This window comes from Lysinibacillus sp. GJ-1, from assembly GCF_021166035.1.
Taxonomy (GTDB): Bacteria; Bacillota; Bacilli; order Bacillales_A; family Planococcaceae; genus Lysinibacillus; species Lysinibacillus sphaericus.
This window is the reverse complement of sequence record NZ_CP088912.1, coordinates 1,903,157-2,133,842: the sequence shown is the minus strand read 5'-3', so window position 1 is coordinate 2,133,842 and position 230,686 is coordinate 1,903,157. Positions and strand designations below refer to the sequence as shown.

The window sequence follows — 230,686 nt, the reverse complement described above, 5'->3', positions numbered from 1 at the left end:
TAAAAAAATATGCACATTTAGTTTGCAACAATAATAAAATTAGTTGTTTACTATAAAAATACAGGCATTGAACCCCCGAAGCACCAAATAATAAAGGAAAATCAATCCATTCAGTTCGATACAGTATCCTTTGTGACCAGAGACTTTAACGCCATACTAAGCTCTTGAATTTGATCGGTTGTACTAGTCATCATTTCAAGCATTTGATGTTCGTCCTCAACCGAAAGTAAAATGTCACTAGTAGAAGCAGCATTTTCCTCCGTCATCTCATTCAACTTTTCAATTTGTTCTTGAATTTTTTCAAATTGCAAAATGGCACTACTTAATTCATTCATACCACTTGTTAAATCCGTATTGGTTATAGCAAAGGTATCTTTTAAAACGTTAAAGAAATGGCTGACATCCTGCAACAGCAATTCACCATATTGTAGTGCTTGTTCTCCATCATTCGAACGTTGTTGAGCTTCCGTTGATTTTTCGAATATTGTTTTAGTTACATTTGTAATGCTAACCGTAATGGCCGCACTTTCTTCTGCCAATTTCCGTACCTCATCAGCAACAACAGCAAATCCCTTTCCTTGTTCGCCTGCTCTAGCAGCTTCAATCGTGGCATTTAATGCAAGTAAGTTCGTCTGTTCTGCTATATGTTGGATACCTTTCAACAAGTTATCCACTGTGTGCAAACTTTGTTGCAATGCTTGGACGGTCTCGGCAGTTGAACCGATTGCATTGTTCATAACACTCATTTGAGCCATCGCCTCTTGCATTTTGCCCCACCCTGCTAATACTTCCTGTTGGAGATTACTAGATTTCGCTACCGTATCCTGTGATATGGAAAAGGTTTTATTAACAAATTGTACGGATTCCTTCATTGTTCCGTGAATCATTTGTAAACTTGAGGCTTCCTGTTGAATACTAGCCGCGATATCTTCTGTTGCTTGTAATATTTGCTTACTTGACCCCGAAATACTGTGCATAGTTTGTTGAAAACGTGTAATATGCTCATCTAGTCTATAGCTACTTTGTTCAATTTGATTGAAGGTCATCTGTAGTTGAGCGAGCGAAGCTTTTACTTCATTTTGCTGCGCCGCTGCATGTGTAATTAGCTCATTTCCCCATTTTGCCAGTAGAAAGAAAACAATCATAACGCCATTGGTAATGGCTAATAATGTAATGAATACAATAATATCGTTGAAAGGTCCCAAGAGTGATTCCGATTTCACTATATATAAAATCACGAAGCTTACGTTTAGTATGATCCCAAAAAAGATAATCAGTTCCTTTTTAAAGTACAACGCAATAATGGCAATTGTACAAAGCAAAATATAATGCTTGTTCAATGAAAAACTATCTAGTAAAAACAATGTGAAAACGATACTGGATGGGATCATGCCAAATATAAATCCTTTAATATATGTTTGGATAGGTAAAAAATAATTACATAAAGCGAAAGCAATTACCGCCAGACCAATAAATAAGAACATAATTCCTTTTGTAAGTATCATTGGGCCACAAATAAGAATAGCTAAAATTGAAATGATGGCTAAATTAACACGATGAACTTTCCGTGTATCATAGCGAATATTGACCTCCATTATATTTCTCCCCCTAAAAAATGAATGGACATTCAGTTTGTTTTTCTATTATTATATAGTATAAACATTACTTTTTGTAGACAAAAAAGGTATTTTAGAGAAAATTTAGCTTTTTTAATCAGAAGGGAGATTTTTTAATGGAGAGCGTACAAAAAATAGCACCAAACTTTTTTTGCATTGATACGCACGATTTGAATCGGAAGGAACGCACAAGCGCTTATTTACTTATCGATGAGAAAATTGCGTTGATTGAAACATCTGCAAGTCCTTCCGTGCCCTATATAATAGAAGGTTTAAATGAATTGCAAATTACACTAGATGATATTGACTATGTCATCGTTACACATATTCATTTAGATCATGCAGGCGGGGCTGGTCTTTTTCTTCAAAGTTGCCCGAAAGCAAAATTAGTCGTACATCCCCGTGGTGCTGGGCATATGGTTGACCCAACCCGCCTAATTGCAAGTGCAAAGGCTGTATATGGTGAAGAATTCCAACGCCTCTTTGACCCAATCGTACCGGTTGCGCCTGAACGGATTATGGAAGCTAGGCATGGCGATATTTTATCATTGGGCAATCATCAACTAACTTTTTACCATACAGAAGGTCATGCCAAGCATCACGTATCCATGCATTACTCTGCGACGAATGGAATGTTTGTAGGTGATACAACAGGTGTCTGTTATCCAGAGTTGGCCTATGAAGCAATTGATTTAATTATCCCTTCAACTTCCCCGAATCAGTATGATCCGGATACGATGGAGCAATCGATTCAATTATACGAAAAACTTAACGTTCAGGAATTGTATTTCGGTCATTACGGTGCTTATCAAAATCCAACAGAAGCCTATCGTCAAGTTCGTTACTGGACGCCGTTGTTTCTAGTTGAAGGAGAAAAGGCACTAGCTTCACCGGGTACTTTAGCACAGCAAGCTAAATTATTAGATACGAGATTACAAGCACTATTACATCAATATCTACAGCGAAATGGTATTGCAGAAAGCCATCCCGTCTATCAAACACTTCCTTTTGATACAGCAGTATCAGCAATGGGCATTCTTGATTATTTGCAAAAAAGCAAACCATCTACTAGCAAATAGATAAAGAATCTGCTCATTTCTCACGATAACTTTGAGAAATGTTGCAGATTCTTTTATTGGTTATTTAAATGCTGAAGCACTGCCTGAAAATCCTGTTCTTCCCCTATCGCTTGAAAATGGATCAATGGATTACCCACTCGTTTGATTCGCTCTATAACAGCAGGTATCGTAAATTGTTCCGGTGATAGTTTGTCGTTTACTTCATTCCAATGTAGAGGTGTTGCAACTAAGCCCATTTCGTTACCTCTGGTGGAAAACGGCGATATAATGGTTTTCCCTTCCGCATGTTGCACATAATCTAAATACAATCTATCTTTGCGATTTTTCTTTAAACGTTCAATCGTATATAATTCGGGTTTTTGCTCACATAAAAAACGACAGACAAACTCTGTAAAAAGGCGAACTTGTTCATAAGAAAATGTATTGAATGGTAATGGAATATAAACTTGCAAACCTTTGCCACCAGAAGTTTTAACAAAAGACTGTAGTTTAAAATAATCAAATATTTCTTTTAAGTGTAGTGCACCGCTTATGGCAAGTGAAAATGCGTCGACCGAAGGAGGATCTAGGTCAAAAACAATCTCTGTAGGCTTTTCAGTGTCAATCGTTTGAAAAGGGATGTGAAATTCTAATGCAAGTTGGTTCCCTAACCACAACAGTGTTTCAAGATTATTGCATAGGATACTATGATGTTCGCTCATTCTTTCTGTTTCGACAAATGCAGGTAGATGTTCCGGACTGCTTTTTTGATAGAAACTCTCCCCTGGTACCCCATGAGGAAAACGAATTAACGTAATAGGTCGATTTCGTAAAAATGGCAGTATAAAAGGTGATACAAGCTGTAAATAGTACAAATAGTCCTCTTTTGTAATCGCGATAGCACACCGGCTTGTTGGGATGCGTGACTGGCACACTATCCGGTATTGGCATAAGCTGGCGTTGCATAAGTTGCCAATTACAGTACTGGTGTTCCATTTCTAATCGAAATGCATGAAAACGAGGTTCTCTTAACTTACTACCATCAAAGTCGATACATGCGATATCAATACAGATGGATGGTTCTAATTGCCATGTTTCGTTGTTTTGTTGCCCGTTTGCTTGAAAAAATGTAATAAGGGTATTTAACTCTTCCTTTTTCATCCCATGCCTAAAAACAACCACTTCCGTTAGCACACCCTGTCGATGCACACAACCGTGAAAATATCCATTTCCTTTATCAAATTTGTTCACAATCACTGTGACAATTTTCCAATTCTTAATTTTTAGCCAATGTGTTGACCGTACAGCCTCCTGCCATTTACTCGTCTTTTTCTTGGCAATAATACCTTCACCATTATAAATTTTGATGAAATGCCACAAAGTTTGGCTATCTTCAAAAACATCAATTGCTTGTAAACGATGGTTTTCTTCATATTTAATAGCAGTCGGTAGCTTTAACGATGTAAAAAGAGTGTTTAGTTGCTGTTTTCGCGTTTTTAAATAGCGATTCATTTGACTTTCCCCTTGATAGGAAAGTAAATCAAAAACAATATAATGACAAGGAAAGGATGTGGCATGTGCAGCAATCACTTCTTTTTTTTGCATTCTTCCCCGTTGTTGCACGATTGCAAATTCACTTTTATAGTTGTTAATTAAATACACTATTTCTCCGTCAAATACTAACGGTAAAAATTCTTTGATGTGATTATAAAGACTTCTGCAATAATCAATAATTTCCGGAAACAAATGATTTAACACATTGCCATTTCTACTTTTCAAAATAGGCTCTTCATCAGTCCACTGTAATAGACAGCGGAATCCGTCATATTTCCCTTCGTAAAGCCAATCATCTCCTTTTGGCGGCTCATTTACTTCTACTAGTAACATTGGTTTAATCTTGTACACCTACTTTCTTATTTTGTACTGTTGACACTATTTTTATTTAGCATACATAAAACACATCAAATTATTACATAGTAAGAAAAACGAGGTGACAACATGCATACAGTTTGGAAAGGTAGCATTTCATTTGGTCTTGTCAACATACCAGTTAAACTACATGCTGCTACAGAAAATAAAGACATTAAATTACGACAACTTCATAAAGAATGCCATACACCTATTAGCTATAAGAAAGTATGTGAGGGTTGTAATCAAGAAGTAACAGAAGAGAATATTGTAAAGGCATATGAGTATGCAAAAAATAAGTTTGTCGTTCTAGATGAAGAAGAGCTAGAGAACTTGCGTAAAGAAAACGAAGATAAGGCTGTTGAAATTATCGATTTTGTTAAATTAGGCGAAATTGACCCTATCTATTTTGAACGAACTTATTTCTTATCGCCTGATACTACAGGCAGTAAGGCATATGCCCTATTGCGACAAACATTAGAAGAGTCAGGTAAAATTGGCGTTGCTAAAATTATTATTCGTTCGAAGGAACAGCTTGCGATTGTTCGTGTTTATCAAAATGCCCTCGTAATGGAAACAATCCATTTTCCTGACGAAGTTCGTAGTGTGCAAGATGTTCCAAACATCCCAAGCGAGCCAACCATTGTTCAAAAAGAATTAGACGCTGCACTGATGCTAGTTGACCAGTTAACAACGGTATTTAATCCAGAAAAATATACAGATGACTATCGCAATGCTTTAATGGAACTTATCGAAGAAAAGAAAACGACAAATTCAGTATCTGCCAGTGATAAGCGTCCACTACCTGACAACGTTACTGATTTGATGTCAGCACTCCAAGCTTCTTTAGATAAAACAAAAAAACCTACAACAAGAAAAAGAGCAACCAAAACGAAGAAAAATGCGTAATGCGGCGCTCACCAACCATAGAACAAAAGGCATCGAGAACTTATATACTCGATGCCTTTTTCTTGTGATATAGCTAACCCCCCACAAAAGGAAACGTACGTTTGTTCATCATGTTATAATTAGTATAAAAATTGATGGATGGTGTCTAATGATCAAAGTAAATATTGAGGAACGTATGAATCACTATCGTGTTCAAGGGTTAAGCCTTTTAGTAATTGAAAAGGGGCAAATTAGTCAAATAGAACATTATGGATATCTTATGGCAGGAACTAGGCAAAAAGTAAATGACCAATCTATTTTCAATGCCTGTTCTATAAGCAAATTTTTCACGAGCATGGTAGTAATGGTATTAGTAGAACAAGGCTATTTAGATTTAGATGAGGATGTCAATAACAAACTGAAATCGTGGAAGGTACCGGAAAATCAATATACGAAGCTAAAAAAAGTAACATTACGAAACTTACTTTGTCATCAATCTGGCATTATAGATCCAGTGAATAGTTTTTCAACTTTAAACGCTGCTCATGCGAAACCGTCAATGGTAAATTTGTTAAATGGCACAACACCTTACTGTCAAAGCCCTATAGAAGTAAGTGGTGAACCTTGGCATGCATTTCATTATTCGGATGCTGGTTTTTGTATTATACAGTTATTAATAGAAGATGTAATGGCACAATCATTTGACTCGATTATAGAAGAGCATATATTTAAACCGTTAACTATGACACATAGCACATTTTCTACAACATTTGCATCATCAAAAGCACAATCTTTCGCTAGTGGTCACCACAAAAATGGAAAATCGGTGACAGATAACTACCCAATTTATCCTTACCCTGCGGCTTGTGGTTTATGGACATCCCCCGCTGATCTAGCTAAATTATTACTAGAGTTAATAAATGCTTTAAAGGGCTCTAGTAAAATCGGTATCTCTGCAAACCTAGTCGAAGAGCTAATTCAACCACAAGGTGCTAAAGAATGGGCTGGTTTAGGTGTATTCCTTGAGGGCTCAGGACAAGAAGTAGAAATCTCCTCCCTTGGCTGGGGTATTGGGTTTCAATGTATGCTTGTATTATTTCCTTATATAGAAAAAGGAATGATTGTTATGACAAATACTGATTTAGGCGTTCATCAAATGCAAGGAATCATAGGTGAACTATACAAATCACTTATCTCCTGTTCATAAAACGACGTTTTCCCCTACCAAATCCAAACAAAACTAAGCAACCAGTCGTTGGTATAATACCGACAACTGGTTGGACAATGCTTTTTTGACCGCCTTTTAGATATATCTCTTTATTGCTAAAACATAAAATCAACTTTCTTGTTTTACTTTATAATGCATTTGCACCATCTGTCCATAACATGTTGTCTTTATTAATTCTAGATTGATTTGCGGATTATCCTTTTTAAATAAGGCTATGCCAGAACCTAATATATGCGGGGTAATGGTAATAATGTATTCGTCAATTAGATTTTCTTTCATAAAAGCATCAAGAATCTCTGCTCCACCAACCATCCAAATATGTGCTCCTGATTGTTTCTTTAACTGTTGGGTAAACGATACAACATTTTCATTCACAAATTCCACATCGTCATTTTTGTTCTTTGCTGATTTCGAGAAAACATAACATTTTTTATCAGAATATGGAAAAGCATCAGAGTGTTCCATCACATAATCATAGGTGCGTTTCCCCATTATGATGGTATCAATTGTTTGATACATATCCATGTACCCATTATCCCCTTCCCCTTCTGATTCTAATAACCATTGTAAGTCATCATCCTCTTTCGCAATAAATCCATCTACACTAGTCGCAACAAATAAAACAATTTTTCTATTCATTAGGTGGTCTCCTTTTCTCATGAGCGTTTTGCTTTTGATTAAATCATTAGCACAAACTATACTAAACAGTATACATGACAAGTAATGGCATGATTAAAAGAAAAGGTGAGAATATGTCTAAAGCAAAACGTTTATTAGATATTCTACTATTTGTAAATGCGAAAAGAAAATTTACAGCGCAAGAACTAGCCGATGAATTTAAAATATCCGTCCGAACTGTGCATCGTGATTTATTGGATTTAAGCGATATGGGTTTACCCATATATGCAGAACAAGGGAGGAATGGAGGATATACCGTTATTACAACACGTCTACTTCCACCTATGTTATTTACAGAAGAAGAAGTTGTATCCATTTTCTTTGCATTTCAAGCGCTCAATTATTATCGTGATTTACCTTTTGATGCTGAAATCCGCTCCGTCACGCATAAATTATATCGTTCACTTCCAAAAGATGCCCAAGCAAAAGTAGATAAACTTCGCTCTTATATTGCCTTTTGGAATCCTAAGAGAACAATCGATACCCCTTTATTAAAAAATGTTTTAGATGCGTCGATTGAAGGAAGTCAGCTTCACATTCAATACCACTCAAAAAAAGCGATAACAACAAAGCATATTCGTCCTATCGGTGTATATGCTCATAATGGACTATGGTATATGCCTGCATACGACTTTCATAAAGATAAAGTTTTATTATTTCGTGTGGATCGTATCCATGCCATTATTTCAAGCATAAAAGACGACAGCAATTTTACAAACTTAGAAGAATGGTTTGATTCATATGAAGTAAAAACCCCTATTAGATTGCTTGTTGAACTGTCTAAAGAAGGCGTACGCCAATGTCTAAGTGAGCCAAATTTCCAAGGTTTCGTGACCATCAACGAACATGGTACGGGTACTATCGATGCGGTGATTGATGAAGGTGAGCTTCACTTTATCGCTCCTCTATTTTATAGACTAGGATTACATGCAAAAATTATTGAGCCAGAAGAATTAATCCAACATATGCGGAAACAGGCTAAAGAAATTTTAACGATGTATCAAGAAGGAAATTTATAAATGGCTCGTTCCAATTAGAATCTGCGTGGAAAATTTTTTGTTGGTCTGAAAATAAATATTTTATAGGTTATTAAAAATAAGGAAAAGTAAGCAGTAAAATAGAGTTTGCGCCTTGCCCATATGTATACGATGTAACGTTGTTAAATCCTTAGCCTTGTTAATAGTAACTATATTGCCTCTCTCATTATGTATAAAGATGTTTCTTGGATAACAAGACCTTCTATGTTAACATTTACAAAAACCCCAATTAAGGAGTGAAATTATGGCGACCATTGAAGACTTTATGGCACTGGATATTCGAATCGGTACAGTTATGGAAGCGGAAGAATTACCAAAGGCACGAGTTCCCGCTATTAAAATGAGCATTGATTTTGGTGAAACATTGGGCATTAAGCAATCTTCTGCACAAATTACAAAACGATATACACCAGATGAAATCATCGGCAAACAAGTAGTAGCAGTTGTCAATTTCCCGCCACGGCAAGTAGCAGGTTTCAAATCAGAGGTTCTCGTAATCGGTGGTGTGCCGATAGAGGGAGATGTCATTCTATTAACACCCGATCAATCAGTACCCAATGGCACAAAAATTAGTTAAAGCACCCTATTCCCATTTTCACTGTCACTTTGCCATCCGTATAAAACATTTTATTTGATTGCACTGACAAATGGCTAAAGCTTGATAACTTCCTCTGCATATTCATAATAGTGTAAAGCTTAAAAAACCTTTACAAAAACTCTCCTGTTTTGGGGTCACTTTCTTTAGGGAAGTGACTCTTTTCTATTTTTAGAATATTAAAAATCGCCCACAATAACGTACGCTTTTTTTGTTCATTTCAATTATTGATGAAGTTGTGATAGACTTGAAGTTTAGTGCCTAGAGACATCTACAATTATTTGACCAATATCAAGTGATCAATAATAGAAAAGGATGATAACCCATTGATTAATGAACAACATACCAATAAATATATATACACATATGTCCATCATGTAGATGAATACGATTTATGTAGAATGGAGATGCGCTCTTTTTTCGGTGTAGATTCCTCATCAAACTATATGATAAGCAATCTAGAAGTTGACCCTAGTCGTAGTCCTTTTATACAAGATCGACTTGCAGTGCTGTTTGAAGACCATAGCGTAGAAAATATAAAAAAATTAGTGAAGAATTTAATAGTTGGTGAAAAAACTTATAAGGTAGTTTGTTTAAATAATTTTGTTATAGGTCAAACAAAGAAAATTTCTCAGCCAGAGCGCCGACGAATAGAACGCGAGCTAGGGTTGTGTATCGAGGGAGACCCTGATCTAAATTATCCTGAAATTATTTTTGGTCTTATTTTAATAGATGGAAAATGGTATTTCGGTAAACATCTGAAAAGTGAGTCCATTTGGCGTAAACATTTACATAAACCAAATAGTTATTCAACAGCACTTAGTACAAGAGTTGCTCGCGCTGTTGCCAATATCGCCATTCCTCAGCCACAAAATATTCGTGCTATTGACCCTTGCTGTGGTATAGGAACGGTAATAGTAGAAGCTCTTTCTATGGGTATTGATATTGAAGGAAGAGATATCAATCATTTTGTTTGTAGCGGTTCTCGCGAAAATATAGCCTATTTTGGTTTACAAGGAAAGATTACTTTAGGTCCCATTTCAGAAGTAACAGAACACTATGATGTAGCTATTATTGATTTACCATATAATTTGTTTACGCATTCATCACGTGAAGATCAATATAATATACTTAAACATGCTCGTCGAATTGCGGATAAAGTAGTTGTCGTTACTATTGAAACAATTGATGATTTAATACATGATGCTGGTTTCATGATTGCTGATCGCTGCATTGCGAAAAAGCAGTCTTTCTTACGTCAGATTTTATTATGTCAATAAGCCTTCTCTATCACCATAAATGATTAATAACCCATTGGTGCTGATAGGAATTTCTTTCATCGGCCTAAATGGGATTTCAAAATAAACATCCCATATAGCCTATCAAAATTAAAAAGCACCTATTAGTCCTCACTAATAGGTGCTTGCTTGTTTACAATTTATTAAAAATAAGTATTATTTCTCGCCGCTTAATTCTACTAAAATTTTAGCTTGTGATTTATCGTTTGTTAAAGCTTCAAAGCCTTTTTCAACGATATCATCTAATTGAATACGGACAGTAATAATTCCTTGAGGTTTTAATTGACCACTGCCCATTAAATCAACTGTTTGTTGGAATGATGTTGGTGTGTAAGCAATACTTGAAGTAATTTTCACACCTGTATTTGTTAAATGAATTGGATTCCATTCAATTGGACGAGCAAAGATTGATACAATAACCATAGTACCACGAGCTCTTGTTGCATCGATTGCTTGTTTAAATGTTGGCGCAACACCTGCAACTTCAAATGATACATCCACACCGTCTGGAACGATTGCGCGAATTGCTTCTACACCATCTACTTCACCAGAGTTAATCACGTGCGTTGCACCAAGTTCTTTTGCTTTTTCAAGACGTGTTTCAGATAAATCCAATACGATAATTTTACTTGCACCAGCTGCTTTAGCTGCAATAGCCGTTAATAAGCCGATTGGGACAGCACCAAAAATCGCCACAGTATCACCGAAACGTAAATTACCCTCTTTTACAGCTTGTACTGCTACAGCTGTCGGTTCAACAAGTGCACCGTCTTCAAGTGTCATTGTTTCAGGTAGTAAATAAACATTGCTTTCAGGAGCATTTGCATAAGTAGTGAAGCCACCATCGCCATGTAAACCGATGAAGCTAAAACCATCATAAGCGTCCATATCTTCAGGTTTGTTACCGTGCGTTAATGTAGGGTTAATTGCAACGCGATCGCCCACTTTAAACTTAGTAACGTTTGCACCAACTTTTTCAATAGTTCCTGCAAATTCATGCCCCATAATCAGTGGAGCGATTTCACCAGTTAATTCATCTTTTTCTTTTGTTGGAATAAAGACAGGTCCTTCTTGATATTCATGTAAATCACTACCACAAATACCAGCCCAAGCTACACGAACTGTAACTTCATTATCTTTAAGAGCTTTTAATTCTCTGTCCTCAATACGAATGTCTTTTTCTCCGTACCAAACTGCTGCTTTCATAATGTCGAAACCTCCGATGGAATTTATGTCTTTTTGTCACAACTTCATTCTATCACTAAAATAAAATGATACAAATATAATGACTCAAAAAAATTATAGTAATCCTATTAATTTAGTATACAACTAAACCAAAACAATATATTGATGTTCTAAAACAAATAACACTATATATTGTATATTATAAATTTTGATATTTTCTCTATAGTAAAATACATATTTTATTAGTATATTAATAAACGTTTTAAATATTGAAATATTTGCTGTTTAATTAGGGTGCATTTTGCAGTGAAAAGAAGATTAACAATATGAATTGTTGTTAATCAAATCTTTTGGTTATGATAATCGAGGATTTAAGAAATGTCGTTTCCATCATTGTCGGGAGCGTTGGAAAGAATGAACACTCTCTTTCCAAATCTCGAATGAGAACGACATGAAATGGAATAGTTTACAACGGAATAAGAATGCAAAAAATGTTTTCCAAATTGTCTACCAACAAAAATAGCAATCCAATTAGCTATAGCAGAAAAAAAATATTTTCGATACTACAAAAAATCTCCTAAATATGAAGTAATTATAAACGAACCGAAATCTCTTCTTTTTTCATAAGACTTCCCTTTCTTTAGTATCATTGCCTTGTAGTATATAAGAATAATTTTTCTACATTACATCTCCATATGGGGCATTGTTATTCTCACAGCTAATTCTACAATTGGCTGTGAAAAGGTACTTGGAATCATCGGACTTGGTAAATCGCTATTATAATTTGCACGTCCAAAAGATGCTTCTCCTACTTGAATCCAATCTAAATCATCTGTGCCTTGTATAGCACCTATAAAATGATAATCTGCACTATATGTATCAAAACAGTCTTTATTAGGAATAGCTCTGCAGACCTCTGCCTCTTTTGTAGGATCAACTCCAAGTTGTTTAAAGAAATCCAAAACTTGTGGACTTGCATATAGAATTTGCTTAGCGAAAAGTTGGCAATCCTCACAACCACAATGAGCTTTTTCGGATACTTTCCTATCTTTACAGTGAAATAATTTCTAACAATATATTAACATTCCACAAACCTTTTTAATTCTAATGACTTTGTGTATTTTACTATCGAAAAAGAGCCCCCGATTGTTCATATATCTAACAATCGGGGGCATTTTTTAATACCTTGTACTATATAATAGGCAATTTTTAGCTCATTACATTTACTTGATTTAATTGCTTAATATCTTGTTTACGATCCCACTCAAATGTAATTAAATCTTGACTATTTAAATTTTCAGCCATTAATGAAACGGCTGAAATTCGACTATTGTCATACAGTTTAAAGTAATAGTTTTTACTTTGTGCACACATAGCTGAGGTATAGATGGTATAATCCGTTTTCCCCTCATTTGTCAAAACAACACCTTTTGGGATATTTACAGAAGATAGAATATGGAACAAGTTTGTTACGCCTTCTGTTTCATTTTTGGCTTTTTCAGTATATTTTTTCCAGTATGCTACCCGAAGAAAACGTGCTGACGGCGTAAAATCACCTGGTAATCCTAAGCCCCCTGCCCCTTGCCCAAACGGTGTCAAATCCAAGTCTCCCATCATAATATCTTGTGGCGGATTTGGTGTGACACCAATGTAAGCTCTTAAATTTGTCTGATGCCATTCATAGCCAGGGCTATTCGTCATGACGCCAATCGTTTTTCGATGAATGGTAATGCCTGTTTTATCCGGTTCAATAACAATCGATTCACCAGAAGCATCTGTAAATGTATAGTGAAGTGGGGGTGCAAAGCCAAGTATTATATTGGCCTCATTCAATAATGTATAAGAAGTTAATTTTTCAATAACATCATCGACAGTTACACAATTTCCTAAAACTTGAGAAATTACATACACGGGATTGATGCCTCTTGTGCCTTTTTTAGGTTCGTCAGCATAAGTCGCAAATGTAGCATAGTAAAGCATTGCGCCCATTAATCCCTTTTCGTTTACCCCATCATAGAGAACTGGTGATGTAATGTCAGTGCTTCCCATTCCAACAAAAGCATATGAATTGTTAATGACTACATTTTCTTTTTCTAACAATCGAATGCCGTAATTACGTGGGACAATAATCACTTTACTATCTGGTTCCATTGTAAAATCCATTGTGCGAGCGAATAAACTTTTATCATCTGTTGTACGAATTGATAAGCTACTGCAACCTAACATAAAAAACACTCCCTTGAAAAAGTATTTTAAAAAAATGTAACGGAATTATTTTTAAATCAACTAACGTATCTTCATAATAAAGAATTTACTTCACTTATCACGAGTACCATAATTAACTAAAAATAGATTTATTCCGCTTCCAAAATCATACTATCACTTCCGTTAATGGAAATTCAAGGATAAATTTACGCCGTTTTTTGGCGGTCATACCACCTTTTTTTAAGACTGAAATTTCCAATCCCATGCAATAACGCCACATCGCGCCACATACACCGTCATTTTTTGGCGTTACTATTATTTTCTAATACTATGAAAGTAGTATTTTTAAAAAATCCACTGTCTAACAATTGACTTTCTAATAAAATTCATATTTTTATAGGCATGTATTTTTTCACTAAACTGTCAAATTTGATATACGTTTACACATATAAAAGACCCTCTTTGCTTAGCAACTGGTGCAAATATAACTATCTTTTATGATTAGGAGGTAGGTTAAAGGATATGCTATTGAATAGGTAACTTATTATGAACTACTAGTAAATTACAAAATCACCATTTAAGGTTACATTTCATAGAATGGCATTTAATTCCTACAATTATTACTGGCAACACTTACCAATATTGATACAATCTTAACAATGATAGCAATTATAGATTTAAGATAAAACATTACATATCTTCAATGTAATTTTTATAAATTAAAATAATAGGAGGATTTATTAGTGGGATTATTTGATATCTTTAAAGGGGACAAGGTTCATAACAAACAAGGTATGAATCCCCATTTTGCATTTGTAACTTCTTTACTCTATATGATGGGGGCAGATGGTGAATATGATAATGAGGAAATAGGCCAGTTGTTATCAGTTATTGGAGGTAAGAAAAAAGGCAGTACAGTTTATGTAGGTGGTAACAATAATGATTTAATGGACCAAGTTATTAAATACGTAAATAGAAATTCCGTAGACCAATTTTTACTTGAAGCGGCTCCAGCATTAACTGATGCTCAAAAGATGTGCATTTTAGTTAATATTATCGATTCATCTTTATCTGATGGTGAAGCTGAAATCCAAGAACAAAAACTATTTGCTAAATTCTTAAAAGCTTTCGGGATTTCTGAAGAAAGATTCAAACCTTTCTTTGAAGTTATTGTTTTAAAAAATGATCGTTCAGTATTCTTAAATCCAAACCATGCTAAAAATCAAACTGGATATAAAGTAAATCTTTCAAAATAAAATCCCAGTCACTCATTTTAAATGAGTGACGTTTTTGTGTTTATAATAAAATCAAAGTTAAATTCATCTCGTTCTTTTGCTTGTGTAGATTAGGCTGCTGTATATGACAAGATTATCTTCCCTTATACAAAAGCATTTGTTGCAATAATTCTAGAACAACGTTTACACAAGTATAATTGGGCAAAAATAAATAACCAGATAATGAGCATCTGATTATTTAATCGACCCACCCGAAAATTTCATCAAATGAGTTTAATAGTATTAGATTTTTAAATTCCTGCTACTATTTAAGTGAAGTAAGAAATAAAATTTAATTGCTATACTTTGATTTAAGAACGTTATTTGAAATATCTTTAAAAACCCGAGACAATATCAAAAGGCGTAGCGTATCCGTTTACTAACACTTGAACTGTGTCATATTTTGCATCACCATGAGTAATTTTAAATACGTACTGTTTTAACTCACTATTTTCTTGACTTACACTATCTAACTTTATGTCTAATATGTTCTCTCTCACTTCAAGTTGAGCTATTACTGTTTCTAAAGATTGAAAAATAATATAGGCGTCTCCCTTTTCACTATCATGAATGTATTGCAGTGTGGAATTGGGATTAATTCTTTCCGTTACTTTTGTTGGAACACTTTGAATTTCAATAATACTTAATTCTTTTGAATAACAAGCTGCTACTATGATTGCCGTAACTAACATTAAAGAAATTTGTCTCCTCAATTAAACACCTCATTTCTATTAGGTAACCTTGTTTTCACAAATATTATATAACTCAACATGCCGAAAGCGGATGGAGGACATTTTGCTCTTAACGCTGTATATCCAAATGAACCACAATAAGTATTTATTTTTTATTTTTTCGTTCTAATAGGATAGGTGCTATATTTAGTAAAATTGAAACAATGGTTAGTAACCATAACGTTTTTTCCATAGTCGGTACAACATCCAATAAAGCCGCCCAATCTTCAACTTTTACCCAATTAGATACAAGACTATGTTCTGCACAGAGTGTCAATGCTGTAAATGATAACCCCATTGCCATCGCAAGTTTATAATCTTTACCTGTTATATACCTATATAGATTGAAAAAAGTTGCTATTATAGTAATAATACCCAATATTATCCACATAATGATACCTCCCTTTTTCAATATAGACATAAATTGTAATTAAATGGTTCCCACTTCCTCGTTCGGACGCAGTATTGGCGTAAATTACGACACCATGGAAGGAAGATTTTAAACAACAATTTGAAAAAGAGCACCACAAAGGTACTCTTTAAAGATTCGTTATTGCAGTTCAGTTGTTTCACACTTGCAAAAAGAAGCAGCAGATTAAACGATTCTCCGCACATGTACTACTTCACACTTATGTAAGTATTTTAATTGCCGAAGGTATTCCCGTTACCAAGATAACCAAAATGATTGGAGATACTCAAGAAATGGTTATGAAGGCTTATACTCAGTCGTTGGCTTATGAAGAACTAAAACATGAATGACATTTGGTTAATTCCTATTTTTTACCTTTATTTGGGGTACAAACGATATTTGTACCCCTCCACTCTTGCTATATAAGCTTTTATTAGTCTATCTAAATATATTATGTTCATATAAAAAATCATAGGAAAGATCGACAAATAAATATTCGTGTTCATTAATGGCAATCGAAAATGTTCGCGTAATTTCTCCTGTCTCGATATCTCGATACAGTTCTGAAATTTCCCCATTTTGATCATTTCGCATTTTAATAATCGTTTGTAGGAAATACGGTCGCCAACTCCAATTTTTATTAATTGCATTTGGCTGTAATTCCCATATCCCTTCTACACGCATCACGTTAGGCGTTAATTGGAAACCATCCTCATTACAGATATATAATCGGAAAGAGTAATGATCTAAAAGCTCTGCTAAATGTTCTAATTGTGAAATATTATCGCTAGAAGGCTTTACTCGATGAACAATCGCTTCTAACTCTTCTCTTAATTTCTTCAACTCGAAATATTGTGCCTGAAGCATCTTCTTTTCAGATGTTATAAATTGCTGACATTCCTCTTTAAAACGTTCCTTTAATATATCTTTCTCCACAAATGTCTTTGCAGCATTTGCTAAATAAGAACCTTGATAGAATCGTCCCCCGTTTTTCCAAGCAAATTGCAATTGGTAAACAGTTCCTATTCCTTCAAACAATAAGTTAGCCCCGATTTTATAAGCTAAGCTTCCAATGGCTGAAATCATATCAGATTGTGCAGACCATGAGTCATAATTCAAATCACGTATATTAACCTTTAAAATTTGAGGTGATAATAATGCGATATGTTCTAAATGACTTTCAGCACCTACTTCTTGCACAGCAATTTTCATACCGAATGTTGTAAAATAGCGAAGAGCGTGGTGCAATTTATTAATATCGCCTAAAAATCGATGCTCGGAAACAACTAAGACAATACGATGTAAATCTTCTTCCCCTATATATTGTTGAATAATATTAAAATGACTTTCACCGAAATCTTGCATTAACAAGTTCGGATTACTTGGAATATAAATATCAATATCGGGTGCTACTGTGTCTATCTGCGTTAATGCAGCGTGTAAAATTTTATGCTCCATATCAATCCGATATTCTTCTGGAATATCTTCATTATTCACAAAATCTTTTAAATTGATTTGTTGACCTTCTATTTGTAACTGTCCGGAAATTTCGTAGGCAATCACCGTATGCGCATCAGCGCTAAATATAGGTTGAAAATACCCATGTATTTGATCTAAATTAGTTAACACTTCAATTGCGTCCATTGTCGAAACCTCCATACTTGAATAATCTATCATTATTCAAAAATAACATTACAACTACAGTTCATTTAATGAAAAAGCTCTCTGACTGTATAATAGTTTGTTTATAGGAATTTCGCAACTTCACATGCCATATTTTTGTTATTCGTTTGTTCGTTTAGACCGTCACTAATTCTTTTTCCTGTTGTTTTTGTGCGATTGTCTCCGGTCTGCGTACCCAACTCAGTCCAAGTGTTCCTTCCCCTGCATGCACACCGACACAAGCACTCAATGGCAGAACGTGAAAAATAATAAACGGATACGCTTTTTCTAGGGCTAATTTCCAATTCATCGCACCTTCTTCATTATTACAGTGAATAACAGCTACTTCTGGAATTTGATGTGAGTCTAAATCATTTATTAGAAGGTTTTCTACATATGCTTTTGCTTTTGCTAGTGCACGTACTTTTTCCTTCATGACAACTTTACCATTATCAAAAGAAATAACGACTTTTATATTTAATAGTTGACTCAAAAACGCCTGTGTCCCTGACACACGGCCACTTTTATGCAATTGTGATAAGCTCGCTGGGATAAAGGACAGCTCGCTATGATCTGCAAGTTCATTGATTTTTTCAACGATTTGTTGTGGTGGGACGCCTTCGCGTTCTAATTGCTGCCCGAGTTCTATCATTTTCATCATTGGGAATGAACCGATTTTAGAATCAACTGGATATACTTCAAATTGTGCTTGTTGTGCTGCTGTGAAAGCGCTTAAATAAGTGCCCGACAAATGTTGCGAAGTATGAATAGCAATAGCACAGTCATAGCCTTGCTGTTTTAACGATTTATATAACGCTACCACTTCACCAATGGCAGGTTGCGATGTCTTTGGATGTGTTTTAGTAGTACGAAGTTTGTCATAAAATTCATCATGTGTCATATCAACAGTTTCTCGTAATACGCCCTCTTCAAAAACAATATTGAGTGGTAACACGTGAATTTGATTGTCCTGTATGAATTTTTCATCTAACAATGCTGCTGTATCTGTAACCCATGCTATTTTCTTGTTCATTAAATGCTGTGCTCCCTGTCTATTGTAAAGTATTAATCCTTATAACTTATGCAACTATACATAGACAGAACCGTGATGAATAGTGACATTTATCATAATTGCACATTTTTTTACAGCGTTCGACATTTTTTCGACAAAATTCACAATAAAAAACCGTGTCCTAAAAGTAAAAAATGTACACACTTCTAGGATACGGTTATTATTCGTTATTCATTCATGAAGAAATACCAGACTACTGCCGCAATCATTAACGATACAAGGACTGCAATTGTTACACGCAATGGCGAAATCGGTGCGTCTCCTCCAACACGACCTGTTTGACCATTCACCATAAATCGATAAATTTTCTCTTTATATCTAAAAGAAGAAAGCCATATTGGTAACATTAAATACTTATATGTAATGTCATCATGTGTTGTAGAAAATCGCAAATTGGAGACAACATCTGCAAATTTTTCTAAACGAATCTTTGCCGTAATTTCCGCTTCTAAATGATCGTGAATTTCTCTCTTTGCTTGGTTCCAGCCATCCTGTAAACCAATGCTATAGCGTTCTGAGAGAAATCCTGCTACATAATCCGGTTTATAGGATTTATTATTTAATAAGTTAAATGGCTCTATTTTTCGCATCATCTGACGATCATAGCGAGTTGTTGCACTAATTAAATAATCATCTATAAATTCCTGATAGAAACCACTGGTAGTATACCAATCTGTAACTGTACGCTGATTGCCATCCTTATCAGTGACCGTTCGATGCTTACCATAGCTTGCCGAATAGCGTGAGCTTGTTTTTGTATCAAACGTCCAATAAGGTAGATAAACACCTTTAAAAGCATCCGGCTTTGCACTAATTTTAGCAGCCTTTGGCGTAAACCATTTACTTTTAATCCACTTTTGAAAATTTTCGCCTGCTTGTTTATCTGTTACTTCAAATGTACATACGCCATTTGGTGCAAGTGTATTGGAAGCACTCGCTTCCATTACTTGATTTGAGCCACAATATGGACAGCTATCTGCTACTTGTAATGCATCATAAATCGTTTCAGCAGCACAAGCTTTACAAACAACCGTTTTTTTCTCTACGCCCCAGTTAAAGTTTCCTCGCTCTTCGGCCTTTGCAAAATCCATTTCTTGGGCCACTTTTTCTTGTTCCTTTTCCGGTTTGGCAATCTCGGTTTCAAAGCCACAATATGGACAAGTTAGCTTGCCTGTTGCGGGGTTAAACTCAATTGATGCACTGCATGATGGACATTCAGCATCGAATTCTAGCTTTGCCTCTTTGACGTTTTCCATTTCTTGCGTCGTCATCATCAGTCATCTCCTTACTTTAGATCATTATCATCGAAAACATCGCCACATTCAGGGCAAAATTTCGGAGGATTTGCAGGAGTTTCTGGCTGCCAACCGCATTTATCACAAGCATATTGCAATGCGCCAGACGGTTTTTTTGCCCCACATTCACTACAGAATTTACCTTTATTGATTGTGCCACATGAACATGGCCAGCCTTCTTCTACTGGCTTTGCTGCACCACAGTTTGAGCAAAACTTACCCGTATTCTCTTGTCCACATGAACATGTCCAAGCATTGGATGGGCTCGATTGTTGTGGCGTTGTTGTTTGTCTCTGTTTATTTTGCTCGCTCATTTGGAATAGTTGGCTTGCATTGACGCCACCCGCTTGTGTTGCCATATTCATCCCCATGAACCCAGCCATTGCACCGCCGTCATTGTGTGAAGCTGCAATCATCGCCTCTGCTTGTGCCCCAGTTAAATGCGCAGCCGCCATCCCAGGATCACGCATCACTGCATTGCGCTGTAGTTGTTTTATCATCGCTTCATCTTCTTCAGAAGCTTTTAATGAACTAATGCCAAATGATACGACTGCTAAACCACGTGTTGCCAACCATTTTTCAGATAACACTTTGTTAAGAGCATCTGCCAGCGCCACTGTATGCGCAGGGATTTCACTATAGCGCACGCCACTTGCCGAAATTTGAGCAAATGCTGGTTGTAATGCCGTCATAAGCTCTGTTTTCAATTGACTATCAATGGCATCCCGCGTATATTCACGCTCTACATTTCCACAGACATTTGTATAAAATAATAATGGGTCTACTATTTTATAAGAATATTCACCATGACAACGAATGGTAATATCAATATCTAAGCCAATATTGCGGTCAATGACACGGAAAGGAATTGGCGCAGGTGTTCCGTACTTATTGCCAACGATTTCTTTTTTATTGAAATAATACACACGTTGATCTTTAGCAGGCTCTCCACCAAATGTGAAACGCTTTCCAATTTGCTTAAACGTTTCCGTAATGTTTGCTGACAAATCATCCCCATACATAATAGATGGCTCTGTAGATGTGTCATAAACATATTCACCGGATTCGGAAGAAAACTCCACTACCTTGCCTTGCTCAACAATCATCATACATTGCCCTTCATTAATGGCAATGATTGAACCATTACTAATCAGATTGTCATTTCCTTTATTTGAGCCACGTTTCGAAGTGCGTTTAATACCTTTAGCAACAAGGACATCTGCTGATAAGGACTCACAGTAGAAATACTCACGCCATTGATCTTCTAATACACCTGCTAATGCCCCAATACCTGCTTTTAATAAACCCATTCTATTTCCCACCTTTAAATAAATACTTAATGTTATTTTATCATTAAAAATATTGCCCTTCCTATTGTACTACGCAAGAAAGGACAATTTGTTTCAAAATTTTCACTTGTGCATTAGGATGCTTATTACTTCCCTACTGAAAAACCGTCAAATAATTTTCCACCCTATGGTGCAAGGCGAAGCCAAGCGAATTAATAATTTTCGCTAAAGGTCTTGCATAACTAATTTTTAGAGGGGTTCGGAATATTCTTTATAATCATCATGTTACGATTAACTTTGCTCAACTACACATTTATTGCACATATAGTTTTAATTAATAGCAATAGAAAATGACCAAATTCAATATTAATAGAGAACTTGGTCATTTTTTAATGTTAAGTAAGTTAATCATAGTTATATTTATTTGTTAAATATAACTTCCCCTGTATCTGCTAATTTAATAATTACAGGTCTCTTATCACCTATTCCTATTTCGATATATTTGTTATTCGTCACCTCTTTCACCAATGCAACATGATATTCCTCATAGCCTTCGTCATGAAGTTCTAATCCGTTGTCTGTGTCATAAAATGTATCAATTTCGCATAAACTGGTCTGATTATTATCCCAAGTTATTTCTATTTTAGGCTTTGAAGTACTATACTCAAGTAATTTTAAAACTACATTATCAATATTCATTTTATCTAGCTCCTCATTAGGCTGTCTTTTGATTTTTATCAAAAACGACAATATCTAAATCCGAGGTCTCTATCGCCTCTCCCCGAATGACACTTCCAGCCAATAAAGCCCCATCGCAATGAGGCAAATGTTTTGTAATAAACTGAAGTGCTGCTTCGACTGCGTGATCCCTTTTTAAATAATCAAAATTGCCACCTATTCCTGAAAATTACTGAATTATATAGAATATACTTTCTACACTTGCAGAAAATCTCCTGTTAAAGCGAATCAAATTTTTACAAAGGAATTTGTAATTAATAACAGATTGCTAAAATCATGTATAATAATATATAGCACGATGAAAAATGGTGCTAATACCGTTGTATGGTTAATTTTCTAAACAGAAAGGAGCTATAACATGGACCAACAAGAGATTTTAACGATTATGAACTTAACGAAGAGCTATGGCAGCAAAGAAATTTTAAAAGGAATTGACTTACATGTGTCAAGAGGCGAAATTATTGGCTACATCGGTCCGAATGGCGCTGGCAAAAGTACAACTGTCAAAATTATATTGGGGATTGAAGGGGAATATGGTGGTGAAATTAAGCTATTTGGGGAGGATATTAAACAAAATAGCATTGATTATAAACGGAAAATTGGCTATGTGCCTGAAATAGCCGATGTTTATGATAATTTAACTGGCTATGAGTATTTGACTTTCATCGGCCTGCTTTACGGATTGCATTTAGATGTAGCGACCGCCAAATCTAAATCATTAATGGAATTGTTCGGTGTTGGAGAAGCCTATCATGCAAGAATATCTTCTTATTCAAAAGGCATGAGGCAAAAGCTATTAATTATCGCCAGCCTTATACATAATCCAGATTTACTGTTCTTGGATGAACCTATAAACGGCTTGGATGCGAATAGTGTCATGATTTTCAAAGAGATTTTAACGCAATTAGCAGCCCAAGGTAAAACGATATTTTATTCCTCCCATATCATGGATGTGGTCGAAAAAATCAGTAGTCGCATTATATTACTGAATGATGGAAAAATCGCTGCTGATGGAACATTTGCTCAACTACAAGCAGCTAATACGGCCGGAACGTTAGAGGGGATTTTCAACCAACTAACAGGTTTTCATAATCATAAAGAAATTGGTGAACAATTCGTAGCGGTTGTCCAGGAGGTGTAGTAATGAAAGATTTCAAAGTCCTGCAACTACTTGATAAAATGCAATTTATTTTTCGGAAAATGGGCATTGATTATTCGATTATGAGACAAATCCTCCATATTAAACTAACGATGGATGAACGAAAAGTACCAACCATCTTTAACCAAAATAAAAAAGATCAAAAAAATAGCTACTTCAAATCTTTATGGATTTACGCCCTTTATGGTCTTATACTCATTCCTTTTATGGGGTTTGGTGATAACTATCATTTTCAAATGAGCATTGCATACGGCATAGTTATCTTTATCGTGATGACTACTTTGATTTCCGATTTTTCTTCTGTACTACTTGATGTTCGTGACAAAAGCATCCTGTCAACGAAGCCGATTAATGCTAAAACGATAAATGCCGCTAAAATATTGCATATTCTTATTTATTTAACTTATTTAACAATTGCCTTAACGGCGATTCCCCTTTTAGTCAGCTTGTTTACACAAGGAATATTATTCTTTCTATTAACCGTATTCGCACTTATCTTCATCAATATTTTCATTGTCGTGCTTACAACTATTTTGTATATTGTGATTTTAAGATTTTTTGATGGAGAAATGCTAAAGGACATCATTAATTATGTGCAAATTGGCTTATCCTTAGTGTTAATGATTGGTTATCAAGTGCTTATTCGCTCCTTTGAGTTTGTCAACCTTGAAATGGTCGTAACGTTCAAATGGTGGAGTATTTTCATCATCCCTATGTGGTTTGCCGCTCCTTATGAGCTTATCTTAAATGGTAATAACTCTTACTTCACGTTAGTAGGCACTATCTTCTCCGTCTTTATACCACTTATTTCAATAGGGCTCTATATAACGTTAATTCCAACCTTTGAGCGGAATTTACAAAAGTTATTAAGTACGAGCAAATCAAAGAAGGAAAGGAAAAGTCGTTTAAAAGATTATTTCTTATCTTTTATATGCCGAACAAGTGAGGAAAAGGCATTTTATCGTTTTGCCTCTCTTATGATGAAACAAGAACGGGATTTTAAATTAAAAGTGTATCCATCATTAGGGTTTTCTTTCGTGATACCATTTATTTTTATGTTTAATATGATGCGGTCAGATCATGTTGACTACTCGACCAGTATAAGCTATTTAAATATTTATTTTAGTATGCTGATTATTCCATCTGCTGTGATGATGTTAGGTCATTCCGCAAAATATAAAGCGGCTTGGATCTACAAAGTCTTTCCAATTAAAGACTATACAGACTTACAAAAGGGTAGTTTAAAAGCCTTTTTAATAAAGCTATATATTCCGCTGTATCTCGTTCTTAGCATCGTATTTTGCTTTATTTATGGCCCGAGAATCATTCCAGATTTATTGATTGTTTTAGTAGCAAGCTGTTTGTACACAATCATTTGCTACATGGGCTTTGAAAACAAAGTTCCTTTCACGAAGCCCTTTGACGAAATCGGTGATGGGCAGAGTTGGAAGGCCTTAATATTATTTATTCCATTAGGTATACTTGCATTTATACACTATCTACTGGCAACAAGCATTTCTTATGGTACTTTTATTTATTTCTTTGTACTGGTCATTGTCAATTTCATTTCTTGGAAATTCTTGTTTAAACGAGCTAAGTAATACTTCAAGGAAATAGACATTGCTTATCTAGCTAGTAAAAATCCACTTTGCTTTAATGGCTCAGTGGATTTTTTGCAATTCTTTTTACAAATTGTAGCTCATAACGATTAATTCCCCTTTTATTCCCATCACTCTTACACCTTTATCGGTATAACCGCACTTCTTATATAGTCCTCGTGCCGCCTCATTCCTTACATTAACAGCCAATACAATTTCATTGACGTCACAGTAATGCTGTTTGACAAAGTCAGGTAATAACATTAAAGCTTTTTTTGCATAGCCCTTCCCTTGATGTCGATAATCTGTAGAAAAAGCTCTTATTAAAATGGCATCATCATTTTCACAATATGGCTTTACACCTTCTTTTCGATGTAACACAAAGAATACTACAAGCATCCCATCCTCAATTGCTAAAATGGCATGTCGATTGACATCCTCTTTAACAAGCGCAATACTTTCTTGCGGTGTTCCTGTATATTCAAGTTGTTCAGCTGTTAATTGATACTGGTCAATGAACGCTTTAAAGCGATTATCGTATATGTATAGTTGCATAATTCCCTCCATCTCCATATAGAACATTTGTTCTAATCATAGCATATAACAAATTTTATGCAAGATAAAGAAACTGGGTGGATTTAAAATAGTTAAAAAAAGACAGCACCAGTTATTATTCTGGTCCTGCCTTTGGCTTACTTCAATTCAATTAATGTAAACATCAAGCTGCTGATATTATTTCGTTGCCACTGCAATTTCTTTATATTTAGCATCCCAAACAGGGTCAATTTTACTTAAAGAAACAGGTCGTAATGTTTCTTTATGTGCTAGAATATGTACGGACTGTGCTGTTGCTGCAATCGTGCCATCTTCATGTAAAATTTCATAACCATATGTTGTACGTAGACGATCGTGTTTCTCTACCCAAGTACGCACGGTTGCCACCTGTCCATAGTGCATAGCAGCCTTATAGGAAATAGATAAATCCATTACTGGCGACACATACCCTTCCTTCTCTAATGCAGCGTACTCAAATCCCGCATCACTCACTAACTGCGTACGTCCAATCTCCATCCAAATGATATAGTTGGCATGGTAGACAACGCCCATTTGGTCTGTCTCCGCATAGCGAATCTCAATTTGTTTTTCACTCACAAACATTTTCTTCACCTCGTCCTACATTATAGCGTAAAAATGCTGATTTGGCGGGGTTTAGGCTTTGGAGATTTCGATAGGTTGAAAATGAAGGTTATAAAATTTTTATATTGAATTCAAAAATAAATTTTTATGAATGAATACTTTAACGCCTATAAACACATATATACTCTTTAAATTGGGGTACTTTTTGGGGTACCGTGGGGTACCATTATTATAAAAGTTAAAATACACGCAACGAGCAGGTGCAATAATAAAAGTCACTCATTTTGTACTGCACCCCAAAAGTTAGGCCAAAAATCTAACTTTTGGGGTGCATTTATTTTGGCAAAATACGATTATGAGTTTAAGAAAAAAGTCGTTGAAGCCTACTTTCAAGTGCATGGAGGTTATAGACAAATAGCTCTTCAATTTAGTATTTCCTCAAGTAAAGGGGTGGTGAGAAGGTGGGTGAAACAAGTAACTGCATTAGGATTTGTCTCTCTTAGGAAACAGGAAAGACGTTCGGATTACACTATTCAATTTAAACTTGATGTCATAAACTATTATTTAAATAGTGGAGAATCTATCCGAGATGTCGCTCATAAATTCAATCTGCCAAATGACTCGATGGTTTCATTGTGGACTACGGCATTTAGAAAACATGGTATCGGTGGAATTTCTCCAAAAACGCAAGGACGTCCATCCATGTCAGACAAACCGAAGAAAACAAAGGAAGAAAAGAAATTATCGCGTGAACAAGAATTAGAACGAGAAAATGAATTATTACGTGCGGAGCTTGCGTTCATAACGTATCAGATGAGACAATACGCAAATCTACTGAAAAACAATAAAATATTTCAAAGCATGTCTCGAAAAGGAAACTGCTTAGACAATTCGCCAATGGAAAATTTCTTTGGCCTACTGAAACAAGAAATATATTATGGGACTATCTATACTAGTTTTGAAGAAATAAAACAAGCAATTGATAAGTATATCTACTATTACAATTACAAGCGAATAAAGAGTAAATTTGGATGTAGTCCAGTCACCTATCGTGTAAGATTGGCTGCATAGAAAGGACAAAAGTCGCTATGGAACTTCATAAACTACAAAAGTTGAAAATAATAGTAGATCGGCCAATGGGCTATAAGGATGATTTTGATAATGTCTATCCGATAAATTATGGTTACGTACCTGGAATCATTGGTGGCGATAGAGAGGAACAGGATGTCTATATCCTTTCAAATAAGGTAAAGAGTACAATAGATGAATTTACAGGTAAACTTATCGCAATTGTCCATAGAAATGATGATATTGAAGAAAAATGGGTCGTTACTTCAGAGGATAAAAATTACACAAAAGAGCAAATTAGAGAACAAATAAATTTCATGGAACAATGGTTTGATTCAAAAATTGAGCTTTTAAATTAAAATAACGAAGAGGAAGAACTCCTCTTCGAAATAAGTCTAACTTTTGGGGTTCACTACAAAATGAATGGCTTGATTAGATATTATTTTATAAAAATTTTTTAAATAGTTGAGTGCTATTGATATAAAGCTCCCGTCAGTTGAATCATTAATCCACTTTATTCTCAATTTCCAATCTTTTTTGTTCCAAAGCTACTTTATCTCTTTCTAACTTAATTTGTTCAAGTTTTATATCATTTTTCTTTTTTATTTCATAAACAACAGCTGCAATAAGTGAGACAAATATAATAGCAATCAATGAAAAATAATCCATTGGTTCTCCACCACCTCTTTCCTTAACTTACTCATCGTTCCTGGGAGTGCATCACCAATATTATACTAAGCCCTTGTCTCCCTTTCTTTGTTGCATCACTAATGTTCATTCCCTTTTCAGTCCATAATACTTTATATAAAAATGCGAGCTCAGCTTCCTCCAAGCCGTCGGGTAATTCACCATTTTCGCTTGCGATAGTACGTTGATATTGAAGTATATATTTTGAGGACTTTATTTATTCCACTCTTCCCTGACAAATGCCATAGCGCTTTCAATAGTTGTGACGTTCTTATTGAGCCAACTTTCCCCTATACCTCTCACCAACGAGTGAATAAACCCAATTTTGCTAACAATTTTTACATAATCCAGTAATACATTTATAACACCATCATTTAACCCCAACTCTTGTAAATCTTTAACCAGTTCTATATCGTCCTGAGAAACAGAGCCATTGAGATTTTTAAGATAATCAATTGGTGTCGAAGAAATAACCTTTTTTATATACCATTCTTCGTAACTCATTCCTGTTTCAACTTTAAATCTTTCTTCTCCTTTTGATTTCCATTCCTCAATTGTTATCCCGTGCACTTCTTTAAATCGTTCTTCAGCAGTCGAGCCGTATATTACTTTGTCACTTATTTTCTTAAATCGTTTAATATCATTACTCACTCCATTTCATCCCTTTTCAACTTAATTTTCACTTAAACTATATTTCAGTTAGCAGATAGATATTTATTGAAAGTTATTAAAAATTAAATTGAAGAAACCCAAACTTGTTCGGTAATATAAGGATTAAAAATAGCCCTGTAAACGAGAAGTTTATAAATCTTTTTCTATCTATACCAAGTCTTAATTCCCAGAGTCCCAGACACACTAAATATAAACCTAACAACATACTAATCATTGGTAATATCACTATGTAAATACTCATTTCGTTTTCTCTTTTAATGATTACGTTACATATATCTCTTTGAACTGACACAGTCCCTTTACTTTAATACGTCTAGCATGAATAGAAGTTCCAATTTTAAGTGATTTATCCATTAATATTTAACAGTTAACAGATGCCTTGATATTAGGGAAATTTTAAAACATGAAAAGGAATAATAAAAACTTAACCATTCTAGAGTTGCTACTTTTCATAGAACCGCTCTCTGCATAAAAAGCTGAATCAAAAATGTCACAAGAAAAGTCACAAACGTTGATTTAACAACATTCGTGACTTTTTGGTGTACGTCCAAACTTCTATTTGGGAACGTTATTTTGTATGGGATTGTATAAAATAACTCTAACGAACTTGATATACCTCATTTAGTTTATGCTCTTCTATTAAATCAATGTTTCTAGGATTTTGCGTATATTCCTGTAAATAAGGTCCGATGTTTGCGTACATTTCAATATTTTGTAACTCTAAAATAGGTAGCCATTTTACATCTATTTGATTTGAATCCGGGTTTTTTGGAAATTTTGGTGTACTAGGGCTTTTTATTTTGCATTCAAACATCATAACCAATGTATGTATTTTACCAAATTTATCTAAATTAAGGTGAGGTGTGTATTCATAAACAAAAGCTAGTGGACCTACTTCTACATCTATACACGCTTCTTCTTTGGCTTCTCTTTTTACTGTTTCTATAATTGATTCATTGGGTTCTGCACCTCCAGCAGGTAAATCATAAACGATACCTCTTATTGGGTCATTATACACCGTTAATAATATTGCATTATTTTCTATTATTATTGCACCAGCTCGAACTCTAATATGAGAAGACATTTAAAACCTCCTAAGTTGATATATTAAGGTTTCTAGAAGATGTTATTGAATTCCTTTCAATGTCACCAAAGTTTCCTTTGGGAACGTTTATAAGGTTTTTTTTGTATACTTTATAAATCCTTGTAACACTAAATATCCGTTATTGTAATTATAGGTTCTCTGATGAATCGTATTATTTAACAATACCTACACTGTCAAATGGATAAAATCTAACGTTGGCTTTCCCTAATACTTTATCCATTGGTACTAATCCCACACTAGAATATCTACTATCAATACTATTTCTCCTGTTATCACCTAAAACAAATAAGTAGCCTTCTGGTATCGTGGAATGATCTGTTAAAGACTGTAAAGTGAAATCTTTTGTTAGTGTACCAGTGTCTAGTAGTTGTTTTTTATACAAATCTAAATATGGTTCTTCCGAGGCTTCATTGTTTACATAAAGGGTGTCATCCTCATAAGCAATATGGTCTCCTGGTAATCCTATGACACGTTTAATATAAATCTCATCATTAGGGGTTTTGAATACGATAACGTCAAACCTTGCAATACTAGAAATTTTCTTACCAATTTTATTTACTAGAACGAAGTCTCCATCTTCATATGTTGGCATCATTGAAGCACCACCTACTCTAGTTGGGGAAACAATAAATGCCATCGTAGCGATAACAATAACACACGTTATTACTGTAGACTTAACCCAGTCTAATAATTCCTTTTTCTTAGATTTCTCCAAAATAATCAACTCCTTGAATTACCATTATATAAATTATAAACTATTTTTTCCATCTACTTGTAAATTAAAATATAAAACCTTCCCAAAGTGTCGTTATTTGTACCATATCTTAAAAAATTGATATTCCGCAATCTGCCCTTTAATGAAACCGAGCACTAATCCTTATTATAGAATCGCGCCCGATTGTAGAAGATTGTTCCAACATAATTGCCAAAGAAAAAAACACACCTTTGTTCAATAAGATTAAAAAGAGGTTTAGTTACCAATTCTATTTATAACAACTTCAGGAGTGCTTTGTAAGTTTTTTACTTCCATAAACTATATTTAAGTTATATACAAAAACCATACTTTGACATTGTCTAAAGCATGATTTTTATTTGAACTAATATAAAACTGCTAAGTTGATTTTTTAGCTCAGCTATTTATTGAATTCATTAACTGGAAGAAGTATTCAGGTTTATGAGTCTTATTTAGGTTATACCATGAATGTAATGTGTCGGGTGCAAATACATCTAATTTTTTCAGTACTTCCATCGTAAATTCTAGAGGTGCTACTCCTGATGCAGTAATCAAATTCTCACCAGATACCGCAGGTCTCATCTCATAAAATTTTTCCCCTTTATAATTAGGACAGACCATTTTAATATACTCTAGGTCATTGCTTGTGTGTTTTCTAGAATCTAAGTATCCCATATTCGCAAGAGCCTCAGTTGCACCACAAATTGCAGCAACAATAGTGCCAAACTTTAAAGCTTGGTCAATTCTCTCCAAGACAGGTTGATGAATTTCTTCCCTCCAAGTAGTCCCTCCTGGTAAAATTAAAAGATCTTTACTCTCAAGAATACATTCATCAAGTGAAATATCTGGTTTTATGCTCAGTCCTCCCATAGTAGTAATCATTTCTTTATTAGCTCCTACTGTAATTACTTTTAAAGGTGCTAAATCTTTTTTGAAATATCTTCCTGAGTTAAGTTCAGCAATTAAATATCCATATTCCCAGTCCGACATTGTATTAAATACATATAGAAAAACTTTTTTTGTTTGCATCCAATAACACTCCAATCACAATTGATATAGCTATTATAAAATAACTTCCCTGACAGTTAACGTCAGGGAAGTTATCATACTTGATGAAATTTTATTAATTCCGACAGAACTTCAATAATTCTTTTCTTAAGACTTGTTGGCTCGATAACTTTAATAGATTTATTGTACGGTAAAAGTAAATAAGGTACATATGTATGTATTATATCTTTATCAAGAAGAAAAACTGCTTGATTTGAAGTCCGTGTTTGTAAATAATGTCCTAAAAACCAATGTTGGCAAATATCAGCCAATACACTTTTATCCCCATTAATAACCAAAGAAATAATCCTATCTTTATCTTCTATAGTTGGAAGAAGATTTTTTATAAAAATGTCACGTGCTGAAAAATTTTCTGGCCGGTTAAAATTATTTTCGGTTAGCATTAGACTTTCAATTCGATCTACTCTAAAACTACGGATATCATTCCTCAGATGACAAAATCCAATCACATACCACTTATTATTCCAATAGATAATTCTGTACGGATCGACCAATCTATAATTTAATTGCTTTTCGCCACTTTTATGGTAAAGAATTTTTACTGAGTACCCGTCAGCTATGGCCTGCTCCAACTCCTTCAAAAAAGCTTCCATAGAGAGTGAACTTAATCGACTTATTACTTCAAGACTAGTTAAATGTTGGTTGATCTTTGTTTTCTGCTCTTGATTTGAATATTTGCTTAGCTTTGAAATAGCCCTATTTAGTGCTTCGCCGCCATAATATCCAGCTTCTTCTGCAAAAACAGCAGCATGATAAAGTGAAGTTTGCTCCTCAAAATCAAAAAAAAGAGGAGCCTCAATAAAATTGTTCAATAAAGTGTATCCACCGTTATGTCCTGGTTCTGAAATTATAGGTACGCCACTTGTTGAAAGTGTATCAATATAACGATACACAGTCCTTATATTCATCTCTAACTTTTCCGAAATTTGTTTTGCAGTAATTTTTTCACCTGAACGAAGCATCCATAGAATTGCTAACATATTGTCAATTTTAGGCATATAATTCCACCTCTATATAGTATTTATTATCTATCATATAAGTTTATTTTTCTTAATTAGTTATAAGTAAACTCTAGTTTATCATTTAAATTTAACTTATTTCCTTGAATTAGATTATTCTGTCTTTTTAGTTTAAGTATAATTCTTAACAATCTATTTCTGATTTTTAGTATAACCCATCATCTGCGTTATTAGTTTAAATAAAATTCCCCACTTGATACGCATAAATCCCAATAGGGCGCGATTATTGAGGAAGATTAATAACACATATTTTCTCTTTATTTTTACCCCTCTCTGCTAAATTTCTTTCTCCACTCGTAAAAACTTACATAAGGTAAAGTCACACTTGGTCGCTTAACTTCTTTGTAAGCTTTGTTAAACGCCTGCCTATACGTTAGTCCTAAATCATCCATGTAGTCTCTGCCTCGTCTATATTCAGGAAGTTTATCGTTTACTAAGTAAATCGAAAGAAACCGGCACTGAATATCCATGGATGCAACGCCCCATATTCTCAATCCTGTGTGCCATTTCAGTGTAGCTTTCACCTGCTTGTAAACTTTGCGCTATCTCGATATTCAAACTTCTTATAATGTCGTTCACTACATTCCTCCAACCAGATAAGTGAGATATTGTTGATTGATTTTAGCTTTTCTGGTTTATCCATACCTCGGAAGATGATTTTTGATCCGTTTGGAAACTTTACTGTCATTAGTGATGAGCTTATCTTCATACTTACCCCTAACCCCAAATCTTCGATGATTTCGCTAAATAAAGAAAACATACTTTCCCTGTGGGTATCGTAAACTTCACGAACGACTAAAGCTGTACGTTTTTCCTCAAGTAATTTAAAGATCATTTTTAATGCAGCATGATAGGATTTCGATGAGCCATAACCACCGACGAGGAGTTGAGTCTTACAACGCCAGTCGAATAGGAAAGTTTCGAAATGTGGATATACTTCTTTTTCAATTAATAGTGTCATTTTACTCAACTCCTTTAACATTACACGCATAAAAAACACGCGTATTTTTGCACTCCAAAATAGACACGCATTATTAATGCGTGTTATAATAGAATTAGAAAGGAGGTAAGGTAATGGGAAAGCAAGTAACCGTAAGAGAAGCGCTAAAAAGACTCAAAAAAGAAGGATTCATCAAATCTCCTACTCATAAGGGTCCTGGCAGTCATCAAAGATACATACATAAAGATGACCCAACAAGATTTGCAGACATTAGCTATCATAGTAGTGGTCAAGCGATTCCTAAAGGAACTTTAAGAAGTATCGAACGGACATCAGGGGTTAAGTTTTAACCCCTCCGCTTTGCTTATTACCTTACCTCGTATGGATAAACATATAATAATTAAATAAAACTAAATCAGAAATGAGGTTTTAAATTGAGTTACCCAAATCATTTTATCTTTCCTGTTGTTGTTGAAGTTGCTGAAGGTGGTTTAGGAATGTATTTCCCTGATTTCGAAGGAACTGCCATCCTGGCCGAAAATATTACTTCTGGTATTCGAGAAGCTAAAGAAATGTTGGCATTTCGTATTTTAGAATTAGAAGAAAAGGACTTACCTGTTCCTGCACCTTCGACTCCTGAAAGCATCGAGCTATTAGATTCTACTGATCGAACTGTATTTATTGACATCTATATGCCCCCATATCGTAACGAAGCAGCTAACAAAGCAGTAACTAAAAACTGTACGCTACCTCGTTGGTTAAGAGATGCAGCTGAAGATGCCGGTTTAAACTTCTCTCAGATACTTCAAGCATCCCTTAAAGAAGCTCTTGGTATTGAACAAAACGACAAAAAAGCAGCCAATTAAGGTTGCTTTTTTTTGCTGACAATATTAATTTCTATAGGTTTATTTTGTTGATCAGAACCAAGCTTTTCAATCTCCAATTTGGTTTTATCAATATTCACCTGCATCTGCTCTAGCTTCAATCGACTTTCATCATCCATATATACCATTTCTTCAAACTGACGAATATTTAATTATCATTTCATGAGCACAGTGTCGTTTTGTACGTGTCCTTACTAAATACGGTAGATCACAATAATTTAAACATTCCTGTTATACCATCGTATCAGAGTTGTCGCTTCTATATTTTTAATTTGTACATGTTGTAATCGCTCCGTTCTTCCCCCGACACAAGCCCTGAGTAAAAATGAAAGTCATTGAGATGCGATTAATAGGTGCACCAATTAAATAGAAGTTTATTTTAATATAAAAAAGCCATTTCCGATTCGGAAACGACTTAAAAATTAATCGCACGAAGAACCTCCAGAATCACTGTTACTTGAAGTGGTGTCTGAACAATCATTTCTATCTGTATCTTGTAACGAAAAGACTGAACCTGATGAAATAAAATCAGTTGTATTATTTCCTGAATAGTTAGAACGGCTTCGATTGGTAGAACTATAGTTAGTACTTCTTATCTTTTTTAAGGTAATTATAATCCCTACTATCAAGACTAAAATTACTATTGCAATAAAGAACTCCCCCACGCATTACACCTCCTTTGTACAACAGTTTAATTTTACCATTTAAAAACAAATTAATCATTAGCTTACTCTCAAAAGCAAGTACATGTAATTCAGCAGGGAGAGCTGTGGCTATATTTGCTATAATTTAATTAAAAATATTGGGAGGTATTACATTGGATTCTTCTGCTATATTTACTATTTCAATAGCAATTGCAGCTTTCTTCATTACTGGTATTAATGAAAAGAAAATTAAAAAATTAGAAAAACGAGTTGAAGAGCTTGAAAGAAACAAGGAATTTTAATTATATAATAGTATTCTAGAGCGATAGTAATCGCTCTATATTTTTTTACTTCCCCCATTTGTTGAAAACCTTTGTCCTCACTGAAACCACTATGAACTTATTTTAAGAAGTCATTGCCTCCAAACTTATCAAGATTATATTTCTCAATTTGAACAAATTGACAATATTTCTGACAACACATCCACTGTCTTGAATTATGGTGGACTGCACCACTACACAACCTTCAGACGAATAGAATCATCACTTTGAACGCCATCACTAACTATTGATAATTTTTTATATTTCCCTCTCATTAGGTATTTCTATCAGGTATTATGCATTGCTAGACAGTCTCACCTTTGTTTATATTTTCACTTATTAGTTTTTCTATTTAATTTTTATTAAAAAAGACTTGGTTAATATGACTAGAGAATGTAACAGAGCATTGCATACTATAAAAATGTAATCTGCAGATTATAACTTTTTGTTTGAAGGAGGTGAATATATATGCCTTTAACTACTGGTCCAATTGAAAATACAGGTAATCTACCAGCTAATGCCTCTAGTGTGCGTGTCAAAATTCTTAATCTAACTGGAGGTTCTCTATCTGGAGTAGTCCGCGTTTATCGACTTAATGGCACAAGACAATTACTATCTACAACTCCTTTTTTAGCCGCTGCAAATGCTTCTACTTTTGTAACACCAAGTGTAGCTGGTTCGTTCCAATATGAAGTTGAAATTGCTCCGAATCAAACTGGTGGATTATATAGCGTTTACGGGCGAACAGCATCAGGTGTTATCATTGATGCTCAAAGATTTGTGAACTCAGAATTAACACAAATTCTTTAATTTTATAAATCTAAGGGTTAAAAACGTATAAGCCCTATTTTTCACATGCTTATATTGTTGACCAAAAGGCATAAAGAAGTGCACTCTTTATGCCTTTCGTTATTTTTAGCTCTATTTGAACATTCCTAATGTCTTATTGGAAATATGGTTGTAAGGTCAGGAAATAAAAAAATTTCCCGGGTAAGCGCAAGAAACGACATGTTTTAGCTAAACTAGCAAAAGCATTGCTCACGGATTCTTAAAAACCCCTATCCCTGTTGATAAAGGCATGCAATTCCTAAGATTCTAATGTCGATTTAGCTCACTTCTAGCATCCCGTTCCATATTTCTAGTGAATCAAAAAAGAACTTACGGTTGTTTATTACCCTTTTATCCGTAGTGAGCTTTAACTATTAATTTAAAGCAAAATTGTTAGATTGATCCACTACTAATGCCATCGCTAAAGCGTAGAATGCTCGGCGTGCTCCAGCACAGTTTGGAGATTCTTTATCAGTCGTAGTAAGGTCTGTAGCAAAATCAACAGTTCCATTTGTATTGCAAGCATCGGCTAATATATCTAGGCGAGCTAAATCCCAAAGACCTGAACGACCATGGGAAGGAAACTTACTTTGACCATGTAATGATTGCCCAATATCAAGTTGCAGTTTTATGGCCTTTGATACTTTATTATCAATGCTTGTAGAACCTTGCCCCGTAACGCCAGGATAAACATTAAATAATCCAATCATTGCTTGATTGATGCCCTCACCTTTATTAGGCATTTGCCATGGATTCTTCATTAACGCTGATGAACCCAACATGGCATTCTCAGGAATGTACATTCCCCAATATTTAGCATGGCTAAACAAATGACTAATTAGGTTATTTTTAATAATTGCATAGTTATCAAAAATAGCCTCGTAAGTATTAATTAACTGCGTAACCATAACTGCCGAATCCGAATCGTTATTAGGAACAAGACTGTTCCATGATGAAGCTGTCGGATTTTCTATTAAGCTTGCATAGATTTGCAAGAATGTTATAGCAAATGCATTATATGCTGGAGAATCGAATCGCGCACGTAACATATTATTTGTCAGGTTCACTTCAGAAAACCCATGCACTGGAAGAACCCTTTTTGCAGATAATGAATTGTTATAGGGCTCTTGCTGGAAACAACCTTTAGAGGCATTAGCCACTGAAGTATTGATTCCCCATTGAGTATAACTAAGTACATCACGAATTGCGTTTTTCAAATTATGTGCAGGTTCTAAGGAAGCTCCAGTCTCATGAACCTTTACATCATATATATGTGCTGCCATCCAACACGCAATCGCATTCAGCGAAGAATTCAGAATAAATCTTTGGTTTTTCGTATTAAAATCTGCATGATGGTTCAAATAATTTTTACTACTAGTCCCTGGTTGAATACCAGCAAACACAACCTTTCCTCCATCATCAAGAACTGTTTGTTTATCTAAGTAAGTTTTCTGTGGATCTGTTAATGGCTCTGCCGTTGTTATCCAATAGCCAATTTGACCGGCATATGGCCCCGTAGCAAAACGGTACGATTTTTCTACATCATCATATGTCCAAGCAGATGGCGTACGATAGTACATAATAATATGGTATTCTTTAGAATTTAATACTTCATTAGCAAAATGGTTTCGGTATTGCACTAACAACGCATCTAAATTAGAAAAGGAAACATCGTTCTGTGTTTCATCTAACTTTTTTAGCATTGCTGCACCTAAATAAATTAAGCCTGCTAATTGATCAATTGGATTTGTTGGGAAATTTAATGCTTTATCGATTAGTTTTGGAATAATTATATTAACAATTTCCTTGTAAACTTCATCACGTTCTCCATTTTGAGCCTTTTGTTGGGCGAACTGAGCACAAAACATCATTAATTGCCCAACACCTTGTTGTATTGGAGAGGAATTGAATATTTCACTAGAACCATTTAATAAATAGTTTTGGATAAATTTTCGTACTCGTGGATATCGACCTTTATCCTTTTTATAAGGATGTTTTAAAGATGACGGCTCAGTAGTTAGTAGAAATGCCTCTGCGAAGGCATGAGCTTCTTGTAATGCTGTAAATTGTGTCAAATCAAATCACTCCTATTTTTTCTTCGTTAATAAATATACATTTTGCCAAGATTTATAATTGTAGCGTACTGGTCAGTTATCATTCTATTATGAAGCTAATACATAAATAGAAATATTTACCTTAATACCCCTTTATTATACATGTTAAACTTATAAATCCATAATATATAATATCATTAACCTAATCTCTCGAAGTTTTAAGCTTGACCAAGCAATACAAAAAACAGAATTAATCTATGTAGAATTAACTCTGTTTTTAAATCGAATATTTAATTTTAGCACTAGATTATAAAAGAGAAAGCGGTCGGTTTGCCCAAAATATTTCCAAACACTAGGGATGTTATTAATTTTTATTGCGTTCCAGTTGTTTTTCCATACCAGCACGATCAATTTGAATCCAATATTCTGCTATTTTTTCATTTTCAATGCGGTATACAGCACTTGCTATTTCAATGACTGGAAGACCTGTAGGCTGAAATCCATCAACTTCACCAATATGCTTGCCAACCTGTTTCCAGCGAACATAAACTTTAAAATCTTGGACCATCAACTCTTGAATTTCTAATGAGAAGTCACCATAAGCCTCTATCATTTCTTTTACATGATCAGCGTATTCTTTAGGCGTTCTTAGTACTGTTAATTCCTCTTCAGAGATTACTTGGTGGGCCAATACTTGCTCTGCCATTAATTCCACTGCGTAATCTGGATTACGCCCCGAACGTACTTCTTTAAAGCTTTGGTGTCATTTGAACCCTCCACTGAACTTTACTATATATTTTGGTGAAGATCATTAAATATTTCCATGATTAATCATAATGCGAACGCTTATAAATTGAAACGTTTATCTTGTCTTGTTTTGTACTCAAAATCATCACTTTGTCCATTGGCAAAAGTGTTTAATATAGGAGCTAAACCATTTTATGCCTAACTTTTGATTTAAACTCTCGAATTAAAAAATGGATAAGGAATAAGATGTAATAAGGATTTTCGGTTAGGGAGGTGAAAAGATGAGTAAAGACAAGGATAATTTTACTGATCTTTTAGCGGGTATGGAAAATGATGCTGCTAAGCTAGCAGTTATTGCGGGAATTATTACTACATTAGGAGATGTCTTAGCTACTATCGCAGCAATAATGGCATTGGAGGAAGCACAGAAATCAAACAACAATAATAATAATAATTCAAACAAAATTGATGAATTAGAAAAACAAGTTCAATATTTAACAAAGGAACTACATAAACTTAAACATTCAAGAAAAGTTTAGTGTCAGGCACACAAACAATTCTGAATTGTTTGTGTGCCTGACACCCTAAAGCGTTGTCCCACGAATCGTTGCGTAACTTAATTTATTTGCTAAAATAGCGCGCTCGGCAATGATTTTTGCTTCTTCTATTGCGTTATACCAACCACTTATAAAACGCCAGCCATTTTCATTTGAGCTACCTTTTACTGGTTCTGCATACGCTAAATAATATTGTTTTAATGCGTCGTTCATCGCAGCTAACATTGCCTCTTGACTATTATATTTCCCACTTTGAATACGGAATTTCTTTGGCTCTTTGTCAATCTCAATATATTCTATTTTTTTACTTACATCTATTATAACAACAGGCTTTAAAAAAAGGGCAATTTCGTCTAGACGACGATTCACAAGCCCTTGTAGCTTTTTTCCACCAGCATTACAGTATAATAGCATTTCTTTGCTTACTTGTTCCCATTGCTTATTATTTAAATATACTAATAGGGCACTATTTCTTAAAATATATCGTCCTAAATTATATTGGAAACTTGCCAGTGCATCGTACTGATTTTGGTTAAGTGGCACTTTAACATAGTATTCAATGGTAGTAGCATGCTCTTGTGCTTGCTTTCGTAATAGTTCCCACGCATCTTCTTTTGTAATGGTTTGCCCCTTTTCAACTGCTTTGCCACTTGGCCATTTTGTTGTTCCGTAGCCGATGGTCCAAACATTGTCAGGACCTATATAGGCATCGGAGCGAAACCCTTCCCACTTCGCTATGAGATTTAGTGCATTATTTGAAATTTCCATCTATCTATTATCACCCTTTCTTTTTCTGCTCCTTCTCTAGTCTATTCAATTCTTAATATCCGAACGTTTACATAGATACAGAACAAGGAAATATAATCGTCATTTATACAATTAAGTAACAATATGAAGCTTTTGGAATACCCACATTCAAAATAAAAGCCCTCCATAATAGGAAGGGCTTTTGAAAATGTTAAAACCGCATTTTTCGCTGTTTCAATATTAGTGTAAATTCAAAACTTTTTTTATATCCGACTCAATGCTTTTTGGCTTATCAGTTGGACCAAATCGAGCTACTACTTCTCCTTCTGGATTAACTAAGAACTTTGTGAAATTCCATTTAATATTACTTCCTAAGAAGCCTTTCGAATGCGTTTTTAAATAATTATAAAGAGGATGTGCTTCTTTACCATTTACCTTGATAATTTCATGCATAGGAAATGTAACGCCATACGTTAAACGGCAAGCTTCAGCGGCATCCAGCGCTGAAGACATTTCTTGCTTAAATTGATTAGATGGAAAACCTAGCACTTCTAACCCCATATCTCGATAAGAAGTATACAATTGTTCTAATTCTTCAAATTGTGGAGCTAAACCACATTTTGTTGCAGTGTTGACTATTAACAAAGCCTTACCTTTGTATTTTTCTAAACTATATTCTGAACCATCTTCTAATGTTACATTGATATCATAAATACTCATCTTTTACCTCCATGTTATTTAATTGGGTTAATAATTCATTTAAATTTTGCAACTGTGCCCTTAAATCACCGTCTATTACTGTCAAAGCATCACAATGTGCCATTTTCTCCACTAACTTTTCTGTAATCAACGTTTCAGTTGCTCTTGCCTTCTCAGTCAAAGAAATAATTACAGCACGTTTATCCTTAGACGATGTTTCTTTCGTCACCCATCCTTTATCAACAAGCTTATTTAATATTGGATTTAACGTGCCTATGCCCAAACTCAATTTTTCGCTAATTTTTTTCACCACTAGACTATCTTGTTCCCATAAAGCAAGTAGCACCAAATACTGTGGATATGTCAAACCAAATGGCTCCAGCACTTGCCGATATAACTTTGTAAATTGGTTAGCTGCCTTGTATACAGCAAAACATAGTTGATCTTCAAGTAAGAAAGCTTTAATTTTTTTCACCTCACAATATATCGCATACGATGTATTTTTATTTTATATCGTATGCGATGTATATGTCAATTTATTGAACTGTTTAAAATACTAATGAAACTTGCAATTACCATAGCCAATATCTAGCTCCCTGTGTAACAATAAATCTGTCCAGCCAAGTTTCAAAGTTCATAGGTAGCCTTTGAATGTCTCCTTCATGAACAAAGATAAGATAATTATCCTCCCCATTAGCAACTTTTGAGAATCAACGAACATATAATCACCATATCCTCTATAATTACCCATCATAAACCAATTTTTATCATAGGCACTTTGATAGTATATATTGGTCTCATATTCATGGATATAATTTAATATCTGGCTTAAATTAAATATTTCAAAGAAATCATAACCAAGACCATTATCATTAAATAATTTCGCTCCATTACTATGTTTTAAAAATAAGCACAATTCCTTCGGTAAAACATGCTGAGTTTCTAAAGTGAATTCCTGTAGTTCATGATTTGATATTGGACAATTCCAATCACAGGTTACATTTAAAATTTCTCCATTCTCCCTTTGTATGATAATGCTGTTCTCTTTATCTAACCTTTTATTTAATGCTGTTAAGATTAATTCAATCGACATATTATCTTCACCTAATTTCTAATAGTTTACCCACCAAGGAGATGTAGTACCTCGTAATTTTCGTTAAAACAGAAATAATGATAATATTTGCAATATAGTTACTTTATCGACAAAATACTATAAAAACCCAGTACCTTTTGTAGAGGGAACTGGGTTTTCTCTGTTGTTTTAATATGTTTAGCGTTTAATCTCAAATTCTTGTGGACCAGCATAGGGTGGAGCAATGTAATATTCATAGAAAAAGATGACTGGATTTCCTTGTTCATTAATATAGAAGTTTTTTGACGTATATTCGTCTATTCCACCATCTCCCTTTGAAGAATAATATTCTTGATAGTACGACCAAAGATTTTCATCGGTCTTCGCACGTTCCTTCACTTGACGCTCTATTTCTGGATCAACTATTTTTTCGTAATCTTTTCCTAGTAAATCTTCTAACGTTAGTTCCTTTCCTGTTGTTAAATCAATATTATAAAAATACTTTGTATCAAATGTTAATCCATTTGTAGTTTCTGTTTCATTAATGATAAATGACAAGATTTTTGCATTTGAGCTTTTTACTTCATAATCAAATTTGTATGTGCTAGGTGTATATTCATTAATATCCCTTACATCCTCGCTCTCTCCAAGGAAGTTTTTCTTAAATTCCGCTGAGTCCTGTTTTGCTTTCGCAGCAAGGCTCTCAATTTTTTCCTTAATCATCGTATTAATCTGATTTTCTAATGATGGATTCCCTATATCAGAGAATTGAGGAATTTTAATATGTGCATCAATCGAATCTGTCTTTTCTATATATTCATCAATCGTAATCACTTTTACTACTGCTCCTAATACAGGAACCTTTGACATTGCCAGAGCAAAAGTCGGACTTAGATTTACAAAGAACATGAATAGTAGACAGGCTGTTAAAGGAATCACGATAAACTTCATTTTAAAAAACGTTAAAAAATCTTTCTTCTTGGGCATCGTTTCATTTTCAGCCATTGTTAATACTTTTTTTCGTATCCTTTCCTTATTTAATAAGTTTTCTTCTATAACACGTTTTAATACCTTTCGTTCATGCTGCTTCATAATCGCCTCAACCGTCCTTCCCAAACTTTTTTCGTATTTCATGAGTGGTGCGGTAAATATAATTTTTTATCGTGGATTGATTTAAATGTAGTAATTTTGCAATTTCAGGAATTGAAAGTTCAGCATAATAAAATAAGTAAAATACCTTTTGCACTTTTTGAGGTTTGGTTTGCAAAAAGCTCCAAATGTCAGATAATAATTCTTTGTTTTCTATTGCCATCTCTATCTCATTTTCATATTGCTCTATGTCCGTATCTGCATGATTATATTCTTCATCTTCTTTATTTATATCAAACAACGGTATGATACGCTTTACTTTTTCTTTTAAAGAATAATGTTGGTAGATTTTAGATTTAGCGATTCGTATGACATAAGCCTCTGGGTTCTTTAGATAATCAATGCCCTTGTCCTTTAGTATTCGATACAGCGCTATATAAGTTTCTTGTATTATATCCGGGATAACACTCGTATGATTGCATTTGCTAATGACATACACTACACATTGATGATAGGTTTTGTCATAAATTTCATTAAATTTCTCTTCGATTCTTTGAGTATTCAAAGGCTCACCTCCCGTTAAACGTTACTAGGGAATGCAATATACGAATGTTGAATAACATTGTTATTATGTCATGGTTTTATGGACTACATTCGTTTCCTTTGCACAATCAATTGCCGAAATAGGGATCGACTTTTTCACTTTTTAGCGATAACAGTTCTGATACTGTTACAAATTCATATCCTTCTTTTTTTAATGCCATTAATATTTCTGGTAAGGCTTCAGCTGTTGCTGTATGAATATCATGCATTAACACTACTGATTTATTTGCGATTTGATTTAAAATTTCGTTTTTTATAGCTGCTGGGTTGCGACTTTTCCAATCTAACGAGTCGACAGACCACATAATTGTAGTATAATTTTCTGACGCGGTATAATTTAGAATATCTTGGTTGTATATCCCGTATGGAGGTCGAAATAAGGTTGGAGTTACACCTGTTGTTGCTTCAATAATTTTGTTTGTTTTATTGATTTCTTCTGTCATTTCATTGTGCGTCAATTTCTTTAAATTTGGATGACTAAAGGTGTGATTTGCTATTTCGTGACCTTCAGCAACGACTTGTGCCGCAATATTTGGATACATCTCAACTCTGCTTCCTAACATAAAGAATGTTGCCTTTGCTTCATGCTGCGCTAATGTTTGTAAAACGCGTGGTGTAACTTTGACACTCGGGCCATCATCAAATGTAAGTGCTATATATTTTCCGTCAGGATTCAATGCAACTGTTTCATTCTCTAATTCTTCTTCCTCTTCTTCTGTCCCTTCTTCCTCTATTACATCCTCACTATCATCATTTTCTTCAAATCTTGCCTTATCACTTGCAAGATTTTCAGCTTGCCCATGCTCTTCAACTTGTCCACCTAAAAAGTAGTATCCCGCACCTAGCATGATAGTAAAGAACAAAATGACCGCTACAAATCTTGTCCATCTAATTCTTTTCCTTGCTTTCATTCCAATACACCTTTCTTTGCTATTTTTTCTTTCTTAATATAGAAGAGAATTAGAGAGTTGAAAAAGTTTCAATGAAACTAAAAAAATTTTAATTATTTTGTAGGACAATAAAAAAGCATGAAAAGTCTTGATAAATATCACGTGTTCATCATGCGCAGTGGATGCGGTCTACAGTTCGGTATATGATAGTGTGGGTAGTACGCGGCATTAATGGCGGACAGGCGTATAGTGGAAGAAGGGAAGATTAGAAGTAATGTAGAATATAAAAATGAATACTTTGCCAATCGTTTTGCCCCGTCACATGGGGTACGGGTATTAAAAAGTTGGCTCAAGGAGATGAATGCCTTTTTCGTGTTGTTCCCTTGAACCGAAGCAAAAGGAGTGAAATATGCATGAAAGAACCATCTGAACAGCTTATTGACATGCTTGGCCATCCATATAGTCCTAAAAATGTTCAAGCTTTGCTGCAATCATTCAATGTCAAGCGAATGCCTTCCCCGAACAGCTATTTCAACGACGATATTATTTGGTCTGTAAAAGCATCGATACGCATTGATATTTATCGTGCCTCAAAAATAAATGATTTGACTGGACTCCACTATACAAATCAAGATGAATGGATTATTGGTGCTATACATTTTCTTGCTCCTGGATCAGATGACCGAATTAAAAAGCCGTTTTCTGGAAAGCTTCCTAAGGGAATCACGATGTGCTCAACACCAGATGAGTCAATAAAGGCATATGGTCGACCTGAAATGGATGAAAAATGTGCGTGGCCTGGGTTCTCTGGTCAAATTTTGGCTTGGCGCAAGCCGAACATAAATATCGCAATTGAATATGCGGATAGTGCAATCGATTGCGTAATGAGAAGCTACACTGCCTGTTTAATTGGCTGCATAGGCGCATGGCGAGACGATAACCCTGAGGTCTTTTCTCCCTGATGGTCAGTCGATTACACCGTGCTACGGGTGGTAGTTCGTTCGCTCTCAAATAAATGGCACTCTTTATCAAACTTTGAGCGCATGTTTTGAAAAAAGATTTCAAAACATGCGCTTTACATTTGTTCTTGTATCAAGGTTGATATGGTTATGAAGACCTTCATTAATCCTTATGTCACGATTGAATTTTATCTTGCAAAGAATTGTCGATAATATAAAAAAGACACCGAGGTGTCTTATGTATTGTCAAGTTACGTTTATGGACAATCTGAGAGTTAATTATAATAATGAAATGCAAAACCATCTTCTGGTTCGCCCACTTCATATCCCAATAATTTTGTAGCGCGTTTCTTAAATAATGTAATCCATTCATTCCATTCTTCTGATGGCAATTGAGCATAAAATTGTAGTCCACTTGATTCAATACTTACTTCTATCAATTTACCATCTGAACCATACCACTGTGGACAGCCGTTTACAAAGTGGTTCCAGTTAGGCATTTCTCTATATAAACGCTCCAACTTATCCCAAACTTCTTGTGGTGCAGAATAATGAATATTCAAATTCATATTGTATATTTCCATATATTCTCCTTTAAATTTAGATTTATAAGTTGATTTGCGACTCTTCAAATTATTGTTTTACTGTGGGTCAACTGTGATAAAAACACTTTTTAATCCGTTATCCGTATATAAAAACTCCATTTGTAAACACATATCTGCCAGTTTTGAATTTGAAGTTAAATCATAATCAACTGCAAATCCACTGTTGTCCTTGAATTCATAAAAGTTAATTTGTGCATATTCGTATTGGGGATGGAAATTACATGGAGCTCCATATTCATCAAATGAATCCAATCCATTTAAGTTTAATGTTTCTTGGACATAATGGAATAAATAACCAATATCATACACTTTAGATTCATCCACATAATTTAATATTTTTTCATATTCTTTACGATGCATTACTTTTAATATATTGGTAATAACAGTTATGGCATATTGTTTATTTTCACTTTTCATATTGAACCTCCCAATTCTATTTTTCTTTCCATTCAACTGTATAATATCATACATTTTTGAGAAAATTTATTTGAACTGGAGATACCCGTGTAATGCCATTTTCGGTTTGCCTTAGCGAGTGTTTTAGTTGTATACGACTCTAATCAAATTTTATAAAATCTTATACTTAGTTAAAAATATTAACTCCATTTTGACAAATCTCTTTGCAAAATGGAGTATTTTCGGTTTTGCTAATAAATAAAGGTTGAAAGAATTTTTGTCATCACTCTTTATTCAACGCGCCGTATATGATTAATCAACAGCTTCTCCACCTGTGATTTAAGAGCTTGATTTGCATAACGGAGTACTACATCATTCCCTGCAGTAGCAACTTGTACGTCACTAAAGTATTCATCTATCGGTTGCCAACCTACTACTCGTATACGTTTTTGTGCAAGTTCTCGTTTGAGATTAAAATATTCTTGTCTTAGCTCCTTTAGTAATGAATCCATCATTGGAAGAAATACTGTTTTCATTTTAAACTGCTCTAATTTACAATAATCAACCTGTAATGATTTAACTGCTAGCTCTAACAAAAGATACTTATGAAGTAACTGTCTTTCATCGGCTTTAATCATAGTAATCAGCATCCAGTTGGGCTGATTGAATATTTGGGATGGGGATACTCTCCGTTTTAAGTAGCGTTTCAAGTATGAGGTCATTCGTATTCATCGATTTAACTATACCAGTCCATTGTGTGATTGTATGGTCCTTCCACACTTCTACTGTAACGGTCAACTGTTGATTAAAAGCTTGATTAATTGTTTTTTGTAGTTCTTCCAGTTCCCATTCAGTCAATTCTCTTGGCTGTTCCATATACTCTTCTTTGTACTCTCTGAGAAGCTCTAAATGTTCTGGCAACATCATCGATGCCCATTTAATCGTCCCTCTATCTTTTATCATTCCAATCACTCCTATGCCAAATGACCACCAACTAAGCGATCTCGTTTTATAGCTGTACCAGCTTTTGTATAAGAAACGGCTCTTAATATTGAGGTAGCTCCAAACCTGTTACGTATGGCATCCATTGTAGGACCAATTATCTGACGTTGCGGCTTACGTTCATCAAATAAATCCAATTGAATACTATGCTCTTTCTCTAGGTTGGATATTCTGACTGATAATTGTCGTGCTGGCTCTCCAGCAAAATGTTCATCCAGTAATTCAATACAAGCTTTATACATCACAAGCGTTTCACTTGTCGGCACTGCAATGGTTTTCGAACGATGAAACCCTTTGGTCATGGCATTATGACTATAGGAAAGACCTAAGCTAATTGTACGGTCAACAAACCCTGCATCACGTGTGCGCTTCATTACGTCTTCACACATTTCTAGAAGCACTACCGCAATCTCTTTTCGTGTGTGATAATCCCTCATCAGCATTTGACCCTTACCAAAACTTAATGCTCCGTTTGTTATTAACGGCTCCCCTAATTTAGATAGATCTATTCCCCATGCATGGTAGTAGAGTTGATTGCCCATTACCCCAAAGCACTTTTCTAATTCTGCTAAATCTGCATTAGCCAAACCACCAACTGTTTGTATTCCCATAGCATTTAGATTTGCCTCCATTCGTTTTCCTATGCCCCACATTTCAGATAAAGGTCGAACAGGCTACAGTTTCTTTGGAATATCCTCATACGTCCATTTAGCAAAACCTGTTTTCTTTGCTTCAAGGTCTAAAGCTAATTTGGCGATTAACATATTGGGTCCCATACCTACTGCACTAGGTATACTAAATTGGTCAAGAATAGCCTTTTGTATTTCCTTGGCCGTCTCTTCGGGTGAACCCCAAAGCTTTTCCGTGCCAGTTAAATCAACAAAACTTTCATCCACACTATACACATGTATCGCATCAACAGGTACGTAATTAGCGATCAATTTTGTAATCGTCATCGACATTTGAATAAAGAAACTCATTTTAGGCTCAAATAATCTAATGTCAGGATGTTTTGGTATCTCATAACGTCTACTGCCAGTTTTGATTTTATATTTCTCTTTCATTAATGGTGATGCAGCAAGCACTACGCTACCTGGCTGGTCAAAATTCGCTACTACTGCAACTGGTGTTTTTAAAACATCTAATCCATGTAACATCGCCACGATACTAGCGTAAAAACACTTCATATCGATACACATAATAGGTCTATTGGGCATCGCCTCATAATTCACACGACATCACGCTCTTGTGTTATAACTGGAATAATTGCAAGAACATTGCTGATAATAAAAGTACGCTTTGCTTGTCGTGTGAAGCAATATGCAGAAAAGCAGTTATTTACAACTTTTATGATTTTCACTTGCCTTTTTGTAATTTCACCGCATTTGGATACATACATCATATGAACTGACTGATTGCGTTGCATTGCTTTTATTAACTGTTCTTTCATCCAACATCCTTCTCCCCTCGTCCGTAAAAAGAACGTTTGTTTGTATTTATATTTTACGCACGTACGTTCCTTTTTACAACTGGGAATTTAAAGAAATATTAAAAGTGTCAAGCACTATTTGGGTGCCTGACACTTTATGAAGTTGCCTTATTTACTTCTGACAAACAATAGTTTAAACCACTGATTAACTAAAAACGGCATAAACGATAAGCTATAAATAAAGCCTAATTGGGCGCCACTTAATGCGGCCACTTCGAAGATACCCGTAAATGATGGAACAAATAATACGGCATGTAAAGCAACAAAACCGATTAAAAATGCTAACCAAGTATATTTATTCGAAAATACACCAATGGCAAAAATCGATTGCTTCGATCTGGAATTAAAGCCATGAATTAATCTCGACAAACATAAAGTAGTAAACGCCATCGTACTAGCTGTTAAAGTATCTCCTGTTGACAATCCGATTTCAAAAGCAACAGCTGTAGCAATTGCAATTAATAAACCTTCCAGTATAACTTGCGTCGTAAAAGCTTTATTTAACAATGGTGTGCGAATATCTCTTGGCTTGTCCTTCATGGTGTTTTTATTATTTGGTTCCAGTCCAATGGCAATGGCCGGCAAACTATCGGTAAGTAGGTTAATAAATAATAGATGAACAGGTGCAAATGGAACGGGTAAACCTAATATAGTAGCATATAAAACGACAAAAATTGCCCCTGCATTTCCAGATAACAAAAATAAAATCGCATTTTTAATGTTCGTATAGATGCTTCGTCCATTCGAGATTGCTTTGACAATCGTTGAAAAATTATCATCTGTTAATATCATAGATGATGCATCTTTCGCTACTTCAGTACCGGTTATTCCCATTGCTACACCGATATCAGCTTGTTTTAAAGCGGGACCATCATTGACACCATCACCGGTCATCGCAACGACATTGCCCTTTTCCTGCCACGCTCTCACAATACGAATTTTTTGTTCCGGCGTTACGCGAGCATAAACTGAAACATCTTGAACTTTTTCTTGCAGTTCGCGATCCGTTAAACCTTCAATTTCAGCTCCTTCAATCGCTTCGGATGGGTCCTGTAAAATCCCGATTTGTTTGGCTATGGCAGTGGCTGTTATTTTATGGTCACCTGTAATCATTACAGGTTTAATACCTGCTTTAATACAGCTTTCAACGGCTGCCTTCGATTCCTTTCTAGGTGGGTCCATCATTGCTATTAATCCTACAAAAATTAAATCTCTTTCATCAAATACAGTAATTGGACGGCTTTCTCTTACTTCCTTATATGCAATGGCTAATACTCTTAAACCATTCATTGAAAAATCTCGATTCACTTCTTCGATTTTTTTTCGATGTTCTTGCGTCAGATTAACTAGACCTTGCGACGTATTCATTTTTGACATTTTGAATAACAGAACGTCTAGTGCTCCCTTAGTAATCATAATACTTTGCTGATTAATCCGATTAACCGTACTCATAAGCTTCCGATCTGAATCAAAAGGGAGCTCTGCCACCCTTGGACAATGGTCTCTAACAAGTAATTCATCAAAATCATACTGCTTTCCTAATTTCACAAGGGCAATTTCAGTAGGATCCCCGATTTCCTTATGATCTCTTTCCAACGCATCATTACATAATAACGCCTTTAAAATCAGATCTTTCTCAATTGCATTTTTCATATATAGTTGATCGTGTGGAATCACTTTCTGATTAACGTATACATGTTGGACAACCATTTTGTTTTCAGTTAAAGTCCCTGTTTTATCTGAACAAATAACCGAAACACTTCCCAAACTTTCAACAGCAAAAAGCTTTCGTATTATAGCATTTTCCTTTGCCATTTTTTGTGTCCCAAAAGCCAAGACAATTGTGACAATCGAACTTAATGCCTCTGGTATGGCGGCAACTGCCAACGAAACAGCAAACATAAACGATTCTACTAATTCACGGCCTCGAACCAAATCAATTGTGAAAATAACAACACAAATCATCGTGATGCCTAAAGCTAATTTTTCTCCAAATTGATCTAGACTTACTTGTAGAGGCGTTTTCTTTTCTTTTGCAGTATCGAGTAAATTAGCAATTTTCCCAATTTCCGTGTCCATTCCGATAGCTGTCACAATAACAACGCCTCGTCCATTCGTGACAAAGCTTCCAGTGAAGACCATATTTTTCTTATCCGCAATGGTTACATCTTCCTTAATCGAATCGGCACTTTTTGCGACAGCTAATGATTCACCTGTCAACGAACTTTCATTAATATGAAGATTATGGCTTTCTAGTAATCTTCCATCAGCATTTATATAATCTCCAGCCTCCAAATATAGAAGATCTCCCACAACGATATCTTCAGAAGGAATTTCTATTATCTGATTATTACGCATTACTTTCGCTATGGGCGAAGACAGTGCTTTCAAATTACCTAAAGATTTTTCTGCCTTTACATGTTGAACAGTGCCCAGAACTGCATTTAAAATAATAACAATCAAAATAACAATCGTACTTTCTACTTCACCTAATAGAAATGAAATAAAAGCCGCTACCATTAAAATAATCACTAATAAATCTTTAAACTGGCCGAAAAAAACGGCAAGTGTACTTACCTTTTTACTTTCCTCTAAAACATTATACCCGTAAACCTCTTGCCTCTTTTGAACGTCATAATCACTCAATCCCTGATTGGTCACATTCAGTTTATTCATGACTTCAACGGACGACTGCTGATGATACTGTGTCATTTGATTCTCCTTCCAGTGTAAATTATTAATAATAGTTGTGTTATTCAACATAGAGCGGACTATTGCAATAGAAGGAAAACAACTTTATCTTTATTGCACAGTCTTTTAGCTATCAAAATGTCGTTTCTATCACTTTACCTTTTGACTTGTATTTTTTCTATTACAAGCCGTGATTTCTGTTACATAATAGTAAAAATTATGTGCTCTTTTGCTCTCGACTCCATATTCCTAATAGTAGAACTATAACAATCTATTCCGTGCCCTAATCCAGTATGATAATAATTGATAGAGAGATTAAATTTTTTGTCCGATTGACAAAGCTAACTTTGCTCTCGCAAATAAAATAACAAGCCCCTCTCGACGTTCAGCATCAAGAGGGGCTATGGGTAAAAAACTTATCAAGGACTAGATTTCCATAATATGTAGAAAGCTAATTACTAGTGACAGACACCTGTTATTGGCTATTAAAAATGATGACATCACGTACCTCCATTGATTTCAAAAGATTTATAATACATAAATATCACAATTATTTAGTAATCTATGGTATACTGCTTTCAGTAGCACCATCAAAGGGCACAAACCAATTCGAAGCTGTAGCGTATTTTATACGATGCAGCTTTTTTATTTTAGATTTACTCAATTCCCACTTTACAATATAATGGTTTAACTAGAAAATATTGAATAAATACTTATTTAAATAACTTTACCAAATGAAAATTCCAAATCATTAAAACAACTTCGCCAAATGACAAGCAAAGGAGAAAATCCAATGAATGTAGAAAAAATCTTTGAAAGCTTCCCATTATTACATTCTAGCAACCTACAATTTAAACAAATAGAAGAAAGCCATTTAGACATGTTATTCGCTATCTACGATAATGAAAAAGTATTTCAGTATTGTGGCATTATCCCGAAACACAATATTCAAACTGTCCAAAAAATGATTAGTCATTTTGAACGTGACTTCACGAAAAGAAATAGAGTGAAATGGGGGATTTTTTATAAAGATCAACCAGATTCTTTAGTCGGTATAATCGAAGCGATGGATTTTAACCAAAAAGTAAATATGGTAACAATCGGCTACTATTTAGCAGAGGACTATTGGAATAAGGGCATTGCAACGGAATCTGTACAAACCATTTGTAAATTTTTATTTGATGAAGCGAACATTAATAGAATTCAAGCAGAGGTTATGCCGATGAACGATGCGTCAAAAAAAGTGCTTTTAAAAAGTGGCTTTATGAAAGAAGGTTTATTAAGAAAAGCTTCTTTCTGGTCTGGTAAAGGTATTGTCGATTTGGAAATTTACAGCATTTTGCAAGAGGAGTACAATAAATAAATTGAAAAGGCACGCTAAACAGAACTATTCTATTTAGCGTGCTTTTATTTGTTTATCTTCATACATGTTTGTAGCGTTAAACGGTTCCATAAACCGAATTTACAATCGTTTAATATCCGCTCATCATCACCTACTATTAGTAGTTTAACAAGTCAGGCTTTGTAATCAACAAGAGTATCACATAAGCTTACCGACATTTGCAAAAGCTATTATTTTCTATTGTATGAATGTAGACATCCTACTCCGTTTTCATTCCTTTTTTAATCGTCTTTTGATTTCTGATGCATGTAAATCAATATTTCTTTTATCTTTCAAAGTGTTTTTAAACTCCAAAGTTCCAAAGATTAGCATTGCTATACTTAGAGGCATATATAAGAGTAAAAACACCTCTTTGCTTACTTTATTAGTAACGAATAAAATTAGTACAAGGATAGATATCTCAGTAATAAAGCTTACATATTTATTATCTTTGTAAGACATACAATCACCCTTTCTACCTTTTTAAATAGCTGGTATTTTACAAATAGACTGAACAATATACAGTTTTAACCAAAAATAGCCACGCGCATATAAATGAACGTGGCTTTTCTTGTATAGTAGAACGTTATTTTAGTTAATAAATGTAGAAATCTTTCCACTATATGTAGCTAAATAACCCTTTCCCGCTGGCACAGCTCCTTGTAATCTTAGATTTCCTTTATATAAATATCCATCAATCCATTTTTCATAAGGATACAATGTTGGTATAGAGCTATTAAATGTATAGTATACTTGATGCGATGCATCTGCATAAAGATAAAAACCTCTTGGATTAATATCAGATTTAGTGATTGTCTCTGATATTATTTCGCCATCTTCATATTCTTTATTGATGTCAAAACCAAGAGGTAGTTCTGTTACTGGTTCTGCTATTGGTGTAAATTCCCCAACATCATTAAAGCTTGTTTCCTCTGCAGCTAAAGAGATTCCTGAAAATGCAAAAATTCCAAAAACTAATGTAAACGCGCACAACAAAATACTTAGTCTCTTCATTTCCTTCATCATCTCCTTTATATTATAAATCATTTTGATTATAACTAATAACATCATTATTTTCAATATTATTATAATTCAGACTACTATAAAAATTTACTATTGGTAAGTGTTATATTTCTTGAAATAAAAAATCCAGGCTGAATAATCTATATCACCACTTTTAAGTTAATTTCCAAAAAAATCCTCAACTATCATTGCTGAGCCATTTCCTTAGTGGCAGCTGTTATTATTTACGCCATACAGTTTAAAAAGTTCACCGGATTCATATTGTTCAAGAACTATGCCGGCATGAAAACCGGTCATATTATTCTGTTCGATTCCTGCAATCTTTTCAAGCATTTTTACAGCATCAGCTCTGCGATAGTCCACTATAATTGCATAGATACTGCAAACATATAGGACAAAAGAATTTTCATGTAAAAACAACTCATCTAACACGGCTGTTTCAAGTTCAGATGATTGCTTTAATTGATCCAAAATAGCTAGCAACGCCTTATTTGATTTATTTCCTCTTTTATAATCTCCAGTCATCTGTGTTTGTTCTGCTATTAAGGCATGTTTGATAAACTCTTCAACTAATATTTTCGTAGCTTTCATATATAAACACCTACTATATATTAGTTTAGCAAGGCTAACTTTGTATTAAATAAGCTTACCGACATTTACGAAAGCTGTTCTTTTCTATTGTATAAATACAGCCATACTACTTAGTTTTCATTCTATTTTTTAAATTTTCTTTTGATATCTGATGCATGTAAATCAATCTTTTCTTTATCTTTCAAAGCGTTTCTAAACGTTAAAAACCCCAATATTAGCATTGCTATACTTAGAGGAGCAAATAAGAGGAAAAACACCTCTTTGCTGACTTTATTAGTAAAGAATAAAATTAGTAAAAGGAGAGTTATTGCAGTAATAAAACTTACATATTTATTATATTTGTAAGACATATAATGCACCCTTTCCAACTTTTAATTATTTGATTTTTCAGTTATTTAATTCTAGTATATAAATTACGTAGTTTTACATATGAACATTTATGAGGTACTTCAGAAACAGATAAGAGTAAGAGAGAGGTGAATTTCGTGAAAAGTAAAACTATTTTCTTTATTTTTTTAACATTACTCTTCATTTTCTGTTTAGGACTGCTATCATTCTATAGTCTTAGCAATGAATAGCAACGTTTATCTATCATCATTTGTATCCAAGCAAACAGCCCAGTCTATAACCACTTTAATGCAATAAAAGTACTCTAAACAGATAGATGTAGCCTTGTTTAAAGTACTTTTATTGATTAGCTGTATGAATTTTTAAAAACTATCCACAAATCAAATCTACAATCTTAAGATTTCAATTCTCGCCATTTCCAATATGCTTCATATAGCATATCATGTAGAAATTCCTCATACTCTCGTTCCTCATCTAGACCTCTCTGTTCTAATTTTAGCCCTAACCACACCGTATTATCTTTTCTAAATTTAGGATCACCAACACCATCTACAATACAGAAAAAGTGAAAAAAAGTTGAAAGCATCCGATCGCGAACAATCTTTTCAATGCCACAAATACTATGAAAATCAAATTCATTTGCTTTTAACGCTTTGACTTCTTCAACACTTAATTTAAGCTCATCCTCTATGCCTATTATCGCGTTTTCTGGATTTCGTAGGCTATCACCCATTTTAGAGTATTCTTCAATTAAATCATGAACCTCCATTAGTAAACACATTTGACTATCCATCTATATCACCACTTTTAAGTTAATTTAGAAAAAAGACCCTCATATATTTATCGCTGAGCCATTTCCTTAGTGGTAGCTTATTTACTTACACCATACAGTTTAAAAAGTTCGCCGGATTCATATTGTTCAAGAACTATACTTGCATGAAAACTGGTCATATTCTGTTCCATTCCTGCAATCTTTTCAAGCATTTTTAAAGCTTCAGCTCTACGATAGTTCAATACAATTGCATAAATACTACAAACATATAAGACAAAAGGATTTTCATGTAAAAACAGCTCATCTAACACGTCTGTTGCAAGTTCAGATGATTGCTTTAGTTGCTCCAAAATAGCAAGCAGCGCCTTATTGGATTTGTTTCCTCTTTTATAATCTCCAGTCATCTGAGTTTCTTCTGCTATCAAGCAATGATTAATAAACTCTTCAACTAATATTTTCTCATCTTGCACATTATCACCTCAAGTTATTATCGTAATCTATCCATAATTTTTATACCATAATCGTATTGATAATCCCAACTCTTTCCTGCTAACCAATCCCTTACTCGTTTACCTTGCGTATGAGGTTGAATAGAATTATAGTATCCTGTAATTCTTTGATGATGTTGTATATCAATGGATACGATATTACGAGTATTGTGAATAGATGTTTTACTAAAGCCAGACTTTGCAATTTGTGATTGTTCAACAATATGATGCCATTGTCTATTTACACCAGCATTTCCCAAGAATTTCCTTAAAGAGTCAAAACTATTAAAGCCTCTATGAGATAAGTTTTTAATTGGTATTCCAAGAACATATCTTGCAGTTGTTCGAATTGCAACTCCTCCAACAACATACACAAAGACCGGTAATACAGAAGCATTTAATTCAGTTGTGTCAATATATCTGCCTTCCCCTTACCGTCCTTGTTCAAAAACATCAATCAAGTCTATCTCACTATTTTCAATAATATTGGCAATTGGAGTTCCATGACTCATTTCATCAATAGTCGGCGATGTCGGGTCGATAGCATTAAATTCATCAACAATAACACTTTCCAAAAATTCTTCATTAATACCACTATCTAAAATTGCCACCTTAATCCTTTCTTTTTGGACTTCCTGATTTTCTGATACAACATGATGAGTAAACACTAAGATAATGATTAAGGTAGCAAATATAAAAAAAGATACTTTTTCATATAAACCTCCTTTAATACATTTAATAGTTTTGTCTTTCTCGACAATTATATATTAATTGAATATTTTAAAAATTTTAATACATATTTACTCTTAAAATTCATTTTTTCGACATTTTTTCAGTTCGAATACGAGAATTTCTTAAATATTCGACATTAAATTTGATGGTTCTATTAAAAGGAAATTTAACAAGAGAGTTCAGACAGCCTAAGAAAAGCAACATCTTGATGAAGTTTTTACGCAAAATACTGATTTCGCTATTTCTGCCTAGTTCCTTCCCCAAAGCAGAACATGCATTCCCACCTCTTTTACTTCATTATCGTGAATATCTTGTTTTACATAATAAAATTGGTGCGAGAGGATAATTTAAAACTACAAATTATAGTGTCGGATAATCTGTAGTTGTTATCTATCAATTAAATTAGCTACCATCAAAAAAAGATTGTAGATAAACCTGAATCGCAGGATTATCTACAATCAAACTGTAGCTATACTTCTATTTAATACTTTTAGCAGCTTGTTGTATAAGCGCAGCTACCATTGTATCCATTTGTGCGAAACGATCGTCCTTCGTTTGTCCGTTGACATAACGATAATAAATTTGTTGGCAAATGACCGCTAATTTAAAATAAGCAAACGTTATATAATAGCCGATTGTTGAGACATCTCGACCACTTTTCTCCGCGTAGTGCGCGATAAATTCCTCTCTCGAATAAAATCCAGGATGAACCGTAATCGGTGGCTCCCCTAATGCATACAACAACATTTTTGGATCATCTGCATGCATCCAATAACTCATCGCAACACCGAGATCTGCTAACGGATCACCCACTGTTGTCATTTCCCAATCAAAAAGCCCAATCATTTCTGAGTAATCTTGTGAAAACATCGCATTGTTGAACTTATAGTCATAGTGAATAATTGTCGCTTCATTATTTGTCGGTATATTAGCCTTTAACCAAGCCGTTAACGCTGCTACCTCTGACAGCTCAGCTGTTTTTGCTTTCTCATAACGGTCAACCCAACTAACCACTTGGCGTTCCATAAACCCTTCAGGCTTGACCATATCCTTTAAAGCCGTTTCCTTATATGGAATGGCATGGAGCGCTACAAGTGATTCCACCATTTTTTCAGACAATTGACGTGCAAGTGCTATTGTCGATTCTGTCCCTGATGGGAAACGTGTGTCCAACACGACACCTTTTTTTCGTTCCATTAAGAAAAAGTCACTGCCGATAATGCTGACATCATCGACATATACATATGGTTTTGGTACAACAGCTAAAAACGGATGAAGCGCCGATAAAATGGTAAATTCACGCTTCATATCATGCGCTTTTTTTGCCACTTTCAAGAGGTGGTCTGCGAAGTACAATTTCAAAATCCGCTATTTTTAAACAGTAAGTTAAATTAGAATGACCCGCACTAAATTGAGAAATTTCTAGTTTCCCCTCTGGTAAGTCTGGGAAATGTCGCTTTAAAAAAGCATGTAATTGCTCTGTATCGATTCGTTCGCTTGCCCTTACTTGTATCGTATCCATAGGAACCCCCCTTAAATAATTGCACTCATTCCACCATCTACCACAATCACCTCACCTGTAACATAATCCGAAGCTGCAGCTGCTAAAAATAATGCAACGCCCTTCAAATCATTTTCAGCACCTAGACGCTTTAAAGGTGTAGCCCCCATCAAATAATCTTGTCCTCGTTCTATTAAAACATTTGACATTTTCGTTGGGAAAAATCCAGGGGCAATGGCATTAATGTTTATGCCTGATGGTCCCCATTTCACCGCTAAATCTTTGGTTAACGTAATAACTGCACCTTTACTAGCGTTATAACCAATTGTATCCATAAAATCAGGGAGTGTACCACCAAGCCCTGCAATAGAAGCAATATTAATAATTTTCCCCGCTTTTTGTGCAAGCATCACTTTACCAACAGCCTGCGTCATTAAAAATGTACCGTTGACGTTCACATCAAACACCTTTTGCCATGCCTCGTATGGCATATCGACAGCCGGCGCCCCCCATGAAGCACCACTATTGTTTACTAAAATATCAATCTTACCAAAGGTCTCTAATGTTTTTGACACAACATGGGCAATTTCCTCTGGTTTCGTCACATCACAGGCAAGCGCAAGTGTCTGGACACCTAATTGTGCGAGTTGTGTCGCCATTTCCTCACAAGCCTCCACTTTGCGTGAGCACAGCACAACATTGGCACCAGCCTCTGCAAAGCCTTGCGCAATTTGTGCACCAAGTCCACGACCACCACCTGTAACAATAGCGGTTTTCCCTTGCAAGCTAAATAGGTCAAGAACAGTCATTTTACCAGCTCCTTTTGCTTTGGGGCATGTTTTTTCAGTTCCAATTTCGCTACAGTATTACGATGCACCTCGTCTGGTCCATCTGCTAAACGCAATGTGCGTGAATTGGCCCACTGAGCAGCGAGCGTCGTATCAGGTCCAACGCCAGCAGCACCAAATGCTTGAATGGCACGGTCGATGACACGCAATGCCATATTCGGTGCGACTACTTTAATCATCGCAATTTCAGCCTTCGCCTCTTTATTCCCTACTGTATCCATCATGTATGCTGCTTTTAACGTAAGCAGCCTTGCCTGTTCAATATCAATACGTGATTCTGCTATTCGTTCACGCATCACGCCTTGGTCTGCTAGCGGTCGATGGAAGGCTTGACGCTCTAGTAAGCGGCTACACATTTCTTCTAAAGCGCGTTCAGCTGCTCCGATAAGACGCATGCAATGATGAATGCGGTATTATAAACGACCTTGAGCAATCGCAAAACCTTTCCCTTCACCCCATAAAATATTGTCCACAGGTACTCGTACATTTGTAAACGTAACCTCTCCATGACCTTCAGGTGCATGGTCATAGCCAAAGGCTGTTAACATGCGCTCTATTTTGACACCTGGTGTATCCATTGGAACTAGAATCATTGATTGTTGCTCATGGATCGAAGCCGTAGAATCCTTATGTTTTCCCATAAAAATCGCGACTTTACAGCGTGGATCGCCAGCCCCGGTTGTCCACCACTTATGACCGTTTAAAATATACTGATCACCATCTCGTTCAATGCTAGCCTCAATATTGGTCGCATCACTAGAGGCCACTGCAGGCTCCGTCATCGCAAAGCAAGAGCGGATTTCTCCACGCAATAGCGGCTCTAACCACTCTTTTTTTTGCTTATCCGACCCATAGCGTACAAGTACCTCCATGTTCCCCGTATCCGGCGCATTGCAGTTAAAGACTTCCGGCGCTATTAATGATCTGCCCATAATTTCACATAAAGGAGCATATTCTATATTCGATAAACCTGCGCCATACTCGCTATCAGGTAAAAATAAATTCCATAGCCCCGCTTCCTGTGCTTTACGCTTCAATTCTTCCATAATCGGAGGAATCGCTCCCCAACGATCCGCCATTGCTTCCACCTGTGCCGCATACAGTGCCTCATTTGGATAAATATACTGCTCCATAAATTTCGCCAGTTTTTCTTGCAGTTCTACTACTTTTTCACTATAAGAAAAATTCATATGAAAGCCTCCCTTTGATTGACAACACGAATGAAAAATGAATGATTATTCATTCTTATTCTTACATTAAATGTTACCGCTATACGGCATGTAAATCAATCATCTATTCCATAAAAATTTGAATAAAGGAGAAAATTCATATGCAAAAACAGCTAAAAAAAGCATCTCCATTATGTCTTCTTTTTACAGCCATAAAAAATAATAACTATATTAAAATATCGTCAACATTATCTTTTACTATCAAAATAATGTATAACACCATCAATGAATTGTCGGATTGCAAAGGGCAGATGTCGATTTTTTAAATACACTAAATAAACATTCCTTTGTAAATTAGGGCAATCAATTTCTTTTTGAACAATCGTCTTCGCGGTTGGCCCTTGTAAATAGTTTTCAGGCAGAATGGTAATACCTAGATTTTCGCGAACAAGGGATACAGCCGTTTCAAAACGTTCGATTTCAAATTGAACATTGATTGCTTGACCCGCTTGTTCAAATGCATTCAAAATATCCTGCCTTGTTTGAAATCCATCTGTACTAATAATGAAAGGCTCATTGCTTAAATCTGCAATGGTCAGTAAATCTTTCGTCGCTAACGGATGATGTAAAGGTAATACAGCGACAAGTCGTTCCTCATACAAACACTTCACTTCTAGCTCTTCATCGTCCATCAATTGATTGGTAATAATTACATGCGTTTTGTAGCCTTTCAGTGATTTCTTGACACGCTTGCTACCTAAAATATCGACTAAATGAAATTTCATCTGTGGATAGCGCTTTTTATATTCGACAATTGCTTTCGGTAACCAATGCTTAATCGACTCCATTACACCGATGGTCAAATCACTTGTACCATGTACAATGACCTCGTCCATTTCAATTTTTAGCACTTCCATATTTTTTAAAATAACTTTTGCTCGTTCATATAGAAGCTGACCTGCTTCGGTTAATTGCAAATTTCTTGTATTTCTTTCAAGTAAAGAAGAACCAACTTCTTGTTCTAATTTTTTAATAGCATTACTTAAAGAAGGCTGAGAAATATGCAATTTTTCAGCTGCTTTCGAGTAATTCATATGCTCAATAACAGCGATAAAATATTGTAATTGTTTTAAATCCAAAACAACCTACCCCCCATTTATAGTTTTAAACTATAGATTAATAATAATTATATATTAGTAAATATAATTATGTGAATATATAATAAATTAACACTACAACAATAATGTTAATGGAGTTGATAAAGAGATGTATACAATGACAGATCAAAAACAATGGAAAGGTCGCATCGATTCAACTACTAATCCAAGTAGTTTCCGATTACATCAAAAAGTAAAACGATTGGCTATTAACGATGTAAGCGCTTCACAACAAAAAAATGCTGGGATTGTTGGGTTTATATGTGATGAAGGGGTACGCCGCAATCAAGGGCGTGTTGGTGCAGCGAATGGACCCAATGCACTTCGTGGTGCACTGGCAAGCTTACCATGGACATTTGATGAGCAACAGGAAATTATCGATGTCGGTAACATTCTTTGCCTCAATCATGCACTAGAGGATGCACAACAAGAGCTCGGTGAAATTGTTCAAGGTCTACGCGCTAAAAACATGCAATGTATTATCCTTGGTGGCGGTCATGAAACATTATATGGGCATTACTTAGGTGTTCGTGCAGCATTACAAAAAGATGCCCGTATCGGCATTATTAACATCGATGCACATTTTGATTTACGACCATATGATGAACAAACTTCATCCGGTACAATGTTCCGTCAAATTTTAGAACAAGATCCACATACAGACTATTTTGTACTAGGTATTCAACGTTATGGAAATACACAAGAGCTGTTTGATAAGGCACATGAGCTGCAAGTGAATTATGTGTTAGAAGAACAAATGACAGCAGACAACAACGCGGACATTATGAACGATCTACAGCAATTTATGGATAATCATGATTATATTTTACTTACTTTATGTATGGACGTTGTCAACACAGCTTACGCACCTGGTGTTAGTGCACCCTCTCCTTTTGGTCTAGATCCCAAAACGGTTCGAGCTATAATTCAAAAAGTAGCATCCCATCCACATACCCATTCTTTTGATATATGTGAAGTGAATCCGTTACTAGATGAAAATGGTCAAACAGTCAAATTGGGTGCTTATTTTGTCTATGATGCACTCAACAACTTACTTAGGAGGAACGGTTCATGATCGAAATTAATCAAATTACAACAATATTTCTCGCAGTCGCGTTATTTGCATTCGGGAGCTTCCTTATTAATAAAATAAACTTTTTAAAGCGTTTCTGTATTCCAGCACCAGTTGTTGGTGGCTTACTTTTTGCAGCACTAGCCACAATATTAAAAACAACTGGCCTATAAGAAATATCTCTTGATACATCATTACAAAGCTTATTTATGATTACTTTTTTCACGACAATCGGTTTAGGTGCTAGCTTTAAACTGGTAAAACTAGGCGGTAAGCTATTAGTCATTTATTGGCTAGCATGTGGGTTCCTTGCGCTAATGCAAAACGTTATCGGTGTATCCCTTGCTTCACTAATGGGCATTCATCCATTAATCGGTATGATGGCAGGTGCAGTTTCTATGGAAGGTGGTCACGGTGCCGCGGCTGCTTTCGGTCAAACATTAGAAGATTTAGGAATTTCATCTGCTATGACAATCGGTGCGGCGGCTGCAACATGTGGCTTAGTGGCAGGAGGTCTAATTGGTGGACCGATTGTCAAATATTTAGTCGGAAAATACAATTTAACACCAGATGAACAAGAAGCAGAAGCTATTGAATATGAAAACAAACATGAACAAATAACATCGGATTCATTCTTTACACAAGTGGTAATCATCACATTTTGTATGGCTGTCGGAACGTATGTTGGAACTCTATTCTCCGAAGCTACAGGTTTCGTATTACCAGGTTACGTAGGTGCCATGTTTGTCGCTGTATTGGTCCGTAATATTTTAGATAAAGTGAAACCAAATGCCATTAACATGAAAAGTATTTCTTTAATCGGTGATGTCACATTAGGTGTTTTCCTATCTATGGCGTTAATGAGCATTAAACTATGGGAAATTGCCGATTTAGCTTTACCTCTATTTGTCATTGTTTTTGTACAAGTACTATTCATCGTTCTATTCTGTATTTTTGTATTATTTAAATTACTCGGTAAAAACTACGATGCAGCAGTTATGGTGGCAGGCTTTGCAGGACATGGCTTGGGTGCAACACCGAATGCAATGGCGAATATGTCAGCAGTTGTTCAACGCTTCGGCTCTTCTACAAAGGCATTCCTCGTTGTACCAATTGTAGGTGCATTTTTAATTGATGTCTTTGGTATTCCTATTATTATTACAACCATTAACTTATTTAAATAACATGAAAAAAGCCGTGCATAGTCTTTATAAGACCGTTGCACGGCTTCTTCCATTATAGAAAGAACTTCATAGAATGCATTATTGTAATATGTCACTTACCGTTACACATTCAAAACCTTGTTTCTGTAAATACAGAATAACATTTTCGAGCCCGTTGGCTGTCGTTTGATGAATATCATGCATTAAAATAATACTGCCATCTTTGACAGATGCTTTGACATACGTTAATATTTTATCGGCATTGCGATGCTTCCAATCGAGTGTATCAATCGACCATAAAATAGAAGGCATTGGGATAACAGAGCGCACTTGGTCATTTGTCGCTCCATATGGTGGGCGAAAAACAGTTGGATATTGACCAATAGCTGCGTAAATGGCGTTGCTTGTCCGATCCACTTCTTCTTTAACGCTTGTTTTCGCTAAATTAGTTAGCTTCGGATGATTCCATGTATGATTGCCAATTTCATGACCATCCTTATACACTTGCTCTACAATTTTGGCATTGCTAGAAGCATTTTTCCCAACCATAAAAAATGTTGCTTTTACATTGTATTTCTTTAAAATGGCTAATATTTGTGGCGTAACTTTCGCATTCGGTCCATCATCAAATGTTAAAGCCACCCGCTTTTTCGCTCCTTTTGCTACTGGTACTCCTTGGTTGTAAACTTTATTATTTACGGTTAAGTCCGTTAGCTCTGAAGCCTTTATGTACCCTTTTTGATTGTCAGCTTCCACATACGCCCAGCCTGCTACTATTGTATATTGCTGCACAATGGTTTTATGCGCTAGCGTGCCTAGCACTTCACCGCTTGGGCTCGCAGTTAAATGAATAATAGCCCCTTTAGGTGCATTTACCTGCTTTTTTGTCGCAGTTGGTTTTTTCAGCGCATTTGTCGCGACATAGCCAAATTCATGTCCATATTGCACATATGACCAACCACCAGGTGCTATGCCATACACTATTAACATACTATTTTCATATAGCTGTCCAACTTTTTGTGCACTTGGACTTGGATAGGACATTAAGTTTAGGCTGCCTTTTTTCGCCACTACAGCTTTTTCTGGCGTTAGCTCTGCTAATGTTGAGGCTTCCACATACCCCTCTAACTGTGCCATTCGGATATGTATCCATTCCTCATTGAAAGCTGAGGCTTGCACAAAATTGCCTTGTTTAATATAGCCATTCACCTTGCTTTCTGTGGAAGCCTCTTCATACACCGTCGCATCCTTTAGAACTTGTTGGATAGCAGGCATACTAGCTTGAGCGGAAACATGATTCCCAATAGCCATACTACATAAAAATGCCCATAATAACGCAAAAGGTAATAATTTTTTCAATATTCTACACCGCCTTTTTACAATCACTGATGTCGTCTCCCGTGTAAAATATATACAAAACATAGGATTGAAATCTGATAATGTTATTATACCAGAAAATAGTAAGAATCAACTAGATTTGCTAATTGAAAAGTTCTGTAAGAATGATTTTTGATAATCCACATCGGCGGCATACTGTTAAATTCCTTCTTATACTTTTGCAAAAACTTTATTATTTCACTGTATTTCCATGCATACGTTAATCGCTAGTTTGCTAACCTTCACAGCATCCCCAACATATGTGCCAATCAACAGCTTCCAAGTGGTTTACTCTACTTTTGGTGCATAAGCCGTTCAGCTTGCTATGCCATATCTTCCTATAGTGCTTGATATGCAGCCATTGCATCTTCAACATGTAAAGGTGGCGTCCAAACATGCCCTTCCGCATTTGTCGTAACAAAAATATACACTTCGCCATTTTTTTCAATTAAAGAAGCTAAGCAAAGCCCTGCTTCAGGTGTATAGCCAGTTTTGCCACCAAGAATGGCACCTTCGACCCCATCCATTTTTGAAAATAAAGTGCTAGCAATCGTTAACTCATTTGGCACTTGTGTTGTGTAGCTTTTTGTCGTCATAATCTTATAAAAAGTAGGATTTTCAATCGCATATTGAAAAAGCTTGCTAATATCACGAACACTCGATATATGTGCTGGATCATGAAGCCCACTAACATTTTCGTAATGAGTATCATTTAACCCTAGTTCAAGTGCTTTATCGTTCATCAGTTCCACAAACGCTTTCTCACTCCCTGCAATGGCCGTTGCTAGCGTGGCTGTTGCATCTGCACCTGATGCAAGTAAAGTACCGTATAGTAAATCCTCGATCGTTACAAAATCACCTGCCTGAAAGCCTGCCATCGAAGCATTTTGCGCAGTATATGTTGCAATTGTTTGTGGTGTAACCATCGTTTGCATTTGAAGATCTTTACTCGCCTCAATCGCTACAATGGCTGTCATAATTTTGGTTAATGATGCTGGATAGATAATAGCATCCGCATTTTTTTCATATAACACCTCTCCGCTATCGTTTACCAATAAAGCATTTTTACTATGTAACGAAGGTAGCTCAATATCCACTACTTGTTCTTTGGACTTATTCGTATAGAAAAAAAATGCGATGACACCAATACAACAAATTAATACAAACTTTTTCATAAAAAAACGCCTCCCACACATTATAATAGGAGGCAATTATGAATATTCCTGTAGGATATTTATGAAGAAATTCTTAAGGATTGCGGAATATTTCGCGTTACGTAATAAAAGCTACTATATATCAATAAAAATCATCGAACGCTAGAGAAATGTTTTGGATTTTCTTATCGGATAATTTAAAAAATACATCCTGTGATACATCTAACTTTAGTGCATGATCCTTGGCTAATCCAGCATAAATGCCCCGTAAAATCCGCCCAGTTAGACCATGGGATATGACAATCACGTTTTGTTCATCTTTTACACTATCGAGCCAATCAGTCAATCTAGCAACAACCGAGTCGTAACTTTCTCCATTCGGTGCATTGAAATACCAATTATAATGGTCTGTGTTTTCTAAAAGACTTGGCCAAGACTTTTCAATTTCTTTTATTGTAAGCCCAGCCCAATCTCCAACAGCCACTTCGGCTAGTCGATGATCCTTTACTACATCATTAAAATCATAGCCTATCGTTTCGCAAATAATTTCTGCGCTCTGCAATGCTCTTCCTAAAGAACTTGAAATAATTTTCCAATCTTGAGGATTGCCTAGTAAGCTTTTTAACATAACTGCGTTTTGTTGAACTTGTTCGATGCCAACATCGGTTAAGGGTGAATCCAACTCGCCTTGGTATCGTCCTTGCGTATTAAAAACCGTTTCTCCATGACGAAGTAAATAAATAATTTGCCTCAATCCCGTTCCTCCTCTATCTCTCTATTGCCAATTGCTAGTCAGATTGTACAAGCAAAGTTAAAAAAGTACAAATAAATACACTAAAGAAATGAAGAGACAGAGTGGGCTATACAACCATGTATCATTTCTTGCAAACTGTGAATGTTTTATTTTTTTAAAAAATCCTACATATTTAAAGTCGCCTATTGCTCGTATCAAGAATATAACTGCACAAACCGTACAACCAAGTGTAAAAAAGTTAAATTCTTGCACATTCCGTAAGTAAATCCCTTTTATTAAGAGTAGGAAAGCTGCTACCACAAGAAGGAATGCTACTAATAACGTTCCTATTTTACGAGGAACGAAAGCCGGTTCTTGGCCGCCTTTCTTTATAGGGAGTACTACCATCGCACCCCAACGACCACCAAATGCCCAATAGACGTGTATTATGCTTATCAAAAACAGAACACATACAACGAGTAGTAAACTGATCATTACCTATTCCCCTCCCACTTTGTATACTACATACCAAAACATACGATAACGTATGTTTTGGTCATTTATTTGTCCCTTAAGTTACTCAACTGCAAGGGACATGTTTCTTTTCTTGTTATATCTTTAGTAATAGTTCAAGCATTTTTCCTATCGTAAAATTAGGATTTTCTGTAAACCTTGTCATCCATCCTATATACGTTAAATAAGCAAGTCTTGCTCGTTCGACCGCTTCTAATTCATCACTTCCTTTTTTTTGATATAAATGAGCAATACAACGAATTCGCTGTTCCTCAATGTCGACTAACCGCTTTGCAACAACTTGGTTATATTTAGCCCAAGTATAAATGCCTATTTCAATTTTTTTATCACTACTAAAACTGATTGTAAAAAGCTCTTCTAATGACGAATCTTCCTGCTCCATACTATGAATAATGCGCTTTGTAGCAACCATTTCCCAATAATTGAACATAGCATCTAACAGTTCTTGATGGTCACGAAAATGGTGATAAAAACTACCTTTACTTATGTTCAGTATACGTGCGAGCGTTTCAATACGAACTTTATGTATGCCTGCGTCCGCTAATTGATGTAAACCAGCCTTTATCCAGTCTTCTCTTGTTAATTGCATCATTTCACCCTCCAACATACGCTATCGTATGTTTTCAACAGAATATAACATATTGTAAATTTTGTCAAACAACATTGATACAGAATTTAAATGAGGATGGGACATAACTAAAAAATTTAAGGAACAGAGGAAAAGTGTTCGTAAATTTCCCCTATTATAGGAACTTGACTATTTAAAAAAATAGAAGTGTTCACTAGTTGTTGGTAGCGAAGGCGGTGACTCCTACTCAGAACGCATACAATGTAAGACGCGGGTATTCCGCGCGTTAGCGAGGGTTGCGGCTTACTGTGCTGAGCGGAAAGCAACGCCGAAGCGGACAACAACGGCGCAGCAAAAAGTGTTAGATTGACTGCCATCAATCTAACACTTTTTCTCTTTTGTCCCAGCCTCATCGCATTCATATAAATAGCTAATCTTCTTTCTTACTACCCTTGTTGACATTGATGTTGTTATTAAAGGTGATTGTAATGTGTAAAAATGTTGGTAAAACACACCCAAGTAACAATAGTAACGGCACTATTTTTTTCATCAAACTCTCCCTACTATATAAAAATCATCTATTCACTATATGAATCGTTCATAGTGAATATGATGAATGCTTATAGGTCGTCAACTTCCTAGCTATTAAAACGTACTATCAAAAAGATTTTCCGCAATCGCTTGTTCAATATCTGAAGCCGTAAATTCCATCAGTTCATTTCTTGTAATAGTAGGCTGTTGGATTAAACGATTCGACTGGATTGTTACCAGCTTTTCAAAGACATTTCGGATATAACGTCCATTTGAAAAGTTCGGGATGGATTCAACAGGAATTTGAGTTAATTGTGCTTTCATATAGTGGGTAAAAGTATCACCATAACGATAATCGTTATTTTTACAGAGCATCGCAAAAATTTCATACAGCTCATCCGTAGTAAAATTATCAAACTGCACAAAATGATTAAAACGCGATTTAAAACCTGGATTGGCTTGTAAAAATGCCTCCATCAGCTCGGTATAACCAGCTACAATAATGACTAAATCATCCCGTAAATCCTCCATCGCCTTTAATAAGCTATCAATGGCCTCTTTACCAAATGCATCTTGTTTATCATGAATTAATGAATAAGCCTCGTCGATAAATAACACACCACCGGTCGCTTTTTTCACAACTTCCTGTACCTTTAAGGCCGTTTGACCAACATAACCTGCTACTAATCCCGCTCGATCGGTTTCAACAAAATGCCCACTAGACAATACACCAAGATGTTTGTATATTTGCCCAATAATGCGCGCAACAGTCGTTTTGCCTGTTCCAGGGTTACCGGAGAAGACTAGATGATACGTAATTGGAAAACTCGTTAAGCCATGATCGACACGTAAACTTTGAATTTTAATGAAGTTGATTAAATTATGTAATTCCTTCTTGGCATTCGGCAGCCCGACAAGGCCATCTAATTGCGCCTGTAGCTTGTTAATCTCTCTCTCTACTTCAGGCGTAATACGTAAACGTTCTCCGTGGATAAACTCCCCGCTATAGATAATTTTACCAGCCTCATTATAATAATCCCCGCGACCATGCTTTTCCCCATTTACAAGGTCGCCAATATAAGATGCCTGTCCATTGGCATAATAAAGAGTGCCTTTCCCTGTCATCGCATCCTCTTTAAATTGACCTTCCGCTTCTAGCACACCCTGTCTTGAATACACTTTTCCTTTACCATGCTTCATATCTTCAAAAAAATACCCTTCATAGTAAAGGGGTGTTAAAGCAGATTCAATTTCCACTGTGCTTGGTGTTTCGGGGGCATAGTACAGCTTCCCTGCCCCTTGCATATGGTTCCACATAAAATCGCCTTCATATTGTAAAAAACCACTTGGGTAATATTGTGTACCTTTCCCTTTTTTCATGCCATGTACAAATTCACCTTCATAATGTGGTCGATTTAAATGCGGATATTGCGCCCGTATTTTTTTAAAAGGTGCAATGACAGTCTCTTCAAAATACAAAATACCATAGCCATCCATTAAATCATTGCGAAAATGGCCCTCGTAATAAATCTTTCCATCTTTATATAAAATACCATTGCCTTGTTTTTTATTTTGAATAAATTCGCCTTGATAAATCATTTGTCCCTTTAAATACATGATGCCGTTACCTTGCTTCATATGGTTAACAAATTCACCTTCAAATAATCGTTCACCTTCTTGATCAAAAATCGTCCCCTTGCCATCGTATATATCATGACCAAAATCATTTTTCTTAACGCCACCACGGTACATTAATGTCCCATCTGGGTAAAAAAGCTCTTTTTCTTGATGATTATCGTTCATTTTATTGCCATCCTTTATCATTTCAGTATATGCTCAATTATAGCGTGGAACAGAATACCTATGTGCGAATTTTTAGAATTTAAGGAGAACAATATGAAAAAAAGATATAAAATACTTTTCACGATTCTATTACCCCTTATCATCCTTTATGTGGCGACAACTTTACTTACTCGAGATTCTACTTTTAATAAGGAAGTAATCGAACAACTCGATATTGAACAGATTAAGGAAATTGAAATTATCCGAGCATCTGATGAGAAAACAATTACAATAACAGATACAGCGAAAATCGATGAAATGATGCATTTGTTCGAAGATAAAGCGATTCGCAAAGTGCTTTTTGCCAAGTCTGACGTAAAAGAGGCATACTGGTTAACATTCAAGATTAATGATAATCGTGAAATCGGCATACGGATTGATGATTCAACCCACCTATTTGTATATTTATATGAAGAAAATTATATGAAAGACTATAAGCTATTAGATAAATTGGACACGACGTATATTGAAAAATTATTTTAATATGACATAAAAATTAGCAAGAAGACCTAGTAACAGGAACAGCATATGTAGTAAGACGCAAACTGCGCCATCCAAAATATTGCGTCTTACACTGTACCTTAATATTTCCTTATTGACGTGATTAAACTAACTGTTTAACCATCGTGAAATAGCTACTTCCAGGCGGATAATCTTTTATTTCCCCAACAACTAGATAACCTCTTGCTTCATCAAATGTTCGCGCTTGAAAATCATAGGTAGTTAACAATGCCTTTTTAGCGCCCATTTTGATTGCAGTGGCTTCTGCTTGTAAAAGCAATTTTCCACCCAAGCCCTGTTTTCGATACTCCTTGCTAAACCAAAACTTATTGATTTCTAACCAACCCCAATAAACCTTTCGTTGGAAACAATAATATTTAAAGGCTGCACTGCACCCTTCTTTCGTATTTCTTTATGATAAGATGAATGTTCATCATTAAACTCTCTTAACTTAGTATTTAGAAATGTAACAAATGCTTCATGATTTTCTAATAAAACTTCTACATTGTCATTCATCTTTTACACCCCAACTTAAAAAATAGTGGCAATTGCGGTAACACCTATCATTCTTTACGTTTCTTCATTGCCACGACCGTGACCATAATGACGCCCAATTTTACTATTAAAATAAGCACGTAGATACTAAAAGAAATCATCGCTGGCAACAGCACCAACCACCACGACCATGTTATAACCTCTGTTAGCTTGAGCACAATAAAAATAACCGTTAACACTTCTGCGATCCCCATGTTGTCACCACCATCGTTTGCATTCTATAGATAGGAGGTAATTTATGCAAGTAAATTCAAATCTAGCATCCATGGTACTATTCATTTGCACGCTCCTTTTATTTTTTATCATCAGTTCATCTGCCACATATTTAAATTTTTTTATAACTTACTTTCATTTTCACCCTTTAAGCGCTGTATTGCTTATGACAATCACTTGTTTTTTTCTAGCGCTGATTGGTTTGGAAGATGTCAAAAATATACAGTCATTACTTTTAAGCTTTATACTAATCACATTAACCCTGATTTTTGCAGGAATCATCTCTTTTACATTATTCATTGGGCATATGTTCAGCTAATAGCCCCCGTTGTTTTAAAAAGACTAGTTTTAGTCTCCCTTCTATTCATTTACAATATAAGCGAAATAGACAAAAAAGGAGCTTGCAAATGAAAATTACACAGCTAGATCATTTAGTTTTAACTGTAAAAAATATTGAAGAAACATGTACTTTTTATCAACAAATATTAGGAATGGAAATCGTGTCATTCGGAGAAGGAAGAAAGGCACTTCGCTTTGGCCAACAAAAAATAAACTTACATGAAGTAGGTAAAGAATTCGAACCTAAAGCCATTAGACCTACATCAGGCAGTGCTGATTTATGTTTCATTACGGAAGTACCTTTACCCGCTGTCATAAAACATTTACATCAATTTGCTATTCGAATAGAAGAAGGACCAATTAATAGAACAGGAGCTCTTAGTACATTACTTCAGTCTATATTCGTGATCCTGACAACAATTTAATCGAAATTGCTAATTATTAATTTGAGGATACAAACAACGAGGTATTTATGATACACAGAGTACACCGGAAGATAATGGCTATGCTGATATAGTTATAAGGCCTATCCTTTATTTCAAATATTGATTAAATCTTCAACTTACAATGACTTTAAACAGCACAGGAAAAATGAGCTTGGAAATGATTGTCCTAGCTCATTTTTTAACAAAGGACAAGTTGTTCTCTTTTTCTATAGTTACACTTTGTTTTACTATAAAAGCATAGTTATAGTCTTCGTCCTCATCCATTCACCACTGTAAGCTCCCAGGTAGTTGAATTCTCCATTGCGGATTATAACTCACAACCTCCTGTTAAATGGTCAACTGGCTTATTTAGCAAAATTCTAATATCGAAGGATGTCCCTCATCTTTTCAATCTTAGGGACTCTTGACACACCACACTCGAACATTAATAAAAATCACAGTACACAATCCAATCCCCTTTTTCTGGATTGTAGAAAAAATAAAAACTACCACTATCTATAATATTGAAGCGAGCCTTTTCATCAGAACTTATTTGAAATATAAATGGGTATTCTTCCCCGAAAGAAACGCCACTTTGAGTAAAAGAAGGATACCCGCCAATTTTATGCGTGGCATATATTTTTTCAACAATGTCATCGTAATATTCAATGTCCTCCTCAAATTCAAGCCGTAAAATTTCATTTTCAATTGCTGGGGCAATACTATCCGAATCTTCCCAAGCAGGTGCATCATTATTAATGAATACAGGGGTTAAAGGAAAAGGCTTTATTTTCTTAGATTGCTTATTTACCTTTTGTAATTCATCCAGTTCCGTATAACAATTGATCTTAAAAAATGAAACTAAATCATCTCTATCTAGATTATTGAATACATCGAAGTCCATATATAGGGTTAATAATTGATAACTTGTTAATTCCTTTGGTACATAAGGTAAATTATATAAAAACATTGTACAAATAGGGTCGAAATTAGATGGAATAGTTTCTCCTTCTTTTTCCCATACAACTTTGCCAATCCAACTTTCACCTAATTCCTCTGTTGGTCGGTATCCTCCTGTTTGAAAGATAGTAGCCTTTTTAAATAGTGCATGTTTAATTTGTGCAATATTCAATAATTTCTCCTCCTAGTATGTTTGTTATCTATTATATTAAATATCCTAAAAATTCAAAAAGCCTTTTTACTGTTGTCTAACTATCCCGCTTCTGTAGAGACATGAAAAAATTTAATCTAAATGTTAATAACCTAAATATTAACATTTATCAGTATTGCATTTCCATTTATTGTTTTACAGTGATAAAGAGGTACTTATTAAATACTAAGTATCAATAAATAAAGTAGTAAAGGAGGTTTCTTGGTCGGAAGCACTCAATTTATCATCGAGGTAACTCGCACAAAGTACGTATATACTAGGAGGAAGATAAATGACAACTCAACTAATTCGAGAAAAATTTTCGTTTGCAGATTTACCAGCAGTGAATTCAAGTTATGACAAAGTGAGAGAAGCATTCAAGGAAAAATTCAAAGTCAACCCTGATGGAATCGCCGTCAATAGTGAAACGTATTTTAAGGGGGTTAAGCCTGCAATCACTGAACAATATGGTCACCCATGTTTCAAAACACTTGGTGATTTTTCTTATACAAAAGGAGATGGGGCACCACCTAAGTCAATCATTGTTGGGAGCAATATTGCAGTAAATCATGGAGATGAAGCAGCTACGATGACTTTAGAAGTTCAAGGTAGCTGGCAAAGTCAACAAACATGGTCTTCTGAAAGTACAACTGGGTTAAATTTTTCCTCCAAATTTACGATTGAAGGAATTTTTGAATCAGGCATGGAGTTCTCTTTTAGTACGACTACAGGAGAATCAAAGAGTGAAACAGAATCTAAAACAGCCACAGCAAAAATTGAGGTGACAGTACCCCCAAGAAGTAAGAAAAAAATTGTAATTGTTGGTACATTGAAAAAAGAGACGATGCATTTCCGTGCACCTATTTTTGTCAACGGCATGTTTGGCGCAAATTTCCCAAAGAAAGTACAAGATCATTACTTTTGGTTCCTCAATGCAGCCAGTGTCCTAAAAAATACTTCCGGTGAAATAACTGGAACAATTCGAAACTCGGCTGTCTTTGATGTGCATACGGAGATTGGTCAAACAGAACCATTAACAGTTGAAGAATTAAACGAATTCATGGCATTAAACTAAATAGCTGGAAACTTTATCGGTGGGATCCTTCAACCCACCGATTTTCCATTAGTAGCCACTATCACCTTAGCTTCTTAGTTTACGATAATCGCCTTGTTATGCTATGATTTTTTTGTATTTTTAAGCATACGGAGGAGAGATTATGTCAAAAAACACCATGATATGGACCATTATTACTGCTGTTCTGACTGCTATGGTATACATAGATGGCTATTACTTGTGGGGTATCTTTTTTGTCACTATTCCTTTAGCGGTTGTATCAGCTATCATTTCGATGGTTGTTACATATAAAGAACAACGACCTGTCTATATGCTTGTAAATGTATTGTTCAATTTTATTGCGATTATTGGTTTTTTTGTTTTACACAAATAACTTGACGGTAATAGCTATTTTAGCGCGTACACCCACTCGTAGAATTTAACTACTGCAGTTGATTTCCGCTACGTGCGGACGCTTCTCATTCATCATAGCGTTAGCCGCAACCCTCTGCTTGTAAGCGGTTTGGTTGCGGCTAACGCTGTGTGTATTTTCCCTACTCTCCGCTAAAATCTCATGACCTTTTTCAGAAGAAGGTTAATCCTTTCCGTTCTTTGTCTACAAACATCATATACTCACCTACTCCAACCGTTCCAAATGAATCCTCATCAGCGCCATTAATTTGCCATATTCTATCAATTTCACCCTGTCTATTAAATGTTTGTAAAACAGTTAGCAAGAAGCTTAACAATTTCTCCAATGTATATCAAAAGCGCCTCTATACCAGCGTTTCTAATCGTTAAATTTTATCGTCCCTCCATCACTTTTTCATAAATGTTTACGGTGTCCGCACAAATTTTGACGGTCTCCGAAAGCAAAAATTTCGGAATCCCACCATTGTAATGTCGGAATTTGTAATGATAGGATTAAATTAACTCGAGGGTATATCTATTGCTGTTGCAGCAAACTTATGAAATATACAGATTCTAGCGATTAACAAAAATTTACATTGCTATTATTTTTCATCTTTCCATAAATTCGTGAAGGAAGGTTCGTGTGAGAGATTTAAAAAAGGGCACTATTTATGCAATTATTTCAGCTTTATGCTTTGGCATAATGCCTATTTTCGCAATAAAAGCATATAGCTTTGGTATGTCCGTTTATACATTACTCGTTTTAAGATTTTCAATAAGCTCTTTATTATTTTTTATATTTCTAATATGGAAAAAAACAACGTTTAAAATAGGCAAAAAGGATTTCAAGTTACTTTTTCTATTAGGTGGTGTGTTATTTACACTGCTTTCAGTCTTGCATTTTGAATCATTAAAATATCTAACATCATCGATGGCCGTCTTATTATTATTTTCATTTCCTATATTTGTATCAATTTTTTCTTTTTTTATCTACAAAGAAAAGTTAAAGATACAATCAATCATCGCTTTATTATTCACCTTTATTAGCATGATTTTTTTATTAGGGGTTTCTTTTCAAGGTATAAATATGAAAGGTGTAGCTTTAGCGTTACTAGCAGCTATTGTCTACGCACTTTATATGATCCTTGGAAAAAAAGTCACTGATAATAACTCCCCAGTCGTAACAAGTACGTATGTTACCTTATTTGCTGCACTAGGTGTAATTTTAATTGGCCTAATTAGAAATGAACTACATTGGAATTTTACTTCAAATGCATGGATTTACGTATTCTGCATTGTTGTTATTTCAACTATTATTGGCGAAATAACGTTATTTAAATCTCTACAGATTCTTAATTCAACAAATGTTTCTATGATAAGTATGGTCGAACCGATATTTACTTCTATTTTTGGCTTACTATTTTTGCAGGAAGTTATGCAACCGCTTCAATTATTAGGAGGCTTATTTATCTTAATCGGATTAACTTTTTTAATATATTTTCAAAACAAAATTTAGTTCAATTCAATTACTCATCGAAAGGAAGATTCTAACATGGTTTTAAATCTAAGTGAACAGAAACTATCCATTCCTGAAGGAACCGAAGATGTTTTAGGGCTTGATATGAGATATCGAGAACACATCATCAATATTATTAAAGAAGTATATGAAAACTATGGTTTTAATCCACATAAAACACCTATTTTAGAATACTTAGAGACATTTAACGGACACCACGGAGAAGGAGAAAAGTTATTTTTTCATATAAAAGATAAAAACGACAAGGATTTAATTGCTCGCTATGATTTAACCGTTCCACTGGCTAGAGTAGCAAGTATGTATCCAGATTTACCAAGACCTTATAAAAGGTATCAAATTGGTCCCTCTTTTAGAGATGACGAGCCTGGAAAAAGTCATTTTAGAGAATTTACCCAATGCGATGCTGATATAATTGGCGCAGACAGTTTATTAGCTGAAATCGACATTACAGTAATGGCACATGAATTACTAACTATATTAGGCATAAAAAACTTTGTTTTAAAAATAAACCACCGACTACTTATACAAGCTTTAGCACTGAAAGTCGGTTTGCAGAGCAAAGAAGAGCACCTCGGATTACAAAGAGCTTTAGACTATGCTGATAAAGTGTCTAAAGATGGATTACAAGGTGTTAAAAACAAACTATTAGAAAATAATATTCCTTTAAATATCGCAAATCAAACCCTAATGGAAATTGAGAGTTTTGCTAACCTTTTAACGCAATTTGATGATTTACAAAATCAAATCAATCAAATTGAAAAGTTCTTTGATAACTGCCCTTCCGCAGCAAAGGCGGCAGCCGATTTGAAATTTATCATGTCTTATTTGCCAAAAAATGTTCAATCCAATATAAAAATAGATTTAACATTAGCAAGAGGAGCAGATTATTATACAGGTTATATATTAGAGGGCGTTGCAATCGATACTGAAATCGGAGCAATTTTAGGCGGTGGGCGATACAATCAGTTAGTTTCAGCTGTTGGCAATGCAAATGAAGCAGGCGTTGGCTTAGCCTTTGGTTTAGAAAGACTGTTATCCGTTTTGAAAAGCTTAGATTATATTGATAAAAATATCGAGCTACCTTCCAAAATATTGTTAGCTAATACCAACGTAGAATTCCATCCAAAACTATTTGTGATTGCTCGGGAATTAAGAAAATACTATGATGTGGATATTTATTATAATCAATCTCCATTTGGTGACATCGTCCATTTCGCTCAACAAAATAAGCATCAAATGATTATAGAACTTATTGGAAAACGACCATTAATTCACGCTGTCATAGAGAATGAGACCATGCAGTCAAAAGTGACTGATATTTTAAATAATTTAGACTGTATCTAATGATAACTACAAGATGTTAGGAACACGATTGTTAAACAACTTTTCTTGAACGCCAATTACTAAACATCCCCCCATGGAAATATTGATACTAGGATTGTTACGTTAACTTTTGCAAGACGTAGCAATCCTATTTATATGTCGTAAATGTCAATTCATAACCAAAACTTCACAAGGCATACTAAAGCTAGCCATGATTATTAATTAGCCACTTTTGCCGTCATTCACTGCGTAATTCCACTCATTTGGTATAACATAATTCTTTAAAATTACAGCCCTTACAGCGCCATTCATCCGTCGTTTGCTGAAAGTCTTCAATATCCACTGGCTCGTTTGTCAGAATATCTGCTTGAAACTTAATTTAAGCTCTCATACAGGTTCTGAGTAAATCAAAACCTTTATGTAACAACGGTTTTCAATTATAGCATTATCATTATTAATCGCTAACTGTTACTGTAAATCGTTTTTGGTCGCTTTTTAGTCACTTATTTTATAACGAAAGACCATTCATTCTCTCGGAGTGTTCTGTTCTATTAGCGTTACTCACGCCCCTATAAATTCAGTGTTTTTGATATTTCTAACAAATTTAAATATATTAATATCGGAATTAAGAAAAATTAAAATGAGGTTTCAAAATGAACAAACTAGAACAAACAACCCAAGAATTACTGAAAGTTGGTTATACGCTTGAGGAAATAATTGAACAAACTATTATGCAGCATGGAACCGCTAACTAATTAGTTGTCTGTTTTTTATATACTTTCCACTCTTTATTTCCTACAATAGGAACAGAGAAGGAGGATAAACAAACTCATGAAATTAAACAATAATATCCATATGAATAAATTCCGCATAAGAAGATGGGTAAACTTGCACCGTGAGCAAGAAATCCTTATTACAAGTGAACATTATAATCGTTTGGGTGATATAGGATTGCTGAAAATTATAAAAATAGCTTCATATAAAGATAAAATCATTTCATACGACCCGCAATTATTTGAGGTTATGCAATCTAATGTTGACCCTACATCACTTTCAAAACTTACTAGAGACTACACACAATACACTAGAGAACGTTATTTAAATAATCAGAAAAAATCAACTCATTATATTTGAAAAAAAGATTGAGGCTGAGACATAACTAAAAAAATTTAAGGAACAGAGGAAAAGTGTTCATAAATTTTTGCTATATGGAGCAGAAAGCACCACCGAAGCAGACAACAACGACGCAGCAAAAAAGTGTTAGATTGACTGCCATCAATCTAACACTTTTTCTCTTTTGTCCCAGCCTCTAGTTATTTATTTTGATGACTTAATAATAAGTACTCAACTTGTGTTTTAAGGGCTTGATTAACGTTCTGTGTTGCACTAATTTATACTGCACCAGTGATTTCTTTATAAACTCAAAAACTATTTACCTCAGCTATTAAACTGTCTACAAATTCGTTAATTTGTTCCATTTTTACTTTTAGACATAGTGAAGGACCACTTTCTGATGCTCTATGACTATTCTTCTCCCCTGCATCTAATACAAAAATTAATCTATAATAAGGCTCCCACTCATCCCTTTCATGTTCGGGTACTTGAAGAAAACCATGTCCAGGATAATAATAATTACCAAATAGAGGAATGTGATAAATACACAAACCTGGATCGTGAGGCTCTAGCATACTTAGGTGCATAATATCAATTTGTTTTAAATCATCTAATAACCTTAAGAAATCTCTTTTTAAGCAAGCGATTTCTGTATGTACCTCTGGAAAAGCAGGTCCGGAGCGGAAATGAATGTAGAATTTTACACTCTCATCATTAACTAATTTTAAATTTATTTCAACTTCACAGCTAGGTTGACCACCATAATCTTTTAATAAAGCCATAAATAATTCCCCTTTACCCTTATTAACATTTGGTTATACTAGATAAAACACAACAATCTACAGTTACTATACCATGGCAGCCGAAATATAAACTTTAAGATTATCCAGGAGCAACTAGCTCACTCATATATAAAAATGATGCGTGCGACTATTTAAATTAATTGGTCTCTTGCGGTCACTCGCTCCATATTCCACTCATTTGGTATAACATAATTCTTTAAAATTACAGCCCTTACAGCGCCATTCATCCGTCGTTTGCTGAAAGTCTTCAATATCCACTGGCTCGTTTGTCAGAATATCTGCTTGAAACTTTTTCATTTCCAGTACACTACGTCGAAATGTATGTAAAATAGTGTCCATATCAAATGATGTAAATGTATATTGTTTTCGCTGCCCCGTTAGTAAATATTCATTGTATACCTCAATTTTCTCTAACGTTACCCCGTATTTTTGTTGGACGTAATAGGCATAGAGCGCTAACTGCTGACGATCATCATCGGATTTTCCTCCGGTCTTCCAATCGATAATAATCCATTTATCGGCCATATCCATCGTAATAATGAAAGTCCATCACCACAAAAACCTGTGTATCCTCAATTTTCATTGAGCGAAACTGTTCGGGTTCACCAATCCGTAATGAACCTGTTTGCGCAGTTATTTGCATAAACGTCTCACTTAGTAGAAAGTTTGTAAATACTGCTTCCAACCTACTTTTATAGTCTGTTATCAATTCAGCATTTAGTTGACCATCATAGTAAATTTCCTGCATCATGTAATACTTATTAGGCTGATGTCGCCACAAGTCTCCATGACGGGTTGAATCAATAAAGGCGGCATTTAGTTGACCACGAGCACGATTAACAAGCTCCGCAACTGACGGCACTGCCCCCGTTTGCAAATAATCAATAATGGTTTGTTCGATGAGCCGGTGAACAATTTGTCCAAATAAAATAGGCATCGCTTGCAACTTTTTTAAGCGATACACATGCTGATGAAAGGGCTCAACTTGATAGCTCAACCAGCCATTATGAGCAAAATAATATTCATATCCATATTTTCTGGCGCAGCTCGTTAACGTTTTATGGCGTGAAAGTGACCAAGAAAAAGCTGGAAATGGTGATATGTCAAACATGGAAACCCTCCTTATAACTGGTGGAAGAAATCATAACAAAGTTGCAAAATCAACACAATTGTGACAACGCGTAACAGAATTTTTACTTGATTCGCTTTTACCTTAGTAGCTAGGATAATGCCTATTTGTGCACCAATAATGGAACCTATCATTAAGACAATTGTTAGCGGTCATTCAATTTTTCCCGTTGCAATATACGTAATAGCTGCCCCAGCACACATGGCAAAAACGCCTACACGAGACAAACCTACTGCTTTTATATAGGAAAGTTTTTCATGGGCATAAGTATATAACGCTAACGTACTACTACCCGGACCAAATAACCCATCATAAAATCCTACCCCAAGCAAAATGGGACCTGTTTTTCGATTCATTTTAAAACTGTCCACTTCACCAAAATCAGCCCCACCGATAAAGGACATGATTAGTGCAAAGCCTAATAAAATAATAGCAATTAGTGTTAACGTCTGACCATTCAGAAAGGAAGCAAAAAGCCCACCTAATGTTCCCCCAATTAAAGATACAAGCAAAACGGAACGCATTTCCGCCCATGACAATTCCTTTCTTCTATAAATCGTATAAAAGCTAGAAAAAGCACTGACCATATTGGAAACTTTATTTGCCCCAATCGCTGAGTGAACCGGCACGCCCATCAGCATCATCGTTGGCAATGTGATTAAACCCCCACCGCCGACTAATGTACCAATTAGATTTCCTGCAATACCGATCACTAAAAATAAAACGTATTCCATCTAATCCTTCTTTCTACATCCAAATGATGTTAATCTTATGTTACAGTATAACAGAATCCTATTTTGAAAGATGAACATATTGAGGTGATCTTCATGCATGCACAACAAAAAACACCCATGCCGCGGCTTTGTAAACAACTAACGATTGTTGTAGCAACCATTTTTACTGCTAGCATTACTGCAACGTTAATTCAATATCGTAAGCTCCCCTCATCCATTCCTGTTTTACAAAGCTTTACGACTGACCATGCACAGTTTGGTCCTAAAATCGCCATTTTCTATTTACCCTTTGTAGCGTTAATGCTTTTTTTACTTTTACACTACTTAGAAATAAAGGCTGCTTATCCAGTAGTACGAAAACACAAGCCATTCCTTTCTCATCTGGAGCGACAAAATGGTATGATTACTTTTTGTCTTATTAAAAACAGTATTTTGCTATATTTTACATATTCACTTTTTAATGATTTAACAGTGGCAATGGGACATCATCGTATTTTACAACAATGGCATGCATATGCATTTCTTGCTTTGTTATTCGTTATCTTTATCGCCGGCATTATTCGCGGGCTATTACTTCAACATAAAGCAAAAAGCTAGCTGCACACAAGTATAGGTGCACTAGCTTTCTTTCTATATCCATACGCCACTATTTGCTAGCTGAATGCTGCGATTTTATCATGAAGTAAAAAGTCATTGAAATCTATTTTTCAATTAATCTGGAGGTGTTATCAATTAAAAACTGTTCAAAAAAGGATAGCATAGTAATGGCATCTGGCTTATTCTTTATCGTTTTTTTCATTAAGTTAATTAAGGATTTAAATGATTTAAGTGTACTTAATTTAGTAGCCTCTATTCTTTTGGCAACAATATTTACGGTAATATTTTTTATTCTTAAATATCCATTTAACAGCAAATAATCTCAATTTATACGATAATCAACCATAAAAAAGTCGATTGCATCCTAAAATTTTGGACCAAACGACTTTTACAATTTATATTACATCATTCATTTTCTTTTTATTGTGGGAGAAGATACTTTCAAAATATAAATTCATTAATATCAGCCCTAATGCAAAAGCAATAAGACCTCCACTAATAAATGCAAGTAACAGTTTATAAAATAATCCAAAGTCAGCTGTATATTGATAATAATTTAATATTAGAAAAATGCCTATTGTGCCAATAATCGAAGTAAAACTAGAAATACAATATGCCCATATAAATTGTTTTCTACTGTACAAAATATTCCCACATCCTTTCAATGTGCTTGTATATATTAGAATGAGAAAAATAAAGCAAAAATATGCATTTTATAAACATTTATTTGAAAATAACAAAGGTTTGTTTTTATTCTAGAAATAGAAAGAAGCAGTACTTAACGCTCCCCCAACAAATTTTCCGTTTTTTGTACTGGGTTTCACAAATTACGGAAAATAGATTATACTGGAACTAACTATTAACAATCTTATTCAAAAAGGGGAATCTCCTATGACAGAAAATAATCAGACAGAAGCACCAAAAAAGAAAATGAGTCTGCAAGAAGCAGTAAAACAACAACTAGAAAATAAAAAGAACAAAAATGCTGCGACTAAAGGGAAAATGAATGGCGATACTTCTACAAAAAAATGAAAAGTCAGCAAACTAAAAAAGCAAGTAATACGCGTAGAAAAATGGGCGTTTAGTGGACATAGCACGCTAGATCAACAATCATTGATAATTCCAGATCCACTATAAAAGAAAAAGCATTCAAGGAACGGCTATGTTCCCAGAATGCTTTTTCTCTTATTAAATCTCTTGGCGTAAAGATTGAACTTCTTCTAGTGATAAGTTTGTTAACTCGATTATCTCTTCATTACTGTTACCTTTTCTAATCATCTTTCTTGCAATGCCTTCTATACCTTGTTTCATTCCTTTTTTCATGCCTTTTTCTATGCCCTTTTCCATGCCTTCCTGTTCTGCATGATATTTTGCATCTTCGATATTAGCAGCTTCATCTAGCATATATTTGACCCTTGATTGATAAGCAAGAATGGTTTCGGGATCTTGACTAATTTCTTGCCATGCTTGAAACGCTTTACGTATGTTTTCATCTGTCATTGCGATGTCCTCCAATGCATTGTATATATCTTGACGAACTATCTTTTTACTGTCATCTACCATACCTAGCAACAGTAACCACCTGTCTAATTTATTAGAAGGATGTTGTTCCTTTGCCCATGCCTTCAAAAACTTATCCATTTCAATAAAATGAATTTCTAACACATTATCTTGTATACGTTGTAAAGAAATATCGTCATATAAATGATAGGTGCTATGATAATGGGCTGCATTTGGAAAAAAAGTAAAATCACAAATATTAATTGTAATGGTCGGGTTCAATGTATGGTATCCCTTTCCCTTTTGTAACTGTAGGTTGTACAATCTTGACCAATAAAATAAAGTACGTTTAAACATGTCTTTTTTATTGGCTAATTGGATTTCGATATTTATGAACTCTCCATATTGTGTTTTGACAACAATATCTAAACGGCATTGTTTATCCTCTATATATTCGCCACTGACTTCTTGAGTAATAAAAGTCACTTCATTTATAGGTACTCTGCCAGTACGTTGTAAAATAGCATTTAACAATGCGATTGTTAATTGCTTATTTCGTTCACTACCGAAAAGTTGCTTAAAAGCAAAATCGATCTTTAAATCCAATAATTTTAAAAGCGGAACTTGACTAAGTGTATTCAAATTATCATTCACCTCTGTATCGTTTGCTCTCAATGTTCTCGATTACTAGCTTGAACAGTTAAGACAAAGACGTTTTACTGAACTGAACGAATATTTGTATTAATCATAATTCGTAATAATATCGTCGAACAAATTATTATTCCCGCATACGGGTAAAATAACGGTACATGAATAAAACCCATTAAAGTCAAAGCAATGATGACGCCACAAAGCACTAAAATTAAGGAAAGAATGTTTTTCATTATTGATTGCCCCCTTTCTGTTTTGCTTGCATTGATTCTGTTACTGCTAGAGTAACTTGCCCATAACCGACATTTCAACCGACAATATTTTTGTCGGTTGTCGTTCTATAGCGGAAGTACATCCTCATCTCTATTGCTAAATTTTGTAACATTCATTTTTTCTAATTTTTTATTATTGAATTCAAATACCTCATCGCATATCAATTCAATATCTTTTGACATATGGCTCGTTAGAAGAATCGTCACACCTTTGTTCTTCAGTTCAAGTAATAATGTACGAATCTCTCGCACACTCGTTTTATCTAATCCGTTAAATGGCTCGTCAAGGATTAATAAATCAGGATCCTCCATAATAGCCTGAGCAATCCCTAATTTTTGTTTCATACCTAAAGAGTACTTTTTTACAGGTTGTCTACTTTCAGGATTTAGCCCTACCTTTTCAAGTGTAGACTTAATCGTTGCATCATTTATTTTATTTTGTATTGCAGCTAAATAGCGTAAATTATTAAAACCAGAATAGTCATCAAGAAAATGAGGCGTTTCTATCATGATGCCTGTATTTTTAGGAAAGTCTATTTCTTTTCCGAGCGTTTGTCCAAATACTTTTATTTCACCACTATCAGGGGAAAGAAAACCACTCAGTATTTTAAACAAAATTGATTTACCGCAACCATTATGACCGATAAAACCATACGCCTTACCCTTTTCCAATGAAAAAGATACAGCATGAAAAATGCACTGCTTTTTAAAAGTTTTTGAGATATTTTTTACTTCTACAATAAACTGTTGCATCATTTAACCCCTTTCCGAAAAAATTAACATATTTTTTTGGCTAGAAATGGAGAGATAGATCACGCTTCCTCCTATTACCAGTAACTGTGTTATCAGAAAGCGTATGTAAGTTACGTAATCTACTAGTATATTTGCAACAAATGTATGCTGTCCTATTATTATTGGGAAAACTAATTGTAAAAAATAGAGGATAACTACAAAAATAAACCCACTACTTAGTCGGTTAAATTTAATTGATACCGCAAGTTGCACACATGCAACACAAAAAGTACCGATAAATTGTCCAACAAATGCAGGAAGTATTAGCTTTAGAAACATGTTCTCTTGGGGGATTTCTATACCTGAGAACAGTGATTCAGTAATTGGCATTGAATGGTCATACAGCGTAAACGAACTAATCCATAATATGATTTGATACACAAATAACACCAACCATAGTACAAAAGCGAGGGATACAACATGCGAAATAATAAATAGGTATCGCTTTTCTATTCTTAGCATACTAAAAATAGCTTGCTTCCCCATCATATGCGCTATGTATACATCTACTATCATGGCAATTCCAAAGTAGGGAAGCAATAGAATGAGGATTTGTATAACATGTAGCTTCTCCATTTGTATCATCCCTATACATACTAAATAAACATCTATCGCCGAATAGTTAGTATACCCCTGGTTATATAAAGTATGGAAAATCAAGGTTGCTGTTATCCAGCCTAAGAAAAGGAATACTCGTTTAGAGATAAAACGAATATTGTATCGTATAATCGACAACAAATGGAAAAACAACGTTATAAATTCACCCCCTTAGATAGATGCAACGCAAGAAAAAGAAGTCCAATACTTAAAAGACTTAGCGGAGCCTGTGACCTGAACAGCTGGAACAAAATTGAATTATCTTGCGGGTTCAAATAATAGATACTTACAAAACTTAAATCTAAAATATTCAAAAAAGGGATGTGATGAAAATTTACAATAGCATTAAAAAGCAGGAGAAAAAACATGATGCTCACGCCTAACCTACTGGATTGCCTTTTCGTTATACTTTGCCAATACAAATAAAAACTCCCTAGAAAAATAATTGTCATAAAAAACTTTATCGCAAAAAAGCTACTTATAAGCATCGGTGACAATTCCAAAGGAAAAACGTATAAGGATCAAGTCCGAATGCGGTTTCGTTGCTCCATGCAAATGTTCCCCCAAGAATTAAAATAGCTTCTATAATAACAACGACAAAAACATAGATAGTTAGAAAGAAGCCATATAAAATCATTGTTTTAATTTGAACTTTTATTATCGTAGCTTTTGTAAGTAACCTCCCCGCACAATAACGTAGGTTTCCTTCATTTGCAAGATCATATAGAAAAATAAGAAACACAGGCATAATGAATAAAAAATAGAGATACCTATTGCCAAAGATAAAAAATAGACCATTCCAATTGTTACTATCAACTGACCAGTCATTCATCAGCAAGACTATGAGGGGAAGAATGAGTAAATAAATTAAAATACATAGAAACTTTCTACTTTTTAAAATTCTTTTACAAGTGATTTTAAAGAAATTAGATACCATTTTTTAACTCCCATTGTCTATTTAAATAAAATGCTACTGTTCCTAAGAAGATTAAAAATAGATGCATCATCACTACATCATTCCCTTGTAAGTCTATACTTGACATGACGTAATAAATTTTAGTTAATGCGAATTTTTCTAGTCCATTAAAATTGGAAATAAAAATATCAAATGTTAAGTAAAGGGCAAAAGAAATAGCATAAACGTAAACAATTTTTGAAAAGAAACTTGTTATCCCCATAGCAAAAATAGCTATCGAAAAACCTAAAGAAAAATGCAAGGCTAAAACAAACAGAATATAAAACAAAGGAGTCGTAGCAAATAAATCTCCTAATAATCCGTCTGGTTGAAATTCAAATGGATAGAGAATTTTATTTTCGAAAAATGCACTCGTCCCTAAGAAAAAAAGAGCATTTGGTATAAATAATGCCAAACCACCAGCAACGCCATTGGCAAATAATTTAGTAAAACGATATTTTATATGCCCCATACGGATAACAGAAAAATAATGAAAATGTCCTCTTTTCTCATCTACAAAAGAGGCAGCGTAAGGATAGATGGCGGCTAATACAAATACTATTTGTGTATAATGGAAACCATTCAGCCAAATATGAAATGTATTCCCCCCTACTTCAAGAAGATGTTTTAGGCTTTCAGGTGTTAAGTCATTTGCATCCCTATCAATAAAAAAGTGTGAACTTAATAGATAACTATAAGCAGAAAAACAGGATAAAATAAACATAATTATAATAACTAAAACCATTCTTTTATTGAAGACAGCACGCCTTAATTCCCTCCTCAGCATAATCATCACCACCTATTTAAAAATAGTAGGCAAAAAGGTTTTCCTCCATGAAAATATGGAGGGAAACCTTTTTTAGATTCTAATAGGAATCAGGATTCCATACCTGACATTGTACCGATTATACCAACTTCCATCATCTGTTTGTATGCCCATCCGATATTGATGATTTTGAGCCATTCCTAGATTATTCAATAAACTAGAAGTAGCACTACGAGTTGTCAAAGTTGAGCTTCTGGCATCACCATTGGAATTAACAACTCCAAATTTTGTCCGTACACTCGATTCAATAAAATCCACTCTTAAAAATGGATCTTCGTCTTTTGTATACTTGTACGCTGGAGAAGTATAGACTTTTCCATTGAAAAGACCTGTATTCATATCAAAACTAAATTTAGCATTATATGCACTTACTCCTGTTACCCCCAAAAACATCATTACAGATACTCCTAATACTGATAAAGCTCTCTTCTTATTCATGAAAACTCCTCCTTATTAGCTCAGCGAATATATTTTGATACTGCTGTTATCATATAGTTGTCATCTTGTTAATGAGTGGCTATAAAATTCGTCTTTTATTCTGTCCAGATATAAATTACTATCTTCCCCATCTTCTTGAGGGTAACGCGCCATTAAAACAGGCATTAGCTTATCCCATAATGTGTCCATCACATAAAAATCTCGATCAAAGCTATAATCTAATTTATAAAGAGATATCCCCAGTGCCTTTGCGTAGCGTTCCTTTTCTGGCAATACGATATCCGCAACATTTGTAGCAATATATTGATTGACTTCATCTTGGGAGATACTTACACCATAAATCGCTTTCGCAATTCGTATCGCATCTATATATCTTTCTGTTTCCTCTACAGCGGCTTTTTCCAAGTAAGCATTGTTATGTTTCAAATGACTCATTTCATTATGAACTTTTAATCTAAACTCTGCTTTTCTTTTATCCAACGATTCTTCTACTAAAGCTAAACCACTTTCTTTAGTAGTTTCTTGAAGTTTATGGGCTATATCAGGCATTTCGTCTAATACTTTAGCTACAGCATATTCATGCTCAATCCTCTCCCTACTTACAGCATTTTGTTCTTTACCAAATACAATTTTGCTACTAATGCCGATTGTTAACAGAAGTGCATAGACAGCAATCATAATTCTTTTCTTAGGGCATACAAATTTCTCCTTTCGATAAGCTGTTAAATTAATTTTATCTTGTCCATAACCGACATTTCAACCGACAATATTTTTGTCGGTACCGTCAAAATTTCTGTCGGTCACGATCAAATTTCCTTTTTTAACAATCTTCTAAATACCCCAAGTTCGAGCTTTTTCGCTTCTAGTAAATGCTAATGGCAAATGATGACGTCCAATTAAAAAAACTAAAAAAGTGCCGATTTCCCTCGACACTTTTTATCATCAATTATCTTTCATTTCATTAAGCAATTGTTTCTCTTTTGCAATCTCAACCGCTTCTAGCCGTGTAGACACACCTAATAGGCTAAAAAGCTGTGTTAAATGGCGTTCTACCGTACGTACAGAAACATTGCATATTGCTGCAATTTTCTTATTTTGGTAGCCGTTCATTAACATCTGCAGCAATTTTAGTTCTCGATGCGTTAACTTTAAATTAGCATATCGATCATTTATTTTCTCATTTACATAATCTAAAAAATCGGTTGGAATCACAATCTTTTCTTGAAAGCTTAAACGAATTGTTGAGATGATTTGATCAATCGGAGCGGTTTTTACAAGAATGCCCTCCACTTTTTTCTCCACTAATAGGGGATAATAGGAACAAACACCATCAGTCGTATATAAAATAATAATTGCTTGTTCCTGCTGTGCTTTAATTTCTGTCGTAAGTTCTAGATTGTTATTGGTGGCAATACAAGCATCAATTAAATATACATGGAATTCTTCCTCTTGCATTCTATCAAGAACATTATGAGGATTCTTCTCAATTTCAAAATTAAGATCTTCTATCTCCAGTGACAACGTTTTTAACCCTTTTAAAACAATTGGATGATCATCCACAACTAAAACTGAAATCAATCGTATCCCTTCCTTCGAAAAGTTTTCATTTAAAGTTGCGACACATTTACAGTATCAACCACATTTTTTATGTACTATTTCTATTATTATTTACTTACCAATCTTATTTAAATAGTATCTAGCATTAGCAAAAAAGATCGTTCCAAAAAAGAACAACATACAAATAATCCAACTAGCATGGCTGAATAACGACCACCTAACATAAATTCACTAATCAAATTTACAAAAATAATAAGCATCATCATTACATATAAAGCGATTAAATATTTCATTTTATCCACCTCTAACTAAATTCATCGTAAGTCTAGAGCAATTGAAATAAATACTACCCTCTACATAACTTCCCTACAAATTTTTTTAAACCTATAACATGTGAGCTTAGAAAACACGAAACGAATAAAAAAACAGTCAATTAAAGGGCTTTTACCTTCTCAATCGACTGTTTTCTTGTTTTCACACGCCACTTACAATGTTAAGACATGGGATAAATTACGTTTCCAGCCTATTGATTGAATTGAAATTGTGAATACAAAACATACCTATGTACTTGCCTCAACCTCTTTATAAGAATTAAACCTACTGTAACTTCTTGCGCATCCTTCTTGAGTATATAAAGCCTGCCCCAATAAAGAAAACGAGCATCATTCCTTTTATAATTGGAAACATAAATAGCTTACTTACAATAAAAATAACAAGGATATAATAGACGACCATGGCTATTAAAAATAATGTGAGTTTATTCAATCCATTACCTACTTTCTTTTAATGCCGCTTCTATTGCTGCGAGTGCTTTGTAAAATTTATTCCATGTAGATTTTTTAATGTCGCTAAGTCGACCTCTTTTAATTGTTGCAATTGTGTATAGCCAGCAGCATTTAATGCTCGAATAGCTGGCTTAGCGACGCCTTTGGGCCATTCCGTCATAGAAGTACCACCCTTTCTTTTTCCGATGAGTCAGCTGTATTTAAGTATGACTACCATAGCCATATCTTAATCAAGAGTTTAAACATTGACAGTCTTTCTTAAGACTTATTATGCAAGTGGTCCTAATGAAATGCAATGATGTACTTAGTTTAGTATTGCTTTATTTCCTGTTCTACTAACTGTAATAACATGAATTGTTCAAGCGCCATCAAAATATTTTTCCCCTTTCGTATCCATTTTCCACCTGCTTGTCCGAGGTGATTCAGACAGATCCCCTTTCTGACATAACAAATACCCAATAAAATGAAATCATTTTCTGTTTTGCATAAAGATATCGCGTTTGAAATTTCTTTTTGTGCTTTTGAATATTTTTTATCTTGTATTAATAGCAAAGTAATATTCATCGAAATATTAATTTTCAAACGTGAAACATGACGAAAGTTTTTATACAAAGCAATATGCCGTAAAGCAAATTGTTTGATTTGAAGAACGGTTGGTAAAGGGAATAAAAATAAAATGGCGTTTAACATATATAAATCCGCTACAAAAAGTTGGTTATATTTAGATAAGTCTTGCCAAACTGGTTCAACAATAGCCCTCGCTTGCTCCAAATCACCTGCTTTAGCTAGAATGATTAATCCATCTAAAATAGTAGAAATATGAATAATCTGTTGATCTTCCCTAGCTTCTTTTAAATAAAGTCTACATTTTTCCTTCAGTCTATAAAGTACTATTTCATTGTTATAGGGTAAACGAAAAAATTGGATGATTATATCATCCCGTTTACTATATTGATAGCCATTTTGAATATAAAAAAATTCCTCAAATGTAATACCTAGTTGATTTACTATCCCATGCATCGAGGCAAAGGTGATGTCCGTATTGTTATTCTCAAACTTTGAATACGCACCCTGTGTTAAAAAATGAGCTGCCACATGTTTTTGCGTATACCCTTTGCTAATCCTTATTTGTTTTGTAATCTCACCATAACCTTTCACGTTACCATTCACTCCTTACAAAATATTCTTTTATGAATATTTTTCTAAAATGATTGAAATGTATGCAATGATGTAGTTAACAAGGGGGTATTTAAATTGATCAATGAGGTCAAGATGGAAATAACAACTTCAACACTTTGGTTAATCGGTACTGGGAGAGGAAGCTAATTTGAAGAAAATCAAACTATTCTTAAAACCACTCTCCCCTGTTTCAAAATCGAGTAACGTACCAAATCTACCTTTATTGTACAATTAGCGTTTTTTTGTTGTCCATTAATAAAAGCCTTGCAAACCTCTTGAAAGAAAGGGGCTTGCAAAGCGTATTAATGGAAGTCAGAGCTTTCGCTAAATCAATTCTAATATTCGATTTTTTTCTTTTGTTCACGACCTAATACTTTTATTGAGACTAATGCAGTAACGACAGTTAGCAAGCCTAATATCCCCATAACAAGGTTTGGATTAATAGAATCTAATAACACACCCGTAAAAACTTGTCCGACTGGAATGGATATTAATAAGGCAGCACTTAAAAATCCCAAAAATCTTCCTTGCTTTTCAACGGGAATTTTTCTTCTATACATTATGCCAAAATAAGTATTCCCCATACCAAATGCTATTCCAGATAAAAAGTAAAAAATCGTTAGCACGAGTGGCGTATTAGCTAGACTCATCAATATATTAAAAAACCCCATGACCGCACAACATATAAAACCGTAAATAAATATGCTGGATTGTACTTTCCATTTCATTGACATAAAAGCCCCAATGATTACCCCAACAGGTGAGCCAACAAAAATAAGGCTCCACCATAATGAGCTTACTTCCATATTAATAACGATTACTCGTAGTGTTAACATAATTGCTGCACCTAAAATATTGATAATAGCCGCGCTAAAAAGAAGGTTTTTAATATCTTATCTTGGAAAAGAATAGACACGCCTTCCTTTAAGTCTACTAGAAAAGATTGTTTCGCTTTAGCTTTATGCTGTTCTGTAATATTTGAAGTTAACAATATAAGAAGAGAAAGAACGAAGCACAACCCATTAATAAGAAAGAAGTTTCCTGGACTAAACACGCTAAATAACAGACCACCTAACGTTGGCGCTAAAACGCTCTCTAGCTGATTCGATGTTTGTCTAATAGCTACAGCCTCCTGTAGCTCATCATCATTGACAATAATTGTGAGCGCAACATTGGCTGCTGGGGAATGTAACGTACTACCAAATGAATAAACAATAAAAATAAGGAGTATATATAAAAAATCAAAATAGCCCAAAATTGTAATAACGGCAAGTAAAATCAATAACAAACAGCGTATACTGTTTGCGACAAGCATTAAATTTTTTTTATATAATCTATCGACAAAAGTCCCCATAAACGGAGAAAGAATCACGATAGCAATTGTACTGCAAGCACTTAAAATGGAAACGAAGATGGATGATCTTGTTACTTCTAAAATCCATAGAGGTAAAATAAAGAGGATAATTTTATCTGCCAGACCTGATAGAAATTGTGCATAAAAAATTTGTGTGAATTGTTTATTAATAAAATAGACTTTCGGAATGAATTTCATACTTACTCACTCCTCGATTTTCTCTACCTCATTTATATTTCAAAAAACTTCTACTACATTATGCCTAACCTCCCTTCCCCCATCATCCTGTACTAAATCTATCATGTTAAGTTTCTTTATTTATACAAATATACAAAAATTTTAACCCATATAATCAAAATATTCCTAAAAGAATACTAGAAAATAATATTCCATCTCTTCTTTCCTCCCACTATAAAATCGTAGGAACTTATCTTTAAATATTCTTTTGCGAATACTTTGAAATATCTAATCAATCATCACTTATTATAAAAATATCAAAATGAGGATATTAGTTGAGTCATCAATATCCAAATCTATCTAGAAGTCAGTTCTTAAGATTATTTGGAGATAAGAAAGGGTGATTGAAATATTAAAAAACGCATTTTAGTTGTGCTTGTTATGTTGTTATTAGCGTTCCTTATAGGTTATTCCATTCAAAAGTTTGCTCGATATGAAGACAGTGCAATTTGGGGGTATCATGCGATTCATTCAACTTCTGGAAAGAGCGAAAAACCAACTAATAAAAAGATTAAAGTAGCGATATTGGATAGTGGTATTTCCCATCATGCTGCTTTAAAAAATAAGATCGTTGCGTCGTATAACGCTATCGAAACGGACCAAGAACCAATTGATGAGTTAAACCATGGGACAGCCATTGCCGGGATTATCGGTTCATCTCATAATAAAATGGGCTTTTCTGGAATCGCAAAGGATAATGTAGAGATTTATAATGTCAAAGTTTTAAATACCCAAGGTAAAAGTGACTTTCAAACAGTTATCAACGGTATCGAATGGAGTATCAAAAATGATGTAGATATTATCAATATCAGCTTTGGATTTGAAACAAATAATCTGGAATTTGAAAAGGTTATAAAGAAAGCTTTAGCCGAAGGAATTATTATTGTAGCAGCTTCTGGTAACACACTAGGATTAAGGGTTGATTACCCAGCGAAATACGAAGGTGTCATTTCAGTTTCTGCATTAAAACCTGATTTCACAAGCTATAGCTACTCTGGAAAAGGCAAAATCGATTACGCCGCACCAGGTAAAAATATCTTATCTACTGACAAAAATGGTGGCTACAGCATATTTAATGGAACATCTTTTGCGGCAGCTTTCGTTACTGGCTCTATTGCTTATTTACTTGGAAACACTAATGAAAAGATTAATAGTACTAATTTAAATAGCTTTCTAGCACCTTACGTGAAAGATTTAGGACTACCTGGATTTGATGAAGAATACGGACATGGTTTTATACAACTTAATTAGGAAAAGGAGTAATGAATGATGAAAAAATTCTTAATTAAATTAATTGTAATAACAATGCTAATTTCTCTTGTACCAAGTGTTGATCCACTCAAATCTTACGCAAATGATGAAGCGAACACGATCGAATATAATACGATTGAAGTCGAAAATGAAATACTACAAGAGCTCGGAATCGATGATACTGAACAATTTGATTTAAATGTCGAACAAGATAATGATTTGGTCACAGTATATACTGACATAAATACAACGGATGTTCATGTATCCACTGTAATATATTATGATACAATTACCGAATCCATTTTATTGCATGGTACAGTGGAAGAAGATGGAGAAAAAATCTCCCATGAATATGAAGTAATCGTTCATACAAATGAAGGACAGGAGTTCTCAGCAACTTTTGTCGATCAATCTGATGGCGAAATTTATGATATCGATACACTAGAAGCCCAATCTTCTGCTTTACCAGTAGTCATTATAGCCGCCGTAGCAAGATACGGTATTTCATATGCTATAAAAAAATACGGTAGAAAAGCTACAACGAATGCGATTCGCAGTAGAAATTTTGATAAAGTATTGTCTTCTGTATCAAGATTAGATGCTAATTCACGCAAGCACATCCTAGATCCAAAACATGATTGGCATAAAGTAACGAAGAATAATTGGGATGATGTAGCAAAGGTCATGTCCCACGTCATGCGTTACGGCAAAGAGGATCCTTATAAGAGCGCAAGAAAGAAAACGTTAATGATGAATGGTCATACTATAACAGTAACTTTTGTAAGAGAAAATGGTAAAATAAAAATAAGTAATGGGTGGGTGAATAAATGATGTTAAAAAATTTGGAAAAATTAATTTTGTCTGTCAATTTTAACGAAGCTGAAAAATTATATCAAAAAAGCGATTTCGAACAATTTCATAGTGAATTAATCTCCATTGCTTATGACAACCGCAATATGATTTACTATACTTTTTTGCATTATCTTATAATGAAGAAAGAAACCGCGGAGTTACATACTCTTGCCTTTTCATTATTTGTAAACTCTTTAACACCTATTGAAGGTGCCTATCATTGTGCTCTCTATCACGCACAAAGAGCTGTAGAACTGACAAATGAACAAGATGCAGGTGACTTAGAGAATTTATTATTCCTTAATATCGTTCCTGATAAATTAGTGAGTGATCAAGAAGCGATTGACATTTGCCATAAAATTTTAGCGTTAGACCCCTCTAATAAAATTGCGAAAAGTTCCCTTAAAGATTTACAACGTAAAACTAAGTAAAATATCGATTACATTTGTAAATAGATTTACAAGCATGAGGTTAAAACGAATCCTCGTTTTAACCTCATGCTATTTAAAAAGTTCAAGCACACTTCTTATAATGATGTTATATAAGTTTGAAACACCTATTGAAGGCGCCTATCATTGTGCCCTCTTTCACGCACAAAGAGCAGTTGAATTAACAAATGAACAAGATACATTTAGCTTAGAACATTTATTATTGCTTAATATTGTGCCCGATCAATTAGTGAGTGATGAAAAAGCGATTGACATTTGCCATAAAATTTTAGCGTTAGACCCTTCGAATAAAACTGCGAAAACTTCCCTTAAAGAATTGCAAAGTAAAATGAAGTAAAATTATTCATTACATTTGTGAAAAGACATACAAGCACTAGGTTAAAACGTTATAAGGATTCTTTTTAACCTAGTGATATTTAAAATGGTTAAGAGCCCTTCTTATCTATTTATGCGATTTAAAATGTTTAAATAGCTAAAAATTAGTAATATGTAGGTGTTGATTTCATGTTAAAAAATCTAGAGCATCAAATTCTATCATTCAACTTTAAAGAAGCTGAAGCGTTATATCACAAAAGCGATTTCGACCAATTTCAGAGTCAACTAATATCGATCGCTTACGATAACGGCAATATGATGAATTATACTTTTTTGCACTATTTATTGATGAAGGAAGAATCTGTTGAATTACACAATCTTGCATTATCTTTATTTATATGTTCTTTAACGCATATAGAAGGTGCCTATCACTGCGCCCTCTTTCACGCTGAAAGGCTAGTAGCTTTGACAAATGAACAAGATCCCGATACGTTAGAACACTTATTATCCTAAATAAGGTGCCCGATAAGTTAGTGAGTAATGAAAAAGCTCTAGAAACTTGCCATAAAATTTTGGCATTAGCCCCTGCGAATAAATACGCTAAAGAAACTTTGAAAAAATTAACAAAGAAAAATAAAACTTCTCTTAAAGTGCTACAACGTAAGCTCAAGAAAAAGTTTTAATGCATCTACTTTAAAAATGGAAAACTATAATACAAGCACGTTATTGACACATGTCATCACAATGTGTCAATAACGTGCTGCTTAATGTAAAAAACTTATTAACATAAAGTGATGCGCTAAAATTTTAATTTCTCCAATCACAATTGCCATTTAAACATGCTTCACCCTACTATAAAGCAATTTTCCCACCATGATAACAATAGTACGTGTCAGCTTGAAGGTTTTGAATTTTACGCAAAGAGTGTTTTGCGTTGTCCATGTTTAAACAAAAGTGTGGATTTGCAATAACTAATTGTTGATTTTCATTAGCAGCAGCATCCCCTGTAATAACACTATTTAACTTTGGAAAATATAATGAAATATGCCCTGATGTATGCCCAGGTGTTGCAACTACTCGACATTCGTTATGTAAAATCATGTCACCGTCATGGACCTTTTGATTGATTGCAATATGCTTTAAATCCTTTAGTTGTTTGATAAACCATTTGCCAAATTCCATTTCTTCAAGTGGCATATTTTCCAGTAATTCCTCCGCCTGAACTAATCTCTCAGACTTCATTTCGCCACTAATATATGATGATTCTATTTCACTAGCAATAATGTTTATCCAAGGATATTTTTCTTTGAAAAAGAGAGCCATTATAGCACTCTTTTAGTTTCTTTTAAAAATTTTTACTTGCTCATATTTATGAACATAATCTTCTGGTAAAGGAAGTCTTCCGTTTTCATCCATTTTATACTCTTTCCCTTGAATTAAAAAAACTGTATTTTCGTCGTGACCATATTTGCGCCAATCTTGTTCGCGCATTCCTTTACTTTCTAAATCAACATTGTGCAAAATGCCGCTCGGACTAATTCGATATCGTTTAGACCCATTATTTATGGTAAAGGGTTCCTCAGTCGTAATGCCAAAACTTTCAAAGCCCTGTAAAATCTCACTATTATCTCTTGCAGTGTGTAACCATGAAGAACTACCTGTATGAATAAAAGTTTGGATGTCCTGTAACAATTGCCGTTTTCGCTCTAAATGAACACGTTTGTGATCGGATATTTGATTATCATAATGTAATAACTTTACATATCTAGATGACCCATCATCAATAAACTGATAATTAATAATCCCATAATCAGTTGGAATACCATAAACTTGATTGTTTTTGATAGTCAAATTAAAATTTGAATCGACATGGAGAACCTTCGCTTGGTATTGATTGTGAAAATTACTTTCTCTTGATGGAGATTCTATTATATTTGAGTTTAATTTAGTCTGTTTTTTTTGAATATGTAACTCCATTTTTTTCAAAGCTGAAGCTACACTTCCTAAACTTTGAAACCCCTTTAAAACCTTATTCTTATCTCTTACACTATTTAGATAAGCAGGATTACCGGTATGAATATAATTTTGTATGCTCGCTAACATTTGGCTTTTTCCCTCTAAGGAGAAGCGTTTATAATTATTTGGATTACCTACAACTGGATGTTTCTCGATGGTCAAACGATTATCCCGCTTATGGTGATGTACTTCCCGTAATTGTGAGCCTAATTGATTTGAGTTTAAAGGAGCCTGTTGTTCTTTACGAGAAAACACCATTTTTGGATAAGATGGAGAGTTAAAAGTTTGTCTTTGAGAAATTGAACGTAATGAGTGCAACATGTTTAAATCCTCCTATTATTTCATTTCCCGTTTATAGCTTATTAAAACAAAGGGTTGTAAAGTATAGGTTCCCGGTAAATCGAAAGAAGCAGAGTATTTAAATGCATAAGGTTGCTTTACTTTTATTTGAGCATGCTTTGGAACAGCATCTAATTGTTTTGGATTATATAAAGGGAACGTAGCATCAATCCAAGAAAAACTAGATGTTGGACGAAGACTTCTCTTGATTGAATACAAACTAACTAAATAGCGATTTGTCTCCTTACCGCCTATTGTAAAATCTGTTAAAATAGCATCGTCAGGAATACTGCTAATATTCGTTAAATCAAAATATTGAATATCACTCGTTGTTTTTCTTGAAGATATAGAAGAAGTACGTAAATCTACTCGATAGCTTGGATTAGCATAAAGATAGACTGGCTCCCCTACAATTGTTCGTAAACTATAAGGATAATTATTTCTTCCATCTTCCGAAGGTTTAATTTGAATATAATATTCACCAACAATACTTGTTTCAAATTCTACTTGTCTATTACCCTCGTCCCCTAATCCCGTTTCTTGAACGATTCTATCACCATTTGGATCTGTAATAGTTACATCAAATGTTTTTCTAGTTACCAAGGTTAATTTCTCGCTTCTGTTCATACCAAGGGCAACTTTATAAATTTTACTATCCCCATCTCCCATGATTGATGTTAAATCGCTTTTTTCAGGAATAGAAAAGTCGGTTCTATCATTACGCTGAAGTTCTATGGCCTCTTCAGAAAGATCATTTGCGTTAGTGACCAAGGGCATAAATACAAACAAAGATAAAATAAACAACAGAGAGAAAAATTTCTTCATTTCTAATCATCCCATCCTTCTATTCTTTTTTATTGAAAATAACTATACAATATTTTTGGTTAAATCATTTAAAATATTCCTAATTGAATATTAAGAGAATGTAAACCATATAGTAGCGTCGATTTCAACACTTATAGATTGTTCCAAGCAACTCTTTTGGTTTTATCTTTATAACCACTTAATATTTAAACATGCAAAAAAAGCGCTTATCCCCTGTTGTAGGCAATCAAGTGCTTTTAATTTATATCTTCTCTTATGTAATAACAATCGTGATTTTTAAAATGCTCATAGTATTGACCATATGAATCTTTTATACCACATGTTAATTATGCTTAAACCATTCAACTTACATAAACTGGTTGTTTGTTTCTTGTGCAAATCAATCTCTTATATGTAAAAATAAACCTTATCCTGTTCTTGCTCTTATTGCTTTATTGTAAAAATAGCACTTCTCAATCGTGTAGGCTAAATGAGTCAAATACAAAGGGCTTATAGCGCACTCAATATCAATTAGTACAATGGTAATTTTCCAATCTTACAAATAGTCATAACTTTTACTATAGTGTCTTTTAACACAATATAAATTTGTTCAAACAGGTCTTATGATTTAATTGTATTGCAACATTATATGGTAATCTTGCTTTTTTAGCAATTCATCTTATTTTTCACTTAAATTTTTCCAAATCATAATAAGGATTAGCAATATTCTCGCCAACTTCATTTATTGTTTCCTGAATTTCATCTAGGGTTGATTTATCTATAGTATTATAATGCGCCAGTGATTCTTTTATTTTCTTAAAACAAATTTCTAGCCCCAAATTTACTACAATAGAAAGAATAGTATCTACTTCATCATATGAATCTGTCTTCCATAATCTAGAGAGAGTTCTATCAATATCATTTCTTATATCACTTCTTAATAACTCGTATGTCATAGTTTGCCTGTCTGTTAGTTGACTAAGGGTTAATAAAAAATTATCTTTTGTAATTTCATTATTTTCAAATTGATTTAATGCATTTTGAAACATCGATATAAGTGTTTCAGTTGGTACTCTATCAGGTAGATTCTTAATTTCATTTATATCCATTATTTCTCCTTCTCCAGAAGTATTTGAGAAAACTAGCAGACATACTCTCTTCTCAATAATTCAATAGGATACTTTATGCAGTATGTTTGTCCTCATAAATCGATTTAAATAACAATTACCTTCTAAACTTATGAAAGTGATACATGAAAAGCACTTGCTTCCTGCTAGTGACAAACAAGTGCTTCTTTTAAAACTTAGAAAACTTTTACAAACTAAATTCACTTCACACTTGAATCTTCTATTCCGGAACAAACCTCTATTAAATCACTTCAAAATAAAACATTTTTATTACTTCTTTAATCTTCACAGCGGGGTGCTCCTACCACGTACCATTTCAGTAACGTTCAGATCGCTCATCTAATTCAATACCATAATAAGCAAGCGATTACCTCCTTAACTCCAAGATATCTTTGAAACAGACATTCTTCCATCCACTTATCATCCAATTCCTAACGGACACATTAATCCAATACTTCAGCTAATTGAAAAATAAAGTTTATTTTCTACAGTATTTGCGGCAATGAGTCTTAAATTAATCCCTTTATCATGTACATACTGCTTTTTGGCTTTTCATACATGTAACTTTTGTGACTATATCAATTAACTTTTTGATAAGGTACTTCAACACCTTCATCGATAAATAATTGATTCTCGATATCTACATAACTCATCGTATTACGTATCCAATAATACGACTCATCTATTTTATAAAGCGGCACAGGCAACTGATGTTCAAATGAAATCATAAATTGTCTTTCTTTTATAATCGTAAATCTTGTGCCATGTTCATCTCCTAATTCATATCGACCCGTAATATCATCATTTTTAGAGAGCGATAATATGTCGATATGTTTTGGTGCTTCAACAGAAGATTGTATTCCCATTAAGTAATTCATAATTTCTTGTTCATATTGAGGAAACACTTCTTGATTCGTTGCTAAAACGATCAATTCCGATGTGGATATGTTAATAAAAGCTTGTGCTGAACAACCAAGCCATCCTCCTGTATGACCAACCCAACCATCTTGAACAATAAAACCATAGCCATAATTATCAGCTAATTCTGTTGGTGTTAACATCAATTGGACATGCTCTTTGCTAGTGAACTGACCTTGCAAAAATGCCTTTAAAAACTTCGCCACCTCTGCCACTGTTCCATAAATACCACCGTCACCATATGCATTATTATATTTTTCAATTTCATGAAAATACGGGTCATCAGAAACGTTTCTATATCGTTGCTCCTCATAATCATACGTTTGACCATGCGCTTCCCATTGTTTGGCAGGTTGAGTTGTTGTATAGGTAAGATTTAATGGTTCTACAATATATTGTCGTAAATATGTTTCATATGATAAATTGCTAACTTTCTCAATTATTTTCGCAAGCAAAACATAATTCGTATTACTGTAATACCAGTACTCTTTTGGCGCAAATTGTGGTAGCCCTACTTCAATAAATGTTTCAACACTTATTGTTGTATCTTCTACTATGTACTCTGGTATACCGGATGTATGTGTTAGTAATTGTGCTACTGTTACTTCGGTAAAATAAGGTGCATTAAACCAATTTGAAATTTTATCTTCTAACTGTAACCTTCCTTTTTCTATTAGCTGGAACGTCATTACGGCAGTAAACATTTTACTTAATGATGCTAAATTAAATTGTGTATTTTGGTTAATATTCTGCTTCTTTTCGAGTTCTTGATAACCATCATAATAGTGCTTGTTTTGTCCGTTTTTTTCATAATACACTGCACCTTTAAAAGCGATATTTTTAAGTATACTCTCCACTTGTTAATCTCCTAAATAAATTAGCTATCTAACATATTTGGTATGAAGAAGCTTTATAATAACTCCTTCATCGAAATCTCCTTTAATTTTTCAACAATCCGTTCTAATTCATCTAACTCATCTGATGAAAGTTTGCAATAAATTTTATCAGCAATTTGTCGTTCTACATAATCTTGCTTCGAAAAATACTCTAAGCCATTTTCAGCTAACGTTATAAATACTTCACGCCGATTTTGTAAATTAATTTCTCGCTTGATATAATTATTCTTTTCCAACTTCGCTATTAATTGGCTAACTGCGCTAGAGCTAATATTCATTTCAATCGCAATTTCACCGACCGTAATACGTTTAGATAAGTATACAATATCTAATACAACCGCTTGTTGCGTTGTAATACCGCTATTTAAATATTGCTTGTAATGTTTATAGATCAAACGGTTTATCGTATATTCTGCTTCATTAATGCGCTTAACCTGTTCGTATAAAGACAAAAAACCACCCACTAATATGTTAGATGGCTAATATATTAGCAAGTATTTTGTCAATCGTCAACTTTATATAGAAATGTCTTACCGTTAGGGCATACAGGAGGTAAAAGGCTGATTTAGTGATAAATGTCTTGTCACAATTATGTAGTACGTGTTGCAAAACGAAGGCCATAATCCAGGAATAACATGATTAATCAATCCTTTAATCTTTGCTCTTTTGATAAATGCTGTATATAAAAACTTTTCTTTCTTAGAGTTTATGAACGCCTTATCCATTCTAATCCTTTAAATTCTCTAAGATTACGGCTCAACCATCCATTGGGCTGCCATATCCCCATAGAGGCCTCGTCATTTTATCCAATTGATGAATCTTTTCCTGATATTGTTTCACCATCGCTTGATGCTCATCTTGTGTGTACGTATTCAAACGTTTTTCACTTACTTTATGTCGCATATTGTGCAGGAAGTTAATCATGTCACAATAAAGTGAATTATCCTCAAATGTTATAAAATCTGGAAAAATCGCATAAACTTCGTCAAAAGCATGCTGCAAATGAAGCAAGCCAAATTTCGCCAAAACCTCTGAAATATGCGGTACCAGTTCAGACTGATACGCAAAGATATAGTCCCAACCATCCGACTGCCAGTTGCCAATCGTATTGATGGCAATGTGAAGTTGAAATAACTCTGGCGAAACCTTTTCTTTAATCGTGTCCAGTCCGCCAATTTCCCATATTTTATCAGATAGCTCCGCTAAAGCCATTTCATCTGCTGGGATTTCCCCATCCCATATCTCTTTCAAGCCAATACTCATCGTAACACCACTCCTGAAATTATAATTTTACTCGTTCGCACTGTGCTATTTTCATAGCCCTCCATAAATTCTTATCTTTGCTTTTTCAATCACTGTTTACATGTTCAGTTCTACTATAATTTCCTTACAGTGTTTTGCAATTTCTCTCATATCATCTTCAGAACAAAACTCAGCCAAATCATAATGTAAAGGGTGATGAACAAAATCCTCTACTATTCCCCTTAGCAGTGCCAGCTCTTCTTTTTCTACTTTTAAAGAAATAACAGCATTTTTGTCCAAGCTACCTCCATCCAAATCCACAAGACGAACCTTTTCATTTTTTTGACATTCAACAATAATAGCCGTAACATCCATTATAAAATTGATTGCACAACCTATATCTTGGCGATGGCTGTTATCGTCACTAAAATAAATGTCCTTCGTTTGACGAAAGTCTTTTATTTCCCGAACATTAGTCAGTTGGAAGTCTTGCAACAAATTTTTAACGTTTATCTCTACGGGGATTTCTATCTCAAATTCTCTGCTAACCAAATAATCAATTAAAGTGCAAGTATCATCTGTTCCGCCAATATATTCTCCCCACCATCGTTCAATGTACATCCTCGCTTCCATTTTGATTCCCTCCAAAGTCTTGTTATTCAAAGTAGTTCTACAAATAGCCTATTACTGTCCACTATTACCTTTGCTTTGCATAAAGATGTTACAACCATTGCACCTTAAGAGGCAGATATCCCTCTACCATTTACAAAACGAAAAAAAATTATTTATTAACCGTATAAGTAATCAATTAAATTATCAGTGTATTCCTCTTTTTTCAAAATACTAATCAAAGAAGACTTTAATATTTCAACAAAATCATCGTAGATTTCAAAAGTTTCCTCATCCATTATTTCTCCTTTGAATTTTTCATGTATTATTTCTAATGTCACCGAAAGAGCATCTAGAAAGACAGAAAAAGAATCCGCGATTGGAAATAAGGCACTCGTTTCATAACTTGCAAAAACAGGTGAATTTTCTTGGTTTGTGACAACTACAATTGGATCATCATCCTTATCTGCAACTACAAGCCAATTCGGATTCCAATTTGGATTTTCTTTTTTTTCGGTTCCAATCCAACGAAATCCTTCTTGTCTACGAACCAATTTATCTGCGGCATACAGAAAAAGGAGGCTATTTCCTAAATCAATATCTGTACAATCTAATTGATAGCCATCAGGACGTATATTACAAATTATTTCACACTGTTGATAAAATAATATTAATTCAGGAGAAAGATAGATTTTTTCATCTACATCAAGTTTTGCTAATTTGGACCTATAACGGACTCCTCCGTTTTTTTCAACGGGGGAGTCTTCTTTTGGATATTCATTCAACGCCTCTATGAATTTAAATATTGATTTTTCTAGTTGTTTCATAAAAGTCTATCCTCGTTTCTATTTGGTGTATTGCTACATCATTTTTTAACTTATTTATTTGTAAAATCTCTTCTGTCCAATCTAGAGTAATCTTTTGCCCCTTAAAAGTTGAAAAAAGCCGAACATCTTCCGTATTCAAATAAGTTAAATCTTTCAAATCATGGTCATTTCCAAGTCGATATATATGAATGAACAACACACCTTTTTTGTAAATAAAAAACATATGTAACGAAAGCGTTTTTTAGCGTTTTCTTTACATATGTTCGAAATATTTATCCTTATTTTACCATAATATTTTAAATATCTCTATTTGTACAGTGATATTTTTATTTCTTTGTAGTTGCGCTATATTACTAATTTTTCTCTGGACTAATTAAAATAACATTCTTTGAATTACGAACCTCTATACAATTGTATTTTTGATTTAAAATCTCAATTGTTTTGCCATACTTCATAATTTTGATATCTTGGATAACCAAAAAAGGTAAACTATTCAGTTTTTCTCTTATATCGTTAATAGAAAGGTTCAAATTAAAACATTTTCTTAGTTCCATAATAAATTTATTTGCTTCATTTGGTTTTCTGACTATATAAACTTTTACCTCATCTATCAAATCAGGTTCGTCAAAAGTAAAATCATCATCTTTTATTACAGCATCATTTTCCAGCCATCTAAATAAATCGGTATCTAAAGTATAAAAAGGCAACGACAATGCACCGAAATCTTGATAGAACACGTTAAGATCGCTATTCTTTTTTAAAAACAATCCTTGCCCTCCTCCATCATCTCCTATCAAAATATATTCTGGTGCATAAGTACTTACTTCGTACAAACCGTTTCTTTCGATTGCGATGTCAAAACCATAAATATTGATTCCGTTTTCAAATGAAACTTCATTATAAGATTTCCAAAATTCAATTAGTCTCGAAGGTATATAAGTTTGAAAATAAGTATTGATTTCAGGCGCATCAATATTTCTTGTTGTTTTAGTAATTAAGGGTGTAGACTTAAAATTTAAATTCATTTATTTCCTCCAAATAACAATGACCTAGTCTATTTTATTATTGTAATACCGTAATGATTAGCGTAAATAGATAAATACCTAAAAAATTTAAAGCAAATATACTGCGTAAATCCCTTTTCAACCAGCATCTTTTGCTGATGCAAAAGATTCATTCTAGTTAGTTTAATTATATTAATATAATTTAAACATTATGAATACCACTCATCGTCAGAAAATTTCTCGTCATCTTCACTAGGCTTTATATTGTTTAAATCTATGAATCTTTTTATTTCTGACCTCAACAACGGCAAATCCTTACTCTCAATCACAAAGCCCCTATGGTTATGCCAACTCATATCAACCTCTATATTTATATCTAACTCACGACACCATTCAATAAAATCATACATCATCATCGTAAAGCACACGTTAAATTTATGAACCGAAACCCAAATACCTATTTTTCCATCTACAAAATCTTGTTGCCGTACTCTTAAAGCTTTATTTACGAACCACTTAGTATGTTGTTGTTGTTTCTCCTCAAACATTAATTTGTATCCCCCTATTCTTTATTCAAAATTGTAAGTGCAATCTATTTTTCACTTGTTCTTACACTACTATAAATAGCTTCTTCCCACGAACTATACTGTCAAATTTATATTAGCATTCCCTTTCTACAAAGATTGCTGTACGCTAATACATAAGTAACTGACATATAAAAAGCGCGTTTTTTGTATTTTTTAAAATGTCATGGAGGTTTTGATATGGACGATTTTATATTTCCTATTCACAATAATGAGGCGAAATATAAGCAAATTTATCAGCAATTAAAGACTTTAATTGAGCAAGGAATCTTAAAGTCCAATGATTGCCTTCCTTCTATTCGGCGATTGGCGGAGACGTTACAGGTCAGTCGTAATACGACATTAACTGCTTATGAACAGTTGGTAGCGGAAGGCTACATACGTGGTGAAGGTCGTAAAGGCTATTTCGTTAATGTATTGGAACAAGTGTTTTTACAGGAAGAGGAACAAACAAGTAGGACAGAAAAAATACAGCAGGTGTTGCCAGCTATAAAAATTGATTTTCGGGCTGGTGCTGTCGATCAATCCCATTTTCCGCTAAAAACTTGGCGACAATTTGCTAATCGAGCACTCCAGTTAGCAGATAGTTTTGTGTATGGCGATCCTTTTGGGGAGCCTGTATTAAGAGAGCAGCTTGTTCACTACTTACTTCAAGCACGTGGGGTAAAATGTGAGGCGGATGATATTATTGTTGGTAGCAGTACACAACAATTGTTATTGTATCTCGGTTTTATTTTGAAGCATGATTTTACAAGTGTAATTGTTGAAAATCCAGGTTATGTTGGTGCACGTCAATCATTTACATTAAATGGTTTTGAGTTGGAAGCACTACCTGTTTTGACGCATGGCGCTGAACTTCAGCTATTGACACACATGCAATCACGGCTTTTATATGTAACCCCCTCCCACCATTTTCCTTACGGTGTTTCGATGTCTATTCAACAAAGGCAATTGATGATTCAATGGGCAAAGAGAGTACGTGGTTACATTATCGAAGACGATTATGACAGTGAATTTCGTTATACGCAGCAACCATTTCCGGCGCTTGCCTCTATCGACCATTCGCGCGTTATTTATATGGGAACTTTTTCAAAATCTTTTTTACCAGGTATTCGATTAAGCTATATGGTATTGCCTAAGTCACTTACCCATCGTTACAAAGAACAATTTGATCAATTTGAACATAATGCCTCTTCTCTCCATCAATTAACGATGGCGGCATTTATGGAAAAGGGTGAGTGGACACGTCATATTAAAAGAATGCGTATTATTTATAAACATAAAATGAACTGTCTTGTAGAAGAACTTAAAAAGCATTTCGGGCACAAAATGACAATATTGGGGCAGCATTCAGGTCTTTATGTATTGATTAAGTTGCATGTGCAGCAAACCGAAGAAGAGCTACTCCAAGCTGCTGAGCATTGCGGTGTAAAAGTGTACCCAACTAGCCAGTATTATCTGCAACAGACAAACACTGAACCAATATTACAGTTAGGATTTAGTATGTTGTCAATCGAGGATATCCAAGAAGGCGTTCAATTATTATCACAAGCATGGCCGTTGCTACGCTCCAAACAACATTAAAACGCGGGCTTTCAAAAACCCGCGTTTTTACTATGTATCATTTTTGAGCGTATTTTTGCAAATGCTTTGGTATTTCCCGTAAATCCATTAACAACGGCATCATCATCAGTAAGGTCAATAAATAAATAGCAATTCCTATTGCCACAGCCGAACTTTTCACTTCCTCCTCAATAACATAGGGCATTGTAATATAAGGTACAAAGACCAAAAGTAAAATAGAAATACGAGTCATTGAAGTGAGCATTTGTTTTTTTGCGCAATAAGGGCAACTGATAAATCGTGAAAATGTTACAATCGAACGCATCGATTGCTTCCAAGTCCATTTCTCCTTACATTCAATACATTTTGGCATACAGTGCATCCCCTCCATTCACTAATTATGCCATATTCTTTCACAAAGAAGCACTCCATTAAAGCAAAAAAGAATTGCACAGGTTTTCCCTGCACAAATTCTTTTAAAAATAATCTATAAATGTCGGGATACCTACAGGTAGAACAGCTTCTAAAAGGGACAATTCAATTGCTTCACCTTGTAAGCGCTCGATTTTTTCTAAATAGCTAGGTCGTTTATAGCCCAATAGCATCGTAGCTAACGTCTGTACGGTTAGTTGTATAGCATTTTCGGATAATTGTTCGCTCACCTTCTCAACAGATACTTCTCCGCTTTGCACTGTGACAACAAAGGTACCATTATTCCAAGCGACAATACGGTCAGTTACCGCAAAGCGCAGTTGGAAGTCACTTCCTATAAACCGATAACGCATTAAAAATTCCTTTACGTCCACAATGCGTGCCATAAAGTAAGGAGAAACCTTTTGAATAATTTCACTATCCTCTAGTAAAAAAGCGACTGCTTCATTGCCCGTTGTTTTCCCATACACGTTATAGACCATTGAGCTATGGGCAGAGACAAAGTTCCATAACCCTTTACGAGCTTCTTCCTGCATATAAACAATCTCATCAATATAGAAATTTTCTTCCATTATACGGTAGAACATATAACCTTGTGCCACATCGTCCTCATCGTAATAGATTGCAGCTTGTAGTTTGACATCACTGTCTATAAACTTTTCTTCCCAAAAGTCTTCTTGAAATTTTTCATTCCACGCAATACTATTACGCACCATAACGCCATGTGTTTTTTTTGCATAGCGTGCATAAATAGCGACTACATCCTCATCTTTTGGATCGACTCGGCGAATTTTACCGTTTAGTCCACCATAATGAGGGAGTTGCGTATCTTTTACTTGAAACTCCACAATATCGCTCATAATTTCCCAACCCTTTTTGCGATAATATGGAATGGAATAAGGAAATAAATAAGAAATATATCGACCTTCCTCTCGCATTTGTTCGAGGCATTTCAAAATAAGACTTTCCATCAAGCCGTGTCTAGAATATTCTGGATAGGTACCAACAGCCGTAATACCACCCATTTCATAAAATTTCCCATGTACATTTACTTGAAAAGGTAAATTTAATATTTGTGATACTAGTTGAGAGCCGTCAAACCAGCCAAATGCATGCCCTTCATCGAACTGTTTACTTTTGGCATTGACGAAACGACGATCCTTATGAATGGACATAGACATTTGAAATACATAATTTAGTAAATCAATTGACTGAGCCATCTCATCAAGTCGTATTTCTCGCATTACTAAACCTTTTCGTTGATTCATGATTCTCTCTCCTCATCAAATAGCTCTGCAAAAATAGTGTCTGGTGCATTTAAAAATCGCTTCGTTACAATATAATGTATAGTGTCTTCGTATCGAATCGATTCAATTCCCCCATCGTCAAAACTGTAAATGGTCGCATTCGGATAACCAAGTAAAATGGGCGAATGGGTAGCAATAATAAACTGAGCTTCATGCTCTAAATCTTTCATGATTTTAAGAAGACTAAGTTGTCTCGTAGGTGATAAAGCCGCTTCAGGCTCGTCCAATAAATAAATCGCCTTGCCTTTAAAACGGTTCATAAATAGCGATAAAAAGGACTCGCCATGTGATTGGTGGTGTAGTGATTTGCCACCAAATGCAGCATACTTATTCGGATGTTCTAACAAATCAATATGACTTGCAAATTGATAAAACGTCTCCGATCTTAGAAAAAAGCCGTTCGTCACTTTAGGCCACCAAGATAAGCGAATATAATCTCCTAATGCCGATTCCGCCTTATGTACTTCATAGGTATTTTGACGTCCCCCACCTGCTGTATTAAATTCACAGCAATCCGCAATAGCTTCCAGTAACGTCGATTTTCCAGAGCCATTTTCCCCAACAAAAAACGTCACATTCGTTGGAAACGCTAACTCTTGTAAATCCTGCAAACTAGGTATATTAAAAGGATATAGGTGTTTTTCCTCTATGTTGTCCTGTAAAACTTTGCATGCTTTTAAATACATCCTCATTTCCCTCCCTTTTACTATTATAACTCCCAATAGCTATTGTGAAACGGTCTTCTTTTCCAAATACAATTAAAAAATACCTGCTAGCTATAACAGCATAATGCCAACTAGAGAAATAGGTGACCAGACTAGCGTTAAACAGAAATAAAAGTCAGAATATTAAAATAAAGCATAAACTCATCATTCCTTTTAATACCGAACAATACCGAATGCCTACTTGTCATACCTATATCGGAAACACGACATCCCTTGCCGTTACAGTAAATACCTACACAATATTTCCCGAGAAATATTTCAGTTATCCAGCGCAAATTACTAATAAAGATAATAAAATTATGCCATTATAACGATTTGAATAAGAAGGGGTGGTACCTCCTATACTTGATTGGCGTTCAACACTTAGCTCATGGTGGTTAAAAGCGTAGAAACTACAAGTGCTAGCAGTCCTATCATTGATACTTTATTGTTTGTTATGATGTGCATATAGCCTCCTCTACTTTTCATTATTTCTTATATTAAAAAACTCCATCTCCCAAAAATAGAGAGACGAAGTTATCCGCAGTACTACTTTAATTACATAAAGGCTTCCTTTAACAATATCAGTAGGCTGAATATAGCTATCTTATTCAGTACAAAGACGCTTGAACGAGTTCTCGAATTGTTTACCAGCAGCCACCGTGTAAACATTCCCCACTATTATTTCCAAGTCAAGTTGCTATGTTAAATATCCTGTTGAATGGATCTACCAGGATAAAACTTCATTTGTCCATTATCTTGATGTGCTTTAGCGGTCATCGTTATTGGTTTCAATTTTAGAACAATCGTTTTACTTCCTAAAGAAGATTGATACTTCTCAACATGTGCTTTTGATAAGGGCGCTTGATAGTAAGCTGGGACATATTTATCTAGCATTGCTTGCATTGCTGCCGTTGCTTCGTCTAAATTTGTTACTACTTCGATGATACCGTTTGCGATAACGCTCATATAAGCAGTATCTGTATTAGCAGGAATTGGATCGGCAATTGTTCCGTAATTTTCACTTATGGTCATACAAGCATTTGAATTCGTATGTAAGATGGTGATTTTTCTTCCTTCATTTGCGCCATGAATATAAAAAATCCCTTCTTTGAATACAAAATTAAGCGGAATGACATATGGCATGTTATGATCTACCAAGCCAAGAAAAGCTGTTTGAGCTTCTCGTAAAAAGTTATAAATTTGCCCTTCATTTGTACACATTCGATCCGCCTTACGAATATTAGTTTCCATCCATATCACTTCTCCTTACCTATGATATTGGAAGTTTATAATAGAACTGTGCGATTAAGAAGGGACAGTTTTGGGAATATCCATGGGTACAAGAAACTGTTAAAAAACCAGCACGTATTTAAAATTACGTGCTGGTCTAATATTTTTGGATAAATAATTGCCCATTCGATTGGATTTCAGCATAGAATACTTCTTCAATATTTTCGATAGACATCTTTTTCAGTTCATCTTTTAACCATTGTCGATTTTTCCCAACTTCTAATAAATTTCTTTTTAATAATTTTCCATCTGATATTATTTCAATTGGCAAAAAAGGTGGATTTTCTGGTGAGATGTTTATATCTATTTTTTGGGTACCTTGAAATGGCGGTTTCTTAAGAATACTAAGCGTACCATTCGGTTCTAGAATGGCAAAATCTATTTCATCAATTGAAAAAACTTGATATTGTCTAATCATCATCGTTAAGTCATCAATATTGACACCGGTTCGCTTCAATGCTTTTCGATCGATTTTGCCATGTTTTATAACAATTGTAGGCTGACCGTCAAGCAACATTCTTATTTTCCCTGATTTCAAACTAATATAGCCGATTAGTGTCGTCAACGAACACCAAATAATTAAGCTTACCAAATCTTTCATGTAATCTTTAGTACTTAAAACAATCATATTTGCGGCAATCGAGCCAATTGTGATTCCTGTTACGTAATTGAAAAAAGTAAGTTGACTTAATTGTTTTTTCCCTAAAAAACGTGTGAGGGCAAGAAGTACGAAAAAAGTTACAACTGTTTCTATGGCTATTTGTAAGTAGCTTACATCTTTCATATCACCACTCCTATCTATACAATAGAATGCGTTATGCAGTCCATAACATACACTCAAAACTAGGTGCATTCCTTGTTCTCACCACTAGCTTGCTTCTAGAAGAAATTTTTGTAAGGCATAAATAACCCCTAAGGTTAATTTCAGTGCTATTTTTTATTAGATTGATACATAAAATACAATCCATTTAGATTGGCAATTGGTGTATGATTTAGATATTCGATTTATAGGAAATATTTACATATAATTTGTCTTTTTGCTCAAATAAAAAATCGGAGGTATGTCGCATGAAAAAAAGGAAAAGTTGGTATCGTATGTGGAAAATACTTTCCTTCGCTTTTTCCATGTTGTTGCAAGTTTATTGGTTTCGCATTCGAAAAAAATCGGAACCACAATGGGAAATGCTCTGGGAAAAGCTTGGTCGACAATTTCGAGAAACGTTATTTGAACTCGAAGGTGTGTTAATTAAAGTCGGACAACTTTTAAGTATTCGCGAAGATTTACTACCAAAAAGTTTTATTAGCCAAATACAGGATTTAGTAGATCAAGTCCCTCCCTCTCCTTGGGAAGACATTCAACTTGTTTTGGAAAAAGAATGGGGAAGTCCTGTTGACAATGTACTTCTTTCAATCGAGACAAAAGCTGTCGCTTCCGCATCCATTGGAGAGGTTTATCGCGGAAAGTTAAAGGATGGTACGAATGTAGCAATTAAAGTACAGCGACCCACTATACCAACTATTATGCGAACGGATTTTCGTTCGCTAGCTATTATTATGTGGTTTGCGCAATATATTGCTCCAGTACCTAAAGGCTTTATTAATTTTAAATTGCTTTTTAATGAAGTCAAACATGTCATCAGTAGGGAATTAGATTTTAATAAAGAACTAGACACCTTGACACATTTTCGCGAACGCTTTGCATCGATTGATGAACTTAAGATTCCTAGTGCGTATCCCGAACTTAGCACCTCTCAAGTATTAGTAATGGAATGGATAGATGGTGCAAGAATAACAGATAACGTATTTTTAACTTCCAATCAAATTGATAAAGAAGCATTATCTGAGCGATTAATGCGCATTTTCTTACCACAATGGCTAGAGGCTGGGCTATTTCATGCTGATCCGCACGCTGGCAATGTGCTAGTAACGGAGGATGGTACAATTGTCCTTCTTGATTTTGGTATGGTTGGCGAAATATCAAGAAAAGATGCAGCCAATTTTCAAATTTTAATGCAGGCTATTTTATTAAAAAATTATGCTCAAGCGGCTGAAACATTAAAAAATTTAGGATTTTTACTACCAGGAGCGGATTTAAAAATCATTGAAAATCTTCTAAGAGAAGTACTACTATTGGATTTAAACAAAGTAAAGGAAATGGATGTATTTGCTGTCAAAAAAGAAATGAATGACATGATAAAATTACTTCCTATACAAGTTCCTACACGATTTATCTTTTTAGGGCGCTCGTTTGTGACAATTGAAGGTATGTTGCTGACCCTTACTCCAGAGAAAGAAATTTTAGACATTATTAAACCTGTATTTTCAGATTGGATCAAGCAAGGAAGCTCAAATAATTGGAAAACTGTTTTACAATGGCTTAATGCGCTCCCAATTTTTAAAGTATTCCATTCCCTGCAAGATCTTGTGGAGACACCCCAGCGAATGTTAATTCAAAAAGATGCATTGCAGCAAAGGGATTTTGTCTTTGCAATCTATGAAAATCAAAAAAAGCAAGCCTTTATCATTAGTGTACTAGCATTAGGCGCAGTTTTCTTTGGCCTGTATTTACAATATGCCCTCCTTATAAAAGCATCGAGTGGCGTATTAGCACTTTCTAGTCTTTTTTATATCGTAAGTAGTTGGAAACAAAAAAGATGGTTACAACGGCTCTCCAAAAAAACGCTATAGATAACATTAGCCTCCTAATTCTAACGTTCAGGAGGCTTTCCTTATGCTTTCCAATGGGATTTTCATGCTATTCGTCCTGTTATACCAACTGTTCTATAATCAGCCAGTTACTCATAAATTGACTAAAATACAAAATAAGGAGAACTGCGAAAATGCATGTTGTTCATTTTTATGAAAATAAGATTTCCGTTTTGAATCAGCTATTAATTCGCATTCCAACTATTGATGAAAACATCCAAATTAAAGGTCGAAAAGCAAAAGTAGTGGACGTTATTCAAATGAATGAGCGCCAGTATCATGTCATTGTGCTTTTTGAAAAAATATCAAAAAAACAACCTTTAACAAAAGATCTTGGGAAGAAGAAAAGATAGTTCTTCCCTTTTTTAATGTTTATCAACATACAAGGTGTGGGTAGACAAAAAACATAACAGTACTCGCAATAATAATTGATTTTTTTGAACAAAATGCGAACTATTCTCATTAATAGTATTTTTATTGAGCAGAACAATTGACTTTTTAATTGATAACAATTATCATTATCATATAGATTATTTCTTTTCTCTAAACTGTTTATTTCAGAATCCCCCCTTATTTTTTGAAATAAACATGCATTAAACGGATATTCTTACATCACACTAAGAATATCCGTTTTTTAGTTACATAAATTGAAGGAGCTGTTCTCAATGGATTATCGTATTGAAAAAGACACTATGGGTGAGATCAAAGTACCTGCCAATAAAATTTGGGGTGCTCAAACCCAACGTAGTAAAGAGAATTTTCAAATTGGTACTGAACACATGCCGATTGAATTGATTCAAGCTATGGCGATTTTAAAGAAAAGTGCAGCAATCGCAAATAATAAATTAGGAAAGCTTTCGGATATTAAAGCCAATGCAATTGTGCAAGCGGCAGATGAAATTTTAAATGGTCAATGGGACGATCAATTCCCACTTGTTGTTTGGCAAACTGGTAGTGGTACCCAATCGAATATGAATGTCAACGAGGTGATTGCGCATCGTGCAAACCAAATTTTACAAGATGCTGGCGAAGCTGACCGCATTCACCCAAATGACGATGTCAATAAATCTCAAAGCTCGAACGATACGTTTCCAACTGCGTTGCATATTGCAGCCGTACTAAAAGTAGAAGACTATCTACTGCCTCGCCTTCGTTTATTAAAGGCAACGTTGGATGATAAAGCAGAGCAATTTAAAGATATTATTAAAATTGGACGTACCCATTTACAAGATGCTACCCCGCTGACATTGGGACAAGAAATTAGTGGCTGGTCTGCTATGCTAGGTAAATCCGAGCAAATGATTAAACATAATGTGGACTACATGAAAGAGCTTGCGATTGGCGGTACGGCTGTCGGGACGGGTATTAATGCACATCCTGAATTTGGTGAGCGTGTAGCAGCTGAAATTAGTGAACTAACGGGCAAACAGTTCACTTCCGCAGCAAATAAATTCCATGCTTTAACAAGTCATGATGAAGCGGTTGTGGCACATGGTGCATTAAAAGCACTTGCTGCTGATTTGATGAAGATTGCCAATGACGTACGTTGGCTAGCAAGTGGTCCACGCTCTGGTATTGGTGAAATTACTATTCCAGAAAATGAACCAGGCTCATCCATTATGCCAGGTAAAGTGAATCCGACGCAAAGTGAAGCGATGACAATGGTTGTTACGCAAGTAGTTGGGAACGATGCAACAATTGCCTTTGCCGCTTCGCAAGGTAATTTTGAACTGAATGTCTTTAAACCTGTTATTATTTACAATTTCCTACAATCGACACGTCTGCTAGCAGATACGATGAAATCATTTAATGATCACTGCGCTATCGGCATCGAACCAAACAAAGAGGTACTGGATCATAACTTGCAAAACTCGCTAATGCTTGTAACAGCCTTAAACCCTTATATTGGCTATGAAAATGCGGCAAAAATTGCGAAGAAAGCACATAAAGAAGGCACGACTCTAAAAGAAGCGGTCATCGCTTCAGGCTTATTAACTGAAGAACAGTTCGATGAATATGTTGATCCAGCTACAATGATTTATCCGAATGCATAAATACAAAAGGCACCAAGAAGTTTTGAACTCTTGGTGCCTTTATATTTTGATGGTCGTGTAAATACTGCCATCGTTGAATTCCACCCCTATTAGCAGTTCGTGGTGGTTTACCCGCGATTTACACTGGTTTATCAGCGATTTAATTCGCCTTTTCAACTACATAGCTTTCAGGAACGAAAAATGTGCTGTAAAGCTCAGATTCACTATTAAACGTCACTGCATAATAGTTACCAATTTTAAAACCTGCACTTTTAAGAACAGTACCTGTTGGCAATGGACGTGCAAGTCTTTGATAATAATCGTTATTGTTAATTAAATATGGTTTAATATGCTGTACCGTATCTTTTGTGACAATAAATAATATATCCTTATTCACAACTTGCGGTTCGATTAGTTGAATATCTGTTGGATCAATTGTTCGCTTTTCAATACCGCCACCTACAAAACTCATATCATACGTATTGACAAGTTCCCCCTGTTCAAAGATAAAATTCCCCCATTTATTTAGATAGGTATAATAAGAGTGTGCATGCGTTGCCAAACTATCACTCTCATTATAAAACGAGTAAAACGGTTTATCTCTATTAATCCACATATAGGCAGGATTTTGATAAAATTGTACACGTTGTTCAAACGGAATCGCTTTAAATACAGTTAAATCGCTTGCTTGTACACGATATCCAGAGCTCATCCAATAATATGTTTGTTTATTATATTTTTCAATATTATATACACGGAAGTAATTTCCCTTTTTGACTAACATCGATTCAAACTGACCATTGGCCTATTTCTTATATACTTTTACATCTTTCGAAAACGTAAGCTTCCCTGTTTGCCCTTTGACAATTTCTACGCCGTCATAGATTACTTTCGCTTTGGATGTTGATGGATTAACCATTAATACTACAAATGCTGCAAGTAACATTAGAAAAATTTTTTCACTATTCTCCTCCTACTTCTTGATTCAATTCTACTAATCTATTGTTATTTTACCAATAAATAGATTTAGCCGTCAAAAAACTATCAAAAATAACTTTTCCCCTTCTTGTCTTGCTTAGGTTAAAAGTCATTCTCAAATAGTTTATTCTTACCAATTTTTTGGACATCTACAATTTGTCCAATGTTCAGCAAAGACAAATAGCGAAACTGCATGTCGTCGGTCACTCCCAACTCCCCCTTGCAATATGATATAACAAGGTAATTTCCATTTTCTTAAATTAATTTTCTTTAATTGGAAGTTCAACAGTAAACGTAATCCAACCGTTTTTGTACTCTGCACAAATATCGCCATGATGCAGCTCCATAATTCTTTTTGAAATGGAAAGGCCCAGACCACTACCTTGTGCATCCATTCTCGCTTTATCCCCTCTAAAAAACCGTTCAAACATTTTATTGATATTATCCATTGGAGCGTTTGCCATTCTGTTTGATACTTTTAAAATGGCAGTATTATTATTGGCCTCAAACGATATTAGTAATGCTGATGGTTTTTCGCTGTATTTTATCGCATTAATAAAAAGGTTTTCATAAACACGCACAATTTTTTCAATATCGATTACAGCATGTATGTCTTCATCAGTGATTAAATTTTGAACAGTCAATTGTTGCTCTTCGAATATTGGACTATACTCTCCTACGATTTGCTGTAGTAAACTCGCCATGTCCACATTGCTCAAATTCAACTTCACATCAGGGCTCGATAAACGGGTAAATTCAAACAGTTCATCAATCAGATTTTTTAGTCTTAATGATTTGGAATAAATCGTTTCCAAGTATTCTTGAAGTTGTTCTTTATGTGTATATTGACCATCCTTTAACAATTTCAAATAGCCAATGATTGATGTTAATGGTGTCCGTAAATCATGGGATATATTTGTAATAAGCTCGTTTTTTTCTTTTTCTATTTGTCTTTCATGTATAAATTTCTGTTCTAACTCTTGCGACATGTAATTGATATTTATCGCTAGCTGAGATAGTTCGTCTTTCCCTTTAATATCAATTGTTTGTCCTAGTTCTCCACTTGCAATTTGTTGAACGGTATCGGAGATTAACTTGACATACATGATTTTTTTCCTTATTAGCATGCTAAAAATTAACACAAAAGTTATAATAGCTGTTGAAAACCAAGCAGTAAAAGCTACACTTGCTTGCCATACATTGAGATGATTATTGTTCATGATGAAATTAATTAACTCAAATATAGGACGAGATATAATACTCATCACAAAAATAGCACCGAATAAACTGATGACAATCATCATAAGAAGCTGAAAAGAGATTTTATGACGAAACTTAATCGTTCTCATATTTTATACCCCACACCCCAAATTGTCTTAATATAAATTGGATGTTTTGGATCGTCCTCGATTTTTTCTCTAATTTTTGTAATGTGCACCATCACCGTATTATCAGATTTATAAAAGTCATTCTTCCAAACTGCCTCATAAATTTTTGCAATACTTAAAACAATCCCTTTGTTTCGAGCAAGCAGTTCTAAAATGTCGAACTCTTTTGGTGTTAATCTAATTTCTTGCTGTTGTACCCAAATTTGACGTGTATCTGTATTGATTGTTAGATTCCCTATCTCGATTACACTTTTTACGAAAGTAGTTTCCGTATTGTACTTTTTATACCTTCTTAATTGGGATTTCACCCTAGCGATTAATTCCAATGGATTAAATGGTTTAGATAAATAATCATCAGCACCAGCAGCAAGTCCTTTAATTTTATCCATATCCTCTGATTTTGCTGAAAGCATAATAATAGGCATGCTACGCTCTTCCCGAATCTTCAAGCATGCTTCGATACCATCCATTTTCGGCATCATAATATCTAAAACAATAAGGTCAAACGCTTTTTTTTCGAGCATTTGTAATGCTTCCACTGCATCTTCTGCCTTTTCAGTTTCCATCCCTTCATTTTCTAAATATACTGCAATCAGATTTCTTATCTCTTTATCATCGTCAACAATTAGTATTTTTGACATCTACTATTTCCTCCGGATGTTTATTTGCTATAGCACAGCTAAAGATGTAAGCAGGTGGCCAATTTCTATATTCTCTTGTTATTTCTAATTTGGCAAAAAACTGTTTAATGAATGCCTTTTTACATTTTGTATATTGAAATGTAATGAACAATCCATTGTCTTTTAGAATTTTTGTAGTGTTGTCTAAAATCTTGTATGATACCTTTTCGGGCAAACTTGAAAATGGAAGCCCTGAAATAACGTAATCAGCATAAGGAATATGATACTCTTGCAAATATGTTTCAATATTTTCAGCAGATCCACATTTAATGTATACATTATCATGGTCTTTATAGCGTTGTTTAAGCAACGAACAAAATTTCAAATTATTTTCTACTAATAATACAACCGTCTTGGCATTTTTTTTGGCAAGCAATTTTTCTGTGAAAACACCTGTACCTGGGCCATATTCAACTATATATTTTGCTTTTGTAAAGTCAATTTTTTCAATCATTTTGTCACCTAGAAAACTCGAACTTGGCACAATCGCGCCTATCGTTTTAGGATTCACCATAAATTGAAATAAAAAAGAAAGCTTTTTCACAATTATTCACCTCTTGGTTTGAATTCATAATTTTACTTTAGAAATCAAACCTTAAAAGAACATGCCGAAAAACCTTAAGAATCCTGAAGAAAAATAAGTGCCAGTCACCGGAAATATTTAGAATATTCAGTTTTTAATATAGTAAAAAAACCCCTCCATTGTACTTTGGAGGGGTTTGGGACATGTTATTGCATTAATTCTTCAAAAAATTCAATAGGTACATACGTTTTCGTTGGTTCTAATAACGCAGGTGCTACTTTAAAGTAACGAAGTGCTTTATTGTAGCCGTATGCTTTTTCACCACGTGTAATTGTGTAGGATAGCGCCCCTTTTGAAACAATAGCGCCAGTACCTGTTGATTCCACTTTAAAGCCTAATTCTTCTGCAATTAGACGTAATGGCACCATTGTTGTACCATCCACTTCATAAAAATCTGTTTTAATAATTTCTTGTACTGCTGCATTAGCTGAAGCTTCCTCTGTTCCTTCACCTTGTTCTTTCGCTGTAGCATCTAACACAATGACTTTTGTTGGCGGTGTTTGTGCAGGAATACTTCTTGTTGTAATTGTATAGAACACAAGTAAATGTTGTTCGGCTAAATCTTTAGCTGAGACTTCTTTAGCTGATTGGCTTTGGATCACCGTTTCTTTGCCAACATTTAATTTTAAACTGTTATCCGTATTGACTAAATCCTTATTGAAAAAGTCAACAGTGACACTACCCATTTCCTTTGTTTCCACGATTATAACTTCTGGATTATACTGTGGTGGATATATCATCAGCATTGGCTTATTTGCATACGTATATGCTGTTACTTTATCACCTTTTTGTAGCTTTACTTCTTTCCCCGTATTATCAAAAATAAGTGTGTCCTTATTTACGACAAAAACGTTCGTATTTTCGCCATCTTTCGTTGTGTAATACGTTGCATTATTACGTTCTTCCACGCTTTCAATTGTACCGGCTACTTTAATAAAAACCGGCTGCACTTGTGGCGTTTGTTCATCCTGTTGGGCATTTGTGACAACTGCTTCTCCTTCATTTGCTGATGCAGTTGGAGCGATTGCAACGCCCCCTAATAATAATGCTGTCATTGCAAATGGTACGACCTTTGTCATTTTCATAAAAAATACATCTCCTTCATTTCACGAGTTCATTGAAGTAGTCGATTGTAAAAGGAAATGGTTACATTATTACCATATTATTTTCAAAAAAATTTCAAAAGAGAATAATTGCCACTTCACAGAGCTAAAAGATGAATGATAATCGATTTAGGACGCGTTGTAGAAAGTATTGCTGTTCACTTTGTTTTGCTCTTATCTCTAACGCTATATCTGGATGATCTGTAATTACGCCCGAAACGTTTTTCTCAATAAATTCCTGTAAAGAACGATCCTTATTTAAAGTCCAGATAAACAAATCTAGATGTTGAGCATTGAGTTCTGCAATTAAGCTCTCGTCCACCCACGATGCTTCTAACGCAATGAAATCTACAGTTAAATGATCCATCGGTCCAATATTCAGCGCATAAACAATTCCTACACGCAAATGAGGTGTTATATTTTTAAGTTGTGTCATCAATTGCGCATCTGAGGACTGTACATAGTACGTATCAAGCACTTTATAGGCGCGTAACTTTTCTACTAATCGAGGCAATAGGTCTTCTCTTTCTTTCCCATGTACTTTTAACTCAATTAATAATGTAACATCTAGCGCCTTGGCAATTTCGATAAAATCATCCAATGAAGAAATTTTATCGCTCATCCCATTCTCATAAATTGTAATGGTTTTTAATTCACTTAGCGTCATATTGGCAATAACCCCATTTTTCCCTGCTAGACGCCTTAATGTACGATCATGAAAGACCACAAATTCTCCATCTACTGTTTGCTGAATATCTAGTTCAATTAAGTCTGCACCTGCACTCGCTGCACTAACAAGCCCGCTAATTGTATTTTCCACATTGCCTGCTGTATAACCACGATGTGCAATAATTTTAGTATCTGGTGCGTACACACTTTTCTCTAACGAAAAAATATTGATTATGCTTAAAATTGAAAAAATAACACAAAGCACTAATGGCAAAGGAAAATAGCGTTTGTTTTGATAAGCGTTTCTTGTTAGAGCCAAAACACGCGTATTATACGTAATGGCAACCATGACTTGTGAAAACATAGCTTGCAACAGACTAAACAGCACAATAAAGGCCATTTCAAGAAATGCCAAAGTAAATCCTGCTGTTAACAGCGCTGTGCTTGGCATAAATCGTTCCAGGAAAAATAGTGGTAGTATACCGACTACTGTTACAACGATTAAAAGTAATAAATGAATCGTTAAAACCATTGCCAATAATACAAGTAGTTTAAACAAGCCCCGTCTTGAAAAACGCCAACTTTGGAGAAATGATTGCCTTAGTGAAATTTTTGGCTGTATTGTAAAAATAGGCAATGTCAACATACTCCTTATTCCAACTATCACTAAGATACTAGCAACAGCAGCATACCGTATTCTACCTGTAGGTGTACCCATTATTTCATTTGTCATAAAGTGTGGAATAGCTATCCCCTGTGTTAGCCAAAGAGGGAGTACAAATGAAGCTAAGGGCAATAAAAGAGCTATATAGACAATTAAATAAAGAACTTGTAAGCTATAAAAATAAGGAAGTTTTCGATTTAGTTGTTGCCACATTGTCAAAAACCGATAACGAGTACCCCTTTGCTGATTAAAAGCCATTATAAACAGAAAACCCATCTCATAGTAAATAAAGAGCAATACGACCATTACTAAAAGGATCATCATCGCTATGACAAAGGGGTGCATTAAAAAACTTTGTAAATTTTGTTCCGTTATATGCGTGTAGCCCGTTACATTAAGCATTACATTAAAAACGAGTGTTGACACCGGTATTGCTAGTGAAAATTGAAATACACGAATCATAACGAAAACCCGTATATAGTCGATACGATACGTATAAATGTTATAGATGGCTTGTCGCATAATTTGACGAGCTTTTTGCATTCCCTCACCCCAGTTTCGTACTATCCCATTCCCTGATTGACAATTTGCTATCCGTTTTAAGTTATTTCTTCTTACTAACGTATGATAGATATTGTAATTCAATTTACTCTCAACATAGAAAATATTATCCATTACGGCTGTATGGAATGGCACCCAGACTTTTCATGCGACTTGTAAGCGCATTTAAACATCTGCGGCATTTTATTTATGCCTTTATTTGAGGCAATTGTCATATTTGTATGCAATGTTCGTTAAAAAATTGAAACTTTTTACTTGCCCATCCAGTAAATACAGATAGCAAATAAAATTAGGAGGGGAAATCCAGTTGCAACTACATATTGGGGACATCATTAGTACTATTTTTATTCTTCTCATTTTTCTTGCTATGTTTTTCGTTATGATAAAAATGATTAAAAATGTAAAGTCTACAGCCGTCCTTCCTTCTCGAGACACACTACAACAACATGTGGATGAGCTGACAACACGTGTCCGAGATTTGGAGGAACAAGTGCACAATTTATCAAAAAGACAATAGGAGAAACATCAAAAAATCGTTGTGTGGCTATGCCTCACAACGATTTTTTGTCTGTTCATAAACGATACGACCATCGACAACTGTATATGCAACTTGAATATGTGGGATTTTTTCAATATCAACTGTAAAAATATCATCGTCGAACACGGTAAAATCAGCACTAAATCCTTCTTTTATCTTACCTCGCTTATGCTCCTGACCGATGATTTCAGCAGACCCAACTGTATACAAACGCACCGCTTCAAAGCGCGAAATTTTCTCCTGAGGACCAAAGCCTTCATGACTCTCTCCAAAATTTCGTCTTGCCACGGCAGCATAAATTCCGTATAACGGATTCGGCACTTCAATGGGTGCATCACTACCTCCTGCTACAATTAGCCCTCTATCTAAAAGAGATTTTAGTGGATGTAGACCTTGTGAACGTTTCTCACCTAATTTTACTATTTCAGCTAAATATTCGCCTTGTACAAACTGTGGTTGCATATCTACGGCTATCGGTAATGCTGCCAACTTGTCTAAAATCGCTTCATCAACTAGGCTACAATGAATTAAACGATCTAATTGCCCCTCAAGAGGTGGATATGCCGCGAAAACATTTAGTATTGTCTCAATGGCTAAATCTCCGATTGCGTGCACAGCTACTGTTTGTCCATAGCGCCGTGCAAGTTGCACATATTGCTCTAATTGTGCTGTCGAATGTACAAGTATGCCATAATTATCTGGATCATCACAATAAGGCTCGCGCAGTGCAGCAGTATGGCCACCAAAAGCACCATCGACGAATATTTTCATAGCACCAAATTCCACATACGGCGTGGATTGTTCCTTTAACAACGCAACTTCCTCAAAAACGGAATGGTGCTGTAATAAATGCACTTTAAAAGATTTTTCGGCATCCACAATTTTACGAAAAGCTTGAATTGGTTGACTCGGTGGCCCAAAGTAGCTTAAATCTTCTGAATGCCCTCCAACTAAACCATAAGATTGAAGAGATGCAACAGATTTTTGAAGCGCTTCCTCTATATATGCAGGCGTATAATAAGGCATGTTGTTAACAATCAAGTACAATGCTGTATCTTTTAAAACTCCTGTTAATTGACCTTGTTTTTTTTCAATAATGCCACCTTCTGGAGAAGGTGATTCATTAGTAATCCCTGCAAATGCAAGTGCTTTAGAATTAGCTAAAATTAAATGATGGCAGCTTCGTTTAATAATTAAATGGGCTTCACCAAGTGCGTCAAGCTCCGACAAAGTTGGAAAAATGGGCTCTGTATACGCTGTTTCATTCATACCAATGGCAACAACCCATTGCTCTGCAGAAACGCCTTCCATACGCGCACCAATGATATGGAGCAGCTCATCCTTACTAGTTACGTTTGAAACATCTATATGCAGTAACTTCTCTCCATAGCCAATAATATGTAAATGGCTATCGACAAATCCTGGGTACATAACGTTCCCTTGCAAATGCTGGATAGTAGTTGCCTGTGGTAATAGGGTATCTACCGTTCCTACTGCCACAATTTTTCCGTCCTTCTCAAGAACAGCTTCAACTGTTTCACCAGCTCGTTCCATCGTATAAATTGTTCCACCTGTCCAAAGCGTTGCCATCCTTTATAACCCCCTATGCTACTGCTTCAATTAAATGTGCACTTACTAAGCGTCGACGTACAACAACACCAAGCCATGCAGCAAGTACTGCTTTCAGAACACCCACAATAATAAATGGTGCGGCTCCTCCCATAAATGCTGCAGTCCATGTTAAATCACCAACAATTTTTAACCATACTGTACCGAATGCCAATGTTACAACCATGCCGATAATGTTGGCAATCATTGCTTGTACATAAGTAATACCAAATTTATCTAAGTATACCCCCATTAAAACAGCCGCTGCAAGGAAGCCTACAATATATCCGCCTGTTGGACCTATGATAATACCATATCCCCCTGACATACCACTAAATACAGGTATTCCTGCTGTGCCAAGTAAAATATATACAAGTACAGATAGTGTACCAAGCTTTGTACCTAATATTGTGACAACTAAGCCTACTGCTAAAGTTTGTCCTGTAATTGGAATCAATGGTAGCGGTATCGTAACCTGTGCAAGAACTGCGATAATAGCCGCTCCGAATGCCGCTAACACATAATTGTAAGTACTACTCTTCTTCAAACGAAAATCCCCCTTTAGTTAACCTATCTTTAAAATAGGTTAACCAAAAGATAAAGCAAATAAAAACAGTTGTCAATCGATTTTGACAAATTCATATAAAAAGAGACTTTTATATTTCGTATCGTCCTTTAAAAACTTACCACAAGGGTTCATTGCTAGGGTCATCTTCCTGTAGTTTTATGACAACAGGAATTAAAATATAAAGATAAATTGCTACACTTACAATATAAAAACTAATACCCATTAAAAGATTACTAAAGAAATAATTGATAAAAACCATAAATGGTATAGGTAAATTAGTGAATGCGTTTAATTGTACCGACTTTTTTGTGCGGTAATGTACTTTTTGACAATGTGGACAAGACATTTGTCCATTTTTCCAATAATATTTTCGGACTAGCTTAGCCGTCCATACTTCTCCACACGCCATACATACTGGCAAACCATATCCTTTTTTAGCAATATACGCTTGATCCACAATGCGATAGTGACAAATAAACTTAAGAGCACTAGTCCTTTTATCCAATCATGCTCTAAAAGCATCCATAAGCTCCATCTATTTGTCTCTTGCTGTAAAGCCGCTCCTTGCATTGTCCTTGTAGGATGTTCCGTTTTTAGTGTGACAAGAACGCTAAAACCAATGGCAAGCAATGTAAATGTCGCTAACACAATACGATACTGCCGCTGGCTATTCTGTTTTTGTCTATTTCTACTCCTAGCTTTTTGTGCAATCTGTTGCTTTTTTTCAGCGGACAGCTTTACATGCTGTAGCTCATTTAACACGTTTTTTTTAAATTGATTCATAACGTAACACCTCCCAATCATCGTCACCAATTATTGATGCTAGTTGTTTTCTTGCCCGCTGCAACCTTGTTCGAATCGTTGCTTCTGGGCAACGAACTAGCTTGGCAATATCTACAGTGGTCATTTCCTCAAAATAATAGAGAATTAGTACTTCTCTGTATGGCACTGATAAAGTGAATAAAGCTGTTACTAGTTCCTGTTTAGTCGTTTTAGCGAGCAATTCTTTTTCCGGCGTAATGGTCGTTGCGCGTCCTATTATTTTCTCAAATAATGACAGCCGTTTGCTTTTCCAACTGCGTAAATAATCATGACTGCGATTGACTGTCATTTTGACCAAATATGTACGTAAAGAGGATTCTTGTCGAAACTGCTGTTGCTTTTGATAAAAGGCAATAAACACATCTTGAACTATGTCCTCTGCAGTTGCTTCATTCTTCACATATAGATAGGCAACCTTCAGTAGATAATCCCCGTGCTCTGCAATTATTTGTTCAATCTCCATTGCTGCCTCACCTTCTTTCTACACTACTGACGTTTACCAAAGACCTTCCGATTCACGATTGATAAAATATTTTTTCTCTTGTTACTGACGTTAACTCTTGATTACTTACTGCTTAATTGGTTTGCAAACGAATAGTAGCACGTGAAGCACACTGTACTACACTCAACTTTAGTTTTTATGTCAACAAAAAATCCGCTCACTTTTTATGGACTTTACAAAACCTTACACCTCACCTACTAGTAAGGTATTACATTGTTTTGTCCTTTGAAAGGTCACGGATGTTTATACACGATTGAAAGCAGACTAGTAAGCATTTTCCTTTATTTACTATTTCCCGCATCGTTATATTGGTTATAGAGTGTTATTTGGTTACGTCCATTCCGTTTTGATGTATAAAGTGCACTATCAGCATTATGGATTAATTGTTCGAGTTGCGTAATATAACCATGTTCATTCGTGCTTACACCTATACTAAATTCTAATTGCACGACAGCTTCATTGACTGTCAATGCCAGTGAAGTTAATGAATGATATAGATTTTGAGCTATTATAGAGATTGACTCCCCTTCTCTTAGATGAAGGAGAACAATAAATTCATCACCACCAAAACGTGCGACAATGGATTCGTACGGTTGAAAAAACTGCTGCAATGTGGTCGCTGTAATGGATAATGCATCGTCACCAAATAAATGACCATTTGAATCATTGATTGATTTAAAATGATCTAAATCAATCATCAAAAGAGCAAGTAGCTTTTGATTGCTTGCTGCACTTTTCACCATTTCTTTCGCCTGTTCATCAAAATAACGTCGGTTATAAATATTTGTAAGCGGATCTATATAGGAAGTTCGCTCAAAGTGTTTTTTCTGATCGTTATACTCCATTTCGAATAGTACCTGAGTATAATTCTCCCTTTGTATTTCTAATAAAATATTAATATATTCCTTTTGTACAGCGCTTAAAATAATTTTATTCCCTTGTTCTTCAATAAGCTTAACTAATGAATTGTAAATTGTCTGTAACAAAGATAGATCATTATTTTGCAATGCATAATGCTTTGATTTTTGATACATATCAATTGCTTCACCAATACGACCCTGTTTTTCATATAGTAGTGCTTGCGCATTAAACACCTCTAATTGTGCCTTATTATAAGGAGGGTCTTTTATTGTCATCAATAATTCCTGTAAGAGCGTATTCGCTTCTTCAAATTCCTCCAGCCAAATATGGGCAATAGCTAAATTAGTCTTGGCATGTATAATACCCTTATAGGGGGAATCGTGCTTCAAATCAAATTCATTTGTATAGAATAAGCTTTTTAAGGCAAGTCGCTTTGCCTTTGCATATTTACCGAGTTCAATTTCTAAACCACTTAGATTGTTATAAATTTTCCCCATGCTTTCAATATGTTGAATACGCTCTGCAATTTCTAGCCCTTTCATTAAAAGCTCTTCGCATTTTTTTTGTTGTCCGAACGTTCCCCAATAAATGGAGGCAAGTGAATAATATTGAATGACGTCAATATCATTCCCATATAAAAAAGTCAGTTCACGGTATTTTTCTAATAAATTGATGGATATTTGTAGATCGCCCACTTGATAATAGCTCATACAGCTATAGCGCAATAAATGCATTGCCTTATCATACAACGCTAGTGCATTGGCACTTTCAATAGCGGGACTGCTTAACTCAATATATTCTAAATAGCGATTTGCACTATATAATTCATTTAGGGTAATCCATAGTTCTTCAAATTCTTGTAAATCCATACCGCATCCTCCTTTTTCTTTTCCTACTCCCTTAATACTACATTCGCTTCTAAAATATTACAATTCTTTATCCTTATTTATTTTCCATCATATGAGTAATTTAACCTAATTTAGGAATTTAAAAAACAAGCCTCTTTAAAAGAGACTTGTTTTAATTTATATATTTTTAACATTTTCTATTTTTAGCTCTTTCTTAACTTAGTTAAATTTCATCGGACTCCTGCGTATGAAACGAAAGGAAAGCCCCTAACCATCCAATAAAAAGAGAAAATCCACTTCAAATAGTAGTGGATTTTCTCTTTTTTAGATAAATCGTTTAACGATCGTCTCATATATTGCCACTATGAGTATGCCACCGAGTAACGGAATAAGAGAACTAAAGCTAAAATAAAAACCTTCATTATTGTATTCACCTAGAAATTGAAATTGTAGCCATGGAACGCTATACGTTTCACCAACACCGTATAAAAACCCAGTAGCAAATAAAAATAATGCTATGCACTTTATAAAATTCGCCTTTTGCACACCGTTCACCTCACTGAACATTGGTCATTTCCTCGGCATATGCTAAAATTTCTTCTTTAGTAAATTCAGGATTTTCACTTATAATGTTATATTGGTAGCCATCTTCAGACCAAGAAATAACAAAAAGTTCTCCTAAATCCATGCATGTGCCTTTTTTGCCTCGTACTTGGATTTCTTCTTCATTCCCAAGATTACCAAATTCCTCATTACTAGCTTCTTTAAGAACTGAAACTGAAAATGCAGGTTGGTCATCTTTTTCAAATTCAAAAGAAAATTCTGGGCGCTCTTTCACTTTCATATCGACGATTGAGGATATGGACAAGCCATTCACCTCAGGTACCATTAAAAAGTTACCCAGTTGTTCCTTCACCTCTTCGATTGTTGCCGTTGATGTTTGATTTTGGGGATCTATTTTTTCTACCGTTGCATCTTTTGGAATATCAAAAGTAAACAATTTATCCTCCATTTTCTTATTAACATCGAGCTTAGAATATTCTTGCGTCGTCACATTGCCTGCGTTCGTCGTAATTGTTTTTAACGTCAACCACGTTTTTTTATCAATCCATACTTCAACATCACCTAATAATGTATTCTTTTTTTGTGCTTTCGCTGTAATATGATACGTATCTCGACCAGCAATTGATTCTTCTCCAGCAATGGTTATATCGTGAGAATCCTTTACTAAGTTTAATAATACTTGGGCGCTGTCTTTTGCCGATTGCCCCATAAAATCTCCTAATTCTCCATTTTCAAATGAAATAATCGTTGCCTTGTTTTCTTTTTTACTATAGGAAATAATTTGTTTACCGTCATTAACAGCAATAACATGATCGCCATCAACAGACATCTCAATCCGACGTTTGCCATCCTTCATCCATTCTTTTACGTTAGCGACTCCGGATTCATCTATATCCAAAGTATATTCTCCATAATAACTTGCTAGCTCTTGTGTTTCTTGTAATGATTGGTCTATAATCTCTTGCGGGGAATAAGATGTCTCTGAATTACAACCAACTAAACTCAATGTCATCAGCGTTATAAGTCCCCCAACTCGTATTGTTTGTTTCCAGTTCATTTGTCATTTTCTCCTTTGTAAGGCGGTAACCAACACAGTACTGCTGTGCCAACTCCACGCTTGGATACCATATTTATTGTTCCACCATGTTTTTCAATAATTTGTTTCGCTATGCTAAGTATAGCCCTGTGCCTCGTTGCCCTGTCTTTGTTCGGGCATGATCTGATTGGTACAATGGTTCAAATAATTGCTCGATTTCTTGTTCACCTACACCTGCTCCACTATTTTGCACAACTAAATATATGCCGCTTTTTTTTGTGAGCGCCTCGTTCACAAAATCAAAACCCCAATCGAGTTTTTGATTGCTGATAGCTGCTAAATAAATAGTCGTGCCTAAAGTGCCAAAATGAGTTGCATTACTCATCAGATTGTCAATTACACGTTGCATTTGTGAGGGATGAACAGCAAAGGTACCCTCTACATCACAAAACGTTTGCAATGATAGCCCTTTACTTTGACAAAGTGGTTCATAATCCGAGATTGCCATATCAAAAAATTCCTGTCCTTCTACTGGGACCAGTGTTACATCATAGGTTGTCGATTGAAGCAACGTGTACATAAGTAAATCTTCTAGCATTTGCTTCATATCCATTGCCTTTGTTAAAATCACTGCCCGATATTCTTCCTGCATATGCGCAGTGAGGGAAGCATTTTGTAGACTCTCTGCATACGCTTGAATTGCTGTTAAGGGTGTCTTTAAATCATGTGAAATACTGGCAATCATCAGTTCCTTCTGCTTTTGCTCATTTTTTAAATGGGCACGTGCGACCTCAATTTCCCTTTGCATACTTAAAAAAGTATTTGTAAGCTCCCCGATTTCATCTTTTCTTGTAGCCATCACAGCGTCAACATGTTGTCCCTTCCCAAATGCATCCATTTGTTGCATTAATGCTTGTAACGGTCGATGTAATTTACGGTTAAGCAACAAAATGACTGCTGTATAAACGGCTAGAAATAACGTAATCGCGCTCGCTATCACGAGCCATGAACGCCTCTCTACACCTTGAACCCAGTCCTTTCTGATAAGTTGAATTTCATAAATGCCAACTAAATCGCCTTGTTGAAAAACGGGTTCCTTATATGTAAACGCATTGTATTTTTGCTGTAATACATATAAGTTTTTTAACACATTTTCTCTTGAAACAAATCCGGAGGTTAACGGATTAGATGAATAATAAACAAAGCCAGATTTTGCGTATAGCGTAATAGCTAGTTGATCACTCGTAAGTACTTTTACTTGTTGTATATCTGCATCTTTGGCATATAATGTTGGATCGTTCAGGACCGACTTGACATCGTTTAGTGTCGTCCATTTCTCAATATATTCTGCAAAGCTTTTATCATGGTAATAGGCATTGATCCATATATATAAGCCATACGCCCCGCCAATTGGCACAATCATCACAATAAAAAACATCATCAGTAGCCAAGATTTTATTTTCATAACGGTTCTCCTATGAAGCGATAGCCCTTGCCCCAAACTGTTTGAATATAATGTGGTGTTTTAACCGGATCCTGTAATTTTTCTCGTAATGCTTTAATATGCACAGTGACTGTATGTGTCTCGTCTACACTCGCTTGTTGCCAAATATGCTGATATAACTCTTCCTTTGAAAATAGTTGGCCTGGATTTTTAGCCAATAGCTTTAACAGGGCAAACTCTTTTTGAGTTAAGGCTAGTTCTTTGTTTTCCAGTGTTGCTAGTTCTTTATGCCAGTCAATTGCTAAGCCAAATGTAAATGTAGCGACATGTTCTGTCACTTCTATTTTCTTATAGCGTTGCCATCGACGTAAATGGGAGGCAACACGTGCCTTTAATTCTGCTAAGCTAAAAGGCTTTGCTAAATAATCATCAGCACCTTGTAAGCCTTCCACTTTATCAGCCTCTTCTTTACGGGCGCTCATCATTAAAATGGGCACATCACTTTCCCAACGAATATTTTGACAAACAGTAAGGCCATCCATTTCAGGTAGCATCCAATCGACTAATACTAAATCAAATGGTTGCGCTTGAAAGTCTGCTAGCCCTTCTAAACCTGTAGTTGCCCATGTGACGAAGTATCCCTCTTGCTCTAGTGTATCTTTGACGATACGACCTATTGCGTGATCATCCTCTATTAGTAATAGCTTTTCATTCATCGTTTTCCTCCTGTTACATAACCTTACTATGGATTGATGTATTTCTTCTGAACTTTATACTTTCTTTATAATTACCATAGATGGACTCACATGTATTAACAAGGGCAAATTCAAAGCAAAGAAAAAAGAATGCACATAAGTTGTGCATTCCTTCACTATTTTAGAAAAATAAGCTTAAAATAAAGTAAATTGTAGCAGCCATCACGGCAGAGATTGGCATTGTAATTACCCAAGTCGTAACAATTTTACGTGCCATACCCCATTTCACACCTTTGACACGGTGTGCAGTACCTACGCCCATAATAGAAGAAGAAATTACGTGCGTTGTCGATACAGGTAAATGAATTAACGTCGCACCAAAGATGATCGAAGCAGATGCTAAGTCCGCTGCTACACCATTCACTGGGCGTATTTTCATAATTTTACCACCGACTGTTTTAATTATTTTATAACCACCAACCGATGTTCCGAGACCCATCGCACAGGCAGCTGCAAAACGAACCCAAAACGGAATATCGTCACCTTGGTGTAAACCACCTGCAATTAATGCAAGGGTGATAATCCCCATCGCCTTTTGCGCATCGTTCGTACCGTGTGTAAATGATTGCAATGCCGCTGTACCGATTTGCATCGTTCGGAAGCCTTTATTTGTTCGATATAAATTCATATCTTTAAAGATTACTTTAAACAGTGACATCATGAAAAAACCAGCTACAAACGCAAGTAATGGAGAGAAAATAAGCGCCTGAAGGATTTTAATAAAGCCTGTGTAATTTAGAATATCAAATCCTGCCGCAGCAATTGCCGCCCCTGCAACTGAACCAATTAAAGTATGGGACGAACTAGATGGTATCCCAAAATACCATGTTAATAAATTCCATGTAATAGCTGACAGTAAAGCTGCCAAAATAACCACTGACCCTGTAATATCACCGTCATACGTATTTAGTGTAAACGGGTCAACAATATCTTTCGTTAATGCTTTCGCAACTCCAACAAATGTAATAGCTCCGATAAAGTTCATTACCGCAGCCATGTACACAGCAGTACGTGGCTTTAGGGCACGCGTTGATACAGATGTTGCAATAGCATTGGCTGTATCATGGAAGCCGTTAATAAAGTCGAACACAAGTGCGAATATAACGACTAATATTGTTATCAGTAATATTGTATCCATTTAGTACACTCCATCTTACGCATTTCGCATAATTATTGTTTCGATTGTATTCGCTACTGTTTGACAACAATCTGCAATATCTTCAAATTGTTCGTAAATATCTTTGAATACGATAATGCGCATTGGATCTTTTTCTTGAATAAATAATTGCTTCATAGAAGAACGGAATATCTCATCACATTCACGCTCATAGTCTTTAATTTGAATGGCATGTTTACGCATTTCTACAAGCTTTTTACTATTTAGTAGCTCCATTGCTTGTACCATTTCATCTGTACTTTTAGCAATGTACGTTAGGAATTGACGCATCGGCTCTGTTACTTCTGTTAAGTTGTACATATTAAAATGGGCAATACAGCCTTCCATCCCGTCAATTACATCATCTAATTTATTTGCTAGCGCTAATATATCTTCTCGTTCAATAGGTGTCATAAATGATTTATTAAGCATAACAATTAGCTCATGAATCAGCTTATCACCGCTTGTTTCATATTGTTTCATTGTATCGGCGATCTCTTTTAATGCATCGATATCATGAATACGCGCGTTATGAGCGAAGTAAATACCTTCTTTCACATTTTGAGAAATTTTTAATAAAGCCTGAAAAAATGGATCTTGCTTACTTGAGTTGAACATTATGTTCCTCCTGTTGAATAAATATTGTCGATTTCTGCAACTATCATAACAAAATCTTTACATAATTCTACATAACTTTAAAGATAAATAAATTGAATTTACAATAATGTAATATTAAAATTGCCATATTTCATTCAAACATACGTAAACAAGTTACAAACGTTGGAAATCTTCTAATAAAAAGACGTTTTTTGCTGTTGAATGTAACGTTTTTTCTTTAATTTTTATAAAAATACTTGAAAAAAATTTTTTCTTATAATTTTACAATGTAAAGGAATTGTAAATTTTAAATCCACAAAATATACAAACACCATTGTTATTTTTAGCCATAAGCAGTACGCTTACAAGAAAACATTGTATGATGCAAAAGGATGGTTATTTTCATGGATATTCATTTACTTTCACTTAGTACATTATTAGTATTTGGCTTTATCGCATCCTTTTTAAATGCCATTGTTGGTGGCGGAGGCTTGATTTCTTTACCAGCATTAATGGCGGTAGGATTACCACCAAGTACAGCCATTGCAACGAATAAACTAGCGAATACCATCAGTAATGGCACTAGCATGCTGACTTTTTTGCGGGCAGGTAAAGTCGATTTTAAAAAGATTGGAAAAATCTTACCTTTTATTTTTTTAGGCTCTTTAATTGGTGCATACACTGTGCACCTTGTATCACCTTCGATTTTAAAGCCACTTATGCTTGTTATGCTCGTACTAGTCGCAACTTATACAGTTTTAAAAAAAGATTGGGGACAACAGCCAAAGCAACGTATGTTAAGTATAGGAAAGAAAATAGCCTTTCTTTGTGCGTTTACGGTGGTAGGCTTTTACGATGGTTTTTTTACCCAGGGACAGGTTCTTTTTTTATTTTCATCCTTTTAATGATGGGAAATGATTTTTTGCAAGCTGCTGGGAATGCAAAAGCATTTAACTTCACATCGAATTTGGCTGCACTTGTAATGTTTTTAGTATTAGGACAGGTCAATTTTTTATATACTTGCCAATGGGCTTCGTTATGATATTCGGTGCTATTTTAGGGTCTAAATTTGCGTTAACACGGGGGACGAACATGATGCGTCTTATTTTTATTGTCATGACGTGTATCTTAATTATCAAAAATGCATGGGATTATGTTGCGCATTTTAACTAGTAGATAGCGAGAAAATATCGCTATCTTTTTTAACGGTCTATATAGACGGAATTTTCAATCAATTGACAATATTTATAAGCATGCTATAATACTTTTGGGCTTCACCGCATTGAAGCGCAGAAGTAATTGTTAGGAGGATTCGTATGTTTCGCATTGAAGCAAAAAGTAACCCTCGATTTATTGAGGCTTGCTTCATTACACTTTTAATTATTGCCACAATGGCCATTAGTATTGGCTATTTAAAAGCAACGCCACATATCCCCATTATTTTAGTAATCTCACTTTTAATTGCCTATGGACTATTGAAAAAAGTACCTTTCCGTGAGCTTGAATCTGGGATGGTTGCTGGTGCCAGTGCTGGTTTAGGTGCTGTCTTTATTTTCTTCTTTATCGGTATTTTAATTTCGAGTTGGATTATGGGCGGCACCATTCCAACGCTGATATATTACGGTTTTTTAACTGTTTCACCTAGCTTTTTCTTTGCCATTGTTTTTCTTATTTGTAGCATTGTCGGGATTTCCGTTGGTAGCTCTTTAACAACAGTTGCGACAGTTGGCGTGGCCTTTATGGGAATCGCTGGCGCAATGGATATTTCGTTAGCCATCACGGCTGGTGCTATTGTTTCCGGCGCCTTTTTTGGCGATAAAATGTCACCGCTATCTGATACAACTAATTTAGCATCGGGTACAGTAGGTGTTGATTTATTTGAGCATATTAAAAATATGGGTTGGACGACTATTCCTGCCTTTGTGATTTCGTTTGCTTTGTATGCCTTGCTATCACCGTCTGGTGCCAATACTTCTTTTGAAACGGTTGAACAATTTAAAATAGGATTACTTTCTACAGGTCTTATTCATTGGTACACATTACTACCAATCGTTGTTCTGGTTATCATGACCTTATATAAAGCACCTGCTCTTATTACACTTGCAGTGGTTTCAATCGTTGGCGTTGGACTTGCTTACATACAAGAACCACTGGCTCTGTCCCACGTATTTGACATGTTGTTTAATGGCTATGTATCCGATACAGGAATTAAAGACGTAGATGCACTGCTTACTCGTGGCGGATTGAATAGTATGCTCTTTACAATCGCTTTAGTATTACTTGCACTTACAATGGGCGGATTATTATTTACACTTGGTATTATTCAAAGTATTTTAGCAAAAATTGAAAGCTTATTTACAAGTGCTGGCTCCGTTATTACGGGTGCTGCGCTAACAGGAATTGGCGTCAACACATTAATCGGTGAACAATATTTGTCCATTTTGCTTACTGGAGAGGCATTTAAAGCGCAGTTTGCAAAGGTTGGACTTGCGCCGAAAAATTTATCGCGTGTCATGGAAGATGCAGGTACTGTTGTGAACCCGCTTGTGCCATGGAGCGTGTGCGGAATTTTTATCGCTAGTGTACTAGATATTCCAACAACTACTTATCTACCATTCACCTTCTTCTGTTTGCTTGGTCCAGTTTTAACAATACTATTTGGCTGGAGCGGCAAAACGCTCACAAAGCTTTAATTATTGATATTACCTTAAAAGAGTCTGCTCGTTTACTACGAATTACCCGTAGAGCGAGCGGATTCTTTTTCTTTCTATCATTCCAAATTGGAATCAAAACAGCCCTTTTTTCGAATTTTCGTTCCACACCTCTCTTTGTTATGCTAAAAAACAAAGGAGATGGTAGACAATGACAACAAAATGGAATGCAACTCTTTACGATCAAAAACATGACTTTGTTTCAAAATTCGGAGAAAGTTTAGTCAACTTACTTGCACCACAAAAACAAGAACATATTTTAGATGTTGGCTGTGGCACAGGAGATTTAGCCAACGAAATAACGCAATGTGGTGCAGTTGTACACGGCATTGATGCTTCACATGATATGATTTTAAGCGCTCAACAAAAATATCCTACGCTTACCTTTAACACACAAGATGCAGCTACTATGGACTACACCCATCAATTTGATGCAGTCTTTTCCAATGCAGCGCTTCATTGGATGAAACAACAAGATAAAGTGATTGACAATATCTATCGTGCACTAAAACAACAAGGACGTTTTGTTGCAGAAATGGGCGGCCACGGGAATATCGCTTCTATTGTCGGAGCACTTAGAACAAGTATGGAGGCGTTTGGGCTGCCATATGAAGAGCAGTGTTTCCCATGGTATTTTCCAGCAGCTGACGAATATCAAACGATGCTCGAAAAAGTGGGCTTTACTGTACAAATGATTACTTTATATGAACGTCCGACGCCGCTTCAAGGTGACGATGGCTTACGGAATTGGCTTGTTATGTTTAGCAACAACATTCTCCAGCATGTAAGTCAGCATGAAAAAGAACGCGTTTATGCAAAATGTGAAGAACTGTTGCGACCAACCAATTATCGAGATAAACAATGGATTGCTGATTATTGGCGCTTACGTTTTGTTGCAACAAAGGGCTAAAAAATGATTAGCGTCACGAAAAGGTCATGATACGCCACAAAAACAAATGCTAGCGCCACTAATCTTTGAGAAACGTCCCCCGTAGTGGACAACTTCGTTCACAGCAAAAAAAGTGTTAGATTAATGACCGATAATCTAACACTTTCTCTCTATTATGAACGCGGCATTAACATAACCATGACTCCGATAATACAAATACCAGCACCAACTAAATCTAACATGTCAGGCTTTTGCTTATCTATGCCCCAGCCCCACAAGATGGACAGCACAATAAAAACTCCTCCATACGCTGCATAGACTCGACCAAAAGTCGGAAATGATTGAAAAGTCGCCACCACGCCATATAAAGCTAATGCAATCCCTCCAAAAATGCCCCAATAAAATGGTTTGCCTTCCCTTAACCAAAGCCAAATTAAATAGCCACCTCCGATTTCACCAATACCTGCTAATAGAAATAATGCGATTGCATAAATCATATGTTCCCTCTTTCCTTTTTACAAATAAAAATAGAGACTGTCCTTACAGCAACAGCCTCCAAATTGTTCCACTCAAGCGCAACGTACTTCTTTTTCATATCGTTATACCCCAATAGGTAATAGTGTCCATTACGCCAATCATGATTAAAATGATACCTGCTACGATTTGTATCACTCTTCCCATTTTCATACTTGTTTTCATAATGGCGCGTTTTGTATCAAATATTTGAATCAGTACCAACATTAAAATAAGTGGCATGGAAGTCGCAAGACCAAAAACCGCTGGCAAAACCAATCCATAGGAAGTAGTAACAACTGTAGGCATCAGCCAAACGAAAAATAGCACAAACATCGTCGGACAAAAGGCAATGGCAAAGCATGCCCCCATTAGAAATGAGCCTGCCTTCCCTTCTTTCAATACAAGCGGGATATGGGATGATATTTGATGCAGCCATTTTAATTTTAAAATGCCGATTAGGACAAGACCTGTTAACAACATAATGGGTCCTATTGTCTTACGAAATATTGGAAAATAAGTAGTTATTGACGTTTCAAATGATTGTCCAAATAGCCAAGCTAATAAGCCAATTAAACTAAAGACAGCAACCTTACCGATCATAAAAGCCATTACTTCGCTCCAATTATTTTTCATTTGAATGGTACGATGACCATAGAATGTTATGGCGCTCAAGTTGCCGGTTAATTGACAAGGTGCGAGTGCGCCAACTAGGCCAAGAAGTAACGCGATAACAAGTGGAGAATGTTCGTAGGAATTTAAAAATAACGTGATGGGTCCACTAACGACTCGACTTATTTCTGACATCATATTATACATGCAAATATCACCTTCTCTTCTAGTAATAGCTCCCTCTGTTTTGATAGACAGCATCACAAACCGTAAAAAAAGCTTCAATATCAGCCGTTACGTACTTTGATAAAAAATAAGTGTTGGACACAATATGCGAGAATTCCTTTACCGAATAACTATGGAGCGATTGCTCATCATAAGCAGCTTCAATAACACTTTTCGGTAAAAAGGCAATTCCTAGCCCTTGTTTGACAAAGTTTTTTATAACTTCAGTTTGGTTAACCTGCATGCTTTTATAGCTTGGCAATTGCTGAAGTACTTGTTGTACTTCTTGCCAATAAGACGCGTATTCATGTGTTAAAATCGTTTCTTGTTGTAAAAGCGTCATTGGATCAGTCCATTTTTTCCCTATCGGTACGATAAGTTGGAGTGGCTCTTGGGCAAGCATTTTCGTGTGCACCGCACGGGTGGAGGTTAATTTCGACATCCCTATATCTATAGCTCCCCCATAAACCGCTTCCCCAATTTCATTAGATTTTAACAGTTCAATAGAAAGATGAATGGTAGGGTTTTGTTGCTGAAAACGATCGATAATAGCTGGTAATGTGGAATTCGCTATTTGAGGTGCTACACCTATTGTTAATTTCGAAGTAAAACCACTTTTCATCAATTGTGTACTATGTACTGCTTCATCAACGATTTCTACCACTTTTTCAGCTTGTTGTAAAAAGTGTGCACCAATTCGATTGAGTTTGACATGCTTTGTTTGACGTTCAAAAAGCGTTGTCTGCAATTCCTTTTCTAAATGCTGAATATGTTTGGATACCGTCGATTGCGTGATAAAGCGCCTTTCCGCCGTCTCACGGAAATTTTCCGTTTTCGCCGCAACGATAAACGTGCGTAACCATTCTGTTTCCATATACGCGCCTCTTCTAGTTTTCATTTATTATATCGAAATGTGATGTGACATGAAATCTTTTCTACAATTTTTACATAATGAACGTTGATGCTTAAGCGCTATGAAAAAGAGAGCCCAAAATGCACGTTGGCCCTCCCCTTACCATTTTAAAATCAAGTTAAAAATTGCTTTAATGCATCTATTTGTTGCATCGCTTGCTGATAGCCCATGTCGTAATTTTTACGCATTTGCACTGTATCTTTCTCAAAGCTATTAAGTGCTTGTGTTGGGCGGAATATAAATGCCTTTCCTTGTGCCTCTAATTGTTCACAATAATCAAGTGAAGCGTTATAATGGTCTGCACGTTTTTGCATGCTTTTTACTAAATTCGGATAACGTTTAGCTAGTAGTTTCATAGCCCATTTACTTTGCCGATCTAGCTGTTTACGGTAGCCTTTAGGTCGGGTTAATACTAGTACATGCTTTTTAAAACCCGTTTCAACACCATGCATGATTGGAATTGGCTCTGCTAAGCCACCATCGTAATATGGCGTATTATTTAGTTTGATTTCTGGAAATAAGATTGGTATAGCACAAGTTGCACGCAACATCGTACATTGGCGATCCATTTCCTTTGCATCCATATATTCAACTTGTCCTGTTGCTGCATTTGTTACGCCAAAAAGCAATTTCCCATCATACTGCTTGTACGTATCCCAATCAAAAATATCTAGCTCATTGGGAATCACATTATACGCAAAATCCAAGCCAAATAAGCTTTTTTCTTTAAGGAAATTTTTCAAGCCCATGTAGCGCTTATCATGGCGATAATCCATTAATACACGTAAAGACCGTTCCTTTTGCTGTGATACATACGAGCATGCATTGATTGCACCTGCTGAAATAGCGACAACATAAGGCATCATAATGTCATGCTCTAAAAAAGCATCCAAGACACCAGATGTAAACAATGTACGAAACGTCCCACCCTCTAATATTAAACTTGAATCCTCCACATTTACCTGTAGCATGCCATCACTCTTTCACTCTATATTCTCTTTAGTTTACAGCAAACTTAAATAAGTTTCTTGATTTTTTACAGTATAAAAAATATTGATAATAATATCCATTAAAAGTTATTTAATATTAAAATTATAGTAAGTTAGTAGAGAGGCGAGGAGAACAAATCATGTCGGAAGTGACGGATATCACCTAAATTATACGACAAATTGCATGAACAATTAGAGACATTACAAACTCTTACTAAATTAGAGGCAACAGCATTAGTGGTTCTAGATATTCCTCCAATCCGACAACCTGTCAACAACCTATTATTAGAAACCAGTGAACAAATTCGCAATAAGCTTGTATTCAACACTGTAAGTAAAAAAAATGCGCCTCACCATAGAGGGGCAAATTGGATTGGAAAAAATTTAAAGGGGAAAGATTTAACAGCAACAGACTTGCGCGGTGCCTATTTAATTGCGGCAAACCTGCAAAATGCTGATTTAAGAGACGTGGACTTTATCGGTGCCGATTTACGTGATGCTAACTTGTGCGGAGCGAACCTTTCCACTGCGATGTTTTTAACGCAAATGCAAATCAATTCGGCAATCGGTAATCACCAAACAAAACTACCATTTTATTTGCGTATGCCTTCGCATTGGCATACTGCACCATAAAAGAAGGGGCTGGGACAAAAGAGAAAAAGTGTTAGATCGATGGGAGTCAATCTAACACTTTTTTGCTGCGCCGTTATTGTCCACTTCGGCGGTGCTTTCCGCTCAGCACAGTAAGCCGCAACCCTCGCTAACGCGCAGAATGCCAGCATCTTACGCTGTGCGCCGTTCTGAGCAGGAGTCACCGCCTCCGCTACCAACAACTAGTGAAGCCTCCTAATTATTCATTGCAAAAGAAATAATAGAAAATATATTCTATATATTTTCTTAGCAAAAATTTATCATAACCAATGTACCTCTACTTAAGATTTTAAGGTTATGTCCCAGCCTCTTTTTTCGCTATTTTGCTTGTTTCTTTTTATAGATAATAGCTGCTACTACTAGCACAAGTAAAATCGCTTGCCCTATCATTGTTTCTAGTGTTGGATAGAAGCCAATTAAGCTAATGACTGGCAGGCCATCCACAATAGTCGTTGGTACACTATCTCTTAGTTGTAATGTATGCAAGCTGACACCGATGATTTTAAATGCTAACACATAAATTAACACAGTTGCCACCGCAAAAAGCTTATGAATGGCAATTTTACCACTCGCTTTGAATAAGACGATTGCGATAACAGCTAAGATGACAAGCGCCAAAACAATACCGAGTATAAATTGAGAGGTCGCCATTTTCGGTGCAATTCCCGCATAGAACACAAGTGTTTCTGCTCCTTCTCGGAACACCGATAAAAAGCTGACAGCAGCCATAGCAAATACGGAACCACTTGAAATAGCATTGCCCATTTGTTTTGAAATATAACGATTCCAGCTCGCAACGTTGGATTTACTATGAAGCCATATCCCGACTCCTATCATCATCGCTGCAGCAACAAGACCGACATAACCTTCCATTATTTCTCGGTTTGTATCGACCGTTGCTGAATGAAAGATCGTTGACATTAATACTGCCGCTACAGCCGATAATACTACCCCAGCTAAAGCCCCGATATAAATCCATTTACGTAACGATGTTTGTCCTGATTTATTTAAAAATGACACTAATGCAAGGATAATCAATAATGCCTCTAAGCCCTCACGCAACAAAATAAGTGCTGAATCCCAAATGGAATAATCGGCATTACCTTGTATTAATTCAATTTCGGTACGGAACTGATTAAGTTTACTTTTAATGGCCTTTTCATCGACCTGAGTCTTTAATAAGTCACTTACTATAATCGGCATATCACTTTCTATTTTAGTATAGAGATTACCGTTGCGTGTTGAAATTTCAATCTCTACACTTGGTCAAATCGTAATAAATTCGCGTATTTTATCAGATGCTGCCTTGTAGTCACCATCGTCTATCAAATCGTTAGCTTCATCTATATACGCAATTAAAGACGCTAAAGAATATTCACCTGCTACAATTTGTGCTGTTTCGTTACCTGCTACAAAATCTTCAATCGTTTTCTTTAGTTCTGCAAATTGTGATTGCATTAATGTTACATCAGGCTGTTCTGAAGAAATTGTAATACGTAAAAAAGCCATTTGTGTTTCAATTTGACCGTACATTGCAATACTTTGTTCACGTACTGGTCTTTCATTTTTATTCCATTTCATATTAAACTCTTTGTACGCAGCGTCAATCGTTGTTATATCACCACTTGCTAACGCTTGCTCAAAGGCAGTCATAATCGGTTTCATTTTTAGACCAAAGTCAGCTCGTTGCTCCGCTTCATCTACTGGATTTTCGAGCTTTTCTAATGCACGTAATGCATTCGATAGAGCCGACAATGCAGTTAAACGCTCTTCTTTTGAAGAAGCCTTTACAGCTTGCTCAAGTATTTGATTAACCTTTTCTTTTGCTTCAGTTTGTTGTGAATTTACAGTTGCCCAGTCCGTTGCAAATTGTTCAAGTGCACGCGTTGCTTCAGCTTGCTTGTCTTGCTTCGTATTCATCAGAGCGTCACTAATGGAAATGTACAAGTGACTATAAGATTCTGCTGCTTGTACTGGTACCGCAAGTGCCAATAATAAGCATACTATAATGCTACAGCGCGTTAAAAAGTGCTTCACCTAAATAACTCCCTTTTTGTACTCCAGGGAAGCAAGCAAAAACGGCACTGCCTCGATGAGTAATATATTCATTCATTTTGTCCATTCGTCCTAGACTGTTTTGTACTGTTGTAAACTGCGCCGGATCTTTTTGGAAAGAGATAAATAGGAGCCCTGCATCGTGCGCTCCTGTATTCGACATGACGCCTGATGCGTAAGAATAAGAGCGACGTAGTATGCGAGCACCTGATTTACGTGCTAAATGGACATGCGATGTATCGGGCATAATATACTCGCCCTTGTTATCTTTTGCTTCTACATCAAAATCATCGAATTCCTTCGTTTTACCAAATGGCGCACCACTATCGCGATAACGCCCAAACGTTGCTTCTTGATCCTTTAACGATGTACGATCCCATGTTTCAAGATGCATTTGGATTTTTCGAGCCACTAAATAGGAGCCACCCTTAAGCCACCCTTTATCGACCCATACTACTTTGTTTAAGTCTTGTTCATCTTTAATAGAAGGGTTGACTGTACCGTCCTTGAATGCAAATAAATTTCGAGGTGTCCCCCCTTCAGCTGGGAATGAGTTAAAGCCCGCTTGGGACCATTTAATCTCTACTTTGCCAGAAGCAGCGCGTACTAAATTGCGTACAGCATGGAACGCCACTTGGGGATCGTCCGCACAGGCTTGAATGCAAAGATCTCCACCTGTATATTCCTTTTGTAGTTGGTCTTTCGGAAAATGTGGTAAGTCCGCTAATTCGGCTGGTTTTAAATGTGCCATGCCAAGCTTATCGAACAGTGAAGGACCTACACCAAACGTTATGGATAAATTCGAAGCATCTAAGCCTTCTGCTTCTCCGGTATCACCCGTTGGAACTCTAGTATTTGTTGTTAAATCTACCATTAATTCACCATTCATTAAACGAACAACAAGAGGTGTCCATTTCTTGAACAACTCTTGTAGCTCCTCTTTTGATGTCACTAAAACCGTTAAAGAAGCAAAATATATATGTTTTTGAACGGGTGTATTAATGCCAGACTGATGTTTACCATAGAAATTAACTTTATTTTTTGCTGTTGTGCTATCAGCGACAGGTTCAAACATATCGTAACCCATCGCTTTCATTACACCACCAAAGCCAGAAGCACCTATCGCAATGCCAGCCACGCCCATGCCTGTTAGTTTTAACATGTCACGGCGAGATATTTTTTTATTTATCCATTTTTCATCATTAGACGTTGTCATTCTTTATCACTCCAAAATAATGCCCATTTGACTTAATGGCTCACCTAGTTGGTTCACTGCTGCTGCTAATGCTTTTGTATTTTCTTCTGTTAAATCTTCGTAAGAAATATAACCGCCATCAGCTGTTGCATGTAGTGCTAATAAGTCATCCACTGCTTTAAATTTTTCATCTAACGCTGCAACTAACTCTTTGTCTTTTGCTTCTAATTTTGGTCGAAGAATTTCAAAGATTTTTTCTGCCCCTTCAATATTCGCTTTAAAATCATAGAGGTCTGTATGTGAATAAATTTCTTCTTCACCCGTAATTTTTGAAGTAGATACTTCATTCAATAAATCAACTGCACCTGTAATCATTAAATCAGGTGTTACTTCTACTGTTTGAACAAGTGCATGTAATTCTTTAGCGTCTGCTAGTAGCTGATCTGCCACTGCCTCATAGCCCTTTGTTGTATTTTCTACCCAAAGTGCATATTCAAGCTTATGGTAGCCAGTCCACTCTTCTTTCCCTTTACCTTCTTCTTCAATATCGGCTAAACTGCCATCAATACGCGGATCAAGGTCACCAAAGCTTTCTGCAATTGGTTCAGAACGCTCGAAGTACATACGTGCTGGCGCATACGCTGCTTTTGCACCTTCCATATCACCCGCTTTAAACAGGTTGACGAACTTTTCTGTATCTAGCAAGAAATGATCCATCTGTTCTAATGCAAATTGTTGATAGGCTGATAGTTCAGTAGTCAAATCTACCGCTGCCGTTTGTGCTGCTTGCTCCGTTGCTGGTTTCTCTTCTTTTTTTGTGTCTTCTGTATTGCCACAGCCCGCCATAATTATGCCACCTGCAACTAACACTGATAATAATGATTTGTTTTTCATGCTAAATACCTGCTTCCCGAATTAGTCTCTATTGTGAATGATAATCATTATCATATTTGATTGCAAGAAGTATTTTTAATTTAAGAAAAAAACGTCATTTTGCAGTTGAATTTTATTTCCAACAAGCAAAAAGACGTTTGTTCTACAATATAATGATTATAATCTACTAAATATTGACTTGTTTTACTTTTTCATATTTCCCATATAAGACATAATAGAGCACGATTGAAAGGAAAATTACCACTACCATCGATAAAAATATAGCGCTGTAACCAATCGTCGGTGCAAAAAGCCCTAAGAAATAAGGCCCTACACCTAATCCTAAATCGTACAAAATAAAATACGTTGAAGTGGCGAGCCCTAAACGCTCATGTGGTGTAACCTTAATAGCTATTGCTTGGGCTACTGAGTTAAAATTACCATAACCAATACCAATAAAAGCCGCAGCTATTAAAAATACAACAGTGCTTGTCGCTGTACTAAATGCATACATGCCCATCGCAAACAAGATTAGACACGGATAAATAATAATATTCGCGCCTCTTGCATCAAGTATTTTCCCTGTAAATGGACGAGTTGCTAAAATAACAAGGGCATAAACGATAAAGAAGTAACTGCCTGCTGTTACCAAATGAAGCTCCTTTGCGTAAAATGTCATAAACGACATCACACCTGAATAAGCAAAGCCAATAACAAGAGCTACAAAGGCGATAGGCAGTGCACGCAATTCAATAAAGCTGGATAGCTTGAAGCCCGCTTTCTCCGCCATTATCTTTGGATTTTTTGGCGCATCTGGCACGGTCACCATAAAATACATCATGAAGCAAACTACTGCTAAAACCGAATCGACCGCAAAAATCATACGATAATCTTCAAACAACTGCGTTAATAATATACCGATAAACGGACCTATTGCAGTTGCTAAAATCGCACTTAAGCTGTAATAGCCAATCCCTTCACCTCGTCGCTCGGATGGTAAAATTTGTGCAATAATCGTACCTGTAGCCGTACTCGCTACACCGAGCGCTATCCCCTGCATTAAACGATTCATCATCAGTAACGGAAGATTTAAAGCAATAAAATAAGACATAGTCGATAGCATAAATAATAATAAGCCAATGAATAATGTTTTTTTACTGCCTAAATCACCGATAATTCGTCCTGTGCCAAGTCGTCCAAATAGTGTCCCGATAATAAAAATACTTGACACTAGACCAGCCGTACTTGTTGAAGCGTCAAATTGCTCCACTGCATAGCCAGCTATTGTCACCATTAATAAATAAAAAATTAACGTAATCGTAAAATTAATTAAAGAAACAACTAAAAAGTCTTTTGTCCATAATTTATGTCTTGTTGATTCCACTTGTTTTTCTCTCCTACTGATGAATATTCATACATATGGTCGCTAAAACCCGAGTAGCCGTTTCAATATCCTGTGTCGGCACACCTGCTAGTGCTTTTTCTAAAAATGGTTTTAAGTGCTCCTGCACTTCTTGCACGATGTTTTCTCCAAATGGCGTTAATTGTACCACTTTTTCTCGCTTATCTTTGCCTGCCACTGTCTCCACATAGCCAAGTTCTACAAGCTTTTGTACAAGCCTCGTTACGCTCGGCTTTTCAATTGACATAAAGCTCGCAATTTCAACGAGCGAATGTGGCCCTTTATCAATTAAAAAACGCAATACTGCCCACTGTGAACTATAAAGTTGAAAGTGTTCCAGTTGCATATTGAGTTGGTTAGTAAACGGTCGGTACATTAAGCGATACTCATTAAAAAACTGCTGTTCAATCGTCATATTACCCCTCCTTATATAGTTAGCCTAGCTAACTATATAGCACTTTGTTCTTCTTGTCTAGATAGAAGCTTAAATATAGAAGCGATTCCTAGGCTTTACCAACAAAGATGGATTCAAATGGAAAAGCTTCTCTTTCTTTTTAGTTATACGCATGATATGATAGCAACGAATCGATATTGATAATCATTATCATTTAAATGATTAAACTATCCAATAAGGATATACAATACTTTTCCAATAAATTTTTAAGGATGTGGCGATACAAGTGCAAGATTTATATGATGTAACGATTATTGGCGGTGGACCTGCAGGTTTATATAGCGCCTTTTATAGTGGATTAAGAGGCTTGAAAACAAAATTAATCGAAAGCCAAGAACAGCTAGGTGGAAAGGTGTTACTTTATCCTGAAAAGTTAATATGGGATATAGGCGGTCACCCGCCCATTTTAGGCGAACAATTTGTCAAACAATTAATTGCGCAAGCCAAAACATTTAAACCAACAATGCTAACAAGCACAAAGGTTGACTTTATCGAACGTCAAGGAGATTTATTTGTAATACATACAGCACAGGGAGAAAAACATTATTCGAAAACCGTTCTGTTAGCTGTTGGTGGTGGTATTATTAATCCGCAAAAACTGACGTTAGAAGGTGCTGAAAAATACGAAATGTCCAATTTACACTATACAGTCCAGTCTTATAAACGCTTTGTAAATAAAGATATTATTATTTCAGGAGGCGGAAATGCGGCACTCGACTGGGCAGTAGAACTTAGCCCGATTGCCAAAAACGTAACGATTGTCTACCGTAAGGACACGCTTTCAGCACACGAAGCAACCATACAAGAGGCGCTAGATGTTGGTGTACAAATCGAATGTAATACAACCATTACAAAACTATCTGCCAATCCAGATAAAACAGCGATTCAATTCGTTACATGTGAAAATTCTCGGACCAACCAAAGCTATACACGCCAAATTGATGAAGTCATTGTAAGTCACGGTTATAATCGCGAAGCCTCGCTCACATTTGATGAAGCCATTGCCATTCCTAAAAAAGATGACTATTATTTTGAAGGAAAAGCAACTGGCGAAACAGCACAACCAGGAATTTTTGCAGCAGGTGATATTTTATCGTTTGAAGGGAAAATTCATCTTCTACTTGGCACATTTCAAGATGCAGCAAACGCCGTTAACTCCATTAAAACGTACTTGGAACCAACGGCTCATCGACATGCAGTAGTATCCTCTCATAACGAAGTATTTAAAGAAAAAAATCGCTCGATTATCGAAAACAGCTTATCGAAATAAAGTAGATAAACAAAAGTGTTAGATTGACAGCAGTCAATCTAACACTTTTGTTGATACAAACTTGGTGCCCGTTTTTAGAGCGTATTCTTAGAGTTTACTGGCGATACTTGGGCTTTTAATGGCGATTTTCATAAAAAAGAGAATAAACGCGCCAAATTAAACGTCTATCCTCTTAAAGAAGAGTACAATAATTCCCCTTATTATCTAAATAGACTTAATAAAGACCCCATTTGCCTTAGCATATTAACCCCATTCGTTATTGTTCCTGCATGGCCCATCATTGCCTGTAAATTATTTGATAAATTTCCAAATCGAGAAGTTTGGGGTTGTTGATTGTTGAACGTAAAAGGTTGTGGACTATTAAAATTGAAGGGTTGTACGCGTCTACCTTGATTCATAGGATCAAAACTTTGTCTATATCTTCTTGGGACTGGTCTCCTTCTAGGATTTTGCGAATAATATTGCATCAATTCACCTCCTATACATAAAACGTTTATATAGTATACGTTTAGAAATTTTTTATGTTTAGACTTTTGAAGAACCTACATCAAAATAAATAGTATAGAAGCGTTCGATGGAAACCTATTGAAAACTTATAATTAGACATTTCGTTTTGCTTTTTATCCTATCGTTCGTTTCATTCCTCCACTAGGAACCATACTATTTTTCTTTTCATATCATACAAACAAGAAGAAAAAAGAAGGTGATCGTTATTCAAAAATCCAAATATCTCGAATTTTTATCTAAATTTGGCGTTGGCGGGGCACATCCTGGGGGCATGGCGTTAACAAAGCAACTTTTGAAAAATGAGAACATTACCAAACACTCTCAAATACTAGATGTAGGCTGTGGTACAGGCCAAACCGCCGCCTACTTAGCATCTCATTATAAAGCAAATGTTACGGGCATCGATAACAATGCCATTATGGTTGAGAAGGCTCAAAGCAGAATGGCAAAACACTCCCTACCAGTTCAAATTATTAAAGGTTCCGTTGAACAACTACCTTTAGCTAAACAACAATTCGATTTCATAATTGCGGAATCTGTTCTGTCCTTTGTCAACAAGCACAAAGCGCTCAACGAAATTTATCGTTTATTGAAATTTGGTGGTCAGCTAATTGCGATTGAATTTACGATACAACAAGAACTTGACGACGTGAGTGCGGAGGAAATCAAACAATTTTATGGCTTTGATCTGTTGTTCACGAAAAAAGATTGGGTAACACTATTTAAACAAACTGGTTTTCAGACGATTCACATTCGCAAAAATAAATCTTTTTCTTCAGCGCCTGAATTTCACTACTCACAGCAGATTGAGCCTGAATTGTACAAAGTCATGGAGCAAAACATTGAGATGAATGTAAAATACGAAGGGGTATTGGACTATCGAATTTATTATTGTACGAAGTAAGTTAAGGCGCGTATACTTTTCTTCTAAATAAAGAAAAGCATACGCGCCTTTTAAATAATTATGGAGATGTGCCCCTTATGTAGCGCATAGCTATTTTGAATAGGTGTGAGGAACAAAACTGTGGAATGTAGCTATTCTGCTATTTTATCAGTTCTATAAAGTGTTTTAAAATTCGGGCGGTTAAACCCCAAATCGTGTATTGCTCATAATCAAAAAACCATTCTTCCATTGACCGCGTTCGCCATTTATACTGCGCACCATTAACAATTTTATCAAATGGAAAATCGATTGAAGGCATTGGTTCAACCGATACTAAATGCATATATGGCTCATAGTTTAATAACCAGTCAATTGGTACAGTCAATACTTCTTCCACTTCGTCTTTGTTGTATTCATGAATAATTTGATTGGTATCAATAATCGCTACAAATGGGTACGTTACAAATGAAGAAGATGTAATATATGGACTTAATGGTCCTACAACATGTACCGTTGTTGGATCGATGCCTAACTCTTCATGCGTTTCCCGTAACGCTGCAGCTAATGGAGATGCATCTGTGGCATCAATTCGCCCACCTGGAAAACTAATATCTCCTGGTTGCTTTCTCATTGTCAATGACCTTACTTCAAAAAGAATATGCCACTTGTCATCCACTTGAACTAATGGAATTAAAACTACTGAACGAAAAGCAGTCTCTTCTCCAATAAATAGCGATTGATTTTGCTGTAACTGATGCTTCAATTTATCTAGAAACATGAGATTGTGCTCACCTCAATAGTTCATATTGTATTTTATCGTATCATGAATTAGTAGTTGGATAAACACTATCATATTCCAACTTTCAAATATGATAGTGTTACAATATCAAAGTAAAGGAGACAAGCAATCCTCCATCTGCATTGTTTAAGGTTGTAATAATATCTTACCGATACTTTTGCGACTTTCCAGTAAAGTATGTGCCTGAGCACCGTCTTCAAGAGCAAAAATAGTCGGCTCAGAAATTTTTATCTTACCATCTATAATCCAGTCGAACAATTGTTGTGAACGTATTTTTCTTTCCTCAAAGGAAGTCAGTACATTCCAAAGGTCTCCCCCCGTTAACGTTTTCGAAGTATCCATTAACAGACGAGGATCCACCGCCACAGGATCTCCCCCTGACATGCCAAAAAACACCACTGTTCCACCGATTTTTGTTGCCTCTAAACTATCTTGCAGTGTAGAGCCTACCGATTCGTACACAACATGAACCCCTTGACCATCAGTAGTATCCTTCACATGTTGCACCCATTGCTCTTTATATAAAAAGATATGGTCCGCCCCGATGGCGTATGCTACTTGCGCTTTTTCTGTTGAAGATGTGAGACCAATGACGTTAGCCCCTTTTAACTTAGCCATTTGGATTAAGTTTTGACCAACACCACCTGCCGCTGCGTGAATTAAGACCGTATCACCTGGTTGAATCGCATAGCTATCTGTCACTAAATATTGTGCCGTTAACCCTTGTAATAATATGGCAGCTGCCGTTTCAAAAGATATTTCAACTGGTAATAACATCACTTTATCATGTGGCACTGCCACTAATTCAGCATTCGCAAAGGGTACGTCCGCAAATGCAATGCGGTCGCCTACTTGGATATTGTGTATATTTGCACTGACTTTTTCAACGACACCAGCCCCTTCATAGCCTAAAATAAATGGTGGCTGACCTGCTAAATGATAATTGCCTTTCCGTCGATAAATATCAGCAAAATTTAACCCAACGGCTTTTGTTCGTACTAAAACTTCGTTATCTGTCAGAATAGGATCAGCTACTTCTTGATATTGTAATACTTCTGGTCCACCAAATGTTTCAAAAACTAATGCTTTCATTTTCTAACCCCTTGTTAAATGTATGTAGCACTATATTACGCTAAAGAAAAAGGTCAATACAACTCTTTAAGCTTGAAAAAAAGCCAGTAGTGAAAGCATTCACTACTGACTACTTGCCTTACTTTGCTGTTAACGTGACATTATCAGCAGTTGCCCAATTGTTAATGGGTAGCACTTTATATGTGCCACCAGCCTTTAATGTTTGGTCCTTTACATCAAATATCCCGACAGCACCTTTACGAGATGAATAGCGATATTGTGCTTGTAAAGTCGAGCCATCTTCAGCCTGCAATTCGACACTGCGACCTGCAAATAACTCCATACCAGGGTCCTGATCGAGTGTCACTTGGAATGATGTAGCATCAATTGGTTCAACCGACTTAATCGTTAAAGGCGCTATGTCAGTTGCTTTGAAGGTTGGATTTTTTATAGTTGCCCAGTCAGCTGACACGGTATAGTTTGTCCCCGCCTTTAACGCTTTTCCTTCTGGCAAGCGGAATTTTGGTGCTTGTCTGCCATCTGCAGCTTGTGTAAACAACACATAATCAGCTTGTAACTTTTCACCATTTTCTGCAGTCACTGTTACGACACGATCCCGTAAAGAGGAAATGACCTGATACTGCTTACCTTTTTCGTCCTTATTGTCATCATTCAATTGGAACGACAAGTCACCTCTCGCCTCTTTATAGGCTTCAATAATATTCGAATAATCAGTTACACCTTCATCTTTAAATGATTCAATTTCAAAAGTATCATTTGTCACTTGTTTCGTTTGGCTGAGCGTTATTTTTTCATCGATGCCATCAAAGGCATTTGTTTCGCCATCTTTGTATCTTAGTGTGTAGTTTGTTCCTGCCTTCTGCATAGTGACTGGCACAATATACGTACTTGTAGCACCAATTTTCAAGCGTGGCACATTGACAATACTTAAATCATGATTGAATGAAAAGGCTTTTTTTATTGTATCTAAATTTTCTACTTTCACACCTTCTTCGGACAATGGTTCAGAAAAAGTGACTTGTAAAGTCATGATGTTTATTGGCTTTATTTCTGTGATTTGCACTGCTTCTTTTGCTATCTCGTTTTTTGTTTCTTGTTGTGCTTGCCCTTGCTTGGATGTCTCCTGTTTATTGAGAAAATTACATCCTGTTAACGTTAGCAACCCTGTTAAAAGAATGGGTATCATAATGCTTTTTTTCATAGTCAATTGGCTAACCCCTTTCGAATTTTTTGCACACGAATCCTTCAACATCGCAATTAGTTGGTCTACCTCCGTTACCATTCTTGCCCACTCCGTAAGATTGTTATACGTAGGGGTTGATACTCATTGCAAAGATTTCAAGTCAAAAAAACTAGTATGCTAGGAGAAATTTTTAGCATACTAGTTTAAAAGGTTTTTAGTTCATGTCATTTGTCGGTTTATTTTTATTCATTGCTTTCATCGCGAATTCAACGAATGCGACAAGAATTAAAGATAGATAACGGCATCATAACACCTAATAGAACGATTATCACGATAAAAGGAATCGAGATTTTCTGTGATAATTGAGGGGTGCTGATAGTACTTTTTTCTTGCGCAATAACCATGTACGGAATCCCCAGAAAATAACACCTAAAAAGGCTACACAAACGAGTAAGTTAATTAGCTTATTTGGTCAACCAAATAAGTGACCTTCATGTAACGGAATTCCCCATGTGAACCATTTTGCCAAAATGCCATAGTCATCATAGTTTACCTTAGAAATAAAGTCACCACTATATTGGTCAAAGTACATTGTCGCTTCGTCATAAGGGCTCACATCGAGTCCTGTTACCCCTGTATTACTTGATTTAGCCACGGTAAAAACACCGTCATCACTTGTCGGATAAATAATGGAATATGGCTTTGTAATACCATTAGCCTCAATTTGTTGTTGTAAACTTGCCACATCTAACTGATTTTCGTTTCTGCTTGTACTTGCAGCACCCATTCCATGGTGTGCATGTTTAGACGAAGATGGTGCTTCTTCCTGACGTGTTGCCCACGGAATTTCACTCATATCAGATGTCGGCGGTTGTTGTTGTAATAACGGAATACCGAAGGACGGATTATCTTGTGCTGCTGTATATATAAAGTTCCCCATAAATGCAGACCAAGGTAATCCAGTAAAAATGATAATAACCATTGGAATTGTAATAATCGTTCCAAGTAGGGCGTGCCATTTTCTATTTTTTTGTCGTTTATTTGCTTGTTTTACTTTCTTTAATACTTTTCCTTTAAAGGTCATGTATAGACCTGATAGCAATAAAAAGATTGCCCAACATGCCGCTAATTCTACTAAATAATTGACTACCGTTCCACCAACAAACAAGGAGCTATGTAAGCTTCTTAACACATTAGAAAATGTGTATGTAGGGTCTTGATGACCAACAATTTGATTATTATCATCTAAAAACACATAGCGTTGATCGCCTTCACTATTTGACAGTGTTAATCGTGTATTGTAAGGCTCATCTAACTCAATAATTTTGGTTGTTGTATAACCCGCAAATGCCGCTTCCGCTTGTTGAACCCCTTCGTCGATTGTCAATACTTCGGTTTTGTTACTATTGCCAAAGAAGTAGTCCTCATATAAATGATCTTCTACATCTGTATAAAACAAGTACCCAATGCCACTTAATGTCAGTGTGATTAGAAGTGGTGTAATAAATAATGCCGCATAAAAATGCATTCGCCAAAAACTTGAATAAGTTGCATTTTTCATCTCTAGTTCTCCAATCGATTTTATATTAAAAGCAAATTTATTATATAAAATAAAAGTGAAATAAGAATGAAGTCCTAGAAAAAAAATTAATAAAATAAAAAGACTACTCTCGCATCCCTTTAATGGGTTGTCGAAAGTAGCCTACCGCTATTTTTAGCCGATTATTTCTTTTCTAACATTGCAATAAGCTGTATAAATGTCTGAATGATGCGCTTCATCTTGCCCAAAAAATTGTTCGACAAGCTCATTTAACGTTTTTCTAGCTCCATCAAACTGCTTTTGCATAATTTCATATTTAAAAAGATTTTCATAATACTCGATAACATGTGGATTCATGTGATACACTCCTTCATTTTTAGCATAAAAAAACATCTTTCCTTCTTTAGAAAGATGCCTACTATGACAAATACACGACATAATACGTCGATGGCCATGACAGAAAAAGCATTCTATTATGCATAGAAGCTACCCTTTTGACAATCGTCGTACTATGAGCATGCAGAAGAAATTCTCTAGTCACACTCAACACCCCCTATCCTCGTAGGTTTTTTGGTTGTACTAGATAAAGGCAGGTCTCCTGGCTTATGTTCATCACACGTTTCACCTTCCCATTACACAAACGTAACAGTGGTTTTTTGAAATGTGCTCCCATTTACAGTTGCGGGACAGCGTCGGCTTTTCACCGAACTTCCCTTTTAAACAAATCGAATTTCGATTTGTACCTCTATCTTATTATTCCGTTTTTATTATTATACCATAAAGAATTATGTACGTTGACATGTGTATATTATTTCGTGAACATGATACTTATCATGTAGCAAAGATGATTGTAAAGTTGGTACTACTTAAAGCCAAATATCATAAGACCCTCCTTCACATTGGCAAAGTTTTAGTCATGTAGGATTGTTCAACCCCTTAGTTTTACTTTTTGAATTAAATGACCTCTTTAAAGCCTATTCGATGAATGATCAGACGATAGTCAGCGTATCCTTCTTCGGTCAGATACTGCTCATATTCGCCATAGACAATTACAGGCATATTGTTTTTATATGCGTGCTTCAAATTGCTAAGAAGTTTTTCGTTCACGTCAGAATTAGCGCCCTTATAGTGACAATTTACAAGCACAGAGTATTTACTTAGATAAAAAGATTTAGTGCCATCACTATGCTCTTTGAGTCCATCTGAAAGAATACCGGCTGTCCACAATAGAGGAAAATGTATTGCATAATAACTATCCTGCATGCCTAGTTCTTTCAGCAGCACATTTGTATATTTATCTTGATCCTCAAAAGTAGAGTCCAGCTCTAACGTATCAAGACGTATTTCTCCTACGTTGTCATACTTTTCAAAACTCGAATCTTCTCCGTCTAAAATGTCCGACTCTTGAAGTTCTACTACCGTTGCTTGATTTTCTCCGATAGCAGTATGCTCAGGTGGTACTATATAATCTGCGCCGCCCCGTTCCTCTATTCGTTCTTTCGCTGCCTCCAAACTATCTTCACTGAACATAGACTCTACCTGTTCTTGCGTATAAATTTCCTTTTCCACTTCGCCCATAGATGCTTCTTCTGGCTGCGAACTACACCCTGCAATCATTAAAAGTAAAGGTGCGAAAATTGTTATAACTACGCTTGTTATTTTCATATTACATACTCCTCTCTCTCGTTCAATTTTATTCGAACTCTTTTATAATACCTCAAATAAAGTATATTTGGACAACTGTTTCCATTTGTAATAAAAATAGCCAATTCTCCAAAGTAGGTCTATTTTATATTTAACCAATTATAAAAAAGCGCTGGACGTTTCAATAAGGAATAGCTTCTATTAAAAAGATGAGCCCCTACAAGTATATGGCTTTTAACGTGCTTACTTTAATATCTACAGCAATTGAAATAGGCCAATACAGTTTGACCTGTGCTGCTCATACAACCTTATGCATTTCATGTTTCAAGTCATAACATCTGTCTATTTTCATCAAACCATTTCCTTTTTATATAATAAAAGCCCTCCACAATCAGCTGTGGAAGGTAAAAGAACTAGTCCTCTTTAATTAATTTTTATAATGAATTTGCTAAAAAACATACCACTTCCATTTCGTCTGTTAAAGAATTGTGTACATTGACACTATTCAAATAGATTACTAATATCTAGTATAGTGGCAAATTTTCCATTTAATACATATTAATGCAATATTTCGTTGTATAGCTTACTGAATCGAGTTGCAACAAAGTCTATTTTTTTTGCAACAAATCGAAAATTCATGGTAAGAACAAAGCGGTGTTGCTACGATTAAAACAGAAAGGAGAACAACATGAAATTCAATTTTATTTGGAAAAACAAACAATCGTCATCTGAAATTGACATTATTAGTAATCCATCAAATAAAGCATTACTTTCTACATTGGAACAGCATTTTTTACAATCTATACCATTAAGTGCAACAGATTTTAAAACAAATCGGCAGGTATTGATTGAGCTCCATACTATCGAAGCCATTGAAGCAGCTGGTCATTTTACTAAAATCTTTTTAATAGATGGTACTGAACTATTACTGAATAAGATTTTAAAAGAACTAGCTTACTTAGAATCCTTTAGATTAGTACGCATTAACAATTCAATGATTTTAAATTTGAATCAAATTCAGTCGTTTGCTTCAGGAAGCCACGCAAGACTGGAAGTTATAACAAAACAACAAAATAAGTATATGGTCAGTAGACATTATGCAAAATCTATTAAGGAGAGATTGATATGATCAAAGACTTAAAAAACAGCTTTTTGTCCATTTCATTTTTGGGATTGATTTGGATTGTGTTCTTAATGACACTATTTAATTTACATAATGAAATGGTCAACTTTCTTTATATTTGGAATTTAATTAGTATTAGCGTACTGCTTGGAATCGTTTTTGGTATCGCCTACCCGTACTTGTGGTACTACTCTACATTAAAAAGTACATCCAAAATTATCATTAGTACATTTTTAAATTTTTTCTGTGGCGTAGGCATGGTCTACCTTGTTTCAGTGCAAATGTTAGCATTTATTCAACCTTATTTGTTGCTGATTTTCGCCATAACGTTGATCGGTCATATCATCGGATTTTACTTTTTCTCAAAATATGAAAATAAAAAACTAGCAGCTAGTTTGAATAAATCGCTAGTACATGAAGGAGACAGAAAATGAACATTAATACTAGCTTACACGTCCTATTAAATGATATTGCGCAAAAACAAAAGAAGGGGCTCCCGTTTATCATGGCTTCCCTCTTTATTTGGGGAGTGATTACAACAATCGCATTACTTCCTATAGATTTAATGATTAAAAATATTGGCATTTTATCTTGTGGTGCTTTACTGTTTCCCGTTTCCATTGTTTGTGCCAAAATAGTAAATGTCGATTTATTTTATAAAGAAAATCCATTGATTAATGGTCTGCTGATTGCGACAAACAATCAAATTTTATACTTAATCATTTGTATTCTTCTATTAATTAAAGCACCGATGTTAGTCTTACCTGCATATGCAATAATTTACGGTGCCCATTTGTTACCCTATGCATTTTTTTACCAATCAAAAAACTATCAATATAGCTCTATCTTTATTTGTATAGCCATTTTGGTAAGTATGCTATTCTTCCATTTAAATAGTATGTATATCCCGATAATCGTAGAGGTTGGTGTATTTTTCTTATTTTTAATGTTAAAGAAGGAAATAAAAAAACATAGGGAGCTCTAGTCTTCCTATGTTGTTCATCTTATTTATCTGTTTGTTCTTGCTTCTTTTTCAAATACTCCGCACGTATTTTTTCAATTTGCTGCTTTTTATCAAATTTGGCAGGTTTGTTTTTTTCATGATACTTTGCCACAGCTACCTTACCTTTAGTATCCAATTGATATTTCCCCACGCTTGTTCACCTACTTTACTCGTCGTTAACAAAATCTACTCAACACATATACTATACCTTATTTTACTGAAGTAAACCTTATTCGGGTACTGCTTACCATGCTTAAATCCATAAAAACAGAATAATTTACTTAAAATACTCTTTATAAGAAAAATTATGAAGGAAGTGTTTCTATATGCACAACTCATGTTTTACAAAGGTTCCTCTTACATAGGTTACCCTTCTCAAATGTAGATTTATTTTCATCTTACTTCAGGGCAGCATTATAATGAGCAAGCAAACTTTACAAGTTGATTGCGTGGAATGCACGACACTCTTGTATGGCAGCACGAGAGGAAAATCCACTTTTGTGGCGTAACACCATAAAAATTAGTGCTAGCCCTGCCTGCGAACAATTTGCTAAAAACCTCCTAAGCACTTTTACGCTTAGGGGGCTGTCTCAATTAGTACGTTGATTGTTGGATTTGTTGACGCAATGTTTTGGTAGCTGCCACCATATTGGCAAGTGCCGCAATAGTTTCTGGCTCTTTTCTCGTTTTCAACCCGCAGTCTGGATTGACCCAAAATTGATTAGTCGATAATACTTGTAGGCTATCTTGCATGATTGTTAACATTTCTTGTTCATTCGGTACACGAGGGCTATGAATATCGTAAACACCTAATCCAATCCCTTTTTCATATGGACGAATGTGTAGCGATGCAATCAGCTCACCATGGCTACGAGACGTCTCAATAGATAGTACATCAGCATCGAGTGCACTAATTGGTTCTATAAAATCATTGAACTCACAATAACACATATGTGTATGAATTTGAGTTTCATCCTTTACATTCGCCGTTGCTAGCTTAAATGCATTCACGGTCCAGTCCAAATAAGCGCCCCAATTTTCCGTGCGTAATGGCAAGCCCTCACGCAAAGCAGGTTCATCGACTTGAATAATAGCAATACCGGCCGTTTCGAGTGCCTCTACCTCTTTCCTTAAAGCAAGTGCTATTTGATAGGTCACATCTTTCCGTGGAATATCATCCCGTACAAAGGACCAGTTTAGGATTGTTACTGGCCCCGTTAACATTCCTTTCACGTAGCGATTTGTTAAACTTTGAGCATAGGCTGTTTCTTTCACTGTCATAGGTGTCGCCCAAGCAACATCTCCGTAAATAATCGGTGGCTTCACACAGCGGGAGCCATACGATACGACCCAAGCTTTTTCTGTAAAAGCAAACCCTGTGAGTTTTTCACCAAAGTATTCCACCATATCCGTACGTTCGAATTCACCATGCACAAGTACGTCGATCTCTAAATTTTCTTGTATTTCAATCCAACGTTTCGTTTCTTGTGCGACAAATGTTGCATAAGCTTCATCGGACAACTGTTTCTTCCGCCATGCACTACGTGTCCGTTTTACCTCATCCGATTGAGGGAAGCTACCTATTGTAGTCGTTGGGAATAACGGTAATTGAAGTGCCTGTTGCTGAATTCGTTGACGCGTTTTAAAATCACTTTGCCGTTCAAAATCCTGTGTTGACACTGTTTGTACTGCCCTGTGAACAGCCTGATTATTTCGAACAGGATGTTTTTTTAACGCTTCGATCGCCTTCATACTTTCGGAAATAGTGTAATTTGTTGCATGATTTTTTTCGTTTAAATACTTTGCTACCTCTGTTAGTTCCACTAATTTCTCATCTGCAAATGCAAGTGCATTTTTTAAGACTGGCTCTAATTTTGTTTCTAGTGCTGTGGAGATTGGCACATGCTGTAAGCTGCATGATGATTGAATCCATAGCTCCTCGGCACTGGTCAGTTGTTCAATTGCTCTAACTGTTGTACTAACCTCTGCTAAATTAGCGCGCCAAATATCTCGTCCATTAATAACGCCGGCTGCCAATACTTTATCCTGTGGAAAACCAAATTGACGTAGCGCCTCCATATTATGCGTATAGCCATGCACAAAATCTAAACCAATTCCTTTTACTGGTAGTTCGATAAGCATTTTATAAGCTGATAATGATTCAAAATAAGTTTGTAGCATGATGTTCGCCTCGGGGACAGTTGCTGCTAATTGTATATAGATTTCTTGCACTAGTTTAACCTCTGTCTCATCTAATGAGGTAACTAAGGCAGGCTCCTCCAATTGAATCCAATTAGCACCGGCTGTAACGAGTTCTTTGATAACCTGCGTATAAAGTGGTAATAGTGCTAAAATAAATGCAACTTGCGATACTTTATCGTAGCCTTTTGTTAGCTTACAAAAGGTATAGGGCCCAATCAGCGTTGGTTTGGCTGTAATACCAAATGCTTCTTTCACTTCAAGGAAATCCGCAAGAATTTTATTTTCTGTTAACTCCAGAGCTTGCCCTTCAAATTCTGGTACGATGTAATGATAGTTTGTATTAAACCACTTTGTCATTTCGCTGGCGACTGCATCCTGATTACCACGCGCGATTCCGTAATATGTTTGTAATTCCACTTTGCCTCCTTGCCAACCAAAGCGCTTGGGAACTAAGCCAAACATTACTGCTGTATCGAGCATTCTGTCATATAGTGTGAAATCCCCAACAGTCACAATATCTAAGCCAATACGGAGCTGCTTATCAATACGAGCAAGACGAATTTCCTTCATTTTTTGTAAAAAATCAATTTCTGTCAGCTCATTTCTCCAAAAGGCTTCTAATACTTTTTTCCATTCACGTTCTCCTCCTATATATGGGTAACCAATTGCTGTCGTTGAATACGTCATATCCTTCTCCCCTTTAATTAAAATAATCAGAACCACCAGTCTAACTGGTGGTTTGCTCTACGCGTGAAACGCTGGGGTACTGGCCCATGTCTAAAGACACACTGAAAGGTCCGCCAACCGCACTCCGTTTTCACGCTACCACTAAAGTGGTTTTATCATTTTCGCTTTTTTGCTTTTATTTCTTCTCCTGTAAATGGATCAATGAATTCTTTCATGCTCATTTGATCCTCAAGAATATCCTCTTGTAATTGATTTTTTATATATTCCTGAATGATTTTTCTGTTTCTTCCTACTGTATCTACATAATATCCGCGACACCAAAACTTCCTGTTTCCATATTTGTATTTCAGGTTCGCATGTCGGTCGAATATCATTAAACTACTTTTCCCTTTCAAATAACCCACAAACGATGAAACACTTAATTTTGGTGGAATACTTACCAACATATGAATATGATCAGGACAGGCTGTTGCTTCTATAATTTCTACTCCTTTTCTTTCACATAACTGGCGAAGAATTCTACCTACATCTACTTTAATTTGTCCATAAATAATCTGCCTTCTATATTTTGGCGCAAAGACGATGTGATACTTACAATTCCATGTTGTGTGTGCTAAACTTTTATTATCCATTTGGATCCCCTTTCGTACGAAGTCGGTTGACCAGACCTGAATTTATTGTACGGCTGGGGATTTTTCTTGTCCATAGCTAGAAGCTCTTTAGAACCCCTCGCATAGCAAGGGGTTTTCAAAAAATACAAAAAAACCATCTTCCTTTTCAGGAAAATGGTAGTCATTGTCAATACAATTTAGCTATGATGAAACGATACGATAAATGTTGATTATCGTATAAAGATTCGTTGTCGCACAGTGCCAATTGGGTCACATCTCACCACCTATTTCCACGTAGGTTATTTGGTGTGTACTAGATATTGGTAGGTCTCCTGGCTTCTCATCAACACGCCTCACAGCCTTCCCAGTCTCCCAGTGGCATTTGTGAATTGCTCCGATTTACAGTTGCGGGACAGCGTCGGATTTGCACCGACTTCCCTTTTAAGCCAAACTTTCATTTGGCACCAACTCTTACACAATATTTAATTATGTTGTTACTATAACACACATTTTTCTGAAAAGTATAACTTTTCTAAAATCAATTTATTGATTAAGTACTTATTTGCTGTCAAAATAAACGATACTTGTTATTAAGGAAATATTATTCTAATAAAAGATAGACTTATTATCATACTTTAGAAGGTATTCCAAGTAGTGAAGCGAAGTATATAGTTATACGTAAATATAAAGGAATTAAAGGAGGATTATGATGATTGTCGGTTTACATCACGTACAGCTTACCATTCCAAAAGATTGTGAGGAACAGGGGAAAGCGTTTTATTGCCATGTACTGGGGCTAAAAGAAATAGAGAAACCCACCTCCCTTCAAGGACGTGGGGGCTTTTGGTTACAAGTAGGAAATCAAGAAGTACATGTTGGGACAGAGGACGGGTTTGATAGATATACAACAAAAGCGCATATTGCCTATCAAGTTGACAACGTAGCGCATTGGAAGAACGTCTTATCCGAACACCAAATCGAAATAATTGATTGCGTGCCAATTCCACATGTTGAACGCTTTGAATTTCGAGACCCTTTCGGTAATCGAGTAGAGATGATGCAACCCATCTAAATGACAAAAGCAGCCAATATTGCAAAGTGGCTGCTTTTATTGTTTATAATTTAAAATGCTGTACTTCTTTGTTTAAACGTTCAGCCATCGAAGCGAGATCATCTGTATTTTTTGAAATTTCATCCATCGTTACGACTGTCTCGTCGATTGTTGCAGTCGTTTGCTCTACACCTGCTGCGGACTGTTCGGATATAGCAGCAATTTCATCAATAGAACGATTGATGTGCTCTGTTGTTGTTGAAATACCTTGTAAATTTTCTGTTATTCCTTGAATATTACTAAACATACTATTAACCGCAGAGGCTATTTGTTCAAAGGTTGTATTGGTATTCGTAATTTGCTCTGTTCCTCTTTTTACTTCTTCATATCCCGTTTGAAGGGAAGCTGTTACACCAACCGTTTCGTTTTGAATGCGCCCCACAATGGATGATATATCTGTGACCGAATAAGAAACCTGTTCCGCAAGTTTGCGCACTTCAGCAGCTACAACTGCGAAGCCTTTTCCCTGTTCTCCAGCCCGTGCCGCCTCAATTGCAGCATTTAAAGCTAATAGGTTTGTTTGATTGGCAATATCGTCAATAACTGATACTAACTTAGAAATTTCTTGCGATTGTCTATTTAACCCTGCTACTTTTGCAACAGCCTCTTGCACGATCGTATCAATGGCAAACATTTGCTGTGTCGATGTGTTCATTAATTGTTGACCGCTTGTCGTAAGTTGTAATACTTCACTTGAATAGCCTTGTAAATCAATGCCTTGTGCATTTGCTTGTTGGACATTTACTTTAAATGTATCAATTATTTGCGCTAAGTCACTTGCATTATGTGCTTGGGATTCCGAACCACCCGCTAACTCAAGCATCGTCAATGCTATTTGTTCTGCACCAGTTTTTACATCTAGCGAAGATTGTGCAAGCTGCTCACTATTTGCAGCTACATTGCCCGCAACAACATGGATTGATCCAATAATTTCATGAAGTTTTTGATTGAGCGTGTTTGTCGATTGTACCAGCAAGCCAATTTCATCTTTCATTCTTTCTGGCAATGGAGGCTGACTTATATCGCCATCTGCCATTTGCGATATTTTTTCAATTACCGCTTTTATCGGATTAGCAATCATATGCGCTGATATGTAAGCGGTTACAATTGCGATTAAAGTTATCATCACGCCTATTGCTAACCCTACATTCAGTGACTCTTTCGATTGGGCAATCATTGCCTGTCCTAGCTCATTAATAGAAGCTTCTCTTGCCTGCGCAAGCCCCTCATAACCTTTTCTAACCTCTGTAGCAAGCGAGTCAATAGAATTTAAGTTTTGTATAGCCAATTCTACATTTCCTTTATCATATTCATCAAACACTTTCGTTTGCACAAAACCTCGCCATTCCCTTGCTTTTTCTACAGTTTTCGATAGATTTGTATCAGTTGATAATTCCGTTAATAGTTTATTATTTTCTTCAGCAATTTTTACGTATGCTTCAAATTCTTTTTTATATTTCTGATCACCAGTCAGAACATAGCTTTTTGCAGCAGTTGTTCGAACACTGATTGTGGATGCTAACTTTTCATTTGCTGTTAACAACTGTAATTCTTTATAAACAATTTCTTCGCCAGCAGAAATGACACGCTTATTGGCAAAGTAGCTATACGTGTTAAAACAAGCAATAAAAAATACAACAATGAAAAATGCACTCAAAATTTTTGCTCGAATGGTTTTGAACCTCAGTTTCTGTAACATACCATTTTCCCCTTTCGTTAGTGAAATTATATCAATTACTTCTACGAAACAACATTTTTCGCTAGCTTTTGAGGATGAAAGTCTTGCTTATTTTCTCCCTAAATATAACATATTATCCCTTTAACTCCCATGACTCGAACTATGTATTTCATAACAAAAGATGATAAGAAATAAGGTTGTAAAGCGTGCTTATATAAGCATTATTCGAGCAAAAAAGTTATTTTTCTATCATAAAATATTCTTAATTTGATTTATAAAATTCGTATGGCAGTACGCTCTATTGCCACATTGCTTATCATTTTTTAAGTATTCTGACTTCCTTTTAAATTCTATTGTAATGTTATTTAATATAGAAAAAGATCCGATTGTTTATAACACAATCCTACTTTTATCATCACAAACTGAAACATTTGTAATGAAACTGTAAATTCAAGCGATAAAGCCTTTACTATCAAGGTTTTCAGGTAGGTTGACGTGCACTGTGGAAACATTTACCTAACAGAACCCCGTGTTTTTCATGCTACGATTATTGCAATGGCAAGCAAACAGAAAAATTTACTGCTCGCTTACAGGAGGTAAAAAACAGCATGAAAAAACATTTTTTAACAACTACATTAGCATTGTCGATTGGGTTTAGCTCATTCGGAATCGTTCAAGGGACATTTGAACCGATAAAAGTGGAAGCAGCGACGACAAATGCGCAAAATAATGACCAAAGGGTTGCAGCAAAGTAGATCAACTGATTCAAACAGGGAAAAGCTTAATTGGTAAGGCTACATACAGTAATAGCGTGTACAAGTCTACATATCCTTACAAATTTTCTTGTGCTTCATTCCTTATGTATATTTTTGAAAAGAATGGTGTAGATCTTGGTACGTATAATGAAAATTACATGATACAACAAGGGACATATGTTGCAAGAAACCAGTTGCAAAAAGGTGACTTAGTATTCTTTAAAAGTAAAAAAACAGGCACGGATCCTGATCATGTAGGCATGTACATTGGTAATAACAAAATTATTCATATGGCTGATTCCAAGCAAAATATTGTCATTTCAGATATGAATAGTAAGCCATATTATAAAGACAATTATGTATCTGCTCGCAGAGTATTACCAACATTATTATCTGCCAACCCCGCAACAAAGGGCGATAAAATCGTAGAAAATGCGATTACTTATAAAAATAAAGCAACAATTAGTTCCACAATTAATGAACAAAGTTTACGTTTTACAGCACCTGGTTTCGTTGAATATGTCTACCGTAAAAGTGGCGTAAAACTTGGTACTACAAACTTAAAAGAACTTATGGCGAAAGGAACTACGGTGTCACGTGCCAATTTGAAAAAGGGTGACTTAGTATTCTTTAATGGTGTGAAAGGTTCGAAAAACCCATCGCTTGTAGCTATCTACGCTGGCGATCAACGTCTCATCATCCCAACTTCAAGCGGTGTTACGACAAGAGTACTATTTGTTGATTATTATAAGGAACATTATTTAACAGCAAAACGAGTATTTTAAAAGACAAACAATCTAGCAATAAACATTTGAATGACTGCTAGCAATATATAAACATAAACATAGCATACAAAGCAGTGTCATTGACACGTTTGTATGCTATGTTTTCGCTTTAAATGGTTGGATGAATTTTACATCGTTAAAGTCTTGCTTGTCATTGCTACCATAAAGATTGCCCTGCTATGCTGTTAGATTTCCTTTAGATGATTGGCAAATTCAATCATGGATCTACTCGACATTGGGCCTATTATAAGCACAATCGTATCTTGGTCAAGTTTTGGTTTGAGTAATTCTAAAACTCCTGCAACATCTTTAAAAACATGAACTTCCGCAGTAGTGCCATCTTTTTTTGCTTGTTCTGCTATATGTTCGGCTCTTTTTCCAATAGTAATCAGCATTTGAATATTTCGCTCAGCCACCATGGAGCCAATCTCACGATGATACTTCTCTTCGAAAAGACCCAATCGCTTTATATCACCTAATATAAGGATTATTTTTTTATCTTTTCCTATCGTATCTAAAACTTTCAAGGCTGCTTCAACCGATGTAGGATTATTCGTCCATGTATCATCTACGATAGTACTTCCTTTAAGACCGGTTGACATTTCTAGATGCCTTGCCATCGGTTTAAATGTTTTTAAACGTGAGATTGCATTCTGAATGGACATGCCCATTTCTTTTGCAGCAACGATGGCCGCTAATGCATTATATACTTGGTGTTCTCCATAGCCAGGTACAAATACTGTATATTTTTCCTTAGCTACTTGCAGGGTAAATTTCATACCGTTGTTTATAAATTGCATGTTCGAAGCTTTATAATCGGCTTTTCCCTGAACCCCAATCGTAATAATTTTCCCTTTAAACGTATGCAGAGGAATTTTTTTGTGTTTTCATCATCTGCATTGATGATTAACGTGCCATCTTCAGCTATTCCTTCTAAAATTTCAGATTTAGCTTTTATATAGCCTTCAAGATTTTTACAGCCATCTAAATGATGGACACCGATGTTTGTAATAATACCAATCGTCGGTCGATAAATCATACATTGATGCTTAATATTCCCCGTATTCCCTAGCCCTAATTCAAAAACCGCTGCTTTTGTCGTTTCATCGATGCCTATTAAATAAGGTAAAGATTGGCGAGGTTCATTTTTGCTACTAATAGATGCCTGCACATTCCAGTCTTTGCTCGCAATATGTTTAATCATTTCTTTTGTAGTTGTTTTTCCACATGTACCCGTTAATGCGACTACTGGTATGTCAAATAGCCCTCTATAATACTCAATAAACTTCCAGTATGCCTGCAACGTACTTTTCACTCGAATAACTGTTGTATTCGGTAGTGCTTTTTTTAGTTCTTCTAAAGGTTTATCTGAAATAACGAGGGATGGTCCCTTTTTATCGATTTCTTCCCAATTAATGGTCTCACTTCTATTGATAAACATGAGTGTATTCTTTTGCGTCAAATCATGGCGATTATAATAGATGGCATGTTTGATAAACCATTGCTCAGAACCACTTACTAAATCCCCTTGTAGTAACTTTCTAACCACAGTCACGCGAATATTTTGCACGTGAACTCCTCCCCCTCTCAGTATAGTATGAAATATAATCACTAGAAGTGTGGGTAATGAAGAACCATTCTACCCTATTTCTAGTAACAACTATTATTTGATGACATGCTTTATCCTTTATTTAAAGCGCTCCTTTCTAGAAGATTACTATACAATATTATGATATGACTTTATGCGACACAGTCTTTAACCAGCTTTCATGACAAGTGCATTATTGCCTAGAATCATTTTCTTTTGGCAACGTTTTTTTAACTTTTAAATCAGTACCAGTTGGGAAATTTGCTTACTATACATATCTCCTTTTATTAGAATAATCGTATTCTCATCTACTATTTCATGTAATAACTTATAAACGAGAATATTATTATTAAATATATAAACGGGCTTACTAAAGCCTAATTTTACTGCACGATCAGCCATAATTCGGGCGTGCTCTCCAATAGTAATAAGAACATCTACACCAATTTTATGGATTAATTCTCCTGCTTGCTCATGGATAATATACCCCAGGACCCTAAATCCGTAATCGTTCCGATAATGGCAATTTTTTTCTTGCCTTCTCCTAATGAATTTAAGACCTTTAAAGCAGCTTCTAAGGACGTTGTTGTTAAGCTCCAAGTATCGTCGATCAATATAGAACCATTGATTCCTTCAAAAAGTTGTAGTTGCTTATTCACTTTCTTGAATGTCGCTAATTGTTTAATCGCTACGGAAATCGGTACACGTAATTCATGAATGGCCGCAATCGCTCCCAATGCATTATAGACTTGATGTTCTCCAAATCCAGGAACGAAAACTTCATATTTTTTCTTTTTATGATGCAATGTAAACTGCATACCATTTTCTACATAGCGAATATGACTTGCTCTATAATGGCATGATGCTTGCTGGCCGATGTAAATAATACGTCCTTTAAATTTCGATAAATCAATTTTTCGTATATTGACATCTTCTGCATTGAGAATTAATGCACCATCTGGATTCACTATTTCAACCATTTCACCTTTCGCCTGTATATAACCTTCCAAAGTTTTACAGTAGTTTAAATGGTGCGCGCCGATATTGGTAATAATACCGATTGTCGGTTTAAAATACTTCCCTGCTTTTCTTACATCTCCTGGTGATCCAACAGCTGTTTCAAAAACTGCTACTTCTGTTTCCTCTTCAATACTAAGTAAATACTGCAATGAAGCGGTTCTAGAATTACTACTTAAAGTCGTAGCGGTTACTTCTTTTTCAGCAGAAAGAATATGTTTTATCATCTCTTTTGTTGTAGTTTTGCCTGATGTTCCAGTAATTGCAATAACAGGGATTTCAAATTGACTACGATAATAATGTACAAACTTCCAGTAGGCCTCATCTGTATTTTCTACTTGAATAATTATTACGTGTTGAGGAATTTCATGCTGACTATACACCCACTCTGTAACAAGCACTAGAGGAGCAAGCGATTCAAGACTTTTCCAGTTTACTATGCGTTTGTCTGTAAATAGAGCTGTGTACGGTTTTTTCACTTGTTTTAGCCGATATGCGCCATACTGGATCAGCACCTCATCCGACCCTTGCAATAATTTACCTGCAGTAATCGCTGTTAAATTCTTCACCGATAGAGGCTTCATATCATTTCACACTCCTTTCTTCTCTATTATATGAAGCACTTTAAAAGTTGCTTGGATGTAAACATGATACATAACTAGAAGAAAACTATTTCACAGCATATATATAAGGTGTATATTAATAATCCAAGTGCCAATTGAAGGAGTGATTTCACTGAAGGCAATTATATTTATCGGTACAAACAAATCTGGGTCTAGTCGTGAAGCGATAAAAGCAGCAGAAAAATTGGGCTACTTGACAATACTGTTCACAAGCAATGAAAAACAATTACAACAGAGAAAAGCCTATCCAGACATTCATAAAATGATTTTTATCGATACTTCCAATATAGAAGATATGATAGAGGAAATTCATGATTTGCTTGATACCGGTTTAGAGATAAAGTCCATTGTTAGTTTTGTAGATCCATTTGTTCATATTGCCTCTATTTTATGTGATGAATTTTGCCAAAACTATACTTCATCTGCAGCAATTGAAATGATGGAAGATAAAGAGAAAACAAGAAATCTATTAAAGGATCAGCCATACTCCCCAAAATTTTTCCTAAAAAAACCGCATGAATCATTTTCAAATAACATGGTATTTCCATTGATTGTTAAATCTCCTAAATCAACGGGTTCAAAAGACGTACTACTGGCGACAGATAAAAACCAACTCGATTCACATCTTACATTTCTCCAAAATAAAAACCCTGGTGAAACCATCATGATTGAGGAATATATTGATGGACCCCAATACTTAGTTGAAGCAATGGTCTATAAGCGACAAGTTCACACAATCGGTATTATTGAACAAGAGATTACACAAGGTAAACGATTTATTATTACAGGCTATGGTATACTCGCGGAAGTACCTTCTGATATTCAAAAAGGGATTGAAGAAGTGCTCCATTCTATTGTCAAAGTATTTGATATTGAAAATGGAACATTGCATCTAGAGCTTCGTTTAACAGAACAAGGATGGAAGCTCATTGAGATTAACCCTCGAATTTCAGGTGGCGCTATGAATAATATGCTACATGCGGCTTTCGGATTTAGTTTAGTAGAAGAAACACTGAAATTATTTTTAGGGGAACAACCAAATGTCCAACCTAGGCATAAAAAATTCATCTTTACAAAATATGTCATAGTAGAGAGCAAAGGTGTGTTAGAAAGAGTAATTGGTAAAACAAGGGCAACAAAAGCACCTGGTGTTGTCGATGTATATGTAAAACCGCGAAAAGGAACATTGTTAACCCCACCGTTATCGATGGGTCATCGCTATGCCTATGTCATTGCCGAGGGTAAAACTTTAGCTCAAGCGAAAACCAATGCTATAACCGCCGCCAAAGAAATCAAATTTCTATTAAAAGCGCTCTAATTTGGGGGCGATTGCTGCTTATCGTTCCAACTTAATCTATCTTCTTAGTAAATATGCTGTAGTTGCGGATGTGGCTTTTGCTTCATCCGCTTTACTATGAGCAATTTAGGCAATAGCGCGCTGGATACATCGTTTTACTTTGTTTGCGTTCACAACAATCAACCCGAGTAATTGCCCTATCCAATGGGCAACTACTCGGGTTTTCCTCGTTATGCTTTAAATGTTTGGTCTAAAAATTTAACGGTTTCAAACATATTCGTTTTACTAGCACCTTTGACAAGAATCGTGTCATGAGGTTCGATTATTTTCTCTAACAGCGCATGCAATTGATCTTTATTCGTAAAATGATAAATCTTGTTTGAATCCATGCCTTTTGCTATGGCAGCTGCTCCTATTTCTTCTGTCCTAAAGCCATAGGTAATTAAAAGATCAATGCCTTGTTCAACAATAAATTCGCCTAATTTGCGATATTCTTCTTCTCTTAAATCACCTAGCTCACGCATCTGCCCAATTATTGCCACACGCCGTTTGTTGCTAACATTTGTTAGCACATTTAGGGCTGCCCTTACGCCTTGAGGATGGGAGTGAACAGTATCATCGATGACCGTTATATGATCGCGGCAGTTATACACCGTCAACCTTCTTGGCGGCTTTTTAAAATGCAAACCTGCTTTTATTTCCTGTGGCGTAAACCCTAAATAATCTGCAACCGCGACCGCATTCAGAGCATTATAAACGTGATGTTCTCCTAAAATCGGAATAAATAATTGGATTTCCTGACCTTGCAGTTCCATCTTAAATGCCATGCCATTTTCTTTATATTGTATGTCGTATGCTCGATAGTCCGCTTCTGTGTGAATACCAGTAGTCAGGATTTTCCCTTTAAATTGATCGGTCAATAAATAGTTTGAATTGTCGTCATCTTTATTTAAAATAAGTAACCCTTGCTGATCCATACCTTGAATTAATTCTGACTTAGCTTTCGCTACTTTTCGAACATCTCCATCAAAATTCCCAACATGCGCAAGTCCAATATTTGTAACGATACTTATATTCGGTTGGATAATGCTACAGTGGTTTGTAATGATACCTGGATAAGCCATTCCATATTCGAGCACAACGGCTTGGTGAGAATCGTTGGTTTCTTCTGCATGTTTTTTAGTATGTTCAGTCGTATTCCAGTAATCCTTCGACTCAAATACATTCCATTTTTTAGACAATATAGACCCTAAAAATGCCTTAGATGTGGTTTTTCCTGCACTACCAGTAATCGCAATTATTGGTTTATCGAATTTTCCATGGTTCGATTGTGCTGTTACTTCGACTTGCTTTGGTTTTGAATCTGTAGGTTTTGGTACCACTGTTTTTGTGTTTGAAGTTGCAGGTTTTGCTTTTGGTTTTTTTATCGGTTGTTGGGTTTCTGCTAAGTACTTTGCATAACGAATCGAATGGATAACAACATCTAATTCTAAGTAAAACGCCGGCGGACAACCAGGACGCCAGTTTACCTCGTAGATCCATATTTTTTGTTGCGCATCGAGCCCGACATCTATTCCAATCTCATCAATGACCTCTCCAAACTTCGTCATCTGAATGTCATCTAAATGGCGTGCCAAAGATAATGAGAAATGTTCCAACATCCGACGAATATTAAAGGCTTCTTCTTTAAACTCTTGCTCTAAAAATGGATCCAAATAATTTGTATAACCGCCATTGTTGATGTTTGGAATAATTGAGCCATGTGGTGCAATACGTGGATAAACTGTTGTCACCACCCATTTACCTTCCCCATTTTTTTGAACATGTAGACGAAAATCATAAACTTGACCCGATTTCATTTTCGATTGAATATACGGTTGCATAATAAACGTACCCGTTTCAAGAAGTTCATGGATTAATGCATTTAACTGTTGCTTTGAGTACATACGATTCTCGCTATTTTGCCGTACCTCAAAATGGTCTCCTATTTTGATAATAAAATAAATTCCTTTTCCTTTCCTGCCGTCAATCGGCTTAAATACGATTTTTTTATGGTGGGCTATATAGCTATGAAAGACATCTGTGTTTTTTACTATTTCTGTTGGAATAATGTATTTATCAAATTCTTTCGCCTCTTTAAGTCGCTCCATAACATTCCATTTATTACCTATTGAATGTGTAGTAAACGGAATCTCCTTTTTCAATCGCTCTATTATTTTTTTTGACACCGCTAATTTTTCTGGACTTCCAGCATTATAAATTACATCTGGAAAGGGCATCACTCTTTCATGCCATTGCCCATCTTCTAATACCTGCCCATTGATCGTACGATTGTCAAAGTTTACCTTTTTAGGTGTAAAGTAAAAAAATTCTACTCCTTCTGCTTTTGCAACTGCTGCATATGCATATGACTTGATAACAGTTTTAGGATCTAGACGATGATGCAACATTCCTATAATTGTCATGCGTTAATCTTCCTTTCTATAGACTCTTTCTATTAAATTCAGATTACGCAGCTTGCATATGGACAGATGCTCTAGTTCTGCAATTATTTTAGTAGTTTTATAGGTAAATCATCTATTTTACCATTTAGGCTCAATGATAAATTTCTTTTTTAATAAGTCTGGATTTAATAACTGAATAGCTGATATACTGCCTAACTCAATTGATTTTTCTGTCGATGTTCTTTCTAATCTCACAACATCAGCAATTACATTTGTTTCATTGCCTTCATAATCATAGGCTCGTAACAGCGAAATAGTGCCTCGACAACGATCTATATCAATCGCTTCTATACGAAAAAACTCTGTTTCAAACTGTTTAACTGTATCTATTAATCGTAAATGTGCTCCATTATGCGTTATTAAAAAAAAGGGAATGGTATCACTACCAATTATTTTTACAAGAAGCTGACCATAATATTTTGAATGAAAATCTGTTATGATATCCTGTAGTGCTTTTATATCGTATAGCGCTTCGCATACAAAGTGCTTTCTTCCTTTTTCAATACCCAACGTTCCCAGCCCCTTCCTATTGCGTTTTAGCAATGGCTCCTTACTCGAACGATAGCAAAATCATTATTTGACCTATCTCGTTATAATATGTCCGTTTTTAAAATATGACGACATGATTTGTAAGGGGAGCTCTAAAAAAATAACAACTTCTTACATAAAAATAAAATACTTATGAAGCCGTACGCTTTACCCGCGGAAAAGCGGGATGTACCAGCGAAATATCGCACTTTACCCGCGATTCATCGTGATTTACCCGCGAATTAACCCACTTTACCCGCGATTCATACAAATGCTTATAATAAACCTGCATTTTTCAAAAATGCCCTAGCTACATCCTCACTATTTTTCCCTTCCACGTTAACTTGATAATTCATTTCACGCATTTGATCATCCGTGATTTGATTGGCCAGTTTCCCTAACACCTTTTCAAGCTCAGGATATTTTTCAAGTGTTTCCTTTCTTAACAATGGCGCGCCTTGATACGGGGGAAATAACTGTTGATCATCCACTAATACAGTCAAATCATATTGGCGTAACTCGCTGTCAGTTGAATAAGCATCCAATAAATCGATATTACCTGATTGGATGGCTTGATACCTTAGCTTTGGTTCCATTGTTGTAACAGAGGCAATATCAATCCCATAGCGCTTCTGAATGCCTACGTAACCATCCTCACGATCATTGAACTCCAACGTAAATCCCGCTTTAATCGACTCTTGCATCGCCTTGATATCAGAAATCGTCTGTAATTGATAAGCTTCCGCTAGTTGTTTTGAAACGGCCAAAGCATATGTGTTGTTATACTGCATTGGACTGAGCATAACCATATCAAATTTCTTCAACATACCTTCTTTTGCCTGTTGATATACTGCTACTTGATCGTTACTTACCGCTTGTTCTTTTAAAAACTCTGCGATTGCCGTACCTGTAAATTCTGGATATATATCAATGCTTCCTGATTTTAGGGCATTAAAAACAAAGGATGTCTTGCCGAGTCCAGGTTTTAATTGAACATCTAAATCTGTATCATTTTCAATCAATAATTTATACATATTAATCAGGATTTCTGGCTCTGAACCAAGTTTACCTGCAATGACGATATCTGCTTTGTTATTAAAGTTTAGGAATGGCATTGCAACCATCATCATAGCCGCAACACTAATGGCAAGTAATACCGAAACTGTTCGTTTAAAAGATAGTGATTCTAGCTTTTTCAAAAGATAATCGAACACTAATGCTAAAATGGCCGCTGGAACTGCACCTAATAGGATGAGCGAAGTATTATTACGATCAATACCAAGCAAAATAATATCGCCTAATCCTCCAGCGCCTATTAATGCAGCTAATGTAGCCGTTCCAACTATTAATACCATGGCTGTGCGAATGCCTGCCATTATAACGGGCATTGCAAGTGGCAGTTCCACCTTCACTAATCTTTTTGCTGTATTCATCCCCATTGCCATTGCCGCTTCATTTAAAGACGGATTGACTTCGTTTATGCCTGTAAATGTATTGCGTAAAATGGGCAGGAGGGCATAGACCACAAGAGCGATTATAGCAGGCGTTTTCCCAATGCCGAGTAACGGAATTAACAATCCTAACAACGCTAATGAAGGGATTGTTTGTAAGGCTGCACTAATGCCAATTATACTTTCCGCTATTTTCTTTTGATGCGTTAAGTAGATACCCAGTGGGATGGCAATGACTACTGCAAAAAATAAGGCAATAAATGATATTTGCATATGCTCTATTAACGATGCAATGAGTTGACCTTTGCGTTCATCCAACACATGTAAAAAATCAGTCATTTGCCTCACCCCGTTCCGTGGAATGGTTGGCTAAAAACTGCAACATTGATTGCCTTGTAATAACTCCAATAATTTCCTCTTCGCTTTTCACTGCCAGACACTCATAGTGCGCCAATTGTTGTAAAATGACTTGTAAAGTAGCCTGATCACCAACACTATGTATCACATAACTTTGATGTTTCGCCTCTACAAACGGTTCAATCACTTGTTGAATGGTAAACACATTCAATGCATCTTCCTTGACCCCAATAAATTTTCGAACAAAATCATTGACGGGATTTTGTATTATTTCCTTTGGTGTACCGATTTGTACTATTTCTCCATCTTTCATCACACAGATGCGATCCCCTAGTTTTAACGCTTCTTGCATATCGTGTGAAACAAAGACAATCGTTTTATTTATTGCACGTTGAAGCTCAAGCAGGTCATTTTGTAATTTTGTTCGACTAATTGGATTCAATGCACTGAATGGCTCATCCATTAATATAATTTCGGGATCTGCTGCCAATGCGCGGACAACCCCAACACGTTGTTGTTCCCCACCCGACAGTTCATTTGGCTTCCTGTCACTATATTGAGCTGGTTCTAGCCCTACCATTTCTAATAATTCATGAACTCGTTGTTGAATTTTTGTCGTTTCCCATTTTTTCATTTCAGGAACAATGGCGATATTTTCAGCTATTGTCATATGAGGGAAAAGTGCAATTTGTTGGAGCACATAGCCAATATTCCATCGTAGCTCATGAATATTATAATCACTAATTCTTTTACCGTTAATTCGTATTGTTCCTTCAGTCAATTGAATTAATCGGTTAATCATTTTTAGTAATGTCGTCTTGCCACAACCACTAGAGTATATAATGACAAAAAACTCCCCTTTCTGTATCTCAAAATTAATGGCATTTACTGCAATTTGGTTATTATCGTATTTTTTTGTAACATTCTCAAATGCAATCATTGACTAAGCTCCTTATAAATTTGATAGATTAAATGTCCGTGTCCTTCCCACTAGTATATCTTTCCACATATTCAAACGGTTAAACTAATAATAGGACAAAGCGATTTTAATAGATTTATAGTTTCATGTACATCTTAGACGCGCTATATGAAACTTTTTCATATGAAAGTTCGTTGTATTAATTATGAATTCTAGTGAAAAACGATGCTTTTTTTTATCTAGTTGTTTTACAATATGAAAAGAGTAAGCGATTTTTTAAGAGAAAAGAAAGGAGGAAGGTGTTGCATAGATTCAACATCTATAACTACATGAGATTATTCAAAAAACTATTAATCGGAATGATTGTCATAGCGTCTGTTATCAGTATTTCCACTTATTTTTTGATTCAGCTATTGAAGCCAACCGACACTGCCGTTCAAAAATATGTAGATGAAGGTCCAAGTGTGGAAGAATTTATTGGCTCTATTGCAGAAACAGCACGACGACTCGGTGCTGAAAATGACTTATATGCATCTGTCATGATTGCGCAAGCCATTTTAGAAAGTAAGCATGGGCAAAGTGGTCTTAGTTCCACTCCTAACAACAATTTATTTGGTATGAAAGGCAAATTTCAAAATGATTCCGTGACACTTGAAACAGTTGAGGATGATGGCTCTGGTAATCTGACAACAGTGATGGCTGAATTCCGCAAATATCCTTCCTACGAAGAATCCATGAAGGATTATGTCCAATTACTCCGCAATGGTGTATCTTGGAACAAAAATTTTTATACAGGTGTCTTTAAAAGCAACACAACATCCTATGCAGATGCGACAAAATTTTTAACAGGCTCTTACGCAACAGATTCAACTTACAATGAAAAGTTAAATAGTCTAATTGCGAAGTACGACTTACAACAATACGACAGCCCTGTAAAAAATAAAAAAACCATTACAGTTGCGGATGGTGACTCGCTGATGCATATCGCACAGACGCATAATGTTAAAGTAACATCCATTAAACAATGGAATCAATTACGTTCAGATAATATTGAAGCTGGACAACAGTTAAATATTTATCAATATTAGGGTAAACATACACAAGGCGAGGTATTCGACGATGCAACTACCGTCAAATGCCTCGTTTTTTTGCATCCATTTTTCTTCAAGTATTACATACATTTAAAACAAGCTTCCAATTGCGGTAATAGTCGTTGCTAAATCTTGGCGATATAACGGATGTTGTTCATCAAGGCTATTGACATTGACCTCATTGCCACCAAGTGAGGCATGAACATAAAGAGTCTGCCCTAGATACAGTGCTACATGCCCTGGGAAAAATAGCAAATCTCCTTTTTGCATACGATCAATTGTTATCTCCTTAATTGGAAAACCTTCTACAATTCTAGCATCTCGGAAAATAATTACGCCATTTAGCAGATAAGCCATCGAACATAAGCCTGAACAATCTATGCCTAGCGGTGACTTACCTCCCCAACGATACGGTGTGGCTATATAGCTTAGTGCTGTTTGTACAACATTTTCTCGAAACGCATGCTCTTCAAAAGTATGTTCAGCAATTTTAGGATGCAACCATTGTGAACGTAAATAGCCAATTTCGCCCGTCGCTAATTGAACGGCAGTCCATGGCGTGTTTGATGTCGTGTCTGAATCTACATTGTATAAAATAGAACCTTTTACCAATGTGATGATTTTGGTGCTTTGTATTTTCGGTTCTTGTAAAACATCTGCGAAACGCTGTCCAATAACATGTTGAGCCTTTTGAATCCAAGTATTTGTAATCGCATCATCGAAAAGGACATGCTTTCGCTGACAATAACCTTCATAGCGATAGGCAGTGCGAACATACAGCCAATCATTTTCTAATTCTTCTATAATTTGAACAGGCATACCGTAAAGTATTTCATCAACAAGCTCGGCATGACGATTGGGTTCAGCATAAAGATTAGCCATCATAGCAATGACAATTGCGTTCATGTTGTCTCTCCTTTCACTCCTATCATCTTGTCATAGACTACCTTTGAAAGACGACCGATTAATTGTCGAGCGACATCATTTTGCTTGACCTCTGAGATAAAAACGCCAATACCATAATCTTGTACGTGACTGTAAACAATGCCAACATCATGGTCAACGGTATCAAGACCACCTGTTTTATGGGCGATTGTCACATCATCGACGATGTAACGGCGCAAGCATTCATGAAAACGCTGACGACACAAGATATCAATAGCAAGCTGGCTTAACACTGGAGATAGCAGATTTTGCCTATAAATTTGGCTAAATAGATGCGCCATATCGCGCGCTGTTGTTATATTATCAATGCCTTTTGCAAGTCGCTCAAAGTCCATCATTTTTCTTTGTAATTGTGTATGAGTCAGTCCGATTTTATGAAAGTACTTATTTAACGCTTCCATACCGATTACATCAATTAACACATTTGTCGCAGTATTATCACTTGTCGTAATCATCCAAACGCACAGTTCATAGATTGTACAGGATGTTACTCGCTGTTCACTAATCACACTAAAATCAACCCAATCGCTAGGGCTAATGGCTATTACTTGATTGATAGGTATATTGCATACATCTATATAATCGAAAATAGCAATGAGTATAGGCACTTTAATTAAGCTAGCACTGGAAAAAGCTTCATCTAGACGCTCGTTGATAACAAAGTCATTTGTCTTAAAATCTTTTACAAACATATGCACTTTATATGGAGCTTCCTGTATAATACGTTGAATCGTTGGCTGCATCATGCACCTACCCTACCACTGTAATGTTTTGCGTTTCCGCATCTATGGTTACGATACGACCTAAAGGCAGTGACATCGTTGGTAAACAGTGACCACAAGCAAGATTTGATAAAATAGGTTTCTTCAAAGGTGTTAAGATTTCCTTAAAAATGGTGTTTAAGGATAAGCTCTGTTCTGGCTGCTTCGGGTTTTCAGGCCCGCAATTTGTCCATGCCCCTAATAGTAAACCTACTGCATCATCAAGCTTCCCAGCTAATTTTAACTGTGTCAGCATGCGATCTATACGCTGCTCACTCTCATCTATATCTTCTAAAAATAAAATTTTACCTTTTGTATCAATTTCATATGGCGTGCCAAGTGACGCTGTAATCAATGTTAAATTGCCCCCAACGAGTTGACCTGTTGCAGTCCCTGTTAGGAGTGTAGTCATTGGTTGCTGTGGAGGATTTTCCAACAGAAACGGCATGGTATCTGTTGCCATCACACAATTCAAAAATGAATTCCATGTATAATGATCCATATTTTGTTGAATAAATTCTGTTGAAGGCATTGGTGTATGATACGTCACTAAATTACATTTTTGATTAAAGGCGATATGTAGTGCAGTCACATCGCTATAGCCTGCGAATACTTTGGGATTTGCTTGTATCATCTCATAATCTAGTCTTGGTAAAATTTTCGTTGCCCCGTATCCTCCACGAATACAAAAAATGCCGTTCACATGGGGATTGCGGAACATTTCATTGACATCATATGCGCGCAGTTCGTCTGAACCAGCTAAATATCCATGTCTAACACGACATGTTTCCCCCACAATGACGTTAAAACCAAGTTTCTCGATACTAGCAATGGCGGGAGTTAGCTTTTCTGGTGGTGTAGCACCAGAAGCACTAAGTAGACCAATCGTATCCCCTTTTAGCAAAGCTTTAGGCACAATCATTCGCTCACCTCTACTTTTCGTAATGTACGATAATTGGCTATTTCCTCTTCATTAGCTAAAACATAATGCCCTTCTTCTATTTCTATAAATGAAGGAGGCGCTAGCTTATATTGATGCTGTAACGGGTTGTAAATTTCCACGACCTTTTCTCGCTCCTTATACGGATTGGGTTCTGGCACTGCTGATAACAATGCTCTTGTGTACGGGTGAATTGGATTAGAAAAAAGTTTTTCGGTCTCTGCTAACTCCACAATTTTGCCTTTATAAATGACTGCCGTACGGTCTGTAATAAATCGAACAATTGATAAATCATGGGCAATAAATAAATAGGTTAAGTTGTTTCGTTGTTGAATCGTCGATAATAAATTGAGCACTTGCGCTCGTATCGATACGTCGAGGGCTGAAATTGGTTCATCCGCAATAATAAACTCTGGCTCCATTACTAATGCACGTGCAATGCCAATCCGTTGACGCTGACCGCCAGAAAATTCATGCGGAAAGCGACTCGCGAACTCGGGTAATAAGCCAACATCTAAAAGTGCGTTTTGTACTTTTTGCTGACGCTCCGCTTCATCTTTAAAGTTTTTCGTATTAATCAGACCTTCCGATATAATATAATCCACCTTTGCCCGTTCATTAAGCGAAGCCATCGGGTCTTGAAAAATCATTTGGATTTTTTGCGTTATTTGTTTGTCCCAATCCTTCGAGATTTTACCGTTAATGTTCTTTCCACGGTACAATATTTGACCACTCGTTACTTCATTGATGCGCATTATAGCGCGGCCAATAGTCGTTTTCCCAGAGCCCGACTCGCCAACTAATCCGAATGTTTCACCTTTATAAATATGAAAGCTGACATCATCGATTGCCACAAATTTATGTTTGCCTTTACCAAACACAATGTGCAAATTTTTCACTTCTAATAACACTTCTTTATCGCTCATTGGCGTACTGCCTCCCTTCTTCAAAAAAAGCTTGTAACGCTGCTGGAGGCTCCACTTTGGGCGCACAGGGATCCAACAGCCAAGTGCGCGCGAAATGTGTATCGCTTACTTGAAAAAATGGCGGACGTACTTCGTAATCAATTTTTAAAGCAAATGGATTGCGCGGGGCAAACGCATCACCTTTAATTTTTTTAAAAAGATTGGGTGGCGTCCCCTTAATCGAATAAAGCGGTTGCCCTTTTAACCCAAGTTGTGGTAGTGACGAAAGAAGCGCCCATGTATACGGATGTTTTCCATTAAAAAACACTTCATGTGTACGACCAACTTCGAGTATGTCCCCTGCATACATGACCGCGATACGGTCCGCAACTTTTGCTACAACGCCTAAATCATGTGTAATATAAACGATTGTTAAGCTATATTTTTGCTGAAGGCTTTTTAGTAGTTGCAAAATTTGTGCTTGTATAGTTACGTCCAATGCGGTTGTTGGCTCATCACAAATTAAAATTTTCGGTTTACACGCGAGCGCAATAGCAATCACAATTCGTTGCCGCATGCCTCCTGAAAATTCATGAGGGTATTGCTTGTAGCGTTTCTCTACATCACCAATACCGACGTCAGTTAATAATTTAAGTGTTTCAGTATAAGCTGCTTTGCCCTTGAGCCCTTGGTGTAACACCACACATTCCTCAATTTGTTTGCCAATCGTTTTCAATGGATTCAATGATGTCATCGGATCTTGTGTAACGATTGCGATTTCTTTTCCTCGAATAGTTAACCATTGTTGTTCTGTGTTAAATAGCGCTAAATCCATACCATTGTATATAATTTGACCTTGGGCAATCGAACCATTTTTATCGAGCAAGCCCATAATTGATTTCATTAGAACGGATTTTCCTGAACCTGATTCACCAACAATGGCTAGACTTTCTCCTTTATATAAATCAAGAGAGATTCCCCTAATAGCTGTTAGTACTTGCCCTCGTAGTGTAAATGTAATGACTAAGTTTTCAATCGTTAAAATACGGGAATTTATTTGCTTCACAAACAATCATCTCCCTTCTATACATGATTTTTTGGATCTGCTGCATCTGCAAATGCATTCCCAATAATATAAAATGCTATCGTAATAATACTTAGTACAATACTTGGGAAAATTAACTGATACCTTAAATCAGGTGACATCATCAAGACACGCCCTTCATTAATTAAATTCCCTAATGATGGTTCACTAATTGGTAGCCCTAAACCGATATATGTTAAAAACACTTCTGCGCCAATCGCAAACGGAATCGCTAAACTCATGCGAAGCATAATAACTGAGATTAAGTAAGGTAATAAATTTTTTACAATAATTCGATAGTCTGATGTCCCCAAACATTTCGATGCTAAATTGTATTCCCGATCTCGTAAAATTACGATTTGATTTCGAATAAAGCGCGCCATTTCTACCCACCCCGTAATGCACATAGCAATGATTATGGTAGAAATGCTCGGACGTAAAATATAAGACATTAAAATAAGGACAATTGTTGTTGGGATATTATCTACAACGTTATAAAGCTGTGTAATCGGCATTTCTAGCTTACGAGAAAAGCCCCACAGTGTTCCGATTGTAATGCCGATAAACGCTTCCACCAATGCGACCACACAGCCAATCATTAACGAGGTCCTTGTGCCAGCCCAAATTCGGGACCATAAATCTTGTCCAATGGAGTTTGTACCAAACCAAAACTCGGCATTGGGGGCAATATTGCGTGCCTGTAATCCCGTTTGGTCATCGAGATAGATTTCGGTCGGAGATTTTTGTGCTGGCAAATACGGCTGAAAAATGGTGAACGCCACAATAATGCAAACCATTACTAATAAGAAAACAGCCCCTCGATTTTTTAAAAATGATTTCCAAGTGGAGCGCCAATAAGAATAATTGGAGTAGGCGGTGTCTTCTGCCTGACCATCAGTCGCTTCTACAAAGTCAAATAGTTGTGCACGGGACTTGTCTGATATATGATCGATTTCCTCTGTATACATGCTCATTAGCGCACACTCTCCCCTTTCCCTAATTTAATCCGTGGGTCCACGAGTGCCATCGCAATATCACCTAAAATTAAGCCAATAATGCCAAGTGATGAAAAAACTAGTACTAAACCTTGTACAATCGTATTATCCTGTCGTTGAATAGCATCCACGAGTAATCCACCCATCCCTGGAATAGAATATAAAGATTCGATATAAATGGAGCCTGTAATCGTAAAAAGAATCGTTGCTGGCAAATATTGTGCCATTGGAATAAAAGCATTGCGTAATACATGACTAAACATTAAGGTACGCTCTTTCACGCCTTTCGCACGTGCAAGCTTAATGTAATCTTTGTTTAATTCATCTACCATGTACCGGCGCATCCACATCGCATAGGAAGCAGTCGGTGCTAACGCCATCGAAGTAAGCGGTAATAGCCAGGTGATTGGCTTATATTCATCAAACAACATCGGCAAACGGAAAATATCTGTAATATACATTTGAATAACTAAGTAATACACTGCTGCTGGTACTGCAACGACAAAAACTATATAGCCAGTTCCTAACCGATCCAGCCAGCGCCCCTTCATTTGTGCCATTAATATTCCGAGCGGTACACCGATCAACAGCGATATGCCAACTGCTCCTAACCCAAAGAACAATGAATACATGATTTTATCTGCAAGTATTGTCACAACAGGCACATCCGTACGATATGTAACGGATTTGCCTAAATCACCTTGCAATAAATCCGTATAAAAATTCCCCAATTGAACAAGCAATGGATCACGTAATCCTAAATTCGTTAAATACACTTCTTTTTGTGCGGGTGACATTTTCTCTGCCGCTGCCCCTAAGTAGCCTTCTTCTGGCATTAATCGTAGTAATGAGAACACAATTGTGATAATAATAAATAGCGTAACAATGGATTGTAACAAGCGCTTTCCTACATACCAAAGCATTTAAGCATCCTCCCTCCAGTAAAACTGTTACAAAAGCAGGAAGGAGATGCCGAATCAGCATTTTCGGTCATCTCCTCGATATTAAAAAATCACCACTATACGCCTACGGATTGCATTTTGGCAATGATTATTCCTTTCTTTTATTTGGCTGCGTTCGCCAATGCATCCATACGTTCTTGCTCCCACTGTGCCAATGCTTTCTTAAAGTCATCATTACTCATTGGCTTTGCTAACACTTGCTGTCCTTTAAACTTCTCTGCTGTCACACCAAATGGTGAGTACTGGGCTTCAAATGGATTTAATTTTGAAGCAACATAACCGCTACCACCTACAGAGTATGGAATAACAAAGGCCTCTTCAATTAAGAAAGCTTCTGCTTGAGCAAAAAGGTTATAACGCTCAGTAGTATCGATTGTCGCTTTCGCCTTTTCTAATAAATTTAAGTAAACAGTTTGACCATTTGCTTCCTTGTAGCCTTCAGCTAATTCTGGCTTATTGTAAGTACCATCCACACTAAATGGTTCTGTATACGTTGACGGGTCTGCATAATCTGGCCCCCAGTTCGCTTCTAGTAATGCAAATTTACCAGGGCGTCGAACTTCTGATAAGAAACCTGTCGAAGGACCTGCTTCAACGATAATATCCACATAGTCAGTACCTAATAATTTTTCGACTTGTTGTTCAATGACTTGGGTACGATTGGCCCAGTCAGGCATTCCGGCGTTATATGGCATTAATACCTTTACTGGGAAAGTCGCTTTCCCTTCTAATGCCGCCTTGGCTTTGTCCCTATACTGTAAAGCTAAATCTTTATTAAAAGAATCATTGTTTGTAATCGCCGCTAATGAATCAAGTTGTGTATAGTCGACTCCTTCAACATCAACAAAGTTTTTCGGTGTGATCGTATTGCTTAGTAAATCTTGAGGGTTAAATGGTTCCACCGTTAGCATCGCTGATACACGATCAAGCCCATGGAAAAGCGATTTTCTGAAATCTTTATTATTAACGGCAATCTTCCAGTTTTCAGGTTCATATTCCCCAGCGAATTGCGGGTCAAAGTTTAGGGCATAAAAATACGAATAAAAATTATTTTGCGTTTGACGTACTTGGGATTTTTTCTTATCATCCTTCAGCCATTCGTCAATGATCGAAGTAGGAATGGTTGCTGTGTCGATTTCGCCCCGTAAAAATAGTTCGGGCGCAACGGTTGCTGCTTCTTTGTTATATTTATACCGAATGCGATCAATCAGCACGTTGTCTTTATCCCAATACGTATCATTTTTTACAAGAACACGCTCATTTTGAGGTTCGAATTTGTCTAATAGATAGGCACCGTTATACAAGAAATTTTCATGTGTAGTTCCAAATTGCTCGCCCTTTTCCGTTAAAAACTTCCCATTTACAGGGAAGAAACATACATAGTTCAACATCGACAGAAAATAAGGTGTAGGAGCCTCCAGCGTGTATTCAACCGTATGTTGATCGATTGCTTTGATGCCCACTTTTGAAAAATCAGTTAGCTCACCGTTATAAAACGCCTCACCATTTTTGACTACCATGGCACTCCAGACGGTCGAAGATTCATTTTTTGCATCGAGCACATACTGCAAACCATCCACAAAGTCTTGTGCCACTAAATCTGCATATTCCTTTCCATTATGGGTAACCCATTTTACATCATCACGTAGCTTAAATGTCCAAACAGTCGCATCTTCATTTGACGACCATTCTTTCGCTAAGCCTGGTTGCACAATCCCATACTTATCATATTCAATGAGGCCATCCACTAAATTGGCAGCTACAGCAAATTCATTTGTTTCAGAGGTTTTTAAATAGTTTAATGTTTTAATCTCACCTGAATAAACGACCCGATACTCTGATTTTTTCTCGTCAGAAGAATCATTACTACAGGCTGCACAAAGAAAGACGACTAGACATACTAAAAGAAACCATTTCCTTTTCCTCATAAGCATCCCCCTACGTATTTTTATCTTGAAAATCCTATTCCATTTGCATCCGTCATTGTGATTCGATCATTGTTAAAAATAGGTCCACCTGCAATAGGATCTTTCAAACATAAACTTGGTCCGTCTAAATCTATCATTGTGATATTTTTTTGTGATGCAGCAAAATGTGCAGCCGCACTCACACTAATTTTTGTTTCAAGCATGCAGCCCATCATACAAGCAATGCCATGAGCTTCTGCAATATGGCAAATCTTTTGCGCATGAAAAATGCCACCTGTTTTCATTAATTTAATATTGATGAAATCAGCAGCACGTCGTTCGATAATAGTGAGGGCATCTTTTGCCGAAAAGACACTTTCATCAGCCAATATATTTGTCAACGTATTGGCTGTTACATATTGCATACCCGTTAAATCAGCATAGTGCACAGGCTGTTCCACTAATTCGATATTGCTATTTGCATCTTCAAGTGCACGAATTATCCGAACCGCTTCTTTTGGCGTCCATCCTTGATTGGCATCTACACGTAATGTAATGGCTTTGCCTACTGCATCCCGTATAGCCGTCACGCGCTGGACATCTGTCGCGGGATCCTTGCCAACCTTGACCTTCAATATTTGAAAGCCACGTTCCACCGCTGATAGGCTATCTTTTATCATGTCCGCTACACTATTCACGCTAATTGTAATATCTGTTGTTAATGCCTTGCGATAGCCCCCTAATAATTTATACAATGGCGTCTTGTGATGCTGTGCCAATAAATCATAAAGCGCCATATCTACCGCCGCTTTCGCACTCGTATTTTGATAAATACTGTTGTCCATTCGCTCCATCACAACGGCTATTTCTTGTAAATCCATACCTACTATGGTAAGCTTAATATAGTGTTCAATAGCATCTCTAATCGAACCTAAAGTTTCCCCTGTAATAACAGCAGTTGGCGCAGCCTCACCTATGCCAATTTGTCCGTGCTCACTATGAACGTAAACGGCAATATTTTCAATGCTACGCACGGTTCTTAATGCTGTTTTAAATGGCACAATAAGGGGGGCTTCTACCGTTGCAACAACAATATCTTTAATCTTCATGCATTCACCTACAGTCTATTCTTAAGTTAAGAACTGTAAAATTCGAAGTACTTCAAAATAATCATCCGTGACAAATTCAACCGTGTTGTGGGGCTTAAACGTTGCATTTGGATAAAAGGAATTGCGGTAAGCGCGTGTATGGTCACGGTAAATTATTTCCACTATAAATCGCTGAGGCAATGTCACTTGTAAGTCATCTCGGGAGACCTTCATAGAGGCTTCCACAAGTCGTTTCGTTTCAGCAATTGCCAATTGAGGACTGACACTTATTGTGGCATTCCCCACCCCTTCCTTGGTAGCAAATGTCACAATATTGCGATTGAAGGATTGAATTTCTTCTGTTAGTCCAACATCTCCACTAACAAATGAAACAGGAACACCATGTAAAGCAGCGGCATACGTATTGATAAGAAACTCACTTGCGTATTCACCATTGATTTTAATATCAGCAGTAACACATAGCGTGTGTGCTAATGGATTACGTTCACTGCCTCCTTTACTGTGATAGCCGATGAAAATAGCACGGTCAAAACTACTATCAAGTCCGGCTACCATACACATCGGATCATATGTCCATCCGCGAATGACCTTACAATTAACTGGCAAATTCGAAATATCAAGATTACGAGCTGAATCATGCGCATCCTTTAGTAAAATTTCCGTGGCGCCTCCTAAAATGGCACCTTCAATGGCTGCCTCCACTTCCTTCGTCATCTGCTTTTGAAAAAAATAATAGTCAGGCGCATTCAGTTCCGTTTCACTCCAAGATGTTGTGCCTGTAATGCCTTCAATATCTGCACTAATATAGACTTTCATAAATATCGATACTCCTTTATCAAATTGTCATCAATGTGTGCCTCTATTGCACCGTAAAAAGCTTGTTTGGCATTTATCCTTCTTGCCCAAGCTATATTGTGAAAATCATAATGCCACCATTCCTCAGCATAATTCGTAAAGCCAACTGCCGTCATACAGTGATACAAAAGACGTCGATGAACACAGGCTTCCTTATTTTCATTAGGATGCTGTTCAAAATAACGGGTCGCAGATTTCTCACTAAGCTCATCAAATGCTGTCCCAAGATTTAACGCTTTCCCTTTACTATTTGCGAGCGTTAAATCAATGGCACCTCCCGTTAAATGTGGTAGTAGATGCTCTTGCCCCTCCCTTGGAAAAGCGACAAATTTTAATGTCTTGTTAAAAATTTCTTCTTTTGTGAAGTTTGGGTGTTGGTCTTTGAGTTGCGCAGCAAAATGTGTAAATAAATATTGTTGCACTTGTAGCGGTCGGTACCCGTCATAGACAATGAAACTATAGTTTTCAGGTAATAGTAATAAAGCTTGTTGTAATCGTTCATATACTGCTTGGCGCAAGTAAATGAATTGTAAGCTACTAGCAATTTGTTGCTTATAGTACACGGGCTGGGTAAAGATTCTTGGGTGTAGGTGGTCAATGTTCATCAATGGCTCACAACTGTTAAGCACAATAGGATTGGATGGATTTGTCGGTGTCTCGTGTGCAATTGGCAGCAATAATTTTTCATGCATTCGCATCACCTTTTATCGTAAAGAATGTTTAATTGTTAGATAATTCAGTATTTTCATTGAATATTAACACACCGCTTCATAGTTGACTAGATAAAAAAACAATAATTACATAATAATGGTTATTATCTAATCGTTATACAAAATTTGCTATGCAGCGCTTAAACATTACAATATATGGTCGAAACATTTATTTTTTTATACGACTTTAGCGATTAAGTAAACTTTAAAAATAGACATGATTGCCCAAATACCTTAATGAAAGGGAAGTTTTTATGGAGGTGATACCATGGTAATTATTAAGAACAATATGGTTCAATACTCGCTACAAAATCGAACTGATACACTCCAAATACCGTATGGGCTTATTAAAATGAAATCCATTCGGCATACAACGAATCCTTTTGTGGCACCATCACTTTCCGTTCAACGCATAGAAATCAATTACGAAAAATATAAAACCATTCAGATTTCCCCAAAAGATAGACAGGCATTTGTAGAAGCGTTGCAACAAAAGAACCCATCCATTCACCTTGATAATTGCATCTAGAATAGTAGCATGCGTCTGAGCTCTTCATTGAACTTTTTCTTTTTCTGGACGTAAACCTGGTTTCATTGCTTCAAATAAGTGCAATCTGCTCTGATTTTGTTTTTCATTCTACAAGTAGCATTGCCCTTACACATTATGCTAGGAATGTTAGGTAAAGAATGTACCTCTTGAAGCAACATAAAGGTGTCCTCTATCCAGTTACCCGACCTTCTAGTTAGTAAAATAGTACCGCGTGGATAGCATAAGAGTTGATGTATGTATTAGATGATTATCAGGTGTATTTACACTAAAAAGAAAACATTATAAAGACTTTTTTTGGCAAGCGTTCAACATGTAAACAAAAAAGCTATTGAAACATTCGAATGTTCAATAGCTTTTCGTTTATTTTTTAAATGAATAGGCTTCTACTACGTGTCCGTCTCGACCCGTTGTTGTTTGCGCTTGTGACAGGGAATTTAAAATAGCTTCTTCTGTTGCTTCCGCAGCAGCGGTAAATAAATGATTCATAATAGGATGATCTTCACGTAGCTGTATACGTGTCTCCAAATGTTGGGACGAATGATGCGCAATATGGTGTGCCGTTGTAAAGCCGATGACTATATCACCACTTCCATGAGAAAAATGGCTACCTGTTCGTCCAAGCCCTATACCACAACGTTTAATAACACGTGTTAATTGGCGACTACTAAGCGGTGCATCTGTTGCTAACACAATAATAATGGAACCATCTGTTGGTGAGAACGCAGCATTGCTATTAGGATTTGGCAGATTGTAACGCTCAGCTATAAACTCTGAGCTATGACCGAAATTACTTAGCACGATAATCCCCACCGTATAGCTAATTTTATCTTGTTCTAGAGTCACTATGCGCGATGCAGAACCTATTCCGCCCTTATAGCCGAAACAAATCATGCCTTTTCCCGCTCCAACTGCACCTTCTTTAGCGGTATTTTCGGACGCATTACGAATTGCTTGGAGCGCGTGCTCTGGTGTGATCGGGCAAGCTCGAATCGAATTTAAATAACTATCATTACATTCCCCAACAACCAAATTAATTGTCCCTGTAGAAAGACCAATATCCTGATTAGTATTTAACATATATTGCAATGTTCCTTGCGTTACTGCGGGCACCCCAAACGTATTTGTTAGCATAATAGGAGCTTCAATAACACCTAGTTCATTGACTTGCACGAGTCCTGTCGTTTTGCCGAAACCATTTAGCACATAACTAGCACCTGTAACTTTTTGTTGAAACAAATTGCCACCATGTGGTAAAATCGCCGTCACCCCAGTACATGCATATGCTCCCACATCATCTAGCTTTTCATCCAGTGTGACATGCCCAACTTGAACACCTTGTACATCCGTAATGCAATTTTTTTTACCGACTGGTAATGTGCCAATGACCATACCCAACTCCCGCACTTTTTGTGTCATTTTTTCACCCCTTCTCAATGCTTTTTACTCTTTTAATGCATGTTCTACAGCAGCAAGCGCATGAATAATAGTCGTGTCGAAAACAGGGACTTGGACATCTTCTTGTTGTATTAGTAAACCAATCTCCGTACAACCTAAAATAATTCCTTGCGCACCTGATTTCACAAGGCGCTCAATAATTTGTAAATAGCTTTCTTTTGAAGTTGTTTCAATCTTCCCTAAACATAATTCCTCATAAATAATTTGATTAACCATTGTTCGTTCATCCGCGTTTGGCACCATTACATTTATGCCAAACTGTTCAATTCTATGTTTATAAAAATCTTGCTCCATTGTATATTTTGTGCCAAGCAACGCAATCGTTTGCAGACCAGCCTGTTGAATTTGAACGGCTGTTGCATCGGCAATATGTAAAATTGGAATAGTCAAACGCGCTTCCATAAATTCTATGACCTTATGCATTGTATTCGTACAGATCACAATGAAATCGGCACCTGCTTTTTCTAAAGACCAAGCAGCCTCTCCTAGTATTTCTCCTGCATTTTGCCATTGTTCATTTGCTTGATAGTATTCAATTTCTTGAAAATCGACACTATATAAAATGCATTTTGCCGAATGTAAACCACCCAATTGTTGCTTCACTTGCTCATTTAGAAGGCGATAATACATAGCTGAAGATTCCCAGCTCATACCACCAATTAAGCCAATCGTTTTCACATCATCCACTCCCTATTCTATTAATCGTCATTTTTAAATAAACTGCTCTCGATACATTTTCATGTATTCAAATTAAAGGTATAAAAGAAAAAGCAAGTTGAATACTAATTTGGAAAAAGTATTGTGTTACCATTTTACCTTTACTATATATTACCACCACACAGCAAATCATTTCGAGAAAAATATCTTTTTATTATTAAGAATTTTTAAAAATTTGATATTTTATAAAAAAAGAGTGTAGACTAAAACTTATTAAAAAAAGGAGGAATATAAATGGAGTGGATATCAAATATAGTAGATAATACAAATAATATTCTATGGACGTATCTTTTAATCATATTATTATTAGCTGCTGGATTATATTTTTCATTTGGCTCTAAATTTGTACAAGTACGTCTTTTCCCAGAAATGTTTCGTTTAATAACAGAAAAAAGAGATGGTGAGTCGGGGGTTTCTCCGTTCCAAGCTTTCACGATTAGCGCAGCGTCTCGTGTAGGTACGGGTAATATAACAGGTGTTGCACTTGCTATAGGTGTCGGTGGTCCTGGTGCCGTATTTTGGATGTGGATTATTGCCATTCTTGGTATGGCAACCGCTTTTATTGAAAGTACACTTGCTCAAGTGTATAAAGTAAAAGACGGCGATACTTTTCGTGGTGGCCCTGCCTATTATATAGAAAAGGCATTAGGTCATAGAAAGTTAGGGATTGTTTTTAGTATCCTTTTAACATTAAGCTTTGGCTTTATTTTTAACGCAGTACAGTCTAATACGATTGCGACTTCTGTAGGTGAAGCATTTAATATTAGACCTTTTATTATCGGCATTGTATTAGTAGTGTTAACGGCTATGATCATTTTCGGTGGTGTACATAGAATTGTTAAATTTACACAAGTAATTGTACCTGTAATGGCCGTCTTTTATTTACTCGTTGCACTTTATGTCGTTGTAACAAATTTAGGGGAAATCCCAACCGTGTTTAAACTTATTTTCTCTCAAGCGTTCGGCCTACAAGAAGCTGCAGGCGGTGCCATTGGAGCAGCCATTATGCAAGGTGTTCGTCGAGGCTTATTTTCCAATGAAGCTGGTATGGGGAGTGTGCCGAATGCAGCAGCAACTGCCAATACATCACATCCTGCTAAACAAGGACTTGTGCAAAGTTTAGGCGTATTTTTTGATACAATTATGATTTGTTCTGCCACTGCATTTATCATTATTTTAGCGGGCTTATATAAAACAGGTGAAAGTAATGGAATCGTCCTTACACAAAATTCTCTAGCAGTGCATGTTGGTGACTGGGCTCCTTACTTTATCGCCATTAGTATTATTTTCTTCGCATTCAGTTCTGTTATTGGTAACTATTATTACGGTGAATCCAATATTGAGTTTATCAATGCTCATAAAAGCTGGATGACCGTTTATCGTCTACTTGTGCTGGCCATGGTAATGTTCGGCTCCGTAGCACAAGTTCAACTTGTTTGGAACTTAGCGGATTTATTTATGGGTCTTATGGCGCTCATCAATATTACGGTAATTATGATACTTGGTAAAATAGCTTTCCGTGTATTAGATGATTTTACACTACAACGAAAAGCAGGAAAAAATCCTGTATTTTACGCAAAGTCCATCCCTGGTTTGAAAAATACAGACTGTTGGGAAGATCATCGCTCATAAGAAAACGCCATTCCCTCAAGGATTACTTGAAGGAATGGCGCTTTTTTGGTGCCTGACACCCAAACAATTTTGAAAATTAAAAATTAGCTTTTTTTCATCGCTTCTGTAAATAGCTGCGATTGCCCTCTTGGAATACTCAATGTTTTCCATTCTTCCCCTTTTATTTGCTTCCCGACATAGATAATTTGCCCAACATGTGCTGCATAATGTGCCATCTGTCTTTCTATCGCATCAATCACTGTATGTTGTTGCCCTCTTATGAAGACATGTGCCATTAAATCCAGCTCGGTTAAGCTTAGTAGTGAATCTAAGAAGACTTGCCAACCCTTTTCCCAAATAGTTAGTAGCTCTTCTTTAGTATCAATACTATCAATAAATTCTTCATCACGATTTCTTGTTGTTTTTTCTCCATCTGTCGTTAAAAAGTCTGTCCATCTTGAAATCATGTTGCCACTTACATGTTTGACAATGACTGCAATACTATTGGACTCTTCATTGAAAGCCCAGTGCAATTGCTCAATATCTAATTGTGCGATTGCTTTATCACCGTCCGCTTTAATCGTTTTAAATCTTTCTCGTACAGCTTTTAAATATGTTTCACCTATGCTCATTTCTAACTACCTCCCCCTTGTGCCAGTCACCCAAACAATTCCCAATTCTCAAACTATTTCTCTGTGGATACAAGTTAATACCCGCGGAAAGCATGGTATTACCCGCGATTTACCACTGAATACCCGCGAAAAATCATGAAATACCCGCGATTTAACCTTAAATACCCGCGAAGTATTGTCATCATGCTACAAAAAAGCTAGCGCTATGTCAATGTAGCACTAGCTTATCATGTTATAAGTTTTCATCTATATACGTTTCTAAATCCGAAACAATTGTATCGATTGGAACATCGTTTGCATCTTTTGCGTATCCGTCATATTGTTTTACAAGAATTCCGTCTTTATCCACTAAGAAAAACTGAATACCGTGGATTACTTGATCTGAATTCGGGTCGTCTTTGACAAGTAATTTTGTTGATTTCACTGCATATTGCTCAATATATGACTGTGAATATCCTGTAAGGAGATTCCATTTAGATTCGTCAGGTACAGTGTATCTCGTTAAATAATCAGCTAGTACTTCCGGCGTATCCACCTCAGGGTCAACTGAAAAAGCGACAATATTATAATCCTCTATCCCTTTTTTCTTCAGCTTTTCTTGCACTTGCGTCATGTTAAACGTCATTGGTGGACAAACTGAATTACAATTCGTAAATATATACATGCCCAACCAAGGTTTCCCTTTTAAACTGTCTAGTGAAACAGTTTCTCCTCGTTGATTAATATGTTCAAAATCCTGCATTTCCAAACTATAATCAGCTTTAAACTTTGCGTTCCCGCATGCACTAAGTACAGTCACTAAAGTCAATAGTAGTACAAACCACATTACTTTATTTTTCATCTTTACACACTCCCTACTTACACTACCCCCATCTTATCGAATGATGTAAGCGTTGACAACCACCTGTCGTGACAGCTTTCGTACATCTTTGTGAAGTCAACTTCACTTAAGTGAAACAATCACATCATGAATCGCATCAAGCTTAACCTCTACTCGATGTAATAAGTAAAACGACATGAGGATAGGAAAACCAATATCAGATAACATTGTCAGCCATTGTTCCATACTGCCCTCTCCTTTCGACATGCTTTGCTTGTCTTAAAAATGGTCTTTGCAACAACTGCAAAGACCATGTCATTCATTCGTTCATGTTAAACGCTGAAACTTGACGATCAATCATACGTGCACCTTTTATGCCAACCAAAGCACCTGCTTGTCCACCAAATACATTACTCATAATGATTGTTTGCATCACTTGTTGAATTTCAGCAGATGTAACATGTGGCTTCGGTGCATCAATGGCAATCGTCGCCGTTTTTCCTAATGCTGTATGAAATTGCAACTCTAAAACTTTTGCCATCAGTCCTACCTCCTTTTTATTGTAATGACGACAATTCTGTTATTTCTTGCTTACTAATACTGTCAAGTGGCTTTGATGAAAGACTCGCAATCGCTTTCGCTACCGTTACTAACGCTGTTGGTGTATGCGTGTCGTTTACATTACGGTAGGTTTTAATTACAAATTTCGGCTTATTTGTTTCAGTATGTCCCACCACATACTTTAAGCGAAGGGATGCATCTAATAATTGGGTTTTTGCCATCCGTAACACCCCCTTTCTACACAATATATACAGCTATTTGTAAAAATAGGGACATGTTTCTCTTGAAAATTTAACGTAGAAAGCCATCAGCGACTGGGATAGGCATCGAGCAGTCCGCTGCTACCTGAAAAACCCTTTTTCCACCTTCATTATTCCTACATAAAAAAGCCCAGATACTCATATCTAATGAGCATCTGGTTGTGGCATCATCACCACTCGTTGCAATACGAGCATGTAATTTTTAACCTTCACTACTTACAAAATATCTAACCATGTTTTAATAGCTGTACCTAAAATTAATACTGCTAAAATTGCTTGTAGTGCTTTTGTATTGAGCTTGCCACCTATTTTTGCGCCAAGTGGAGCTGCAAGTAAACTTGCCACAATCATGATTGCTGCTGGCCCATAGTCGATTTGACCTGTCATAATTTTCCCTACTGTTCCACCGATTGATGAAATAAATGTTATCGCTAAGCTAGTGGCAATCGTCATACGTGTTGGGATTTTCAAGACAACAAGTAAGATTGGTACTAATAAAAATCCACCTGCTGCTCCAACAATCCCTGAACCAATCCCTACGACAAACGCTAAACCCGCTGCTAATGGTTTACTAAATGTAATCTGATCTAACTGCTTATCGTCAATTTGCTTTTTCGGAATAAACATCATAACAGCAGCAATTAAGGCTAAAACACCATATACAATATTTACTGCTGCTTCTGGTAACATGCTGGATCCAAAACTACCGATAAAGCTACCTATTAAAATTGCCGTACCCATAGTAAGAATTAGCGATTTGTTTAAATAGCCACTTTTGCGATATGCCCATACTCCTGCAATCGATGCAAAAAACACTTGAATAGCACTAATACCGGATACTTCATGTGCACTGAAAGCTGCTAGCCCAAATAATGGTGGAATATATAAAAGCATAGGGTATTTAATAATGGATCCCCCTACGCCTACCATTCCTGATACGAATGATCCGACAAAACCAATTAAAAATATGACAACGATGAATGAAAACTCCATCGTCACACCTTCTTTCTACCTTATTTTCTTTAAGTATAGAGTGTGAATTGCTTTAAAAATATAGGGGGAAGCCCCTATCCTTCAGAAGAAAAGGCGATTATTTATTGTCGATAAGAGGAGGAAAACGATAGATATAACACCCTAGCATAGAAAAAGCGATAAAGCAGATTGCTTTATCGCTCAGGGAAGATATATAGAAGGTTGTTCCATTACAAAACGTCAGACTTTAGAAAGAAAAAGACTTTATTGGGCAGCCCACGTATGCTACGTAATATACTTATTTGTAATACCGTATTGAATAAGCTCTGCCTTGCTTTTTAAATTTAGCTTTTGCATAATGTTGGCTTTATGGTTTTCTACCGTTTTAGCACTAATAAATAGCTTTTCTGAAATTTGCATATTCGTAAATCCTAAAATGGTTAATCGAACAATTTCCTGCTCACGTGTAGATAAGATATCGGCATTGTTTTTACCTTTTTTCTTAAATAACTTTTCTAGTTGACCTTTTGGTAAGCCCACTTCATAGTAGCGACGGCTTGTATAGACACTTTGAATCGCTTCGTACATTTCGCCACCTTGACTATTTTTTAAAATATAGCCATCTGCTCCTACTTCCATCGCTTGTTGAATATAGGCTATCTCATTATGCATTGTCAGCATAATTATTTTTGTGTCAGGTAAATTTTTTTTAATTTCCTTTGTCGCAGTAAATCCGTCCAACCCATTTGGAATTGATATATCCATTAAAATCACATTCGGCTCAGTCTGGTAGGCAAGCTGAATCGCCTCTTCTCCATCACTTGCCTCTCCTACAACTGTCATATCTGAATAATTCCCTAAAAGGAGCGCAATGCCCTTCCGTATTAAAACATGGTCATCGACAAGTAATATTTTAATCATATTGCGGCCTCCATCTTGGAATGACGATATCGATACATGTCCCTTGTCCTACTTTTGACAGAATTGAACAAGTACCACCCAACTGATCGACCCGTTCCTCCATATGCTTTAACCCTAGCCCTGCATTTTGAATCTTGTCCCGTTCAAAGCCAATCCCATTATCTTGAATGGTCATATAAATATGCGTATTGTCCTTTTTAATATGGATATGCACTTGGGTTGCTTTTGCATATTTAATAATATTATGCAATGCTTCTTGTGTAATTCGATATAAATTAATCTCAACTGCTGGGTCACATCGATCAAGACCACGTGTCGTTAATTGAATATCTAAACCCGTTATTTGTTTTTTTATCGCATCAATTGTCGCCTGAATAGTCGGCTCTAAGCCTAATTGGTCTAAACTGTGCGGTCGTAATTGGTGAGAGTATGCGTTAATGTCATTCATAACTTTTTGCAGTTCCGCACGCACCTCGGAAATATACTCATTCAACTGCGCATTATCTTGTACAAAAGATTCAATCGCTTGTAGCGCAATAGATACCGAAAATAAAGATTGGCCAACTCCATCATGTAGTTCTTGTGCTAAGCGTTTATGTTCTGATTCCTTTGCTTCGATTAATGCTCGAATCATTTTTTTATTAATGGCAGCCTCTTGTGCTTTTTTTAATGTTTCCTGATCACGTAAGACAAGTAAATATTCTGTTTCCCCTGTATTTTCATTAGCATAAATAGCGGCTGTGCTCATTTCGACATCAATCTTTCGACCATGATAAATGGGCATTTCCGATAAAAATGAAGGCACTTCATTGTTTGCAATTAAATAGCATGTTGGTTCACTCTGCTCCCTTTTACGAGTCATACAATAAGAACAATACGGCACAAAATCACCTTTTTGCCAACCAGTTAAGCGTTGTGCAGCAGGGTTCATCATAATGATTTCCCTGCTTTCCTTCATAATAATAATCCCATCTTGAATATGCTCATAAATTTGCTGTAAATACTCATTTTGTAGCTGGGAATGCATACTTTACACCTCCTTATACATCATTCCTTTTACTTTACACGGTCTTTTCATCATCGTGTAGCTATTTACACTATACCCTTTTTTTCGTAAAAAGCGGCTAGCCAGATTTAAATCCATTTGACTCTCTACTATCAGATGGACAGGGCGATTTTCGATTTGTTTATAAAAACGTGGTAAATAGCCGTATGGAATATGCTTACTATTATAAACTAAACAGCCGGTTGTATTGTAATCCCGTACATCAAGTATTTGATGTCCTTCAGCTACTTGACGGTACGGTATATCTTTTACCTGTTTGACAGGGACAAAACGAATATAATAAGCCCGTACTAAAACAATGGCTAGGGCAACAATTAGAAAAATGATCATAGAAACCTCCAAAAAGAGTGCCTCACATGGAAGGCACTCTTTGCACTAATTACTTTATTTTACTTCTTTCACCCATTGACCGTAGCCGCCAGTCATATTGACTAAATTGTGGAAGCCATTTGCTTTTAATACACTTGCTGCAATGGCTGAACGACCACCTGCTTGACATTGAACAATGAGTTTTTTATTTGGTACTTCGTCTAAACGATTTTTTAATGTACCAACCATTATGTGCTGTGCACCTTCAATATGTTCTTCATTATATTCTGTCAGATTACGCACATCTAATACAGCTACATCTTCTGTGTCCATCATCGCTTTTGCCTCAGAAGGTGTAATATTTTCATATGAATCTAGTTCATTCGCTTGCTCAATCATCGCTTCTACATCGGCATAACCTAGTACTTGGTCAATACCGATTGAGCGAAGTGCAATTAACATGTCTGGCATTTGAGCAGGGTTAGCAAGTAAATATAACGGTTCCTTGTAGTTAACAATCCAGCCCATCCAGTTTGTGAAGGAGTTATTAAATGGCACGTTCATCGTTCCTTTAATATGTCCTTGTGAGAAGGCTTGAGCATCTCGCGTATCTACTACTTGCTGACCAGCTGCAATCAATCCTTCAATTTCTTCAACAGTAGTAATGGCTTTTACCTCTGGTAAATTTTTAATTAACTCAATGCCAATTTTATTAACTGATTTCATCACTGCAAAGTAATAAGGTGGTTCTGGTTGACCATCTAATAAAGCTTTCACAAAGTCTGGCTCATTGTCGAATTGCATTGCCCAGTTGAATTGTTTTTCATAGCCTACTGTTGTCGATGGTACTGCACCAAGTGCTTTCCCACATGCGCTACCTGCACCGTGTGCTGGCCATACTTGTAAATAGTCTGGTAATTGTTTAAAGCGCTCTACAGATGTATACATCACTTTTGCCCCTGCATCAGCAGTCCCTTTAATACCAGCTGCTTTTTCTAATAAGTCTGGTCGGCCAATATCCCCCGCAAATACAAAGTCACCTGTAAATATTCCAATTGGTTTATCTGCTGCTGCACCATCTGTTAATAGGAATGAAATAGATTCTGGCGTATGACCTGGCGTATGCATCACTTCGAAAGTAAGTTTACCAAGTTCAAATTTGTCACCATCTTTTAATAGTACGTGTTGAATGCCCTCTAAGTTTTGATATTTCCAGTTTTCATCGCCTTCATCGGAAATGTACATCGTAGCACCAAAACGATCAGCTAATTCACGAGAACCTGCTACAAAGTCAGCATGGATATGCGTTTCTAATGCTCCTACGATTTTCATATTTTCCTTTTCAGCTACTTGGATGTATGGCTCAATGTTGCGCATTGGATCCACAATCACTGCCTCGCCTTTTCGTTGACAACCTACCATGTAAGAAGCATGTGCTAATTTTTCATCATAGAAATAACGTAATAACATAAAATTCTCTCCTTTTAATTGGATTGTTTATTTAAAATTTGGATTGTTGCTTGTACATATTTCAGTGACTTTTGAACACTCGGGTCTTTTAACCACTTCATAATCGTAAAGAGTTTAATTGGTTCTGTTGTTGCTTCTGCTTGTTGTTGTATATCTTTGACTAGCGAGTATCCTTGTTTTCCTTTTTCTACAATCGGTTCTGTGTAAGATTTAATACTTGCTGTCGCATAATCAATTGTTTGCTGATCGGCTAACACAGCTGTTACAAAATCGACTATATCCTCTAACTGATTGATCATTTGTAAAAGCTTCGGCAATTTTTCTAGTAAGCCAACTAATGCTTCCACCGTTTCAATATTTACGTTATAGCTTCGTACAAGCTCATCGTATTTTTGAATGGATTGCTGATCTTGCAATACCGCTTGTCCAAAACTTACGACATTCCCAATGGCTTGTAAGTTTTTTTCATATGTCGGCAATTGGCTTAGCAATGATACGAGAGCTGCTTGAACATCTGGCTGCTTTAGTTGCTCTAGTAACGGATTCGTTTCCACCACACATGCCTCCTTTCTACATCGTTCCTTTTAGCATGCCGTCCCAGTACATGATTGGTAATAAATCTTTTTTCATCATATACATGCTCGTACGTTCCACTGCTTGGTTAAATGGCATCGATTCAGCAGGCTCTTTTTTATAGTCAAACTCTGCTAAAATTAGCTTGTTATAACCTGTGACGATTGGGCAAGAAGAATAACCGTTATACGTTTTGTCCATTGTTTGATTGCGCATACATGCAACCACATTTTCAGCTACAACAGGCGCTTGTTTTCGAATGGCTGCTCCCGTTTTAGAGGTTGGCAAGTTTGCACAGTCGCCAATGCCAAAAACGTTTGCATATTTCTTATGTTGCAATGTATACATATCCACATCAACCCAACCATTGTCATCAGCTAAAGGGCTGTTCGCAATAAATTTAGGTGCATTCATATAAGGTGTGACGTGAATCATGTCATATTTCAATTGCTCTTTTGCGCCAGTATCTAGATTTTCAAAAATGGCGATTTTTTCATCCGCTTTAATCTCAATTAGGTTACGTCTGAATCGTGCATCAATTTGTTTGCGTTCCACTACTTTTTCTAACGCTTCACGGTATTTCAGTACATCAAAAATGGCTGGATTGGCAGAACCAAATACAACTTGCATATTTTGACGAACACCCGTTTTTCGGAAGTAATCTTCTGCTAAATGCATAATTTTTTGTGGCGCACCACCGCATTTTACAGGTGAATTTGGGTGTGTAAATAAGGCGGTACCCGATTTTAAATTGCGTATCGTTTCCCAAGTATAATCAACATGTTCAAATGAATAGTTACTGCAAACAGATTTTGTACCAAGTGCTTCTTTTAAGCCTTTAATGGCACCCCAGTTAATTTCAATCCCTGCTGCTACAACTAAGTAATCATATGAAATAGATGTTTGATCTCCTAGGATGACTTCGTTTTGTTCAGGTTTAAATTCAAGTACGGGTTGTTGGATCCATACTGCACCTTCTGGAATAAGAGATTCCATAGAACGTTCAGAATCTTCTTTTTTAGCAGCGCCTCCACCAACTAACGTCCATAACGGTTGATAATAATGTTTTGAGGCTGGATCTATTATCGCCACTTCATGATTGAGGCTTGGCGATTTTCGTAATAAGCGGGCAGCAACAGATATACCAGCTGTTCCCCCACCAACAATGACAATTTTGAAAGAATTTTTCATGCTTCTTCCTTCTTTCTGCATTTTGTGTTTGAAACTTACACTCTCATCATAGTGAAATCTATATGTAAAAAATATAGGGGTTTTCCCCTAAACAATGATTGTTTTAAAGGAAAACCCCTAATTTTAGTTGTGGATGTAACTTTTAAGGCAATTCAAACACTATTCACTAAAGAAGTGGATTACGCTACTGTCCATTAAGATGTTCTCAGCATCGGGTGAAACAACAGTTGATGCATTCAACCAACAGCAAGTATTCTACACAAACGCATAGAAGTGCAAATACGGCTTACAATAAGGAGGTTCGATAAGCGGAAGTTGACATCACGAAAAAACTACTATACAAAATGTGCAATCGTTATTTGATATAACGCTATCATTCAGTAAGTATACGCTGATTAGTTTGACCTCTTGAATAATCTACATGGAAATTGCATTATGTAGATTCTCCATCACGTAATGACATTTCCGTTCTAATTGTTCTTTTTTTCAATCTGTATCGTCATATGATGCAATGCAAATTCGTCGTGTAACAGATTTTGTATTTTCCGTAATACAATTTGTTCATCTGCTGCTTGATTTACCACTACTTGACAAGTTAAAGATGGGAAATCCATTGTAATTAACCAAATATGTAAATCGGTAATCTCTTCGACTTCCTCAACAGTCATTAACTTCGCTTTGACATCATCCGTTGGCAAATTTTCTGGAGCACTCTCCATCAAAATATTAAAGGAGTCCCGCGTAACACGATAGCCGCTAATAATGATAAGAAACGCCACAATCATACTTGCAATAGGATCGGCTAAATTCCATTGAAAAAATAAAATAAGCAATGCTGCCGTAATAGCTCCTACAGAGCCGAGAATATCACCTAAAACATGCAAAAAAGCACTTTTCACATTGAGATTATCATTATCCCCTCGTTTAAGGATAAACGCTGCGCCAATGTTGACCAGTAAACCAAGTGTTGCAACGATTAACATACCCGTACTTGCCACGGCTGGTGGTTCTGAAAATCGGCGAAAAGCTTCATAAAAAATATAAAGCGAAATGGCAATTAACGTAAGACCATTTATAAAAGCGGCAAATATTTCAAACCGACGATAGCCATACGTTTTTCGATTTGTTACGGCTTTTTGACCAATGGATACAGCAATATAGCTTAACCCTAACGCTGCTGCGTCACTTAACATATGGCCTACATCTGATAATAGCGCTAAACTGTTTGTCATGATGCCACCGATCACTTCGACAATCATAAATCCCGCTATAAGAAAGAAAGTCCATTTCAAGGCTATTTTATTTTTACTCCCATCCTGTTGCCCATGATTATTAAAATGTGACAAATTCATCATCCATTCTTTAATTTTTATATATTTTAAGCTGAACCAATTGAGCAGTTGGAGACCCTCACTGTTCCATTGCGGAATTTTACCTTGCTATCATTATGCCGCTCAATGGCTTTGCTATACACTCCTTTATCTAGCAGTTTCGCTCGTCCATTCAAGTATGTTTTTTGAATAATGTTTAGAGCTGTCAAAAAAATATCATTTTGTAGCCGATTTAGACAAAAATACCAGCCATTCCCTTTTAAATGAGTGGCTGGTTCTATATTTTATGGTTGGTAGCCCATTATAGAAATACTTTTTTACTACGTCTTGCGTTTTTTGATAGAAATTAATGATTTGCATGATAGATAGAATGCCTCTGACAGTCAAATATTTTACATATTTTTTCTAATACAGCACAGAGCAATAAACCAAATAACCAACAGAAAACAATAGTAAGTTCTAACCACTTGGCTAGTTCCTTCTGTTTTATAACCCACCACCTATCAACTGTCTAAAGAATAACCGATTATATTTCATAATTCAATATATTTTTATCGAAATACAATATATTTTTGAAACTAGTATTTGAATTAAATATTAGTCTCTCTTCTGACAAGCAGCTTGTAATTTGCAGGTTAATGTATATTTATTAAATACTTCGGAATCCTTATTTATAGATGAGTTAGAGTTAAAACGCCGATAGAAAAGTCAGGCTCAATATCACTCGGGTATTCAGGCTTAACTTCTAAAACTATTAGTTCATAAAGAGTTTCCTAAAAATTTTTAAAAAAATTATTTTAAAATATGTATACTTTTTTAATACTTATTCGTTATACAAATGTTAACACAAAAGAACAGGTGGGCCACATGACAGTTCAAACTTTAGAAGAGTTGTATAAATTAAAGTTTCATTTGATTTATCGATATTTATTAAAAATCGGATGTACACGAGAGGATGCTGAAGACATAGTTCAAAACACATTTTATAAGGCTATTTCTAAAATGATTCATTTAGAAACTGAAAACCCTTCTTCTTGGCTATTTAAAGTTGCTATTCACAACTATTATGACTTATGTCGAAAACAAAAACGGCACCCTAAAGTAGAAGTAAACGATGAATTTATTGAAAATCTTTTTGCAAATGTAGAATATGGTGAAGTATTTATTATCAATAAAGAAAATAGAGATGATATTCAGGCAATTCTAGAACGACTTAAACCTCTTCATGCAAATTTGCTATTACTGAAATACGAAATGGACTTAACCTATGAACAAATAGCCAATCTTTTAAATATGAAGGTTGATACCGTACGTACGACACTTTATCGAGCCCGCAACCAATTTAAAAAAGAATGGAGTGAATCCTATGGAAGAAGATGAAATTTCAGAGGATATTTTTGAATTTAATAATGAAAAAAATATAATTAAAAAGGCTAAACGACATAGTTATATACGAATAACATTAATAAGTGGACTTGTATCCATTATTGGAATAACATTTTTAATAATTTTAAAACTACAGATAACTCCTTTTTTGTTAAACAAGGAGATTTTAGCGAAAGATGCTTATTATCAAGTATACGGTGCAAACTCATATTTAAGCCCTTGGAATACAGATATTGCATTAATAGGATCAACTGCTACATCAACTCAATATAAACTGTTAAATGGTCACCCTGTATTTAAAAAACTAATCACATTAGATACAACACCACATGAAACGTATATTGAATCTGCTCCAAATAAAACGTTTACCTACTATGGACAAAATGTCATGAACTTTTACCATCCTAAAATTGACTATGAGAATGTAGCACATGACGATTTGTTACAAAATAAAACGTTAGACGACAAATTATTTGAATTGGGCATTTCTTTTGATAAAGACTACACAATATCTGAGATAAATGCCATGATCCCAAAAGGGTTAACAATACAATGGTATTGGCTAGATACATTTAGTAATGAAGAAATTTCAAACATGCAAAGTTCTGTTCAAACAGATACTAAAATTTCTGGATACGTATTTAAGGAAGATGAAGTTATTGGAATAAAAACTTTTTCCAATACAGGAGAAAAATACAGCAATCCCACTAAAGAATTTGTAAACTCTATCCAATATTTAATAGAAAATAATAGAGCATATAAAACAGATATGCAGGTTATTTTAGACTCAATCACCACAAATAAAGAGTTAGATAAAAGTAAAATTAACATAATTGGAGCTGTAGTTGTTGGGAATGCAACAACATTATCTAAACTTGCAAAAGAACCGTTCGTTCGAGCTTCAAGCTTTGGAGCGAATATTGATTCATATTAAAAGGAGAACATACACATGAATAAACCTATTCAATATATAATTTGGTCACTTATCTTCACTGTAGTTAATTTATCCGCAATTCAAATTGCTTCTTTTTCGTTGTTCACAACAACAGAAGGTACTTCAATTTTCTCACTTGATTATCTGATTGCATTTACAATTCTACTTGTAGCGAACTTTACTACTATCCAACTATTTTTAGCTATTAGAAAAAGTCATTATAAAGGATTAATAATTGGTTTAATAATTGCTGCTTTACAAGCAATTGGGTTATATATCTTTATTTATACCACAATGTTTAATTTCGGATTAATCCTTAGCGTGATATCTGTATCTGCCGCTCTTGTTTTATTAATTTTTGAAATAAAAAAGCGATAGGTTAATATATTTTCTTTTAAAACTTATCTTTGTTTTAATAATAAAACTGGATAAAATCGTGTAAAAAGTACGAGAAATCATTTAGAAACATTGATTTCCCGTGCTTTTTCTTATTCTTTACTAGCAAGTGACCATTAGTCATTATTGTAGAAACCTTCAAGTAAGAAACAGACATACACCTTAATCCTGTGCAATAAAATTTATCTAATCTTACATTTGTATCCACCTGCACCTTACTATGTTACGATTCTTGTAGATAAAATTTTTTAGCTAGTAAAAAAAGCAGTACTTTTAAGGGAGAATATGTCATGAAGAAAATAGTATTTCAATTGTTGATAATTGTATCGTGGATATATTGTTTGGGGTATATTTTATTCGATTTCCCTATTGATACTTTTGTCATGCGGGCGGTTAAATGTGTACTGTCTATTGTTTTTTCTTGTAGTCTATTGTTGTTTCTATTTAAAATTATTGATACTAAGAAACAGAAAAAAAGAGATGATTGAAGCTTTCAATCAATCCCTGCAACAGAAATGGCAAATTAACTGTAGCTCCTGCATCCATTCATCGCTCATTTCATTTAATTTGTGAGGTACGCTTTACAGCAAGACATTAATGCGTATTGTTTTTTTCTCCCCACTCACATAACTGTTCCAAAACAGGCAATAACGTTTCCGCTTTAGCTGTAAGACTGTACTCCACTTTAGGTGGAATCTGCGGATACTCTTTTCGACTGACTATTCCATCTGCTTCTAATTCTTTCAGTTGTGCACTTAATGTTTTAAAGGTAATTGCACCTATTTTGCGTTTCAAATCATTAAACCGAACCGTTTGATGTTCCGCCAAAATATAAATAATTAGCATTTTCCATTTACCACCAATTACTGATAATGTATAGCCAAACGGGGTTTCTTGGATAGTCCCCGTGTCTTTGTAATCAGCCAAACCCATATTTACACTATCCTTTCTGATAGTACCTTTCAAAAAAGTGCGTACTATTTTTTTGTTCGCGTTCATTTTATACTGACATTACTTTAAAGTAAAGGAGAGAAAAAAATGAAGAATATTACAATTTACAATCACGACCTTTGGGATCACGGTATTTCACAGGGCTACAGTGTCAACGGCACTATCTACATTTCGGGGCAGTTTTCCCATGATACGGAGGGTACATTCGTTGGCGATGGCGATATCGAAGCACAAGCACAGCAAACGCTTAAAAATCTAGATGGCATTTTGGAAAAATTCGGTGCAACAAGATCTAACCTTGCTTATATGGAAATCTATTTAACAAATGCGGAAGCACATACTGAACCAGTCCTTCGACTATTCAAGGACTACGTTGGGCAACATCGACCAGCCGGTAGCCTTATCGGCGTGACTTACTTGGCATCACCAGAACAACTAATTGAAATCAGCGCCATCGCACATACCAACTAAGGAAAGGCATGTTGTGTCAGTGAAAGTAAGCTTCGGCTTCGGACCATTAAGTTAGGAGCCCGCTTATAACACTAACCCCGAGCAAAGAACCTTTCAAGAAAAGCGGAACTATTCGGGGTTTTGTGTTTTTGAAAGGAATTTGCCATTCCATCACTACTAATTAAAACCTAGAAATTTTGTTGCAAGCTCTTTCTCTATAACTTTATCATCATCATCATATACTTTATACGCTTTGGCATTAGGTCTTGAACTTACAATAGTATGGATTTCCTGATCAATGAAATGGATGGCAACACCGTCATCCGTTGCAAAACCGGGTTTAATTTTTTTATTAGTAATAAGCTGTTGATACGAAGGTCTTCTATCCGATTCTCCATCATAATGGGGACAATTACTCCCTTCTAGGAAACCTAAACACTGTAAAGGTTCCAATCCATCCCCATAAGAATCTGTCACCCCTTCCTCAAACCAGCAAATGGAGCCCGCGCTAATACCAGCTAGTATTATTCCTTGCTCCCACGCTTTTTTCAAAATAGTATCCAATCCCCATTCTTTCCATAGCACTAATAAATTCTTTGTATTCCCCCCACCAACATAAATAATATCTTTGTCCAGTAAGAAGCTTTCTATATTTCTTGTAGGTGGGTTAAATAATGATAAGTGCGAAGGCTGACAATCCTGTTTTTCAAAGAATTGATAAAATCGACAAATGTAATTTTCTGAATCTCCACTTGCTGTTGCAAGAAAGCAAATTTTCGGATTTTTTTTCATAGATTGCTGAAGAATATATTGATCCAGCAAAGGATTTTCTGGCTCCATAGAAAAGCCACCGCCCCCAAGTGCTATAATTTGTTTCATAAGTCTACGTCCTTTCTTGTTTAATACGTTATACATTTTTTAACTTTTATTACCTATATTATTAAATAGTACCACTGAACAATAAATATCCCCATTGTTTTTAAGAAAAAAAGTTGGACAAACCATGATTGAACCGATGAATAGAATATGTTACACTCAATGAACGCTTATATTGGAGTGAGAAAGATGATACACATTTCAAGTTCACAAAACCTATATTTTTTTAATCAAAACCTTTGACTTAAAACGAGTCAAAGGTTTTTGTTGCTTTTAGGAAAGAATTTTATTGGAGGTATACATTTATGAATCAAAGCACAAATTCCAATACTACAATCGTTGCTGGATGGATTAGTTTAATAAGCAACATCGTTTTAACTATTTTAAAAATAGCAGTTGGTACTATCTTCCACAGTCCCGTTCTTTTAGCTGATGGCTATCATAATGCAGGTGATGTAATAGCAAGCGGTGCCGCTTTAACATCTATGCGTATTTCTAAACGTCCTGCCGACGAAGATCATCCATACGGACACGGAAAAGCAGAGGTAATTAGTTCCGCCATTGTAGGAATTATATTAATAATGGCAGCTCTTTATATTGCTTATGAATCCGTTACAGCATTCTTTCAGGAACCTGAAAAAGCAAGTTTAATTGCCTTTATTACGGCTATCATATCACTTGTTTGGAAGCTCCTTTTATACGTATATACGATAAAAATTGGCAAAAGAACAAATAGTAAAGGCTTAATTGCCACTGCTTATGATCATCTTGCTGATGTATATGCTTCATTAGCAGCCGTATTAGGAATCGGGCTTGCACTTGTTGGGGAAAATTATCATATTCATATCCTTACATATGGTGATCCCATTGCGGGTATCATTGTGACCATTTTAGTTTTCAAACTTGCCTATGGGATGTTATTAGAAGCTATCGACACACTTATGGAGAAAAGCGTAAGTCCTGATACACTAGCTAGTTTCAAAACGTTAATCCTCACTATTCCTGAAGTAAAACGAATAGATCGTCTACGAGCGAGAGAACATGGGCACTATGTATTAGTCGATTTGCGTGTGGGGGTACCTGCTGATTTAACAATCCAAGAAGGACATGATATTATTCGTAAAATCAAGAAAACGATAATGGAGAAACATCCGAATGTAGAAGAAGTTCTGATTCACCTAAATCCCTGGTACGATCATAATCAATAGAAGGAAAATCATTTGCACCTCCTAACGAAGCTTTATTCGTTAGGAGGTTTTTTAAAATTACAAGCAATGTTCTATGTAATAAACAAAATTTTTCACTGCAAATTGGCATATATCTACAATTGCAGGAGTATGGTAAGCTTGGTAAATAAGCTAAAAGTTTTTGTTAATCATATAGTTAGAAAGATGGTGTTCCATATAATTGGCTAGTGTAAATCATTCAATCGGGCAGTATGTAAATTCTCCCGAAAAGCTGAAAAAAATGTATAAAAGGGTTTTAATTGTAGTTAGTTTATCGCAAATTTTCGGTGGAGCAGGTCTTGCTGCTGGTATCACGGTAGGCGCTCTCTTAGCCCAACAAATGCTTGGCACGGACGCATTTGCCGGATTACCCTCTGCCCTATTTACATTAGGTTCAGCAGGGGCCGTTTTTATAGTGGGAAGACTTTCGCAACGCTATGGTCGCCGTATAGGGCTCGCTACTGGTTTTATCACTGGTGGTCTTGGCGCTATTGGCGTTGTTATCGCAGCATTAATTAACAGTGTTTTTTTACTATTTGCTTCCTTACTTGTTTATGGTGCAGGCACAGCAACAAATTTACAGGCTCGATATGCCGGTACAGACTTAGCAAATAACAAACAACGCGCAACGGCCATTAGTACTACGATGGTTATGACCACATTCGGGGTCGTAGCAGGACCAAATTTAGTGGATGTCATGGGCAAATTTGCGCTTTCTCTCGGTATTCCTTCATTAGCTGGTCCATTTCTATTATCTGCCATTGCATTTATATTAGCAGGTTTGGTTCTTTTCATTATGCTTCGTCCAGATCCTTTACTGCTAGCAAAATCGATAGAAGCTCACCAACATCAAATCGTATCTGGAGAAGCTCTTCATCAGGCGCCTCCTTTAATGAATAAAAAAGGTATCATCGTTGGCGCAGTTGTGATGATTCTTACGCAAATCGTTATGGTAGCCATTATGACAATGACGCCCATCCATATGCAACATCATGGACATAGTTTAGGTGCTGTAGGAATCGTTATTGGTTTCCACGTTGGTGCTATGTATCTTCCTTCTCTTGTCACAGGTATCCTTGTTGACAAGATTGGTAGAACAGCCATGAGTATTGCTGCTGGTGTTATTTTACTGTTTGCAGGTTTAATAGCGGCCTATACACCAAGTGATTCTATGTTTATGCTAATTGTTGCTCTTTCTTTATTAGGTATAGGATGGAATTTCGGCTTAATTAGCGGAACTGCTCAAATTGTTGATGCCACAGAACCTTCAACACGCGCTAAAATCCAAGGCACAATTGATGTTTTTATCGCATTGGCAGGTGCTTCAGGAGGGGCACTTTCGGGGATGATAGTAGCGAATTCCAGTTACGCCACTTTATCATTAACCGGTGGACTATTATCTTTATTATTAATCCCTGTGATTATCTGGTACCGTCAAGCAAAATTATGATTCAATCGACCGATCCAGGCTCTCAGTTTAATGAGACCTGGTTTTTTTGTCGATGTTAACCATCTATTCATCCCAAACTTGTCAGCAAAACCATCATGCCATTCGTTAAGCCGTGAATGATAATGGAAGGCCAAATAGAATTCGTGCGTTCATATGCTAAAGCAAAAATAATGCCACTAAAGAAGTTGACGGGCATGACATTATAGGTGGGGATATGAGCAATCGTAAAAATAAATGAGCTAAGGATAATGGCACCGACCAATCCTAAGCGTGTACGTAACCAGCGATATAAAAAACCTCGATAAAAAATCTCTTCGTATATTGGTGAAATAACAGCCGCAGAGAGAAAGGCTATTAGTACCGTAAAGAAGGTTACGTTCTGCTGTATGGCCTGTGTTTTGCTATTTTCCACCGAAAACCCAATATAACTTGTTAGCACAACGATTAGTAAGGCGCCAATCATTAACAGAACCGAATAGCATAGTATCGTTTTCCATTGCTTCAACGAAATTGATGTTATTCCTACTTCACGCCATGAAAGCTTTTTAGGACGTAGCGCTATAAAATAAACACCAAAAACAAGCGTAATTGCAATCGTGAACCCTGTTAATGTTCCAGCATATAGCTCATTACGAAACAAGTGAGCATACATTGGTTTCACTAGCCATTTAATAATGCCGATGACAACAACAAACTCTACTAGCAATAATAAAATAAATTCTCTCCATCCCCAATTATCTTGATTTTTCCAGTTCATTTGTTTCGTTTCCATTCTCTATCCTTCTTCCTTTATATGATGTAATCTAAGTGTATGAGATGACGTAACGTCACCCGCAATCTTTTTTTCAGGAGGAATGAAAATGAAACAATGGACGACTGGAGAGGTAGCGAAACAGCGAAATATTTCCATTCGCACACTTCGGTATTACGATCAAATTAATCTGCTTACACCAAGTTTTAAAGATGATTATGGACGACGATACTATTCAGAAGAAGACTTGTTTAAATTAGAGAAAATCATCATTCTAAAAACGCTGTCACTTCCACTCGATAAAATTCGTGATTTATTAGATAAACTTTCCTATAAACAAATTTTAATTTCACATCACAATTACTTACAAGAACGACTTGCTGAACTGCAAACAAGTATCTCTCATACGACATCATTGATTAATATGATGGATTTAGAAGAATCATTATCGTGGGAACATGTGACGGAACTCGTTCAACGTTCTCAAAGCACCTCTAAAAAATGGGTGGACTATTTCCAAGAGCATGAACAAACATTTTTACAACAAACTATTCCAAACCTCAGTAGCAATGACATAATGACACAGCAATATATTGGATTACTACGACAAATTGAATGGTGTATCAAAAACAATATTCAAGCTGAATCGGACGAAGGCTTTCAAATTGGTTCCAAAATAATCGAATTATCAAACGATACGTTTCAAGGCGACACGGATTTAATGGATCAATTTTGGGAGGTTCGAAAACTCCCTACAGAGAAAACAGGATTATACCCGATTTCAGCAGAGGTACTAGCGTATGTGGAACGTTGTATTGCTTATGTAACAGCTTGAAAGCAGGCAAATAAAAAGCTATAGGAGATAGCGTCCCCTATAGCTTAGGCAAGTCTTACGATAAAGTTAATCCATCTAAAAAAGCTTCAATCTCTTGTTGTGTTTTACGGTCCTTACTAACAAAGCGGCCAACTTCATTGCCTTTATCATAAGCTAGAAAACTTGGAATACCAAATACATCTAATGCAACACATAAATCGATGAAATCATCGCGGTCAATTTTCACAAAATGATAATTGCTGTAGTTTTTTCAATTGTCGGCATAATCGGATCAATAAATCGACAATCTCCACACCAGTCTGCTGAAAAAACAAATATTGTACGTTCACCTTTTTTTAAGTTTTCAAATTGCTCTATTGAGAGTAAATTTTCCATTAAAACAATCCCCTTTTTCACAGTTATTAATTCATCATAACATTTATTAAAATATGGTTAAACAATCATGCTTTGCATGTCCATCTAGCGCAATAAAAAAGATGCCTCTCGTTATTTTTTACATTGCTTTGCCATTTGCTCTGCTATTTGTTTTGAATTTGGTGTTGCTTCATTATTCAATTGTGCAATAATATTTCCATAGTCTGCATCATTACGGTTTTGACTTAATTTATAGGCAGCCTGTATATCGCTAATCTTTATTTTAAATCCAACAATACCTTTCATTTCTTTTTCTAAAAGCTCTGGTGAAAGGTTTTCCCATAAAACAGGTTGCTCTCTATGCTTCTCATATTTTTCTAACAGCCACGTTAAATCTTCGCTTAATTCATCTTTATCTAAAAGTGTTGCTGTGCCATAAATATGGACCGCCTGATAATTCCACGTTGGCACATTTTCGTGCGAATACCAAGAAGAAGAAATATACGCATGCGGCCTTTGGAACATCACTAGCACATCCCCACAAGATGCAAATGTTCTCCACTGTGGGTTCCCATATGCCATATGGCCAGTAAGATACGTGTCCTCGCCTTTTTTATGTAACATTAACGGTAAGTGAGTGGCAATTGGTGTGCCTTGTTTTGTTGTGACAAGTGTAGCAAAAGAGTTCATTTGAATAAACGCTTCAATTTCATGAACATCTGTCACTTTATAGTATTTAGGAATATACATAATCGTCCGCCTTTCCAATTTAGTGATTTGTATTTACTTTTAAATAGCCCGCAGCGTCTTCATCGAAATAAATGAAATAAAATTGGGAACCACGATTCACTAGTTCCCGCTCCAATTGTTGAGGGGAAATGCTCTATCCAAATAGGCTAGCATATTTTCAGGCTTATTTTGTTTGCTATATGTATCCTGAAACGTTTCAATACTTTTGTCTCGGAGTACATGTACATCTGCTTGCACTTTTTGATTTGTATAGTCATTTGATATACAGCCCCTTTATAAATCTTATTTCCTTGATACAGCACGAAAACATAGCACAGAAATCTGCCATAATTCAAATACCAAAATCCTAACTTTATTCTAGAAAAAAGACTTCACATGCTTTAAGTTACACAAAAGCGACACATATGTACTGTTCGTTCTGTAAGCTTTCAAGGTGATGGCTTTCGATTTCGGCAATATGGATACGACGGCTTTTTAATGTTCGGTCATATTCTCCTGCCCAAAACCTAATTAAGTCCACGTTTTGCTCCGGTTTGATATGTTGCTTTAAATAGCTTAAAAAATCATCTAAAAATTGTCAATTGCCCTCAATGCCATATACATAACTTTTTTCATTATACAGCGCTAAATCATAGGGCGGATTATTCCATTCGAAAATATGCAATTGACCGAAAGCTGATTCATCTGGCGCATAGACAATCCTTGCGTCATCATCCATCGAGTGCCAAGGCTGTTCTGGCGTATCCCCTGTTATCGGATGTAATTTTTTTAATTCTCTTACAGTGATTTCAGTAATTCCTGTACAATCTACTGTTTGTAATTCGCAATCTGCTACTAGAACGGAATATAACGTCATCTCTTTGACTCCTTCTATTTGCTCAAAACTGGCTTATTTAGTCTTCTACATTATAGTAAGTTACATAGAATTCAATTCATCCTATTTCGACACGCTTGTAATGAATCCCTTTTTACTTCCACTTTAACAAAAAAAGAATTTCCTAACTATTAGGAAATTCCCCTTGTTATCTCTTAACCTATTGTTTTGGTTGTAAATCCTCAATGGAATCGATATCCATATATGTAGGAACAACAAATCCATTTTTGGTCCCTGTTAAATTCTCTCCTAAATCAACAAAGTCATCTTTGTATTTTGCATAAAAGGAGCTATGTGTCGTTGGTAACCAAGCAGCGACAGTTGCATCGGCTACTCCTGATGCGATTGCTTGAAACATGATGGCAGGATCAACTGGGGTGATTGTGACTGTGTATCCAAGTTCTTCAAATACTGCTTGTAGTACACTGCTTGAAGCTCTTTCTGAATCCCATGGAGTGGATGCTAATTCAATTTCTTTGCCTTTCACTTTTGTCATCCCTTTTGTCCATTCATTTACCTTCTCTTCGTTTTGTGCAATCCATTTGTCTGCCGCCTCTTCAAAAGAAGTTGTTTGAGCTTCATACATTACAGCTTCCATATCTTCTGGTTCCCAATAGAATTGATTTAGAAGTGTATAGGCATCGGGTAAGTCTTTAGCCAAATCTTTGCGCACAAGTGTATTAATATTTTCCGTTCCACCTAATGTCCCTTGAGGGTCCTCTAAAAATTTTAAATCGTAGGATGAAAACATCCAATGCGGTGTCCATCCTGTAATAATAATAGGCTCTTCATTTCGAATAGCTTGCTCTAATGAACCTAACATCCCAGGTGTTGAACTTTCCTCCAGTTCCCAACCTTGCAAATTTTGATATTCCGCTAGCGTGTTTTCCGAAAGCTCCGTCAATCCTGCTCCTGGTTCAATCCCTATAATTTTATAATCAACCTGCTCACCTATGCTTTTGGTCTTGCCTGTTGCATCTCCATCATTTTTATCACCACATCCTGCTAATAGTAACGAAACAGCTATTCCAAAAGTAAGTCCTACTGTTTTCAACTTGACCATTTTACATCCCCCTTAATTAGAAGAGACTTTCCTTGTCTCTAGACCTTTGACCAACTTTATATAAGTTTATCTGGCTCAAAGTAACAACTTGATTTTAACAACAAGTTGTTACTTTTGTCAATTAAGGCAAATTTATATTTCCATTTAAAGGGATGTAAAAATAGCCCTGTTGGCTTTACTTTGCCCCTTCGATTTAATTTTCAAAATGGGCATCTTGTATCTTCCTTTTTAGAAATAACGAAAAAGACGATGACCTAAAACGTCAATCATCGCCTTATGTTCGAGTGTTCTGAAAAATACATTCATTACGAACCCCCTGTGCAGTATTTAGCCTAATCCTTGAGGAAAATTAAAGACATTAAACGGATCATACTTTTTATTTACCTGATGCAAGCGTTGTGCATTGCCTCCAAAATATTCTTTGTCATAATTTGAGAGATGATTGATTGGAAAATTTACATAAGAGCCTTCCGTAATGGTTTTAATAAATTCAAAACGTTGACGCACCCATGCTTCATTTTCCTTTGCGTATTGATCTTCTGTCCACACAGACTGAATACCCATAATATACTTAGCATTGCGATAGAAAAATGCGGTTTCCACTTTGCCAACTTGGCTAATTTCTCCGCCTAATGCATAAAAAGATATAGCCGTATACACGGAACCTTGTGGAGGATTATTTAGGAGCGCAACGGTGTTTTGAAGCTCCGCAAGTGTATAATGTCTTTGAACAAATCTACCTGTTGACTTAAATTTTTCATATGGTGGATAGGTTGCTTCTACCTTTTTAACCGCTTCTAAAAATGATAGTTGTGCTAGCTCTAGCTGAAACCCTTCTACCTCAGCAAAGGGCTGTAAAATTTTCTTAGCCATCTCCGAAGGTCCGTAAAAAAATCCGCTAGCAAAAATACCTAACCCTTCGCCTTCCGCATTATAAAAGCTTGCAACCACTGTCATTCGTTTATCTAACTGTGGCAACCAGTTTTGCCAAATATTCATTACTTGCATTTGCTTAGCTTGCGTTGTACCTACATAAAAAAATCTAATAAGTGTAATAGAAGCATTGATGGGCTTTGGCAACTGAAATGTCATACTGACCACAACTCCAAAGTTACCTCCGCCTGCCCCACGACACGCCCAGAAAAGATCCGCGTTACACTGTTTATTTGCTTTAATAAGCTTTCCTTCGTAATTAATTAACTCAAATTCAACTAAACTATCACATCCCAAACCGTATAGTCGACTAGAAAATCCCCAGCCTCCTCCGAGTGTAAACCCTGCTACACCAACAGTTGGGCAAGTACCACCTGGAAAAGTATATCCATTCGTACCAATAAACTCATACACCTCAGCATTTTTTGCTCCGGCTTCTATTTTTAAGCGATGACGTTTTTTATCCATTGTCATCGCATTCATTCGACTAATATCAATAACCAATACATAATCACCTGTAGAATATCCTTCATAATGATGTCCACCAGATCTGATTCGAATAGGTACACAATGTCTACGTGCCCATCGAATAGCATTGATAACATCTTGCTTTCTTTCACAATAAACGATTACAATTGGATACTTTTGTATTGCACGATTCCATTCCTGTCGTGCCTCATCATAATTCGCATCTTTTAACGTGACAACTTCACCAGTCAGCCCTTTAAAAAACAATGAATCCTGCTCCATTTCTTCACCTCTAGTAGTCCGCGTTGTTTAAACTAGTATATTCGTTGTAGGGTGATAGGTTTGGGTATAAGGAAACTTACTGACTAGAAATAAATTAAGAGACTTAGTTTCTTCTGAATATGGGCAGCAGCTCATCTTGCTTGCTCATCAAGCCCAACAACATACTGTGCCAAACTTAGTAACTTTTTTCACTAGAGTGCAATACTTACATTTATTTAAACGATTTATAAAAAGAGGCACAATAAGGATGAATTTTTTTGTTGAAGCTTTTATAATAGAGTGAGAGAAGACAAAGAGGTGAACGATTTGTTAGATGGTTGGTTTTTATGGTTTATTTTATTTTGGGTAGTCGTCCTTATTTCGCTAATGGCTATTGGCGGATTTTTCATGTTCCGCAAGTTTTTAAAAGCTTTACCAAAGCAGGATGGGAAATCAGATTTAGATTGGCAGGAATTTTACTTAGATAAAACGATTCATCTATGGGGACAACCTGAGAAGGAATTTCTATATGAGTTGGTGAGCCCAGTACCTGAGCTATTTAGACAAGTGGCGAAAGAAAAAATTGCAGGTAAAATTGGCGAGCTCGCTTTAGAAGAAAAGGCGACAGCTATAGACAATGATTTAATTATACGCGGTTATATTCAAGCTACGCCTAAACGTGACCACAAATTTTTACGTAAAAAATTAGATCAAATGCAAATTGATGTTACCCCATATGAGCATCTTTTTGACTAATAGGATGCAAAAAAGCCGCACTGCAATAGGTGCGGCTTTTTTTGATATAGAACGATTTAATTAGTTTAGCGATTTATGCTTTATTTAAATAAATGATCAAGCGCTTGGTAATCTTGTTGATAGCGCCCACCGTCTGCCACTTCTGCATGATACAGTGCTTTTAATGCATAGTTTTTTTGCAAATCCATATCCGCCATTAGCTCTTTTAATCGGTCATGCAATTCACGGTTTTCTTTTACAAGCAACTGCATCTGTGGTTTAAAATATTTCATCTAAGTAACTCCTCATTTTTTAACATGGTTCCTAGTATACCACGTTGTCGATTAGAAATCGCTTATTGCACCATATCCTCTTAATACAAAAAAATATTGTATACGTTAAAAAAACTACAACAGCAAATGTGCTAGTGTAGTTTCTTTTCTTTACATATTTTTTAATGGAATCGTTTTCTTGATTTTTTTAAATTGAATCAGCATTGCAATTCGCCAAGGCAATAGCATTGCAAATGCTAAAATCCAAAACATACCTGCTAACTCCCCGACATCTATCGAGCTACTTAAAATCATTTTTGCCACAACACGGAAGATTAACAGCCCAACTAAAATAAATACAAACGCTTTTGAACGTTTTAAATAAATATCGTGACCTTTTACTTCAAATTTCGAAGTAGCAATTAAAATGGTCGAGAACACCATACCTACCGCAGCAGCTTCTAAAATCTGCATAGGTGGCACTCGAAATTGTGCAAATAAAAACATTAACGCACCTGATGACATGGCAATAGGTGGAATGATAATTTTCTTCTCATTTGTAGGTTTTTTGGAAGCTCGCATACGTAATACCATCACAAAGCTACCCATTATAATGGTCATTATAGTCGAACCTATAACATAATATTGAGAAGGGATATTGCTTAACATAAAGAATCCTCCTCTGATGTTAAATTAGCAACTTTGACCAACTAGCTGGTCTGCTACAGCTCTTAATTTTTCTGGCTCGAAAGGCTTTGTAATAAAATCTTTCGCTCCACTTTCAATTGCTTCTACAATTAATTTTTGTTGTCCTAATGCTGTAATCATAACTATCTTTGCATTAGGAAATTCTGGGATGATTCTTTTTACAGCCGCAATACCTGTCATAACGGGCATCGTTACATCCATTGTTACAAGATCTGGTTGTAACTCTCGATACAGCTCTACAGCTTCTTTACCATTCACTGCATTGCCAACTACCTCATAACCCCATTCAGTAAACATATTACTGATTGTAACACGCATAAATAGCGTATCATCCACTACTAAAACTGTAGGCACGTATTCATCTCCCTCCACGTTAAAGTATGGTATGCCCTTTAGTTTAGCAGATTAGAAGCCAATAAATCCACCGAAAATAGGCTGCAATAATCGCGTGATATATGTTAAACCATCAAAGAATAACAATATCCCCACCGCAATCATAATATAGCCGCCAACTTTTACGATTTTTTGACTGTGTTTGCGAATCCAATTCATACGTGAAATGAAGAATGATAACACAAAGAATGGAATGGCAAAACCTAAATAGTAAGCAAACATATAGCTAAACCCTGAAGAAGGATTTGCTCCAGCTAACGTAATAATGGACATTAGAATTGGACCTGTACATGGTGTCCAACCCGCCGCAAATGCGATGCCGATTAATATGGAACCTATATAGCCGGATGGTCGATTTTTGAATTGAAATTTTCGATCTTTCATTAAAAAATCAATTTGCAGTAACCCTACAATCATTAACCCAAAGATAACGATTAAAATGGCGCCAACTTGACGCAATAATGTTTGATAGTTTAGGAAGAATTCCCTTGCTAATGATGCGCCTAGACCAATCATAATAAAAATAATTGAAAATCCTAATAAAAAGAATAGCGTATGCAAAATAGCACGCCTTTGCATCATGCCACGTTCAGATTTTAGCTCATCCAAAGTCATTCCCGTTATGTATGATAAAAATGCTGGATACAGTGGCAGAGTACACGGTGAAATGAAGCTTAAAAAGCCCGCTCCAAACGCTAGAAAAACGTTAATATCAGTTTCCATATTTTTCATTCTCTCCTTACAGTTACTGCCTCCATCGTACCAAAAAACAATGGAAATTGCGCCCTTAATGCTTGTGAACGTTTCTTGACGAAAAGTTGTAGAAACTGCGAAATCTTTTTGCTTTGCAAAAGGCACTTCTGAATTATGCGCCCGCTACGTTTTTCTGTCAACGAAATTTGCAATAATACAAGAATTTAAAATAAAGCCCTTTTATGTTTGCTAATCAGAAAAAAGGTACTGAGAAAGCGATTCTCAATACCTTTTACTAAAAAATTCACTGCTCTATGGAATCATCCAAGATAGGACATTACTTTGTAAAAAGGTTAGTATACAGATAAATAATAGCAACATCACACTATACTTTAATGCGAAGCGCAGCAATTCTGATTCTCTCCCTACAAGTCCAACCGCGGCGGCGGCGACTGCGATAGATTGTGGCGAAATCATTTTACCGGTTACACCACCCGATGCATTCGCTGCAAGTGCAAGCACCGGTTCCATTCCAACAGAATCAGCCGTCACTTGCTGGAGCTTAGCAAATAAGACATTTGAAGATGTATCAGATCCTGTAATAAATACACCGAGCCAACCTAGCACAGGTGAGAAGAATGGGAATAATACACCCGTCTTCGCTAAAACTAAAGCAAGCGTTGTCATCATACCTGCTGTATTTGTCACATAGGCATAGGCAACGACACTACAAATCGTAATAAGCGGGTACTTAATTTCATTTAATGTTTCAAAAAATGTTGTTCCCCAATTGTGCCATGAAACGTTAAAAATAAATTTAGAAACGATGGCAGATAATAAAATAGCTGTACCTGCCGCACCTAGAAGTTCTACCTTATAGAAAGCTGCAATTGTTTCCCCCGTTGCGCCACTCACTACTTGATTATGTAAAAGCGGTACTTCAGCCGTAAATGTCATCGCTTGCCCCACTAAATTTACCCCTTTTAAAATAACATTTGTACCGTCATAATTTCCCGTTAAAGCACTTTTGACTACAGGAATCCCCCAGCAAGAAATAAAAGCCGTCAATATAATAAATGGTGACCAAGACTTTATGATTGTTCCTCCGCTGTACGACTCTTTTTTAGACATTGTATCAGCTGTAATCTCTTGTTCGGAAGCAAAACGATAAATCGTTTTCGGCTGCCAAAACTTCATGAAAACGGCAAGTGCAAAAAGTGATACTAGAGCAGATAAAACATCCGGTAATTCAGGACCGAGAAAATTCGAACTTAAAAATTGTGTGACAGCAAATGAAATACCAGATACTAAAATGGCTGGCATCACTTCCCAAGCTTTTTTAAAACCAGTCATAATAAAAATTAAGAAGAATGGAATAAAGACTGCTAAAAACGGTAATTGACGTCCAACCATTTTTGAAATTTCAAATGCGGCGATACCCGTTTGGTCCTTCCATAGCCGTAATTGGTACACCGATGGCACCAAATGCAACTGGGGCTGTATTTGCAATTAAACAAAGACCTGCAGCATATAACGGATTAAAACCAAGACCTACTAATAATGCTGCTGAAATAGCAACCGGTGCGCCAAAACCAGCGGCTCCTTCTAAAAATGCACCAAATGAAAACGCGACGAGTAACGCTTGAATACGGCGGTCTTCGGTTATCGATAAGACAGAATAACGGATAATATTAAAATTCCCTGTTTTAACCGTGATATTGTATAAAAAAACCGATGTAATAATAATCCAACCGATTGGTAGTAGACCATACACAGCCCCTTGTGTGGCGGACATTACCGCTGTCCCTAGCGGCACTTTAAATGCAATGGCAGCCAATAATAAAGAGACAAGCAGAGTTGTTAAACCTGCCATATAGCCTTTCATTTTTTTTATGGCTAACGCCCAGAAAAAATAAAGTATTGGTATAACAGCGACGATTGCCGACCACGTCAAACTATCCCCCACAGCAGTAAAATTTTGTGTAAATGTCAAATTGCATACCCCCAAAATAAAAAGTTCTCCCCAATCATGACAATACGGCATTAACAGATTGTTGATGTTTTCAGTTGCAGTCTAATAGAAGCAAGACACGACTATCACGAGCCTCTTGCTCCTCCAATGCTACTATCTTCGTTTTGTCAGACTTGTAAAAACGTCAATTGAAGTTATCTTGTAACTAAACATTCAACACTTTTTTGCTAAGCTGGTTTACGCCCTCCAAACTTAAATAGATTAGGTCATCTGATGACTATATGTTAAAATTATATGAACTAAATTTTAAAAATTCAATATATTTTTAAAATAAAATTTCCATTTTAGCTACTTTAAGTAGCAATTACTAGCAAAACTGTACAATATTTTAATCCTAAACGCCCAAGAAAAGTATTCATGAGAAACAGTGAGTAAATTAGCATTCTTCATGTATAATATACTTATATAGAGCAATTGATTGAGATGAATGAGGTGTAGCTCCTTGGAATTAAAGAAAATTAAACCGAAAAAAATATATGAGGAAGTATCAGAAATGCTCTATGAAAAAATTCGAGCTGGCGACCTGAAACCAGGAGATCGTCTTGACTCTGTCGAACAACTTGCTGAACAATTACAAGTAAGTAGGTCTGCCATAAGAGAAGCCTTATCTGCACTAAAAGCAATGGGCTTAATCGAAATTAAACAAGGTTCCGGCACTTTTGTTAAGAGCACTCCATCCAAACAACTTGACTTCCCACTTTCAACACTCACATTAACAAATAAAAAAGATGTCTCCCATCTATTAAAAGTACGCAAAATTATTGAAGTGGGTGCCGCTGCCAGTGCTGCCATTCATCGGACAGATGAAGATATACAAACAATGTTGCGTATTTTAGATGACATGAAACTAGCACAGGGTGATGGAGAGCTTGGCGAAAAAGCGGACTTTCAATTTCACGCGGCAATCTCTGCTGCCTCTCAAAACCCCCTACTGGCAACAATTTTAGACCAAGTATCCGGTTTAATGATTGAAACAATGAAAGAAACGCGTCGTATTTGGTTGTATTCTAAAAAAACGACAAGCGAAAAATTATATGATGAACATATGCAAATTTTTCTTGCCATTAAACAACAAAACGAAGAGCTAGCAAAGCATGCAATGTCTTCTCATTTAAGCAATGTAGAGGAAGTTTTAATGCACTATTTCGACACAACCGAATCTACAAAGGAATAAAATTCATAAATTGCCAGAGCTAATGTTATCGCAAAAAGTGTTAGATTGATTGAACACAATCTAGCACTTTTCTTTTTTGTCCCTCCCCTATTTTTTGAAAATTTGCAAATAGCACTTCCACCCATCTTATAGGTTGTAGTATGATAAAAACAATCTAACTGTCCACCAAGTCATCTGATGACCAGTTGATTAATCAATTGAAATTGCAAATCCATACAAAAGGAGCGAAAAGCATGAAAGTAACATTGTTTGCGACTTGTTTAGTCGATATGTTTCAAGGTGAGGTAGGAAAAGCAGTTGTCGAAGTTTTAGAAAGACTAGGTTGTGACATCGACTTTCCAGAAAATCAAATTTGCTGTGGACAGCCTGCTTATAATAGTGGTTATGTACAGGATTCGAAAAATGCGATGAAAAAAATGATAACTGCTTTTGAACATGCACAGTACGTCGTCTCCCCTTCTGGCTCTTGTGCTTATATGTTTAAAGAATATCCTGAAGTATTTAAAGGGGACCCTATATGGGAAGCGAAAGCACAGGCGTTAGCTGCTAAAACATATGAATTCACGGAATTTATTGTAGACATTCTACAGATTGAAGATGTAGGTGCACATTTAGAAGGTAAAGCGACATTCCACACCTCTTGCCATATGACTAGATTGCTCGGTGTGAAAGAAGCACCAATGAAATTATTAGGAAATGTTAAAGGTTTACAATACGTAGAACTCCCAGGAAAAGACCGCTGTTGTGGTTTTGGCGGCACATTTTCAGTAAAAATGGGGAATATTTCTGGAGAAATGGTCAATGAAAAAGTACTAAACGTGGAAGAAACGGAAGCAGATATTTTAATCGGTGCGGATGCGGGCTGCTTAATCAATATCGGGGGGCGTATTGAGCGACAAGGCAAACCCATTAAAGTGATGCATATTGCGGAAGTACTAAACTGCCGATAAGTGGCTTTTAGAGGAGGATAATCGAATGGCAATGAAAACAAGCGATGATAGGTTTAACAAGCGAGTATCGAAAGAGTTAGAAAATACCTTTATGCGAGGTGCGGTATCCAGTGCACAAGAACGCTTTCAAACGCGCCGATTACAACAAGCAGATGAGCTTGGGCACTGGGAAGAATGGCGTTCACATGGTGAGGAAATTCGCCAGCATGTTCTCGCCAATTTAGATTATTACTTATATCAACTGAGTGAAAATGTAGCAAATCGTGGTGGACATGTATATTTTGCTAAAACTGCCGAAGAAGCTACTAGCTATATTCAACAAATCGCCGAAAAAAAACAAGCGAAAAAAATCGTCAAATCTAAATCCATGGTAACAGAAGAAATCAATTTAAATCCCGCGCTCGAACAACTGGGCTGTGAAGTGATTGAAACAGACCTTGGCGAATATATTTTGCAAGTTGGAGATCATGAACCCCCATCGCATATCGTCGTACCAGCATTGCATAAAAATAAAGAGCAAATTCGCGATATATTTAAAGAAAAACAAGGCTATGAGCAAACAGAAAAACCAGAAGAACTAGCCCTTTATGTTCGTGAAAAACTACGAAATGAGTACTTAACAGCAGATATTGGCATTACTGGCTGTAACTTCGCTATCGCAGAAAGTGGCTCCATCACACTCGTTACAAATGAAGGAAATGCTGATTTAGTAACCGCCTTACCTAAAACACAAATTACTGTGATGGGCATGGAACGAATTGTGCCCACGTTCGAAGAAATGGAGGTCCTCGTTAGTTTATTAACGAGAAGTGCTGTTGGGCAAAAGCTAACAAGCTATATTACGACGTTAACTGGTGTAAAAGATGAAGGCGATACGGATGGGTCAGATGAATTCCACTTAGTTATTGTCGATAATGGCCGTTCAGCTATTTTAGGGGGGGAATTCCAACCAATTTTGCAATGTATTCGCTGTGCAGCTTGTGTTAACGCTTGCCCTGTATACCGTCATGTTGGTGGACATACGTACGGTTCAATTTACTCAGGTCCTGTCGGTGTTGTGTTGTCACCATTGCTAGGTGGTTATGATGATTTCAAGGAGTTACCATATGCCTCGACTTTATGCGGCGCTTGCACAGATGCATGTCCTGTCAAAATCCCATTGCATCAACTGATTCATCGCCATCGTCAGGTCATCGTTGAAAATGAAGGAAGAGCCCCGGTGTCCGAAAAGCTTCTTATGAAGGCGTTTGGCTTAGGTGCTTCCTCCCCTACTTTATACAAAATGGCAACGAAAATGGCAGCACCAGCCATGTCTCCATTTACAAAGGATAATAAAATTTCAAACGGCCCAGGACCATTAAAAGCGTGGACAGAAGCAAGAGATTTCCCAGCTCCGAATAAAGAAAATTTCCGAAGCTGGTTTAACAGCCGTACAAAAGGAGGTTCTGAATAATGGCAGGAAGCATTGTAAATAGAGATGCATTTTTATCGAATATTGCCAAGCAACTTGGACGAGCACCAAAAACACAACTAACAAAACCAGTTTGGCAATACCAACCTCAAGACCGTGTGTTAAAAGATGCTACGAAAGATGAACTCGTTGCTGTCTTAGCGAAGCAATGTAAAAATATTAATACTGATGTTATAGTTACTACTACAGAAAATCTAGCAACGGATTTACAAAAAGTCGTAGAGCAATACGGTGGTCGCTCTGTCATCACATGGCAAGACGAACGCTTTGAAAATTATGGTTTAGCTCAATTGATGCATACACAATGGTCACAAGTCGATATTGAACTTTATGTATGGGATGAAACACAGCCAGAGGAAAATATCCGACAAGCCGAAAAAGCAAATATCGGTTTGACAATTAGTGAGATGACTTTAGCCGAATCTGGAACAGCCGTCCTATTTAGCGATAAATATAGAGGGCGAACGGTAAGCTTTTTACCAGAAAAGTCGATAATTTTGATGCCAAAAAGCACCATCGTTCCACGCATCACCCAAGCAGCTCGATGGATGAGCCAAAAAGTTCAAAATGGGGAGCATATCGCTTCTTGCATTAACTTTATTACAGGTCCTAGTAATTCCGCAGATATCGAAATGATTCCTGTCGTTGGTGTCCACGGCCCGATTAAAGCCACTTATATCGTTATCGAAGATCAATAATGATGGAAACAGGCATGCCAGATGTACTGCATGCCTGTTTTGCTTTATATTGAATCGATCCGATAGTGGTTATCGCCACTAAATCCCCCGTTTGCGCCACTGCTAGAATTCTACCTATTTGGTATTAGTTTGCTATTCTTTGCTAGCGTTTTGTCATCGTAAAATTCAGGATGCGCTTCCTTTAAAACTGACCTCCGCAGTAATATAAGTGTCATTATCACTATAATTATACTTGTCACTAGCAATATACCGGTTGCTGGGAGAGAATCGTATAGTACTCCATAGACAAGCATACCAATTGGCATCATAGACATCGCCATTGTTTCCATTAGTCCAAATACGCGTCCGCGATACTCCTCGGAAATAAGCTTTTGCATAAAAACGCCTAGAGGCATATTTACACCCATTTCAAAAATAGCAAAAATAAAATACAACCCAATATAAAAGATAACAATCATTGCATACGATAGATTCGTCACTAAAGGGATTACCGCAAAACTTAAGCTATTTGAAAGCAACAATAAACTTATTTTAGAAAAACGAAGTGGCACTTTTATTTCGGCACGTGATGCAAAATAGATGGAGGCCACTAACATACCACCCGCCCCCGCTGCTTCAATAAAACCAAAATGGGTAGATTCAACCTTTAGTAATTCGATGATGATATACGTTCCACCAACGACAATGGCAGAGAAAAATAAATTAATCCACAACGATAGCCACATCACAACTTTAATGACCTTATGTTGTTTGATATAGCTAAAGCCTCCAACAAGTCCTTGCCATATCTTTTCCGCTTTAGCAGTGTCCCCTCGCGTACTATACAAATTAAAATTCATCGTGGCCTCTAAGCAAAAGGCTATCGCGTACGCTACCATATGAACTATTAAAAATACTTCCATAGAGAAAAAGCCGTACATCATCCCACCGATAACAGGTCCCCCAACAGCCGCTACAGACACCGACATTTGGTTAAATGACATTGCCCGCTGTAAACGTTCTGGATTAACGAGTGTTGCAATTGCTGAAGTAAAGGTTACGCTCGAAAATGCTGAACAAAGCGTATAAAATACGGTAGTCACATAAATCGCATTAACAGACATACCAATTGTCTCTGTATAAAACAATAAACTTGCCATCGTTAAAATCGTTCCAGCTTGTGCTATTAATATTGTTCGTTTCTTTGAATAATTATCTGCGACATATCCTGCTAATGGCGCAACAAGTGCTCTAGGTAATATGGAACAAATCATATTTGTTGCAAAGCTGGTAGCGGAACCCGTCATCGCTAAAATATACAAACTAATACCAAAAGACAATACATGCGACCCTAACATTGCAATCATTTTACTGGCGGTAAAAGTCCACAAATGATAGGTCGCCTTTTTATATTTTGCCGCTTCACTCATTAAAAAACCCCTCCATATTTTAATTTAATTTAAAAGTTTAATTTTATTAAACAAAATATAACACGATTCCCACTTTTCGCGCAATAAAAAGTTTAATATAATTAAACAATTAGGTGGCATCGAGTTTCTCTTTTGCTTTTGGCAAAATGTATAGACTTTACAAAGATTAGTGATTATTGTTAGTAGTAAAGAAAGGAGGCGGGGCAGTGGACTCTTTAGGCACGCGAATTCGCAAATTACGAAAAGAACGAAAATTAACATTAGAGGCGCTTGCTGCCGATCGTCTAACAAAAGGTATGCTCAGCCAAATAGAAAACGATAAAGCGAAGCCATCGATGGAAAGCTTAGAATATATTGCGGAACGACTTGGAGTCAAAGCAAGTGAACTACTTGAACAAGTAGCATCCTCTGATATACGTCAGTTGCTGGAGCAAGTAGAAATTATGTTTGCTGAAGTAAGACGAGGAGATGCGGATAACCATCAGCAAATTGTTGATATCATTCAACCTTATATAGAAGATTTCCCTCTTAGCTATGAAGCAGGACGTTTACTGTATATCTATGCTGATGCCCAATATGAGGCAGGTTTATTGACATGGGAGGCGCCGCTACACCAAGCACGGCAAATATTTAGAGAAATTAATTTATTAAGCCATTGGTTAAAAACTTATATTCTACAACTCGCTATTTTGTCAGAAAATCGTCGATACAATGAGGCTTATCGCTGTATTCTACAAGTAAAAGAAGAAGTTGCACATGAAAACTATCAGTTAGATTCCCGAGATACTGCAAAATTAGCTTATTATATTTGTATTTTTCAACTAGCCATCGGTGAACATGAAGCTGGTAAACAACTCATCAAAGAAACGATAGAACATGCACATCAAAATCAATTGTTTTATCATATCGATGATTTATACCGTATTGGTGCCTATTGTGCGATGATAGATGGTGACTTCAAACAGGCGGATAAAATGATTATGAAGTTGGAGCAATATCGCATGTTTGTTGAACAAGCTGATGTCGACGCCTTTATATACGTCTTAAAAGCCCATTATTATAACAATTATACTCATGATTATAAGCAAGCATTAGTTGAAATCGAACAATTCCGTGCACTTACTGGCTCCACTAAACTAGATTCGAATTTTTATTACGCTGAAAAGGGAAAATCGTTGTATTTACTTGGTCGTTATGCGGAATCACTTGAGGCCTTTAACCACTTTACAGAAATCCCTATTTTCATCTCACATCCTTATGATTTGCTTAGTATGAATGAATGTTTTTCCTATAAAGCTCTTTGCTATGCACAGCATGGTGAATTGACGACTGCCTATGAAATTGCCAAAAAAGCTTATATTGACTCAATCGATTTAATTGACCTTCCATATAAGCAAAAAATTGAGGAAACCTATTTAACGATTAAAGCACAAATCGATTCGAGGTAATAAACGAAGAACGGGACATTGAAAAAAGTGTTAGAATGACCGCTGTCAATCTAACACTTTTACCTTATGTTACGCAGATTTATGATGTGCTTTTCTTATTTCTAAAATTTTTGAACCAGAAAACAATAATAAGGCTACCCAAATAATACTGAATGCCAACAGCTCTACTGGACTGAACGGTTCCTTATACAGAACGACACCCAAAATTAACACGATGGTCGGTGCCACATATTGTATAAAGCCCAATAAATAAAGCGGAATATTTTGAGCACCTTTTGCAAATAAAATTAAGGGCACTGCTGTTACAATCCCACTCACGACCATGAGTACATCCGTTTGGATATTGACGTGTAAAAATGACGCTTGGCTTGTTGTAAATAAATAGACGTAATATCCTAGTGCAAACGGCAGGATAAATAGCGTTTCAATGGCAAGTCCCCTTGTTGCATCCAGGGTAATTTTCTTCTTCAATACCCCGTAAATAGCAAATGATAACGCAATAAGAATTGCCACCCAAGGCACTGTCCCATAGTTTACCGTTAATATGATGACCGCAATAAAGGCAATT

Annotated in this window: 237 protein-coding genes, 19 pseudogenes and 2 riboswitches (1 of these 258 only partly in view); of the genes and pseudogenes, 70 read left to right on the top strand and 186 right to left on the bottom strand. The window is 35.9% G+C overall.

The features are described from left to right. Positions 1-110: 110 nt before the first annotated feature. The gene (locus tag LO754_RS10170) at positions 111-1,595 is read right to left on the bottom strand and encodes a methyl-accepting chemotaxis protein (RefSeq protein WP_024361828.1); all 1,485 of its coding nucleotides are present in this window, start codon (positions 1,593-1,595) and stop codon (positions 111-113) included. 137 nt (positions 1,596-1,732) lie between these two features. Here LO754_RS10170 and LO754_RS10165 point away from each other — a divergent pair, with 137 nt between their 5' ends. Next, a complete protein-coding gene (locus LO754_RS10165; protein ID WP_231786168.1) occupies positions 1,733-2,695 on the top strand; it encodes an MBL fold metallo-hydrolase in 963 nt (320 codons plus the stop codon). Between the two features lie 53 nt (positions 2,696-2,748). Here LO754_RS10165 and ligD read toward each other — a convergent pair whose 3' ends face one another. Beyond that, positions 2,749-3,609 (bottom strand): non-homologous end-joining DNA ligase, encoded by an 861-nt coding sequence (ligD, locus tag LO754_RS23750; RefSeq protein ID WP_435892061.1) that lies wholly within the window; start codon positions 3,607-3,609, stop codon positions 2,749-2,751. A 400-nt stretch (positions 3,610-4,009) separates the two neighbouring features. Then, positions 4,010-4,561 (bottom strand): annotated as a pseudogene (locus LO754_RS23745) (ATP-dependent DNA ligase); the annotation flags it as partial. 111 nt (positions 4,562-4,672) lie between these two features. Between LO754_RS23745 and ku the strand changes: the two are divergent. Continuing rightward, the gene (ku, locus tag LO754_RS10155; protein ID WP_024361831.1) at positions 4,673-5,491 is read left to right on the top strand and encodes a non-homologous end joining protein Ku; all 819 of its coding nucleotides are present in this window, start codon (positions 4,673-4,675) and stop codon (positions 5,489-5,491) included. Positions 5,492-5,639: 148 nt separating this feature from the next. Next, entirely contained in the window at positions 5,640-6,677 is a 1,038-nt protein-coding gene (locus LO754_RS10150; protein WP_231786167.1) for a serine hydrolase domain-containing protein, read from the top strand. A gap of 129 nt (positions 6,678-6,806) precedes the next feature. On the opposite strand, the gene LO754_RS10145 is transcribed toward LO754_RS10150, so the two are convergent. After that, positions 6,807-7,337, bottom strand: a complete 531-nt coding sequence (locus LO754_RS10145) for a dihydrofolate reductase family protein (RefSeq protein ID WP_231786166.1) — start codon at positions 7,335-7,337, stop codon at positions 6,807-6,809. 113 nt (positions 7,338-7,450) lie between these two features. Here LO754_RS10145 and LO754_RS10140 point away from each other — a divergent pair, with 113 nt between their 5' ends. From LO754_RS10140 to LO754_RS10130, 3 genes are all read left to right on the top strand, one after another. Then, on the top strand, positions 7,451-8,395 hold the full coding sequence (locus LO754_RS10140) for a helix-turn-helix transcriptional regulator (RefSeq protein WP_108030876.1): 945 nt from the start codon (positions 7,451-7,453) through the stop codon (positions 8,393-8,395). Between the two features lie 262 nt (positions 8,396-8,657). Beyond that, positions 8,658-8,990, top strand: coding sequence for a chaperone CsaA (gene csaA / locus LO754_RS10135; RefSeq protein ID WP_231786165.1), 333 nt, complete (start codon positions 8,658-8,660; stop codon positions 8,988-8,990). 344 nt (positions 8,991-9,334) lie between these two features. Beyond that, positions 9,335-10,288 (top strand): TRM11 family SAM-dependent methyltransferase, encoded by a 954-nt coding sequence (locus LO754_RS10130; protein ID WP_374116236.1) that lies wholly within the window; start codon positions 9,335-9,337, stop codon positions 10,286-10,288. 174 nt (positions 10,289-10,462) lie between these two features. Here the strand turns inward: LO754_RS10130 and LO754_RS10125 are convergent, their stop codons facing one another. The 3 genes from LO754_RS10125 to LO754_RS10115 all read right to left on the bottom strand — a co-directional run bounded on the left by LO754_RS10125 (position 10,463) and on the right by LO754_RS10115 (position 13,717). Next, the gene (locus LO754_RS10125; protein WP_231786164.1) at positions 10,463-11,512 is read right to left on the bottom strand and encodes a 2,3-butanediol dehydrogenase; all 1,050 of its coding nucleotides are present in this window, start codon (positions 11,510-11,512) and stop codon (positions 10,463-10,465) included. 662 nt (positions 11,513-12,174) lie between these two features. Further along, complete coding sequence (locus tag LO754_RS10120) at positions 12,175-12,453, bottom strand: hypothetical protein (protein ID WP_231786163.1); 279 nt, start codon at positions 12,451-12,453, stop codon at positions 12,175-12,177. 247 nt (positions 12,454-12,700) lie between these two features. Continuing rightward, complete coding sequence (locus LO754_RS10115) at positions 12,701-13,717, bottom strand: linear amide C-N hydrolase (RefSeq protein ID WP_024361838.1); 1,017 nt, start codon at positions 13,715-13,717, stop codon at positions 12,701-12,703. Between the two features lie 722 nt (positions 13,718-14,439). On the opposite strand from LO754_RS10115, the gene LO754_RS10110 reads away from it, so the two are divergent. Next, complete coding sequence (locus LO754_RS10110; RefSeq protein WP_108030878.1) at positions 14,440-14,952, top strand: tellurite resistance TerB family protein; 513 nt, start codon at positions 14,440-14,442, stop codon at positions 14,950-14,952. Between the two features lie 353 nt (positions 14,953-15,305). Here LO754_RS10110 and LO754_RS10105 read toward each other — a convergent pair whose 3' ends face one another. From LO754_RS10105 to LO754_RS10070, 8 genes and pseudogenes are all read right to left on the bottom strand, one after another. Beyond that, positions 15,306-15,662, bottom strand: coding sequence for a peptidylprolyl isomerase (locus LO754_RS10105; protein WP_227665439.1), 357 nt, complete (start codon positions 15,660-15,662; stop codon positions 15,306-15,308). Positions 15,663-15,807: 145 nt separating this feature from the next. Next, the gene (locus LO754_RS10100) at positions 15,808-16,092 is read right to left on the bottom strand and encodes a hypothetical protein (protein WP_231786162.1); all 285 of its coding nucleotides are present in this window, start codon (positions 16,090-16,092) and stop codon (positions 15,808-15,810) included. A 456-nt stretch (positions 16,093-16,548) separates the two neighbouring features. Continuing rightward, positions 16,549-17,754, bottom strand: a complete 1,206-nt coding sequence (locus tag LO754_RS10095) for an EAL-associated domain-containing protein (protein ID WP_024361843.1) — start codon at positions 17,752-17,754, stop codon at positions 16,549-16,551. 154 nt (positions 17,755-17,908) lie between these two features. Beyond that, positions 17,909-18,805 (bottom strand): DegV family protein, encoded by an 897-nt coding sequence (locus LO754_RS10090; protein ID WP_024361844.1) that lies wholly within the window; start codon positions 18,803-18,805, stop codon positions 17,909-17,911. A gap of 206 nt (positions 18,806-19,011) precedes the next feature. Next, positions 19,012-20,115: a hypothetical protein gene (locus LO754_RS10085; protein ID WP_435892067.1), complete on the bottom strand. Its 1,104-nt coding sequence runs from the start codon at positions 20,113-20,115 to the stop codon at positions 19,012-19,014. Between the two features lie 14 nt (positions 20,116-20,129). Next, positions 20,130-21,449: an SPFH domain-containing protein gene (locus LO754_RS10080; RefSeq protein WP_024361846.1), complete on the bottom strand. Its 1,320-nt coding sequence runs from the start codon at positions 21,447-21,449 to the stop codon at positions 20,130-20,132. 399 nt (positions 21,450-21,848) lie between these two features. After that, positions 21,849-22,127, bottom strand: coding sequence for a hypothetical protein (locus LO754_RS10075; protein WP_024361847.1), 279 nt, complete (start codon positions 22,125-22,127; stop codon positions 21,849-21,851). Between the two features lie 31 nt (positions 22,128-22,158). Beyond that, a pseudogene (locus LO754_RS10070) lies at positions 22,159-22,326 on the bottom strand (nucleotidyltransferase domain-containing protein); the annotation flags it as partial. A 198-nt stretch (positions 22,327-22,524) separates the two neighbouring features. Between LO754_RS10070 and LO754_RS10065 the strand changes: the two are divergent. Together LO754_RS10065 and LO754_RS10060 are read left to right on the top strand one after the other, a co-directional pair. After that, a complete protein-coding gene (locus tag LO754_RS10065; RefSeq protein ID WP_231786160.1) occupies positions 22,525-23,307 on the top strand; it encodes an ABC transporter ATP-binding protein in 783 nt (260 codons plus the stop codon). Positions 23,308-23,309: 2 nt separating this feature from the next. Continuing rightward, positions 23,310-24,926, top strand: coding sequence for a hypothetical protein (locus LO754_RS10060; RefSeq protein ID WP_231786159.1), 1,617 nt, complete (start codon positions 23,310-23,312; stop codon positions 24,924-24,926). Between the two features lie 84 nt (positions 24,927-25,010). Here LO754_RS10060 and LO754_RS10055 read toward each other — a convergent pair whose 3' ends face one another. Both LO754_RS10055 and LO754_RS10050 read right to left on the bottom strand, forming a co-directional pair. Continuing rightward, positions 25,011-25,478: a GNAT family N-acetyltransferase gene (locus tag LO754_RS10055; protein ID WP_231786158.1), complete on the bottom strand. Its 468-nt coding sequence runs from the start codon at positions 25,476-25,478 to the stop codon at positions 25,011-25,013. 177 nt (positions 25,479-25,655) lie between these two features. Continuing rightward, complete coding sequence (locus tag LO754_RS10050; protein WP_024361851.1) at positions 25,656-26,081, bottom strand: acyl-CoA thioesterase; 426 nt, start codon at positions 26,079-26,081, stop codon at positions 25,656-25,658. 372 nt (positions 26,082-26,453) lie between these two features. On the opposite strand from LO754_RS10050, the pseudogene LO754_RS10045 reads away from it, so the two are divergent. The 3 genes and pseudogenes from LO754_RS10045 to LO754_RS10035 form a co-directional block, all read left to right on the top strand. Next, a pseudogene (locus LO754_RS10045) lies at positions 26,454-26,747 on the top strand (transposase); the annotation flags it as partial. A 120-nt stretch (positions 26,748-26,867) separates the two neighbouring features. Then, positions 26,868-27,131, top strand: a pseudogene (locus tag LO754_RS10040) (transposase); the annotation flags it as partial. A 17-nt stretch (positions 27,132-27,148) separates the two neighbouring features. Further along, positions 27,149-27,487, top strand: a complete 339-nt coding sequence (locus tag LO754_RS10035; RefSeq protein ID WP_231786157.1) for an inorganic pyrophosphatase — start codon at positions 27,149-27,151, stop codon at positions 27,485-27,487. A gap of 145 nt (positions 27,488-27,632) precedes the next feature. Here LO754_RS10035 and LO754_RS10030 read toward each other — a convergent pair whose 3' ends face one another. The 7 genes and pseudogenes from LO754_RS10030 to LO754_RS10000 all read right to left on the bottom strand — a co-directional run. Then, complete coding sequence (locus LO754_RS10030) at positions 27,633-27,797, bottom strand: hypothetical protein (RefSeq protein ID WP_158694859.1); 165 nt, start codon at positions 27,795-27,797, stop codon at positions 27,633-27,635. A gap of 231 nt (positions 27,798-28,028) precedes the next feature. After that, positions 28,029-28,466, bottom strand: a complete 438-nt coding sequence (locus LO754_RS10025) for a DnaD domain protein (RefSeq protein ID WP_231786156.1) — start codon at positions 28,464-28,466, stop codon at positions 28,029-28,031. Between the two features lie 619 nt (positions 28,467-29,085). Beyond that, positions 29,086-29,571: an NUDIX domain-containing protein gene (locus LO754_RS10020; protein ID WP_231786155.1), complete on the bottom strand. Its 486-nt coding sequence runs from the start codon at positions 29,569-29,571 to the stop codon at positions 29,086-29,088. 172 nt (positions 29,572-29,743) lie between these two features. After that, positions 29,744-30,307 (bottom strand): signal peptidase I, encoded by a 564-nt coding sequence (lepB, locus tag LO754_RS10015; protein ID WP_231786154.1) that lies wholly within the window; start codon positions 30,305-30,307, stop codon positions 29,744-29,746. A gap of 414 nt (positions 30,308-30,721) precedes the next feature. Beyond that, the gene (locus LO754_RS10010) at positions 30,722-31,354 is read right to left on the bottom strand and encodes a type 1 glutamine amidotransferase family protein (RefSeq protein ID WP_231786153.1); all 633 of its coding nucleotides are present in this window, start codon (positions 31,352-31,354) and stop codon (positions 30,722-30,724) included. Positions 31,355-31,428: 74 nt separating this feature from the next. Continuing rightward, a complete protein-coding gene (locus tag LO754_RS10005) occupies positions 31,429-32,391 on the bottom strand; it encodes a helix-turn-helix transcriptional regulator (RefSeq protein ID WP_231786152.1) in 963 nt (320 codons plus the stop codon). A gap of 574 nt (positions 32,392-32,965) precedes the next feature. After that, positions 32,966-33,373, bottom strand: a pseudogene (locus tag LO754_RS10000) (PBSX family phage terminase large subunit); the annotation flags it as partial. A gap of 113 nt (positions 33,374-33,486) precedes the next feature. On the opposite strand from LO754_RS10000, the gene LO754_RS09995 reads away from it, so the two are divergent. Together LO754_RS09995 and LO754_RS09990 are read left to right on the top strand one after the other, a co-directional pair. Beyond that, on the top strand, positions 33,487-33,702 hold the full coding sequence (locus tag LO754_RS09995) for a type II toxin-antitoxin system HicA family toxin (RefSeq protein ID WP_108030887.1): 216 nt from the start codon (positions 33,487-33,489) through the stop codon (positions 33,700-33,702). 84 nt (positions 33,703-33,786) lie between these two features. Next, complete coding sequence (locus LO754_RS09990; protein ID WP_108030888.1) at positions 33,787-34,218, top strand: type II toxin-antitoxin system HicB family antitoxin; 432 nt, start codon at positions 33,787-33,789, stop codon at positions 34,216-34,218. Here the strand turns inward: LO754_RS09990 and LO754_RS09985 are convergent. Beyond that, positions 34,215-34,355, bottom strand: a complete 141-nt coding sequence (locus tag LO754_RS09985; RefSeq protein WP_158694860.1) for a hypothetical protein — start codon at positions 34,353-34,355, stop codon at positions 34,215-34,217. The genes LO754_RS09990 and LO754_RS09985 overlap by 4 nt on opposite strands. Positions 34,356-35,053: 698 nt before the next feature. On the opposite strand from LO754_RS09985, the gene LO754_RS23435 reads away from it, so the two are divergent. Next, on the top strand, positions 35,054-35,182 hold the full coding sequence (locus LO754_RS23435; protein WP_255313812.1) for a hypothetical protein: 129 nt from the start codon (positions 35,054-35,056) through the stop codon (positions 35,180-35,182). Between the two features lie 486 nt (positions 35,183-35,668). Further along, positions 35,669-36,010, top strand: a complete 342-nt coding sequence (locus LO754_RS09980; protein ID WP_024361862.1) for a hypothetical protein — start codon at positions 35,669-35,671, stop codon at positions 36,008-36,010. A 392-nt stretch (positions 36,011-36,402) separates the two neighbouring features. On the opposite strand, the gene LO754_RS09975 is transcribed toward LO754_RS09980, so the two are convergent. Further along, the gene (locus tag LO754_RS09975; RefSeq protein ID WP_231786151.1) at positions 36,403-38,103 is read right to left on the bottom strand and encodes a hypothetical protein; all 1,701 of its coding nucleotides are present in this window, start codon (positions 38,101-38,103) and stop codon (positions 36,403-36,405) included. Positions 38,104-38,446: 343 nt separating this feature from the next. Continuing rightward, positions 38,447-38,836: pseudogene (locus LO754_RS09970) on the bottom strand (ester cyclase); the annotation flags it as partial. A 274-nt stretch (positions 38,837-39,110) separates the two neighbouring features. Between LO754_RS09970 and LO754_RS09965 the strand changes: the two are divergent. Beyond that, entirely contained in the window at positions 39,111-39,368 is a 258-nt protein-coding gene (locus tag LO754_RS09965) for a hypothetical protein (protein WP_231786150.1), read from the top strand. Between the two features lie 45 nt (positions 39,369-39,413). Here the strand turns inward: LO754_RS09965 and LO754_RS09960 are convergent, their stop codons facing one another. From LO754_RS09960 to LO754_RS09930, 7 genes are all read right to left on the bottom strand, one after another. Further along, a complete protein-coding gene (locus LO754_RS09960) occupies positions 39,414-40,154 on the bottom strand; it encodes a lysozyme (RefSeq protein ID WP_024361866.1) in 741 nt (246 codons plus the stop codon). A 219-nt stretch (positions 40,155-40,373) separates the two neighbouring features. Continuing rightward, entirely contained in the window at positions 40,374-40,853 is a 480-nt protein-coding gene (locus LO754_RS09955) for a glutathione peroxidase (protein ID WP_024361867.1), read from the bottom strand. Further along, positions 40,840-41,307: a MarR family transcriptional regulator gene (locus tag LO754_RS09950; RefSeq protein WP_231786149.1), complete on the bottom strand. Its 468-nt coding sequence runs from the start codon at positions 41,305-41,307 to the stop codon at positions 40,840-40,842. The genes LO754_RS09955 and LO754_RS09950 overlap by 14 nt, the downstream gene beginning before the upstream one ends. Before the next feature lie 159 nt (positions 41,308-41,466). Then, positions 41,467-41,925, bottom strand: a complete 459-nt coding sequence (locus LO754_RS09945; RefSeq protein WP_231786148.1) for an SMI1/KNR4 family protein — start codon at positions 41,923-41,925, stop codon at positions 41,467-41,469. Between the two features lie 177 nt (positions 41,926-42,102). After that, entirely contained in the window at positions 42,103-42,996 is an 894-nt protein-coding gene (locus tag LO754_RS09940; RefSeq protein ID WP_231786147.1) for a DUF3298 and DUF4163 domain-containing protein, read from the bottom strand. Between the two features lie 7 nt (positions 42,997-43,003). Next, positions 43,004-43,558, bottom strand: a complete 555-nt coding sequence (locus LO754_RS09935; RefSeq protein ID WP_024361871.1) for an RNA polymerase sigma factor — start codon at positions 43,556-43,558, stop codon at positions 43,004-43,006. A gap of 106 nt (positions 43,559-43,664) precedes the next feature. Then, positions 43,665-44,507 (bottom strand): polysaccharide deacetylase family protein, encoded by an 843-nt coding sequence (locus LO754_RS09930; protein ID WP_024361872.1) that lies wholly within the window; start codon positions 44,505-44,507, stop codon positions 43,665-43,667. A gap of 392 nt (positions 44,508-44,899) precedes the next feature. On the opposite strand from LO754_RS09930, the gene LO754_RS09925 reads away from it, so the two are divergent. Next, positions 44,900-45,448, top strand: a complete 549-nt coding sequence (locus tag LO754_RS09925; RefSeq protein WP_024361873.1) for a hypothetical protein — start codon at positions 44,900-44,902, stop codon at positions 45,446-45,448. Between the two features lie 272 nt (positions 45,449-45,720). On the opposite strand, the gene LO754_RS09920 is transcribed toward LO754_RS09925, so the two are convergent. The 7 genes and pseudogenes from LO754_RS09920 to LO754_RS09890 form a co-directional block, all read right to left on the bottom strand. Next, positions 45,721-46,029, bottom strand: coding sequence for a hypothetical protein (locus LO754_RS09920; protein ID WP_024361874.1), 309 nt, complete (start codon positions 46,027-46,029; stop codon positions 45,721-45,723). A gap of 57 nt (positions 46,030-46,086) precedes the next feature. Further along, complete coding sequence (locus LO754_RS09915; protein ID WP_231786146.1) at positions 46,087-46,467, bottom strand: DUF7668 domain-containing protein; 381 nt, start codon at positions 46,465-46,467, stop codon at positions 46,087-46,089. Positions 46,468-46,736: 269 nt separating this feature from the next. Beyond that, the gene (locus LO754_RS09910; protein ID WP_024361876.1) at positions 46,737-47,084 is read right to left on the bottom strand and encodes a YhjD family protein; all 348 of its coding nucleotides are present in this window, start codon (positions 47,082-47,084) and stop codon (positions 46,737-46,739) included. Beyond that, positions 47,077-47,409, bottom strand: a complete 333-nt coding sequence (locus LO754_RS09905; RefSeq protein WP_024361877.1) for a YolD-like family protein — start codon at positions 47,407-47,409, stop codon at positions 47,077-47,079. Before LO754_RS09905 ends, LO754_RS09910 begins: the two co-directional genes overlap by 8 nt. A gap of 11 nt (positions 47,410-47,420) precedes the next feature. After that, a pseudogene (locus LO754_RS09900) lies at positions 47,421-48,680 on the bottom strand (Y-family DNA polymerase). Further along, complete coding sequence (locus LO754_RS09895; protein WP_024361879.1) at positions 48,677-48,898, bottom strand: WYL domain-containing protein; 222 nt, start codon at positions 48,896-48,898, stop codon at positions 48,677-48,679. Before LO754_RS09895 ends, LO754_RS09900 begins: the two are co-directional and overlap by 4 nt. A gap of 147 nt (positions 48,899-49,045) precedes the next feature. Next, positions 49,046-51,649 carry a cation-translocating P-type ATPase gene (locus LO754_RS09890; protein ID WP_231786145.1) on the bottom strand — a complete coding sequence of 868 codons (2,604 nt, stop codon included), beginning with the start codon at positions 51,647-51,649 and terminating at the stop codon, positions 49,046-49,048. A gap of 772 nt (positions 51,650-52,421) precedes the next feature. On the opposite strand from LO754_RS09890, the gene LO754_RS09885 reads away from it, so the two are divergent. Next, positions 52,422-52,991, top strand: coding sequence for a GNAT family N-acetyltransferase (locus LO754_RS09885; RefSeq protein ID WP_108030893.1), 570 nt, complete (start codon positions 52,422-52,424; stop codon positions 52,989-52,991). 249 nt (positions 52,992-53,240) lie between these two features. On the opposite strand, the gene LO754_RS09880 is transcribed toward LO754_RS09885, so the two are convergent. The 11 genes and pseudogenes from LO754_RS09880 to LO754_RS09830 form a co-directional block, all read right to left on the bottom strand. After that, the gene (locus LO754_RS09880) at positions 53,241-53,471 is read right to left on the bottom strand and encodes a hypothetical protein (RefSeq protein ID WP_231786144.1); all 231 of its coding nucleotides are present in this window, start codon (positions 53,469-53,471) and stop codon (positions 53,241-53,243) included. A 129-nt stretch (positions 53,472-53,600) separates the two neighbouring features. Further along, a complete protein-coding gene (locus tag LO754_RS09875; protein ID WP_025219393.1) occupies positions 53,601-54,023 on the bottom strand; it encodes a hypothetical protein in 423 nt (140 codons plus the stop codon). A 213-nt stretch (positions 54,024-54,236) separates the two neighbouring features. Further along, positions 54,237-54,623, bottom strand: a complete 387-nt coding sequence (locus tag LO754_RS09870) for a hypothetical protein (RefSeq protein WP_231786143.1) — start codon at positions 54,621-54,623, stop codon at positions 54,237-54,239. Between the two features lie 742 nt (positions 54,624-55,365). Continuing rightward, entirely contained in the window at positions 55,366-55,764 is a 399-nt protein-coding gene (locus tag LO754_RS09865) for a hypothetical protein (RefSeq protein WP_024361883.1), read from the bottom strand. Between the two features lie 77 nt (positions 55,765-55,841). Next, entirely contained in the window at positions 55,842-56,213 is a 372-nt protein-coding gene (locus LO754_RS09860) for a hypothetical protein (RefSeq protein ID WP_108030898.1), read from the bottom strand. Positions 56,214-56,230: 17 nt separating this feature from the next. After that, positions 56,231-56,491, bottom strand: coding sequence for a hypothetical protein (locus LO754_RS09855; RefSeq protein ID WP_231786142.1), 261 nt, complete (start codon positions 56,489-56,491; stop codon positions 56,231-56,233). A gap of 171 nt (positions 56,492-56,662) precedes the next feature. Further along, a complete protein-coding gene (locus LO754_RS09850) occupies positions 56,663-56,842 on the bottom strand; it encodes a S8/S53 family peptidase (RefSeq protein ID WP_231786141.1) in 180 nt (59 codons plus the stop codon). Positions 56,843-57,440: 598 nt separating this feature from the next. Continuing rightward, positions 57,441-58,485: pseudogene (locus LO754_RS09845) on the bottom strand (phosphotransferase family protein). A gap of 11 nt (positions 58,486-58,496) precedes the next feature. Next, positions 58,497-59,273 (bottom strand): SDR family oxidoreductase, encoded by a 777-nt coding sequence (locus LO754_RS09840; RefSeq protein ID WP_108030903.1) that lies wholly within the window; start codon positions 59,271-59,273, stop codon positions 58,497-58,499. Continuing rightward, positions 59,270-60,502, bottom strand: a pseudogene (locus tag LO754_RS09835) (acyl-CoA dehydrogenase family protein). The gene LO754_RS09840 and the pseudogene LO754_RS09835 overlap by 4 nt, the downstream one beginning before the upstream one ends. Positions 60,503-60,729: 227 nt before the next feature. Continuing rightward, on the bottom strand, positions 60,730-61,620 hold the full coding sequence (locus LO754_RS09830; RefSeq protein ID WP_025219386.1) for a LysR family transcriptional regulator: 891 nt from the start codon (positions 61,618-61,620) through the stop codon (positions 60,730-60,732). Between the two features lie 127 nt (positions 61,621-61,747). On the opposite strand from LO754_RS09830, the gene hutG reads away from it, so the two are divergent. Together hutG and gltS are read left to right on the top strand one after the other, a co-directional pair. Next, positions 61,748-62,713 (top strand): formimidoylglutamase, encoded by a 966-nt coding sequence (gene hutG, locus LO754_RS09825; RefSeq protein WP_231786140.1) that lies wholly within the window; start codon positions 61,748-61,750, stop codon positions 62,711-62,713. Then, positions 62,710-63,894 (top strand): annotated as a pseudogene (gene gltS / locus LO754_RS09820) (sodium/glutamate symporter). Before hutG ends, gltS begins: the two are co-directional and overlap by 4 nt. Positions 63,895-63,972: 78 nt before the next feature. On the opposite strand, the gene LO754_RS09815 reads toward gltS, so the two are convergent. The 6 genes from LO754_RS09815 to LO754_RS09790 all read right to left on the bottom strand — a co-directional run bounded on the left by LO754_RS09815 (position 63,973) and on the right by LO754_RS09790 (position 70,573). Beyond that, positions 63,973-65,232, bottom strand: a complete 1,260-nt coding sequence (locus LO754_RS09815) for a polysaccharide deacetylase family protein (protein WP_231786139.1) — start codon at positions 65,230-65,232, stop codon at positions 63,973-63,975. 356 nt (positions 65,233-65,588) lie between these two features. After that, the gene (locus LO754_RS09810) at positions 65,589-66,425 is read right to left on the bottom strand and encodes a D-alanyl-D-alanine carboxypeptidase family protein (RefSeq protein ID WP_024361895.1); all 837 of its coding nucleotides are present in this window, start codon (positions 66,423-66,425) and stop codon (positions 65,589-65,591) included. A gap of 121 nt (positions 66,426-66,546) precedes the next feature. Beyond that, the gene (locus LO754_RS09805; protein WP_024361896.1) at positions 66,547-67,158 is read right to left on the bottom strand and encodes a histidine phosphatase family protein; all 612 of its coding nucleotides are present in this window, start codon (positions 67,156-67,158) and stop codon (positions 66,547-66,549) included. Between the two features lie 57 nt (positions 67,159-67,215). After that, positions 67,216-67,632 carry a DUF3995 domain-containing protein gene (locus LO754_RS09800; protein ID WP_108030908.1) on the bottom strand — a complete coding sequence of 139 codons (417 nt, stop codon included), beginning with the start codon at positions 67,630-67,632 and terminating at the stop codon, positions 67,216-67,218. Between the two features lie 115 nt (positions 67,633-67,747). Continuing rightward, positions 67,748-68,260: a TetR/AcrR family transcriptional regulator gene (locus LO754_RS09795; RefSeq protein WP_024361898.1), complete on the bottom strand. Its 513-nt coding sequence runs from the start codon at positions 68,258-68,260 to the stop codon at positions 67,748-67,750. 624 nt (positions 68,261-68,884) lie between these two features. After that, a complete protein-coding gene (locus tag LO754_RS09790; RefSeq protein WP_231786138.1) occupies positions 68,885-70,573 on the bottom strand; it encodes an AAA family ATPase in 1,689 nt (562 codons plus the stop codon). Between the two features lie 93 nt (positions 70,574-70,666). Between LO754_RS09790 and LO754_RS09785 the strand changes: the two genes are divergently transcribed. Beyond that, on the top strand, positions 70,667-71,095 hold the full coding sequence (locus LO754_RS09785; protein WP_108030911.1) for a hypothetical protein: 429 nt from the start codon (positions 70,667-70,669) through the stop codon (positions 71,093-71,095). Positions 71,096-71,216: 121 nt separating this feature from the next. Here the strand turns inward: LO754_RS09785 and LO754_RS09780 are convergent, their stop codons facing one another. Genes LO754_RS09780 through LO754_RS09770 form a run of 3 tightly spaced genes read right to left on the bottom strand, consistent with a single transcriptional unit; the run spans position 71,217 to position 71,862 of the window. Beyond that, on the bottom strand, positions 71,217-71,405 hold the full coding sequence (locus LO754_RS09780; protein ID WP_227665437.1) for an N-acetyltransferase: 189 nt from the start codon (positions 71,403-71,405) through the stop codon (positions 71,217-71,219). A 44-nt stretch (positions 71,406-71,449) separates the two neighbouring features. Further along, positions 71,450-71,629 (bottom strand): hypothetical protein, encoded by a 180-nt coding sequence (locus tag LO754_RS09775; protein WP_231786137.1) that lies wholly within the window; start codon positions 71,627-71,629, stop codon positions 71,450-71,452. A gap of 47 nt (positions 71,630-71,676) precedes the next feature. Beyond that, positions 71,677-71,862: a hypothetical protein gene (locus tag LO754_RS09770; RefSeq protein ID WP_024361901.1), complete on the bottom strand. Its 186-nt coding sequence runs from the start codon at positions 71,860-71,862 to the stop codon at positions 71,677-71,679. A 426-nt stretch (positions 71,863-72,288) separates the two neighbouring features. On the opposite strand from LO754_RS09770, the pseudogene LO754_RS09765 reads away from it, so the two are divergent. Beyond that, a pseudogene (locus LO754_RS09765) lies at positions 72,289-72,665 on the top strand (VOC family protein). 425 nt (positions 72,666-73,090) lie between these two features. Here LO754_RS09765 and LO754_RS09760 read toward each other — a convergent pair. Continuing rightward, positions 73,091-73,777 carry a DUF1963 domain-containing protein gene (locus LO754_RS09760; RefSeq protein ID WP_024361904.1) on the bottom strand — a complete coding sequence of 229 codons (687 nt, stop codon included), beginning with the start codon at positions 73,775-73,777 and terminating at the stop codon, positions 73,091-73,093. Positions 73,778-74,087: 310 nt separating this feature from the next. Here LO754_RS09760 and LO754_RS09755 point away from each other — a divergent pair, with 310 nt between their 5' ends. Together LO754_RS09755 and LO754_RS09750 are read left to right on the top strand one after the other, a co-directional pair. After that, a complete protein-coding gene (locus LO754_RS09755; RefSeq protein ID WP_024361905.1) occupies positions 74,088-74,870 on the top strand; it encodes a hypothetical protein in 783 nt (260 codons plus the stop codon). Positions 74,871-75,012: 142 nt separating this feature from the next. Then, the gene (locus LO754_RS09750) at positions 75,013-75,243 is read left to right on the top strand and encodes a hypothetical protein (protein WP_025219376.1); all 231 of its coding nucleotides are present in this window, start codon (positions 75,013-75,015) and stop codon (positions 75,241-75,243) included. A 190-nt stretch (positions 75,244-75,433) separates the two neighbouring features. On the opposite strand, the gene LO754_RS09745 is transcribed toward LO754_RS09750, so the two are convergent. Next, positions 75,434-75,607 carry a hypothetical protein gene (locus LO754_RS09745; RefSeq protein ID WP_158694861.1) on the bottom strand — a complete coding sequence of 58 codons (174 nt, stop codon included), beginning with the start codon at positions 75,605-75,607 and terminating at the stop codon, positions 75,434-75,436. Positions 75,608-75,903: 296 nt separating this feature from the next. On the opposite strand from LO754_RS09745, the gene LO754_RS09740 reads away from it, so the two are divergent. The 3 genes from LO754_RS09740 to LO754_RS09730 all read left to right on the top strand — a co-directional run bounded on the left by LO754_RS09740 (position 75,904) and on the right by LO754_RS09730 (position 79,254). After that, positions 75,904-76,776, top strand: a complete 873-nt coding sequence (locus LO754_RS09740) for a DMT family transporter (protein ID WP_024361907.1) — start codon at positions 75,904-75,906, stop codon at positions 76,774-76,776. Between the two features lie 36 nt (positions 76,777-76,812). Further along, on the top strand, positions 76,813-78,141 hold the full coding sequence (locus LO754_RS09735) for a histidine--tRNA ligase (RefSeq protein ID WP_108030914.1): 1,329 nt from the start codon (positions 76,813-76,815) through the stop codon (positions 78,139-78,141). 810 nt (positions 78,142-78,951) lie between these two features. Further along, a complete protein-coding gene (locus LO754_RS09730) occupies positions 78,952-79,254 on the top strand; it encodes a hypothetical protein (RefSeq protein ID WP_024361909.1) in 303 nt (100 codons plus the stop codon). Positions 79,255-79,541: 287 nt separating this feature from the next. Here the strand turns inward: LO754_RS09730 and LO754_RS09725 are convergent, their stop codons facing one another. From LO754_RS09725 to LO754_RS09710, 4 genes and pseudogenes are all read right to left on the bottom strand, one after another. After that, the gene (locus LO754_RS09725; protein ID WP_108030915.1) at positions 79,542-80,015 is read right to left on the bottom strand and encodes a hypothetical protein; all 474 of its coding nucleotides are present in this window, start codon (positions 80,013-80,015) and stop codon (positions 79,542-79,544) included. A 195-nt stretch (positions 80,016-80,210) separates the two neighbouring features. After that, positions 80,211-80,567: a PD-(D/E)XK nuclease family protein gene (locus LO754_RS09720; RefSeq protein ID WP_231786136.1), complete on the bottom strand. Its 357-nt coding sequence runs from the start codon at positions 80,565-80,567 to the stop codon at positions 80,211-80,213. Continuing rightward, the gene (locus LO754_RS09715; protein ID WP_231786135.1) at positions 80,551-81,147 is read right to left on the bottom strand and encodes a PD-(D/E)XK nuclease family protein; all 597 of its coding nucleotides are present in this window, start codon (positions 81,145-81,147) and stop codon (positions 80,551-80,553) included. Before LO754_RS09715 ends, LO754_RS09720 begins: the two co-directional genes overlap by 17 nt. An 11-nt stretch (positions 81,148-81,158) precedes the next feature. Further along, positions 81,159-81,899: pseudogene (locus LO754_RS09710) on the bottom strand (sulfite exporter TauE/SafE family protein). 93 nt (positions 81,900-81,992) lie between these two features. Here LO754_RS09710 and LO754_RS09705 point away from each other — a divergent pair. Then, a complete protein-coding gene (locus tag LO754_RS09705; RefSeq protein WP_025219372.1) occupies positions 81,993-82,496 on the top strand; it encodes a hypothetical protein in 504 nt (167 codons plus the stop codon). 395 nt (positions 82,497-82,891) lie between these two features. Here LO754_RS09705 and LO754_RS09700 read toward each other — a convergent pair whose 3' ends face one another. Continuing rightward, a complete protein-coding gene (locus LO754_RS09700; protein WP_024361915.1) occupies positions 82,892-83,140 on the bottom strand; it encodes a hypothetical protein in 249 nt (82 codons plus the stop codon). 247 nt (positions 83,141-83,387) lie between these two features. On the opposite strand from LO754_RS09700, the pseudogene LO754_RS09695 reads away from it, so the two are divergent. After that, a pseudogene (locus LO754_RS09695) lies at positions 83,388-83,581 on the top strand (hypothetical protein). Positions 83,582-83,684: 103 nt separating this feature from the next. Here the strand turns inward: LO754_RS09695 and LO754_RS09690 are convergent. The 13 genes from LO754_RS09690 to LO754_RS09630 all read right to left on the bottom strand — a co-directional run bounded on the left by LO754_RS09690 (position 83,685) and on the right by LO754_RS09630 (position 93,600). Continuing rightward, the gene (locus LO754_RS09690) at positions 83,685-84,638 is read right to left on the bottom strand and encodes an Rpn family recombination-promoting nuclease/putative transposase (protein ID WP_024361917.1); all 954 of its coding nucleotides are present in this window, start codon (positions 84,636-84,638) and stop codon (positions 83,685-83,687) included. Between the two features lie 74 nt (positions 84,639-84,712). Beyond that, positions 84,713-84,880 (bottom strand): hypothetical protein, encoded by a 168-nt coding sequence (locus LO754_RS09685; RefSeq protein WP_158497877.1) that lies wholly within the window; start codon positions 84,878-84,880, stop codon positions 84,713-84,715. A 105-nt stretch (positions 84,881-84,985) separates the two neighbouring features. Next, a complete protein-coding gene (locus tag LO754_RS09680) occupies positions 84,986-85,675 on the bottom strand; it encodes an ATP-binding cassette domain-containing protein (protein WP_435892060.1) in 690 nt (229 codons plus the stop codon). After that, positions 85,676-86,287, bottom strand: coding sequence for a hypothetical protein (locus LO754_RS09675; RefSeq protein ID WP_137036895.1), 612 nt, complete (start codon positions 86,285-86,287; stop codon positions 85,676-85,678). It abuts the gene before it with no gap. Positions 86,288-87,234: 947 nt separating this feature from the next. Beyond that, positions 87,235-88,050: a hypothetical protein gene (locus LO754_RS09670; protein ID WP_137034859.1), complete on the bottom strand. Its 816-nt coding sequence runs from the start codon at positions 88,048-88,050 to the stop codon at positions 87,235-87,237. 72 nt (positions 88,051-88,122) lie between these two features. Continuing rightward, entirely contained in the window at positions 88,123-88,527 is a 405-nt protein-coding gene (locus tag LO754_RS09665) for a hypothetical protein (RefSeq protein WP_231786134.1), read from the bottom strand. A gap of 60 nt (positions 88,528-88,587) precedes the next feature. Beyond that, a complete protein-coding gene (locus tag LO754_RS09660; RefSeq protein ID WP_231786133.1) occupies positions 88,588-89,205 on the bottom strand; it encodes a hypothetical protein in 618 nt (205 codons plus the stop codon). A 264-nt stretch (positions 89,206-89,469) separates the two neighbouring features. Continuing rightward, positions 89,470-90,105, bottom strand: a complete 636-nt coding sequence (locus tag LO754_RS09655; RefSeq protein ID WP_231786132.1) for a response regulator transcription factor — start codon at positions 90,103-90,105, stop codon at positions 89,470-89,472. Positions 90,106-90,681: 576 nt separating this feature from the next. Next, the gene (locus tag LO754_RS09650) at positions 90,682-90,849 is read right to left on the bottom strand and encodes a hypothetical protein (RefSeq protein ID WP_167331266.1); all 168 of its coding nucleotides are present in this window, start codon (positions 90,847-90,849) and stop codon (positions 90,682-90,684) included. A 30-nt stretch (positions 90,850-90,879) separates the two neighbouring features. Continuing rightward, positions 90,880-91,029, bottom strand: a complete 150-nt coding sequence (locus tag LO754_RS09645) for a hypothetical protein (protein ID WP_231786131.1) — start codon at positions 91,027-91,029, stop codon at positions 90,880-90,882. A 149-nt stretch (positions 91,030-91,178) separates the two neighbouring features. Further along, the gene (locus tag LO754_RS09640; protein WP_025219361.1) at positions 91,179-92,027 is read right to left on the bottom strand and encodes a helix-turn-helix domain-containing protein; all 849 of its coding nucleotides are present in this window, start codon (positions 92,025-92,027) and stop codon (positions 91,179-91,181) included. A 356-nt stretch (positions 92,028-92,383) separates the two neighbouring features. Further along, on the bottom strand, positions 92,384-92,884 hold the full coding sequence (locus LO754_RS09635; protein WP_231786130.1) for an MFS transporter: 501 nt from the start codon (positions 92,882-92,884) through the stop codon (positions 92,384-92,386). An 11-nt stretch (positions 92,885-92,895) separates the two neighbouring features. Continuing rightward, entirely contained in the window at positions 92,896-93,600 is a 705-nt protein-coding gene (locus LO754_RS09630; RefSeq protein ID WP_231786129.1) for an MFS transporter, read from the bottom strand. A 420-nt stretch (positions 93,601-94,020) separates the two neighbouring features. On the opposite strand from LO754_RS09630, the gene LO754_RS09625 reads away from it, so the two are divergent. The 6 genes from LO754_RS09625 (at position 94,021) to LO754_RS09600 (ending at position 97,189) form a co-directional block, all read left to right on the top strand. Next, entirely contained in the window at positions 94,021-94,890 is an 870-nt protein-coding gene (locus LO754_RS09625) for a S8 family peptidase (RefSeq protein WP_081769876.1), read from the top strand. A 15-nt stretch (positions 94,891-94,905) separates the two neighbouring features. Continuing rightward, a complete protein-coding gene (locus tag LO754_RS09620) occupies positions 94,906-95,721 on the top strand; it encodes an SAR2788 family putative toxin (RefSeq protein ID WP_231786128.1) in 816 nt (271 codons plus the stop codon). Continuing rightward, positions 95,718-96,173, top strand: a complete 456-nt coding sequence (locus LO754_RS09615; RefSeq protein WP_231786127.1) for a hypothetical protein — start codon at positions 95,718-95,720, stop codon at positions 96,171-96,173. The genes LO754_RS09620 and LO754_RS09615 overlap by 4 nt, the downstream gene beginning before the upstream one ends. Before the next feature lie 100 nt (positions 96,174-96,273). Continuing rightward, positions 96,274-96,528 carry a hypothetical protein gene (locus tag LO754_RS09610; RefSeq protein WP_025219357.1) on the top strand — a complete coding sequence of 85 codons (255 nt, stop codon included), beginning with the start codon at positions 96,274-96,276 and terminating at the stop codon, positions 96,526-96,528. A gap of 167 nt (positions 96,529-96,695) precedes the next feature. Then, positions 96,696-97,019, top strand: coding sequence for a hypothetical protein (locus LO754_RS09605; RefSeq protein WP_231786126.1), 324 nt, complete (start codon positions 96,696-96,698; stop codon positions 97,017-97,019). A 20-nt stretch (positions 97,020-97,039) separates the two neighbouring features. Further along, positions 97,040-97,189 carry a hypothetical protein gene (locus tag LO754_RS09600; protein WP_231786125.1) on the top strand — a complete coding sequence of 50 codons (150 nt, stop codon included), beginning with the start codon at positions 97,040-97,042 and terminating at the stop codon, positions 97,187-97,189. A gap of 169 nt (positions 97,190-97,358) precedes the next feature. On the opposite strand, the pseudogene LO754_RS09595 reads toward LO754_RS09600, so the two are convergent. The 11 genes and pseudogenes from LO754_RS09595 to LO754_RS09550 all read right to left on the bottom strand — a co-directional run. Beyond that, a pseudogene (locus LO754_RS09595) lies at positions 97,359-97,817 on the bottom strand (MBL fold metallo-hydrolase); the annotation flags it as partial. A 24-nt stretch (positions 97,818-97,841) separates the two neighbouring features. Beyond that, on the bottom strand, positions 97,842-98,843 hold the full coding sequence (locus LO754_RS23740; RefSeq protein ID WP_229389537.1) for a hypothetical protein: 1,002 nt from the start codon (positions 98,841-98,843) through the stop codon (positions 97,842-97,844). A 15-nt stretch (positions 98,844-98,858) separates the two neighbouring features. After that, on the bottom strand, positions 98,859-99,686 hold the full coding sequence (locus tag LO754_RS09590; protein WP_025219354.1) for a hypothetical protein: 828 nt from the start codon (positions 99,684-99,686) through the stop codon (positions 98,859-98,861). Positions 99,687-100,351: 665 nt separating this feature from the next. Then, positions 100,352-100,774: a hypothetical protein gene (locus tag LO754_RS09585; protein ID WP_231786124.1), complete on the bottom strand. Its 423-nt coding sequence runs from the start codon at positions 100,772-100,774 to the stop codon at positions 100,352-100,354. Between the two features lie 596 nt (positions 100,775-101,370). Then, positions 101,371-102,567, bottom strand: coding sequence for a serine hydrolase domain-containing protein (locus tag LO754_RS09580; RefSeq protein WP_231786123.1), 1,197 nt, complete (start codon positions 102,565-102,567; stop codon positions 101,371-101,373). Between the two features lie 53 nt (positions 102,568-102,620). Next, entirely contained in the window at positions 102,621-103,058 is a 438-nt protein-coding gene (locus tag LO754_RS09575; RefSeq protein WP_024363668.1) for a MarR family winged helix-turn-helix transcriptional regulator, read from the bottom strand. 304 nt (positions 103,059-103,362) lie between these two features. Beyond that, positions 103,363-103,869, bottom strand: a complete 507-nt coding sequence (locus LO754_RS09570) for a hypothetical protein (protein ID WP_231786122.1) — start codon at positions 103,867-103,869, stop codon at positions 103,363-103,365. Positions 103,870-103,965: 96 nt separating this feature from the next. Beyond that, positions 103,966-104,481 (bottom strand): imm68 putative immunity domain-containing protein, encoded by a 516-nt coding sequence (locus LO754_RS09565; protein ID WP_231786121.1) that lies wholly within the window; start codon positions 104,479-104,481, stop codon positions 103,966-103,968. 155 nt (positions 104,482-104,636) lie between these two features. Then, entirely contained in the window at positions 104,637-105,284 is a 648-nt protein-coding gene (locus LO754_RS09560) for a hypothetical protein (RefSeq protein ID WP_231786120.1), read from the bottom strand. 353 nt (positions 105,285-105,637) lie between these two features. Beyond that, positions 105,638-106,309: a hypothetical protein gene (locus tag LO754_RS09555; protein ID WP_231786119.1), complete on the bottom strand. Its 672-nt coding sequence runs from the start codon at positions 106,307-106,309 to the stop codon at positions 105,638-105,640. Between the two features lie 188 nt (positions 106,310-106,497). Then, the gene (locus LO754_RS09550; RefSeq protein ID WP_025219346.1) at positions 106,498-106,836 is read right to left on the bottom strand and encodes a hypothetical protein; all 339 of its coding nucleotides are present in this window, start codon (positions 106,834-106,836) and stop codon (positions 106,498-106,500) included. Between the two features lie 216 nt (positions 106,837-107,052). Here LO754_RS09550 and pdxR point away from each other — a divergent pair, with 216 nt between their 5' ends. Next, positions 107,053-108,456 (top strand): MocR-like pyridoxine biosynthesis transcription factor PdxR, encoded by a 1,404-nt coding sequence (gene pdxR / locus LO754_RS09545; RefSeq protein WP_231786118.1) that lies wholly within the window; start codon positions 107,053-107,055, stop codon positions 108,454-108,456. Between the two features lie 37 nt (positions 108,457-108,493). Here pdxR and LO754_RS09540 read toward each other — a convergent pair whose 3' ends face one another. From LO754_RS09540 to LO754_RS09520, 5 genes are all read right to left on the bottom strand, one after another. Further along, the gene (locus LO754_RS09540; RefSeq protein ID WP_167492655.1) at positions 108,494-108,808 is read right to left on the bottom strand and encodes a TIGR04104 family putative zinc finger protein; all 315 of its coding nucleotides are present in this window, start codon (positions 108,806-108,808) and stop codon (positions 108,494-108,496) included. A 103-nt stretch (positions 108,809-108,911) separates the two neighbouring features. Next, positions 108,912-110,135 carry a GNAT family N-acetyltransferase gene (locus LO754_RS09535; RefSeq protein WP_231786117.1) on the bottom strand — a complete coding sequence of 408 codons (1,224 nt, stop codon included), beginning with the start codon at positions 110,133-110,135 and terminating at the stop codon, positions 108,912-108,914. Beyond that, positions 110,132-110,860, bottom strand: a complete 729-nt coding sequence (locus tag LO754_RS09530) for an AAA family ATPase (RefSeq protein ID WP_025219343.1) — start codon at positions 110,858-110,860, stop codon at positions 110,132-110,134. Before LO754_RS09530 ends, LO754_RS09535 begins: the two co-directional genes overlap by 4 nt. 723 nt (positions 110,861-111,583) lie before the next feature. Then, positions 111,584-112,132 carry a pyridoxamine 5'-phosphate oxidase family protein gene (locus tag LO754_RS09525; protein WP_024363644.1) on the bottom strand — a complete coding sequence of 183 codons (549 nt, stop codon included), beginning with the start codon at positions 112,130-112,132 and terminating at the stop codon, positions 111,584-111,586. A 136-nt stretch (positions 112,133-112,268) separates the two neighbouring features. Then, on the bottom strand, positions 112,269-112,955 hold the full coding sequence (locus LO754_RS09520; protein ID WP_024363643.1) for a DUF421 domain-containing protein: 687 nt from the start codon (positions 112,953-112,955) through the stop codon (positions 112,269-112,271). 284 nt (positions 112,956-113,239) lie between these two features. Here LO754_RS09520 and LO754_RS09515 point away from each other — a divergent pair, with 284 nt between their 5' ends. From LO754_RS09515 to fumC, 3 genes are all read left to right on the top strand, one after another. Beyond that, positions 113,240-114,859, top strand: coding sequence for an AarF/UbiB family protein (locus LO754_RS09515; RefSeq protein WP_231786116.1), 1,620 nt, complete (start codon positions 113,240-113,242; stop codon positions 114,857-114,859). 152 nt (positions 114,860-115,011) lie between these two features. Then, positions 115,012-115,230 carry a hypothetical protein gene (locus LO754_RS09510; protein ID WP_024363641.1) on the top strand — a complete coding sequence of 73 codons (219 nt, stop codon included), beginning with the start codon at positions 115,012-115,014 and terminating at the stop codon, positions 115,228-115,230. 312 nt (positions 115,231-115,542) lie between these two features. Next, positions 115,543-116,931: a class II fumarate hydratase gene (gene fumC / locus LO754_RS09505; protein WP_231786115.1), complete on the top strand. Its 1,389-nt coding sequence runs from the start codon at positions 115,543-115,545 to the stop codon at positions 116,929-116,931. A 139-nt stretch (positions 116,932-117,070) separates the two neighbouring features. Here fumC and LO754_RS09500 read toward each other — a convergent pair whose 3' ends face one another. From LO754_RS09500 to LO754_RS09470, 7 genes are all read right to left on the bottom strand, one after another. After that, positions 117,071-117,694, bottom strand: coding sequence for a hypothetical protein (locus LO754_RS09500; protein ID WP_231786114.1), 624 nt, complete (start codon positions 117,692-117,694; stop codon positions 117,071-117,073). 21 nt (positions 117,695-117,715) lie between these two features. Beyond that, positions 117,716-117,856, bottom strand: a complete 141-nt coding sequence (locus LO754_RS09495; RefSeq protein ID WP_231786113.1) for a hypothetical protein — start codon at positions 117,854-117,856, stop codon at positions 117,716-117,718. A gap of 292 nt (positions 117,857-118,148) precedes the next feature. Then, positions 118,149-119,237: a sensor histidine kinase gene (locus LO754_RS09490; protein ID WP_231786112.1), complete on the bottom strand. Its 1,089-nt coding sequence runs from the start codon at positions 119,235-119,237 to the stop codon at positions 118,149-118,151. Continuing rightward, entirely contained in the window at positions 119,234-119,917 is a 684-nt protein-coding gene (locus tag LO754_RS09485; protein ID WP_024363637.1) for a response regulator transcription factor, read from the bottom strand. The genes LO754_RS09490 and LO754_RS09485 overlap by 4 nt, the downstream gene beginning before the upstream one ends. Continuing rightward, a complete protein-coding gene (locus LO754_RS09480; protein ID WP_229389507.1) occupies positions 119,895-120,500 on the bottom strand; it encodes a class I SAM-dependent methyltransferase in 606 nt (201 codons plus the stop codon). The genes LO754_RS09485 and LO754_RS09480 overlap by 23 nt, the downstream gene beginning before the upstream one ends. A 185-nt stretch (positions 120,501-120,685) precedes the next feature. Continuing rightward, complete coding sequence (locus tag LO754_RS09475) at positions 120,686-121,624, bottom strand: stalk domain-containing protein (protein ID WP_024363636.1); 939 nt, start codon at positions 121,622-121,624, stop codon at positions 120,686-120,688. Positions 121,625-121,748: 124 nt separating this feature from the next. Further along, positions 121,749-123,518: a glycerophosphodiester phosphodiesterase gene (locus LO754_RS09470; protein ID WP_231786111.1), complete on the bottom strand. Its 1,770-nt coding sequence runs from the start codon at positions 123,516-123,518 to the stop codon at positions 121,749-121,751. Between the two features lie 325 nt (positions 123,519-123,843). Here LO754_RS09470 and LO754_RS09465 point away from each other — a divergent pair, with 325 nt between their 5' ends. Next, positions 123,844-124,053, top strand: coding sequence for a hypothetical protein (locus LO754_RS09465; protein WP_024363634.1), 210 nt, complete (start codon positions 123,844-123,846; stop codon positions 124,051-124,053). A 27-nt stretch (positions 124,054-124,080) separates the two neighbouring features. On the opposite strand, the gene LO754_RS09460 is transcribed toward LO754_RS09465, so the two are convergent. The 12 genes from LO754_RS09460 to LO754_RS09410 form a co-directional block, all read right to left on the bottom strand. After that, on the bottom strand, positions 124,081-125,664 hold the full coding sequence (locus LO754_RS09460; RefSeq protein ID WP_231786110.1) for an amidohydrolase: 1,584 nt from the start codon (positions 125,662-125,664) through the stop codon (positions 124,081-124,083). A gap of 13 nt (positions 125,665-125,677) precedes the next feature. Further along, positions 125,678-126,229, bottom strand: coding sequence for a biotin transporter BioY (locus LO754_RS09455; protein WP_025219337.1), 552 nt, complete (start codon positions 126,227-126,229; stop codon positions 125,678-125,680). Between the two features lie 136 nt (positions 126,230-126,365). Then, a complete protein-coding gene (locus LO754_RS23735) occupies positions 126,366-126,659 on the bottom strand; it encodes a TIGR04104 family putative zinc finger protein (RefSeq protein ID WP_435892066.1) in 294 nt (97 codons plus the stop codon). After that, positions 126,626-127,033, bottom strand: a complete 408-nt coding sequence (locus tag LO754_RS09450) for a hypothetical protein (protein WP_231786109.1) — start codon at positions 127,031-127,033, stop codon at positions 126,626-126,628. The genes LO754_RS23735 and LO754_RS09450 overlap by 34 nt, the downstream gene beginning before the upstream one ends. Continuing rightward, the gene (locus tag LO754_RS09445; protein WP_024363630.1) at positions 127,020-127,535 is read right to left on the bottom strand and encodes a sigma-70 family RNA polymerase sigma factor; all 516 of its coding nucleotides are present in this window, start codon (positions 127,533-127,535) and stop codon (positions 127,020-127,022) included. The genes LO754_RS09450 and LO754_RS09445 overlap by 14 nt, the downstream gene beginning before the upstream one ends. A 320-nt stretch (positions 127,536-127,855) precedes the next feature. Next, positions 127,856-129,304, bottom strand: a complete 1,449-nt coding sequence (locus LO754_RS09440) for a tetratricopeptide repeat-containing diguanylate cyclase (protein WP_024363629.1) — start codon at positions 129,302-129,304, stop codon at positions 127,856-127,858. Positions 129,305-129,607: 303 nt separating this feature from the next. Next, positions 129,608-129,850 carry a hypothetical protein gene (locus LO754_RS09435; protein ID WP_227665434.1) on the bottom strand — a complete coding sequence of 81 codons (243 nt, stop codon included), beginning with the start codon at positions 129,848-129,850 and terminating at the stop codon, positions 129,608-129,610. Beyond that, on the bottom strand, positions 129,840-130,904 hold the full coding sequence (locus LO754_RS09430) for a LolA family protein (RefSeq protein WP_024363627.1): 1,065 nt from the start codon (positions 130,902-130,904) through the stop codon (positions 129,840-129,842). Before LO754_RS09430 ends, LO754_RS09435 begins: the two co-directional genes overlap by 11 nt. Positions 130,905-131,013: 109 nt before the next feature. Further along, positions 131,014-132,348 (bottom strand): sensor histidine kinase, encoded by a 1,335-nt coding sequence (locus tag LO754_RS09425; protein ID WP_231786108.1) that lies wholly within the window; start codon positions 132,346-132,348, stop codon positions 131,014-131,016. Continuing rightward, positions 132,345-133,043, bottom strand: coding sequence for a response regulator transcription factor (locus LO754_RS09420; RefSeq protein ID WP_231786107.1), 699 nt, complete (start codon positions 133,041-133,043; stop codon positions 132,345-132,347). Before LO754_RS09420 ends, LO754_RS09425 begins: the two co-directional genes overlap by 4 nt. Before the next feature lie 160 nt (positions 133,044-133,203). Then, on the bottom strand, positions 133,204-134,220 hold the full coding sequence (locus tag LO754_RS09415; protein WP_024363624.1) for an inorganic phosphate transporter: 1,017 nt from the start codon (positions 134,218-134,220) through the stop codon (positions 133,204-133,206). Between the two features lie 15 nt (positions 134,221-134,235). After that, positions 134,236-134,856 carry a DUF47 domain-containing protein gene (locus LO754_RS09410; RefSeq protein WP_025219331.1) on the bottom strand — a complete coding sequence of 207 codons (621 nt, stop codon included), beginning with the start codon at positions 134,854-134,856 and terminating at the stop codon, positions 134,236-134,238. Positions 134,857-135,239: 383 nt separating this feature from the next. Between LO754_RS09410 and LO754_RS09405 the strand changes: the two are divergent. From LO754_RS09405 to LO754_RS09395, 3 genes and pseudogenes are all read left to right on the top strand, one after another. Continuing rightward, a pseudogene (locus LO754_RS09405) lies at positions 135,240-136,008 on the top strand (sulfite exporter TauE/SafE family protein). 143 nt (positions 136,009-136,151) lie between these two features. Further along, a complete protein-coding gene (gene nhaC, locus LO754_RS09400) occupies positions 136,152-137,528 on the top strand; it encodes a Na+/H+ antiporter NhaC (protein WP_108030952.1) in 1,377 nt (458 codons plus the stop codon). 169 nt (positions 137,529-137,697) lie between these two features. Beyond that, a complete protein-coding gene (locus LO754_RS09395; protein WP_231786106.1) occupies positions 137,698-138,456 on the top strand; it encodes a class I SAM-dependent methyltransferase in 759 nt (252 codons plus the stop codon). A gap of 152 nt (positions 138,457-138,608) precedes the next feature. On the opposite strand, the gene LO754_RS09390 is transcribed toward LO754_RS09395, so the two are convergent. From LO754_RS09390 to LO754_RS09375, 4 genes are all read right to left on the bottom strand, one after another. Next, a complete protein-coding gene (locus tag LO754_RS09390) occupies positions 138,609-138,932 on the bottom strand; it encodes a YnfA family protein (protein WP_024363619.1) in 324 nt (107 codons plus the stop codon). A 94-nt stretch (positions 138,933-139,026) separates the two neighbouring features. Further along, positions 139,027-139,767, bottom strand: a complete 741-nt coding sequence (locus LO754_RS09385; protein ID WP_024363618.1) for an urease accessory protein UreH domain-containing protein — start codon at positions 139,765-139,767, stop codon at positions 139,027-139,029. Positions 139,768-139,786: 19 nt separating this feature from the next. Further along, on the bottom strand, positions 139,787-140,659 hold the full coding sequence (locus LO754_RS09380; protein ID WP_231786105.1) for a LysR family transcriptional regulator: 873 nt from the start codon (positions 140,657-140,659) through the stop codon (positions 139,787-139,789). A 152-nt stretch (positions 140,660-140,811) separates the two neighbouring features. Then, positions 140,812-141,669, bottom strand: coding sequence for a patatin-like phospholipase family protein (locus LO754_RS09375; RefSeq protein WP_029747330.1), 858 nt, complete (start codon positions 141,667-141,669; stop codon positions 140,812-140,814). Positions 141,670-141,867: 198 nt separating this feature from the next. Between LO754_RS09375 and LO754_RS09370 the strand changes: the two genes are divergently transcribed. Beyond that, on the top strand, positions 141,868-142,320 hold the full coding sequence (locus LO754_RS09370; protein WP_231786104.1) for a pentapeptide repeat-containing protein: 453 nt from the start codon (positions 141,868-141,870) through the stop codon (positions 142,318-142,320). A 336-nt stretch (positions 142,321-142,656) separates the two neighbouring features. Here the strand turns inward: LO754_RS09370 and LO754_RS23865 are convergent, their stop codons facing one another. The 6 genes from LO754_RS23865 to LO754_RS09340 all read right to left on the bottom strand — a co-directional run bounded on the left by LO754_RS23865 (position 142,657) and on the right by LO754_RS09340 (position 148,278). Continuing rightward, on the bottom strand, positions 142,657-143,541 hold the full coding sequence (locus LO754_RS23865; protein WP_231786103.1) for an FTR1 family protein: 885 nt from the start codon (positions 143,539-143,541) through the stop codon (positions 142,657-142,659). Between the two features lie 63 nt (positions 143,542-143,604). Then, positions 143,605-144,375: a hypothetical protein gene (locus LO754_RS23860; protein WP_231786102.1), complete on the bottom strand. Its 771-nt coding sequence runs from the start codon at positions 144,373-144,375 to the stop codon at positions 143,605-143,607. Continuing rightward, positions 144,350-145,609: an iron uptake transporter deferrochelatase/peroxidase subunit gene (gene efeB / locus LO754_RS09355; RefSeq protein ID WP_025219323.1), complete on the bottom strand. Its 1,260-nt coding sequence runs from the start codon at positions 145,607-145,609 to the stop codon at positions 144,350-144,352. Before efeB ends, LO754_RS23860 begins: the two co-directional genes overlap by 26 nt. Positions 145,610-145,615: 6 nt before the next feature. Then, positions 145,616-146,482: an iron uptake system protein EfeO gene (gene efeO, locus LO754_RS09350; protein WP_231786101.1), complete on the bottom strand. Its 867-nt coding sequence runs from the start codon at positions 146,480-146,482 to the stop codon at positions 145,616-145,618. 166 nt (positions 146,483-146,648) lie between these two features. Next, positions 146,649-147,845: an MFS transporter gene (locus LO754_RS09345; RefSeq protein WP_231786100.1), complete on the bottom strand. Its 1,197-nt coding sequence runs from the start codon at positions 147,843-147,845 to the stop codon at positions 146,649-146,651. 13 nt (positions 147,846-147,858) lie between these two features. After that, complete coding sequence (locus LO754_RS09340) at positions 147,859-148,278, bottom strand: MarR family winged helix-turn-helix transcriptional regulator (protein ID WP_229389482.1); 420 nt, start codon at positions 148,276-148,278, stop codon at positions 147,859-147,861. A gap of 265 nt (positions 148,279-148,543) precedes the next feature. On the opposite strand from LO754_RS09340, the gene LO754_RS09335 reads away from it, so the two are divergent. After that, positions 148,544-149,587, top strand: a complete 1,044-nt coding sequence (locus LO754_RS09335) for an NAD(P)/FAD-dependent oxidoreductase (RefSeq protein WP_108030959.1) — start codon at positions 148,544-148,546, stop codon at positions 149,585-149,587. Between the two features lie 200 nt (positions 149,588-149,787). Here the strand turns inward: LO754_RS09335 and LO754_RS09330 are convergent, their stop codons facing one another. Beyond that, entirely contained in the window at positions 149,788-150,054 is a 267-nt protein-coding gene (locus LO754_RS09330; RefSeq protein ID WP_024363609.1) for a hypothetical protein, read from the bottom strand. Positions 150,055-150,290: 236 nt separating this feature from the next. On the opposite strand from LO754_RS09330, the gene LO754_RS09325 reads away from it, so the two are divergent. Continuing rightward, positions 150,291-150,998 carry a class I SAM-dependent methyltransferase gene (locus tag LO754_RS09325; protein WP_231786099.1) on the top strand — a complete coding sequence of 236 codons (708 nt, stop codon included), beginning with the start codon at positions 150,291-150,293 and terminating at the stop codon, positions 150,996-150,998. Positions 150,999-151,137: 139 nt separating this feature from the next. Here LO754_RS09325 and LO754_RS09320 read toward each other — a convergent pair whose 3' ends face one another. From LO754_RS09320 to LO754_RS09295, 6 genes and pseudogenes are all read right to left on the bottom strand, one after another. Continuing rightward, the gene (locus tag LO754_RS09320; RefSeq protein WP_231786098.1) at positions 151,138-151,755 is read right to left on the bottom strand and encodes an NUDIX hydrolase; all 618 of its coding nucleotides are present in this window, start codon (positions 151,753-151,755) and stop codon (positions 151,138-151,140) included. 147 nt (positions 151,756-151,902) lie between these two features. After that, positions 151,903-152,868 (bottom strand): quinone oxidoreductase family protein, encoded by a 966-nt coding sequence (locus tag LO754_RS09315; protein WP_231786097.1) that lies wholly within the window; start codon positions 152,866-152,868, stop codon positions 151,903-151,905. A 118-nt stretch (positions 152,869-152,986) separates the two neighbouring features. Further along, on the bottom strand, positions 152,987-154,150 hold the full coding sequence (locus LO754_RS09310) for a hypothetical protein (RefSeq protein ID WP_231786096.1): 1,164 nt from the start codon (positions 154,148-154,150) through the stop codon (positions 152,987-152,989). Between the two features lie 115 nt (positions 154,151-154,265). Next, a pseudogene (locus tag LO754_RS09305) lies at positions 154,266-155,612 on the bottom strand (PepSY-associated TM helix domain-containing protein). Between the two features lie 153 nt (positions 155,613-155,765). Then, positions 155,766-155,948, bottom strand: coding sequence for a hypothetical protein (locus tag LO754_RS09300; protein WP_024363603.1), 183 nt, complete (start codon positions 155,946-155,948; stop codon positions 155,766-155,768). Between the two features lie 214 nt (positions 155,949-156,162). Further along, a riboswitch (cobalamin riboswitch) is annotated at positions 156,163-156,353 on the bottom strand. 192 nt (positions 156,354-156,545) lie between these two features. Continuing rightward, positions 156,546-157,256, bottom strand: coding sequence for a hypothetical protein (locus tag LO754_RS09295; RefSeq protein ID WP_024363602.1), 711 nt, complete (start codon positions 157,254-157,256; stop codon positions 156,546-156,548). Between the two features lie 667 nt (positions 157,257-157,923). Between LO754_RS09295 and LO754_RS09290 the strand changes: the two genes are divergently transcribed. From LO754_RS09290 to LO754_RS09280, 3 genes are read left to right on the top strand one after another with little or no spacing between them, the layout of a single operon-like run. Then, complete coding sequence (locus LO754_RS09290) at positions 157,924-158,364, top strand: LytTR family DNA-binding domain-containing protein (protein WP_231786095.1); 441 nt, start codon at positions 157,924-157,926, stop codon at positions 158,362-158,364. Then, positions 158,361-158,792: a hypothetical protein gene (locus LO754_RS09285; protein ID WP_231786094.1), complete on the top strand. Its 432-nt coding sequence runs from the start codon at positions 158,361-158,363 to the stop codon at positions 158,790-158,792. The genes LO754_RS09290 and LO754_RS09285 overlap by 4 nt, the downstream gene beginning before the upstream one ends. Further along, complete coding sequence (locus LO754_RS09280) at positions 158,789-159,343, top strand: DUF7010 family protein (RefSeq protein WP_231786093.1); 555 nt, start codon at positions 158,789-158,791, stop codon at positions 159,341-159,343. The genes LO754_RS09285 and LO754_RS09280 overlap by 4 nt, the downstream gene beginning before the upstream one ends. A 19-nt stretch (positions 159,344-159,362) precedes the next feature. Here LO754_RS09280 and LO754_RS09275 read toward each other — a convergent pair whose 3' ends face one another. From LO754_RS09275 to tnpA, 3 genes are all read right to left on the bottom strand, one after another. Further along, positions 159,363-159,512, bottom strand: coding sequence for a hypothetical protein (locus tag LO754_RS09275; RefSeq protein WP_024363598.1), 150 nt, complete (start codon positions 159,510-159,512; stop codon positions 159,363-159,365). Positions 159,513-159,955: 443 nt separating this feature from the next. Continuing rightward, positions 159,956-162,250 (bottom strand): 5-methyltetrahydropteroyltriglutamate--homocysteine S-methyltransferase, encoded by a 2,295-nt coding sequence (metE, locus tag LO754_RS09270; RefSeq protein ID WP_231786092.1) that lies wholly within the window; start codon positions 162,248-162,250, stop codon positions 159,956-159,958. Between the two features lie 155 nt (positions 162,251-162,405). Next, on the bottom strand, positions 162,406-162,882 hold the full coding sequence (tnpA, locus tag LO754_RS09265) for an IS200/IS605 family transposase (protein ID WP_024364892.1): 477 nt from the start codon (positions 162,880-162,882) through the stop codon (positions 162,406-162,408). A 284-nt stretch (positions 162,883-163,166) separates the two neighbouring features. After that, a riboswitch (cobalamin riboswitch) is annotated at positions 163,167-163,345 on the bottom strand. 225 nt (positions 163,346-163,570) lie between these two features. On the opposite strand from tnpA, the gene LO754_RS09260 reads away from it, so the two are divergent. Then, positions 163,571-163,933, top strand: coding sequence for a VOC family protein (locus LO754_RS09260; RefSeq protein ID WP_024363596.1), 363 nt, complete (start codon positions 163,571-163,573; stop codon positions 163,931-163,933). A 43-nt stretch (positions 163,934-163,976) separates the two neighbouring features. Here LO754_RS09260 and LO754_RS09255 read toward each other — a convergent pair whose 3' ends face one another. Next, positions 163,977-165,671: a methyl-accepting chemotaxis protein gene (locus tag LO754_RS09255; RefSeq protein ID WP_024363595.1), complete on the bottom strand. Its 1,695-nt coding sequence runs from the start codon at positions 165,669-165,671 to the stop codon at positions 163,977-163,979. Positions 165,672-166,258: 587 nt separating this feature from the next. Between LO754_RS09255 and LO754_RS09250 the strand changes: the two genes are divergently transcribed. Next, positions 166,259-166,405: a hypothetical protein gene (locus LO754_RS09250; RefSeq protein ID WP_231786091.1), complete on the top strand. Its 147-nt coding sequence runs from the start codon at positions 166,259-166,261 to the stop codon at positions 166,403-166,405. A 56-nt stretch (positions 166,406-166,461) separates the two neighbouring features. Further along, entirely contained in the window at positions 166,462-167,190 is a 729-nt protein-coding gene (locus LO754_RS09245) for an NlpC/P60 family protein (RefSeq protein ID WP_231786090.1), read from the top strand. Between the two features lie 185 nt (positions 167,191-167,375). Here the strand turns inward: LO754_RS09245 and LO754_RS09240 are convergent, their stop codons facing one another. From LO754_RS09240 to LO754_RS09230, 3 genes are all read right to left on the bottom strand, one after another. Beyond that, the gene (locus LO754_RS09240; RefSeq protein WP_255702648.1) at positions 167,376-167,990 is read right to left on the bottom strand and encodes a glutamate ligase domain-containing protein; all 615 of its coding nucleotides are present in this window, start codon (positions 167,988-167,990) and stop codon (positions 167,376-167,378) included. Beyond that, positions 167,978-168,760 carry a Mur ligase family protein gene (locus LO754_RS23430; protein WP_255702647.1) on the bottom strand — a complete coding sequence of 261 codons (783 nt, stop codon included), beginning with the start codon at positions 168,758-168,760 and terminating at the stop codon, positions 167,978-167,980. Before LO754_RS23430 ends, LO754_RS09240 begins: the two co-directional genes overlap by 13 nt. Before the next feature lie 473 nt (positions 168,761-169,233). Further along, positions 169,234-170,379 (bottom strand): Mur ligase family protein, encoded by a 1,146-nt coding sequence (locus LO754_RS09230; RefSeq protein WP_231786089.1) that lies wholly within the window; start codon positions 170,377-170,379, stop codon positions 169,234-169,236. Between the two features lie 151 nt (positions 170,380-170,530). On the opposite strand from LO754_RS09230, the gene LO754_RS09225 reads away from it, so the two are divergent. Next, on the top strand, positions 170,531-171,736 hold the full coding sequence (locus tag LO754_RS09225) for an ATP-grasp domain-containing protein (RefSeq protein WP_024363591.1): 1,206 nt from the start codon (positions 170,531-170,533) through the stop codon (positions 171,734-171,736). Between the two features lie 209 nt (positions 171,737-171,945). Here the strand turns inward: LO754_RS09225 and LO754_RS09220 are convergent, their stop codons facing one another. The 4 genes from LO754_RS09220 to LO754_RS09205 all read right to left on the bottom strand — a co-directional run bounded on the left by LO754_RS09220 (position 171,946) and on the right by LO754_RS09205 (position 177,495). Further along, positions 171,946-174,180: a YheC/YheD family protein gene (locus LO754_RS09220; RefSeq protein ID WP_231786088.1), complete on the bottom strand. Its 2,235-nt coding sequence runs from the start codon at positions 174,178-174,180 to the stop codon at positions 171,946-171,948. A 117-nt stretch (positions 174,181-174,297) separates the two neighbouring features. Continuing rightward, positions 174,298-174,729 (bottom strand): hypothetical protein, encoded by a 432-nt coding sequence (locus tag LO754_RS09215; protein WP_024363589.1) that lies wholly within the window; start codon positions 174,727-174,729, stop codon positions 174,298-174,300. A gap of 293 nt (positions 174,730-175,022) precedes the next feature. After that, positions 175,023-176,537, bottom strand: coding sequence for an osmoprotectant update ABC transporter permease/substrate-binding subunit OpuFB (gene opuFB / locus LO754_RS09210; protein ID WP_231786087.1), 1,515 nt, complete (start codon positions 176,535-176,537; stop codon positions 175,023-175,025). Then, on the bottom strand, positions 176,530-177,495 hold the full coding sequence (locus LO754_RS09205) for an ABC transporter ATP-binding protein (RefSeq protein ID WP_231786086.1): 966 nt from the start codon (positions 177,493-177,495) through the stop codon (positions 176,530-176,532). The genes opuFB and LO754_RS09205 overlap by 8 nt, the downstream gene beginning before the upstream one ends. 281 nt (positions 177,496-177,776) lie before the next feature. Here LO754_RS09205 and LO754_RS09200 point away from each other — a divergent pair, with 281 nt between their 5' ends. Beyond that, positions 177,777-178,562: a glucosaminidase domain-containing protein gene (locus tag LO754_RS09200; protein WP_231786085.1), complete on the top strand. Its 786-nt coding sequence runs from the start codon at positions 177,777-177,779 to the stop codon at positions 178,560-178,562. A 93-nt stretch (positions 178,563-178,655) separates the two neighbouring features. Here the strand turns inward: LO754_RS09200 and LO754_RS09195 are convergent, their stop codons facing one another. From LO754_RS09195 to LO754_RS09145, 11 genes are all read right to left on the bottom strand, one after another. Then, positions 178,656-179,471 (bottom strand): SH3 domain-containing C40 family peptidase, encoded by an 816-nt coding sequence (locus LO754_RS09195; protein ID WP_024363585.1) that lies wholly within the window; start codon positions 179,469-179,471, stop codon positions 178,656-178,658. Next, entirely contained in the window at positions 179,468-180,256 is a 789-nt protein-coding gene (locus tag LO754_RS09190) for a serine hydrolase (protein WP_229389461.1), read from the bottom strand. Before LO754_RS09190 ends, LO754_RS09195 begins: the two co-directional genes overlap by 4 nt. 4 nt (positions 180,257-180,260) lie before the next feature. Beyond that, entirely contained in the window at positions 180,261-181,193 is a 933-nt protein-coding gene (locus tag LO754_RS09185; RefSeq protein ID WP_231786084.1) for an LD-carboxypeptidase, read from the bottom strand. Beyond that, positions 181,190-182,137, bottom strand: coding sequence for an ATP-binding cassette domain-containing protein (locus LO754_RS09180; RefSeq protein ID WP_231786083.1), 948 nt, complete (start codon positions 182,135-182,137; stop codon positions 181,190-181,192). The genes LO754_RS09185 and LO754_RS09180 overlap by 4 nt, the downstream gene beginning before the upstream one ends. Continuing rightward, positions 182,127-183,182, bottom strand: a complete 1,056-nt coding sequence (locus LO754_RS09175) for an ABC transporter ATP-binding protein (RefSeq protein WP_305068887.1) — start codon at positions 183,180-183,182, stop codon at positions 182,127-182,129. The genes LO754_RS09180 and LO754_RS09175 overlap by 11 nt, the downstream gene beginning before the upstream one ends. A gap of 17 nt (positions 183,183-183,199) precedes the next feature. Then, a complete protein-coding gene (locus LO754_RS09170) occupies positions 183,200-184,174 on the bottom strand; it encodes an ABC transporter permease (RefSeq protein ID WP_108030576.1) in 975 nt (324 codons plus the stop codon). Continuing rightward, positions 184,174-185,118: an ABC transporter permease gene (locus tag LO754_RS09165; RefSeq protein WP_024363579.1), complete on the bottom strand. Its 945-nt coding sequence runs from the start codon at positions 185,116-185,118 to the stop codon at positions 184,174-184,176. The genes LO754_RS09170 and LO754_RS09165 overlap by 1 nt, the downstream gene beginning before the upstream one ends. Positions 185,119-185,258: 140 nt before the next feature. Beyond that, positions 185,259-187,085, bottom strand: a complete 1,827-nt coding sequence (locus LO754_RS09160; RefSeq protein ID WP_231786082.1) for a peptide ABC transporter substrate-binding protein — start codon at positions 187,083-187,085, stop codon at positions 185,259-185,261. A 20-nt stretch (positions 187,086-187,105) separates the two neighbouring features. Then, complete coding sequence (locus LO754_RS09155; RefSeq protein ID WP_231786081.1) at positions 187,106-188,173, bottom strand: dipeptide epimerase; 1,068 nt, start codon at positions 188,171-188,173, stop codon at positions 187,106-187,108. A gap of 21 nt (positions 188,174-188,194) precedes the next feature. Further along, complete coding sequence (locus tag LO754_RS09150) at positions 188,195-188,989, bottom strand: M55 family metallopeptidase (RefSeq protein WP_108030572.1); 795 nt, start codon at positions 188,987-188,989, stop codon at positions 188,195-188,197. After that, on the bottom strand, positions 188,986-189,720 hold the full coding sequence (locus LO754_RS09145) for a M15 family metallopeptidase (RefSeq protein WP_231786080.1): 735 nt from the start codon (positions 189,718-189,720) through the stop codon (positions 188,986-188,988). Before LO754_RS09145 ends, LO754_RS09150 begins: the two co-directional genes overlap by 4 nt. A gap of 286 nt (positions 189,721-190,006) precedes the next feature. Between LO754_RS09145 and LO754_RS09140 the strand changes: the two genes are divergently transcribed. After that, the gene (locus LO754_RS09140; RefSeq protein WP_231786079.1) at positions 190,007-190,267 is read left to right on the top strand and encodes a PH domain-containing protein; all 261 of its coding nucleotides are present in this window, start codon (positions 190,007-190,009) and stop codon (positions 190,265-190,267) included. Between the two features lie 381 nt (positions 190,268-190,648). Here LO754_RS09140 and LO754_RS09135 read toward each other — a convergent pair whose 3' ends face one another. Then, positions 190,649-191,704 (bottom strand): DmpA family aminopeptidase, encoded by a 1,056-nt coding sequence (locus tag LO754_RS09135; protein WP_108030571.1) that lies wholly within the window; start codon positions 191,702-191,704, stop codon positions 190,649-190,651. 24 nt (positions 191,705-191,728) lie between these two features. Then, entirely contained in the window at positions 191,729-192,421 is a 693-nt protein-coding gene (locus LO754_RS09130; protein ID WP_231786078.1) for an aspartate/glutamate racemase family protein, read from the bottom strand. A 273-nt stretch (positions 192,422-192,694) separates the two neighbouring features. Here LO754_RS09130 and LO754_RS09125 point away from each other — a divergent pair, with 273 nt between their 5' ends. Further along, positions 192,695-194,092: an alanine/glycine:cation symporter family protein gene (locus LO754_RS09125; RefSeq protein WP_231786077.1), complete on the top strand. Its 1,398-nt coding sequence runs from the start codon at positions 192,695-192,697 to the stop codon at positions 194,090-194,092. 83 nt (positions 194,093-194,175) lie between these two features. Here the strand turns inward: LO754_RS09125 and LO754_RS09120 are convergent, their stop codons facing one another. The 13 genes from LO754_RS09120 to LO754_RS09060 form a co-directional block, all read right to left on the bottom strand. After that, positions 194,176-194,703 (bottom strand): DUF1572 family protein, encoded by a 528-nt coding sequence (locus tag LO754_RS09120; protein ID WP_231786076.1) that lies wholly within the window; start codon positions 194,701-194,703, stop codon positions 194,176-194,178. Between the two features lie 232 nt (positions 194,704-194,935). Then, positions 194,936-195,544 (bottom strand): SCO family protein, encoded by a 609-nt coding sequence (locus tag LO754_RS09115; RefSeq protein ID WP_025219291.1) that lies wholly within the window; start codon positions 195,542-195,544, stop codon positions 194,936-194,938. A 102-nt stretch (positions 195,545-195,646) separates the two neighbouring features. Continuing rightward, positions 195,647-195,769 carry a YvrJ family protein gene (locus LO754_RS09110; protein ID WP_080653352.1) on the bottom strand — a complete coding sequence of 41 codons (123 nt, stop codon included), beginning with the start codon at positions 195,767-195,769 and terminating at the stop codon, positions 195,647-195,649. Between the two features lie 73 nt (positions 195,770-195,842). Then, the gene (locus LO754_RS09105) at positions 195,843-196,064 is read right to left on the bottom strand and encodes a DUF2922 domain-containing protein (RefSeq protein WP_025219290.1); all 222 of its coding nucleotides are present in this window, start codon (positions 196,062-196,064) and stop codon (positions 195,843-195,845) included. A gap of 16 nt (positions 196,065-196,080) precedes the next feature. Then, entirely contained in the window at positions 196,081-196,305 is a 225-nt protein-coding gene (locus tag LO754_RS09100) for a DUF1659 domain-containing protein (RefSeq protein WP_024363568.1), read from the bottom strand. Positions 196,306-196,560: 255 nt separating this feature from the next. Then, entirely contained in the window at positions 196,561-197,337 is a 777-nt protein-coding gene (locus tag LO754_RS09095) for a sulfite exporter TauE/SafE family protein (RefSeq protein ID WP_024363567.1), read from the bottom strand. A gap of 264 nt (positions 197,338-197,601) precedes the next feature. Next, positions 197,602-198,237 carry a response regulator transcription factor gene (locus LO754_RS09090; protein ID WP_231786075.1) on the bottom strand — a complete coding sequence of 212 codons (636 nt, stop codon included), beginning with the start codon at positions 198,235-198,237 and terminating at the stop codon, positions 197,602-197,604. Next, positions 198,230-199,264 carry an ATP-binding protein gene (locus LO754_RS09085; protein ID WP_024363565.1) on the bottom strand — a complete coding sequence of 345 codons (1,035 nt, stop codon included), beginning with the start codon at positions 199,262-199,264 and terminating at the stop codon, positions 198,230-198,232. The genes LO754_RS09090 and LO754_RS09085 overlap by 8 nt, the downstream gene beginning before the upstream one ends. A 3-nt stretch (positions 199,265-199,267) precedes the next feature. Continuing rightward, positions 199,268-199,633, bottom strand: a complete 366-nt coding sequence (locus LO754_RS09080) for a sulfurtransferase (RefSeq protein WP_107894222.1) — start codon at positions 199,631-199,633, stop codon at positions 199,268-199,270. 54 nt (positions 199,634-199,687) lie between these two features. After that, positions 199,688-201,082: an MBL fold metallo-hydrolase gene (locus LO754_RS09075; protein ID WP_231786074.1), complete on the bottom strand. Its 1,395-nt coding sequence runs from the start codon at positions 201,080-201,082 to the stop codon at positions 199,688-199,690. Positions 201,083-201,096: 14 nt separating this feature from the next. Continuing rightward, positions 201,097-201,636, bottom strand: coding sequence for a hypothetical protein (locus LO754_RS09070; RefSeq protein WP_231786073.1), 540 nt, complete (start codon positions 201,634-201,636; stop codon positions 201,097-201,099). A 16-nt stretch (positions 201,637-201,652) separates the two neighbouring features. Next, positions 201,653-202,846 (bottom strand): NAD(P)/FAD-dependent oxidoreductase, encoded by a 1,194-nt coding sequence (locus LO754_RS09065; RefSeq protein ID WP_231786072.1) that lies wholly within the window; start codon positions 202,844-202,846, stop codon positions 201,653-201,655. Between the two features lie 470 nt (positions 202,847-203,316). Next, a complete protein-coding gene (locus LO754_RS09060; RefSeq protein WP_435892065.1) occupies positions 203,317-204,198 on the bottom strand; it encodes a cation diffusion facilitator family transporter in 882 nt (293 codons plus the stop codon). An 846-nt stretch (positions 204,199-205,044) separates the two neighbouring features. Between LO754_RS09060 and LO754_RS09055 the strand changes: the two genes are divergently transcribed. The 3 genes from LO754_RS09055 to LO754_RS09045 are packed head-to-tail and all read left to right on the top strand — an operon-like array spanning position 205,045 to position 206,875. Further along, complete coding sequence (locus LO754_RS09055) at positions 205,045-205,557, top strand: RNA polymerase sigma factor (RefSeq protein ID WP_167492657.1); 513 nt, start codon at positions 205,045-205,047, stop codon at positions 205,555-205,557. Then, the gene (locus LO754_RS09050; RefSeq protein WP_025219285.1) at positions 205,544-206,497 is read left to right on the top strand and encodes an anti sigma factor C-terminal domain-containing protein; all 954 of its coding nucleotides are present in this window, start codon (positions 205,544-205,546) and stop codon (positions 206,495-206,497) included. The genes LO754_RS09055 and LO754_RS09050 overlap by 14 nt, the downstream gene beginning before the upstream one ends. Positions 206,498-206,512: 15 nt before the next feature. Continuing rightward, positions 206,513-206,875: a hypothetical protein gene (locus LO754_RS09045; protein WP_025219284.1), complete on the top strand. Its 363-nt coding sequence runs from the start codon at positions 206,513-206,515 to the stop codon at positions 206,873-206,875. A 612-nt stretch (positions 206,876-207,487) separates the two neighbouring features. Here LO754_RS09045 and LO754_RS09040 read toward each other — a convergent pair. After that, positions 207,488-207,826, bottom strand: coding sequence for a winged helix-turn-helix transcriptional regulator (locus LO754_RS09040; RefSeq protein WP_024363558.1), 339 nt, complete (start codon positions 207,824-207,826; stop codon positions 207,488-207,490). A 105-nt stretch (positions 207,827-207,931) separates the two neighbouring features. Between LO754_RS09040 and LO754_RS09035 the strand changes: the two genes are divergently transcribed. Further along, positions 207,932-208,315, top strand: coding sequence for a RidA family protein (locus LO754_RS09035; protein ID WP_231786070.1), 384 nt, complete (start codon positions 207,932-207,934; stop codon positions 208,313-208,315). A gap of 156 nt (positions 208,316-208,471) precedes the next feature. Here the strand turns inward: LO754_RS09035 and LO754_RS09030 are convergent, their stop codons facing one another. Next, positions 208,472-209,173: a Type 1 glutamine amidotransferase-like domain-containing protein gene (locus tag LO754_RS09030; RefSeq protein WP_025219280.1), complete on the bottom strand. Its 702-nt coding sequence runs from the start codon at positions 209,171-209,173 to the stop codon at positions 208,472-208,474. Positions 209,174-209,475: 302 nt separating this feature from the next. On the opposite strand from LO754_RS09030, the gene LO754_RS09025 reads away from it, so the two are divergent. Together LO754_RS09025 and LO754_RS09020 are read left to right on the top strand one after the other, a co-directional pair. Beyond that, a complete protein-coding gene (locus LO754_RS09025; protein WP_024363555.1) occupies positions 209,476-210,378 on the top strand; it encodes a cation diffusion facilitator family transporter in 903 nt (300 codons plus the stop codon). A 259-nt stretch (positions 210,379-210,637) separates the two neighbouring features. Then, the gene (locus tag LO754_RS09020) at positions 210,638-211,846 is read left to right on the top strand and encodes an MFS transporter (RefSeq protein ID WP_231786304.1); all 1,209 of its coding nucleotides are present in this window, start codon (positions 210,638-210,640) and stop codon (positions 211,844-211,846) included. Between the two features lie 67 nt (positions 211,847-211,913). Here LO754_RS09020 and LO754_RS09015 read toward each other — a convergent pair whose 3' ends face one another. Beyond that, entirely contained in the window at positions 211,914-212,618 is a 705-nt protein-coding gene (locus LO754_RS09015; protein WP_024363553.1) for a CPBP family intramembrane glutamic endopeptidase, read from the bottom strand. Between the two features lie 88 nt (positions 212,619-212,706). Here LO754_RS09015 and LO754_RS09010 point away from each other — a divergent pair, with 88 nt between their 5' ends. Continuing rightward, positions 212,707-213,432 (top strand): MerR family transcriptional regulator, encoded by a 726-nt coding sequence (locus LO754_RS09010; protein WP_024363552.1) that lies wholly within the window; start codon positions 212,707-212,709, stop codon positions 213,430-213,432. A gap of 55 nt (positions 213,433-213,487) precedes the next feature. Here LO754_RS09010 and LO754_RS09005 read toward each other — a convergent pair. From LO754_RS09005 to LO754_RS08985, 6 genes and pseudogenes are all read right to left on the bottom strand, one after another. Then, a pseudogene (locus tag LO754_RS09005) lies at positions 213,488-213,807 on the bottom strand (thioredoxin family protein). Positions 213,808-213,918: 111 nt separating this feature from the next. Further along, positions 213,919-214,536 (bottom strand): FMN-binding negative transcriptional regulator, encoded by a 618-nt coding sequence (locus tag LO754_RS09000; protein ID WP_231786069.1) that lies wholly within the window; start codon positions 214,534-214,536, stop codon positions 213,919-213,921. 25 nt (positions 214,537-214,561) lie between these two features. Further along, a pseudogene (locus LO754_RS23725) lies at positions 214,562-214,773 on the bottom strand (GNAT family N-acetyltransferase); the annotation flags it as partial. A gap of 340 nt (positions 214,774-215,113) precedes the next feature. After that, positions 215,114-215,392, bottom strand: a complete 279-nt coding sequence (locus LO754_RS08995) for a hypothetical protein (protein ID WP_231786068.1) — start codon at positions 215,390-215,392, stop codon at positions 215,114-215,116. Positions 215,393-215,570: 178 nt separating this feature from the next. Continuing rightward, entirely contained in the window at positions 215,571-216,473 is a 903-nt protein-coding gene (locus LO754_RS08990; protein ID WP_231786067.1) for a glycine betaine ABC transporter substrate-binding protein, read from the bottom strand. Between the two features lie 327 nt (positions 216,474-216,800). Next, a complete protein-coding gene (locus LO754_RS08985; protein ID WP_231786066.1) occupies positions 216,801-218,156 on the bottom strand; it encodes an FAD-binding oxidoreductase in 1,356 nt (451 codons plus the stop codon). Positions 218,157-218,462: 306 nt separating this feature from the next. On the opposite strand from LO754_RS08985, the gene LO754_RS08980 reads away from it, so the two are divergent. After that, positions 218,463-218,891, top strand: a complete 429-nt coding sequence (locus LO754_RS08980) for a DUF2621 domain-containing protein (protein ID WP_025219274.1) — start codon at positions 218,463-218,465, stop codon at positions 218,889-218,891. 80 nt (positions 218,892-218,971) lie between these two features. Here LO754_RS08980 and LO754_RS08975 read toward each other — a convergent pair whose 3' ends face one another. The 5 genes and pseudogenes from LO754_RS08975 to LO754_RS08955 form a co-directional block, all read right to left on the bottom strand. After that, on the bottom strand, positions 218,972-219,163 hold the full coding sequence (locus LO754_RS08975) for a hypothetical protein (protein WP_024363544.1): 192 nt from the start codon (positions 219,161-219,163) through the stop codon (positions 218,972-218,974). A 150-nt stretch (positions 219,164-219,313) separates the two neighbouring features. Then, complete coding sequence (locus tag LO754_RS08970; protein ID WP_231786065.1) at positions 219,314-219,811, bottom strand: cytochrome c biogenesis protein CcdC; 498 nt, start codon at positions 219,809-219,811, stop codon at positions 219,314-219,316. A 24-nt stretch (positions 219,812-219,835) separates the two neighbouring features. Then, positions 219,836-220,222 carry a response regulator gene (locus LO754_RS08965; RefSeq protein ID WP_029747323.1) on the bottom strand — a complete coding sequence of 129 codons (387 nt, stop codon included), beginning with the start codon at positions 220,220-220,222 and terminating at the stop codon, positions 219,836-219,838. A gap of 33 nt (positions 220,223-220,255) precedes the next feature. Then, positions 220,256-220,966 (bottom strand): cytochrome c biogenesis CcdA family protein, encoded by a 711-nt coding sequence (locus tag LO754_RS08960; RefSeq protein ID WP_024363541.1) that lies wholly within the window; start codon positions 220,964-220,966, stop codon positions 220,256-220,258. A gap of 282 nt (positions 220,967-221,248) precedes the next feature. Beyond that, positions 221,249-222,929, bottom strand: a pseudogene (locus tag LO754_RS08955) (L-lactate permease). Positions 222,930-223,410: 481 nt separating this feature from the next. On the opposite strand from LO754_RS08955, the gene LO754_RS08950 reads away from it, so the two are divergent. The 4 genes from LO754_RS08950 to LO754_RS08935 all read left to right on the top strand — a co-directional run bounded on the left by LO754_RS08950 (position 223,411) and on the right by LO754_RS08935 (position 227,261). Next, positions 223,411-224,142, top strand: a complete 732-nt coding sequence (locus LO754_RS08950; RefSeq protein ID WP_024363539.1) for a FadR/GntR family transcriptional regulator — start codon at positions 223,411-223,413, stop codon at positions 224,140-224,142. 233 nt (positions 224,143-224,375) lie between these two features. After that, positions 224,376-225,092, top strand: a complete 717-nt coding sequence (locus LO754_RS08945) for a (Fe-S)-binding protein (protein ID WP_108030559.1) — start codon at positions 224,376-224,378, stop codon at positions 225,090-225,092. Positions 225,093-225,117: 25 nt separating this feature from the next. Next, positions 225,118-226,545 (top strand): LutB/LldF family L-lactate oxidation iron-sulfur protein, encoded by a 1,428-nt coding sequence (locus LO754_RS08940; protein ID WP_231786064.1) that lies wholly within the window; start codon positions 225,118-225,120, stop codon positions 226,543-226,545. Further along, complete coding sequence (locus LO754_RS08935) at positions 226,545-227,261, top strand: LutC/YkgG family protein (protein WP_231786063.1); 717 nt, start codon at positions 226,545-226,547, stop codon at positions 227,259-227,261. Before LO754_RS08940 ends, LO754_RS08935 begins: the two co-directional genes overlap by 1 nt. Positions 227,262-227,371: 110 nt before the next feature. Here the strand turns inward: LO754_RS08935 and LO754_RS08930 are convergent, their stop codons facing one another. Further along, a complete protein-coding gene (locus tag LO754_RS08930) occupies positions 227,372-228,670 on the bottom strand; it encodes an MFS transporter (RefSeq protein WP_231786062.1) in 1,299 nt (432 codons plus the stop codon). Positions 228,671-228,876: 206 nt separating this feature from the next. Here LO754_RS08930 and LO754_RS08925 point away from each other — a divergent pair, with 206 nt between their 5' ends. After that, positions 228,877-230,118, top strand: coding sequence for a helix-turn-helix domain-containing protein (locus tag LO754_RS08925; protein ID WP_231786061.1), 1,242 nt, complete (start codon positions 228,877-228,879; stop codon positions 230,116-230,118). Positions 230,119-230,187: 69 nt separating this feature from the next. On the opposite strand, the gene rarD is transcribed toward LO754_RS08925, so the two are convergent. After that, positions 230,188-230,686, bottom strand: partial view of an EamA family transporter RarD gene (gene rarD, locus LO754_RS08920; protein WP_108030556.1) — the 3' portion only. Its footprint extends 407 nt past the window's final position; only the last 499 of its 906 coding nucleotides appear in the window; its start codon lies beyond the right edge, outside the window — the gene reads right to left on this strand; the stop codon is at positions 230,188-230,190.

What these genes read in the sequence shown, in the direction of transcription:
- LO754_RS10170 (WP_024361828.1), bottom strand. Translation starts at nt 1,595, where the DNA reads ATGGAGGTCAATATTCGCTATGATACACGGAAAGTTCATCGTGTTAAT.
- LO754_RS08985 (WP_231786066.1), bottom strand. Translation starts at nt 218,156, where the DNA reads ATGGAGCAGGATTCATTGTTTTTTAAAGGGCTGACTGGTGAAGTTGTC.
- LO754_RS09995 (WP_108030887.1), top strand. Translation starts at nt 33,487, where the DNA reads ATGGGAAAGCAAGTAACCGTAAGAGAAGCGCTAAAAAGACTCAAAAAA.
- LO754_RS09730 (WP_024361909.1), top strand. Translation starts at nt 78,952, where the DNA reads ATGAAATTAAACAATAATATCCATATGAATAAATTCCGCATAAGAAGA.
- LO754_RS09380 (WP_231786105.1), bottom strand. Translation starts at nt 140,659, where the DNA reads ATGGAAACAGAATGGTTACGCACGTTTATCGTTGCGGCGAAAACGGAA.
- LO754_RS09515 (WP_231786116.1), top strand. Translation starts at nt 113,240, where the DNA reads ATGAAAAAAAGGAAAAGTTGGTATCGTATGTGGAAAATACTTTCCTTC.
- LO754_RS09985 (WP_158694860.1), bottom strand. Translation starts at nt 34,355, where the DNA reads ATGGATGATGAAAGTCGATTGAAGCTAGAGCAGATGCAGGTGAATATT.
- LO754_RS09955 (WP_024361867.1), bottom strand. Translation starts at nt 40,853, where the DNA reads ATGAGTATTTATGATATCAATGTAACATTAGAAGATGGTTCAGAATAT.
- LO754_RS09500 (WP_231786114.1), bottom strand. Translation starts at nt 117,694, where the DNA reads ATGTTAGTCAAAAAGGGAAATTACTTCCGTGTATATAATATTGAAAAA.
- LO754_RS09570 (WP_231786122.1), bottom strand. Translation starts at nt 103,869, where the DNA reads ATGAGTATTGGCTTGAAAGAGATATGGGATGGGGAAATCCCAGCAGAT.
- LO754_RS09230 (WP_231786089.1), bottom strand. Translation starts at nt 170,379, where the DNA reads ATGAAGCCTCTATCGGTGAAGAATTTAACAGCGATTACTGCAGGTAAA.
- LO754_RS09470 (WP_231786111.1), bottom strand. Translation starts at nt 123,518, where the DNA reads ATGCAAAAAGCTCGTCAAATTATGCGACAAGCCATCTATAACATTTAT.
- LO754_RS09110 (WP_080653352.1), bottom strand. Translation starts at nt 195,769, where the DNA reads ATGGAACAATGGCTGACAATGTTATCTGATATTGGTTTTCCTATCCTC.
- LO754_RS09040 (WP_024363558.1), bottom strand. Translation starts at nt 207,826, where the DNA reads ATGGGTTTGGCTGATTACAAAGACACGGGGACTATCCAAGAAACCCCG.
- LO754_RS10090 (WP_024361844.1), bottom strand. Translation starts at nt 18,805, where the DNA reads ATGAACAAGAAAATAGCATGGGTTACAGATACAGCAGCATTGTTAGAT.
- LO754_RS09705 (WP_025219372.1), top strand. Translation starts at nt 81,993, where the DNA reads ATGCATGCACAACAAAAAACACCCATGCCGCGGCTTTGTAAACAACTA.
- LO754_RS09100 (WP_024363568.1), bottom strand. Translation starts at nt 196,305, where the DNA reads ATGGCAAAAACCCAATTATTAGATGCATCCCTTCGCTTAAAGTATGTG.
- nhaC (WP_108030952.1), top strand. Translation starts at nt 136,152, where the DNA reads ATGTTTCGCATTGAAGCAAAAAGTAACCCTCGATTTATTGAGGCTTGC.
- LO754_RS09420 (WP_231786107.1), bottom strand. Translation starts at nt 133,043, where the DNA reads ATGAATGAAAAGCTATTACTAATAGAGGATGATCACGCAATAGGTCGT.
- LO754_RS09585 (WP_231786124.1), bottom strand. Translation starts at nt 100,774, where the DNA reads ATGGATATAAATGAAATTAAGAATCTACCTGATAGAGTACCAACTGAA.
- LO754_RS09495 (WP_231786113.1), bottom strand. Translation starts at nt 117,856, where the DNA reads ATGTTACTTGCAGCATTTGTAGTATTAATGGTTAATCCATCAACATCC.
- LO754_RS10005 (WP_231786152.1), bottom strand. Translation starts at nt 32,391, where the DNA reads ATGCCTAAAATTGACAATATGTTAGCAATTCTATGGATGCTTCGTTCA.
- LO754_RS09285 (WP_231786094.1), top strand. Translation starts at nt 158,361, where the DNA reads ATGATCAAAGACTTAAAAAACAGCTTTTTGTCCATTTCATTTTTGGGA.
- LO754_RS09870 (WP_231786143.1), bottom strand. Translation starts at nt 54,623, where the DNA reads ATGAAAGCTACGAAAATATTAGTTGAAGAGTTTATCAAACATGCCTTA.
- LO754_RS09140 (WP_231786079.1), top strand. Translation starts at nt 190,007, where the DNA reads ATGGTAATTATTAAGAACAATATGGTTCAATACTCGCTACAAAATCGA.
- LO754_RS09165 (WP_024363579.1), bottom strand. Translation starts at nt 185,118, where the DNA reads ATGCTTTGGTATGTAGGAAAGCGCTTGTTACAATCCATTGTTACGCTA.
- LO754_RS09060 (WP_435892065.1), bottom strand. Translation starts at nt 204,198, where the DNA reads ATGAATTTGTCACATTTTAATAATCATGGGCAACAGGATGGGAGTAAA.
- LO754_RS09770 (WP_024361901.1), bottom strand. Translation starts at nt 71,862, where the DNA reads ATGGGGATCGCAGAAGTGTTAACGGTTATTTTTATTGTGCTCAAGCTA.
- LO754_RS09675 (WP_137036895.1), bottom strand. Translation starts at nt 86,287, where the DNA reads ATGGAGAAGCTACATGTTATACAAATCCTCATTCTATTGCTTCCCTAC.
- LO754_RS10100 (WP_231786162.1), bottom strand. Translation starts at nt 16,092, where the DNA reads ATGTGGATAATATTGGGTATTATTACTATAATAGCAACTTTTTTCAAT.
- LO754_RS10165 (WP_231786168.1), top strand. Translation starts at nt 1,733, where the DNA reads ATGGAGAGCGTACAAAAAATAGCACCAAACTTTTTTTGCATTGATACG.
- LO754_RS09920 (WP_024361874.1), bottom strand. Translation starts at nt 46,029, where the DNA reads ATGGAAATATACAATATGAATTTGAATATTCATTATTCTGCACCACAA.
- LO754_RS09440 (WP_024363629.1), bottom strand. Translation starts at nt 129,304, where the DNA reads ATGGATTTACAAGAATTTGAAGAACTATGGATTACCCTAAATGAATTA.
- LO754_RS09590 (WP_025219354.1), bottom strand. Translation starts at nt 99,686, where the DNA reads ATGAAGAAATTTTTCTCTCTGTTGTTTATTTTATCTTTGTTTGTATTT.
- LO754_RS09135 (WP_108030571.1), bottom strand. Translation starts at nt 191,704, where the DNA reads ATGACACAAAAAGTGCGGGAGTTGGGTATGGTCATTGGCACATTACCA.
- LO754_RS09865 (WP_024361883.1), bottom strand. Translation starts at nt 55,764, where the DNA reads ATGGATAGTCAAATGTGTTTACTAATGGAGGTTCATGATTTAATTGAA.
- LO754_RS09840 (WP_108030903.1), bottom strand. Translation starts at nt 59,273, where the DNA reads ATGACTGTTCTTGACCTATTTAGCTTGCAAGGGAAAACCGCTATTGTT.
- LO754_RS08975 (WP_024363544.1), bottom strand. Translation starts at nt 219,163, where the DNA reads ATGAAATATTTTAAACCACAGATGCAGTTGCTTGTAAAAGAAAACCGT.
- pdxR (WP_231786118.1), top strand. Translation starts at nt 107,053, where the DNA reads ATGGACGATTTTATATTTCCTATTCACAATAATGAGGCGAAATATAAG.
- LO754_RS09530 (WP_025219343.1), bottom strand. Translation starts at nt 110,860, where the DNA reads ATGTATTTAAAAGCATGCAAAGTTTTACAGGACAACATAGAGGAAAAA.
- tnpA (WP_024364892.1), bottom strand. Translation starts at nt 162,882, where the DNA reads ATGGATAATAAAAGTTTAGCACACACAACATGGAATTGTAAGTATCAC.
- LO754_RS09630 (WP_231786129.1), bottom strand. Translation starts at nt 93,600, where the DNA reads ATGAAATTCATTCCGAAAGTCTATTTTATTAATAAACAATTCACACAA.
- LO754_RS09185 (WP_231786084.1), bottom strand. Translation starts at nt 181,193, where the DNA reads ATGATTGTGCCTAAAGCTTTGCTAAAAGGGGATACGATTGGTCTACTT.
- LO754_RS09460 (WP_231786110.1), bottom strand. Translation starts at nt 125,664, where the DNA reads ATGGCAACGCTTTGGACAGGTGGAACAATTTATACGATGGAACGAGCT.
- LO754_RS09170 (WP_108030576.1), bottom strand. Translation starts at nt 184,174, where the DNA reads ATGAGCATGTATACAGAGGAAATCGATCATATATCAGACAAGTCCCGT.
- LO754_RS09415 (WP_024363624.1), bottom strand. Translation starts at nt 134,220, where the DNA reads ATGGATACAATATTACTGATAACAATATTAGTCGTTATATTCGCACTT.
- LO754_RS09330 (WP_024363609.1), bottom strand. Translation starts at nt 150,054, where the DNA reads ATGCAATATTATTCGCAAAATCCTAGAAGGAGACCAGTCCCAAGAAGA.
- LO754_RS09645 (WP_231786131.1), bottom strand. Translation starts at nt 91,029, where the DNA reads ATGACGGAATGGCCCAAAGGCGTCGCTAAGCCAGCTATTCGAGCATTA.
- LO754_RS09030 (WP_025219280.1), bottom strand. Translation starts at nt 209,173, where the DNA reads ATGAAACAAATTATAGCACTTGGGGGCGGTGGCTTTTCTATGGAGCCA.
- LO754_RS09020 (WP_231786304.1), top strand. Translation starts at nt 210,638, where the DNA reads ATGTATAAAAGGGTTTTAATTGTAGTTAGTTTATCGCAAATTTTCGGT.
- LO754_RS09775 (WP_231786137.1), bottom strand. Translation starts at nt 71,629, where the DNA reads ATGAATGACAATGTAGAAGTTTTATTAGAAAATCATGAAGCATTTGTT.
- LO754_RS10030 (WP_158694859.1), bottom strand. Translation starts at nt 27,797, where the DNA reads ATGGATTATTTTTCATTGATTGCTATTATATTTGTCTCACTTATTGCA.
- LO754_RS09255 (WP_024363595.1), bottom strand. Translation starts at nt 165,671, where the DNA reads ATGTTACAGAAACTGAGGTTCAAAACCATTCGAGCAAAAATTTTGAGT.
- LO754_RS08990 (WP_231786067.1), bottom strand. Translation starts at nt 216,473, where the DNA reads ATGGTCAAGTTGAAAACAGTAGGACTTACTTTTGGAATAGCTGTTTCG.
- LO754_RS09940 (WP_231786147.1), bottom strand. Translation starts at nt 42,996, where the DNA reads ATGAAGCAGCATGAACGAAAGGTATTAAAACGTGTTATAGAAGAAAAC.
- LO754_RS10020 (WP_231786155.1), bottom strand. Translation starts at nt 29,571, where the DNA reads ATGTCTTCTCATATTAGAGTTCGAGCTGGTGCAATAATAATAGAAAAT.
- LO754_RS08960 (WP_024363541.1), bottom strand. Translation starts at nt 220,966, where the DNA reads ATGGAAACTGATATTAACGTTTTTCTAGCGTTTGGAGCGGGCTTTTTA.
- LO754_RS09095 (WP_024363567.1), bottom strand. Translation starts at nt 197,337, where the DNA reads ATGGAGTTTTCATTCATCGTTGTCATATTTTTAATTGGTTTTGTCGGA.
- LO754_RS08930 (WP_231786062.1), bottom strand. Translation starts at nt 228,670, where the DNA reads ATGAGTGAAGCGGCAAAATATAAAAAGGCGACCTATCATTTGTGGACT.
- LO754_RS09055 (WP_167492657.1), top strand. Translation starts at nt 205,045, where the DNA reads ATGACAGTTCAAACTTTAGAAGAGTTGTATAAATTAAAGTTTCATTTG.
- LO754_RS09980 (WP_024361862.1), top strand. Translation starts at nt 35,669, where the DNA reads ATGCCTTTAACTACTGGTCCAATTGAAAATACAGGTAATCTACCAGCT.
- LO754_RS09050 (WP_025219285.1), top strand. Translation starts at nt 205,544, where the DNA reads ATGGAAGAAGATGAAATTTCAGAGGATATTTTTGAATTTAATAATGAA.
- LO754_RS10145 (WP_231786166.1), bottom strand. Translation starts at nt 7,337, where the DNA reads ATGAATAGAAAAATTGTTTTATTTGTTGCGACTAGTGTAGATGGATTT.
- LO754_RS09910 (WP_024361876.1), bottom strand. Translation starts at nt 47,084, where the DNA reads ATGATTAAAGCCGATGAAAGACAGTTACTTCATAAGTATCTTTTGTTA.
- LO754_RS09720 (WP_231786136.1), bottom strand. Translation starts at nt 80,567, where the DNA reads ATGGATATGGCCGATAAATGGATTATTATCGATTGGAAGACCGGAGGA.
- LO754_RS09430 (WP_024363627.1), bottom strand. Translation starts at nt 130,904, where the DNA reads ATGAACTGGAAACAAACAATACGAGTTGGGGGACTTATAACGCTGATG.
- LO754_RS09150 (WP_108030572.1), bottom strand. Translation starts at nt 188,989, where the DNA reads ATGAAAGTCTATATTAGTGCAGATATTGAAGGCATTACAGGCACAACA.
- LO754_RS09220 (WP_231786088.1), bottom strand. Translation starts at nt 174,180, where the DNA reads ATGACAATTATAGGAATGTTGCATCATCGTCTAGATCCTAAAACTGTT.
- LO754_RS09315 (WP_231786097.1), bottom strand. Translation starts at nt 152,868, where the DNA reads ATGAAAGCATTAGTTTTTGAAACATTTGGTGGACCAGAAGTATTACAA.
- LO754_RS09280 (WP_231786093.1), top strand. Translation starts at nt 158,789, where the DNA reads ATGAACATTAATACTAGCTTACACGTCCTATTAAATGATATTGCGCAA.
- LO754_RS09785 (WP_108030911.1), top strand. Translation starts at nt 70,667, where the DNA reads ATGAAAAAAAGATATAAAATACTTTTCACGATTCTATTACCCCTTATC.
- LO754_RS09550 (WP_025219346.1), bottom strand. Translation starts at nt 106,836, where the DNA reads ATGTTTGAGGAGAAACAACAACAACATACTAAGTGGTTCGTAAATAAA.
- LO754_RS09015 (WP_024363553.1), bottom strand. Translation starts at nt 212,618, where the DNA reads ATGGAAACGAAACAAATGAACTGGAAAAATCAAGATAATTGGGGATGG.
- LO754_RS09445 (WP_024363630.1), bottom strand. Translation starts at nt 127,535, where the DNA reads ATGGAGATTGAACAAATAATTGCAGAGCACGGGGATTATCTACTGAAG.
- LO754_RS09410 (WP_025219331.1), bottom strand. Translation starts at nt 134,856, where the DNA reads ATGTTCAACTCAAGTAAGCAAGATCCATTTTTTCAGGCTTTATTAAAA.
- LO754_RS09905 (WP_024361877.1), bottom strand. Translation starts at nt 47,409, where the DNA reads ATGATAAAAGATAGAGGGACGATTAAATGGGCATCGATGATGTTGCCA.
- LO754_RS09385 (WP_024363618.1), bottom strand. Translation starts at nt 139,767, where the DNA reads ATGTATAATATGATGTCAGAAATAAGTCGAGTCGTTAGTGGACCCATC.
- LO754_RS09435 (WP_227665434.1), bottom strand. Translation starts at nt 129,850, where the DNA reads ATGTTCAGTGAGGTGAACGGTGTGCAAAAGGCGAATTTTATAAAGTGC.
- LO754_RS09375 (WP_029747330.1), bottom strand. Translation starts at nt 141,669, where the DNA reads ATGCTACAGGTAAATGTGGAGGATTCAAGTTTAATATTAGAGGGTGGG.
- LO754_RS09610 (WP_025219357.1), top strand. Translation starts at nt 96,274, where the DNA reads ATGATGTTATATAAGTTTGAAACACCTATTGAAGGCGCCTATCATTGT.
- LO754_RS23740 (WP_229389537.1), bottom strand. Translation starts at nt 98,843, where the DNA reads ATGTTGCACTCATTACGTTCAATTTCTCAAAGACAAACTTTTAACTCT.
- LO754_RS09735 (WP_108030914.1), top strand. Translation starts at nt 76,813, where the DNA reads ATGGTTTTAAATCTAAGTGAACAGAAACTATCCATTCCTGAAGGAACC.
- LO754_RS08995 (WP_231786068.1), bottom strand. Translation starts at nt 215,392, where the DNA reads ATGACGTTATATTCCGTTCTAGTAGCAGATTGCGAATTACAAACAGTA.
- LO754_RS09085 (WP_024363565.1), bottom strand. Translation starts at nt 199,264, where the DNA reads ATGCATTCCCAGCTACAAAATGAGTATTTACAGCAAATTTATGAGCAT.
- LO754_RS09885 (WP_108030893.1), top strand. Translation starts at nt 52,422, where the DNA reads ATGAATGTAGAAAAAATCTTTGAAAGCTTCCCATTATTACATTCTAGC.
- LO754_RS08970 (WP_231786065.1), bottom strand. Translation starts at nt 219,811, where the DNA reads ATGTTAAGCAATATCCCTTCTCAATATTATGTTATAGGTTCGACTATA.
- LO754_RS09660 (WP_231786133.1), bottom strand. Translation starts at nt 89,205, where the DNA reads ATGATTGCTGTCTATGCACTTCTGTTAACAATCGGCATTAGTAGCAAA.
- LO754_RS09555 (WP_231786119.1), bottom strand. Translation starts at nt 106,309, where the DNA reads ATGAATTTAAATTTTAAGTCTACACCCTTAATTACTAAAACAACAAGA.
- LO754_RS09180 (WP_231786083.1), bottom strand. Translation starts at nt 182,137, where the DNA reads ATGAGCGATAAAGAAGTGTTATTAGAAGTGAAAAATTTGCACATTGTG.
- fumC (WP_231786115.1), top strand. Translation starts at nt 115,543, where the DNA reads ATGGATTATCGTATTGAAAAAGACACTATGGGTGAGATCAAAGTACCT.
- LO754_RS09490 (WP_231786112.1), bottom strand. Translation starts at nt 119,237, where the DNA reads ATGAGAACGATTAAGTTTCGTCATAAAATCTCTTTTCAGCTTCTTATG.
- LO754_RS09075 (WP_231786074.1), bottom strand. Translation starts at nt 201,082, where the DNA reads ATGTTATTACGTTATTTCTATGATGAAAAATTAGCACATGCTTCTTAC.
- LO754_RS09115 (WP_025219291.1), bottom strand. Translation starts at nt 195,544, where the DNA reads ATGAAAAATAAAGTAATGTGGTTTGTACTACTATTGACTTTAGTGACT.
- ku (WP_024361831.1), top strand. Translation starts at nt 4,673, where the DNA reads ATGCATACAGTTTGGAAAGGTAGCATTTCATTTGGTCTTGTCAACATA.
- LO754_RS09560 (WP_231786120.1), bottom strand. Translation starts at nt 105,284, where the DNA reads ATGAAACAACTAGAAAAATCAATATTTAAATTCATAGAGGCGTTGAAT.
- LO754_RS09125 (WP_231786077.1), top strand. Translation starts at nt 192,695, where the DNA reads ATGGAGTGGATATCAAATATAGTAGATAATACAAATAATATTCTATGG.
- LO754_RS10010 (WP_231786153.1), bottom strand. Translation starts at nt 31,354, where the DNA reads ATGCAAACAAAAAAAGTTTTTCTATATGTATTTAATACAATGTCGGAC.
- LO754_RS09540 (WP_167492655.1), bottom strand. Translation starts at nt 108,808, where the DNA reads ATGCCAAAATGTATTGAATGTAAGGAGAAATGGACTTGGAAGCAATCG.
- LO754_RS09080 (WP_107894222.1), bottom strand. Translation starts at nt 199,633, where the DNA reads ATGATCATTTTTCTAATTGTTGCCCTAGCCATTGTTTTAGTACGGGCT.
- LO754_RS09925 (WP_024361873.1), top strand. Translation starts at nt 44,900, where the DNA reads ATGAAAGAACCATCTGAACAGCTTATTGACATGCTTGGCCATCCATAT.
- LO754_RS09010 (WP_024363552.1), top strand. Translation starts at nt 212,707, where the DNA reads ATGAAACAATGGACGACTGGAGAGGTAGCGAAACAGCGAAATATTTCC.
- LO754_RS09240 (WP_255702648.1), bottom strand. Translation starts at nt 167,990, where the DNA reads ATGCAATTTATAAACAACGGTATGAAATTTACCCTGCAAGTAGCTAAG.
- efeB (WP_025219323.1), bottom strand. Translation starts at nt 145,609, where the DNA reads ATGACAACGTCTAATGATGAAAAATGGATAAATAAAAAAATATCTCGC.
- LO754_RS09485 (WP_024363637.1), bottom strand. Translation starts at nt 119,917, where the DNA reads ATGTCAAAAATACTAATTGTTGACGATGATAAAGAGATAAGAAATCTG.
- opuFB (WP_231786087.1), bottom strand. Translation starts at nt 176,537, where the DNA reads ATGACTGATTTTTTACATGTGTTGGATGAACGCAAAGGTCAACTCATT.
- LO754_RS09895 (WP_024361879.1), bottom strand. Translation starts at nt 48,898, where the DNA reads ATGAAAGAACAGTTAATAAAAGCAATGCAACGCAATCAGTCAGTTCAT.
- LO754_RS09160 (WP_231786082.1), bottom strand. Translation starts at nt 187,085, where the DNA reads ATGAGGAAAAGGAAATGGTTTCTTTTAGTATGTCTAGTCGTCTTTCTT.
- LO754_RS09155 (WP_231786081.1), bottom strand. Translation starts at nt 188,173, where the DNA reads ATGAAGATTAAAGATATTGTTGTTGCAACGGTAGAAGCCCCCCTTATT.
- LO754_RS09625 (WP_081769876.1), top strand. Translation starts at nt 94,021, where the DNA reads ATGTTGTTATTAGCGTTCCTTATAGGTTATTCCATTCAAAAGTTTGCT.
- LO754_RS09525 (WP_024363644.1), bottom strand. Translation starts at nt 112,132, where the DNA reads ATGGAAACTAATATTCGTAAGGCGGATCGAATGTGTACAAATGAAGGG.
- hutG (WP_231786140.1), top strand. Translation starts at nt 61,748, where the DNA reads ATGTATACAATGACAGATCAAAAACAATGGAAAGGTCGCATCGATTCA.
- LO754_RS10035 (WP_231786157.1), top strand. Translation starts at nt 27,149, where the DNA reads ATGGAACTTCATAAACTACAAAAGTTGAAAATAATAGTAGATCGGCCA.
- LO754_RS09190 (WP_229389461.1), bottom strand. Translation starts at nt 180,256, where the DNA reads ATGATGCAGCCAACGATTCAACGTATTATACAGGAAGCTCCATATAAA.
- LO754_RS08940 (WP_231786064.1), top strand. Translation starts at nt 225,118, where the DNA reads ATGGCAATGAAAACAAGCGATGATAGGTTTAACAAGCGAGTATCGAAA.
- LO754_RS09880 (WP_231786144.1), bottom strand. Translation starts at nt 53,471, where the DNA reads ATGTCTTACAAAGATAATAAATATGTAAGCTTTATTACTGAGATATCT.
- LO754_RS09715 (WP_231786135.1), bottom strand. Translation starts at nt 81,147, where the DNA reads ATGTTTGACATATCACCATTTCCAGCTTTTTCTTGGTCACTTTCACGC.
- LO754_RS08935 (WP_231786063.1), top strand. Translation starts at nt 226,545, where the DNA reads ATGGCAGGAAGCATTGTAAATAGAGATGCATTTTTATCGAATATTGCC.
- LO754_RS09620 (WP_231786128.1), top strand. Translation starts at nt 94,906, where the DNA reads ATGATGAAAAAATTCTTAATTAAATTAATTGTAATAACAATGCTAATT.
- csaA (WP_231786165.1), top strand. Translation starts at nt 8,658, where the DNA reads ATGGCGACCATTGAAGACTTTATGGCACTGGATATTCGAATCGGTACA.
- LO754_RS09945 (WP_231786148.1), bottom strand. Translation starts at nt 41,925, where the DNA reads ATGTCGATTGAATTAATCTTAACAGCATTAAATAAAAGGTTAGATAAA.
- LO754_RS09755 (WP_024361905.1), top strand. Translation starts at nt 74,088, where the DNA reads ATGACAACTCAACTAATTCGAGAAAAATTTTCGTTTGCAGATTTACCA.
- LO754_RS09795 (WP_024361898.1), bottom strand. Translation starts at nt 68,260, where the DNA reads ATGCAATTAACAAGAGAAGACTGGATAAAGGCTGGTTTACATCAATTA.
- LO754_RS09310 (WP_231786096.1), bottom strand. Translation starts at nt 154,150, where the DNA reads ATGGTAACGGAGGTAGACCAACTAATTGCGATGTTGAAGGATTCGTGT.
- LO754_RS09535 (WP_231786117.1), bottom strand. Translation starts at nt 110,135, where the DNA reads ATGAATCAACGAAAAGGTTTAGTAATGCGAGAAATACGACTTGATGAG.
- LO754_RS09890 (WP_231786145.1), bottom strand. Translation starts at nt 51,649, where the DNA reads ATGACACAGTATCATCAGCAGTCGTCCGTTGAAGTCATGAATAAACTG.
- LO754_RS09395 (WP_231786106.1), top strand. Translation starts at nt 137,698, where the DNA reads ATGACAACAAAATGGAATGCAACTCTTTACGATCAAAAACATGACTTT.
- LO754_RS10105 (WP_227665439.1), bottom strand. Translation starts at nt 15,662, where the DNA reads ATGTTAGTTACGGCAATCATAGTAGCAGCTTGTTATTCAAAAGAATTA.
- LO754_RS09250 (WP_231786091.1), top strand. Translation starts at nt 166,259, where the DNA reads ATGAAAAAACATTTTTTAACAACTACATTAGCATTGTCGATTGGGTTT.
- LO754_RS09260 (WP_024363596.1), top strand. Translation starts at nt 163,571, where the DNA reads ATGATTGTCGGTTTACATCACGTACAGCTTACCATTCCAAAAGATTGT.
- LO754_RS09520 (WP_024363643.1), bottom strand. Translation starts at nt 112,955, where the DNA reads ATGAAAGATGTAAGCTACTTACAAATAGCCATAGAAACAGTTGTAACT.
- LO754_RS09120 (WP_231786076.1), bottom strand. Translation starts at nt 194,703, where the DNA reads ATGAGCATAGGTGAAACATATTTAAAAGCTGTACGAGAAAGATTTAAA.
- LO754_RS09965 (WP_231786150.1), top strand. Translation starts at nt 39,111, where the DNA reads ATGAGTAAAGACAAGGATAATTTTACTGATCTTTTAGCGGGTATGGAA.
- LO754_RS10075 (WP_024361847.1), bottom strand. Translation starts at nt 22,127, where the DNA reads ATGAATATTGATAATGTAGTTTTAAAATTACTTGAGTATAGTACTTCA.
- LO754_RS10150 (WP_231786167.1), top strand. Translation starts at nt 5,640, where the DNA reads ATGATCAAAGTAAATATTGAGGAACGTATGAATCACTATCGTGTTCAA.
- LO754_RS09045 (WP_025219284.1), top strand. Translation starts at nt 206,513, where the DNA reads ATGAATAAACCTATTCAATATATAATTTGGTCACTTATCTTCACTGTA.
- LO754_RS09450 (WP_231786109.1), bottom strand. Translation starts at nt 127,033, where the DNA reads ATGAATCAATTTAAAAAAAACGTGTTAAATGAGCTACAGCATGTAAAG.
- LO754_RS09565 (WP_231786121.1), bottom strand. Translation starts at nt 104,481, where the DNA reads ATGGAAGCGAGGATGTACATTGAACGATGGTGGGGAGAATATATTGGC.
- LO754_RS09340 (WP_229389482.1), bottom strand. Translation starts at nt 148,278, where the DNA reads ATGACGATTGAACAGCAGTTTTTTAATGAGTATCGCTTAATGTACCGA.
- metE (WP_231786092.1), bottom strand. Translation starts at nt 162,250, where the DNA reads ATGACGTATTCAACGACAGCAATTGGTTACCCATATATAGGAGGAGAA.
- LO754_RS09725 (WP_108030915.1), bottom strand. Translation starts at nt 80,015, where the DNA reads ATGGCTTTATTAAAAGATTATGGTGGTCAACCTAGCTGTGAAGTTGAA.
- LO754_RS09105 (WP_025219290.1), bottom strand. Translation starts at nt 196,064, where the DNA reads ATGGCAAAAGTTTTAGAGTTGCAATTTCATACAGCATTAGGAAAAACG.
- LO754_RS09035 (WP_231786070.1), top strand. Translation starts at nt 207,932, where the DNA reads ATGAAGAATATTACAATTTACAATCACGACCTTTGGGATCACGGTATT.
- LO754_RS09290 (WP_231786095.1), top strand. Translation starts at nt 157,924, where the DNA reads ATGAAATTCAATTTTATTTGGAAAAACAAACAATCGTCATCTGAAATT.
- LO754_RS09680 (WP_435892060.1), bottom strand. Translation starts at nt 85,675, where the DNA reads ATGATGCAACAGTTTATTGTAGAAGTAAAAAATATCTCAAAAACTTTT.
- LO754_RS10095 (WP_024361843.1), bottom strand. Translation starts at nt 17,754, where the DNA reads ATGGACGCAATTGAAGTGTTAACTAATTTAGATCAAATACATGGGTAT.
- LO754_RS09790 (WP_231786138.1), bottom strand. Translation starts at nt 70,573, where the DNA reads ATGAACGATAATCATCAAGAAAAAGAGCTTTTTTACCCAGATGGGACA.
- LO754_RS09205 (WP_231786086.1), bottom strand. Translation starts at nt 177,495, where the DNA reads ATGATTGCATTTGAGAATGTTACAAAAAAATACGATAATAACCAAATT.
- LO754_RS09090 (WP_231786075.1), bottom strand. Translation starts at nt 198,237, where the DNA reads ATGATTAAAATATTACTTGTCGATGACCATGTTTTAATACGGAAGGGC.
- LO754_RS09510 (WP_024363641.1), top strand. Translation starts at nt 115,012, where the DNA reads ATGCATGTTGTTCATTTTTATGAAAATAAGATTTCCGTTTTGAATCAG.
- LO754_RS10115 (WP_024361838.1), bottom strand. Translation starts at nt 13,717, where the DNA reads ATGTTAGGTTGCAGTAGCTTATCAATTCGTACAACAGATGATAAAAGT.
- efeO (WP_231786101.1), bottom strand. Translation starts at nt 146,482, where the DNA reads ATGAAAAACAAATCATTATTATCAGTGTTAGTTGCAGGTGGCATAATT.
- LO754_RS09475 (WP_024363636.1), bottom strand. Translation starts at nt 121,624, where the DNA reads ATGAAAATGACAAAGGTCGTACCATTTGCAATGACAGCATTATTATTA.
- LO754_RS23865 (WP_231786103.1), bottom strand. Translation starts at nt 143,541, where the DNA reads ATGCCGATTATAGTAAGTGACTTATTAAAGACTCAGGTCGATGAAAAG.
- LO754_RS09960 (WP_024361866.1), bottom strand. Translation starts at nt 40,154, where the DNA reads ATGGAAATTTCAAATAATGCACTAAATCTCATAGCGAAGTGGGAAGGG.
- LO754_RS09300 (WP_024363603.1), bottom strand. Translation starts at nt 155,948, where the DNA reads ATGAATCCACATGTTATCGAGTATTATGAAAATCTTTTTAAATATGAA.
- LO754_RS10065 (WP_231786160.1), top strand. Translation starts at nt 22,525, where the DNA reads ATGGACCAACAAGAGATTTTAACGATTATGAACTTAACGAAGAGCTAT.
- LO754_RS10080 (WP_024361846.1), bottom strand. Translation starts at nt 21,449, where the DNA reads ATGGGTTTATTAAAAGCAGGTATTGGGGCATTAGCAGGTGTATTAGAA.
- LO754_RS09065 (WP_231786072.1), bottom strand. Translation starts at nt 202,846, where the DNA reads ATGAAAAATTCTTTCAAAATTGTCATTGTTGGTGGGGGAACAGCTGGT.
- LO754_RS09000 (WP_231786069.1), bottom strand. Translation starts at nt 214,536, where the DNA reads ATGTATATTCCTAAATACTATAAAGTGACAGATGTTCATGAAATTGAA.
- LO754_RS09145 (WP_231786080.1), bottom strand. Translation starts at nt 189,720, where the DNA reads ATGCATGAAAAATTATTGCTGCCAATTGCACACGAGACACCGACAAAT.
- LO754_RS09750 (WP_025219376.1), top strand. Translation starts at nt 75,013, where the DNA reads ATGTCAAAAAACACCATGATATGGACCATTATTACTGCTGTTCTGACT.
- LO754_RS10060 (WP_231786159.1), top strand. Translation starts at nt 23,310, where the DNA reads ATGAAAGATTTCAAAGTCCTGCAACTACTTGATAAAATGCAATTTATT.
- LO754_RS09635 (WP_231786130.1), bottom strand. Translation starts at nt 92,884, where the DNA reads ATGTTAACACTACGAGTAATCGTTATTAATATGGAAGTAAGCTCATTA.
- LO754_RS09025 (WP_024363555.1), top strand. Translation starts at nt 209,476, where the DNA reads ATGAATCAAAGCACAAATTCCAATACTACAATCGTTGCTGGATGGATT.
- LO754_RS09800 (WP_108030908.1), bottom strand. Translation starts at nt 67,632, where the DNA reads ATGATCAGTTTACTACTCGTTGTATGTGTTCTGTTTTTGATAAGCATA.
- LO754_RS09615 (WP_231786127.1), top strand. Translation starts at nt 95,718, where the DNA reads ATGATGTTAAAAAATTTGGAAAAATTAATTTTGTCTGTCAATTTTAAC.
- LO754_RS10055 (WP_231786158.1), bottom strand. Translation starts at nt 25,478, where the DNA reads ATGCAACTATACATATACGATAATCGCTTTAAAGCGTTCATTGACCAG.
- LO754_RS09295 (WP_024363602.1), bottom strand. Translation starts at nt 157,256, where the DNA reads ATGAAAATAACAAGCGTAGTTATAACAATTTTCGCACCTTTACTTTTA.
- LO754_RS08945 (WP_108030559.1), top strand. Translation starts at nt 224,376, where the DNA reads ATGAAAGTAACATTGTTTGCGACTTGTTTAGTCGATATGTTTCAAGGT.
- LO754_RS10085 (WP_435892067.1), bottom strand. Translation starts at nt 20,115, where the DNA reads ATGACGACGCAAGAAATGGAAAACGTCAAAGAGGCAAAGCTAGAATTC.
- LO754_RS09425 (WP_231786108.1), bottom strand. Translation starts at nt 132,348, where the DNA reads ATGAAAATAAAATCTTGGCTACTGATGATGTTTTTTATTGTGATGATT.
- LO754_RS09605 (WP_231786126.1), top strand. Translation starts at nt 96,696, where the DNA reads ATGTTAAAAAATCTAGAGCATCAAATTCTATCATTCAACTTTAAAGAA.
- LO754_RS10140 (WP_108030876.1), top strand. Translation starts at nt 7,451, where the DNA reads ATGTCTAAAGCAAAACGTTTATTAGATATTCTACTATTTGTAAATGCG.
- LO754_RS09670 (WP_137034859.1), bottom strand. Translation starts at nt 88,050, where the DNA reads ATGCTGAGGAGGGAATTAAGGCGTGCTGTCTTCAATAAAAGAATGGTT.
- LO754_RS09685 (WP_158497877.1), bottom strand. Translation starts at nt 84,880, where the DNA reads ATGAAAAACATTCTTTCCTTAATTTTAGTGCTTTGTGGCGTCATCATT.
- LO754_RS09930 (WP_024361872.1), bottom strand. Translation starts at nt 44,507, where the DNA reads ATGAAAGCAAGGAAAAGAATTAGATGGACAAGATTTGTAGCGGTCATT.
- LO754_RS09195 (WP_024363585.1), bottom strand. Translation starts at nt 179,471, where the DNA reads ATGAACGCAATTGTCATTGCTATGATGGCTAATCTTTATGCTGAACCC.
- LO754_RS09665 (WP_231786134.1), bottom strand. Translation starts at nt 88,527, where the DNA reads ATGAATAAGAAGAGAGCTTTATCAGTATTAGGAGTATCTGTAATGATG.
- LO754_RS09390 (WP_024363619.1), bottom strand. Translation starts at nt 138,932, where the DNA reads ATGATTTATGCAATCGCATTATTTCTATTAGCAGGTATTGGTGAAATC.
- LO754_RS10050 (WP_024361851.1), bottom strand. Translation starts at nt 26,081, where the DNA reads ATGTTTGTGAGTGAAAAACAAATTGAGATTCGCTATGCGGAGACAGAC.
- LO754_RS09320 (WP_231786098.1), bottom strand. Translation starts at nt 151,755, where the DNA reads ATGTTTCTAGATAAATTGAAGCATCAGTTACAGCAAAATCAATCGCTA.
- LO754_RS09875 (WP_025219393.1), bottom strand. Translation starts at nt 54,023, where the DNA reads ATGAAGAGACTAAGTATTTTGTTGTGCGCGTTTACATTAGTTTTTGGA.
- LO754_RS09915 (WP_231786146.1), bottom strand. Translation starts at nt 46,467, where the DNA reads ATGAAAAGTGAAAATAAACAATATGCCATAACTGTTATTACCAATATA.
- LO754_RS10125 (WP_231786164.1), bottom strand. Translation starts at nt 11,512, where the DNA reads ATGAAAGCAGCAGTTTGGTACGGAGAAAAAGACATTCGTATTGAGGAC.
- LO754_RS23735 (WP_435892066.1), bottom strand. Translation starts at nt 126,659, where the DNA reads ATGGCGTGTGGAGAAGTATGGACGGCTAAGCTAGTCCGAAAATATTAT.
- LO754_RS09810 (WP_024361895.1), bottom strand. Translation starts at nt 66,425, where the DNA reads ATGAAAAAGTTTGTATTAATTTGTTGTATTGGTGTCATCGCATTTTTT.